The organism is Streptomyces sp. NPDC001828 (genome assembly GCF_042892175.1).
Lineage (GTDB): Bacteria > Actinomycetota > Actinomycetes > Streptomycetales > Streptomycetaceae > Streptomyces.
The window spans coordinates 1-224,839 of record NZ_JBIATV010000015.1 but is presented as its reverse complement, the minus strand read 5'-3'; the positions used below and the strand labels follow the sequence as shown (position 1 = coordinate 224,839).

Here is a 224,839-nt window from a genome sequence, read left to right as displayed (position 1 = left end):
AGCCACGGCATCGAGGCGCTGACGAAACCGCAGGCTTCGAGCTCGGCATAGCGGTCGTTGTGCATCGCGAGCCCCACCCCTCGGTCGGCCAGCCGGCCCGAGGCCCGCTCGTACACCGTGACCGCCTCGGCGCCGCCCCGGTGCGCGGCCAGTGCCGCCGCACACCCCGCGATGCTTCCGCCGACAACGGCGACCCGGCCTCCGCGCATCCCCACACCCTCGCAGTCCTCGTCAACAGTCCGGTGTCCCCGGCCCGGCGGACGCCCCCCGCCGGATTCTCGCAGCAACGGGCGCGCCGCCCGGAGGCACCGGGGACTGCGGCACCCGGCCGAGCACCGGATGCGAGGCAGCGTCCCGCGTGATCCATTGAGTCCCATGGACGCGGACCAGGACCTGCGATCGACGGTCGATGCGCTGATGGACGGGCTGCGGGCAGACCTGGAACGGCTGGCCCGCATCCCCTCGGTCGCCTTCCCCGGCTTCCCTCCCGAACCGGTGCGCCAGGCACACGACCTGGTGGTGGAGCTGCTGAAGGACGCCGGCGTCGAGCACATCGAGCGCCTCGACCTGGCCGACACCGCCCCGGTCGTCTACGCCGAGATTCCCCCGCCGCACCCGGACGCCCCCACGGTGCTCCTGTACGGCCACTACGACGTGCAGCCGCCCGGCGACGAGTCGCTGTGGCAGTCGCCGCCGTTCGAGCCGACACCGGTCGAGGGCGGGCTGCGGGCCCGGGGCATCGCGGACGACAAGTCCAACATCATCGTCCACCTCGGGATGCTGCGGGCGTACGGCGGCCGTCCGCCGACCGGCGTCAAGATCGTGATCGAGGGCCAGGAGGAGTACGGCAGCGCCTTCGACGACTACCCGCCCACCGACCCCGGGCGGTTCGCCTGCGATGCGATGGTCATCGCCGACATGGGCAACATCCGCCCCGGCTCGCCCACCCTCACCACCGGCCTGCGGGGCGCGAGCGAGGTGGTCGTCGAGGTGCGCACGCTGGCCGAGGCGCGGCACAGCGGGGAGTTCGGCGGTGCCGCCCCCGACGCCCTGCTCGTCCTGCTGCACGCGCTCGCCACCCTCCACGACGCCGACGGCGACGTGGCCGTCCCGGGCCTGCGTCGCGAGGCGTGGTCCGGCACCTCGTACACCGACGAGGAGTTCCGCGGCCTCGCGTCGGTGCGTGACGGGGTGCCCCTCATCGGCACCGGCAGCCTCGGCGAACGGCTGTGGAGCGGACCCGCGGTCACCGTGATCGGCATCGACGCCCCGAGCGTCGACCACGCGGCCTCCGCGGTGGTGCCGTACGCCCGCGCCAAGCTGAACCTCCGCTTCCACCCGGAGCAGGATCCGAAGGAGGCGCAGGGCAGGCTGGTCGCCCATCTGGAGGCACTGCGGCCGTTCGGGATCGCGCTCACCGTCACCGCCGGCGACACCGGCCCCGGATTCGAGCCCGCGACCGGCGGCCCGGCCTACCGCGCCGCGCTCGTCGCGCTGCGCGAGGGCTGGGGCGCGGAGCCCGCCTTCGCCGCGAGCGGCGGCTCGATCCCGCTGGTCAACGGGCTCGCGAAGGCGGTGCCGGACGCGGAGGTGCTGCTCTTCGGCGCGCAGGACAGCCTGTGCGCACTGCACGCCCCGAACGAGCGCGTCCTGTTCTCCGAACTGCGCGGCGCGGTCATCGCGGAGGCCGCGTTCCTGCGGGAGTACGCGGCGGCGTTCCGGAGCGGGTCGTGACGGCGCCGCCCCCGACGGGGCCGGGGCCGGGCGAGCCCGTGCGGGCCGATGGGCACGGGCCCGCGGAACCTGGTGCGGGCCATCCGGCCGGGGCGGGATCGGGGGCGCCGCCCCAAGTGCCGCCCCCGGAGCCGCCGTTCGAGGAACCGGCACCGCACAAGGGCGCGGGCCTGCGCTTCCCGAGCGCCCTGACCATCCTCGCGATCGTCACCGTGGCCGTGTGGATCCTGGCGTTCGTCATCCCCTCCGGCGCGTACGACCGCAACGCCGACGGGGCACCCGTCGAGGGCACGTACCACCGGGTCGACAGCGGCCGAAGCTTCGTGGACCGCCTCAACGACCTCTTCCTCTCCCCGGTGAACGGTCTGTACGGCGTCCAGGACGCCAAGACCGGACAGGTCGGGCCCACCCTGGCCGGCGAACTGTACGGCAGCGCCGGGGTGTTCCTCTTCGTGCTCGCCATCGGCGCGTTCATCACCGTCGTCTTCGCGACCGGCGCGCTCGACCGGGGCATCGGCCTGCTGGCCCACCGGCTGCGCGAGCGCGGGGCGCTTCTGATCGCGGGTGTGATGACGGTGTTCTCGGTGCTGGGCACGGTCGAGGGCTTCGCCGAGGAGACGCTCGGGTTCTACGGCCTGATCGTGCCGCTGATGCTGGCGCTCGGCTACGACCGCCTCGTCGCGACCGGCACGATCATCGTGGGCGCGGGCATCGGCGTGCTGTGCTCGACGGTCAACCCCTTCGCGACGGGCGTCGCCTCGTCCGCCGCCGGCATCTCCCTGGGCGACGGCATCGTGCTGCGCTTCGTGATGTGGGTGGTCCTGACGGCGGTGTCGATCCTGTACGTGGTCCGCTACGGGCGGCGCGTCCAGCGGGACCCGTCGAGGTCCCTGTCGGGCTTTCTGCCGGGGGACCGGGAACAGCGGCGGACGGAGTCGGCGGACGGACCGGCCGGGACACCGGCACCGGGATCACCGGGATCACCGGGATCACCGGGATCACCGGTATCGCCGAAAGCACGGGAAGCACGGGAACCGGAATCGCCGGGAGCGCCTCCGGCGGCGGGCGGCGGGCCGCCGGAGCTGACCCGCACCCACAAACTGGTCCTGACCCTCCTCACCCTCGTCTTCGCGTTCATGATCTTCTCGGTGGTGCCGTGGTCCAGCGCCCTGACGGGGAAGGCGGACGCCACCCCGTACGGCTGGGAACTGGGCTGGTCCTTCCCGCAGTTGGCGGCGCTCTTCCTGGTGGCGGCGGTCCTGGTGGGCGTCGCGGCCCGGCTCGGCGAGGCCGAGCTGAGCTCGACGATCATCCAGGGCGCGGCCGACTTCATCTCCCCGGCCCTTGTCATCGTGCTCGCCCGGGGCGTCACCGTCATCATGAACAACTCGCAGATCACGGACACGGTGCTGCACTCGATCGAGGGCGTGGTGCGGGGCGCGCCGTCCGCCCTGTTCGCCGTGATGGTCTTCGTGGTCAACCTCCCGCTGGCCTTCCTGATCCCCTCGACCTCGGGCCACGCCACCCTCGCGATGCCGATCCTGGCCCCGCTGGCGGACTTCGCGGGGGTCTCGCGCGCGGTCGTGGTCACCGCCTGGCAGGCGGCGAGCGGCTGGATGAACCTGTGGGTGCCGACCACCGCCGTCACCATCGGCGGCGTGGCCCTGGCGAAGGTCGGCTACAACAAGTACCTCCGCTTCGTGGCCCCGCTGCTCGCCATCCTCTTCGTGCTGATCTGCGCCTTCGTGGCGGCGGGCGCGGCCCTCACGTGAAACGGCTCCGCCCCCGGTGCTGTGCGGTACCGGGGGCGGAGCCGAGTGGGCAACTCGGGGGGTCAGCCCACCAGTTGGTCGTACGCGGGGAGGGTCAGGAAGTCGGCGTAGTCGGCGTCGAGGGAGACCTTCAGGAGGAGGTCGTGGGCCTGCTGCCACTTGCCGGCCGCGAAGGCCTCCTCGCCGATCTCCGCGCGGATCGCGGCGAGTTCGTCGGCCGCGACCTTGCGGGCGAGCTCGGCCGTGGCCGTCTCGCCGTTCTCGAAGACGACGCCCGCGTTGATCCACTGCCAGATCTGCGAACGCGAGATCTCGGCGGTGGCCGCGTCCTCCATGAGGTTGAAGATGGCGACCGCGCCGAGGCCGCGCAGCCACGCCTCGATGTAGCGGGTGCCGACCTGGACGGCGGAGACCAGGCCCGCGTAGGTGGGCTTGGCGTCGAGGGAGTCGATGGCGATCAGGTCGCCGGGGGCCACCGAGACGTCCTCGCGCAGGCGGTCCTTCTGGTTGGGCCTGTCGCCGAGCACCGCGTCGAAGGACGCCATCGCGATCGGCACCAGGTCGGGGTGGGCCACCCACGAACCGTCGAAGCCGTCGCCCGCCTCGCGGTCCTTGTCCGCCTTGACCTTCTCGAAGGCGACCTTGTTCACCTCGGCGTCACGGCGCGAGGGGATGAACGCGGCCATGCCGCCGATCGCGTGCGCGCCGCGCTTGTGGCAGGTGCGCACGAGCAGTTCGGTGTAGGCGCGCATGAAGGGGGCCGTCATCGTCACCGCGTTGCGGTCCGGAAGGACGAACTTCGCCCCGCCGTCGCGGAAGTTCTTCACGATGGAGAAGAGGTAGTCCCAGCGGCCCGCGTTCAGGCCCGCCGCGTGGTCCTTCAGCTCGAAGAGGATCTCTTCCATCTCGTACGCGGCCGTGATCGTCTCGATCAGGACGGTGGCGCGGACGGTGCCCTGGGGGATGCCGACGTAGTCCTGCGCGAAGACGAAGATGTCGTTCCACAGGCGCGCTTCGAGGTACGACTCCGTCTTCGGGAGGTAGAAGTACGGGCCCTTGCCGAGGTCGATCAGGCGCTGCGCGTTGTGGAAGAAGTACAGGCCGAAGTCGACGAGCGCGCCGGGGACCGGGCGGCCGTCGAACTGGAGGTGGCGCTCCTCCAGGTGCCAGCCGCGCGGCCGCATCACGACGGTGGCGAGCTGGTCGGCGTTCTTCAGGGCGTAGGACTTGCCCGACCTGGCGTCGGTGAAGTCGATGCGACGCTCATAGGCGTCGATCAGATTGAGCTGGCCGAGGACGACGTTCTCCCAGGTGGGGGCCGAGGCGTCCTCGAAGTCGGCGAGCCAGACCTTCGCGCCCGAGTTCAGGGCGTTGATGGTCATCTTGCGGTCGGTCGGACCGGTGATCTCCACGCGGCGGTCGTTCAGCGCGGCCGGAGCCGGCGCGACCTTCCAGTCGGCCGCGCGGATCCCGGCGGTCTCGGGGCGGAAGTCCAGCGTGGAGGTGCGGGCGATCTCGGCGCGGCGGTCCTGGCGGCGGGTGAGGAGCTCGTCACGGCGGGCCGTGAAGTTCCGGTGCAGCTCCGCCACGAAGGCGAGGGCCGCGTCGGTGAGTACCTCGTCCTGCCGGGGCAGGGGCTCGGCATCGACGATGGCCAGCGGAGACGGCGCTGGTGCGGACATGAGCTGTCACTCCTTCGCGGGGCGGTGCCCTGACGGCCGCCGGGTCGCCATGCATGGCACTCAGTGCCAGGGCTCCGAGGTACGACTGTGGGCGCCGGTTGATCTGACGGGCGCTTCTGAACAGTGGATACTAGTTTCCTCATGGTGGAAGTTCAATGGTTTGTTGATGTCGAGATTCTCCGGGTCGAGGGACCATGGCGCTGGGTGCCACCCCGTTCACTCCGTGTTTTCGACGGCTGCCCGGTGTCGTCCCGTCTACTCCAGGTCTACTGGAGACGGGCCAGATCTGCCTCCGTGTCGATGTCGTACGGCTCCGCCACGTCCCCGCATTCGACGAGCGTGATCTCCGCCTCGTGGGCCTTCAGATAGGCGCGGGCGCCCCGGTCGCCGGTCGCGCTCGCCGCGATGTCCGCCCAGCGCTCCGCGCCGAAAAGGACCGGATGGCCGCGCTTTCCGTCGTACGAGGCCGCCGCCAGGGAATCGTCCGAACGATGGGCGGCGAGCACCCGGGCCACCGCCTCGGCGCCGATGCCGGGCTGATCGACCAGCGAGACCAGCGCGGCCCGGCCCCCGCCGTCCGGCCCGCCCTCGGCCTCCGCCTTGCCCAGCGCCTCGAGCCCGGCCCGCAACGAGGAGCCCATGCCCTCGGACCAGTCGGGGTTGTCGATCAGTACGCAGCCCGCCAGATGCGCCCGGGCCCGTACCTCCTCGGCGGCGGCGCCGAGCACCACGTACACCGTGCGGCAGCCGCCCTCGCGCAGCACCCGGACCGCGTTCTCCACCAGCGGGCGGCCCCGGTGCGGGAGCAGGGCCTTGGGGCGGTTGCCGAGCCGCCGCCCGCCGCCCGCCGCGAGCAGCAGCCCGGTGACCTGTGCCGCATTTGTCGTCGGTTGCGTCATGGCCCCAGATATACCCCGAGCTTCCGGTGAATTCCGTCCCCGGAGTGGCGCACGACACACCGCATGGCGTTAACTGGCCCGCGAATCCCGGCAGTTGACCTTCGCTGTACGGGTTCTGAACACCTGCACAAGGACGTGCGTGGGGGAGGACTTTTGTTGCGAGGCGTGGAGCAGAGGGCCGTGACCGGCAGTGGTGAGGACCCCAGAGTGAGCGAGCTGCGGGCGGCCGTGTCCCGGCTGCGCCGCGAGCTGGCCGGTCATCCGGCGGAGTTTCCCGACCGGGCCGTCGCCGAGGACGAGCTGGCGGCGCTGGCCGCGATGGCCATCAGCGGCGTGCCCGAGGTGCCGCGGCTGCGCCGCTCGCTGCTGCTGATCGCGGGGTCGATCGGCTCGGTCAGCGCGTTGGCCGGCGCGGTGACGGACGTACGGAAAGCGGTCGAGTTGTTCGGTGAACCGCCGGGCCGGTACTGAGCCGTCACCGTCCCCAGGGCCGCTGCTGACCGCAGGGCCGCTGCTGACCGCCGGGCCGCTGTCGGCCGGCGTAGTGCCTTCCTCGCGGCGCGGAGGCTGAACTTCCTTCAGACGTAAGGGAGTTCAGGCCACCCAGTGCGGACGGTTCTGGCCGCCCGTGACGGCGGGCAGGCCCGCGTCCAGGGTGGCGGCCAGCCGGCGGGCCGCCTCCTCCGTACGCTCCGGCTCGTGGACGAACGGGAGCCGCAGCCGGTGTTCATGGGTGCCCGCGTCGGCCGCGAAGCGGGAGCCCGGCTGGAGGTTCACGCCGTGGGCGAGCGCCGCCTGGGCCAGCGCGCCCGCGATCGGACGGCCGAGGTCGACCCAGAGGCTGAGCCCGCCGACCGGCGTACGCCAGCGCCACTCGGGCAGATGGCGGCTCAGTGAGTCGGCAAGGGCGTCCCGCCGCTCGCGCAGGAGCGGAAGCCGGGCGCGCAGGACGTCGTCCATACCGGGCAGCAGTGTCTTGGCCAGCACCTGGTCGACGAGCGAGGGCGCCAGATCCACGTGGATGCGCAGGGCGGCCAGCTCGTTGACGAGCCGGGAGCCCGCCCGGACCCAGCCGATCCGCAGGCCGCCCCAGTGGGTCTTGCTGAGCGAGCCCACCGTGACGATCTGCTCGGCCTCGCCCGGGTGGGCCAGGGACACGAAGGGCGCCGGGGCCGGTCCCTCCAGTGACATCTCGGCCATGGTCTCGTCGATGAGCAGCCAGGTGCCGGTGGCCCGGGCCGCGCGCAGCAGCCGTGTGCGCTGCTCGGTGCTCATCAGCGCGCCGGTCGGGTTCTGGAAGTCGGGGATGAGGTAGGCGAGCCGGGGAGCGGTCTGGCGCAGCGTGCACTCCAGGAGCTCGATGTCCCAGCCGTCCTCGGTCACCGGCACCGGAGTGATCCGCAGTCCGGCATGCCGTACCGCGTCCAGGGCGTTCGGATACGAGGGGCTCTCGACGACGGCCCGGTCCCCGGGGCGCCCCAGGAGGTTCACCACCAGGGACACCGCGGACTGGGCGCCGGTGGTGATCAGGATCTGCTCGGGCAGGGTGGGCAGCCCGCGCCGCGTGTAGCGCTCGGCGACGGCGGCCCGCAGCCCGGGCAGGCCCAGCGGGTGGTAGCCGTTGGTGGCGGCGTGGCAGGCCAGTTCGGGCCCCGCCAGCTCGAACGCGGCGGCCAGCTCCGCCGCCGGGGCGTTGGGTGCGGCCATCGCCAGATCGATGACGCCGTCGGGCGCCTGGTAGCGGGCCACATTGGCCGGGGCCGCGCCCTCGGGAAGCCCGGTCCAGGTGCCCGCGCCGCGCCGGCTCAGCGCGTAGCCGCCCTCGCGGAGCAGGTCGTACGCGGCGGTGATGGTGGCCCGGCTGACCGCGAGGGCGGTGGCCAGCTCGCGCTCGGCGGGCAGCCGCGTGTGCAACGGGATCCGGCCGTCGAGCAGCAGTGCGCGCACGCCCTGGGCCAGGGCCCGGTAGCCGGGGTGCGGGCCCGTCAGGGCGGTGATCTGTCCGGCGAGCTGGCGGCTGCCGAGCGTGCGTGCCGTAGCGCTCACGGTGTCCACGGACCGGACCACCCGCATCTCTGCCATACCAACCTCCGCGAATTGGCCCTGCCGTCCAGGCCAATCAGCCTACAGACTCGATCCTGTCAGCGCATTGGCATGGTGCAGTGGCCCGGTGGCCGAGAGAGGTGGGTAGTCATGGGACTCGACGTGGTGGTCGGCGACGTGGTGGTCACGGACCGGTTCGAGCGGGAGATGCAGCGGCGGTGCGAGGAGCGGCCGCGGGGGGTTTCGCTCTGGCGGGTTCGGAGGGTCGGGGCCTGGCTGGTCCGCCGCACGCCGGGGCTCCGCCCCGGGCCCCGGTTCGACCCCGGGTTGGGCCGCGCGGGGGACGGCCCAACCTCGTGAGGGGGCTCAGCCGCCGCCCCGGTCGTCGTCGGACGTCAGAGTGGGCGGGCTGAACTGGGCTACCAGGGCGAGGAGTTGGGACGCGGGATAGGGGCGGCCCGCCTCGACGCCCGAGGGCGCCGGCGCCGCCGGAATGAGGGTGTCGGCCGACTCGGCGTGCAGCCACACCGCGATCAGATGTACGGCCGGAACGTGCAGCAGCCGCACCTCCGCGTCGCCGGACCGGTCGCCCGCGGCATCGAGCGCCGCCGCCGTACCGGCCACGAACGGGCCGTAGTTGAGCTGGCTGAAGACGTGCTCGCCCGACGCGTCCCGTACGGTCTCGGCGAGCGCCACCGGCTCGCTGCCGTGCCGCACCAGATAGCGCCAGGAGACCGCTCGGGCGTCGGACAGCGGACCCGTGGGGGCGACGGTGTACATCTGCACCGGGTCCGCCAGGCGCAGGTCCTCGGGGGCGGCCGGGAGCAGGGTCTCCGTGCGGACCCGGCCGAGGCCCGCGAGGAGCCGGAGGCCGGCCTCGGCCGCCTCGCGGGACTGGTCCGGGGGCTGTGGTGACTGGAGTGTCATGATCGGTCCTCACGCCCTCGTGTAGTAGCTGTGCGTCCAGGTTCCGCTGCCCTGGTAGCTGGTGGCGAGGGTGTTGTACACCTGGTCGGACTTGCCGTAGATGGGGTCGTCCACGGCCACGATCGCCTGGTCGCCCGGGGCGTCCACGCCGATGGCGGTGCAGAAGTGCCCGCCGCCGGCCGACCAGCCGATGCGGACGCACAGCGGCCGCCCCGCCTTGACCTCGCTCTCCACCTCCGCGAAGTCGACGCGGTTGGCCACCATCCGGTTCAGGTGCCCGACGATGCGCAGCGGGTTGTCCAGCGGCTGCTGGCTGTTGCAGGCGGTGCCGGACGCGCCGGCCGGGGTGCAGCAATTGGTCTGGCCGGTCTGGGAGTTGGCGACCGTGCACTGCGTCCAGGTGCTCGCCGCGTTGTAGTACAGCGCGACGCTGGTGGCGACCGCCGCCCAGCACCAGTTGCTCTGGGTCTGCGCCTGCATGTTGAAGGCGAGCCGCTGGTAGTCCCAGAGGCGGTAGTCGGGTTTGGCGTCCAGGACCGTGATGTCGGTGACGATGTTGAGGGGCGCGCCCCAGTCGACGTTCACGACGAAGGTGACACCGTGGTTGGGGTCGTAGGGCGGCGAGTGCGGACTGATGTTGCCGACCCGGACGTTGGCGTCGCCCACGAAGCGGGGGCTGTGCTTGACGTCGGCGGCGTTCACCGAATACTCGGACACGGTGACCCAGACCGTCGAGTCGTGGTCGATCTCGTTCCAGTTGAAGTTCAGCACGGTACGGCCGCTCAGGCCGTGCCAGTACTGGCGCACGGTGCGTGGCATCGGGCCCCCTCAGCCGTTCTGGTACTCGATGTCGACCGGTGGCCCGTCCAGGACCGTGATGTCGGTGACGATGTGCAGGGGCGCGCCCCAGTCGACGTTGACGACGAAGGTGACGCCGTGGTTGGGGTCGTAGGGCGGCGCGTGCGGGCTGATGTTCTCGACGGTGATGGTCGCGTTGCCGACGAAGCGCGGGCTGTGCCGGGGGTCGTTGCCGTCGACGCTGTATTCGGACGCCGTCACCACGACGGTCGAATCGTGGTTGATGGCGGCCCAGTTGAAGTTGAGCCTGCACCGCCCTTGCAGGTTCCACCAGTACTGGCGGCAGGTCTGGGGCATGAGGGCCTCCACAGTGTCCGGTTCATGCCTGGGACATGCCAGCAGCATGACGGACCCGGGGCCCTGTCGGCCCTCCTTCGCGAGCGCCGGTCGGAAGCGGCGGGAGCATTCAGCCCGGCTGGCGGATCAGACGGCGCGCGCTCGCGGCGGCGACCGCCGATGTGCGCGAGTCCACCCCCAACTTGGCGTAGATATGCACGAGATGGGACTTGACAGTGGCCTGGCTCAGGAACAACTGCTTGCTGATCTGCTGGTTGGAGAGCCCGTCGCCGACGAGTTGGAGCACCTCCAGCTCGCGCCGGGTCAGCGCCTCCGCAGGCGTCCGCATCCGGTCCATGAGCCGGTGTGCCACGGCGGGGGCGAGCGCCGAGCGGCCCGAGGCCGCGGTGCGCACCGCCGCCGCCAGTTCCTCGGGCGGGGCGTCCTTGAGCAGATAGCCCGCCGCGCCCGCCTCCACCGCCGCGAGGATGTCCGCGTCCGTGTCGTACGTGGTGAGGACCAGGACGCGCGGGGCGCCGGGCCGGGCGGTGATCGCGGCGGTCGCCTCGGCGCCGTGCATCCCCGCCCCGAACTGGAGGTCCATCAGGACGACGTCGTAGGCGCCGGGGGACGCCAGCTCCACCGCGCGCTCGGCGGTGGCGGCCTCCCCGGTCACCGCGAAGTCCGGCTCGGTGTCGAGGACCGCGCGCAGCCCGGCCCGCACGATGGGGTGGTCGTCGGCGAGCAGCAGCCGGATGGGCGCCGCGCTCATCGGGCACCCGCCACGGGCAGCGGCAGCGTGATGGCGACGGCCGTGCCCTGGCCCGGCGCCGACTCGACGCTCAGGGTGCCGCCGAGCGACTGGGCGCGCGAGCGCATCGCGGGCAGGCCGAAGCCGCTGGTCTCCTTGGGCCACCGCTCGGCCGGATCGAATCCGTGCCCGTCGTCCACGACGTCCAGGGCGACCGAGGTGTCCATGAAGCTGAGCGTGATCTCGGCCCGGCCGGCCGCCGCGTGCTGCACGGTGTTGGCGAGCGCCGACTGCGCGACGCGCAGCAGCGCCACCTCGTACGGCGTCGGCAGCTCGACCGGGGTGCCGCTGACTCCGAACTGCACGGCGGGCCCGGGCGCCGCCGCGCACAGCCGCTCCAGGGCGCCGGAAAGGGAGCCGTGCTCCAGGTCCGGCGGGGTCAGCGCCTTCACGAAGCGTCGGGCCTCGGCCAGATTGTCCTGGGCCGCGCGGCGGGCCTGCTCGACGTGTCCGCGGGCCGGATCGCCGGCGGGCAGCGCGCGCTCGGCGGCGCGAAGCAGCAGCTGGATCGAGGACAGGCCCTGGGCGAGCGTGTCGTGGATCTCGCGGGCCAGGCGCTCGCGCTCGGCCAGGGTGCCCGCCGTGCGCTCGGCCTCCGCGAGCTCGGCCCGGGTCGCCACCAGCTCGTCGATGAGTTCCCGGCGCCGCTCGCTCTCCCGGTACAGCGCGTCGTACCCGAGCACGGTCGCGACGGCGACCGCGCCGCCGAGCAGCGGGCCTATGAAGGCGCCCGGGGTGACCTGCTGCCCGTGCAGCAGGAAGCTCGCGATGGCCGCGCCCGCCGTGACCAGGACCGCGGGCAGCCCCCAGCGCAGCGGGAGCAGGTGGAGCAGCAGGAAGTAGAGCGGGAAGGCGGCCCACAGCGCGTCGGGGGAGACCACGAGCAGCGCGAGCCAGGCCGCGCCGAGCGCCCCGAGCCACACCATCGCGGCCCCGGTCCGCGGCCGTACCGAGGGCAGGGCGACCCCCACCGCGTACACCGCCGCCATGAGGACGACCGCCCCGACCACGGCCCCCGCGTGCGGCGCGCCGTCGCCGAAGGACCGCACCGCGGCCAGCGCGAGCAGCCCGCCGAGCAGCGCGTGCAGACACAGGCGCAGCAGGGCGGCGACGGGGGTGTGGGGGCGTACGGAGTCCATAGGCCTTCCAGCGTACGGGGGCGGCGGGCAGCCCCGGTCAACCGAAAGTTTGATGTGCGGATGCATCCTTCGATACCCGGGAGCATGCTCCGGCGCGATGTGCCGACGGGCCCCGGTGGCCAGGCTTGAGCCCATGTTCGTCGCATGGAGAGATCTCCGGTTCGCCAAGGGCCGGTTCGCACTGATGGGTACGGTCGTGGTGCTCATCACCCTGCTGGTGGGGCTGCTTTCCGGGCTCACCGCCGGGCTGGCCAGGGACAACACCTCGGCCGTCAGCGCCCTGCCCGCCGACCGGCTCGCCTTCGCGGCGCCGCCCTCGGGGCAGTCGGCGTCCTTCACCAACTCCGTTGTGCAGAACGGGACTTGGCGCAAGTGGCGGCAGGCTCCGGGGGTGCGCGAGGCCCAGCCGCTCGGCATCTCCACGCTGAACGCCAAGGCCGGCGAGCGCACCGCCGCGGTCTCCTCCTTCGCGGTCCCGCCCGGCTCGGACCTGGCCCCGGCCGAGGTGCGCGCCGGATCCGTCGTGCTCTCCCGGGGCGCGGCCGACGACCTCGACGCGAAGGCGGGCGACCGCCTGACGCTCGGCGGCCGTCCGCTGACGGTCTCGGCGGTGGCGGGCGCGGACTCCTACAGTCACACCCCGGTCGTCTGGACCGCGCTCGCCGAGGACGCGCCCGCCACGGTCGTCGCGCTCTCGCTCACCGGCGGCGCGGACCTCGGGGCGCTCGACAAGGAGTTCGCCACCAAGAGCCTGACGCTCTCCGACGCGCTCGCGGCACTGCCCTCCTATCAGGCCGAGAACGGCTCGCTCCAGCTGATGCGCGGCTTCCTGTTCGTCATCTCGGCGCTGGTCGTCGGCGCGTTCTTCACCGTGTGGACGATCCAGCGCAGCGGCGACATCGCCGTACTGAAGGCGCTCGGCGCCTCGACGCCCTACCTCCTCAAGGACGCGCTCGGCCAGGCCGTCGTGATGCTGACGATCGGCACCCTCGCCGGCACCGGGCTCGCCTCGCTCGCCGGGGTGCTCGTCGGCGGCGCCGTGCCCTTCGTGCTCGACCCGGCGACCACGCTCGGGCCGGCCGCCGTCCTGATCGTGCTCGGCGTGACCGGCGCCGCCCTGTCCATCCGGCGCATCACCGCCGTCGACCCGCTGACCGCGCTCGGGAGTGCCCGATGACCCCTCGTACGAACCCCACCCCGAACCGCGACTCGATGGCGACCCCGGCGCCGGTCCCGAACCCGGCCCGGGCCTCGGACCAGGTTCCGCATCCGGCCGGGGCCTCGGCCCCCGCCCTGCTCCTCGACGGCGTCACCCTCACCTACCCCGACGGCGAGGGACGCCTCACCGCCCTTGACGCGGTGTCCCTCGCGGTCGCGGCCGGGACCGTGACGGCCTGCGTCGGCCCGTCCGGCTCCGGCAAGTCCAGCCTGCTCGCGGTCGCCGCGACCCTGGTGACCCCGGACAGCGGTCGCGTCGTCGTGGCGGGGACCGACACGGCGGGATTCGGCCGGGCCCAGAAGGCGGCGCTGCGCCGGGGGTCCGTCGGCATCGTGTTCCAGCAGCCCAATCTGCTGCCCTCGCTCACGGCCGCCGAGCAGCTCCAGGTGATGGCCCACCTCACGGGACGCAGGCCGCGCGAGGTGCGGGCCCGGGCCCTGGAGCTCCTGGCCGCCGTCGGGCTCGCCGACCAGGCCCACCGGCGCCCGCACCAGCTCTCCGGCGGTCAGCGCCAGCGGATCAACATCGCCCGCGCCCTGATGAACGAGCCCGCCGTGCTGCTCGTCGACGAGCCCACCAGCGCCCTCGACCACGAGCGCGGCGCCGCCGTGCTCGACCTGCTGCTCAGCCTCACCCGCGAGCGCGGCACGGCCACCGTCCTGGTCACCCACGACCGCGCCCACCTGGAGCGGATGGACGCCGTGGTGACCATGGCCGACGGACGCCTGAGCCCGGCGCGGGAGGTCGCGGGCTGAACCCGGGCCCGGACGCGCGAGACCCCGGCGGTGCCGTACACCGCCGGGGTCTTCGCGCGACCGGGCCCGCGCCCGATTCAGGCCTGGGCGCCCGTGTTGGCCAGCGCCGTGGAGAGCTCCTGGGCGATGCCCTGGAGGATCGGGACGATCCGGTCGGTGGCCGACTCGGTGACCCGGCCGGCCGGCCCCGAGATCGAAATGGCCGCAGCGGTGGGGGAGTTGGGCACCGACACCGCGAGGCAGCGCACTCCTATCTCCTGCTCGTTGTCGTCGACCGCGTACCCGGCGCGCCGCACCTGCTCCAGGGCGTCGAGGAAGCCGTCCGCCGTGGTGATCGTCTTCTCCGTCGCGGCCGGCATGCCGGTACGGGCGAGCAGCGCGCGCACCTCCTCCGGCGGGGTGTGCGCGAGCAGCGCCTTGCCCACGCCCGTGGAGTGCGGAAGGACCCGCCGGCCGACCTCGGTGAACATCCGCATGGAGTGCTTGGACGGCACCTGCGCCACGTACACGATCTCGTCGCCGTCGAGCAGCGCCATGTTCGCGGTCTCGCCGGTCTCCTCGACGAGACGCGTGAGATACGGCCGCGCCCAGGTGCCGAGCAGCCGGGACGCCGACTCGCCCAGCCGGATCAGGCGCGGGCCGAGGGCGTAGCGCCGGTTGGCCTGCTGGCGCACGTAACCGCAGGCGACGAGGGTGCGCATCAGCCGGTGGATGGTCGGAAGGGGAAGGCCGCTGCTCGCGGAGAGCTCGCTGAGGCCGACCTCGCCCCCGGCGTCGGCCATCCGCTCGAGGAGATCGAAGGCGCGCTCAAGAGACTGGACTCCTCCGCTGGCGGCGGAGGGCTTGGAGGCGTCGGTGGTGCTGGCGCTTGACGTCGGCACGGCGCGTTCCTTTCGGTGCTGGCAGGCGAAGGAGCAGACTATCGGGCGGTTGTCCGTCCTACCCTGGACAGGTCAGGTGTCCCTGCCGGTCAGAGCGGGTTTGTCCGTTCACCGGCGGCGCCCCCAGGTGATAACTACATTCTGCTTGGCGAAATTCTAATTCCATTCTGTGGAAACCTCCAAGACTCGCGTCCGTGTCGGCCGTCACGCGTCGGCCACCCTTGACGGCTTCGTCGGCGAGCGCGCAAACTCCTTCAACAGATCGTTGAATTCCGGTGTACGGAAAAGATCCGGTGCACGGACAAGATTCCGCTGGGAAGTGAGGGCTCGGGTGTCCGACGTCAACCTGGTACTGCGCTCGACGCGCGTCATCACCCCCGAGGGGACGCGCCCGGCGACGGTCGCCGTCGCCGACGGGAAGATCGCGGACGTACTGCCGTACGAGGCCGAGGTGCCGGCCGGCGCGCGCCTGGAGGACTTCGGTGACGACGTGCTGCTGCCCGGCATCGTCGACACCCACGTCCATGTGAACGACCCGGGCCGCACCGAGTGGGAGGGCTTCTGGACGGCCACCCGCGCGGCCGCCGCCGGCGGCATCACCACCATCGTCGACATGCCGCTCAACTCGCTGCCGCCGACCACCACGGTCGAGAACCTGCGGGTCAAGCAGGAGGTCGCCGCGAGCAAGGCGCACATCGACACCGGCTTCTGGGGCGGCGCGCTGCCCGACAACGTCAAGGACCTGGGGCCCCTGCACGAGGCCGGGGTCTTCGGCTTCAAGGCGTTCCTGTCGCCGTCCGGCGTCGAGGAGTTCCCCGAGCTGGACCAGGAGCAGCTCGCGCAGTCGCTCGCCGAGATCGCCGGGTTCGACGGCCTGATGATCATCCACGCCGAGGACCCGCACGAGCTCGACGCCGCCCCGCACCTGACCGGACCCAAGTACGCCGACTACCTGGCGACCCGGCCGCGCGTCTCGGAGAACACCGCGATCGAGGGCCTGATCGACGCGGCCAAGCGGATCGGCGCCCGGGTGCACGTGCTGCACCTGTCGTCCTCGGACGCGCTGCCGCTGATCGCCGCCGCCAAGCGCGAGGGCGTCAGGCTCACCGTCGAGACCTGCCCGCACTACCTCACCCTGACCGCCGAGGAAGTCCCGGACGGAGCGAGCGAGTTCAAGTGCTGCCCGCCGATCCGCGAGGACGCCAACCGCGACCTGCTGTGGGACGCGCTGGCCGACGGCACCATCGACTGCATCGTCACCGACCACTCGCCGTCCACCGCCGACCTCAAGACCGACGACTTCGCCACCGCCTGGGGCGGCATCTCGGGCCTCCAGCTCAGCCTCCCCGCCATCTGGACCGAGGCCCGCAAGCGCGGGTACGGCCTGGAGGACGTGGTCCGCTGGATGTCCACCGCCACCGCGAACCTCGTCGGGCTGACCCAGAAGGGCGCCATCGAGGCCGGCCGCGACGCCGACTTCGCGGTGCTCGCCCCGGACGAGACCTTCACCGTGGACCCGGCCGAACTCCAGCACCGCAACCGCGTCACCGCCTACGCGGGCAAGACGCTGCACGGCGTCGTCAAGTCGACGTGGCTGCGCGGAGAGCGCATCCAGCACCACGGCGTCATCGCCGAGCCCACCGGCCGCCTGCTCGAAAGGAACAACTGACACCGTGAGCACCCTTCCCTCCTTCACCGGTGACGCCAGCCCCTTCGGCGGCGGCGACCCGTACGCGGACTACCGCAGCGCGGACTTCTCCTTCACCCAGTACGTCGACCTCGCCGACCGGCGCCTGGGCGCGGGTGTGATCGCCGCGAACGACGAGTTCTTCGCCGAGCGCGAGAACCTGCTCAAGCCCGAGGCCGCCGAGTTCGACCCCGAGCACTTCGGGCACAAGGGCAAGATCATGGACGGCTGGGAGACCCGGCGCCGCCGTGGCGTCTCGGCCGCCGAGCCGCACCCCACCGACGAGGACCACGACTGGGCGCTCATCCGCCTGGGCGCGCCCGGCGTGGTGCGCGGCATCGTCGTCGACACCGCCCACTTCCGCGGCAACTACCCGCAGGCCGTCTCCGTCGAGGCCGCCTCGGTGCCGGGCTCCCCCTCTCCCGAGGAGCTGCTCGCCCCGGACGTGAAGTGGACAACTCTCGTACCCCGTACGGCAGTTGGCGGACACGCGGCCAACGGCTTCGCGGTGGACGTGGAGCAGCGCTTCACCCACCTGCGGCTCAACCAGCACCCCGACGGCGGCGTGGCCCGGCTGCGCGTCTACGGCGAGGTCGCCCCCGACCCGCGCTGGCTGGCCGCGCTCGGCACGCTCGACCTCGCGGCCCTGGAGAACGGCGGCCAGGTCGAGGACGCGTCCGACCGCTTCTACTCGCCCGCCACCAACACCATCCAGCCGGGCCGCTCCCGCAAGATGGACGACGGCTGGGAGACCCGGCGCCGCCGCGACAAGGGCAACGACTGGATCCGCTACCGGCTCGCGGCCCAGTCCGAGGTGCGTGCGGTCGAGATCGACACGGCGTACCTCAAGGGCAACTCGGCCGGCTGGGCGGCGCTTTCGGTCCGCGACGGCGAGTCGGGGGAGTGGGTCGAGGTGCTGCCGCGCACGCGCCTGCAGCCCGACACCAACCACCGCTTCCTCCTGGACGCGCCGGCCGTGGGCACGCACGTCCGGATCGACATCTTCCCCGACGGCGGCATCTCGCGGCTGCGCCTCTTCGGCTCCCTGACGCCGGAGGGCACCTCCCGGCTGACCGCCCGCCACCAGGAACTGGGCGGCTGAGCCCTGGAGTCGGGGGATGAACACCCCGATTCCCCCTGAACCGGGGGCAGTTCGGCCCCCGGTTCCCCTTGAGCAGGGCGGCACGACACCCGCCCGCCGGCGCGAGACACCCCGACCCGACAGCACCGGGGTGTCTCGCGCCGTTGTTCTCCCGTACCCCCTCCTTTCCTGGATGCTCCGGCACTGCCGTCGCCGGAAGGGCGCCGCGCCGTTCTAGGCCGCGTAACCCCCGTCGGGGGACAGGGCGGTGCCGGTGACGTAGGACGCGTCCGGGCCGGCCAGGAACGCCACCACCGACGCGACCTCTGCGGGCGTTCCGTAGCGGCCGAGGGAGGTCAGCGCGCTCTGGGCGGGGGCGGTGGGCCCGTCCGACGGGTTCATGTCGGTGTCGATCGGGCCGGGGTGGACCAGCGTCGCGTTGATGCCGCGCGCCCCGAGCTCCCGCGCCAGCCCCTTCGTGAGGCCGATCAGCGCCGCCTTGCTCGTGCCGTACAGCGTGCCGCCGGGGCCGGGGACCCGCTCGGCCATGCAGGAGCCGATCGTGATGATCCGGCCCCCGCGCGGCAGCCGGTCCGCCGCGGCCCGGGCGGTGAGGAACACGCCGCGCACGTTCACGTCGAGGACCCGGTCGATGTCGTCCGGGCTCAGCCGGCCGAGCGGGGCGAGCACCCCCACGCCCGCGTTGTTGACCAGGACGTCGAGGCCGCCCAGGGCCTCGGCGGCGCGCCCGACCGAGGCCGTCGCCTCCGCCGCCCGCCCCAGGTCCGCGCGCAGCGCGAACCCGCGCCGGCCCATCGCCTCGATCTTCGCGACCACCTCACGGGCCGCCTCCTCGCCCTGGACGTATGTGACGGCCACGTCCGCGCCCTCCTCCGCGAGCCGCAGGGCGATCGCCGCCCCTATGCCCCGGCTGCCGCCCGTGACCAGGGCCTTCTTCCCGTCGAGCGGGCTGAGTGAGGTGAGTGACGTCATTGCCTGTCCTTCGCTTGGTGTGCCGCGTGGTCGTTGCGGTTTCAAGGAAAGCCTTCGGGTGAGCCCCGCGCTGGCGGGCATCGGACACCGAGGCCCGTGCCCGCGATGGCCACCGTTTCCCGGCGTGCCGATGGTCTCGGCCCCGCCGACCGGCGCGTCACGACCGCTCCGGGGCGGCCCTCGGGAAGGCTCGGTCCATGCAGCTCACCTTCACCACCTTCATCACGCTCGACGGCGTCGTCCAGGCCCCGGGAGGTCCCGAGGAGGACCCCGGCGGCGGCTTCGCGCAGGGCGGCTGGCAGGTTCCGTTCGACGACGAGGAGGCGGGCCGCTACGTCACCGAGTGGTTCGCCGGCGCCGATGCCTTCCTGCTCGGCCGGCGCACGTACGACATCTTCGCGGCCTACTGGCCACGCGTCACCGACCCGGCCCACCCCGTCGCGGGCCCGCTCAACGGGCTCCCCAAGTACGTCGTCTCCAACACCCTCAAGAACCCCCAGTGGCAGCACACCACCGTCATCGGGGGCGTCGACGCCGACATCGTCGCGGAGCTCCGGGTGCTCAAGGACCGGCCGGGCGGCGAGATCCAGGTGCACGGCAGCGGCACCCTCGCCCAGTTCCTGATGGCGCACGGGCTCATCGACGAGTACCGCCTGTGGACCTACCCGGTCGTGCTCGGCGAGGGGCGCCGGCTGTTCGCGGACGGCGCGGCGCCGACCTCCTTCGCGCTCACCGGCACCCGCACCACCTCCACCGGCGTCTGCGTCAACAGCTACCGCCCCACCGGCCGCCCCCAGTACGGGAGTTACGACCTCGACGCGTGACGCCCGCCCGGCGGACGGGAGGCTCTTCCCGGGCCGGTCACGGACGGGTACGGTGATCGTTCCCCGTGCGAGCCGCCGCCGTCTCCACACCCCACGCCGTCTGGAGACCGGGCCGTGTCGTCGATCGCCGTACCCTCCGCGGGCCTCGCCCCGCGCCGCGCCTGGCTCACCGACCTGCCGGTCCTCCTGGTGGCCGTCGTCTGGGGCGCCAGCTACCTCGCCGCCAAGGACATCACCACCACCCGCACCGTGACCGCCGTCCTTGTCCTGCGCTTCGGCCTCGTCGTGCCGGTCCTGGTGGCCGCCGGCCTGCGCGGCCTGCGCTCGCTGACCGCCGCCCAGTGGCGCGGCGCGGGACTGCTCGGCCTCGTCCTCAGCGGGATCTTCCTCCTGGAGACGTACGGGGTCGTCCACACCTCGGCCACCAACGCGGGGCTCATCATCAGTCTCACGATGATCTTCACCCCGCTCGCCGAGGCCGCCGTCACCGGGGTCCGGCCGCCCCGGGCCTTCCTCGCGGCGGCGGCGCTCTCGGTGGCGGGCGTGGTCCTGCTGACCCAGGGCGGCGGCTTCACCGCGCCCTCGGCCGGTGACCTCCTGATGCTGCTCGCCGCGCTCGCCCGTACCGCGCACGTCCTGTGCATGGCCCGCGTCAAGGCGGTCCGGGACGCCGACCCGCTGTCCCTGACCACCGTCCAACTGGGCGGCGCCGTCGCGGTGTTCGCGGTCCTGGCCGCGCTTCCCGGCGCGGGTCCCGCGCCCTGGACGGTGGCCGCGGGCTTCGGCGTCCGCGAGTGGAGCGGCCTGCTCTTCCTTTCGGTGTTCTGCACCCTGTGCGCGTTCTTCGTGCAGATGTGGGCGGTCCGCCGCACCTCCCCGTCCCGCGTCAGCCTGCTGCTCGGCACCGAACCGCTGTGGGCGGCGGCCGCCGGCATCGCGCTCGGCGGTGAACGCCTGGGCGTGCTCGGCCTGTTGGGCGCGGTCCTGGTCCTCGCGGGCACCAGCTGGGGACGCCGGTCCGTGGTGTGACCCCCCGGCACCAGGTGGGACGCCGGGGCCGTGGGCCGACCCCCGGCACCAGCTGGGGAGCCCGGGCCGGCGGCCGGTCGCGCGGTCGGCTACTTCTTCGCACCCCGCTCCGACGCGATGAGCACCGCCACGCCCGCCACCGCGAGCACGATGCTCGCGAACACCTCGTGGCCCGCCAGCGCGTCGGGCCGGTGCACCACCGTCCACAGGCTGAACCACCCGGTCCACTCGTGCACCAGACCGCCGACCCCCTGGACGAGGAGCAGGAATCCGGCGACCTCCAGGAATTTCCTCATGCCCCGAGCCTGCTCGAACCGGCCGCGCCGGCGCGTCGGTCTTCGGCACACCGCGTCCGCGTCCAAAGTCTTCGGCCCCGCGACTTTGGTAGCGACCCACGCCCGCGGAGCGCCGCCGGGCCGCCGGGCTGCGTAACTTTGTCGACATGACACGAGCCGGACCCGAGTACCGCTGGCTGCTGCCCTCGGCGGTGGCCGACCCCGAGCTGCCCGGCGACCGGGCCCGGCCCCGGCGCACCGTACGGGACTGGGCCGTCGACCTCTGCGCCTTCGTCGCCGCCGCCCTGATCGGCATGGTCACGGCCGACACCCTCGGCAAGAGCCCCGGCTACTCCGACACCGTGATGGTCCTCGACCAGGTGGTGGGCGCTGCGGCCTGTTGCGCGGTGTGGCTGCGGCGCCGCCGGCCCGCCGGGCTCGCGCTCGCGCTCGCCGTGGTGTCGCTGGTCGCACCGGTCGCCTCGGGGGCGTTCCTGGTCGCCCTGTTCAGCCTCGCCGTGCACCGGCCGTTCAAGCCGGTCGTGCTCGCGGTGGGCGGCGTCGCCGTGGTCAGCTCGGTCCTGCAGCCCGTACTCCGCCCCGACCCGACCACCAGCCTGCTCGCCAACGCCGTCGCGGGCACCGTGCTCATCCTGCTCGCCACCGGCTGGGGCATGCTCGTACGCTCCCGGCGCCAGCTCGTGGTCGCGCTGCGCGAGCGGGCCGTCCGCGCCGAGGCCGAGGCGGCGCTGCGGGCCGAGAACGCGCAGCGGCTCGCCCGCGAGGCCATCGCACGCGAGATGCACGACGTGCTCGCCCACCGGCTCACCCTGCTCTCGGTGCACGCCGGCGCCCTCGAATTCCGGCCCGACGCGCCGCCCGCCCAGGTCGCCCGCGCCGCCGGGGTCATCCGGGACAGCGCGCACGAGGCGCTCCAGGACCTGCGGCAGATCATCGGCGTGCTGCGCAGTCCCGGCGAGGGCGCCGAGGACCGGCCGCAGCCCACGCTCGCCACCCTCGACGCGCTCGTCGCCGAGTCCCGCGAGGCCGGGATGAAGGTCGCCCTGGACAGCCGGATCCCGGACGCGTCCGGGGTGCCCGCCGCCACCGGGCGCAACGCCTACCGCATCGCGCAGGAGGCCCTCACCAACGCGCGCAAGCACGCGCCCGGCGCCGAGGTCACCGTCACCGTCACCGGCCGCCCCGGCGACGGGCTCACCGTCGAGGTCCGCAACCCGCCGCCGCCCGGCCCGGTCCCCGAGGTCCCCGGATCGGGGCAGGGGCTCATCGGCCTCACCGAACGCGCCACCCTGGCCGGCGGCCGGCTCGACCACGGGCGCGGGTCCGACGGCTCCTTCGCGGTGGTGGCCTGGCTACCGTGGCCCTCATGACCATCCGCCTGCTGATCGTCGACGACGACCCCCTGGTCCGCGCGGGCCTCACCTTCATGCTCGGCGGCGCCGAGGACATCGAGATCGTCGGTGAGGCGGCCGACGGCCACGGCGTCGGCCAACTCGCCCTGGAGCTGCGCCCGGACGTCGTGCTCATGGACATCCGCATGCCGCGCGTCGACGGCCTCACCGCCACCGAGACCCTGCGCGCCCGCCCCGACGCGCCCGAGGTGATCGTCCTGACCACCTTCCACGCCGACGAACAGGTCCTGCGCGCGCTGCGCGCCGGAGCCGCCGGCTTCGTCCTCAAGGACACCCCGCCCGCCGAGATCGTCGCCGCCGTACGCCGCGTCGCACTCGGTGACCCGGTCCTCTCCCCGGCCGTCATGCGGCAGTTGATGACCCAGGTGTCCGGCGGCGCGGCCGCGCCCGGCGACCGGGCGGCCCGCGCCCGCGAGCGCGTCGCGCTGCTCGCCGACCGCGAACGCGAGGTCGCCGTCGCCGTCGGCCGCGGCCACTCCAACGCCGAGATCTCCGCCCGTCTCCATCTGAGCGTGCCCACGGTGAAGACCCATGTCTCGCGCGTCCTGGCCAAGCTCGGCCTCAACAACCGTGTGCAGATCGCCCTGTTGGTGCACGACGCCGGGCTGCTGGACGGCCCGGACGGCGACGTAGGCTGAACGGCATCCGAACGGAGGGCGGGACCATGCCGGTTGTCGATCTGAGTGAGCACGCCGAGGAATTCAACGCCGACCCCTATCCGACGTACGCCAAGCTGAGCGCCGCGGGCCCGGCCCATCTGGTGCGCACGCCGACGGGCGACGAGGTCTGGCTGGTCGTCGGCCACGAGGAGGCCCGCGCCGCACTCGCCGACCCCCGCCTCGCCAAGGACTGGCGGCCGCTGGCCGAGACCGGCTACGAAGAGCTGCCCGCCAGCTCCAACATGCTGGAGACCGACCCGCCGCAGCACACCCGGCTGCGCAAACTGGTCGCGCGGGAGTTCACCCCGCGCCGCATCGAGGCGCTCCGCCCGCGCGTCCAGGAGATCACCGACCGGCTCCTCGACACCATGCTGGCCGCCCCGAGCCGCACGGCCGACCTGGTCGACTCGCTCGCCTTCCCCCTGCCGATGACCGTCATCAGCGAACTCATCGGCGTGCCCGACCTCGACCGCGAAGCCTTCCGCGTGCTGTCCAACCAGGCCGTCGCGCCCCTCTCGGGCGACGAGGGCGCCGAGGCCGTCGGCAAGATCGGCGTGTACCTGGCCGGGCTGATCGAGGGCAAGCGCCGCGCCGCGCCCGCCGACGACCTGCTGAGCGCCCTGATCCGCACCCGGGACGAGGGCGGCGACCAGCTCTCCCAGGACGAACTCATCGGCATGGCCTTCCTGTTGCTCGTCGCGGGCCACGAGACGACCGTCAACCTCATCTCCAACGGCGTACGCGCCCTGCTGGGCCACCCGGACCAACTGGCCGCTCTGCGCGCCGACTTCGACGGACTGATCGACGGCGCCATCGAGGAGATGCTGCGCTACGAGGGCCCGGTCGAGACGTCCACCTACCGCTTCGCCCGCGAGCCCGTCCGGATCGGCGACGCGCTCATCCCGGCCGGCGCGCCCGTCCTCGTCGCCCTCGCCTCGGCCGGCCGGGACCCGCTGCGGCACCAGGACCCCGACCGCTTCGACATCCGGCGCGCCCCACAGGGCCACCTCGCCTTCGGCCACGGCATCCACTTCTGCCTGGGCGCCCCGCTCGCCCGCATGGAGGGCCGCATCGCCGTCCGCACCCTCCTGGAGCGCGCCCCGGACCTTCAACTGGACGTCGAGGCAGCCCAGTTGGAGTGGCTGCCGGGCATGCTCATCAGGGGCGTACGCCACCTGCCGGTGCGCTGGTGAGGCACCCGGAGCCCGCCCGGCCCTAGGCCCGGCGGGCTGCCGCCGCCCGCCTGCGGTGCTCGCCGCGCAGCACCAGCGAGGGCCACTCGTCCCCGTACGCCCCGCAGGCGCAGACCGACCACAGCGACCACTGCTGCGGCACCGAGTAGTACGGCACGAGCACCCTCGCCGTGCGCAGCCGCGACAGCTTCACCGGGACGAGCGCGGGAAGGACGTCCGGCGCCTGCCCGGCCAGGATCGCCCGGCGGCACGAGGAGCAGGCGGGCCGCCGGTCGGCCGCCGCCTCGCGCGGACCGGTGCGCTGCCTGGCCCGTCGGCGGTGCTGCTTGCGGACGGGGGAGTGGGGCTGATCGGCCGCCGTGTGCAGCGGGTTGTAGAAGCAGCGCTCGGCGGCCTTGGGCACCGGCTGCCCGGCGGCCCGTGCGTGGACCGCCGCGAACCGTTCGAGCGCGCGGTCGGCGAGGACGGCCGCGGCCGCGAGGTCGGGCAGGTCGGCCGCCTCGTCGAGCAGCTTGCCCGCCGCCTGGAAGGCGTCGAAGGCCCAGGCGCAGTCGCCCCGCGCACGCGGATCGGATCCGTCGGGCGCCAACAGGCCTGCGGCGGGCGGCAGTTCGGTGGTCCGCAGCACATCGCCGACGGCCGTCACCCGCGCCGACACCAGGCGGTCGAGGCGCTCGCGCGCCGCCGCCCACTCCTCCAGGACCAACTGCTGCTGTTCCCTCGACAGTTCACCGGCCCGCCGGCCGGGCACGGCGGGACGCAGCCTCCCCATGAACCACCAACGTCCCAGCACCTTGCCTCCCTCGCCCCGACCAGCCCCGACCAGCGTAGAAGCCCCCTAAGCTACGGGAGAGTCGGGGCGCTCGAACGTCAGCCGGATCCGCACCACCCTCGTGAAGGGACATGCGTTGACCAGCGATGTCATAGTCGATCTCGCCGCACTCGGGGCGGACTTCACCCGCGATCCCTACCCGGTCTACGCCGGACTGCGGACCCGGGGCCCGGTGCACCGCATCCGGATGCCCGAGGGCGCCGAGGCCTGGCTCGTCGTCGGCTACGAAGCCGGCCGGGCCGCGCTCGCCGACGACCGGCTCTCCAAGGAATGGCGCAATGCCGCGCCCGACCTCGGCGTGAAACAGGTCTCCTCGGGCCCCACCATGCTGAGCGCCGACGCCCCCGACCACACCCGGCTGCGCAAGCTGGTGAACCGCGCGTTCACCGCCCGCCGCGTGGACGGACTCGCCCCGCGCATCCAGGAGATGACCGACGGCTTCGTGGACGCGATGCTGGCCGCACCGGGCCGCCGGGCCGACCTCGTCGAGGCGCTGTCCTTCCCGCTGCCGATCACCGTCATCTGCGAGCTCATCGGCGTACCCGCCCTCGACCAGGACACCTTCCGCCACTGGTCCAACACCTCCGTCTCGGCGCCCCTCCTCGACGACCGGCTCGCCGCGGCCAAGTCGGTCAACGAGTATCTGACGCGGCTCCTGGGGGACAAGCGCGCCCGCCCCGGCGACGACCTGATCAGCGCGCTGATCCACGCGGCCGACGAGGACGGCGGCGACCGCCTCTCCCACGAGGAACTCCTCGGCATGGCCTGGCTGCTCCTGGTCGCGGGCCATGAGACGACCGTCAACCTCATCTCCAACGGCATGCTCGCGCTGCTGAGCCATCCCGCTCAACTGGCCTCGCTGCGGGCCGACTTCGAGGGGCTCATCGACAACGCGGTGGAGGAGATGCTGCGGTACGACGGCCCGGTCGAGACGCCGACGTACCGCTTCACCAAGGAGCCCGTCGAGATCGGCGGCACCCTCATTCCCGGCGGCGGCCGCCTGGTGCTCGTGGCGCTCGCCGACGCCGACCGCGACCCCGCCCGGTACGCGGAGCCGGACCGTTTCGACATCCGGCGCGACGCCCGGGGCCATGTCGCCTTCGGCCACGGCATCCACTACTGCCTGGGCGCCCCGCTGGCCCGGCTCGAAGCCCGGATCGCGGTCCGCACGCTTCTGGAGCGCTGCCCGGAGCTCGCGCTCGACATCCACCCCGCGGCCCTCCGGTGGCGCACCGGCATGATGATGCGCGGCCCCGAACGGCTGCCGGTGCGCTGGTAGTTCACCCGGCCGCGGCGTCCCCGTCCGGGATCTCGGCCACCGGCACCACCCGCCGTTCCCGGCGCGACACCTCGCACGCCTCCGCGATGCGCAGCGCGTGCAGTGCGTCGCGCCCGTCGCAGGGGTTCGCCGCCTCGCCCCGTACGAGCCGGACGAAGGCGTCCAGTTCGGCCTCGTACGCGGGGGCGAAGCGTTCCAGGAAGCCGGTCCACGGCTTGTCGGGGCGGCCGGGCCCCTGCGGTTCGGCCGAGGTCAGCGGGGTGCGGTCGTCCAGGCCGACCGCGAACTGATCGCGCTCTCCGGCCAGTTCGAGCCGTACGTCGTAGCCCGCGCCGTTGCAGCGGGTGGCCGTGGCGGTCGCGAGCGCGCCGTCGTCCAGGGTGAGGACGGCGGCCGCCGTGTCGATGTCCCCGGCCGCACGGAACATCGCGGGCCCGGCGTCGGAGCCCATCGCGTACACCTCGGTGACCTCGCGGCCGGTCACCCAGCGCACGATGTCGAAGTCGTGGACCAGGCAGTCGCGGTACAGCCCGCCGGACAGCGGAAGGTAGGCGGCGGGCGGCGGCGCCGGGTCGGAGGTGATGGCCCGTACGGTGTGCAGCCGGCCGAGCCGCCCCGAGCGCACGAGCTCCCGGGCGCGGCGGTAGCCCGCGTCGAAGCGGCGCATGAAGCCCAGCTGGAGCACGGTGCCCGCCGCCTCGACCGCGTGGAGCGCTTCCAGGGTGCCCGGCACGTCCAGGGCGACGGGTTTCTCGCAGAAGGCGGGCAGTCCGGCGCGGGCGGCGTCCGCGATGAGCGCGGCGTGCGCGGAGGTCGCCGAGGCGATCACCACCGCGTCGGCTCCGGCGAACGCCTCCGGCACGGTGGCCGCGGCCTCGGCGCCGGTGAGCGCCGCGACCTCGGCGGCCCGCGCCGCGTCGGCGTCCGCGACCACCAGCTGGGCGACCTCGGGGTGGCGGGCCAGGACTCCGGCGTGGAAGGCGCCGATCCGTCCCGTTCCGATCAGTGCGATACGCATGGCCACACGGTGGACGGGGTGACTGATCCTGTCAAGAGTTTGTCCTGACAATCGAACTTCACGACTTCCCGTCAACATCCCCGGCGCACTACGCTCGCTCCGTGCCCAAGCAGCCCAGACCAGCGATGGACTTCCCGAAGCCGCTCCAGCTCAGCGTGGACCGCACCAGCCCCGTCCCGCTCTACTTCCAGCTCTCGCAGCAGCTGGAGGCGGCCATCGAGAAGGGCACCCTGACGCCCGGCAGCCTCCTCGGCAACGAGATCGACCTCGCCCATCGGCTCGGCCTCTCCCGGCCCACCGTCCGCCAGGCGATCCAGGCCCTGGTCGACAAGGGCCTCCTGGTGCGCCGCCGAGGGGTCGGGACCCAGGTCGTGCACAGCCAGGTCAAGCGACCGCTGGAACTGAGCAGCCTCTTCGACGACCTGGAAGCGGCCGGACAGCAGCCCGCCACCACCGTCCTCCGCAACACCTTCGAGCCGGCCACCGCCGAGGTCGCGGCCGCGCTCGGGGTGCCCGAGGGCAGCGACGTACACGTCCTTGAGCGGCTGCGGTACGCGCACGGCGAGCCCATGGCGCGGCTGCGCAACCACCTGCCGACGGGCCTGCTCCCGCTGGACACCGAGTACCTGGAGGGCACCGGGCTCTACCGGCTGATGCGGGGCGCGGGCCTCACGCTGCACAGCGCGCGCCAGACGGTGGGGGCGCGGGCGGCGACCGCGCGGGAGGCCGACCTCCTGACGGAGACCGAGGGCGCTCCGCTGCTCACCATGCAGCGCACCACCTTCGACGACACCGGCCGGGCGGTGGAGTTCGGCTCGCACATCTACCGGGCCTCGCGCTACTCCTTCGAGTTCCAGCTGCTCGTGCGCCCCTGAGGTTCTCGCCACCCGGATCGCGTACCGAGTCAGAATGTTCGGACAAAGTATTGACGGTGTCACGGGCCCGCCGCTAGAACTCACGTGCCGCAACCGGGCGGCCGGGACAGGAGGCGGAACCCATGCGCACACCCCGCACGGCAACCGCGGCGGCCGTGGCCGTCGCCGCACTGGCGCTCGCGGTCGGCGGCTGCAGCAGCTCGGGAGGCAAGAGCTCCGAGGACAAGGGCTCCGCGCCGGCGAGCGGCGGCAAGGCGGTGAGCACCCCCCGCCTCAAGATCGCGATGGTGACCCACTCCGGCGAGGGCGACACCTTCTGGGACATCGTGCAGAGCGGCGCGAAACAGGCCGCCGCCAAGGACAACGTCGACTTCCTCTACTCGTCCAACAAGGAGGGTCAGCAGCAGGCGCAGCTGGTGCAGGCGGCCATCGACCAGAAGGTCGACGGGATCGTCGTCACGCTCGCCAAGCCCGAAGCGGTCAAGGACGTCGTCAAGAAGGCCGTCGCCGCGGGGATACCCGTCGTCACCATCAACTCGGGCGCCGACTACTCCAAGGCCGTCGGCGCGCTCGGCCACATCGGCCAGGACGAGGAGGTGGCCGGTGAGGCGGTCGGCGACGAGCTCACTGGGGGGAAGAAGAAGGTCCTCTGCGTCCTCCACGAGCAGGGCAACGTCTCCCTGGAACAACGCTGTGCGGGAGTGAAGAAGACCTTCCGCGGCAGCGTCGAGAACCTGAACGTGGACGGCACCAACACGCCCGCGTCCACCTCCTCCATCGAGGCGAAGCTCCAGTCGGCCAAGGACATCGACGCGGTCGTCACGCTCGGCGCGCCGATGGCGGCGGCCGCCGTCCAGGCGAAGGGTGACGCCGACAGCTCCGCAGAGGTCGACACCTTCGATCTGAACGCGGCCGTGATCAAGCAGTTCAAGGCCGGGCAGATCGGCTTCGCCGTCGACCAGCAGCCCTACCTCCAGGGCTACCTGGCCGTCGACGAGTTGTGGCTGCACCAGACCAACGGGGACGTGATCGGCGGCGGCAGGCCGGTCCTCACCGGACCCGCCATCGTCACCGAGAAGGACGTGCCGACGCTGGAGAAGTACACCGCCCGCGGTACCCGATGATCGCCCGCCGACCCGGCGTGACCCATACTTGGGCGGCCGGGGCAGGCCTGAACCAGTCCCGGCGGCACCCGGTGGTACAGCAAGAAGGGCACGGCGTCGTGGCAAGGGTTCGGACAGGGGTACGCGTCATGGGCGCGGTGCTGGCAGCGGTGCTCGGAGCCTCCTTGGCGGGGTGCAGCAGCACCGGCGGCAAGCGCGCCGAGGACGCGCGCAAGTCCGCTCAGGCCCAGGGCAGGGCCGCGGTGAACACGCCCCGCTGGAAGTTCGCGATGGTCACCCACTCGGGCGACGGCGACACGTTCTGGGACATCGTCCAGAGCGGCGCCAAGCAGGCGGCCGTCAAGGACAACATCGACTTCCTCTACTCGCACAGCGACCAGGGCCAGCAGCAGGCCCAGTTCGTGCAGGCGGCCATCGACCAGAAGGTGGACGGCCTGATCGTCACGCTCGCAAAGCCGGACGCCCTCAAGGACGTCGTCGCCAAGGCGGAGAAGGCCGGCATCCCGGTCATCACGGTGAACTCGGGCTCGGAGAAGTCCAAGGAGTTCGGCGCGCTCACCCACATCGGCCAGGACGAGACCATCGCGGGCGAGGCCGTCGGCGAGGAGCTCACCAAGCGCGGCAAGAAGAAGGCCCTCTGCGTCCTGCACGAGCAGGGCAACGTCGGCCACGAGCAGCGCTGCGCCGGCACCAGGAACACGTTCAAGGGCGAGGTCCAGAACCTCTACGTCACCGGCACGAGCATGCCCGACGTGCAGTCCTCCATCGAGGCCAAGCTCCAGGCCGACCCGTCCATCGACGCCGTCGTCACCCTGGGCGCGCCCTTCGCGGACACCGCCGTCAAGGCCAAGCAGTCGGCCGGCAGCTCGGCCGAGGTCGACACCTTCGACCTCAACGCCAAGGTGGCGACCTCCCTGGAGGCCGGCACCCTCGGCTTCGCCGTCGACCAGCAGCCCTACCTCCAGGGGTACGAGGCCGTGGACCTGCTCTGGCTCTACAAGTACAACGCCGATGTGCTCGGCGGCGGACGCCCGGTGCTGACCGGACCCCAGATCATCACCAAGGACCAGGCCGCCCAGCTGGAGGCGTACACGAAGCGGGGGACACGATGACCGCGACCGACATCGCCGGGGACGAGCGCCTGCTGCGCCGCTCGGTCTGGCGCAAGATCCTCGGCCGGCCCGAACTCGGCTCGGTGGTCGGCGCGGGCGCCGTCTTCCTCTTCTTCTCGGTCGTCGCCGGAAGCTTCCTGCAGCCCTCCAGCCTCTCGACCGTCCTGTACGCGGCCTCGACGATCGGCATCATGGCGGTGCCGGTCGCGCTGCTCATGATCGGCGGCGAGTTCGACCTGTCGGCCGGTGTCCTCGTGACGACGTCGGCGCTCGTCTCCTCGATGTTCAGCTACCAGATGACGGCGAACGTGTGGGTGGGCGTGGCGGTCTCGCTCCTCGTCACCGTCGCCATCGGCGCGTTCAACGGCTTCATGCTGACCCGCACCAAGCTCCCCAGCTTCATCATCACGCTGGGCACCTTCCTGATGCTGACCGGCCTCAACCTCGGCTTCACCAAGCTGATCAGCGGCACGGTCTCGACGAAGTCGATCGCCGACATGGAGGGCTTCGAGTCGGCGAAGAAGCTCTTCGCCTCCCAGCTCACCATCGGCTCGGTCGACCTGAAGGTCACCATCCTGTGGTGGTTCGCCCTGGTGGCGGTCGCCACCTGGATCCTGCTGCGGACCCGCTTCGGCAACTGGATCTTCGCGGTGGGCGGCGAGGCGGACGCCGCGCGCGCGGTCGGCGTACCGGTCTTCAAGACGAAGATCGGCCTCTACATGGGCGTCGCCTTCGCCGCCTGGGTCTCCGGCCAGCACCTGCTGTTCTCGTTCGACGTGGTGCAGTCCGGCGAGGGCGTCGGCAACGAGCTGATCTACATCATCGCGGCCGTCATCGGCGGCTGTCTGATCACCGGCGGCTACGGCTCGGCGATCGGCTCCGCCGTCGGCGCGTTCATCTTCGGCATGACCAGCAAGGGAATCGTCTACGCGGAGTGGAACCCGGACTGGTTCAAGTTCTTCCTCGGAGCGATGCTCCTGCTCGCCACCCTGCTCAACGCGTGGGTGCGCAAGCGGGCGGAGGCGACAGCATGACGACGAACCCGGAAAACCCGGCGAACCCGGAAAACCCAGCGACCCCGGTGACTCCGGTGACCCCGGAAGGCCCGGAAGGCGCGGCTGAGCGGACGGCGCTCGTCGAGCTCGACGACGTCAGCAAGTACTACGGCAACATCCGCGCCCTCGAAGGGGTCTCCCTGGAGGTCCACGCGGGGGAGATCACCTGCGTACTGGGGGACAACGGCGCGGGCAAGTCCACCCTCATCAAGATCATCGCGGGGCTTCACCGGCACGACGCCGGGGCCTTCCGCATCGAGGGCGGGGACGTCTCCCTGAGCAACCCCCGTGAGGCCCTGGACCGCGGCATCGCCACCGTCTACCAGGACCTGGCCGTGGTGCCGCTGATGCCGGTCTGGCGCAACTTCTTCCTCGGCTCCGAGCCCACCCGGGGCAAGGGCCCCTTCCGGCGGCTCGACGTCGAGAAGATGCGCGCCACCACCCGCGCAGAGCTCCTGCGCATGGGCATCGACCTGCGGGACGTGGACCAGCCGATCGGCACCCTGTCCGGCGGCGAGCGCCAGTGCGTGGCGATCGCCCGCGCGGTCTACTTCGGCGCCAAGGTCCTCGTGCTCGACGAGCCCACGGCCGCCCTCGGCGTGAAGCAGTCCGGCGTCGTCCTGAAGTACGTGGCCGCCGCCCGGGACGCCGGGCTCGGCGTGGTTCTCATCACGCACAACCCGCACCACGCGTACCTCGTCGGGGACCGCTTCGTGCTCCTCAAGCGCGGCACGATGACCGGCAGCCACCTGCGCTCCGACATCACCCTGGACGAGCTCACCCGCCAGATGGCGGGCGGCAGCGAGCTCGAAGAGCTCAGCCACGAGCTCCAGCGCGCACCCGCCCCCGGCCACCTGGGCGGCCCGGCCGAGAAGGAGTGAGCCGGCCGCCCCGGGCCACCGGGGCGGCCCCTCGCGCAGGGTCCGGGTCCGGCAGGGGTGGCAGAATCGGCCCCGATGACCACGTACCGCGACTTCGCCCTAGCCCACCGGGGTTCCGCCCGGGCCACCGTGCTGCGCACCGTAGGCACCCGGGAACGCCGCTCGCACCTGACGGCCCCCCGGGTGCCCACCGTCGGCATCGACATCGGCGGTACGAAGGTGATGGCCGGGGTCGTGGACGCGGACGGGAACATCCTGGAGAAGCTCCGCACGGAGACGCCGGACAAGTCCAAGAGCCCCAAGGTCGTCGAGGACACCATCACCGAGCTCGTGCTCGACCTCTCCGACCGGCACGACGTGCACGCCGTCGGCATCGGCGCGGCCGGCTGGGTCGACGCGGACCGCTCCACCATCCTGTTCGCCCCGCACCTCGCCTGGCGCAACGAGCCGCTGCGCGACGCCCTCCAGGCCCGCCTCGCGGTCCCCGTCATGGTCGACAACGACGCCAACACGGCCGCTTGGGCCGAGTGGCGCTTCGGCGCCGGCCGCGGCGAGGACCACCTGGTCATGATCACGCTCGGCACCGGCATCGGCGGCGCGATCCTGGAGGACGGGCAGGTCAAGCGCGGCAAGTACGGGGTCGCCGGCGAGTTCGGCCACATGCAGGTCGTGCCCGGCGGACACCGCTGCGCCTGCGGCAACCGCGGCTGCTGGGAGCAGTACAGCTCCGGGAACGCCCTGGTGCGCGAGGCCCGCGAACTGGCGACCGCCGACTCCCCGGTGGCGTACAACATCATCGAGCGGGTCGGCGGCAACATCCCCGAGATCACCGGGCCGCTCATCACCGAGCTGGCCCGCGAGGGCGACGCCATGTGCGTCGAGCTGCTCCAGGACATCGGGCAGTGGCTCGGCGTCGGCATCGCCAACCTGGCGGCCGCCCTCGACCCCTCCTGCTTCGTCATCGGCGGGGGCGTCAGCGCCGCCGACGACCTGTTGATCGGGCCCGCGAGGGACGCCTTCCGGCGTCACCTCACCGGCCGCGGCTACCGGCCCGAGGCGAGGATCGCCAAGGCCCAGCTCGGCCCCGAGGCGGGTATGGTCGGCGCCGCCGACCTCGCCCGCCTGGTGGCCCGCCGCTTCCGCCGCGCCAACCGCCGCCGGGTCGAGCGCTACGAGCGCTACGCCAAGGCGGCAGAAGCCGTCCGCAGGACGGGCACCACCCGCACCACCCAGGGATCCGACTGATGACACCGTCCGACCGCCCCGCGGTGCCGCGCCAGTCCCCGCCGCCGGACGAGCGGCCCCCCGAGACCCACCAGCACATGGTCCGGCGTCGCTGGATCACCGCGGTCATCATCGTGCTGCTCATCGGGGTGCCCGCCGGCTATCTGGCGATCTCCGCCGAGCAGAGCCGCACCAGCGGCCGCGACAAGGAGACCACGGCCGCGCCGCACGGCCTCCAGCACAACTGGCCCTCCAAGACCCAGCGGCGCATCTACAACGTGCCGATCCCGGCGGACGCCGTCGGCGTCGACTACTACGAGTCGAACACCTGGAAGGTCAGCAAGCTCTACGTCAACTTCACGACGAGCGCGGCGGGCCTGGCCGAGTTCATGAAAGAGAGCGGCACCAGCACCGCCGCGCTCAAGCCCGGCGACGTGACGGTCTCCCCCGAGGACGCCAAGCGGGTCGGCTGGCCCTTCGCCCCCGGCCACGAGTGGGCGGGCACCACCCACCCCCAGAAGGACCCGCTGCCGACCCGGAACATCACGGTCGACGAGACCGACCCGGACCGGCCGGTCGTCTACGTGGTGTCCACGGCGACTCCCTGAGGGCGGGGCGGGGCTGCGGCGTCCTTCCCGTACGAAGACACACGGCGCATCCGTGCGGGGCGGGCGCGACGACCGCCCAGAATCAGAAGCTCCCGCTTTCGCCTCGCACGGGCGATGCCGCAACTCGCCTTCTGGTAGAGGAAACTGACACGCTGTCACTTGTCCTGCCCTTTCCGCCCGGCGTCGAGGGTCACTCGGGCGCGAGGTAGGGACATAGGGGGTATGTCGCGAAACCGGGGCCCCGAGGTCCACCCCCGGCCATGTGAGATCCGGCGACGGATGAGAGGGTCGGACGAGTGAGCGAGATACCACCGGACACCCTGCAATACCGCTGTGACGGGCCAGAAGACGCCCCGGTCCTGGTCGTGGGCCCCTCCCTGGGGACGACCTGGCACATGTGGGACCGCCAGATACCCGAGCTGGCCGGCGCCTGGCGGGTGGTTCGGTTCGATCTGCCGGGGCACGGCGGCGCGCCCGCGCAGCCCGCCCACTCCGTCGCCGAGCTGGGTGACCGGCTGATCGCCACCCTGGACGGGCTCGGCGTGCAGCGCTTCGGTTACGCGGGCTGTTCCATCGGCGGCGCGATCGGCGCCGACCTGGCCCTGAGATACCCGCACCGCCTGGCCTCGCTGGCCCTGGTCGCCGCCGCGCCCCGGTTCGGCACCGCCGACGAGTACCGCCAGCGCGGCGTGATCGTCCGTACCAACGGCATGGACCCGATGGCGCGCTCCGCGCCCGAGCGCTGGTTCACCCCCGCCTACGCCGCGGCCCAGCCCGCCATCGTGGAGTGGGCCGTGCAGATGGTCCGCACCACCGACCCCGCCTGCTACATCGCGGCCTGCGAGGCGCTCGCCGCCTTCGACATCCGGGCCGACCTCGGCCGCATCGCCGTGCCCACGCTCGCCCTCGTCGGTGCCGAGGACCGGGTGACCGGGCCCGGCGACGCGCGCACGCTGGTCGCGGGCATCCCGGGCGCCGGCCTCGCCGTGGTGCCGGGCGCCGCCCATCTCGCCCCGGTCGAGCAGCCGGCCGCGGTCACCGATCTCCTCGTACGCCACTTCTCCACGGCCTGGCAGGCCGCGCCCGAGTCGACGACCGGGCTCACCGCGATGCCGGCGCCGCCCGCCGCCACACCGATGGCGCCGCCCGCTCCCGTCGCCCCCTTCGCGCCCCCGGCTCCCGGTGCTCCCTTCGCGCCCGAGGCCCCGGCCGATGCGGCGGCTCCCGCGCCCGACCAGGCCGCCCCTGACCAGCCCGCCGCCGTCGAACCCGTCGCCGTCGAGCCCCCGGCGCGGCCGGACGCGTACGACCTCGGCATGAGGATCCGGCGCGAGGTGCTCGGCGACGCCCATGTGGACGCCGAGACCGTCGGCGCCGATGCCTTCGGCGCCGACTTCGACGCGCTCACCACCCGCCACGCCTGGGGCGAGGTGTGGGCGAGGGAAGGACTCGACCGGCGGACCCGGGCCGCCGTGGCCCTGGCCGCGCTCTCCTCGGGCGGTCACCTGGACGACCTCGCGGCCCACACCCGCGCCGCGCTGCGCGCCGGGCTGACCCCCGACGAGATCAAGGAAGTGCTGCTCCAGACCGGCGTGTACTGCGGTGTTCCCGCCGCGAGCGCCGCGTTCCGGGTCGCGGGCGCGGTCATCCGGGAGGAGACGACTCCCCGCGGATGACCTGATTCCGTGCCGCATCGCGGCCCCGGGAGCAGGATGGGGGCATGAGCCTGAAACTGACGAAGAAGACCCATGCCTGCGTCCAGCTGGAGAAGGACGGCCGCACGCTCGTCATCGACCCGGGAGCGTTCAGCGAGAGCGACGCGGCGCTCGGCGCCGACGCCGTCCTGGTCACCCACGAGCACCTCGACCACTTCAACGAGGAGCGTCTGCGCGCCGGCCTCGAAGCCAACCCCGCCGCCGAGATCTGGACCCTGCGCAGCGTCGCGGAGAAGATCTCGGCGGCCTTCCCCGGGCGCGTCCACACGGTCGGTCACGGGGACACCTTCAGCGCGGCCGGCTTCGACGTCCAGGTGCACGGCGAGCTGCACGCCGTGATCCACCCCGACATCCCGCGCATCACCAACATCGGCTTCCTGGTGGACGGTTCGGTCTTCCACCCCGGCGACGCGCTCACCGTCCCCGGCCACGCCGTGGACACCCTGATGCTTCCGGTGATGGCCCCCTGGAACAAGATCTCCGAGGTCATCGACTACGTACGCGAGGTCAAGCCGCGCCGGGCCATCGACATCCACGACGCCCTGCTCACCGACCTCGCCCGGCCCATCTACGACTCGCAGATCGGCGGCCTCGGCGGCGCCGAGCACCAGCGTCTGACGCCGGGGGACTCGACGGACCTGTGAGTGTCACAGCCGGGCGGTAGGTTGGGATCCATGCGCATCGCCACCTGGAACGTCAACTCGATCACCGCCCGGCTGCCCCGCCTGCTGGCCTGGCTGGAGAGCACCGGCACGGACGTGCTGTGCATCCAGGAGACCAAGACCACGGCCGAGGGCTTCCCCGCCGCCGAGCTGCGCGAGCTCGGCTACGAGTCCGCCGTCAACGCCACCGGCCGGTGGAACGGGGTGGCCCTGGTCTCCCGGGTCGGCCTCGACGACGTCGTGCTCGGACTGCCCGGCGGCCCCGACTACGAGGGCGTCGAGGAGCCCCGCGCGATCTCGGCGACCTGCGGCGGGGTCCGCCTCTGGTCGGTCTACGTGCCCAACGGCCGCGAGGTCGAGCACGACCACTACGCCTACAAGCTGACCTGGTTCGAGGCCCTGAAGGCGGCCGTCGCCGAGGACGCCGCGGGGCAGCGCCCCTTCGCGGTGCTCGGCGACTTCAACGTGGCCCCCACCGACGAGGACGTCTACGACCCCACCGTCTTCGAGGGCCTCACCCACGTCACCCCCGCCGAGCGGGCGGCGCTCGCCGCCCTGCGCGAGGCGGGCCTGTCCGACGTGGTGCCCCGCCCGCTGAAGTACGACCGTCCGTACACCTACTGGGACTACCGCCAGCTGGCCTTCCCCAAGAACCGGGGCATGCGCATCGACCTGGTCTACGGCAACGAGCCGTTCGCCAAGGCGGTCAAGGACAGCTATGTCGACCGCGAGGAGCGCAAGGGCAAGGGTGCCTCCGACCACGCGCCGGTCGTGGTGGACCTGGAGGTGTGAGGGCCGCGCGCCGCCGCCTCCGGATTGACATGGCCCGCGCGTGCCCTGTAGTGCGATGACGCCACCGAATGGGAGTCTGGATCGTATGAACTTCCTCCAGAACTGGCGCAAGCGGCACTCGGCGGCAAGCGGGGTGGCGGTCCCGGAGGCCGTCAGGGAAGACCCGGAGGGCGTCGCGGAACTGCTCTCCGAATGCGAGCTGCTGCGGACCCGGGCCTGGCAGAGCAAGCTCGAACTCGACGACTCCCCGGCCTCGTTGCAGGCCCTCGACCAGCTGCCGCCGCGCTGGCGCGACGACCCGGAGGAGCTGCCCTGGCTGGGCAATGACGCCGGTCTGTATCTGGGCACCGTCATCGTGCGTACCGTGCCCGGCGCGCTCTGGGACGTGTGGCCCAGCGGCCGGCCCGTGGTGCGGCTGGCCTCCGGCCGCGAGATCGACGTGGTGGACGCGGGCCTGACCTGGGCCGCCACCGGCGCCCCCGAGCTGTTCCAGGTGTACGCCGAGGCCTCGGAGGCCTGACCGGCGACCGCGGCCCCGGAGACCGGCGACCGCGCCCCCGGAGACCGCGCCGACCGGAGACCGGAGACCGCGGCCCGGCGCCCGGCGGCCCGACGCGGGACCGGCGTAAAGCCGATGCGAGACCCACGCGGGACCGGTGCGCGACCCTGCGAGACCCCATGCGGTCAAAATACGGTTTATGCCCTATTCGTGCGTGTCGAGGTGAAGTCCCTTACCGGGCTGGATAGTTTGCGCTGACCTCGACACAGCGATGAGTGGGCAGGACAGCGTATGGCCGTCGATCCGTTGATCGAGCTGCGGGACGTCAACAAGCACTACGGGAAGTTGCACGTCCTCCAGGGCATCAACCTCACCGTCGGCCGGGGGGAGGTGGTGGTGGTCATCGGCCCGTCCGGCTCGGGCAAGTCAACGCTCTGCCGGACGATGAACCGGCTCGAGACGATCGAGTCCGGGTCGATCGCCATCGACGGCAGACCCCTTCCGGAAGAGGGCAAGGGCCTCGCCCAGCTCCGGGCCGAAGTGGGCATGGTCTTCCAGTCGTTCAACCTCTTCGCGCACAAGTCCGTCCTCGCCAATGTCTCGCTGGCCCAGATCAAGGTCCGGGGCCGCAAGAAGGAGGAGGCCGACAAGCGCTCGCACGAGCTCCTGGACCGGGTCGGTCTCGCCTCCCAGGCGGACAAGCTCCCCGCCCAGCTCTCCGGCGGCCAGCAGCAGCGCGTGGCCATCGCCCGCGCCCTGGCCATGGACCCCAAGGTCATGCTCTTCGACGAGCCCACCTCGGCGCTCGACCCGGAGATGATCAACGAGGTGCTCGAAGTCATGCAGCAGCTCGCCCGCGACGGCATGACCATGGTCGTCGTCACCCACGAGATGGGCTTCGCCCGCTCCGCCGCCAACCGCGTGGTGTTCATGGCGGACGGCCGCATCATCGAGGACCGCACCCCCGACGACTTCTTCACCAACCCGCAGAGCGACCGGGCCAAGGACTTCCTCTCCAAGATCCTCAAGCACTGAACGGGGGGTGTACGCAACGATGATGGCCAAACGACGCGCGCTCGCCGCCCTGTTGCTCGCACTGGCCGTGGCCGGCTGCGGCAAGTCGGGCAGCCCGCCGGTGAAGGGCCCGAAGGCCGAACTGCTGCCGCACTACACGGTCGCCAAGGACTTCAGCCTCCCGGACTCCTCGGTGTGGCGACGGGCCAAGAACCGCGGCCACCTGGTCGTCGGCGCCAAGGAGGACCAGCCCTACCTCGGCGAGAAGGACCCGGCCACCGGCGTCTACACCGGCTTCGACATCGAGATCGCCAAGATGATGTCGGCCTCGCTCGGGTTCGATCCGGCGGGCATCCAGTTCAAGACGATCGCCTCGGCGAACCGCGAAACCGCCCTGCAGAACGGTCAGATCGACTACTACGTCGGCACCTACACCATCAACGACAACCGCAAGAAGCTGGTCGGCTTCGCGGGCCCGTACTACATGGCGGGCCAGGGACTCCTGGTGCGCACCGACGAGAACGGGCTCACCGCGCCGCAGGACTTCGACGGCAAGCGGGTCTGCTCGGCGGCCGGTTCGACGCCGTTCCAGCGGATGGAGAAGGACTACCCGAAGGTCGACATGGTCGCCTACGACACCTACTCGGTGTGCGTGGACAACCTGCTCACCTTCCAGGTCGACGCCGTCACCACCGACGACACCATCCTCAGCGGCTACGCGGCCAAGGTGCCCGACGAACTCAAGGTCGTCGGCAAGCCGTTCTCCAAGGAGCCCTACGGCATCGGCGTGCCCAAGAGCGACAACGCGCTGCGGTTCGCGCTCGACGACGCCATCGAGGCCCACGAGAAGAACGGCGACTGGAAGAAGGCGTACGCCGCCACGCTCGGCCTGTCGGGCCGCCCGGCCGCCCCCGCCCCGCCCATCGACCGCTACCCGGCGAGCTGAGGCCGCAATGGACGTACTCACCAAGAACTTCTCGCTGTACGGCAAGGGCTTCCTCGGCACCGTCGAACTGACCCTCTACGCCTCGGTCCTCGCCCTGGTGCTCGGTTTCGTCATGGCGTCCTGCCGGGTCTCGCCGGTCGGCTCGTTCCGGGTGCTCGGCACGGTGTGGGTGACCGTGCTGCGCAACACCCCGCTGACCCTGCTGTTCTTCGCCGTGCTGCTCGGGCTGCCGCGCTTCGGTCTGGTGCTGCCCTTCCAGCTCTTCGCGGTGATCGCGCTCGGCTGCTACACCTCGTCGTTCATCTGCGAGGCGCTGCGCTCCGGCATCAACACCGTGCCCAAGGGCCAGGGCGAGGCCGCCAGAAGCCTCGGGATGACGTTCGGACAGACCCTGTCGACGGTGGTGCTTCCGCAGGCCTTCCGGTCCGTGATCCCGCCGGTCGGCTCCACCTTGATCGCACTCGCGAAGAACTCCGCGATCGCCGGGGCGTTCAGCGTCACCGAACTCCTCGGCACGTACAAGACGTTGAGCGAGCTCGGCTACAACATCATCTGGACCTTCGTCTGGATCGCGATCGGCTACCTGATCATCACCCTCTTCATCAGCGCCGTCTTCAACATCCTCGAAAAGCGCTGGGGAGTCGCCCGATGACCGCGCCACTGGCCACGGATTCCACCGCCCTCTACGACATCCCCGGGCCCAGGACCCAGCAGCGGCACCTGGTGTACGGGGTCATCTCGACGATCCTGATCCTCGCCCTGTTCGGCTGGATCGTCTATCTCCTCTTCGACACCGACCAGTTCACCGCCGCGAAGTGGCGCCCCTTCGAGTACAAGGGCATCCAGGAGCTGCTCCTTCGCGGGCTCGGCAACACGCTGCGCGCCTTCGCGTTCGCCTCGGTGCTCTCGGTCGCGCTCGGCGCGGTGCTCGCGGTCGGCAGGCTCTCCGACCACCGCCCGTTGCGCTGGATCGCCACCGTGCTCGTGGAGTTCTTCCGCGCGATGCCCGTCCTGGTGATGATCTTCTTCATCTTCGTGGCACTGAAGGTGCAGCCGCTGCCCGCCCTGGTGGCCGGGCTCACGCTCTACAACGGGTCGGTGCTTGCCGAGGTCTTCAGGACCGGTGTCAACTCCGTGGAACGCGGCCAGAAGGAGGCGGCATTCTCGCTCGGCATGCGCAAGACGCAGGTCATGACGTACGTGCTGGTCCCGCAGGGAATCCGGGCCATGCTGCCGACCATCATCAGCCAGTTGGTGGTCGCCCTGAAGGACACCTCGCTCGGCTACCTGATCACCTATGAGGAGTTTCTGCACGCGGGAAAGCTCATCGCGTCGAATCTTGACTACGATTTGCCGTTCATCCCCGTGGTGATGGTGATCTCGCCGATCTACATCGGGATGTGCATGCTGCTCTCCTGGTTCGCCACCTGGGTGGCCAGGAGACAGAAGCGCAATCCCAAGACGGAGGCCGTGGACGTCGCACCGGCCGAACCAGGGACCCTGCTGCCGAGGGGGGTCCCCCCTGGACCTTGAGTCCTTGGGGGAGCAGTAGCTGAGGGGCAAGAACCCACCCGGCAGCAGCCGGTGATCACTTCTCGCGGAGCGGGACCGTCAGATACGACGGGTCCGACGCGGGCGAGGAGAAGGTCAGCTGCGCGCCGAGCGGGTTGTGCTCGATGTAGAGCGGGTCGACGGTGTCCACCACCAGTGCCAGATGATGGCCGGCCGGAACGTCGTACGACGTGGAGAAGAGCTCCAGGTCGACGGGGAACGGCCGGCCGGGCGTCTGGCCGTGGAAGGTGTAGGGGGCGTTGCTGACCAGCTTGCCGAGGCCGAGCGGGCCCACGTCGTAGAGGTATGCGACGAGGGTGCCGCTCTCCTTGGTGGAGGTGAGCGTCGTGTGCAGCTTCGCGGTCCCGCGGATCCTGCGGTCCTCGCCGTACGCCCCCGACTGCCATACCGCCGCGAACGACCGCGGCAGCAGCGGGACGGACGCCATCGGCGGCAGCTTCACGAACTGGTCCAGGAGGCTGGACAGGAAGATGAGCCCGCCGTCGGCGCCCGAGTCGACGTTCGCCGTGATCTTCTTCGTGCCGGAGAGCGCCAGTTCCTCCTTGGCCGGGCCCACCGCCTGCCAGCTGGGGTAGCCCTCGTAGGAGCCGTCGGTACGGGACTTGAGCTGGACCGGCTGCTCCTTGTCGATGCCGTTGTCGGCGCCCTTGAGGTAGTGGTCGAACCAGCGGTGGGCGTCCGTCCACACGTCGTTGGGGAGCCCGAGCAGACCGGTCGCCTCGGCGGTGGCGTGGTCGCCGGGGCGGAACTCCAGGCGCTTGGGGCCGGTCAGCCTGCCGAAGAAGTCGGCGTACTGGTTGGGCGGGAAGAGGCTGTCGCCCCAGGCGTTGCCCAGCATGAGGGCGGCGCCGTTCTGATTGATCTGATCGACGTAGGCGGCGGGCGAGCGCTTCCGGCCCCAGTCGATCATGTCCTGTTCCCTGGCCAGGTCGGAGCCGAGGAACTCCTCGAGGATCTGGTCGAGTTCGGCGCTCGGACGCCCGGTGATCTGCCCGGCGGCGCCCAGCAGGGCCGCGGCCTGGAGGTGCTGGGTGCGGCCGCTGTAGATGGACTGGATGAGGTCGGCCCAGCCGCTCATCGCCACGACTGCCTTGATCCGCTTGTCGTGTCCGGCCGCGAGCAGGCTGATGCCCGCGCCGTAGGAGACGCCGCCCATGCCGACCCGCGCCGGGTCGGAGGGGGTGTTGGCGAGCGCCCAGTCGATGACCGAGGACACGTCGGCGATGTCCGGCGGGCCCGCGACCTCGATGTCGCCGCCCGAGAGCCAGAAGCCGCGCGAGGTGTAACTGACCACCGTGTAGCCCGCGTCGGCGAGCTGCTGTGCCTGGGCGAGGTACTCGATCTGCGGCACGCCCCAGCTGGTCGGGAAGACGATCAGGGGGTACCGGTCGCCGGCCTTCGCCCCGGCGGGCGTGAACACGTTGCCCTTGAGCGTGATCCCGCCGGAGCCGGGGATGTCGTGGAAGCTGACACCGCTGCTCGCCGAAGCGGCTGCGGTCGCTCGCGCCGGGGCCGCGGCGGCCACCGGGGCGAGGCCGAAGGCGGCGCCCGCGAACAGGGCCGCGACGGCGACCGCCGCGGCCGTGGTCCTGGACGGCCGGGCGGACAGGTGGTGGGGGGCCATGAATCGCTCCTCGCTCGCGCCGGTGCAAAGTGACCCGACGGTAACCGCGAAGACTTACCTGGGGTAACCGGTCGGTAAGTTACGCGAGGGTAACGATTATTGGACGCGGTGTCAGTTGCCGTTGGTGCCGGTGCTCCCCGTGGTGCCGGTGTTCCCCGTGCCCGCGAGCGCGCTCTTCGCCTTCCAGGCGTCGTACGTCAGATTCCACTCGCCGTAGCCGTTGTTGAGGGCCTGGGTCCCCTTGGCGTCGTCGCCGGTGATCTCGAACGGATCGCCCACCTGCACCGAGTCGTATACGAACTTGGCGTTGGCGTCGCTCATGCCGATGCAGCCGGAGCTCTTGTTGGCGGAGCCGAAGTACGAGGCGTTCCACGGCGCCGCGTGGGCGTACATCCCCGACCAGGTGAGCCGCATCGAGTAGTCGACCATCTTGTTGTACGAGCTGCCGAGGCCGACCGTCTCCGAGTTCATGTTGATCGTCCCCTCCTTCGCCATCAGGACGGTCTTGCCGCGCCAGGACGCCTTGTCGCCGCCGGGGGTGCCCGCCGACATCGGTATGTCCTTGACCAGCTCGCCGTCGCGGAACAGCTTCAGGTGGTGGCTGTCGAGGTCGACCTTGACGAGCTGGTTCTTGCCGACGGTGAAGCCGGTCTTGTAGTCCTTGGTGAACCAGCCGCCCGAGGGGCCGGAGTCGACGCCGTTGAGGTCGGCCTCAAGGGTCACCTTGGTGCCGGACTTCCAGTACTCCTTGGGCCGCCAGTCCACGCGGGACTTGCCCGAGTAGTCCTCCATCCAGCCCCAGGAACCCTCGGTGTTGTCCGACGTCGTCACCTTCAGGTGCTTCTCCACGTCGGCCTTGTTCTTCACCGGGTGGTCGAACACGATCGAGAGCGGCTGGCCGACGCCGACGGTGGAGTCCTTCCCGGGTGCCAGCGTCAGCTTGTTGACCTTGTCGGGGGCCGCCGTCGCGAACTCGGCCTTCGCGCTGCCGCCCTGGTCGTCCTTGGCGTCCACGGTGTACGCGGTGCCGGGCGCGGCGCCGCGCGCCGAGGTCCAGGACTTGCCGTCGGCGGCCAGCTTGCCGTCGAGCCTGCCGCCCTTGGCGTCGGTGACCGTCACCGTCTGGAGCCTGCCGTCGGCCAGCGTCACCTTCACCGGCTCGCCGGCCTTCGCCTGCTTGCCGCTCAGATTCACCGAAATCTCGGTCTTCTTCTGCGCCTTGAGATCGGACTTCGCGTCCCCGGACGAGGAGTCGCCGCCCCCGCAGGCGGTCAAGGCCGCGGCGAGGACCGCCGTTCCGGCGAGGGCGGCGATACGGACCGGACGGCGCGGCAGGGTGTGGCGGCGTATGCGGCTCAACTGGAAAACCTCCGTTGCAAATGCTTTTCCGTAGGTGAGAGTCATCGGTGGGACTTTAGGTTGCGGGGCCCGCCGGGAAACTCGTAATTCCCTGTGTGACAAGGACCGCAGAGAAACGGTCATGGTCCCGTCACATACGTCGCGCAGACTCGTCACGGACCGCTGTGAGCATCCTGTGAACCCCCCGGAGGTCCGACGACGGGGCGCACTTGGGAGGCCACGGACGTGTCCGCACTGCTGGTGACCGATGACCGGGACCAGGACGCCGGGGTTCGCGGCCTCGGTATCGCCGAGTACCGCTCCTTTCTCGCGAGCCGCGCCGACGTCAGTTTTCTGCAATGCCCGTCGTGGGCCGACGTGAAGGACCAATGGGTCGCCGAAAGGGTCGGATGGTCCCTTGACAACGGCGAATTGGCCGGCGCCGCCCAGGTCCTCTACCGGCAATTCCCCGGCACCCGCAAATACTTCGCCTATCTTCCGGAGGGCCCGGTCGCCGACTGGGCCGCCCCCGAAATCGACCGCTGGCTCCAGCCGTTGCTGCGCCATCTGCGCAAGGCCGGCGCCTTCGCGGTACGGATCGGACCCACGCCCGCCTACCGGCGCTGGGACGCCTCCCGCCTCAAGGCCGCCACCGGGGCCGGCCGCAGGATCGGCGACATCCTGGCCACCGAGGTGGACCCGCTCGGCTCCGCCGTCGCCGAGCGGCTGCGCACCCGTGGCTGGAGACGCTGCGGCGGGGACGACGACGGCGACGCCGACGCACAGCCCCGCCATGTCTTCCGGCTCCCGCTGGCCGGACGCGGCACTGAACAGCTGTGGGCCGGGCTCAACCAGGAGTGGCGGCGCAATGTGCGCACCGCCCACAAGGCCGGGGTGCGGACCGTGACCGGCACCGCCGCCGACCTCCCCGAGTTCTACCGGCTCCTGCGGATCACCGAGGAGCGCGACGGCTTCCGGCTCGGCCGCTCCCTCGCGTACTACCAGCGCCAGTACGAGGCCCTCAACGCCGAACACCCCGGCCGGATGCGGCTGTACCTGGCCGTCCACCAGGGCGAGGTGCTCGCCGCGCACACCATGATCACGGTCGGCCGGCGGGTCTGGTACCAGACCGGCGCCTCCGCCGACCACCGCCGCGAGGTACGCCCCAGCAACGCGCTCCAGTGGCGGATGATCCAGGACGCCCACGCGCTCGGCGCCGAGGTGTACGACATGCGCGGGGTACCCTCCACTCTCGATCCGCAGGACCGGCCCTTCGGCCTCCTGCGCTGGAAACTCGGCACCGGCGGACAGGTCGTCGAGACGCTGGGCGAGTGGGAGAGATCCATGGGCGGGGCCGCCAACAACGCGCTGTACCGCGCCTTTCAGGCGTACCTGGCGCGCCGGTGACCGCGACCGCCACGGCCACCGTCACCAAGGGGTCCGCGCTGCTGCGCAGCAGCGCGCTGATGGCGGCGGGCTCCGTCGTCTCGCGCGCGACCGGCTTCGTGCGCTCCGCGGTCGTCGCGGCCGCGCTCGGCGTCGGGCTGCTCGGCGACGGATACGCGGTCGCCAACAACGTCCCCAACATCCTGTACATGCTCCTCATCGGCGGCACCCTCAACGCGGTCTTCGTGCCCGAGCTGGTGCGCGCCGCCAAGGAGCACGCCGACGGCGGCGCGGCCTACACCGACCGACTCATGACGGCCTGCGCCACCGCGCTGGTCGCCGTCACCGCGCTCGCGGTGTTCGCCGCGCCCTGGATCGTCGGCGCGTACACCGACTACAGCGGCGGCCAGGCCGACCTCACGGTCGCGCTCGCCCGCTACTGCCTGCCGCAGATCCTCTTCTACGGGCTGTTCACCCTGTTCGGCCAGGTCCTCAACGCGCGCGGGCGGTTCGGCGCCATGATGTGGACCCCCGTGCTCAACAACCTTGTCGTCATCGGGGTGTTCGGGCTCTACCTCGCGCTGGCCGCGGGCAGCGGCGGGACGCTGAGCGCGGGTGATGCCCGGCTGCTCGGCTGGGGCACCACCGCGGGCATCGCCGTGCAGGCCCTCGCGCTCGTCCCCTCGCTGCGCTCGGCCGGCTTCCGCTGGCGCCCCCGCTTCGACTGGCGCGGCAGCGGACTCGGGCGGCCGCTGCGCTCGGCGGGCTGGGCGGTGCTGCTGGTCGTCTCCAACCAGCTCGCGTACTGGGTGGTGACCCGGCTCGCCACCACGGCCGGGGCCCGGGCGGAGGCGGCGGGCATCGCCGGGGGAGCGGGCTACACCGCGTACACCAACGCCTATGTGCTGTGGATGGTGCCGCACGGCATCGTCACCGTCTCCCTGGTCACCGCGCTCATGCCGCGCATGAGCCGGGCATCGGCGGACGGTGACCTCGCGGGGGTGCGGGCGGACGTCTCGTACGGCCTGCGGACCTGTGGCGCGATGATCGTCCCCGCCGCGTGCGCCCTGTTCGCGCTCGCGCCCTGGATCCTCGGCTCGGTCTTCGAGTACGGCAGGACCGGCGCCGCCGACATCACGGTGATGGCGGGCATGCTCATGGCGTTCGCCCCCGGTCTGATCGCGCTCTCGGGGCAGTACGTCCTGTCCCGGGGCTTCTACGCGCTCGGCGACACCCGTACCCCGTTCCTGCTCAACCTGGTCATCGCCGGGGTCAACGCGGCCCTCACCGTCGTCGCCCACCTGGCGCTGCCCCCGCGCTGGGCCGTCACCGGCATGGCCGGGGCCTACACGGCGGCGCTCTTCGCGGGGCTCGCGGCCACCGCGTACACCCTGAACCGCAGGCTCGGCGGGGGCCCGCTGCCGCGCTCCCCGGCGCTGCTCGCACATCTGCGGCTGCTCCTCGCCTGTGTGCCCTCGGCGGCGCTGGGATACGCGGCGGCCCGCTCGGCCGAGGCGCTCGGCAGCATCGCCGCGGCCGGCGCCGGAACCGTGACGCTCGTCCTCGCCCTCGCGCTGCTCGCCCGGCCGCTGGGGCTCACCGACATCAACGCCGTGCTCGACAAGGTGCGCGGCGGCGGCAGACACCGAGCCCGGTGACGGGACAATTGAGACGGTTGGGATACTGACGCCTATGCCACGCGTGCTCCTCATAGAAGACGACCCCTCCGTTCGCGAAGGGGTCGAGCTCGGGCTGCGCAGGCGCGGCCACGAGGTGCTGGCCGCCGGGACCGGCGAGGCGGGACTCGCCTCGCTCAAGTCCTTCCACCCCGATCTGGTGCTGCTCGACCTGATGCTGCCCGGCATGAACGGCGTCCAGGTCTGCCGCAGGATACGCGAGACCAGCCAGCTGCCGATCATCATGCTCACCGCGCGCGGCGACGACTTCGACGTGGTGATCGGCCTGGAGGCGGGCGCCGACGACTACATCGTCAAGCCCGCCCGCACCGAGGTCATCGAGGCCCGCATCCGGGCCGTGCTGCGGCGCCTCGCCGACCCCGTCACCCGCTCGGGGCCCGAGATCCACGGCGAACTCGCCCTGGACCGGGCGGGCCTGACCGCCGCTCGCAACGGCGAGCGCCTCGCGCTCGCGCCCTCCGAACTGAAGCTCCTGCTGCACCTGGCCGCCTCGCCCGAGCAGGTCTTCAGCCGGCAGCAACTCCTCGAATCGGTATGGGAGCACAGCTACCACGGAGACGCCCGCCTGGTCGACGCCTGTGTGCGGCGGCTGCGCCAGAAGCTCGGCGACACGGCGGGACCCGACGGCGCTCCCCGCTACATCCAGACCGTGCGCGGCTTCGGCTACCGCTTCGGGCCGCTGTGAGGTTCCCCCTCCGTCACCGCGCCCTGCGCCCCGGCCTGCGCACCCGCCTGATCGCGGCCTTCCTCCTGGTCGCCGCGATCAGCGCGCTCACCACCGCGGCCCTCACCTACCAGTCGGCCCGCTCGGCCATCCTCAAGCAGGCCCAGGACCAGGCCGTCGAGCAGTTCCGCGAGCAGATAGCCAACGAGTACTTCTCGCTGCCCACCTCCACGGCCGCGCTGCAGAACGCCTGCCGCACCCTGGCCCGGGCCGGCAAGCCGCACCCCTGGTACGTGTTCGCCGAGTACGGCACCCTGCGCGCCTCCTCCACCAACCGGCCCACCTCCACCGTGATCACCGACGAGCTGCGCCGCAAGACCCACGCCAACGCGCACGCCTCGTTCCAGCGGGTGATCCAGGACGGCACCCCGTACCTGACCATCGGCATGCCGGTGATGTTCGACAGCTTCGACGAGCAGCGCAGCGGGGTCTATCTGTACGCCGTGATGGACCTCAAGACGGAGGGCGTCACCATCCAGGCCATGGTCACGGCGGCGAAGAACGGGGCGCTGCCCGCCCTCGCCATCGCCGTGGTGCCGGCCCTGCTCGCCGCGCGCAGCGTGCTGCGCCCGGTACGCGATCTGCGGCGGGCCGCGAGCAGCATGGGCAAGGGCAGGCTCGACACCCGTATCGAGGTCAAGGGATCGGACGAACTCGCCGACCTGGCCTGGACGTTCAACGAGTCGGCCGAGGAACTGGAGCGCTCCGTCGAGGAGTTGCAGAAGGCGGAGGCCCGGGCCCGGCGCTTCGCCTCCGACGTCTCGCACGAACTGCGCACCCCGCTGGCCGGCATGCTCGCGGTCACCGAGGTCCTGGACGAGGACGCCGACGGGCTCGACCCCGACACGGCCCGCGCGGTACGCCTCATCTCGGCCGAGACCGGCAAGCTCGCCACCCTCGTCGAGGACCTGATGGAGATCTCCCGCTTCGACGCCAAGGCCGCCGAGCTCAACCCCGACGAGGTCGACGTCGCCGAGACCATCCGCAAGACCCTGCAACGACGGCACTGGCAGGACCGCGTCGTGACCCAACTCCCGGACGGCGTACGGGCGATGATCGACCCGAGGCGCTTCGACATCGTGATCGCCAACCTCGTCGGCAACGCCCTGCGGCACGGCTCGGAGCCGGTGACCGTGCGGCTGCGACCGGGCTCCGGCGACGGCCCCCTGGTGGTGGAGGTCGCCGACCGGGGGCCCGGCATCGACGCGGCCGTCCTGCCGCACATCTTCGACCGCTTCTTCAAGGCGGACGCGGCCCGCACCCGCTCGGCGGGCAGCGGCCTCGGGCTCGCGATCACGCTGGAGAACGTGCGGCTGCACGGCGGCACCGTCCGCGCGGCGAACGGGCCGGAGGGCGGTGCGCTCTTCACGGTCGAGCTGCCCACCGGCGTGCTCGGGGGCGCCCCCGTGGAGGCGGCGCGATGAGGCCCAGGCTCACCGGTCTCCGGGCGCTGGCCGCCCTCGCCCTGCTCCCCGCCGGGCTGCTCGCGGCGGGCTGCGGCATCCAGTCCACCGACGTCGTCGCCGTGGGCGACCCCGCGTCCGCGCAGGCGATGCCGCCCCCCGAGGGTGCCACCGTGCTGTACTTCGTGGGCGCCGACGGATTGCTGCCCGTGGTGCGCTCGGGCGCCTCCCGGCCGCTCCTGCCCCTGCTCTTCGCAGGCCCCGACGAGGACGAGCGGGCCGCCGGCCTCCGCAGCGAACTGCCGCCGCTGCGCGGTGCGTTGAGGATGGAGGTCCAGGAGGGCGGGGTGACGGTGGTGCTCGGGCAGGACGTCTCGGGCCTCTCCCGTCTCGCCCAGCGGCAGATCGCCTGCACCGCCCTCCAGGCGGCGGCGCGCGGCCCGCGCCTCAAGGCGACGATCCTCGGCAACGGCGCCCCGAGCTCGCTCAGCCCGCTCGCCTGCGAGCCCTGAGGCAGCCGTCAGGACGGACGCGAGGCTGTTGACTTCAATTCAGTAAACCCATGGGTAACACTCTGGCGCCCGGGCCGCCGACGCACCAAGCTCAGCGTGTGGAGAATTCAGCCAACGCTACGCGGCCCACCGCCGCCCGGATCGTCCTGCGGCTGAGGCGCGCCCTGACCTGGGTCCCGCTCGCCGCGATCGCGGTCGCCGTGGTCTGGTGCCTCGCGGCCGCCGCCATGTTCGACGGCCCCAACGGCAATGTCGCGGGGCCGGTGATGGCCGTCTCGGGCCTGGTCGTGCTCGCCGCCGCGGCCACCTTCGCGGGCTATCTGCTGCGCCCGCTGCGGATCGACGTGGACGTCGACGCGCTCACCGTGCGGCTGCCGACCTGGCTCGCGGGCCGCCTCGACTGGGACGAGGTGAGCGCCGTGACCGCGGTCGCCGTCCGCAGCGGCCGCAAGGTGCGCCGCTTCCTCGTCGTCGACCTGCGCTCGCCCGCCCTGCCCTACATCAGCCGGCCGCGCTCCATGTACCGGCGCCTGGCTCCCGTGCTCGGCCGGGAGCCGGGGGCGCACGGGCTCTGCTTCGAGGAGCAGCTCTTCGACTTCGACGCGGCCGGAGCCCAGGACGTGGTGCGCCGCCTCGCGCCCGCCGAGGTCGCCGTGGCGGACCGCACGGCGGAACCGGCCGACAGTCCCTGGGAGTTCTGACCGGCTTCTTGCCTCGTGGCAGGGCGACCGCCACCGTGTACGCGTACGTCTTCGCGCGCCGACAGCGCCACCTCGCGAGCACGTACGCCGACGACCGCTGCCCGGAATCGGAGTGCCCATGGCCGGATTCACGCTGCCCCACACCCTCCACGGCGACGGCCCGCACCGGGTCGTCGCCGTGCACGGCTGGCTCGCCGACCGAGGTGACTACGCCGCCGTACTGCCCGACCTCGACGCCGCCGTGTTCACCTACGCGTTCGTCGACCTGCGCGGCTACGGGGAGGCCAGGAACGCCTCGGGCGCGTTCACCACGAGCGAGGGCGCCCAGGACGTCCTGGGTCTCGCCGACCGGCTCGGCTGGCACCGCTTCTCGCTGATCGGACACTCGATGGGCGGCGCCGTCGTCCAGCGCGTCCTCGCCGCCGCCCCCGACCGGGTGCGCCGCATGGTCGGGATATCGCCGGTCCCGGCCAGCGGCATGCCGATGGACGAGGCGACCCGCGCCCTGTTCACCGGGGCCGCCGAGCACCCGGCCAAGCGCCGGGCCATCATCGACCTCACCACCGGCGGCGACCGCCCCGACGCCTGGCTCGACCGGATGACCCGGCGCTCGATGGAACGCAGCGACCCGAAGGCGTTCCGCGCCTGGCTCGACTCCTGGTCGGGCGAGGACTTCCACGAGGAGACCGAGGGCTCCCCGGTGCCCGCCCTCGCCGTGACCGGAGCTCTCGACCCGGCCATCAACGCCGAGTTCCTGCGCGGCACTTGGCTGCGCTGGTACCCGGCGGGACAGCTCGTCGAGCTGCCCCTCGCCGGGCACCACGCCATGGACGAGGCGCCGCTGGACCTGATCCGTACCGTCGAGGACTTCCTGCGGGCCGACCATGTCTGACCCGGGCCACCATGGCTGACGCCATCGACGTCTTCGACCCCCGCGCCTACGCGGCAGGCCCGCCGCACGCCGCCTACCGCGAGCTGCGCGACCGCCACCCGGTCGCGTGGCAGGCCGAGCCCGAGGTGCTCGGCTGGCCGGCCGGGCCCGGCTTCTGGGCGGTCACCCGGCACACGGACGTCGTACGGGTCCTGAAGGACGCGGGCACCTTCTCCTCGACGCTCGGCGCCACCCAGATCCGCGACCCCGACCCGGCGGACCTGCCGTTCATCCGGCGCATGATGCTCAACCAGGACCCGCCCGGACACCACGCCCTGCGCCGCCTGGTGAGCCGCGCCTTCACCCCGGGCCGCATCGAGCGCTTCGAGGCGCTCGCGCGCGAGCGGGCGCGCGCCCTGCTCACCGGGGCCCGCGACGGCGCCGAGGACGGCGTGTTCGACCTGGTGGCCGACGTCACCGACGACTACGCGCTGCTCAACCTCACCGACCTGCTCGGGGTGCCGCCCGGCGACCGGGGGCTGCTCCTGGAGTGGACCGAGCGCGTCATCGCCTACCAGGACCCGGACGAGCCCCCGGTGCGCGGCCCCGACGGGCGGCCGGTCAACCCGCGCTCGCCCGCGATGCTGGCGGAGATGTTCGCGTACGCCCAGGAGCTGGCCGCGTACAAGCGCGAGCGTCCGGCCGACGACATCATGACCTCGCTCGCGCACTCCCGGCTCGCCGGCGCCGAGCTGGAGATGTTCTTCTTCCTGCTGACCGTGGCGGGCAACGACACCGTACGGGCCGCGGCCCCGGGAGGCTTCCTCGCGCTGGCCCAAGACCCGGACGAGCAGCAGCGTCTGACGGATCGTCAAGTACCGGTGGACACGGCCGTCGAGGAGCTCCTGCGGTGGCATCCGCCGGTGCTGAGCTTCCGGCGCACCGCCGCCCGCGACACCGTCCTGGCCGGGCAGGCCGTCGCGGCCGGCGACAAGGTCGTCGTCTTCCACGCCTCCGCCAACCACGACGAGCGCGTCTTCGCCGACCCGCACCGCCTGGACCTGGCCCGCAGCCCCAACCCGCACGTCTCGTTCGGCGACGGCCCCCACGTGTGCCTCGGCGCCCACTTCGCGCGGCTGCAGCTGAGGGTGCTGCACGAGGAGGCGCTGCGCGTCCTGCCCCGCATCCAGCTCGCGGCCCCGCCGCGCCGTCTCGTCTCCAACTTCATCAACGGCGTCAAGTCCCTCACGCTGGACGTGGGTTAGCCACTCGCGCGATGCGAGGTGCGGACCGCGGGGGCGGGCTCCTGGGCGGCCCGGGTCACATCGGCGACGAGCTCCACCACATCGGGGCCGTACGCCTGCGAGTTGACGACCTTGAGGAGCAGGCAGAACGAGCCGTTGCCGTGCTTGCGGGCGAGCTTCTCGGCGTTGCGGGCCAGATAGCGGGTGGCGGCCTGGTTGGTGATCGCGGACTGGCCGCAGAAGAGGAACACCGGACGGGAGTCCTGCCCCGGCGTGACGCGGGCCAGGATCACGTACTCGGCGACCCCGTTCTCCAACCGGTAGCGCTCGGAGCCGATCTGGAAGGCGCCCCGGTCGGGGGTCGGTTCGGGGTCCACGTTCATCGTCACCCCGGGCAGCAGCGACGCGAGGTGCGCGGCCATCCGGCGGTTCGAGTACGGCCCGCCCAGGCAGAACTCGGTGCGTTCGCCGAAGCCCTGCTGCGCGAGGTCGTGCTGGATGATCCGCGCGTGCGCGCCGCAGTCCTTGATGAGCGAGGCGAGTTCGAGGAGCGCGAACACGTCGAAGCGGTGCACCGAGCCCTCGTGGGTCGCGGCTCGGTTGACGACCAGCAGGCACTCGGAGTGCCGGGGCAGCCCGAAGAACGCCTGCTTGCGGTGGAGTTTCCGCTTCCAGAGATAGGTGCGGGTGAGCCACCCGAAGGCGGCGCTTATGCCCGCGGCCACCACACCGAGCACGATGTTGCGTACGTCATCGTTCATGGGCGCGCATGCTAGCGGGACTTCGTTCCTCTGTTCGACGTGCTCATGACGTCACCGGAGGGACGGCGCTACGCTGCGCGGACGTTCGCCAACGGGAGGTATGCATGCGTCGTCCTGCAGTCCGCACCCTGTCCCTCCTCGCCGCGGCGGCCGCCGTGGCGGCCTCGGTCGCGGCCGCCCCGCCCACCACGGCCGCACCGCCCGGCCGCACCCCCGCCAAGGTGCCGGAGGCGGTCGGCTACGGGGGAGCGGTGTCCAGCGTGGACGCCGACGCGTCCGCCGCCGGCCTGGAAGTCCTGCGCAAGGGCGGCAACGCGGTGGACGCCGCGGTCGCCACCGCCGCGGCCCTCGGCGTCACCGAGCCGTACTCCTCGGGCATCGGCGGGGGCGGCTACTTCGTCTACTACGACGCGGCCTCCCGCTCCGTGCACACCCTCGACGGCCGCGAGACCGCGCCCGCCTCCGCCACCTCCTCGCTGTTCCTGGAGAACGGCAAGCCACTGCCGTTCGCGGACGCGGTGACCAGCGGGCTCAGCATCGGCACCCCGGGCACCGCCGCCACCTGGGACCGGGCCCTGGACGCCTGGGGAAGCAAGTCGCTCGGCACGCTCCTCAAGCCCGCCGAGCGCCTCGCGCGGAACGGGTTCACCGTCGACGACACCTTCCGCTCGCAGACCAAGGACAACCAGGCGCGCTTCGCCGACTTCCCCGACACGGCCAAGCTGTTCCTGCCGGGCGGACGGCTTCCGGTGGTCGGGTCCACCTTCAAGAACCCCGATCTGGCGCGCACCTACGAGGAGTTGGGCCGCGAGGGCGTCGGCGCCGTCTACCGGGGCGACCTCGGCGCGGACATCGTACGGACCGTCCGCAAGCCCCCGGTCGACCCCAAGTCGACCCGCAAGGTGCGCGGCGGCGACCTGACGCGGAAGGACCTGCGCGCCTACCAGGCGAAGTACCAGGCCCCCACCAAGGTCGGCTACCGAGGGCTCGACGTCTACGGGATGGCCCCCTCCAGCTCCGGCGGCACCACCGTCGGCGAGGCGCTCAACATCCTGGAGCGCACCGACCTGTCGAAGGCCTCCGACGTCCAGTACCTCCACCACTACATCGAGGCCAGCCGGATCGCGTTCGCCGACCGGGGCCGCTGGGTCGGCGACCCGGCCTTCGAGAAGGTGCCGACCCAGGGGCTGCTCTCGCAGCGCTTCGCCGACTCGCGAGCCTGCCTGATCAAGGACGACGCGGTCCTCACCAGCCCCCTCGCGCCCGGTGACCCGAGCCGCCCGCAGGCGTGCGGAACGTCCGGCGCCGCGTCCCCGACGACGTACGAGGGCGACAACACCACGCATCTGACCGTTGCCGACAAGTGGGGCAACGTCGTCGCGTACACGCTCACCATCGAGCAGACCGGCGGCAGCGCGATCACCGTGCCCGGCCGGGGCTTCCTGCTCAACAACGAGCTGACCGACTTCTCCTTCGCCCCCGCCAACCCGGCCGTCCACGACCCGAACCTGCCGGGCCCGGGCAAGCGGCCGCGCTCCTCCATCTCGCCGACGATCGTGCTCGACCAGCACGGCAGGCCGGTCCTCGCGCTCGGCTCGCCGGGCGGCGCCACCATCATCACCACCGTGCTGCAGACCCTGGTCAACCACCTGGACCGGGGCATGCCGCTGGTCGCCGCGATCGCGGCGCCGCGCGCCAGCCAGCGCAACGCGGCGACGACCGAGCTCGAACCGGCGCTCTACAACAGCCCGTTGAGGGCCCAGTTGGAGGCGCTCGGCCACGCCTTCACGCTGAACCCGGAGATCGGGGCGGCGACCGGAGTGCAGCGGCTGCCCGACGGGCGCTGGCTCGCCGCGGCCGAGACGGTGCGGCGCGGCGGGGGCTCGGCCCTTGTGGTCCATCCGAGTGGAAAGCAGTAGGCGCCGCTGACGCCGGCCGTGAGGCCCATGGCCCCGACCTGAACGGCCGGGAGCCATGGGCCTCTTGTCGTGGGCGGGGCCGAAGTCGTCCTGGCCGAAGATCGGATCGGTCGTACAACGGGTAAGGACGCTTTCCTGACAGAAGGGTTCTTCCGTGCGCTCCAGAACGCTCGCCCTCGCCGCAGCATCCGGCGCCGCCCTGCTCTGCGCGGTCGCGCTCCCCGCGACCGCGCAGCCCGCGTCCGTCCGTGGCGGCCGGGCCGCCGACGCGTCCGCCCGCCCGGACGGGGCCGCGGTCGGCGCGGCCGAACTCCTCGCCAAGGTGCAGACCTGTGCCCAGATCTCCCACGGCAAGTACCGAACGGACCCCACGGCCGAAGCCACCGTTCCCGTCTGCGGCAAGAACGGCGCCGTGTTCTGGCAGGCCGACCTGGACGTCGACTGCGACGGCCAGGCCACGGCCGCCTGCAACAAGGCGACGGACCCGTGGTTCCAGCCCGACACCCGCTTCCACCAGTCGAACGACAAGCCGCTCAGCGCGGAGAAGGTGTCGTACGTGGTGGTCCCGAACGTGAGCCCCCTGTGGAACTACAGCTCGTCCGGCATCAGGGGCGGCGGTGTCGTCGCCGTGGTCTACAACGACCGGGTCGAGTACGCGGTCGTCGGCGACACCGGCCCCGGCACGGTCATCGGCGAGGCGTCCTACGCCACCGCCAAGGCGCTCGGGATGAATCCCAGCCCGAAGACGGGCGGCGCCGAATCCGGCGTCACCTACATCCTGTTCCAGAACTCCCAGGCCAAGCCGATCGAGAGCCACGGCGAGGCGGTGGCCGTGGGCCGGAGCCTGGCCCAGCGGTTCGTGGCCGACAACTAGCGCGCCTCGGGCCGGGGCGGCGCGGTGACGGCTGAAGCCCCGGCCGGTCCGGAGTGCCGGCGGCCAGCCGCGACCGGGGGAGGCAGCAGTGCCTGCGAGGCCGGGATGGCGGCAGAGCGGACCGCCGAAGCCCCGGCCGGGGTGGCGGCAGTGCTCGGAGCACGGCAGCACCGGTCCCGGGCTCCCCGTTGCGCGCCGGGGCTAGACTCGCCGCATGGTCCGCACCCCACTCACCCCCGCGGAGCGCGAACGAGGCGAGCGGCTCGGCCGGTTGCTGCGCCTGGCGCGGGGGGACCGCAGCATGACGGAGATCGCGGCCGCGGCGGGGCTCTCCGCCGAGACCCTGCGCAAGATCGAGACGGGCCGCGCGCCCACCCCCGCGTTCTTCACCGTGGCCGCCCTCGCCTCGGTCCTCGGCCTGTCGATGGACGAGATCGTGACCACCTGCGCGACGCCCCCGGCGGTCGCGGCATGAGCCCCGTGAAGACGCGCACGCCCCGCGACGCCGCGCGGATCGTCGTGCGCGACGCGCTCGGCGCGGTGTTCCTCCTGCGGTACGACAACGAAGAGGTCGGCCCGCACTGGGCGACGCCCGGCGGCGGCCTCGACGCGGGGGAGTCCCCGCGCGAGGGTGCCCGCCGCGAGCTGCGCGAGGAGACCGGCTGGGCGGACCTCGAACCGGGCCCGCTGCTGTGCACCTGGACCCACGACTTCACGCGCGCCGGGGTGCCGGTGCGCCAGTTCGAGCACATCTACCTCGCCGACGCCCCGGACGCCCGCCGCGAGATCGGCCCCGGCCTGGCGGCCGAACACCGAGCGGACGGCATACTCGGCGGGCGCTGGTGGACGCCCGAGGAGCTGCGGCGCACCGACGAGCACATCTGGCCGCCGCGACTGCACGCCCTGCTCGACGCCTGGTCGCCCGGCGATCCGCCCGTGGAGCTCGGCTACGTTCCGGTCCCCGGCCTGTCGGACACCGTCAGCTGACCCCCACCCGGCCCGGGCGAGCGGGCTGCCTGTTCGGCGCAACAGATCCTGCGCGCGGGCGTGCCCCGGGCGACCGTGGGAGCGTGGTCACTCCGTCTCAGTCCTCCCGCCGGCGCCGCCGTCCGCTGCGGGCGACCGCCGCCCTGGCCCTCGGCGCGCTCGCGCTGCTCGCGGCCTGCGCCCCCGGCCCGCACGTCCCGGACGCCTCCGCGGCGGGCCGCGCGGATCCCTCGACGCTGGTGTTCCACCACCCGGGCGTCGTCGTGGGCCGGGGCCAGCTCGACACGGTGCGCCAGAAGGTGCGGGCCGGCCAGGAGCCGTGGAGCTCGGCGTACCAGAAGGCGCGGGCCAGCCGCTACGGCTCGCTGCGCTATGTCCCGCACCCCGCCGAGGTCGTCCCCTGCCCGCCGAACGCGGGGCCGCCCGCCTGTCTGGCCGAGCGCGAGGACGCCATCGCCGCGTACACCCAGGCGCTGCTGTGGTCGGTCGACGGCGACGAGGCGCACGCCAGGAAGGCCGTCGAGATCATGGACGGCTGGGCGCAGGTGATGAAGCGGCACACCGAGGGCAACGCCGACCTCCAGACCGCCTGGGCCGGCTCCACCTGGGCCCGGGCCGCCGACATCGTGCACGCCGGATACCCGCGGTGGCAGGCCCCCGCCGTGCAGCGCTTCAAGTGGATGCTGCGCAAGGCCTACCTGCCCGCCGTCACCGCCAAGGTCCCCGATTACAACGGGAATTGGGAACTGGCGATGACGGACGCGGCCATCGGCATCGCCGTGTTCGTGGAGGACCACCAGATCTTCAAGGACGCCCTGGACCGCTACCGGGCGCGCGTTCCCGCCTACTTCTACCTCGCGTCCGACGGCAAGCTGCCCAATCCGCCGCCGGGCGGCTCGATGAACACCCCGGACAAGCTGGCGACGTACTGGTTCGGCCAGCGCACCTACGCGGACGGGCTCGGCCAGGAGACGTGCCGCAACTTCATGCACATCGGGTACTCGCTCGCCGCCTCCGCCCACATCGCCGAGACGGCCTGGCAGCAGGGCATCGACCTGTACGGGCCGACGGCCGAGCGCCTGAAGGCGGCGGCGGAGTTCCACGCCCGCTATCAGCTGGGCGAGCAGCCGCCGAGCTGGCTGTGCGGCGGCAAGGTCGAACGGTCCATGGGCCCGGACGTCGAGGTGCTGCTCAACCACCTGCAGAACCGGCTGCACATGACGCTGCCCGAGACGCGGAAGCTGGCCGAGCGGCAGCGCCCGGCCGGCACCGACGACCTCTTCGTCGCCTGGGAGACCCTGACCCACGCGCAGAACCCCGGCACGCCCGTCTGATTCCGGACGGATTCAACAGAACGTTGAAGATTAGGGATTGAGCCGTGGGGTGGGCTGGGCATGGTCCGGAACAATGGACACGACCCGCCGCACCCGGCCAGACGACCGCCCGCGCCGGCCCAGCGCCGTCGCCTTCTTCGACGTGGAGGGCACCCTGCTCGCCGTGCCGAGCCTGGCCGGCCTCGCCGGGCCGCTCGGCCGACTGTGGCACCCGCCGGTCCTCGCCGCCCTGCACGCGCATGCGGCGCTCGGGCACCTCGTGGTGCTCGTCGCCCTCGCGAGCAGCGCCGAACTCGCGCCGCTGGTGCGCCAGCTGGCTCCCGACGCCGTGCTCTGCTCGCGCCCCCGGGCCCCCATGATCGGCCAGGGCAAGGGGTACGCGGCCCGTGCCCTGCTGCGCGAGCACGGCATCCCGGCCGCGCGCTGCTACGCGTACGCGGACGAGGCGGCGGACCTGCCGCTGCTCGCCGAGGTGGGCCACCCGGTGGTGGTGGGTGACGACCCGGTGCTGCTGCGTCACGCCCGGCGCGGCAACTGGGGGCGCCTGCCCGGTCCGAGCGCCGCGCGAGGTGACGCCGTGTCAGGTGTCGGGGACACGCCCATCACCGGTTGACCTGTGGTGCCGCGATTAGCCTCGCCGAAGCTGCGATGGTCTTGCCACGGTGCGTAACGCGCCTTACGGTCTCATCCACACGCGGATCTACGCGTGTGGATTTGGCTGGCTGACGACCCGTCGAAGGAGCAGCTCATGGCCAATGTCGTGCGCGCCGCACTGGTTCAGGCGACCTGGACCGGCGACACCGAATCCATGATCACCAAGCATGAGGAACACGCCCGCGAGGCGGCCCGGCAGGGTGCGAAGATCATCGGCTTCCAGGAGGTGTTCAACGCCCCCTACTTCTGCCAGGTACAGGAGGCCGAGCACTACCGCTGGGCCGAGCCCGTCCCGGACGGCCCGACGGTCACCAGGATGAAGGAACTCGCCCGCGAGACCGGAATGGTCATCGTCGTCCCGGTCTTCGAGACCGAGGGCGAGGGCTTCTACTACAACACCGCCGCCGTCATCGACGCCGACGGCAGCTACCTCGGCAAGTACCGCAAGCACCACATCCCCCAGGTCAAGGGCTTCTGGGAGAAGTACTACTTCAAACCGGGCAACCTCGGCTGGCCGGTCTTCGACACGGCCGTCGGCAAGGTCGGCGTGTACATCTGCTACGACCGCCACTTCCCGGAGGGCTGGCGTCAACTCGGCCTCAACGGCGCCCAGTTGGTCTACAACCCCTCGGCCACCTCGCGCGGCCTCTCCGGATACCTCTGGCAGCTGGAACAGCCCGCGTCCGCCGTCGCCAACGAGTACTTCGTCGCCGCCATCAACCGCGTCGGCATCGAGGAGTACGGCGACAACGACTTCTACGGCACCAGCTACTTCGTCGACCCGCGCGGCCAGTTCGTCGGCGAGGTGGCCAGCGACAAGGAGGAGGAACTCCTCGTCAGGGACCTGGACTTCGGCCTCATCGAGGAAGTCCGCCAGCAGTGGGCCTTCTACCGCGACCGCCGCCCCGACGCCTACGAAGGCCTGGTGAAGCCGTGACCCGCCCCCTCCACGACCGCCACCGGGCCGTGCTGCCCGACTGGCTGGCGCTCTACTACCGGCAGCCCGTCGAGATCACCCACGGCGAGGGCCGCCACGTCTGGGACGCCGACGGCAACAAGTACCTCGACTTCTTCGGCGGCATCCTCACCACGATGACCGCCCACGCCCTGCCCGAGGTCACCAAGGCCGTGGCCGAGCAGGCCGGCCGGATCATCCACTCCTCGACCCTCTACCTCAACCGGCAGATGGTCGAACTCGCCGAGCGCATCGCCCAGTTGTCGGGCATCCCGGACGCCCGGGTCTTCTTCACCACCTCCGGCACCGAGGCCAACGACACCGCGCTGCTGCTCGCCACCGCCTACCGGTGCTCCAACCAGATCCTCGCGATGCGCAACAGCTACCACGGCCGCTCCTTCAGCGCGGTCGGCATCACGGGCAACCACGCGTGGTCGCCCACCGGGCTCTCGCCGCTCCAGACGCTGTACGTGCACGGCGGCGTCCGCGCCCGGGGACCCTACGCGCACCTCAGCGACAGCCAGTTCATCGAGGCCTGCGTCGCCGACCTCGAAGACCTCCTCGGCCACACCCGCAACGTGGCCGCCCTGATCGCCGAGCCCATCCAGGGCGTGGGCGGGTTCACCTCACCGCCCGACGGCCTGTACGCCGCGTTCCGCGAGGTCCTCGACCGGCACGGCATCCTGTGGATCACCGACGAGGTGCAGACCGGCTGGGGCCGCACCGGCGACCACTTCTGGGGCTGGCAGGCGCACGCCCAGAACGGCCCGCCCGATCTGCTCACCTTCGCCAAGGGCATCGGCAACGGCATGTCCATCGGTGGCGTCGTCGCCCGGGCCGAGGTCATGAACTGCCTGGACAGCAACTCCATTTCGACCTTCGGCGGCTCCCCGGTCACCATGGCCGCGGGCCTCGCCAACCTCTCGTACGTCCTCGAACACGACCTCCAGGGCAACGCCCGCCGCGTCGGCGGGCTGCTCATCGAGCGGCTGCGTGCCATCTGCGCCCAGCTCCCCGTGGTCCGCGAGGTGCGCGGCCGGGGCCTGATGGCCGGCATCGAGCTGGTCCAGCCCGGCACGGACCGGGCCAACCCCGAGGCCGCGGCGGCCGTCCTGGAAGCCGCCCGCGAAGGCGGCCTCCTCATCGGCAAGGGCGGCGGCCACGACACCAGCGTGCTGCGCATCGCGCCGCCCCTCACCCTCACCGTCGCGGAGGCCGAAGAAGGCGCGGCGATCCTCGAACGCGCCCTGCGCACCGTGTAGCCGACCCGGATCAAGCACGAGCACGAGTACCCGTACACGTACCTGTACGCGTACGGGTACGTGTACGAAAGGGAGCTCCACCCATGAGTACCCGCACCCTCATCCAAGGCGGCCTGGTCATCACCGCCGCCGACGAGACGCACGCCGACGTACTGATCGAGGACGGCCGGATCGCGGCCATAGCGGCACACGGCTCCACCGTGGCCCGGGCCTGGACCGCCGACCGGGTCATCGACGCCACCGACCGCTATGTCATCCCGGGCGGCGTCGACGCGCACACCCACATGGAACTGCCCTTCGGCGGCACCTTCGCCTCCGACACCTTCGAGACCGGCACCCGCGCCGCCGCCTGGGGCGGCACCACCACCATCGTGGACTTCGCCGTGCAGTCGCAGGGCCAGGCCCTGCGGGCCGGCCTGGACGCCTGGTACGCCAAGGCCGACGGCCAGTGCGCCATCGACTACGGCTTCCACATGATCCTCTCCGACGTCAACGAGGGCTCCCTCAAGGAGATGGACCTCCTGGTCGAGGAGGGCATCACCTCCTTCAAGCTATTCATGGCCTACCCCGGGGTCTTCTACAGCGACGACGGGCAGATCCTGCGCGCCATGCAGCGTGCGGAGGCCAACGGCGGGCTGATCATGATGCACGCCGAGAACGGCATCGCCATCGACGTCCTGGTCGAGCAGGCGCTCGCCCGCGGCGAGACCGATCCCCGCTACCACGGCGAGGTGCGCAAGGCGCTTCTGGAGGCCGAGGCCACCCACCGGGCGATCCAGCTCGCCCGGGTCGCGGGCGCCCCGCTCTACGTCGTGCACGTCTCGGCCGAGGAGGCCCTCGCCGAGCTCGCCACCGCCCGCGACAAGGGGCTCCCGGTCTTCGGCGAGACCTGCCCGCAGTATCTGTTCCTGTCCACCGACGACCTCGCCGAGCCGGACTTCGAGGGCGCCAAGTACGTGTGCTCAACTCCCTTGCGGCCCAGGGAACATCAGGCCGCACTGTGGCGGGGCCTGCGCACCAACGACCTCCAGGTGGTGTCCACCGACCACTGCCCGTTCTGCTTCACGGGACAGAAGGAGCTGGGCCGGGGCGACTTCTCCAAGATCCCCAACGGGCTTCCCGGCGTCGAGAACCGCATGGACCTGCTGCACCAGGCCGTCGTCGACGGCCACATCACGCGCCGCCGCTGGATCGAGATCGCCTGCGCCACCCCGGCCCGGATGTTCGGCCTCTATCCGAAGAAGGGCACTCTCGCCCCCGGCGCCGACGCGGACGTCGTCATCTACGACCCGCACGCCGAGCAGACCGTCTCCGCCGAGACGCACCACATGAACGTCGACTACTCGGCGTACGAGGGGAAGCGGCTGACCGGCCAGGTCCAGACGGTCCTCTCGCGCGGTGAACTCGTCATCGACCGGCGGACGTTCACGGGCCGGGCCGGACACGGCTGCTACGTCCCGCGCGCCACCTGTCAGTACCTCGGCTAGGAGCACCGCACCATGGACTTCGGACTCGTCCTGCAGACCGACCCGCCGGCCGCCCAGGTCATCAGCCTCATGAAGCGGGCCGAGCGCAACGGCTTCCGCTACGGCTGGACCTTCGACTCGGCCGTCCTCTGGCAGGAGCCCTTCGTCATCTACAGCCAGATCCTGGCGAACACCCGGCGCCTCACGGTCGGCCCGATGGTGACCAACCCCGGCACCCGCACCTGGGAGGTCACCGCCTCGACCTTCGCCACCCTCAACGACATGTACGGCAACCGCACCGTCTGCGGCATCGGGCGCGGCGACTCCGCGATGCGGGTGGCCGGCCGCAAGCCCAACACGCTGGCCCGCCTCGGCGAGGCCATCGGCGTCATCCGCGACCTCGCCGAGGGCCGCGAGGCCGACGTCGACGGGCAGAGCCTGAGACTGCCCTGGGTGAAGGACGGCAAGCTGCCCGTCTGGATGGCGGCGTACGGGCCCAAGGCCCTCGCGCTGGCGGGCCAGAAGGCGGACGGCTTCATCCTCCAGCTCGCCGACCCGTTCCTCACCGAATGGATGGTGAAGGCGGTCCGCGAGGCGGCCGCCGGCGCGGGCCGCGACCCCGAGTCGATCACCATCTGCGTCGCCGCCCCCGCCTACGTCGGCGACGACCTCGCGCACGCCCGCGAGCAGTGCCGCTGGTTCGGCGGCATGGTCGGCAACCACGTCGCCGACCTGGTCGCCCGCTACGGCGAGCACTCCGGCCTCGTGCCCGAGGCGCTCACCGAGTACATCAAGCAGCGCCAAGGCTACGACTACAGCCACCACGGCCGCACCGGCAACCCGGACACCGCCTTCGTGCCCGACGAGATCGTCGACCGCTTCTGCCTCCTCGGCACGGCGGAGCAACACATCGCGAAACTGAAGGAGCTGAAGGCGCTGGGCGTCGATCAGTTCGCGGTGTACGCCATGCACGACGCCCGCGAGCCGGTCATCGACGCCTATGGGCAGCAGATCATCCCCGCCCTGACCCGATAGGCGCCAACTCCCTCATCCGCACGGTCCGTTCGCCCCCTTCGCCCTCCCCGAACGAATGGCCCGCCCATGACCGAAGCCACCGCCATATCCGCCGCGGCCGCCCCCGAGGACGGCCGTTTCACCAACGCCGACCTGCGGCCGGTGCCGCCCGAGGGGCGGACCTGGACGACGTACAACTTCGCCGCGCTGTGGGTCGGCATGGCCCACAACATCCCCTCCTGGACGCTCGCTTCCGGTCTGGTCGCGCTCGGCATGGACTGGAAGCAGGCCGTCCTCACGATCGCGCTCGCCAACCTGATCGTGCTCGTCCCGATGCTTCTGACCGGCCACGCGGGACCCAAGTACGGCATCCCCTTCCCGGTGCTCGCGCGCGCCTCCTTCGGGCTGCGCGGCGCCAACCTTCCCGCGCTGGTCCGGGCCGCCGTCGCCTGCTGCTGGTTCGGCATCCAGACCTGGATCGGCGGCCAGGGCATCTTCGTGCTGCTCGGCAAGATCTTCGGCGGCTGGACCGACGTGGCGCCGATCGGCGGCCGGCCCTGGACGCTCTGGCTGTGCTTCGTCGTGTTCTGGATCCTCGAACTCGCCCTCATATACCGGGGGATGGAGACCTTGCGCCGCTTCGAGAACTGGGCGGCGCCCTTCGTCCTCGTCGGCGCCCTGGCGCTGCTGGTCTGGATCGCCCACAAGGCGGGCGGTTTCGGTCCGCTCCTCGACCAGCCCTCGAAGCACGGCTGGGGTCCCGGCTTCTGGCCGGTGTTCTTCCCCTCCCTCATGGGCATGATCGGCTTCTGGGCCACGCTGTCCCTGAACATCCCCGACTTCACCCGCTTCGGCCGGGGCCAGCGCGCCCAGGTGTGGGGGCAGACACTCGGCCTGCCCACCACCATGACCGCGTTCGCACTCCTGTCGGTCCTGGTCACCTCCGGCTCCCAGGCGGTGTACGGGGTGCCGATCTGGAATCCGGTCGACCTGGTCGCCAAGACCGACAACGTCTTCGGCCTGCTCTTCGCGCTGGTCACCGTCCTGGTCGCGACGGTCTCCGTGAACGTGGCGGCGAACGTGGTCTCGCCCGCGTACGACCTGGCGAACCTCGCGCCGAAAATCATCGACTTCCGCCGGGGCGCCCTCATCACGGGCGTCGTCGGGGTGCTGATGTTTCCGTGGAAGCTCACCTCCACCCCCGAGCTGTACATCTTCACCTGGCTCGGCGTGGTGGGCGGCCTCCTCGGCACCGTCGCCGGAATCCTCATCGCCGACTACTGGGTGGTGCGCCGCACGCTCCTGGACGTCGCGGACCTGTACCGGCCCGGCGGCCGCTACTGGTACACCGGCGGCTGGAACTGGCGGGCCGTCGTCGCGTTCCTGGTGGGCGGGGTGCTCGCGATCGGCGGCTCGTACTCCACCCTGGACGACAAGGGCGCCAAGGCGGGCCCTTTCCCCACCGGCGGCCTCATCCCCTTCCTCAAGCCGCTGGCCGACTACGGCTGGGCGGTGGGACTCGGCTCGGCGCTGCTCCTGTACGTCGTCCTTTCGGCCGTGACTCCCGCCGCGCACAAGGGACTTGTCGCGTCGGGAGCCCAGGATCCGCCCCGTTAGGCCGCGCGCCTAGGGCACGCGCGCCGTCCACTCCTCGGTGCCGAACTTGGTCGCGGCGAGCTCGCGTGCCCGGGCCATCTCCTCGTCCGTGACGCGGCCTTCCGCGAGCCCGTACCGGGAGCGGAAGGACGCGATCATCCGCTCGATCACGGCCTCCCGGGGCAGCCCGGTCTGGCGGCGCAGCGGATCGACGCGCTTCTTCGCGCTCCGGGTGCCCTTGTCGGACAGCTTCTCCTTGCCGATGCGCAGCACGTCCAGCATCTTGTCCGCGTCGATGTCGTACGCCATCGTCACGTGGTGCAGCACCGCGCCGTCGTCCGCGACCATCCGCTTCTGCGCGGCGCCCGCGATCTTGCCGGCCTCGGTCGCGATGTCGTTGAGCGGCTGGTACCAGGCCTTGATGCCCATGTCGCCGAGCGCGCCGAGCACCCAGTCGTCGAGGTAGGCATAGCTGTCCGCGAACGACAGGCCCTGCACGAGGGCGTCGGGCACGGACAGCGAGTACGTGATCGTGTTGCCGGGCTCGATGAACATCGCGCCCCCGCCGCTGATCCGGCGCACGACGGTGATGCCGTGCCGCTCGGCGCCCTCCGGGTCGACCTCGTTGCGCAGCGACTGGAAGCTGCCGATGACGACGGCGGGCGCGGCCCACTCCCACACCCGCAGGGTCGGCGGGCGCCGGCCGGCCGCGACCTCGGCGGTGATGACCTCGTCGAGCGCCATGTGCAGCGCGGGCGGCTGCGCGGGCTCGTGGATCAGCTGCCAGTCGTAGTCGTTCCAGTCGGTGGCGTGCGCGAGCGCCCGGCGCACGGCGACCGCCACGCCCTCCGACGTCAGCCCGTACATGGTGGTGCCCGGCGGCAGCGCCGCGTCGATACGGGCGGCGAGCTGGGCCGCTCCGGTATCGGCCGGGGCGCCTTCGAGGGCCGCGTCGATCGCCAGGATGGCCTCGTCGGGCTCCAGGAAGAAGTCGCCCGCGACCGTCACGTCCCGCAGCACTCCGTCACGGGTGTCCAGATCGACGACCACCAGCTTGCCGCCGGGGACCTTGTATTCGCCATGCACCGTTGTGCCTCCATATGTTCCGCGCGGTCCAACCGTAATCGGCTGAGCCGCATTCCCGCGCCGCGCGCCGAGCCGGCCGGTGCGAAAGCGGCTCGCCGATTGTCAGTGCCGCGTGCTTTGCTGGACGCATGATCGACGACTTTCTCGCAGGTGACCTGGCAGTAGTGGAAGAGGCGGTCCGCAAGGCGGCCGCGGCCGAGATCATGCCGCGGTTCCGGCAGCTGGCCGCGCACGAGATCGTCGAGAAGAACGGCCCGCACGATCTGGTGACGGTCGCCGACCGGCTCGCCGAAGAGCATCTGACCGCCTCGCTCACGGCGATACTTCCCGGCTCGGCCGTCGTCGGCGAGGAGGCCGTGCACGCCGACCCGACGGTGTACGAGGCACTGAGCGGCGACGCCCCGGTATGGATCGTCGACCCGGTGGACGGCACCCGCCAGTTCGTCCGCGGCGAAGCCGGATTCTGCACCCTGGTCGCCCTCGCCCACCGGGGCGAACTGCTCGCCTCCTGGACGTACGCCCCCGCGCTCGACGAGATGGCCGTGGCGGTGCGGGGCCGGGGCGCCACCCTCAACGGCACGCCGCTGCGCGCCGGTTCACCCGCACCCGGCGCCGTCCTCGAAGTCGCCACCTCCCACCCCGACTACACGACGCCCGACCAGAAGCGCGCCCTCCTCGCCCTCGACACCGAGGGCGTCCGGCCGCGGCCGTGCGGCTCGGCCGGTCTCGAATACCTCGCGATCGCCCGCGGCGAGCTGGACGGCCTGGCCTTCTCGTGGGAGTACGCCTGGGACCACGCGGCAGGGCTGCTCCTCGTCGCCGAGGCGGGCGGCGCGCAGACCACCGTCGCAGGCGAGCCGTTCAAGATCGCCGGGGGCAACGCGCTTCCCTTCACCGCGGCCCGCGACGCGGCGACGGCGGAGCGGCTGCGGGGCCTGCTCGCGGGGGAGTGAGGCACGCGCGCCGCACAGCGGCGCCGGCCCGTACGTCCGCAGGAGCGGGCCCACGTCACCGGAGCGCGGCCCGAACGTCACTGACCAGCCCGGCCGCGGCCTCGACCGCCTCGGCGTCGAGACCGGCCAGGGCCGCCGACACGCGCGCGGCGAGATCCGGCGGGGCGGCGGGAAGCGCGGCCGCCGAGGTCAGCGCGCCCTTCTCGTTGAGCAGCCAGCGCCGGTGGTGGGCGTGCAGCGACTGGGCGAGGATGCCGAACGCCCGGGACAGACAGAGCGAGACGTGCAGCGCGTCGCCCGACCCGGCCGACTTACGGGCGCCCGCCACCGAGAACTCCGCCTCCCAGGACGCGGCGACCAGCGCCGCCCGCAACGGCTCGGGGTAGCGCCGCACGGAATCCTGAAGGACCGTCAACTCGCCCTGTGGATCGGCCAGTACACGCCCCAGGGCCACCTCGCCGGGGTAGACCGGCGACCAGAAGCCGAGGGGGTGGCCCGGCTGCACCCCGACCTCGTAGCGGCCCTCCAGGCAATCCGCCCCGACCCGTTCGACCCGGTCCAGGTCGCGCAGGATCCAGTCGACCGCGACGCCGTCGATCCTCAGCCAGGCCCCGCCGTTCACCCAGGGCCCCCAGCCGCCGGGACCCGCGACCTCGACCGGGGCGCCCGTGATCTCGTCGGCGAGCCGGGCCAGGGCGGCGACATCCAGGGCGCCCCGGTAGTAGAGGCCGAGATCCCAGTCGGAGTCCGGCCGGTGCGTCCCGCGCGCGCGGCTGCCGCCGAGGGCGACGGCCACCACCCCGGGCACCTCGGTGAGCCGCTCGGCGACTGCGGCGATACGGGCGCTGAAGGCGGAGTCCGGGTGCGAGTTCACCGGCCGGACGCTACCGGGCGCCGGATTGTCGGTGCACCGGAATATCCTGGGGGCCCTGGCCGTGGCGTGAGGAGTCCTAGGTGCCGTCGATGCTCGATGCCGTCGTCGTGGGGGCGGGACCCAACGGGCTGACCGCTGCGGTCGAACTGGCCAGGAGGGGACTGCGCGTTGAGGTCTTCGAGGCCAAGGAGACCGTGGGCGGCGGCGCCAGGACCGAGGAGCTGACGCTGCCCGGTTTCCGCCACGACCCGTGCTCCGCCGTCCATCCCCTGGGCATCGGCTCGCCCGCCTTCCGCGCCATGCCGCTCGACCGGTACGGGCTCGAATGGCTGCACCCCGAGCTGCCGATGGCCCACCCCTTCGACGACGGCACGGCCGCCGTGCTGTCCCGCTCGGTCTCCGAGACCGCCGCGTCCTTCGGGCCGCGCGACGCGGGAACGTACCGCCGTCTGGTGGCCCCCTTCCTCGGCAAGTGGGACGTCCTGGCACGGGACTTCATGTCGCTGCCGCTGACCGCGCTGCCGCGCGATCCGGTGGGGCTCGCCCGGTTCGGTGTCGCGGGCCTGCCGCCGTACAGCTGGCTGATGCGCCGCTTCCGCGACGACCGGGCGCGCGCCCTGATGGCCGGGCTGGTCGCCCATGTCATCGCCCCGCTGGGCGGGGTGGCCACCGGTGGCGTCGGCATGCTCTTCGCGCTGGCCGCGCACGAGAACGGCTGGCCGCTGCCGCGCGGCGGCTCCCAGTCCATCTCCGACGCGCTCACCGCGTATCTGCGTGACCTGGGCGGGGAGGTGCACACCGGGTTCGAGGTCAAGCGCCTGGACGATCTGCCGCCGGCCCGCACCTACCTCTTCGACACCTCGCCGACCGCGCTCGCCCGGATCGCGGGCCTGGGCAGCGCCTACGACGGCTACAAGTACGGCGCCGCCGTCTTCAAGATCGACTACGCCCTGGACGGGCCGGTCCCGTGGACGGCGAAGGAGCCCCACCGGGCCGGCACGGTCCAGATCGGCCCCTCAAGCCGCGAGATCGGCACCGCCCTGAACCAGGCCTCCGGCGGCACGGCCCCCGACACGCCGTTCCTGATCACCGCCCAGCCCAGCCTCGTCGACCCGTCCCGCGCGCCCGAGGGCAAGCACGTGTTCTGGGCGTACGGGCACGTCCCCAACGGCTGGGAGGGCGATTTCACGGACACCATCGAGCGGCAGATCGAGCGGTTCGCGCCCGGCTTCCGCGACCGGGTCCTGGCGCGGGCGACCGCCGGCCCGCCCCAACTCGCCGCGCGCAACGCCAACTACGTGGGCGGCGACATCGCGTGCGGGGCCGCCCGCGGTCTCCAGCTGCTGCTCCGCCCGAAGGTCTCCCTGTTCCCGTACGCGACCCGGCACCCGTCGGTGTTCCTGTGCTCCTCGGCCGCGTGGCCCGGGCCGGGCGTGCACGGGATGTCCGGGCACAACGCGGCGAAGGCAGTGTGGCGAACGCTCAGAAAGGCCGACCACCGATGACCACGACGCCCGTGGACATCGTCCTGGTGCGCGGTGACATCACCGAGCAGACGGTCGACGTCATCGTGAACGCCGCGAACTCCTCGCTGCTCGGAGGAGGTGGAGTGGACGGCGCGATCCACCGCCGGGGCGGCCCCGAGATCCTGGAGGACTGCCGCAGGCTCCGGGCATCCCACTACGGGAAGGGCCTGGCGACCGGCAGGGCGGTCGCCACCACGGCGGGGCGGCTGCGCGCCGGGCACGTGATCCACACCGTGGGTCCGGTGTGGTCGAAGGAGGAGGACCGCAGCGCGCTCCTCGCCTCCTGCTACGAGCAGTCCCTGGCGCTCGCGCGGGAACTGGGCGCCGAGACCATCGCCTTCCCGGCGATCTCGACGGGCATCTACGGCTGGCCCCTCGACAGCGGAGCGGGCATCGCCGTCCGTGCCGCCCGCGCCCACAGCGGCCCGCCGTTGAAGGAGATCCGCTTCGTCCTGTTCGACACGGGGGCCTACCAGGCCTTCGAGCGGGCTCTTGAGAAGTAGGAAGTCGGGACGAGCGCCCTGAAGGCCCGAACCGGGGTGTGGGGCGGAGCCCCGCCGAGGTGAGGGGGCGGTCGCCCCGGTCGCGCGAGGTCGATGTCGGATTCTCGCCAGCGCCCGAGCGCCCCGTGCCGGATCCTTGACACATGGCCCCCGTCGCCCCCACCCCGATGCACACCGACTCCGACCGCTGCGTACGCGCCGTCCAGTCCAAGGACGCCCGCTTCGACGGCTGGTTCTTCACGGCCGTCCTGACCACCCGCATCTACTGCCGGCCCAGCTGCCCCGTCGTGCCGCCGAAGGTCGAGAACATGACCTTCTACCCGAGCGCGGCCGCCTGCCAGCAGGCCGGGTTCCGGGCCTGCAAGCGGTGCCGCCCCGACACCACACCCGGCTCCCCGGAGTGGAACGCGCGCGCCGACACGGTCGCCCGCGCCATGCGCCTCATCAGGGACGGAGTCGTCGACCGCGAAGGCGTCCCGGGGCTCGCGGCCCGCCTCGGCTACAGCGCCCGCCAGATCGAGCGCCAGCTGCTCGCCGAGCTGGGCGCGGGCCCCCTCGCCCTGGCCAGGGCGCAGCGGGCGCAGACCGCGCGGCTGCTGATCGAGACGACCCCGCTGCCCATGGCCGAGGTCGCCTTCGCCGCCGGGTTCTCCTCGATCCGCACCTTCAACGACACGGTCCGCGAGGTGTTCGCGCTCGCCCCGACCGAGCTGCGCGCCCGCGCCGCACGCGGCATCGCACGCCAGACGCCGGGCGCGATCACCCTGCGGCTGCCGTTCCGCGCCCCGCTGACCCCGGACAACCTGTTCGGCCACCTCGCCGCGACCGGCGTCCCCGGGGTCGAGGAGTGGCGCGACGGTTCGTTCCGCCGCACCCTGTCCCTGCCGTACGGGCACGGCATCGCCGAGCTCACCCCGCAGCCGGAGCACATCGGCTGCGTCCTGCACCTCACCGATCTGCGCGACCTCACCATCGCCATCAGCCGCTGCCGCTGGATGCTCGATCTGGACGCGGACCCCGTCGCCGTGGACGACCGGCTGCGCGCCGACCCGCTGCTCGCGCCGCTGGTCGGCAAGGCGCCGGGGCGACGGGTGCCGCGCACGGTCGACGCGGCGGAGTTCGCGGTGCGGGCGGTGCTCGGGCAGCAGGTCTCGACGGCCGCCGCCCGCACCCACGCGGCCCGGCTCGTGCGCGCGCACGGCCAGGCCGTCCACGATCCGACGGGCGGCCTCACCCACCTCTTCCCCACCCCGGAACAGCTGGTCGCCATCGACCCGGAGACTTTGGCGCTGCCGCGCAGCCGCCGGGTCACCCTCACCACCCTCGTCGCCGCCCTCGCCGACGGCACCCTCCAGCTGGGGCTCGACAGTGACTGGGACCGGGCCAGGGCCCAGCTCATGGAGCTGCCCGGCTTCGGCCCCTGGACCGTCGAGGCGATCGCGATGCGGGCACTCGGCGACCCGGACGCCTTCCTGCCCACCGACCTCGGCATGCGCCGGGCGGCCCAGAACCTCGGACTGCCGTCCACCCCCGCCGCGCTCACCGCGCGCGCCGCGGCCTGGCGGCCCTGGCGGGCCTACGCCGTCCAGTACCTCTGGGCGACCGAGGACCACGCCATCAACCACCTTCCCGCATAAGGGAGTTCAGCCGTGCACATCACGCACACCGTCATCGGCAGCCCCTACGGCCCGCTCACCCTCGTCGCCGCCGACGGCGTCCTGGCCCGCCTCTACATGGAGGGCCAGCGGCACCGGCCACCGCAGGAGACCTTCGGCGAGCGCGACGACGAGGGCCCCTTCCCCGAGGTCGTCCGTCAGCTGGAGGCGTACTTCGCGGGCGAACTGACCGAGTTCAAGCTGGACTTGAACATGCTGGGCACCCCGTTCCAGCGGCGCGTCTGGCACCAGCTCCAGCAGATCCCGTACGGCGAGACGCGTTCCTACGGGCAGCTCGCCGAAGCCCTCGGCAGCCCGAACGCCTCCCGTGCGGTCGGCCTGGCCAACGGCAAGAACCCGGTCGGCATCATCGTCCCGTGCCATCGCGTCATCGGCGCCAACGGCAGCCTGACCGGCTACGGCGGCGGCCTGGAGCGCAAGCGGCAGCTCCTCGCGTTCGAGCGGGGCGAGTCGACGGACGCGCTGTTCTGACGCTGCGGAGGGCCAACCCCCGCGAGCAGAGCGTCAGTTGCTCGTCTTAGGCTCCTCGGCATTGCGCCAGATCCTGAGGTCGAGCGTGATGTACGTGCTCGGATCGTTCGCGCCCGACTTGCCCCGGTAGGTCGCCACGGCGATGTGGCCCGCGTCGCTCAGTACGCAGATCTCCGAGCCGTCGGTGAGCTGATCGAGGCCGATCTTGTCCGTGTAGCGCGTCTCGGCCCGGCAGGTCGCGAGCGAGCCCTTCTCCGAGTTGTTCAGAAGCACCAGCTTGCCGTTGTCGGTGCCGAGCCTCGTGTCGCCGAACATGGTGTCCTTGTAGAAGTACAGGTCGCCGTGGTTGTACGACACGCCGGCGTCCCCGCCGGTGCCGGGCCGCGGCGGGCTGTCGGCCAGCATGAGCTGGTAGTTGGCGGTCAGGTTGATGCCCTGGTAAGCGGCAGGGGAGGGGTCGGCGCGCTTCGAGCCCTTGCCGCTCGACCCGGAGCCGCCCGGTGTGCTCTTGGCACTCGCCCCGCTCGAACTCCCGCCGCTCTTGGCCTTGTTGCCGGATCCGCTCGGCAGCAGGGACAGGATGACCGCGATGGCGATGACCCCCGCCACGAGGCTCCCCGCGATGATCAGCCCCGTCCGGTTGCGGCGCGGCGCGGGCGCCGAGTGGCCGGGCCCGTACCCGGGCGCGGGCGTCGGATAGCCGGGGCCGGACGGCGTCGAGTAGCCGGGCGCGGGGGTCGGGTAGCCGGGCTGTGCCGGGTAGCCGGGCGGCGGTGTCTGATGGGCGGGCTGTGCCGGATATCCGGGCGGCGGCGTCTGATGGGCGGCCTGGGTCGGGTAGGACGGGTAGCCGGCCTGCGTCGGCGCGGCGGCCACGGCGTGACCGGCCGGCGGGTACGGGGGCGCGGCCTGCGCCGGGGGCCCCGGGGAGAACTCGGTCGGCGTCGGGGCGGCGGCGGGCGGCGGCGGGGTCTTCGCCGGTTCGGGAAGTTGGAGGCGCTCGGTGATGGAACCGGCGACCGCCCGGGGCAGCCAGTCCTCGCCCTGGCGCAGCGGTGCGGGGGAGAGGTCGTGGCACATCCGGATGATCTCGGTCAGGCTCGGCCGGTCCGCCGGGTCCCGGCTGAGGCACCGCGTCACCAGGGGCCGCAACTCGTCGGGAAGCGCGCTGAGATCGGGCTCCTCGTGCACGATGCGGTAGAGCACGGCGTGCGAGGAGCCCTCGCCGAACGCGGGCGCGCCGATCGCCGCGAAGGCCACGATCTGGCCGAGCGCGAAGATGTCGGTGTTGGCGGTGACCGTACCGGCGGAGGCCTGCTCGGGCGCCATGAACGCGGGGGTGCCGACGCTGACGCCGTGCCCGGTCAGCGACGTGGCGTCCGCCGCGCGGGCGATGCCGAAGTCGATGACGCGGGGGCCGTCGGCGGCGAGCAGGACGTTCGCGGGCTTCAGATCACGGTGGACGATGCCCGCGCCGTGGATGACGTGCAGCGCCTCGGCGACCCCGACGGCCAGCAGCAGCACACTGCGCGGCGGCAGCCCCCCGTGCTGGGCCACGGCGTGCGCGAGCGAGGGGCCCGGCACGTAGGCGGTGGCCAGCCAGGGCCGTGATCCCTCGGTGTCGAAGTCGATGACCGGCGCCGTGTAGAGCCCCTGCACCCGCTGGGCCGCCCGCACTTCCTGCTGGAAGCGCCGCCGGAACTCGGGGTCCTCGCTGAACTCGGGCCGGATCACCTTGAGCGCGATGGGCCGGCCGCCCGGCGTGTAGGAGAGGTACACCTTGCCCATGCCGCCCGCACCCAGCACGGCGGTCAGCCGGTAACCGCCCACGACGGCGGGGTCGTCCGGGCCGAGCGGCTGGAAAAGGTCGGTGGAAGGTGCGCTCATGGAATTCCATCCCCTGTCACGGCAGTTCAGCCCGCCGATGCCCCGAAGTCAACCGAGAGGGTATCCAACTGCGGGGCCGGATCCGGCCTCAGGCGTGGGGGAGTTCGTGCAGGAGTCGGGGCAGCGCCGTGCCGATCGGCTCCCTGACCACCTCGTCGGCGAGCGCGTCGTACGGGGTCGGGTCGGCGTTCACGATGATCAGGCGGGCGCCGCCGTCCGAGGCGATCCCGGCCAGCGAGGCGGCGGGCTGGACCTGGAGGGTCGTGCCGACCGCGATGAAGATCTGGCACGCCTTGGCGATGGCCGTCGCCCGGGCCAGCACCTCCGGGTCGAGCCGTTCGCCGAACATGACCGTCGCCGACTTGAGGATGCCCCCGCACACCGTGCACGCCGGGTCCGCGTCGCCCGCCGTCACCCGGGACAGGGCCTCCGCCATGGCGGACCGCGCGTGGCAGCGGGTGCAGCTCACCGCCCGTGCGGTGCCGTGGAGTTCGAGGATCTTGCGCTCGGGGAAGCCGGCCCGCTGCTGCAGTCCGTCGACGTTCTGGGTGATCACGCGCACCGGCACACCGGACCGTTCGAGCGCGACGATCGCGCGGTGCGCGGCGTTCGGCTCGGCGTTGAGGGCCGGGCTGTCACGCCGCATCAGCCAGGACCGCCGCCGGATCTCCGGGTCGGCCATGTAGGAGGAGTACGTCACCAGCTTCTCGGCCTCGGGGTCGCGCCGCCACAGTCCGTTCGGCCCCCGGTAGTCGGGGATGCCCGAGTCGGTGGAGATCCCGGCACCGGAGAGAATCGCGACGAGTGGCTTGCCCATGCGGGCGAGCGTAGGCGGCACCGGCCGGGGCGGCGAACGCATTTCGCCGGGCGGGCCGGCCCGGGGGCCGCCCGGTCACGCCGTCCGGCGCGAGGCTCGGTGGGTCCGCCCGCCTCACCCCACCCGGCGCCCGTTCTCCAGCTCCGCCGTGCCGAGGCCCTCCGCCAGGACGTCGAGCGCGGTCATGACGCGGTGGCTGAGGGCGCCCAGGAGGTGCGCGGGGAGGTCCTCGCGGGGGACCAGGCGCCAGGAGAGGAGTTCCTCCTCCTGGATGCGGATCGAGTCCAGGGCCTGCTGATCGAGGACGCCGCCGTCGTAGAGGTAGGCGACGATCGGCGGGCGGGCCACGCCGTGCACCCAGTCCACCGCGAGCAGGCGGCCCGGCTCCACGTCGAGGCCGATCTCCTCCAGGGTCTCCCGGCGGGCCGCCCGGCGCGGGGTCTCGTCGGTGTCGGACTCCACGCTCCCGCCGGGCAGCGCCCAGCCCTCGCGGTAGTTGGGCTCGACGAGCAGCACCTGGCCCTCGGCGTCCCGGAACAGCGTGGCCGCGCCGGCGAGTACCCGGGGGAGGCCGGCGATGTAGGCGGCGTAGTCGTTGTCGGTCGTCATGCTGTGAAGGGTAGGGGGCGTGGTCGGCCTGCGCGGGGCGGTGCCGGGGCCCCGGCCTTGTCAGGGCTGTGCGGGGCCCGAACTGTCGTCACCCGTACGGGACTTGGCGGCCCGGCGCAGGCGGTGGTGCCGGGCCGCGCCCTGCTCGGTGATCGCGTCGCCGACCATGGCCCGCACCGCGTCGCGCATCCCGTGCAGCGCGCCGTGCCGGGAGGGTCCCGCGCCCGGGTCCTCGCGGAGCTCCTTCACCAGGGACCAGCACAGGCCCAGCATCACCACGACGAAGGGCAGCGCGACCAGGATCGTCGCCGTCTGGAGCGACTTGAGGCCGCCGGCGACGAGCAGCACCGCGGCGACCGCCGCCATCAGTACGCCCCACATCACCACCAGCCACGTCGGCGGGTGCAGCGAGCCGCGGCTGGTGAGCGAGCCCATCACGAGGGAGGCCGAGTCAGCGCTGGTGATGAAGTACGTCATCACGAGGACCATCGCGATGTACGAGGTGACCGTGCCGATCGGCAGCGCGTCCAGCATCGCGAAGAGCGAGGCCTCGGCGCCGTCCTTCACCGCCGCGGCGAGGTCGGCCGCGCCGGTGGACGCGAGGCGGATCGCGGTGCCGCCCATGACGCAGAACCAGATCACCGTCGCGCCGCTGGGCACGAGCAGCACCCCGACGAGGAACTCGCGGATGGTGCGGCCGCGCGAGATCCGGGCGATGAAGGTGCCGACGAACGGCGCCCACGACAGCCACCAGGCCCAGTAGAAGATCGTCCAGGTGCCCAGCCAGTCGCGGTCGGTGAAGGCGCCGGTGCGGCTGGCCATCGGCAGCAGATCGTGCAGATAGCCGCCGATGGAGGCCGGGATGGTGTCGAGGACGTAGACGGTGGGGCCGAGCACGAACACGAAGACCATCAGGACCGCGGCGAGCACGATGTTGATGGTGGACAGCCACTTCACGCCCTTGTGCAGACCCGAGAACGCGGACAGCACGAACGCGGCCGAGAGCGAGGCGATGATGACGAGCTGGGTGGTCTGGGAATTGGCGACGTTCGAGGTGATGTGGAGGCCCTCGGCGACCTGGAGCGCGCCGAGGCCCAGGCTGGTCGCGGTGCCGAAGACCGTCGCGAACACGGCGAGCAGATCGATGCACCTGCCGGGCCATCCGTCCGCCCGGCGCGCGCCGATCAGCGGCACGAACGCCGAGGAGAGACGGTTGCCGCGCCCCTTGCGGAACCCCGCGTAGGCCAGCGCGAGGCCCGCGATGCCGTAGATCGCCCAGGGAGTGAGCGTCCAGTGGAAGAAGGAGTACTCCAGGGCGGTGCGCGCGGCGTCGCCCGTGCCGGGCAGGGCGCCGCTGGCCGGGGGCGGACTGAGGAAGTGGGTGAGCGGTTCGCCGACCCCGTAGAACATGAGGCCGATGCCCATGCCCGCGCTGAACATCATCGCGATCCAGGCCAGGTTGGTGAACTCCGGCTCCGAGTCGTCCGTGCCCAGCCTGATCCGCCCGTACCGGCTGATCGCCAGGACCACGCACAGCACCAGGAAGGTGTCGGCGGCGACCACGAAGAGCCAGGCGAAGTTGTTCAGGACCCAGGCGAGCGCGGTCGAGGAGGCACTGTCGAAGGAGCTCTTGCCCAGGGCCGCCCAGGCGACCGCGGCCACCACCGCGAGCACACCGATGACGATCACGGTGTGGTCGGGGGAGGGGTCGGGGGCCGGGGGCGCGTCGCCCGGCGGGGGACCCGAGGCGGAACGATCGATCGAATCCATGCTCATGGCGCCCCACTATGGTGGGGAATGTACGCATTTTGTGGGGTGGCGCGCCGTCCATGGACCCCGGTGGCTATGGGCAGGCACGCGCCGGGCGGATAGGGTCTGGAGCGGCGCGACTGCCTGTTCGAAAGCAAGGGATAGCAAGGTGACGGACGGCGCAGTTTTGGAGACCGCCCGCGTACTCGTGGCGGCGGACAAGTTCAAGGGCTCGCTCACGGCCGTACAGGTCGCTGAGCGGGTGACGGCCGGGCTGCGGCGGGTCGTCCCGGATCTGCTGGTGGAGACCCTGCCGGTCGCCGATGGCGGCGACGGCACGGTGGCGGCGGCGGTGGCGGCCGGATTCGAGCGCCGCGAGGTGCGGGTCACGGGCCCGCTCGGCACCCCGGTGACCGCCGCGTACGCGGTACGCGACGGTGTGGCCGTGGTCGAGATGGCGGAGGCCTCCGGGCTCCAGCACCTCCCCGAGGGCGTCTTCGCGGCGCTCACCGCCACCACGTTCGGCTCCGGCGAGCTGCTGCTCGCCGCGCTCGACGCCGGTGCGCGGACCATCGTGTTCGGCGTCGGCGGCAGCGCGACGACCGACGGCGGGGCCGGCATGCTGGCCGCGCTCGGCGCGCGCTTCCTGGACGCCGCGGGTGAGCCGGTCGGCCCCGGCGGCGGCGCGCTCGCCGATCTCGCCACGGCCGACCTCTCGGCGCTCGACGCCCGCTTCGAGGACGTGGAGCTCGTCCTCGCCAGCGATGTCGACAATCCGCTGACCGGCCCGAAGGGCGCCCCCGCGATCTACGGACCGCAGAAGGGTGCGTCGCCCGAGGACGTGGCGACCCTGGACGCGGCCCTGGCCCACTACGCCAAGGTCCTGGAGGGCGCGCTCGGCGCGAAGGCCGCCGAGGCGGCGCTCGCCCCCGGAGCCGGCGCGGCCGGCGGCATCGGTTACGGCGCGCTCGTCGCGCTCGACGCCACCTTCCGGCCCGGCATCGAGGTCATGCTCGACGTACTGGGCTTCGCGCCCGCGCTCGCCGGGGCCACGCTGGTCATCACGGGCGAGGGCTCGCTCGACGAGCAGACCCTGCACGGCAAGGCCCCGGCCGGGGTCGCCGCGGCCGCCCGCGCGGCCGGGATCGAGGTCGTCGCGGTGTGCGGCCGCCTGCTGCTCCAGCCGGGCCAGCTCGGCGAGGCGGGCATCCGCCGCGCCTACGCCCTGACGGACCTGGAGCCCGACCCGGCCCGCTGCATGGCGAACGCGGGCCCGCTCCTGGAGCAGGTCGCGCAGAACATCGCCAACGACTTCCTCCGCTAGGCCCCCTGCCTCACCTCGGAACGGCCCCTCTCGCACTCGCGAGGGGGGCCGTTCTGTCGTTCCCTGGAGCAGTCGGCGGTGCGCGTGCGACCAGGTGTGCGAGTTCCTTCAGGCCATGAGACACTGATGTCTCATTCGATACTGGAGTGTTCCATGACGTCGCCCCTCGGCACGCCGGCCCTCGATCCCCGGCGCTGGCTCGTTCTCGCGATCCTGTCCGGCAGCCTGCTGCTCATCGCGATGGACACCACGATCCTCAACGTCGCCTTCCCCTCCCTGGTGAGCGACCTTCAGCCCAGCTCCGTACAGCAGCTGTGGATCATCGACGTGTACGCGCTCGCGCTCTCCGGCCTCCTGGTGACGGCCGGCGCCCTCGGCGACCGCTGGGGCCGCAAGCGACTGCTGCTCACCGGCTTCGCGATCTTCGCGTCGGCCTCCCTGATGGCGGTCTTCGCGACCGAGGCCTGGCAGGTCATCGCCGCCCGCGCGCTGCTCGGCGTCGGTGGCGCGGCGATCATGCCGTCCACCCTGTCGATCCTGCGCGACGTCTTCACCGACGCCCGTGAGCGCGCCCTCGCCTACGCGGTGTGGGCGGCGGTCTTCGGTGGCGGCATGGCGCTGGGCCCCGTGGTCGGCGGTCTGCTCGTCGAGCAGAACGGCTGGCAGTCCGCGTTCCTGATCAACATCCCGGTCGCCCTGGTGATCATCGCGTTCGGTGCCTGGATCCTCCCCGAGTCGCACCAGCCCCGCGAGGGCCGCTGGGACTGGTGGGGCGTCGGCCAGTCCATCGTCGGCATGCTCGCCCTGGCCGGCGGCATCAAGCAGCTCGGCAAGGGCGGCCCCGCCGATCCCGTCGCCTGGGTGCTGCTCGTTCTGGCCGCCGTCGCGCTGACCGTGTTCGTCCGCCGTCAGCTGCGCCTGGCGCAACCGCTCTTCCACGTGAGGCTGTTCACCAACCGGTCGTTCAGCATCGCCGCCGCCTCGATCTTCCTCGGGATGATCGCGCTCGGCTCGGCGCTGTTCCTGGTCACCCAGTGGTTCCAGTACGGGCAGGGCTACAGCCCCCTGGAGGCCGGTGTGCGGCTGCTTCCGGCGCCGCTCGGCCTGGTGGTCACCTCCCTCGTGACCCCGGTCCTGATGCACCGGCTGCCGATCCGGCACGTCATCGGCGGCGGTCTGATCCTGATGAGCGCGGGGCTCGCCCTGCCGTGGCTGTTCCAGCAGTCCGGGCCGCTGGCCTACCCCGGTGTCGCCGTGGCACTCGGCGTGCTCGGCTGCGGCGTCGGCATCGCGACCACGGCCGCCTCGGTGACGCTGATGGCCTCCGCCCCCAAGGAGCACGTCAGTGGCGCGGCCGCCGTCGAGGAGACCTGCTACGAACTGGGCGCGGCCATGGGTGTCGCGATCCTCGGCAGCATCGCGGCGGCCCTGTACCGCGCCAAGCTGCCGGAGCTCGGTCTGGACGGGGCGGCCACCGCCTCCGTACGCGACTCGGTCGGCGAGGCGGCCCACGTGGCCTCCTCGATGGGCGGTCCCGCCGGGGCGGCGCTCCTGGAGAAGGCCTCGGCGGCCTTCACCTCGGGCATGACCCCTACGTTCCTGCTGGCCGCGGTGCTGCCGCTGGCCGCCGCGGTGCTGGCCTGGGCGAAGATTCCGGGCGACCTCCGCCCCACGGAAAACGCCCACTGACCCCGGGGCCGTCCAGGCCCCCTGTGCCCCGGGGTCTGCCCGCCCGTGCGGCGGGTTGGACCGGCTGAGCCCTGGGGCTCCGCCCCAGACCCCGGCGGGGGCTCCGCCCCCTGCACCCCCGTTCGCGCCTGAACGGCGCTCGTCCTCAATCGCCGGACGGGCTGGGTATGCCTGCACTGGCCAGCACCGTACTGCCAGGGAGCGTGGGGAACTGCGCGAGCAACCACGCACGGCCCGCGGACGAAAGCGGGGTTGGGGGCGCGGGGAACTGCGCGACCAGCCACACACGGTGCGAGGACGGAAACGGGGTTGGGGGCGCGGGGAACTGCGCGACCAGCCACACACGGTGCGAGGACGGAAACGGGGTTGGGGGCGCGGGGAACTGCGCGACCAGCCACGCACGGTGCGAGGACGGAAACGGGGTTGGGGGCGCGGGGAACTGCGCGAAAAGCGACCACGGCCCGCACCCGAGCAAGCCGGCAGGCAAGCAGCCCACCCCTGCCGGCAGGCAAGCACCCCCAGCCCCGCCGGCAGGCAAGCACCCCCGCCCCACAGACAGGCAAGCACCCCGCCCCGCAGCCACGCGAAACCGGGCCGAACGGGAGCACGGCGGAAGCAGGGTGGGCACACGAAAAACGGTGGGCACGCAAAAAGGGGCCCCGGGTCCAAGAACCCGGGGCCCCTTTCCCGCACCGTGAGGAACTACGGCAGCTGCGCTGCCCGCGCCTCGCGGCGGTTGTCGCGGAAGGTGTTCACCCGTCGGGCCGTCGCGAAGAGGGGGATCGTGGCGGCCAGGACGATCTGCAGCGCACAGCCGGTCTGGAGCAGCGTCTGGCCGCCGGGGGCGTCGAACGCCCACGCCGCGAGCAGACCCATCGCACCGATGATCCAGCTGAGCATCGCCACCGCGAGGACGCCCCGCGGCTTCGGGTACTCGACCCGGCTCACCATCAGCCAGGCGACTCCGATGACGGCGAGCAGCGTGGGAACGAACGGCAGCTCGAGCAGGACGATCGAGACGACGGTGAGCGCGCCGAACGGGCTCGGCATGCCCTGGAACATGCCGTCCTTCATCGTCACGCACGAGAAGCGCGCGAGTCTCAGCACCACGGCGAGCAGCACCGTGATCGCGGCGACGGCGGCGACCCGCTGGTGGGCGTCGTCCGCGACCATGCCGTACACGAGCACGAAGTAGGCCGGGGCGAGCCCGAAGCTGATGAGGTCCGAGAGGTTGTCCAGCTCGGCGCCCATCGGGGAGCTGCGCAGCTTGCGGGCGACCAGACCGTCACAGAGGTCGAAGATCGCGGCCAGCAGCATCAGGATCACGGCGGTGGCGGCGGAGTGCCGCGCCATGCCGGTCTCCTGGCTGCCGGAGAGGTGCGGGATGAGGATGCCGGTGGTGGTGAAGTACACCGCCATGAAGCCGCACGTGGCGTTGCCCAGCGTGAGGGTGTCCGCTATCGACAGCCTCAGTGAGAGCGGCATGTCCTCGACGTCGTCCTCGGACTCCGCCTCGGGGACCCAGCCGGCCTGCGTCTCGGGATCAATCACGGTCAATTCGAGTCACCCCCGCCGTGGTCGCCTGACCGACCTCGACCGCGACCTCGACACCCTCGGGGAGGTAGATGTCGACCCGCGAGCCGAAGCGGATGAGGCCGATGCGCTCGCCCTGCTCCACCTTGGTGCCCTGGGGGATGTACGGCACGATGCGGCGCGCGACCGCGCCGGCGATCTGGATCATCTCGATGTCACCGAGCTCGGTGTCGAAGTGCCAGACGACGCGCTCGTTGTTCTCGCTCTCCTTGTTGAACGCCGGAACGAAGCCACCGGGGATGTGCTCCACCGAAGTCACCGTGCCCGCGAGGGGCGCGCGGTTGACGTGGACGTTCAACGGGCTCATGAAGATCGCGACGCGGGTACGCCCGTCCTTCCACGGCATGATGCTCTGCACCACACCGTCGGCGGGGGAGATGACCCGCCCCTGCGTGATCTCACGCTCGGGGTCGCGGAAGAACCACAGCATGCCCGCCGCCAGAGCGGTGGTGGGCACGGCCACGATCGCGGCGCCCTTGGAGCGGCGCGAGCGGGCCAGGCTGAGGGCTGCGGTGGCGACGGTCGGCAGAAGCCACGGCGATGCTCCGCGAGCAAGGCGTCCCTTGAGGAAGCCGTCGCGTGGTGCAGAGGTTTGGCTGTGGGGCATGGATGACCTTCGTAGCGGATGATGCCGCGCTGGCAACGGGGGACGGCGGCAGGTTTACCGGCGATGGTATCGGTTGCGAGCCGCAACTGGGCAAGCCAGAAGCCGAGTCGGCGGCCGGAAGGCGATGACAGGGTGTGATGTTCTTCGCGGCCAAACCGACCCAAAAGCGGCAATCAACCCTGGAACCGGTACTCCTCAAGCAGTCGGCGCCCAATGATCATTTTCTGGATCTCGGCGGTACCTTCACCGATGAGCAGCATCGGCGCCTCGCGGTACAGGCGCTCGATCTCGTACTCCTTGGAGAAGCCGTAACCGCCGTGAATGCGGAACGCGTCTTCCACCACCTCCTTGCAGTACTCGGAGGCGAGGTACTTCGCCATCCCTGCTTCGAGGTCGTTTCGTTCCCCGGAGTCCTTTTTGCGTGCTGCGTTCACCATCATCGCATGCGCCGCTTCGACCTTGGTAGCCATTTCGGCGAGCTTGAACTGGATCGCCTGGTGCTGGGCGATCGGCTTTCCGAAAGTGTGCCTTTGCTGGGCATAGGAGACACCCAACTCAAATGCACGCTGAGCGACGCCGCAGCCACGTGCCGCGACGTTGACGCGGCCGACTTCGACGCCGTCCATCATTTGGTAAAACCCTCGGCCGGTGGTCCCGCCGAGTACGCGATTGGCCGGAATTCGCAGTCCGTCCATGACCAGTTCCGTCGTATCGACGCCCTTGTATCCCATTTTGTCGATCTTGCCGGGAATGGTGAGTCCGGGCCGGACCTCGCCGAAGCCCGGCTCCTTCTCCACCAGGAAGGTCGTCATCGACTTGTGGGGCGCGGCGGCCACATCGGAAGGGGAGTGTCCTTCGTCACTCCGGCACAGAACGGCCACCAGTGATGACGTTCCGCCATTGGTCAGCCACATCTTCTGGCCGTTCAGGACGTACTCGTCGCCGTCCCTGACACCCTTGGACGTGATCGCCGACACATCCGAGCCGAGCGCCGGCTCCGACATCGAGAACGCGCCGCGCACCTCGCCGAGCGCCATCCGCGGCAGGAAGGTGTCCTTCTGCTCCTGGGTGCCGTGCTGCTTGAGCATGTACGCCACGATGAAATGCGTGTTGATGATGCCGGACACCGACATCCAGCCACGCGCTATTTCCTCCACGCACAGCGCGTAGGTGAGCAGCGACTCCCCGAGACCGCCGTACTCCTCGGGAATCATCAGGCCGAACAGGCCCAACTCCTTGAGACCCTCGACGATCTGCGTCGGGTACTCGTCCTTGTGCTCCAGCTGGGTCGCGACCGGAATGATCTCCTTGTCGACGAAGTCCCGCACGGTGGCCAGGATTTCCTGCTGGACGTCGGTCAGACCGGCGGTCTGCGCGAGACGGGCCATGGCTACTTCTCCGTCTTCTTGGCGGGCTCGACGAGCTGTGGCCGGCCGGGCTGCTCCCCGCCGCGCTCCTTGATGTACGTCTCGGTCGGCACCATCACCTTGCGGCGGAAGACGCAGACCAGCGTGCCGTCCTGCTTGTATCCCTTGGTCTCGACGTAGACGATCCCGCGGTCGTTCTTCGACTTCGAGGGGGTCTTGTCGAGGACCGTCGTCTCGCCGTAGACCGTGTCGCCGTGGAAGGTCGGCGCCACGTGCCGCAGCGACTCGATCTCCAGGTTGGCGATGGCCTTGCCGGAGACGTCCGGCACGCTCATGCCGAGCAGCAGCGAGTAGATGTAGTTGCCCACCACGACGTTCTTGCCGAAGTCGGTCGTGTTCTCCGCGTAGTTGGAGTCCAGGTGCAGCGGATGGTGGTTCATCGTGAGCAGACAGAACAGGTGGTCGTCGTACTCGGTGACCGTCTTTCCGGGCCAGTGCTTGTAGACGGCTCCGACTTCGAACTCTTCGTAGGTACGGCCGAACTGCATGGTGCTCACGCCTCCGGGATCTCGAACTTGGACGTGCGCCGCATGCCGGCCGCACGGCCCTTGCCGGAGATGACCAGGGCCATCTTGCGGCTGGCCTCGTCGATCATCTCGTCGCCGAGCATCGCCGAGCCCTTCTTGCCGCCCGCCTCCGACGTGCAGTAGTCGTAGGCGTCCAGGATCAGCTCGGCGTGGTCGAAGTCCTCCTGCGACGGCGAGAAGATCTCGTTCGACGCCTCGACCTGGCCCGGGTGCAGCACCCACTTGCCGTCGAAGCCGAGGGCGGCCGCACGCTGCGCCACCGCGCGGTAGCCGTCGACGTTGCGGATCTGGAGGTAGGGACCGTCGATCGCCTGGAGGTCGTTGGCGCGCGCGGCCATCAGGATCTTCATCAGGATGTAGTGGTACGCGTCCGCGCCGTACCCGGGCGGCTGCTCGCCCACGACCAGGGTCTTCATGTTGATGGACGCCATGAAGTCGGCCGGGCCGAAGATGATCGTCTCGGTGCGCGGGGACGCCTCGGCGATCGCGTTCACGTTGTTGAGACCGCGCGCGTTCTCGATCTGCGCCTCGATGCCGATCTTGCCGACCTCGAAGCCCATCGTCTTCTCGATCTGGGTGAGCAGCAGGTCGAGGGCGACCACCTGCTGGGCGTCCTGCACCTTCGGCAGCATGATGCAGTCGAGGTTCTGGCCGGCGCCCTCGACGACGGTGACGACGTCGCGGTACGTCCACTCGGTCGTCCAGTCGTTCACGCGCACCACCCGCGTCTTGCCCGTCCAGTCGCCCTCGTTGAGGAACTTGACGATGGTGTGCCGCGCCTCGGGCTTGGCCAGCGGGGCGCAGGCGTCCTCCAGGTCGAGGAAGACCTGGTCGGCCGGCAGGCCCTGGGCCTTCTCCAGGAAGCGGGGGTTCGACCCGGGAACCGCCAGGCAGGAGCGGCGCGGGCGGAGCCGGTTGACGGGGGTGGTGCTCATGCGGGGACCTCCAACGGGTCGAGCTTGTTCGCTTTGCGGATCTCGTCGACGATACGGCCGATGATCTCCGTGATACCGAAGTCCTTGGGGGTGAAAACGGCGGCTACGCCCGCCTCGCGCAACTCCTCGGCGTCCGCGGGCGGAATGATCCCGCCGGCGATCACCGGGATGTCCGCCGCGCCCGCCTCGCGCAGACGCACCAGGACGTCCGGGACGAGTGCGGCGTGCGAGCCGGACAGGATGGACAGGCCGACGCAGTGCACGTCCTCGGCGAGGGCGGCGCTCACGATCTGTTCCGGGGTGAGCCGGATGCCCTGGTAGACCACCTCGAATCCGGCGTCCCGGGCGCGCACCGCGATCTGCTCGGCCCCGTTGGAGTGCCCGTCGAGGCCCGGCTTGCCGACGAGCAGGCGCAGCCGGCCGGAGCCCAGGTCCGCGGCCGTCCGCGCCACCTTCTCGCGGACCGCGGCCAGCGGGGTGCCCTCCTCGGCGGTGACCGCCACCGGGGCCGAGGAGACCCCGGTCGGTGCCCGGAACTCGCCGAAGACCTCCCGCAGCGCCTCGGACCACTCACCGGTCGTGACACCGGAGCGCACGCACTCCAGGGTCGCCTCCATGAGGTTGCCGGTGCCCTTGGCCGCCTCCTTCAGCTTCTCCAGGGCCTTGCAGGGCCGCGGGTGGTTGAAGGGAGGCTGGTAGCGGGTGTCGCGCCAGTTCTTCAGGGCGGCGACGACGCGGGCCTCGACGGCCGGGTCGACCGTCATGATCGCCCCGTCCAGGTCCGCGGTGAGCGGGCTCGGCTCGGTGGACTGGTAGCAGTTGACGCCGACGATCTTCTCCTCGCCGGCCTCGATGCGGGCCCGGCGCTCGGCGTGCGAGGAGACGAGCTGCGACTTGAGGTAGCCCGACTCGACGGCGGCGAGCGCCCCGCCCATCTCCTGGATCCGGTCGATCTCGGCCAGGCACTCCTCGACGAGGGAGCTCACCTTGGCCTCGATGACGTGCGACCCGGCGAAGATGTCCTCGTACTCCAGCAGGTCGCTCTCGTGCGCGAGCACCTGCTGGATGCGCAGCGACCACTGCTGGTCCCAGGGGCGCGGAAGCCCCAACGCCTCGTTCCAGGCGGGGAGTTGGACCGCCCGGGCGCGGGCGTCCTTGGACAGCGTCACGGCCAGCATCTCGAGCACGATCCGCTGGACGTTGTTCTCCGGCTGGGCCTCGGTCAGACCCAGCGAGTTGACCTGGACGCCGTAGCGGAAGCGGCGCTGCTTGGCGTCCTCGATGCCGTACCGCTCCCGCGTGATCCGGTCCCAGATGCGGCCGAAGGCGCGCATCTTGCACATCTCCTCGACGAAGCGGACGCCCGCGTTCACGAAGAACGAGATGCGGGCCACCACATCGCCCTTGCGGTCCTCGGGGATCTGGCCGGACGCGAACACCGAGTCGAGCACGGCGATCGCGGTGGACATCGCGTACGCGATCTCCTGGACCGGGGTGGCTCCCGCCTCCTGGAGGTGGTAACTGCAGATGTTGATCGGGTTCCACTTGGGGATGTTGTTGACGGTGTAGCAGATCATGTCCGTCGTCAGACGCAGTGAGGGCCCCGGCGGGAAGACGTGCGTCCCGCGCGAGAGGTACTCCTTCACGATGTCGTTCTGGGTGGTGCCCTGGAGCTTGGTGATGTCCGCGCCCTGCTCCTCGGCGACCACCTGGTACATGGCGAGCAGCCACATCGCGGTGGCGTTGATCGTCATCGAGGTGTTCATCTGCTCGAGCGGGATGTCCTGGAACAGCCGCCGCATGTCACCGAGATGGGACACCGGGACCCCGACCCGGCCCACCTCGCCGCGGGCGAGGATGTGGTCGGGGTCGTATCCGGTCTGCGTCGGAAGGTCGAACGCGACCGACAGACCCGTCTGGCCCTTGGCCAGGTTGTTGCGGTAGAGCTCGTTGGACGCCTCGGCGGTCGAATGACCCGCGTACGTCCGCATGAGCCACGGCCGATCCTTCTGACGCTCTGTCATGAACGTTCCCAGCCTCAGATGTTGCGGAAGCGGTTGATGGCGTCGACGTGCTGTTCGCGCAGTTCGGGGTCGCTGACGCCGAGGCCCTCGCGCGGGGCGAGCGCGAGCACGCCGACCTTGCCCTGGTGCAGGTTGCGGTGCACGTCGTAGGCGGCCTGCCCGGTGTCCTCCAGGGAGTACACCTTGGAGAGCGTGGGGTGGATCTTGCCCTTGGCCACCAGGCGGTTGGCCTCCCACGCCTCGCGGTAGTTGGCGAAGTGCGAGCCGATGATGCGCTTCAGGGACATCCACAGGTAGCGGTTGTCGTACTCGTGCATGTAGCCCGAGGTGGAGGCGCAGGTCGTGATGGTGCCGCCCTTGCGCGTGACGTAGACGCTCGCGCCGAAGGTCTCGCGGCCGGGGTGCTCGAAGACGATGTCGATGTCCTCGCCGCCGGTGAACTCGCGGATGCGCTTGCCGAAGCGCTTCCACTCCCTGGGGTCCTGGGTCCGCTCGTCCTTCCAGAACTTGTAGCCCTCGGCGTTGCGGTCGATGATCGCCTCGGCGCCCATCGAGCGGCAGATGTCCGCCTTCTGCGGCGAGGACACCACGCAGATCGGGTTGGCGCCGCCCGCGAGCGCGAACTGGGTTGCGTAGGAGCCGAGTCCGCCGCTGGCGCCCCAGATCAGGACGTTGTCGCCCTGCTTCATGCCGGCGCCGTTGCGGGAGACCAGCTGGCGGTACGCGGTCGAGTTGACCAGACCGGGCGCGGCCGCCTCCTCCCAGCTCAAGTGCTTCGGCTTGGGCATGAGTTGGTTGGACTTGACGAGCGCGATCTCGGCGAGGCCGCCGAAGTTGGTCTCGAAGCCCCAGATGCGCTGCTCGGGGTCGAGCATCGTGTCGTTGTGCCCGTCCGAGCTCTCCAGCTCGACCGACAGGCAGTGCGCCACGACTTCGTCGCCGGGGTGCCAGGCGTTGACGCCCGGGCCGGTGCGCAGCACGACGCCGGCGAGGTCGGAGCCGATGATGTGGTGCGGCAGGTCGTGCCGCTTGGTGAGCTCGCTGAGCCGTCCGTAACGCTCCAGGAAGCTGAAGGTGGAGACGGGCTCGAAGATCGAGGTCCAGACCGAGTTGTAGTTGACCGAGGAGGCCATGACGGCCACCAGGGCCTCGCCCGGGCCGAGTTCGGGGATCGGCACCTCGTCCAGGTGCAGGGACTTGCGCGGGTCCTTGTCGCGGGTGCTGAGCCCGGCGAACATCTCCGCCTCGTCCTTGTGCACGGTGATCGCGCGGTAGGACTCGGGGAGCGGCAGAGCGGCGAAGTCGGCGGAGGTGGACTCCGGCGACTGGATCGCGTCCAGGATTTCCTTCACGGTGTTGCCTCCGTCGAAGCGCCCCTGAGGGGCGTTGAGGGTCTTCGGGGGTGGTGCTGTGGAGGTGTGCCGTCGGTTCGGCGGTGTGGTTCGGGTGCGGCAGCGCCGGGTGGGCGCGGGAGGGTTGCCTGTGACGCAGGCGTCCGGGCGCACGCGCCAGTGGCGGCTCGTGGGGACAGTCGGCGTACGGCTGTTTCGCTGGGCGCCGACCGCCCGGACAACATCAACGTATGGCACCCGGTGCCAAGTGACAAGACACTGCGTGCCAAGAGTTTCTCTCAATTGCGGAATGGCCCGCGCAGATGAGCGATGATCGATCGTTGCAGGTCAGAGCCCTGCCCGGAATCGCGAACGGCCGCACCCCCCGGTGAGGGGTGCGGCCGGTGGTGCGCGGTGCGGGTCCTACTTGGTCTTCAGCGCCTGCTTGATGCTCTGCATGATCTCGTCGAGCGGCGCGTCCGTACGGGCCACCGCGACCAGCACCTGGTCGCTGGTGGACACGGAGGCCGCGGCCGCCTTCGGCTTGGCCGTACGGCCCGCTCCTATGCCCGAGCCGAAGGTCTCCCGCACGATCGCGAAGGCGTGGTCGAGCTGGCTCTCCACATCGCCCTGGCCGCCGGCCCGCAGCCAGCGGCGCAGCACGTGGTTGTGCGCGGTGACGACCGCGGAGGCGGCGACCTCCGCCAGCAGCGGGTCGTCGTTCCCCGGCTGGTGGTCGTGCTCGTCGAAGTGGCCGAGCAGATAGCGGGTGAAGAGCCGCTCGTAACGGGCCACCGAGGCGATCTCGGCCTCCCGCAGCGTGGGCACCTCACGGGTCAGCTTGTAGCGGGCCACGGACACCGTGGGGGAGCCCGCGTACATCTTCATGACCTCTTTGATGCCCCGGCACACGGTGTCGAGCGGATGCTCGTGCGGGGGCGCCGCGTTCAGGACCGCCTCGGCGCGCACCAGGGTGTCGTCGTGGTCCGGGAAGATCGCCTCTTCCTTGGAGCGGAAGTGCCGGAAGAAGGTCCGCCGGGCGACCCCGGCGCGGGCGGCGATCTCGTCGACGGTGGTGGCCTCGTACCCCTTCGCGGAGAACAGGTCCATCGCCGCGGCGGCCAGCTCGCGGCGCATCTTGAGCCGCTGCGCGGCCGCCCTGCTGCCCGCGGCACTTTCCGGGGCGTCGGGCACAGCGTTCGTACGGGAGGACCTGGCTGGCTGGGGCATGGACCGAACGTACTGCATATTCGCAGGAGGTCGCGCCCACGGGGGCGAGCTGCCCGGAGGATCCAGCAGCCCGCCCCACCCCGCCTCCGGATCAGCGCCGGGCATACTCGCGGAATCCGCGGCCCGTCTTGCGGCCCAGGCAGCCGGCCGCGACGAGGTGTTCGAGCAGCGGCGCGGGGGCCAGGCCCGGGTCGCGGAACTCGGCGTGCAGCACCTTCTCGATGGCGAGCGAGACGTCCAGGCCCACCACGTCGAGCAGTTCGAACGGGCCCATCGGGTAGCCGCCGCCCAGCTTCATCGCGGCGTCGATGTCGTCCAGGGTCGCGTAGTGCTCCTGAACCATCTTGATCGCGTTGTTGAGGTACGGGAAGAGCAGCGCGTTGACGATGAACCCGGCGCGGTCGCCGCAGTCCACCGGGTGCTTGCGGATCTTCGCGGTGACGTCGCGGACGGTGGCGTGCACCTCGTCGGAGGTGAGCACCGTGCGGACGACCTCGACGAGCTTCATCGCGGGCGCCGGGTTGAAGAAGTGCATCCCGATGACGTCCTGCGGGCGCGAGGTGGCGCGGGCGCAGGCGACGACGGGCAGCGAGGAGGTGGTGGTGGCGAGCACCGCGCCCGGCTTGCAGATCTTGTCGAGGGCCGCGAAGAGCTGCTGCTTGACCTCCAGGTCCTCGGCGACCGCCTCGACCGCGAGGTCGACCTCGGCGAAGGCTTCCAGGGCGCCGGCGGCCGTGATCCGGTTCAGGGTCTCCTCGCGCGCCTCGGCGGTGATCCGGCCCTTGTCGACGGAGCGCGAAAGCGACTTGCCGATACGGGACTTGGCGGTCTCCGCCTTCTCCAGGCTGCGCGCCGCGAGCACCACGTGGTACCCCGCCTTGGCGAAGACCTCGGCGATGCCGGAGGCCATGGTGCCCGAGCCGGCCACGCCGACCGAGCGGATCTCCCGGCCGCCGCCCGCACCCGCGATGGCGTCCGGCGTCTGGGCGTCGGCGACCACCACCGAGCTGCCCTCGCCCTCGTACGTGTAGAAGCCGCGGCCCCGCTTGCGGCCGGTCAGCCCCGCCTCGGTGAGCTGGCCGAGGATGGGGGCGGGCGCGTGCAGACGGTCCTGGGAGGAGGCGTACATCGCCTCCAGGACGGTCCGGGCGGTGTCGATGCCGATCAGGTCGAGCAGTTCGAGCGGGCCCATCGGCAGCCCGCAGCCCAGCTTCATCGCGGCGTCGATGTCCTCGCGCGAGGCGTACTTGGACTCGTACATCGCGGCCGCCTGGTTGAGGTAGCCGAAGAGCAGCCCGTCGGCGACGAAGCCGGGCCGGTCGCCGACCGCGACGGGCTCCTTGCCGAGGTCGAGGGCGAGGGCGGTGACCGCGTCGACGGCCGGGGGAGCGGTGAGCACGGACGAGACGATCTCGACGAGCTTCATCGCGGGCGCCGGGTTGAAGAAATGCAGGCCGATGACGCGCTCGGGGTGCGCGGAGTCGGCGGCGAGCCGGGTCACCGAGAGGGCGTTGGTGCCGGTCGCCAGGATCGTGGTGGGCGCGACGATGGAGTCGAGCGCGTGGAAGACCTGCTGCTTGAGCTCGTAGGACTCGGGCACGACCTCGATGACGAGCTCGGCCTCGGCCGCGGCCTGGAGGTCGGTGAAGGTACGGAACCGGGCGAGGATGTCGCCGCGCTCCTGCGCGGTGATCCGCTCACGGGCCACCGCGCGGGCCGTGGAGGCCTCCAGGGCGGCCACCGCCTGGCGGCCGGCGCGCTCGCTGATGTCGATGCCGATGACCTCGCGGCCGGCGCGGGCCAGGACCTCGGCGATGCCGGTGCCCATCGTGCCGAGTCCGACCACGGCGACAGTGTTCAGGGGGACGTCCATCACGGGACTCCAGGGATGAGTGACGACTGAGAGAGGGCGCACGCGACCGGCATCAGGGGGCGCTCGAATACGCCAACGGGCGCACGGCGTGCGGGAGTTGAGTCGTGGTGCAAGGGCCGACGGCCCTGTCCCGGGGCACGTCGTACAGAACTGCCGAACCGACGATCACTCGCGGTGGCTGCGTCACCAGGCCACCGGAGTCGCGGGGGTTACCCGCTCACCTGAGATTAACTGGCGAGTAACGAGCGCGCCAGACCTGTGGCGCCCCCGGTCCATGTGATCTGGCTCGCCCCGCCACCGGCTCGCCCCACCGCCGAGGGGCGGAGTGATCCGGCGCGCCCCGCCGCGGTGGGCCGGTGCGCGGCCGCCGGGGATCCGCTCAGCCGGGCCTGCGCGGCGACCCACCCGCCTTCCGCAGCTCCTCGGCGGCCCGTTCCGCCCACGGCCGGGCGCCGATCCGCTCGAAGCCGAGGCGCGCGGAGCGCAGCAGCGGACACGCCTCGGCGGTCCTGCGCTGGGCGCGCAGCCAGCTGCCGTACGCGAATTCGGCGCGCGCCCGCGGCCACGGCCAGCGGGCCAGGTTGTCCGCGAGGGCCCGCCGGAACAGGGTCTCGGCCTCCACGTCGTCGGCAAGCACCGCCGCCGCGTACCGCAACTGGACGCGCAGCAGGGACGCCGGGGACCCCGCGGTGCGCCGCGTGAGGGAGGCGACCACCGCCGCGGCCTCACCGCGCCGGTCCAGTGCCACGGCTGCCTCGGCCAGGAACCCGATCGCCCCGAAGCTCTCCCGGCACCCGGAGCCGCCGTCCGGCGCGGGTGGGTTGAGGTCGAAACCGTACCGGTGGAGTGAGCGGGGCTGGGGACCGTTCGGGTCGGGAACGATGCCGCCCTCTTCGGGGAACAGCGCCCGCAGCAGCGCGTACGCGTCGTCATAACGCCCGTCCGAGCAGGCCGCGATGGCACGGACGAGGCGCGCCCGGGTGGCCGCGACGGCGCTCGGCCCCTCGGCGCGGAGGGACCCGGCCCGGTCCGTGAGGCGCAGCGCGGCCGCGGTGTCCCCGCCGAGGGCCGCCGCCTGCGCCCCGACCGTCAGCGCGTCCGCCACGCACTCCGGGTGCTCCGAGTGCTCCGGGTCGTCCGCGGCGAGACGGCGGATCTCCTCGGTGGTTCGGGCCGCCCGGTGCCAGTCGCCGAGGTCGAGCAGGGCCTGGGCGCGGGCGACGAGGGCGTAGGGCGGCGGGCCGGGGCGGCCCTGATCGCGCAGCAGCGTCTCCGCGCGGTCGATGCAGTCCGCCGCGAGCACCGGTTCGCCCACCGCGTGCGCGGCCGTCCCGAGCATCCACAGGTCTTCGGTATCGGACACCCTCTCCGCGCGGAACCGGCCCAACTGGGCGGCAACCAGGGCGGCTTGGCGCACCGGCTGAGCCAGCGCGAGGGTCGCGATCCGGCGGGGTTCGCACTCCGACCCGGCCGGCGGCGCGGCGAGGGCGACGACGCGCTCGCGCGCCGCCGCCCCCGCCTGCACCCGCCAGCCGAGCTGCGCGGCGGCGAGCAGGAGGTCGGGCGCGAGCGGCGGGGCGCCACCGGGCACGGCCCGCTCGGCGGCGGCGCACAGTCCGAGCACCTCGGCGTCGGAGGCCCGGGTGCCGGGTCCGCGGCTCGCGTCCGGGCACGTCGTCCGGTCCGGGCCGGGCTCGGCCCGGCGGCCGGGTAATCGGGGGCGCGCGGGCGGTTCACCCCGCGCGGGGACACCGTTGGGCTCCATGGCACCGCTCCTTGCCCGTGGCACTTTCCCGACGGACGCCGGGATCCGATCATCCTTGGGGTGCCAACGCCCTTGCGCTACTAGGCTTTTGGACATGGACGAGGAGTTCCGGTCCCTGGTGGACCGGGTGCGGGGCGAGAGCGGCGGATCACCGGCGTACGAGCGGCTGGTGGCCACCGTCGATCACGGCGAGCTGGCGGCCGTGCTCGTCGAGCCCGAACGCCCGCTCTGGGCGCGGGAGATCGCGGCGTTCCGGCTCGGCGTCGCGGGGGACCGGCGGGCCTTCGAGTCGCTGATCCTGCTGCTCAACCACCGCGACCCGGAACGGTGTGTGACCGCCGCGTACGCGCTGGCCCGGCTCGGCGACCCGCGCACCGCGCGCGCCGCCGCGGCCCTCGCCACCAACGAGCTGCGCACCGCCTACGCCCTGCACCCCGTCCGGCTGCTCACCGCCCTGCGCGCCCCCGAGTCCGTACCCGCCCTGATCAAGACCCTGCGCCCGCTGCTCTCACCGCACAGCCCGTACGGGCGCGTGGCCGTGGCGTGCATCGAGGGTCTCGGCGAGCTCGGCGACAAGCAGGCCGTCGAGGTGCTGACCGAGGCCCTGGCCCACCCGAGGCTCGCCCGCTCGGCGGCCTGGGCCCTGCGCCGGATCCAGGCCGGCCGGGGCCGGTAGCGCCGTCGGCTCCGCTCGGCGGTGGGCCGGGGGCGGGTCCGGCGGGCGTCCCTCAGGCGTGATCGGCCGGCTCGGTCACCGCGAACGCCTCGATCTCCACCAGGAGTTCGGGCCGGAACAGGGCGCTGACCTGGACCGCGGAGCTGGCCGGCAGCTGGTCGGGGGCAATCACGGCGTCGCGGGCCGCGCGGACGGCGGGCAGATGGGCGATGTCCGTGACGAAGTAGGTCAGCTTCACCACGTCCTCGAAGGTGGCGCCCGCGGCGGCCAGGCAGCGGCGCAGGTTCTCGAAGACCTGGTCGGCCTGGGCCCGCGCGTCACCCGCGCCGACGACCTCGCCCTTCTCGTCCAGCGCGCACTGCCCGGATATCGCTACGAACCGGCCGGTGCCCCAGACCACATGGCTGTAGCCATTGCCGGGAGCGATGCCTTCGGGTGCGGAGATGCGCGTCGGTGAGGTCATGCCGTCCATCCTCGCGCACGCCACTGACAATCGGCCGCGGACCCCCGGCTCAGGCCGGGGCTTGGGTGGCCTCTGGGGCATTGGCGGCCCCGGCGGCCCCGGCGGCCTCAATTCGCCTCAGAGCAGTGTGAGTTGGGTCGGCTCCGGCTGGATGGGCGCGGGTGCGGCCGGGATGCGCCGGGCGGCGCCCCGATGCGCCGGGCCGATACCGAACTCGGTGGCGAGCTCGTGCACCTGGCCCGTGATCCGGCGCTGGTACCACTTCGGCGCGTACGCGCCCTCCGCGTACAGCCGCTCGTAGCGCCGCACCAGATGGGGATGGTGCTGCCCCAGCCACGCCATGAACCACTCGCGGGCGCCCGGCCGCAGATGGAGCACGAGCGGGGTCACCGAGGTGGCGCCCGAGGCGGCGATGGCGCGGACGGTGGCGCGCAGCTGGTCGGGGTGGTCGCCGAGGAAGGGGATCACCGGCGCCATCAGGACCCCGCAGCCGATGCCGTGCTCGGTCAGCGTGCGCACGACGTCGAGGCGGCGCTCGGGGGCGGGGGTGCCCGGCTCGACCGTGCGCCACAGCTCCCGGTCGACGAAGCCCACCGAGACCGAGATGCCCACCTCGGTCACCCGGGCCGCCTCCTTGAGCAGCTCCAGGTCGCGCAGGATGAGCGTGCCCTTGGTCAGGATGGAGAACGGGTTCGCGTGGTCGCGCAGCGCCGCGATGATGCCCGGCATCAGCTGGTACCGGCCCTCCGCGCGCTGGTAGCAGTCGACGTTCGTGCCCATCGCGATGTGCGCGCCCTGCCAGCGGCGCGAGGCGAGGTGTCCCCGCAGCAGCTCCGGCGCGTTCACCTTCACCACGATCTGGGAGTCGAAGCCGAGGCCGGTGTCCAGGTCGAGATAGCTGTGCGTCTTGCGGGCGAAGCAGTACACACAGGCGTGCGAGCAGCCGCGATAGGGGTTGACGGTCCATTCGAACGGCATCCGCGAGGCGCCCGGCACCCGGTTGACGATCGAGCGGGCCCGGATCTCGTGGAAGGTGATCCCCCGGAACTCGGGGGTGTCGAACGTCCGGGTGGTCACCGTGTCCGCGGCGAACAGCGCGGCCGTGCGGCTCGCGCCCTCCGAGGCGTCGTCATCGGCGAGATTCTCCCAGCGCATGAACGCCTCCTTCGTTCCCGTGGGCCCTGTTCGGTCCCGCCCACCCCTGAATAGAACACATGTTCCCTTCTTGATCGCAACCCGGATTATGACCGGGGACCCCGAGGTGGTTGGCTTGGCCCACCCCGAACCCCGGAAACACAAGTGCTGGAGGAAAAGCCATGGCGCAGGTCGAGGCCACGACGGAGCGGATCGTCACGGCGGATCCGGAGACCGTGTTCGACACGCTGGCCGACTACAAGGACGGCCGCCCCAAGCTCCTGCCGGAGCACTTCAGCGAGTACGAGGTCCGCGAGGGCGGCGACGGCGAGGGCACCCTCGTCCACTGGAAGCTCCAGGCCACCAGCAAGCGCGTGCGCGACTGCCTCCTGGAGGTCACCGAGCCGACCGACGGACAGCTCGTCGAGAAGGACCGCAACTCCTCCATGGTCACCACCTGGACGGTCACGCCCGCGGGCGAGGGCCGCTCCAAGGTCGTCGTCAGCACCGTCTGGAACGGCGCCGGCGGCATCGGCGGATTCTTCGAAAGGACCTTCGCGCCCAAGGGACTTGGCCGCATCTACGACGCGGTCCTCGCCAAGCTCGCCGCCGAGGTCGAGAAGTAGCCCGCTCGAACCTCTCGTACGGTCACCGGTTCGGGTGGATTTCCGTTCCGGTCCGTTGTGCGCCGTAGGTGCTCCCGCCAGCGCTTAAGCCCCCGGCGCACGCCCGTCGCCCCCCTCGTCTCGCTTGCCCCGGATGTCGGCCAATGCGAGAAATGCCTCGGCGCAAGCGCGACGAGGGGAGAGTTACGTGGGCGGGATCACTCTGGTGAAGGACGACGAGCGGGCTGTCGAGCCCGCTCCCGTCTCGGCTCAGCCGCCGGAGGAACAACTCCCGCCGCCCGAGGCCGCGTTGGACCCGCGCCGGGTGCGCATGGTCTTCCTCGGCCTGATGCTCACCCTGCTGCTCGCGGCCCTCGACCAGATGATCGTCGCGACCGCGCTGCCCAAGATCGTCGGCGATCTGCACGGCCTCGACAAGGTCTCCTGGGCCGTCACCGCCTACCTCCTCGCCTCCACCATCGGGCTGCCGATCTACGGCAAGCTGGGCGACCTCTTCGGGCGCAAGCCCGTCTTCCAGTTCGCGATCGTCGTCTTCGTCGTCGGCTCCGCGCTGGCCGGCTGGTCGCGCACGATGGACGAACTGATCGCCTTCCGGGCGATGCAGGGCATCGGCGGCGGCGGACTCATGATCGGCGTCCAGGCGATCATCGCGGACATCGTGCCGCCCCGGCAGCGCGGCCGCTTCATGGGCCTGATCGGCGCCGTCTTCGGGCTCGCCTCGGTGGCCGGGCCGCTGCTCGGCGGCTTCTTCACCGACCACGCCTCCTGGCGCTGGTGCTTCTACATCAACGTGCCGTTCGGCCTGGTCACCCTCGCCGTCATCACCGTCGTCCTGAAACTGCCCCGGCCCCGCGTGCGGCCCCGGCTCGACGTGCTCGGCATGCTGCTGCTCGCGATCGCCTCAACCTGCCTGGTGCTGCTGACCAGTTGGGGCGGCACCGAGTACGCCTGGGGCTCGCGCACCATCCTGGGACTCGCCGCCGGCGCCGCCGGAACGACCCTGCTCTTCCTGGTCGTCGAGAACTTCGCGGCCGAACCCGTCATCCCGCTGCGGCTGTTCCGCGACTCGATCTTCAACATCTCCGGGCTCGTCGGCGCGGTCATCGGCGTCGCCCTCTTCGGCGCCGCCAGCTATCTGCCGACCTATCTGCAGATGGTCGACGGGGCCAGCGCCACCGAGTCAGGACTGCTCGTGCTGCCCATGATGGGCGGGATCGTCGGCGCCTCGATCGTCTCGGGCCAGCTCATCAGCCGCACCGGGCGTTACAAGATCTACCCGATCCTCGGCGGCGCGGTCTCCGCCGTCGGCATGTGGCTGCTCTCCAAGCTCGGCACCGACACCCCGAGGCTCGACTACAGCCTCTGGATGGCCGTGCTCGGCGTGGGCATCGGCCTGGTCATGCCGGTCCTGGTGCTCGCCGTGCAGAACGCGGTGGCCCCCACCGACCTGGGCACCGCCACCAGCGCCAACAACTACTTCCGGCAGATCGGCGGCAGCGTCGGCGCGGCGATCTTCGGCACCCTGTTCACCAACCGCCTCGCCCACGCGCTCACCGAACGGCTCCCGGCCGGCGCCCGTCTGCCCGATCCCGAGTCGATCACCCCGCAGCTGGTGCACGCCATGCCGCCCGCGCTGCGCGACGGCTACATCCGGGCGTACGCCGACGCCATGCCGCGGATCTTCCTCTACCTCGTGCCGGTGCTCGTGCTCGGCTTCGTCCTCGCCTTCTTCCTCAAGGAGAAACCGCTGGTGTCCCACAACGCCCCCGCCACCGAGAACGCCCCCGTCGGCGACACCGCGCCCCTGCCCCACGCCCGCACCGCGCCCGCCTCCGGCTATGTCAGCGGCGTCCCGGTCACCGGCACCGTCCAGCACCACGACGGCAGCACCGTGCCGCGCGCCGCCCTCACCCTCGTCGACGTACGCGGCCAGCAGGTCGGACGCGGCGCCAGCGGCGCGGACGGCCGGTACGCGCTGAGCGTGCCCGGCGCCGGCTCCTACGTCCTGATCGCCGCGGCCGGCGGCCACCAGCCGCAGGCCGTCGCGGTCACCGTCGGGGAGCGCCCGGTCGACCTCGACGTGGTACTCGGCGGCGCGGGCCGCCTCGCCGGCACCGTGGTCACCGCCGACGGCACCCCGGTGCGGGACGCCGCCGTCACCCTCACCGACGTACGCGGCGAGGTCGTCTCCGCGACCCGCAGCGGCCGCGAAGGAACGTACGTGATCGGGGAGTTGGTGGCCGGCGAGTACACCCTGGCCGCCAGCGCCCCCGCCTTCCGCCCCGCCGCCCTCCCGGTCAGCGTCCAAGCCTCCCGCGAGACCCGCCAGGACATCGAGCTGGCCGGGGGAGCGGTCCTGCGCGGCACGGTCCGCGCGGGCGGTGGCCGCCCGGTGGAGGACGCGAGGGTCACCCTGCTCGACGCCGCGGGCAACGTGGTCGACACCCTCACCACGGGCCCCGACGGCACCTTCCGCTTCGTGGACCTGTCCTCGGGCGAGTACACGGTGATCGCGGCGGGGTACCCGCCGGTGGCCACGGTGCTCCAGGTCGCGGGCGGCGGACGGACCGAGCGGGACCTTCAACTCGGGCACGAGGACTGACCTTTGGTCAATGCTTCCGGCATGTGCGCGCGGGCGTACGCCTATTCACAGGTTGGCTCCCGCGCGGCACCGCGCACCCCGTACGGTGGTGGGACAGCCGCCGTTTCTCGCGGCGGGGAAGGAGCCTCCCACCCATGGACAGTGGTACTCCGCCGAAGCTGCCGCACCAGCTCGCCGTGGCCGGCCGGATCCCGCTCGCCGTGATCGTCGTGGACGGTGACGGCCTCGTGTCGCACTGGTCCTCGGGTGCCCGCAGGCTGTTCGGCCCCGGCAGGGAGGAGGCGGTCGGCAGCCCGGCCGCCGATCTGCTGCCCGTCTCCGGTGCCCTGGAGCAGAGTTACGACGACTACGACGTCTTCGACGAGTTCGGCCCCGGCCTCGACGCGCCCCTGGCGGGACGCACCGCCTACCCCAGCGCGGGCCGGGCCGCCCTGTCCGAACCGGGCCGCGAGCGCACCGATGTGCTGTGGTGGGCCTATCCGCTGGTCGGCCCCGGGCCCGAGCGGCTCCTGGTGCTCGCGGCGGACGCCGGCCAACTGCGGGAGCCGGACGATGACGACGACGGCTCGGTCGAGCGGATAGCACCCGGCTTCGCGCTGCACACCGACTTCCCCGGCGCCGACGAACTGGCCCGGCGGCTGCCGGAGATCCTGCCCAGCATGAGCGTCGGCGAGAGCTCGCGGATAGTCTCCCAAGTCCTCGAACTGGGCTACCCGGTACTGGAGTTCAGCCAGCACGACCGGGTCCCCGTCACCCCCGACTGGGGCGTGCCGCGGCGCGCCGAGCACCGGGCCGCCCGTCGCCGCCACCCGCTGGAGCCGGTCACCCGGGCCCAGCCGTCGGCGCCCGAGTTCGCCGCCGACCTCGAGTACGCGGCGGTCCGCGAGCGGCTCGAATTCCTCAACGAGGTCAGCGGCCGCATCGGCTCCTCGCTCGATCTGTCCCGCACCATCCAGGAGGTCAGCGCGGCCGTCGTGCCGCGCTTCACCGATGTCGCGGGCACCTATCTGCGCGAGCAGGTCATCGCGGGCGAAGGCTTCCCCGACGGGCCGCCCGACGAGCGCACCCTGTGGCACCGGGTGGCCGTCGAGCACGTCGACGAGCCGGGCCGCTGGGACGACGTGGTGCCGGTCGGTGAGTCCATGCCCTTCCCCGCGCACACCCCGTTCTTCCAGTGCATGACCTCCGGCGACCCCGTCCTGGTGCCCCGGATCAGCGAGCAGATGGGCACCGCCATCGCCTCGCAGTTCGAGAAGCGCGACATCCGGCCGCTCATCAACGGCCGCTCGATGCTGGTGGTACCGCTCAAGGCGCGCAACGTGGTGCTCGGCTTCATGATCCTGCTGCGGCACCCCGAGCGGGCCGACTTCAACGACATGGACCGCGTGACCGGCGCCGAGCTGGCCGCACGGGCCGGGCTCGTCCTCGACAACGCCCGGATGTACACCTACCAGGAGAGCGTCGCCGACACCCTCCAGGACTCGATGCTGCCGCAGGTCACCCCGCGCATGGCGGGCTGCGACACCGCGACGCGCTATCTGCCCGGCACCCTGCTCGGCCGGGTCGGCGGCGACTGGTTCGACTCGATCAAGCTGCCCGGCTCGCGCACCGCCCTGGTGGTCGGCGACGTGATGGGCCACGGCCTCAACTCGGCCGCGATGATGGGCCAGTTGCGCACCGCCGTGCAGACGATGGCCGCCCTCGACCTGCCGCCCGACCAACTCCTGCGCAACCTGGACGACCTGGCGCAGCGCCTGGGCGAGCACTACCTCGCCACCTGCCTGTACGCGGTCTACGACCCGATCAGGGGCGAGCTCCTGATGGCCAACGCGGGCCATGTGCCACCGGTGATCGTACGGTCGGCGGACGGCCGCAGCGAACTCCTCGAACTGCCCACCGGCGCCCCGATCGGCGTCGGCGGAGTGCCGTTCGAGACGGCCCGTATCAAGGTCGAACCCGGCGACCGGCTCGTCATGTGCACCGACGGGCTCGTCGAGGTGCGTGGCGAGGACATAGGGGTCGGCCTCGCCACGCTCTGCGAGTCGGCGGCCCACCCGGCGGCCTCCATGGACGAGGCCTGCGACACGATCATCCGCGCCCTCAACACCCGTGGCGGCCGCAAGGACGACGTCGCCCTGCTCCTGGCCCGGCTCAACGGCATCGCCCGCGAGGACGTCGCCGAGTGGCGCCTGGACGCGGACCCGCGCGAGGTCGGCCGGGCCCGGCGCCTGGTCCGCGAGCAGCTCGCGCGGTGGGGCCTTTCGGAGGTCGCCGAGACGGTGGAGCTGCTGGTCAGCGAGGTCGTCACCAACGGGGTCCAGCATGCGCACGGCCGTCAGGTCGAGCTGCGCCTGGTGCGCAGCGAGGCGCTGCTGTGCGAGGTGGTCGACGACGACCACGTGCTGCCGACGCTCCTGAGCGCGGGCCCGGCCGACGAGGCGGGCCGGGGCCTGCGGGTGGTCAACGCCCTCGCCCGCGCGTGGGGCACCAGCCGCACCGGCAACGGCAAGACGGTCTGGTTCGACGTGGCGCTCCCGCGAACGGTGCGCCGCGTGCGCTGAGACGTCCACGGCGTGCGCTGAGACGTCCATGGCGCGCGGGTGGCGGGAGCGGTGAGCTCCGGCGCGCCCCAACTCCCCCTGGTCGAACGGCTGGTGAAGGTATCCGCACGCTTCTTGTCCGGCGTGCGCCCGGCGGGGTAGACCGATCTTGACACTGTGCATGTGCTGCCTGGGGAGTCGGTCATGAGCGTGACGAGCAAGTACCTGGACGCCTGGGAAGGGTTCTGGCGGGAGGCGCCCGACGAACAGGGGGCGGTGTTCTGGGACGCGGAGCCGGCCCTCACCGCGGCCCGCCACCTCGCCCACTTCGCCGCCCGCATCGACCGCCCCGAGCTTCCCCTGGTGGACCTGGGCTGCGGCAACGGAACCCAGACCCGCTACCTCGCGGCCCGCTACCCCCGCGTGACCGGGGTCGACCTCTCGCTCGCCGCGATAGAGCACGCCCGCGGCCAGGACCCGGACTGGGAGGCCGAGTTCGAGCAGTTGGACGCCGCCGACCCCAAGGCGGTCCAGGAGCTGCACGGCCGCCTCGGCGACGCGAACGTCTACGTACGCGGTCTGCTGCACCAGTGCGAGCCCGCCGACCGGCAGCCCGTGGCCGACGCCGTCGCCACGCTGCTCGGCGAGCACGGCAGGGGGTTCGTGGTGGAGCTGGCCGAGGCCGCGAAGGCGGTCCTGGCCGGCCTGGCCCAGAGCCCGCAGGGCCCGCCGCCCAAGCTCCGCCCGGTCTTCGCGCACGGCCTCACGCCCGGCGAGGTCTCCGACGCCGTGCTCGGACAGCTCCTCACCGACGCGGGCCTGAGCGTGGTGGCCGAGGGCCAACTCCCGCTCATCAGCACGGAGTACACCGCCGACGGCCGCCGCATCGAGCTGCCCGCCCGATGGCTGGTCGTCGCCCGCGCGGGAGCGAGCGCCAGCTGAACGCGGGGGCCGCGAAAGCCTCTTGAGGGGTCTGGTGGCTCAACTTCCGGCGCTGAGGGTGAAGGTGGCGCCGTCGGGGTCGCTGAGCCGGACCCAGCTGCCGGTGGACGAGGACCCGTCGGCGAGGACGGTGGCGCCGAGGTCGGCGGCCCTCTTGGCGTGGTGGTGCGGGTCCTCGACGGCGAAGTGGGTGTGCCAGTGCGGGCGCAGACTCGGGTCGGGGGCCGCCTCGACGGCGCCGGAGGTGAGCCGCGCGACGGTGTGTCCGCAGTGGCTCAGGAGCACCTCGTCGTGCTCGTAGCGGACCTCGCAGCAGCCGGGGCGCTCACCGGCCCATTCGAGGACCTCGCCGTAGAAGATCGCCGCGTCGAAGGCGTCACGCGTGCGCAGCCGGGTCCAGGCCGGCGCGCCGTCGCGCCAGGCCTCCCAGTTCGAGACGAGCGGGCCCTGCCAGATGCCGAACACCGCCCCGTCCCGGTCGGCGGCCAGCGCACCGCGCCCGGTGTGCAGCGCGACCGGGCCGACCGCCACGGTGGCCCCGCGCTCACGGATGCGGGACGCGGTGAGATCGGCGTCCTCGACCGCGAAGTACGGGGTCCAGGCGACGGCGACCTGGAGGGCGGGGGCCAGGGCGCCGATCCCGGCGACCGGCACGCCGTCCGCGAGGGCGACCCGGAACTCCTCGCCCAGGGACCCGGCCCGGAACGTCCAGCCCATCACGGTCCCGTAGAAGTCGAGGGCCGCGCTCAGGTCACGTGCCATGAGGCTCACCCAGCACGGCGCCCCGCACACGGCAGCGCTGGAGTCGGCCACGGGGCCGGGGCCGGCCGTGGCGTCGATGTCCGCGTCGCTCGGTGACGGCGTCACGAAAACCCTCGCTCTCAGGAATTTCGGCATACCGGCACATAGACCCCTTCAGTATCCCGTCCCCCACCGCCGCCCGCATGCCGAAGGAGCCCCGGCGAGGGGCGAGGGCAGGGAACAGCGAGGCAAGGAGCGGGCGGGCGGTCGGCCTTGGCGGCCGGGCGGGTCACTGGTCGGGATCGCAGCTCTCCCGGCGCCGGCCGATCGTGATCAGGGCATCCATGAGCGCGTCCTGGTCGTCCCGGGCCGCCAGATGCACGGCGCCCTCCTCCAGGACCGCGTGCAGCTCGGGCAGCACGGCCGTGGCGGGGGTCGTCCGCAGGATGACTCCGCTGGGCGGGGTCAGCGCGCGCAGCCCCGTGAACAGGGCGGCCGGATCGCTGTCGCCGTGCATGCTCGGGTCCAGGACGGTGACATCGGGCAGCAGGACATGGGCCTGGGCCAGGGCGAGCCGGGGGCTCGGGGTGTGCGAGATGACGCGGAAGTGGCGGTTGCGGTGAATGCGGTCACGCAACAGCGCGGCTTCCTCGTCGGTGGCTACGAGCAGGACGGTCATCACGCTTCCAGCATGGGCGACCCGGCCGCCACCAGCCACGCGAGCGCCCGCTCCGGCCGGCCGGAGCGGGCGCTCGCTCACCCGGGGTGGCGTCGGGCCCGTCACGCGAGCGGGGGGCGGGCCGGTTACGCGGGGTGGCTCGGGCCGGTCACGCGGGGTGGGGCGGGCCGGTTACGCGGGGTGGCTCGGGCCGGTCACGCGGGGTGGGTCGGGCCGGTCACGCGAGGGGCGCCGGGCCGGTCGCGGAGGGCGTTGGTCCGCTCAGGCGAGGGCCGCCGCCGCGATGAGCCGGGCCGTCTCGCGGCCGGCCCGCAGGGCGTCGGCGCCGGTCGTGGGCACACAGTGGCCGAGGGCCGGATCGTAGGCGGTCATGATGATGCCCGCGTGATCGGTGTCCGCCTCGTGCAGGCGCACGGGCCACCCCCGCTCCTCCAGCTCGCCGTGGAAGTCGCGGGAGTGGTGGCTCTCGATCACCGTGTCCGCCGTGCCGTGGATCAGGACGACGGGCACCCGCGGCCCGGCGGCCCCGGCCAGATCCTCCAGCGGGACGGAGCCCGTGCTGCGCGCGGGCCGCCCGTAGAGGCCGGCGATGCCCACGACCGCCCCCGGCGCCTGGCCGTCCGTCAGGTCGGGCCGCAGCGCCGTGCCGATCGCGGAGCCCGCACCCGCCGACCAGCCCGCCACCACGAGCCGCCCCGCGTCGGCGCCGAAGCCGCCCGCGTGCTCCCGTACGTACCGCAGGGAGGCGGTGAGGTGCGCGCGGCCGCCGTCGGGCGCGTCCGAACGCCAGTCGGGCACGAACACGGTCAGCCCGTGCGAGGCGGTCTCCGCGGCGAGCGCGGCCACCTCGAAACGCGAGTCGGGACCCATGCCGTGCCACAGGAGCACCGCCGGGGTGGCCGCGGGGGCTCCCTCCGGGCGGTGGACGTCGAGGAGTTGGGAGGCTTCCCCGTCCGTCCAGTAGGTGACGGTCCGGACTGAGCTGATCGGCATGAGGGTCCTCGGGTCGCGCGGCTCGGCACCGCTGAAGTGACCTTCACCGTAAGGGTGTCCGCGGGAGAGGGGCGCCGCCGGGGTGGGGAAGCGGCCGGGGGCGGCCACGGGCCCCGGCCGACAGGCGCCCGCGCCCGGAATTGCCCAAGACTGCGCTCAATTGCCGCGCTTTCCCGCAAATGCCGTTTTTCATCCGGGAGTTGGGGTACGCATGGGACCGGGTGGGGCGTCGACCCGATACGGTGCTGCTGTGCTGATCAAGGGGGAGGACCCGGGGACGGCGTTGCTGCTGGCGGCCGCCCCGGCGAACAAGAGCCGTCTCGTCGACGCGGCCTCGGCCCTGCCGGGCCTGGCGGCGGTCGACCCGGCCGTGCTCACCGGTACTGCCGCGACCACCGTCGTGGAGCTCGCCGACCCGGTGGACCCGCAGACCGTGCTGACCCGGATCCGTGCCGTGGCGGCCGCTCCCGGGCCTCTGTTCCTGTGTCTGGCGGGCCAGATGCACGTGGACGCCAAACAGCGGCGGATCCATCTCGCGCTCGCCCGCACCACACCGGCGAGCCTGCGCTACACCGCACTGCCGTGGGCCTGGCTGGCCCATGAGCTCCAGGTGCGGGGACCCGGCACGACCACCGTGCTCGTCGATCTGGTCGCCGACCCGACGGCCTGGGAACGGGTGGCACAGGAAGGCCTCGGGCTCGGACCCGGGATCCGTCTGTACGGCAGGGTCACCCCGCCCGCGCCCCGCCGCAAGGTCGCCGTCCCCGACTACCTGAAGACGTACGCCGAGGTGTGGCGCGGCGGCGCCCGGCCCTCGCTCGCGGAACTCCACGCGTACGCCGCGGACCGGGCGGGCCATGAGAACGCCCGCTACCTGGCGTACGACGGCACGCCCGCCGGCGCCGGGCCCGCCCAGGACCGGGCGCCGAGCGGCCCGCCCGCGCAGGCCGACCCCCACCCGGCGATCCTGGCCGCCGCCCACGCCGGGCGGCACGGCGAGGCGGCGTCGATGGCGGCGGTGTGGGAGAGCGAGGCGATGCGGTTGTACGGGCCCGGATCCCTGGAGGCCGTGCACTGGCTGGAGGTCCGCGCCGACCTCGCCCGCCTGGCCGCCGAACCTGCCCGCTCCTGCGAGCTGTGGATGGCCGCTGCCCAGGCCCGGCTCGCCCGCCACCAGAGCACCGACAACACCGACGTCCAGGCGGCCGTCGACCGGGCGCACCACCAGTGGGAACAGCTCCGCGACGCGGACCGCGCCCGCTCCCTCGGCCCGGCCCTCGTCACCCTGCGCCGCCAGGTCGCGGGCCGCCAGCGCGGCGCCCTGGAAGCCGTACAGCGGCGGATCGAGCAGCTCCAGGCGGTACCGGCCGCGGGCCGCTAGGCCCTGCCCCGACATCGCCGACGCGTCCTTGCGGGGGCGGCGCGAAGGGCGACAGACTCCGGCCGGCGTACCCGGGCGCTAGCGCCGCGAGCGGCGCAGGCGCTCCTGCCAGCGGCCCGTGAGGCGCCCGGCCGCATAGACGCGGCGGACACAGCGGGCCGCCCACCCCGCCCTGCGGGCCCGGGCCCGCAGCGGGCCGCCCCGTACGGAGGGGTGCGGGCCCCGTGTCCTCGTACCGACCATGCCTCCAGAGTGGGCCGCCCGCGCGGCCCCCGCACGCCGGGCCGCTCAGCCCCGCCCGTGCTCCGTGTACGGAACCCTGGCCAGCTCGCGCACCTGGCCCAGGGTGCCCCACTCGTCCTTGCCGAGCCGGGACAGCGGGAGCAGCCGGGTGATCTCGGGGTGGCCGTCGACCATGACCTCCTCCGCGACCACCGCGTGCACCACCCGTCCGAACACGACCGTCGAGTTCCCGATCCCGAGCGTGCTGTGCAGCTCGCATTCGAGGGCCACCGGCGACTGGGCGACCCGTGGCGGCTTCACCCGCAGGCTCGGCTCGGCGGCCAGGCCCGCCTGCTCGAACTCGCTCACCCCGTGCGGGAAATCGGTCGCCGTGCCGTTGATCTCGTCGAAGAGCGGCTCGGGGGCGAAGTTGACCACGAACTGCCCGGTCGCCTCGACGTTGCGCAGCGAGTCCTTGCGACCCACCGAGGTGAACTGGACGACGGGCGGCGCGACGGAGGAGATGGTGAAGAAGGAGTGCGGCGCCAGATTGGGGGTCCCGTCCGGGGTCACCGTCGACACCCAGGCGATGGGCCGTGGCACCACGGTCGCGGTGAGCAGCCGGTAGAACTCGTGGGGGGCGACGGCGGCGGGATCGAAGTCGATACGCATGCCGCCCAGTATCCAACGCCGCCCTTTCGCGCGGCCGGCCACGCCCGGCCCGACATGCCCTTTCCGCCCGGCCCCCGGACGTGCCACAGGTATGGACCTGTGGTGTCCGTGCGGTCCCTGGCCCGGGTATTCCCCGGCGGGTACGGTGGGGCGCCATGAAGATCCTCATCAGTGCGGACATGGAAGGCGCCACCGGAGTCACCTGGCCCGCCGACGTGCTGCCCGGTACGCCGCAGTGGGAGCGCTGCCGGGGCATGTTCACGTCCGACGTGAACGCCGCGGTGCTCGGGTTCTTCGACGGGGGCGCCGACGAGGTGCTCATCAACGAGGCGCACTGGACCATGCGCAATCTGCTGCTCGAACGGCTCGACGAGCGGGCCCAGATGCTCACCGGCAAGCACAAGTCGCTGTCCATGGTGGAGGGCGTCCAGCACGGCGACGTCGACGGCATCGCCTTCGTCGGCTACCACACGGGCGCCGGCACGGCCGGGGTGCTCGCCCACACCTACCTCGCCAACTCGATCACCGGGGTCTGGCTCAACGGCGTCCGCGCCAGCGAGGGCCTGCTCAACGCCCACGTCGTCGCCGAGTACGGGGTGCCGGTCGTCCTGGTCACCGGCGACGACCTCACCTGCGCCGACGCCGAGGGCTACGCGCCCGGCGCCCGCAAGGTCGCGGTCAAGGATCACGTCTCGCGGTACGCGGCCGTGTGCCGCACCCCCGCACGGACCGCCGGTGACATCAGGGCCGCGGCGAAGGAGGCCTGCGCCCTCGCCGGCCGGGCCGCGCCCGTGGACGGCGGGCCGTTCACCGTGGAGGTCGAGTTCGACGCCGAGCACCTGGCCGACGCGGCCACCGTGGTGCCCGGCGTGGAGCGTACGGGTGAACGGCGCGTCTCCTACACGAGTCTGACGATGTATCAGGGAATCCGCACTTTCAAGGCGGTCACCACGATCGCCTCGTCCGCGGTGGAGGAACAGTATGGCTGAGGCGGAGACGGCCGATCAGGTGGCGCTCGACGAGGCGGTGGCCTTCACCTCCGAGCTGATCCGGATCGACACCAGCAACCGGGGCGGCGGCGACTGCCGCGAGCGCCCCGCCGCCGAGTACGTCGCCGAACGCCTCGCCGCGGCCGGCCTCGAACCCCGCATGCTGGAGCGCACCCAGGGGCGCACCAACGTGGTCGCCCGGATCGAGGGCACCGACCCGTCGGCGGACGCCCTGCTCGTGCACGGCCACCTCGACGTGGTGCCCGCCGAGGCCGCCGACTGGAGCGTGCACCCCTTCTCCGGGGAGGTCGCCGACGGCGTGGTCTGGGGCCGGGGCGCGGTCGACATGAAGAACATGGACGCGATGGTCCTCGCGGTCGTACGCGCCTGGGCCCGGCACGGGGTGCGGCCCCGGCGGGACATCGTCCTCGCGTACACCGCCGACGAGGAGGCGAGCGCCGTCGACGGATCGGGCTTCCTCGCCGACCATCATCCCGAGCTGTTCGAGGGCTGCACCGAAGGCATCAGCGAGTCGGGCGGGGTCACCTTTCACGCGGGTCACGGCATGGAGATCTACCCGGTCGGGGCGGGGGAGCGCGGCACCGCCTGGCTGCGCCTGACCGCGCACGGCCGGGCGGGCCACGGCTCCAAGGTGAACCGGGCCAACGCGGTCAGCCGGCTCGCCGCCGCCATCGCCCGCATCGGCGAGCACGAGTGGCCGGTCAGGCTCACCCCGACGGTCCGCGCGAGCCTCGTCGAACTCGCCGCCCTGCACGGCATCGAGGCGGACCCGGACGCGGCGGACTTCGACGCCGACGAACTGCTCGGCAAGCTCGGGCCGGCCGCCGCCCTGGTCGAGCCGGTGATCCGCAACAGCGCCAACCCGACGATGCTGGACGCCGGTTACAAGGTCAACGTCATCCCCGGGCACGCCACGGCACACGTCGACGGGCGGACCGTCCCCGGCGGCGAGGCCGAATTCCGTACCACCATGGACGAGTTGACCGGACCGGACGTCGACTGGGACTTCCACCACGGCGAGGTCGCCCTCCAGGCGCCCGTCGACTCGCCGACGTACCTCAAGCTGAGGGCCGCCATCGAGCGGTTCGCGCCGGAGGGGCACGTGGTGCCGTACTGCATGTCGGGCGGCACCGACGCCAAGCAGTTCTCCCGGCTCGGCATCACCGGATACGGCTTCGCGCCGCTGCGCATGCCGCCCGGCCTCGACTACCAGGCGCTGTTCCACGGCGTCGACGAACGGGTCCCCGTGGACGCCCTGCACTTCGGCGTCCGGGTCCTCGACCACTACCTGCGCTCCGCATAGCCCCGAGGAGAGTTCCCACGATGGTGCCCACAGCGCCCTACGGAAGCTGGCCGTCACCGATCGACGCGGCACTCGCCGCCGCTCACGACGGCCGCGCCGACCACGTCGCCGTCGTCGGCGACGACCTGTGGTGGACGGAGCCCCGCCCCGCCGAGGGCGGCCGGCAGACCCTGGTGCGCCGAGGCCCCGACGGCCGGGTCCAGCAGGTCCTGCCCGAACCGTGGAACGTGCGCAGCCGGGTCATGGAGTACGGCGGCCGGCCCTGGGACGGTGCGGACCCAGGCGCCGGGGGCCCGCTCGTCGTCTTCGCGCACTTCGCCGACCAGCGGCTCTACGCGTACGAGCCGGACACCAGGGCCGCGCCGCGCCCGCTCACCCCGCTCTCCGCGGTCGGCGGCGGCCTGCGCTGGGTCGACCCCCGCATCGACCTCGACCGGGGCGAGGTGTGGTGCGTGCTGGAGGAGTTCACCGGCGAGGCGCCCACCGACGTACGCCGGGTCGTCGCGGCGGTGCCCCTGGACGGCACGGCCGCCGAAGACCGGGGCCGGGTGCGGGAGTTGAGCGACGGCCGGCACCACTTCGTCACCGGACCCCGCCTCTCACCGGACGGCCGCAAGGCCGCCTGGATCGGCTGGGACCACCCCCACATGCCCTGGGACGGCACGGAGTTGATCGTCGCGGAGGTCGGCGAGGGCGGCGACCTGCGCCGCACCCGCACCGTGGCCGGTGGCCCGGAGGAATCCATCGCGCAGGCCGACTGGGCCGCCGACGGCCGGCTCCTGTTCGCCTCCGACCGCAGCGGCTGGTGGAACCTGTACCGCGCCGGCCCCGCCGAAGACACCGCCGTCGCCCTGTGCCCCCGCGAGGAGGAGTTCGCCGGGCCGCTCTGGCAGGTCGGGCGGCGCTGGTTCCAGCCGCTGGACAGCGGCCTGATCGCCGTCGTGCACGGCGCCGGCACCACCACGCTCGGCATACTCGACCCCGAGAGCGGCGAAGTCGTCGACGCGGCCGGACCCTGGACGCAGTGGACGTCGACGCTCACCGCGCACGGCAGCCGTGTCGTGGGCGTCGCCGCGAGCCCGCGCACCGCCTACGAACTCGTCGAACTCGACACCGCCACCGGCCGCGCCCGCGTCATCGGCGGCGAGCACACCGACGCGGTGGACCCGGCCTACTACCCCGAACCGCTGATCCGCACCTTCCCCGGGCCCGGCGGCCGCGAGATCCACGCCCACGTCTACCCGCCGCACAGCCCCGACCGGTCCGCCCCCGACGGCGAGCTGCCGCCCTACGTGGTCTGGGCGCACGGCGGGCCCACCGGCAGTGTCTCCCTCGTGCTCGATCTGGAGACCGCCTACTTCACCTCGCGCGGCATCGGCGTCGTCAAGGTCGACTACGGCGGCTCCACGGGCTACGGCCGCGCCTACCGCGACCGGCTGCGCGGACAGTGGGGCGTCGTCGACGTCGAGGACTGCGCCGCCGTCGCCCGCGCCCTGGCCGACGAGGGCAGCGCCGACCCCCGCCGCCTGGCGATCCGCGGCGGCAGCGCGGGCGGCTGGACCACGACCGCCTCGCTGGCCGGCACCGACGTCTACGCCTGCGGCACGGTCATCTATCCCGTACTCGACCTCACCAGCTGGCTCGACGTCACGCACGACTTCGAATCCCGCTACCTGGACAGCCTCATCGGCCCGCACGCCGAGGTGCCCGACCTCTACCGCGACCGCTCGCCCGCCCACCACACCGACCGCATCACCGCGCCCTTCCTGCTGCTCCAGGGCCTGGACGACGCGATCTGCCCGCCCGTGCAGTGCGAGCGGTTCCTGGAGAAGCTGACCGGGCGCGGCATCCCGCACGCCTACCTCACCTTCGAGGGCGAGGGCCACGGCTTCCGCCGCGCGGACACCATGGTCCGCGCCCTGGAGGCCGAACTCTCCCTGTACGCCCAGGTGTTCGCGATCGACCGCAACGACATCCCGCTTCTGGAGCTCACCAAGTGACCGCCGCCGGACTCACCCGCCCCACCCGGCTCGCCCCCGGAGCCAGGATCGCCGTGGTCGCCCCCAGCGGGCCCGTCGTCGAGGAACGCCTGAGGGAGGGGCTCGACGTCCTGCGCGGCTGGGGCCTCGACCCCGTCGCCACCGCCCAAGTCACCGACCGGCACCCGCAGTTCAGATATCTGGCGGGCGAGGACGAGAAGCGGGCCCGCGACTTCCAGGACGCCTGGTGCGACCCCGCCGTCGACGCCGTGATGTGCGGACGCGGCGGCTACGGAGCCCAGCGCATGGTCGACCTGCTCGACTGGGAGGCGCTGCGGGCGGCCGGGCCCAAGGTGCTCATCGGCTACAGCGACGTGACCGCCCTGCACGAGGCGTTCGCCGTCCGCCTCGGCCTTTCCACCCTGTACGGACCGATGGCCTCCACGGTCGCCTTCATCAACAACGCCACCACCCGGGAATCCCTGCGCACCACCCTGTTCGAGCCCGAGTCCGCCCTGACCCTCGGCCTGCCCGGCGCCCGCCCCCTGGTGCCGGGCCGCGCCCGTGGCGTCACCGTCGGCGGCTGTCTCTCCCTGCTCGCCGCCGACCTCGCCACCCCGTACGGCCGGCGGTCCGCCGGGGGCGGGCTGCTGCTGCTCGAAGACGTCGGCGAGGAGGACTACCGGCTCGACCGCACCCTGACCCAACTCCTGCGCGCGGGCTGGCTGGAGGGCGTCACCGGCGTCGCGCTCGGCTCCTGGAAGGACTGCGGACCGTACGAGGAGCGGGTGCGTCCGGTGCTGCGCGAACGCCTGGGCCTGCTCGGCGTGCCCGTCGTGGAGGACCTGGGCTTCGGCCACTGCGACACATCCCTGACGATGCCGCTCGGGGTGCCCGCCGTCCTGGACGCGGACCGGGGCGCGCTGACGCTGGAGATGCCGGCACTCGCGTGAACTCCCTTACCTGACAAGAAGGTTGCGTCCCAGCCGTTGACGCGGAAGTTTCACGTGTCACAGCATGAGGCGGGCCTACCGGTCGGTAGGCCCGCCTCGCTGTGGAGGACGCCGTGACCCGTCGCCGTACCGTGCCCAGAACCCGCAAGCCGCTGGCGGCAGCCCTCGGCGCGGCGCTCGCCGTACCGCTGCTCGCGGCCGCGCCCGCCGTCGCCTCACAGGGCGCCGCGACCGGCCAAGTCACGGTCACCGCACTAAAGTTCACCGTACGGGCCGGGGGCCGGACCTGCGCGATCGACGCCGACCTCTACCGCCCCGCCGGGGTCGACAAGGCGCATCCCGCACCCGCCGTGCTCACCACCAACGGCTTCGGCGGCAGCAAGGCGGACGGCTCCACCGACGGCACCGCCAAGGCGTTCGCCGCCCGTGGCTATGTGGCGCTCGCCTACTCGGGGCTCGGCTTCGGCAAGTCGGGCTGCCTCATATCTCTCGACGACCCGGGCATCGACGGCCGCGCGGCCTCCCGCCTCGTCGACTTCCTCGCCGGGACCCGGGCCGCCGACGACGGCACCCGCGTCGACTTCGTCACCAAGGACCGCCCGGGCGACCCCCGCGTCGGCATGATCGGCGGCTCCTACGGCGGCGCCATCCAGATGGCCACGGCCGCCGTGGACCACCGCGTCGACGCCCTCGTCCCGATGATCACCTGGAACGACCTGTCGTACGCGCTCGACCCCAACAACGCGGCCGACCGCAAGGTGCCCGGCGCCTTCAAGTGGCAGTGGACCAACGGGTTCTACCTCATCGGCGAGAGCCAGCCCATCACCCTGCCGAACCTCGACCCCTCCCGCTGGGGCACGCTCGGCTGTGTGCACTTCGTGTCCGACGCCTGCGAGACCATCGGCCTGCTCAACTCCGGTAGCTACCCGGCCGCCCGCACCGCCGCGATGCTGCGCTACGCCCGGAGCGTCTCGCCGGTCAGCTACCTCGACCGGGTCCAGGCGCCCACCCTGCTCATCCAGGGCCAGACGGACAGCCTGTTCAACCTCAACGAGGCGACGGCGACGTACGACGCGCTCAAGGACAACGGCACCACGACCAAGATGATCTGGCAGTCCTGGGGCCACAGCGGCGGCCAGGCGCCGGGTGAACTGAACCTGGCCCAGGGCAACTTGGAGACCAGCTACACCGGCCGGCGCATCCTGGCCTGGTTCGACCGCTATCTGCGCAAGCAGAAGCACACGGACACCGGGCCCGCGTTCGCCTACTACCGCGACTGGCAGAGCGGTTACGGCGAGGCGTCCAGGGTTCCGCCGCTCTCGCAGAAGGTGTACCTCTCCGGCGACGGCAAGCTCGTCGACAACCGGGCGAAGGTGGCGAGCGGCAGCCGTACGTACACCAACTGGCCGGTGCCGACGAGCCATTCGGAGAGTTCTCTGGCCGGCATGATCGGCCTGCCCGACCCGGCGCCGTACGACACCCCGGGCACCTACCTCGGCTGGGACACCGACCCGCTGAAGGCGCCCGTCGACGTCGTCGGCTCGGCGAAGGCCACCCTCAAGGTCTCCTCGCCCGCCGCCCGCGCCGTTCAGAACTCCGGCGACGCCGCCGACAAGCTGGTGCTCTTCGCCAAGCTGTACGACGTGGCGCCCGACGGCACCAAGACCCTGGTGCGCCGCCTGGTCGCGCCGGTGCGGGTGCCGGACGTCACCAAGCCGTTCACCGTCGCGTTGCCCGGCATCGCGCACCGCTACGCGGCCGGGCACCGCATCGAGTTCGCGATCGCCGCGAGCGACGACGCCTACCTCGGCAACAAGGGCGTCAAGCCGGTGACGGTCGTGAGCGCCCCCGGCGACCCGGGGACGCTCCAACTGCCCGTCGTCAGCGGGAGGTTGAACTGAGCGCCGCGTAACCCGGGCGCACCAGCTCGTCGATGATGCGACGGCGTTCCGGCAGCGGCAGGAACGCCGCCTCGACCGCGGCGACGGTGAACTCCTCGAAGACCTCCGGGCCGTAGCCGAAGGCGTCCGCCATGTGCTGGAACTCCTCGCTCATGGTGGTGCCGGACACCAGGCGGTTGTCGGTGTTGAGGGTCACCGTGAAGCCGAGCCGGCGCAGCTCGTCGACCGGGTGCTTCTCGTACGAAAGGGCCGCGCCGGTCTGGAGGTTGGAGGTCGGGCAGACCTCCAGGGCGATCCGGTTGTCGCGGACGTAGGCCGCGAGGTGGCCGAGCGTGCCGTCGGCGGCGATGTCGTCCGTGATGCGCACGCCGTGGCCGATGCGCTCGGCGCCGCACACCTGGACCGCCTCGTGCACCGACTCCGCGCCCACGGCCTCGCCGGCGTGGATGGTGATGTGGCAGTTGGCCCGCTTGAGGTGCTGGAAGGCGGGCAGGTGCTCGGCCGGCGGGTTGCCGATCTCGCCGCCCGCGATGTCGAAGCCCGCGACGCCCCGGTCGCGGTGGGCGACGGTGAGCTCGGCTATCTCCAGGGAGCGCCGGGTGTGCCGCATGCCGGTGAGCAGCGCGCGGACGGTGATCCGCCCGCCGGTGCGGCGCTCGCCCTCGCGCAGGCCCTCGTTGACGGCGTCCACGACCTCGTCGAGGGTCAGGCCGCCCTCCAGGTGCTGCTCGGGCGCGTAGCGCACCTCCGCGTAGACGACGCCGTCGGCCGCCAGGTCCTCGGCGCACTCGGCCGCGATGCGGTGCAGCGCCGCACGGGTCTGCATCACCGCGCAGGTGTGGGCGAAGGTCTCCAGGTAACGCTCCAGCGAGCCGGAGTCGGCGGCGTCGCGGAACCAGAGCGCGAGCTCGGCCGGGTCCTCGGTCGGCAGCGCGGTGTACCCGCAGGCGCGGGCCAGCTCGACGATGGTGGCGGGGCGAAGGCCGCCGTCGAGGTGGTCGTGCAGGACGGCCTTCGGGGCGCGGCGGATCCACTCGGCGGGGGTGACCGAAAGGGTGGCGGCAGGGTTGTCTGACAAGTGCATGAGGCGGGAGTGTACAGCGTGCGGTGCCCCGGCCTCGTGGGGTGCTAGCAGGACTGGAGTACGGGCAGCCCCGGGGCTCCCGTCGGCAGCATGTGCTTGGCGGCCATGACCGGGGCGCCCTCGACCCGTACGACCTGGGTGATCAGCACGGCCGGGGTGTCCGCCGGGCGGTCCAGCTGCTCGCCCCTGCGCCGGCCGAGCAGCGTCGCGCTGATTCCGCTGTGCGCGGTGAGCGGGACGCCCCGTGAGGCCTCGGCGAGGACGGTGAGCATGGAGGCGGCGGGCTCGGCGCGCAGCGCCTCGGCGAACGCGGGGTGCAGGCGCGCCACGACGTCCTCGGGGGCCGCCCACTCATGGCTGAGCGCGACCGCGAGCGACTCCCCGACCAGGACGGACTCCCAGAACCGCAGCTCGGAGCCGGCGGGTGCGAGCAGATGCTGGGCGGTGAAGTCGGTGGGCTCCTCCCGGCTGCGCAGCAGGGCCCGTACGCGGACCGGGCCGAGCAGCTCGTCGAGCGGCTGGAGCTGTTCGAAGCCGCGCCGGGGCGGGCGGTCGTTCACGGTGCGGCCCACCCCGCGCCGCACCGAGAGCAGCCCGTCCTCCTGGAGCAGGAGCAGCGCCTCGCGCAGGGCGGGGCGGCCCACCCCCAGCTCGCCCGCGAGCTTCGGCTCCGACGGCAGGGTGGAGCCCGGGGGATAGGTGCCGTCGTGGATCGCGTCCGCGATCCGCTCGTACAGCGCCACGACCGGCCTGCGCTGCTGCCCGCCCACTGCCATGAATCCGCCCCTCGACGTACCGGAGGGCCAGCATGCCCCGCCCTCACTTGTCTGACAAGCAGGGGTGGGCCGGTGTCACCTGCTGTCCCCACCCACTCCGCCCCCTCACCCGGACGGCCCGCCCGGGCGCACCCCGGGGCGCCGCGTCCCACACCCTGGAACGAAGGGAGCGCCGGCAGCACGAGCGGAAGGACCGGACCATGAGCCCCAAGGGCGAGACGAGCGGTACGCAACGCGCGGCGGGCGGTGTCATCACCCCGGGCCGGATCGCGGTCCTGATCCTCGCGATCCTGGCGCTCGTCTTCATCTTCGAGAACACCCGGCACGTCAAGATCCGCCTGTTGATCCCCGAAGTCACCATGCCGCTGTACCTCGCGCTGCTCGCGGTGTTCGTGGTGGGGCTGTGCTGCGGCTACTTCCTGAAGAGGCGCAACAGATAGCGCGTGCGCGGTGGATCAGTAACCTGAGGCGATGCGCACTGAAGCCGATTTCCTCGCCGTGGGCCCACGCGTGGGCATACGGCACTTCACCCTGGAGGACGCGGCGGAATTCACCGCCCTCGCCGCGTCGAGCCGCGCTCTGCACGGCCCCTGGCTCGCCCCGCCCGCCGACTTCGAGGCGTACACGACGTACGCGCGGCGGCTCATCACCGACCCGGCCCGGCACGGCTTCCTGGTGTGCGAGCGGGACGGCGGCCGCATCGCCGGGTTCATCAACATCAACAACGTGGTGGAGGGCGCCTTCCTGTCCGGCGCCCTCGGCTACGGGGCCTTCGCCCCCTCGGCCGGGCGCGGCCTGATGAGCGAGGGCCTCGACCTCGTCCTGCGGTACGCCTTCACCACGCTCGGCCTGCACCGCCTGGAGGCGAACGTCCAGCCCGCCAACGTGGGCTCGGTCGCCCTGGTCCGCCGCGCGGGCTTCCGCCTGGAGGGGTACTCCCCGGACTTCCTCTTCATCGACGGCGCCTGGCGCGACCACGAGCGGTGGGCGATCACCCAGGAGATGCGCGAGACGGGCGGGGCGTCCGGGACGAACGACGCCGGTGCTGCCGGGCGGGCCGGGGAAGCGGCCGGCTAGCGGCGTCCGCTCTTGTAGTTGATCTTCATCGTGTCGAGGTCCGTCACCGTCGAACGCAGATCGCGGAAGCCGTGGCCCTGTGCGCTCAGCGCGGACTCCGCCCTGTCCTCGGCGATCGCGGCGGCCATCTCCTCGCCGTCGGCGGCGTCCGAGACGACCGTGAAGCGCCACGAGAAGTGCTTGAGAGCGCGGTCGTAGGCGAGCGAGCCCTCCTCGGTGAAGGCCATCGCGGTCAGGCCGTGGCCGTCGGCCTCGGCGAGCAGCCGCGCGCGCGAGTCCTCGCTCAGCCCGTCCCACACGCCGCGCACGATGACCCGGTAGGTGTGCCGCTCGCTCATGTCCCGCTGTCCTTCCGTACCGCACGTCCGTTGCGGGGCGATCGTCCCTCATCGGACGGAACGTGTCGATCGATATACGGGCACCGGCGGCGCCCGCCGCGCCCGGACCCGGGACCGGTGGCAGGCGTCCGCGCCTGCCACCGGCCCCGCCGGGGCGGCTTTTGCGCAACCGTGACCGGGGTAGCCCCTGGCCGTTGTCAGTGGCGCGGTGTTCCATGGTCATCGGGGGGTCGGCCGAAAGAGCTGCCGAAGCCCCGTACGAGGGAGTGAGGTTGCCTTGGCCACGACCGTGCGACGTGCCGTACTGACCCTGCCCGGCGCCCCGTTGGGCGAGGCGAACCCGCTGCCCGCGTTGCGCCCGCGCGACGAACTGCACCAACTCGACGAGCGCGCACGCGAGGGGCTGCCCCGGGACATGGCCCGCCAGATCGGGTACGCCCCGCTGGAGACGCTCCTTCCGGTGCGGGTCCTCGACGGCTACGGGCGCGAGCGCGACACCGTCGAGCTCGACACGATCGTGATCGAGAACGACCGGCTCCGCGCCACCGTCCTGCCGGGCCTCGGCGGCCGCGTCCACTCCCTGTTCCACAAGCCCACCGGGCGTGAACTCCTCTACACCAACCCGGTGTTCCAGCCCGCCGACTTCGCGCTCAACGGCGCCTGGTTCTCCGGCGGCATCGAGTGGAACATCGGCGCCACCGGCCACACCACCCTGTCCTGCGCCCCGCTCCACGCCGCCCTCGTGCCGGCGCCGGACGGCGGCCAGATGGTCCGCCTGTGGGAGTGGGAGCGGCTGCGCGACCTCCCCTACCAGGTCGACCTCTGGCTGCCCGACGACTCCGACTTCCTGTACGTGGGCGTCCGCGTCCGCAACCCGCACGAGCGGACCGCGCCCGTCTACTGGTGGTCCAACATCGCGGTCGAGGAGGGCGAGCGCACCCGGGTGCTGGCCCCCGCCGAAGAGGCCTGGCACTTCGGGTACGAGCGCACCCTGCGCCGGGTGCCCGTGCCCGCCTGGGACGGCACCGACCGCACCTACCCCCTGCGCAGCGAGCACCCCGCCGACTACTTCTACGAGGTCCCCGACGGCGCCCGCCGCTGGATCGCCTCGCTCGACGAGAGCGGCCAGGGCCTCGTCCAGACCTCCACGGACACCCTGCGCGGCCGCAAGCTGTTCCTGTGGGGCTCGGGGCGCGGCGGCCGCCGCTGGCAGGAGTGGCTGACCGAGCCCGGCACCGTCGGATACGCCGAGATCCAGGCGGGCCTCGCCCGGACCCAGCTGGAGCACGTCCCGCTCGACCCGGGCGCCGAGTTCGCCTGGCTGGAGGCGTACGGCCCGCTGAGCGCGGACGGGGCCGTCGTGCACGGCGACGACTGGGCGGCCGCCCGCGCCGAGGCCGAGGGCAGACTGGAGCGGGCCCTGCCGCGCGCCACGGTGGAGGAGGCGTACGCCGCCTGGCGCCCCTTCGCCGACACCGAGCCCGGCGAGCGCCTGGCCACCGGGTCCGGCTGGGGCGCCCTCGAAGTGCTGCGCACCGGAGCGAAACTGCCCGGCACCCCCTTCCCCGACCTGACGCTCACTCAGGAGCAGCGGCCCTGGCTTGAGTTGCTGCACAACGGGGTGCTGCCCGAGCCGCGCAAGGTGACCCCGCCAGGACCCACCCTGGTCGCCGCGCACTGGCGGGACATGCTGGAGACGGCGCCCGCCGACCCGCTCACGGAGTACCACCTCGGCGTCGCCCAGTGGCACGCGGGCGACCACGCCCAGGCCGTCCGCAGCTGGGAGCGCGGACTGCCGCTGGCCCCGTCCCGCTGGCCACTGCTGCGCTGCCTCGCGGTGGCCGACCAGCTGTCCGGACACGCCAGCCGCGCCGCCGACCGCTATGCCGAGGCGTACGACGACTTCTGCCAGGAGCGCAGGGAGGGCGAGCCGTGGACGGCGGCCGACGCCGCGCTCGGCCGCGAGGCGATGGAGGCCCTGCTCGCCGCGGGCCGCCCGGCGGACGCCCGCGCGATATGGGACCGCCTGCGCCCCGCCGTGCGCGAGCGGGGCCGCTTCCGCCTCGTCGAGGCCCAGCTCCTCCTCGCGGAGGGCGAGCCGGAGGCGGCGCGGGCCCTCTTCGACGCGGGTTTCGAGGTCGCCGACCTGCGCGAGGGCGCGGAAATACTGAACGAGGTCTGGGCCCGCCTCACCGACGACCCGCTCCCGGACCGCTACCAGTACCGGATGCGCCCCGAGGAGTAGGCCCCGGGCCCGAGGAGTCGGCCCGGGCCCCGATGAGTACGCCCCGCCCGTCGGCGGGGCGGGGTCAGGGGTCGCCCGCTCCGGCGGGCCCTTGGGCCCCGGTACAAGGGGCTTAGGACCGCCGAAATGATCGATCAAACGGGGCTTGAATGGGGGGAGGCAACGACGCCGGCGGACGGAGGCCCTGTCATGGCGGTCGAGGAGAAGCGCGGGTTCTGCACGCTCTGCAAGTCCCGCTGCGGCGCGGTCTTCACCGTGGAGGACGGCCGGCTCACCGGCGTCCGCCCGGACCCGGACCACCCCACGGGCGCCGCGATGTGCCCCAAGGGCCGGGCCGCACCGGAGATCGCCCACAGCACCCGCCGCCTGACCACACCCCTGCGCCGCACCAACCCCAAGACCGATCCGGACCCCGGCTGGGTGCAGATCTCCTGGGACGAGGCGATGACCGAGATCGCCGCCAAGCTCGCCGCCATCGCGGCCGAGAGCGGGCCGGAAGCGGTCGCCTTCGCGGTCGCCACCCCGAGCGGCACCGCCGTCTCCGACGCGACCGAGTGGATCGAGCGCTTCGTGCGCCACTTCGGCAGCCCCAACACCGTGTACAGCGCCGAGATCTGCAACTGGCACAAGGACTTCGCGCACGCCTTCACCTTCGGCGCTCCGATCCCGCCGCCGGACTACGCCCACGCCGACCTCGCGCTCCTGTGGGGCTTCAACCCGGCCAAGACCTGGCTCGCCCAGTCCGCCGCCGTCTCGGCCGCGCAGGCCCGGGGCATGAAGCTGGCCGTCGTCGACCCGCGCCGCTCCACCAGCGCGCTGCGCGCCGACCACTGGCTGCGGGTACGCCCCGGCACCGACGCTGCCCTCGCCCTCGGCCTGGCCCACCTCCTCATCCAACAGGGCACGTATGACGAGGAGTTCGTACGCTCCTGGACCAACGGCCCCCTCCTCGTGCGCCGCGACACGGGCCGCTTCCTGCGCGCGGGAGAGCTGTCCGGGGCCGCCGACGCCGAGGGCTTCGCCGTGCTCGACCGCGACACCGGCCGCGTCGAGGCGTACGACACCCGTGCGGCGGCCGTCCGGCCGGAGCGGTTCGCGCTGTCCGGCACCGTCGAGGTGCGCACCGCGCACGGGTCCCTGGTGGAGTGCGTCCCGGCGTTCCAGGAGTACGCGGACGCCTGTGCGCGCTGGCCCGTCGAAAGGGTGGCGCGGACCACCTGGATCCCGGAGGAAGAGATCCGCGCCCTCGCCGCCGAGATCGCCGCCGCGCGCTCGGTGACGTACTACGGCTGGACCGGCGTCGGCCAGAGTTCCAACGCATCGCAGACCGAGCGCGCCCTAGCCACCCTGTACGCCCTGACCGGCTCATTCGACGCGCCGGGCGGCAACCACGTCGTGCCGCCGCCTCCGTACAACTCCGCCACCAATCTCGGTCAGTTCGCCCCCGGGCAGCGGGCCAAGGCGCTCGGGCTCGACCGCCATCCGCTGGGGCCGCCCGCCTCCGGCTACATCAACGCGGGCGACCTGTGCCGTGCCATCGAGGATCAACAGCCCTATGCCGTACGTGCGTTGGTGGCCTTCGGCTCCAACCTCGTCGTCGCCCAGCCGGACTCCGGCCGAGTGGCCCGCGCCCTGCGACAGCTCGAATTCCAGGTCCACCTCGACCTGTTCGCCAACCCGACCAGCACCACCGCCGACATCGTCCTGCCCGTCAACAGCGCCTATGAGCGCGAGGCGCCGCGCTTCGGCTTCGAGATCGGCCACCGCGCGCAGGAGCAGGTGCAGCTGCGGCCGAAGCTGGTCGAGCCGCAGGGCGCGTCCCGCTCGGACACCGAGGTCGTCTTCGACCTGGCGTGCCGGCTCGGCATGGGCGAGCTGTTCTTCGACGGGGACATCGAGGCGGCCTGGAACTGGCAGCTGGAGCCGCTCGGCCTGACCGTGGCGGAGCTGCGCGAGAGCCCCGGTGGCGTGCGGATCCCGCGTCCGGTCACCCACCGCAAGTACGCGGCCGGCGACGGCGACCGGGTGGCGGGCTTCAACACCCCCACCCGACGCGTCGAGCTGTACTCCCAGCGCCTGCGCGACCACGGCTATCCGCCCGTGCCCGAACACCGCGAGCCCGCGCCCACCGACGCGGCCTTTCCCCTCGTCCTGACCTGCGCCAAACACGGCTACTTCGTGCACAGCCAGCACCGCTCGCTCACTTCCCTGCGCCGCCGCGCCACCGACCCCTCGGTGGACCTGCATCCCCGGACGGCCGCCGCGCACGGCATCGCCGAGGGTCAGTGGGTGGACCTGGCGACCCGGCGCGGCTCGGTGCGGCTGCGCGCCCGCTTCGACGACTCGCTGCACCCGTCGGTGGTGGTCGGCGAGTACGGCTGGTGGCAGGACGCACCCGATCTGGGCCTGCCCGGCGCCGATCCGCTGCACGCGGTCGGCCACAACTTCAACCGCCTGATCGACCACGCCGACGCCGACCCGCTGAGCGGTTCCGTTCCGCTGCGCTCCGCGGCCTGCCGCATCACCCCGGCACCGGCCGACGGCTACTGGAGCGGCACCCGGCCCTTCGTGGTCACCGCGCTCGGCTCGGCGGGGCCCGGCGTGCGGACCGTACGCCTGGAGGCGGCGGACGGCGGCCCGCTGCCCGACTTCCGCCCGGGCCAGCACCTGACCGTACGCGCCGAGAACGAGGACGGCACCCTCCAGCCTCCCGCACGCGGCCGCAGCTACTCGCTCACCGGCACGGCCCTCGACCCCGAGCGCCGCGCCTACGACCTCGCGGTGCGCCGCATCCCGGAGGGTGTCTTCTCCGGCTACGTCCACGAGGACCTGAAGGCCGGCGACCGACTCCATCTCGCCCATCCCGGCGGCACGTTCGTGATCCCCACCCACACGGACGCGCCCGTCGTCCTGATCGCGGGAGGCATCGGGATCACCCCCTTCCTCAGCTACCTGGAGACCCTCGCGGCGCGGGGCGGCACGGTACCGGAGGTGGTCCTGCACTACGGCAACGCGAACTCGGCGGACCACCCGTTCCGCGAGCGCATCCGCCAACTGGCCGACCTGATACCGCAGTTGACGGTGTACGACCACTACGCGGCCCCCGGCCCCGACGACCTGCTGGGCCGCGACCACGACCGCGAGGGCCTCATCACCGCCCGGTCGCTCGCGGACGACCTGCCGGCCCGGCGGGCCCGCTTCTACCTGTGCGGCCCCGCCCCCATGCTCGACTCCCTGACGGCGGGCCTGCGCGCACGAGGCGTGCCCGCCTTCGAGATCTTCAGCGAACGCTTCCGGGCGGCGGCGCACGAGGTCGACCTGCCCGACGACGCGGCCTTCACCGTCACCTTCGCCCGCTCCGACCGCGCGGTCCGCTGGACCAAGGCGTCCGGCACGCTCCTGACGGCGGCCGAGTCCGCGGGCCTCACGCTGCCGAGCGGCTGCCGCGTCGGCCAGTGCGAGAGCTGCGCGTGCCCGGTGCTGTCAGGGAGTGCCGCACACCTGGTGACCCCCGATGACGCCCTGCCCGACACATCGGTGCTGACCTGCCAGTCGGTGCCGACGTCCGACCTGGTTCTGGACGCGTAGCCGCGCGCGCTCCGGGTGCCCCCAGCGGCACCCCTCCCGGGTCAGTACGCCGGTTTGCGGTCGACGTACTCGAAGACCGAGCCGTCGGGGTGCAGGGCGATCAGGTTGCGGCCCACCGGGGTCGCCACCGGGCCCGCGATGACGTGGGCGCCCGCCGCCGTCAAGGTGCTGTGGGCCTCGTCGACGTCCTTGACGGCCACCGTCGCGGCCACCTTGCGCAGCACCTCGATCTCCTCCTCGGGGCCGCTCATCAGCAGGAAGGCCCCGACGGCCGCGACGGACACCCCGCCCCGGTCGAAGCGGAGCGCCTGACTGCCGGTGACGCGCTCGTAGAAGACGATCGCGCTCTCCAGGTCGTCGACGCAGATGCGCAGCGTTGTGCCCAGAATCTCCATGCCCCGAAGCCTAGTTGGGGGAGATCGTCCCCGGCAGGGGATCCGGCCGTCCGGACGCCACCGCCGACCGTGGCGGCACCTGAGGCGGCACCTGAGGCGGCACCCGAGGCGCACCGCCGGTCGTGCGCCGCGAAAAGTTTCCCGGACACGGTCGCAACCCCGGGGGGCGCCGCACGTCTGGTGGGGTGAAGGCGCCCTTCAGCAGTTCGTTCCGAGCGTGTTTCCCACTTCCCCGGAGAGTTCCATGTCCCAGCACGTCAAGCGCGACCGCAGCACCCGCCCCCGTTTCCTGGGCGCCGCCGTCACCGGTGTCGCACTGCTCCTGGGCGGCGCCTTCGCCGCGCAGGCCGCCGCCGACACCGGCCCGAAGCCCGCCGCCCCCAAGGCCGCCACCAGCGGCGACTCGGCCCCGGCCGTCTCCACGGCCGGCGGCGGCGCCTCGGGCGCGGCCAAGGCCACCGGCGCGTCCGGTGCCGCCAAGGTCACCGGCGCGGGCAAGGGAGCCGGCGCGGACAAGGGGGCCGGCGTGGCCGAGCCCGCCGCCGGATCGTCCTCCGATGTCGCACCCAAGGTGATCAAGCCGGGCAGCGGCGTCGGCAAGTAGCGCCAGCACCACGGGGCGGGCCGGCGGTCACTCGCCGGCCCGCCCTCCCGGACACGGATCGAGGCCCATGCAGTACGCCCTGCCCCACGCCCCACTCACCTCGTCGCGATCGCCCTGGTGGTCCCGGCTGTTCGCGCGCGTGTCCCGCACCGGTCAGGCGCCCGCGCGGCCGCGCCGGCCGCGCGCGGTCCCCGGGCCGTACGACACGGTGCGCCACGACGAACCGCCGCCCAACCTGACCGAGCTGTACCTGGCGCGCCGGCTCGACATGGTGCGGCTGGCGCTGTTCCTGGTGGACGATCTGCCCACCGCCGAGGACGTCGTCCAGGACGCCTTCGCCGCCGTGTGCCGCGGCTACGGCACCTCGCTGCGCGGGCTCCAGGACCCGGGGGCGTATCTGCGTACCGCCGTGGTCAACGCGGCGCGCTCCGTGCTGCGAAGACGCCGCACCTCCCGCGCCTACACCCCGCCCCACCAGGGTGCGGGCGCGCCCGTCGACGAACGGCTGCTCCTCGCCGAGGAACACCGTCAAGTCCTCGACGCCATGCGTCGGCTGACGCAGCGTCAGCGCGAGGTGCTGGTGCTGCGGTACTGGTCGGAGCTCACCGAGGCGCAGATCGCGGACACCCTCGGCCTGTCCCGAGGCACGGTCAAGTCCACCGCGAGCCGCGCACTGGACGTCCTGGAGAAGAGACTGGGGGAGGCTGCCCGATGAAGCCGAACACCGAGGACCGACGGTTCGCGACCGATGGCCGGGTGCGCGCGGCGCTGCTCGCCCGCAGCGACCTCGTCACCCACGCCGACCTGCGGCGCGACCCGCCGCCGCAGGGCCGGAGCTGGGGAGTCCGCCGAGTGCGCAGGGCCGCCTTCGCCGCACTCGGCGTCGCGGCCGCCGTGGTGGCCGTATGCCTGGTGGCCCTGCTGCCCGGCAGCGCCCTGGACCCGGCCCCGGTCCCGCCCGCCCGCAGCCCGGGTCCGAACCAGGTCTCGCCCGGGCCGAGTTCACCGGACGGCCCGCCCCGCGTGGTCCGCACGCCGTAGCGGGCCGGCCGGTCACACGCGGCAGAGGATCTCGCCGTGCGGCACCATGAACCACGCGTCGTCCCGGGTGCTCCACTCCCGCCACGCGCCGGAGATCGCGGCCAGCTCGTCCGCCGTGGCATGGCCGCCCTCGACCGCCAGCCGTGCGTACGAGGAGGCGACCGTGCGGTCCGCCCACAGCCCGCCCCACCACGCGCGCTCCTCCTCGGTCGCGAAGCACCACGTGCTCGCGGAGGCCGTGATGTCGGTACAACCGGCTTGCAGCGCCCAGGACTTGAGGCGGCGCCCCGCATCCGGCTCGCCCCCGTTGGCCCGGGCCACCCGGTGGTACAGCTCCAGCCATCCGTCCAGTACCGGCGACGCGGGGAACCACGTGAAGGCGCCGTAGTCGCTGTCCCGCACCGCCACGATGCCGCCCGGCTTGGTGACCCGGCGCATCTCGCGCAGCGCCCGCACCGGGTCGCCGACGTGCTGCAGTACCTGATGGGCGTGGACCACGCAGAACGTGTCGTCGGGGAAGTCGAGCGCGTGCACGTCCGCCACCGCGAACGACATGTTGTCCAGGCCGCGTTGGGCGGCGTGCGCGCGGGCCTGCTCGACGATGCCGGGCGCGTGGTCGACCGCCGTGACATGCCCGTCGGGCACCAGCGCCGCCAGGTCCGCCGAGATGGTGCCCGGCCCGCAGCCGATGTCCAGGACCCGCATGTGCGGCTTCAGCTCACCGACGAGGTACGCCGCCGAGTTCGCGGCGGTGCGCCAGGTGTGCGAGCGCAGTACCGACTCGTGGTGGCCGTGCGTGTAGACGGCGGTCTCGCCCGGCGTGGCCGGGGGCGTCTCCTGGGACATGGGCGGACTCCCTCTCCGAGAACTCGACGGTGAGCGGCACACCGCACGGCCGCGCCGTGGCCGTGCGGTGAACCGCCCCACTGGTGAGTCCACTCTAGAGCCGCCCTCCAGATAATGAGATCCACGTCTTGGGATGTGGACACGCGTAAAGGGTTCGGCTGGACTGCCGAACGCCCGGACGGGTACTCGGACGCCATGGACACGAACCTGCCGAACCTGCCGGAGCAGCTCTCCCAGGTCGTCCGGGACGCCATCCGGGACGAGCTGCGCGAACAGACCAAGAAGCAGCGCCGAGCCGCGCGGATGTACGCGGGAGCCGGCGCCGCCGGGCTCTACGGGGGCGCCGCGCTCACCGCGTTCCTGCTCCTCGTCCTCGCGATGGCGCTGCCCTACTGGGCGGCAGCGCTGATCGTCGCCGTGCTCCTGCTCGGCGCGACGGCCCTGCTGAGCCGGGGCGCACGAGGCAGCCGGAGCGCGCTCCCCGACCGGCCGGCCGCGCCCCTGGAGCCGGGGGTGCCGCCGGGCGCCCCCGTCATGCCGTCGGTGACCCCGCCCGGCAGCCCCGAGCCGCCGCACAGCCCCTTGCGCAACACCCCGTGACACCGGCCGCTGACCGCGCGCGGAGGGTTTGATCCGGCGTTCAGCGGCTACCCGGACTTTCAACCCGGGAGGTGAACGTGGTCGACAAAGACGAGAGCGAATCGAAGGCGTCGCCCAGGACCGCGGCGAAGAAGACCGCTGGGACGACTGCGGCCAAGAGCCGTGAGGACGACGGCCTCCCGAGCGCGATGGAGGTCCTGCGGGGCGCCCGAGCCCAGCTCTCCGAGCTCATCGGCATGCCCGCCGAGTCCGTCTCTTCCTTCGAACGCAGCGAGGACGGCTGGCAGTTGAGGATCGAGGTCCTCGAACTGTCCCGCGTCCCGGACACCATGAGCCTGCTCGCCTCCTACGAGGTGGAGCTGGACCCGCAGGGCGAACTCACCGGCTACCGAAGGCTGCGCCGCTACGAACGCGGCCGGGCCGACAAGGGCAACTGACCCGCCCGCCAGCAGTTTTGGCGCAGGCGGCGGCCCGCGAACCACGCGCGAAGTGACAGCAACCACCCCGACCACCCGACGGCGAAGTCCAACGACAGGGCGCACCGACAGAGCCCGTCGACCCACCCCACCGACGAAGCCGGACGGCAAAGCCAGACGACACAGAACCTGACGCCAACAGACAAGGAGGGCCGGAGACCATGACGGTTGTCCCGGCACAACAAAGCGGCAGTGGCGGCGGCTCCAGTGGCCTCTACGACGTCCTGGAACTCGTGCTCGACCGAGGTCTCGTGATCGACGCGTTCGTGCGTGTCTCCCTCGTCGGCATCGAGATCCTCAAGATCGACATACGAGTCGTGGTCGCCAGCGTCGACACCTATCTGCGGTTCGCCGAGGCGTGCAACCGCCTCGACCTGGAAGCGGGCCCGAAGCGCAGCCCCGGCCTGCCCGACCTGGTCGGCGAGATCACCGAGTCCGGCGCCCGCGGCAAGTCCAAGGGAGCGCTCTCGGGAGCCGCGCAGACCATCTCCGAGGCCTTCAAGGAGGCGCGCGACGGGGGCGAGGAATCGCCTCGCCCCCGGTCCCGTCGCACCACCACGCGCCGTAAGGAGGAGCAGGAATGACCACGTACGTCTACGGCATCGCCCGCCGGGGCCACGGCCGCCTGCCGGAGCGGATGGGCGGCATCGGCGACCCGCCGCGCCCGGTCCGTACGGTCGAGCAGGGTGATCTGGTGGCGCTGGTCAGCGACGCACCCGAAGGGCTCAGGCCCAAGCGCCGCGACCTGCTCGCCCACCAGAACGTGCTCGCCGAGGCGGGCGCGGGCGGCGCCGTGCTCCCGATGCGGTTCGGCGGTGTCTCGGCCGACGACGAGGCCGTGCGCGCCGTACTCGCCGAGCACGAGGAGCGCTATCTGGAGCGGCTCGAAGCGCTCGACGGCAAGGTCGAGTACAACGTGAAGGCCACCCATGACGAAGAGGCCGTCCTTCATCAAGTACTCGCGGAGAACGCCGAGTTGAGGGCGCTGAGCGAGGCGAACCGCAAGGCCGGCGGCGGCAGCTACGAGGACAAGCTGCGGCTCGGAGAGCGCATCGCCGCGGCCGTGCAGCAGCGCGAGGCCTCCGACGCCCTCCTCGTCGAGAGCGCTCTCGACGGCGCGGCCGAGGAACGCAGCCCCGGGCCGCAGTCCACGGGCTGGCTCGCCAACATCTCCTACCTCGTGCCGCGCGACGGCGCCGCCGCGTTCGTGGCCGCCGTCGACGCCCTGCGCGAGCGTGCCCCGCACCTCGTCGTCCAGGTCCACGGGCCGCTGCCGCCCTACAGCTTCACGGGGTGAAGCCGTGGGTCTCCTGAAGTCACTGCTGCTGCTTCCCGCGGCGCCCGTCCGCGGCACCTTCTGGGTGCTCGGGCAGGTCGCCGCGGAGGCGGAGCGGCAGTACTACGACCCTGCGACGGTCCGCCGCGAACTCGCGGCACTGGAACAACAACTGACGAACGGTGAGATAGACGAGGCAGAGTTCGACCGTCGCGAGGACGAGCTCCTCGACCGGCTCGAGCACCCCGCCCAAGGCGTGGCCGATCCGCGGAGGACCTGATGGCGACCCCGGCACGATTTCCCGACGCGTACCAGCCCGATGGCGGCGGCGCGAACCTGGCCGACATTCTCGAACGCGTCCTCGACAAGGGAATCGTGATCGCCGGGGACATCCGCATCAACCTCCTCGACATCGAACTCCTCACGATCAAGCTGCGGCTCATCGTCGCCTCGATCGACAAGGCGAAGGAAATGGGCATCGACTGGTGGGAGGACGACCCCGCCCTCTCCACCGGCGCCCGCCGCCGCGAACTGTCACGCGAGAAAGACGAGTTGAAGGCCCGAATAGCAGCCCTTGAGGCGGCCTCCCGCCCCCTTGAGAGCGCTCCCGAGACCGCCCGCGGGACCGCCCCCGGGGCGAAGACGCAGAAGACAGCGAAGGCGGAGGAGCCGCAGGAGAAGACGCGACAGGGCACGAGCTCCGCACCGGACGAGGGCGGTGACCGATGAACGACGGCGAGCTGCTGTACGTGTACGCCGTGACGCGCCCCTTCACCGCCGCGCTCCCCGACGCCGTACGCGCTCTCGACGGACAGCCGCCCGCGCTGATCGAGCACCGCGGACTGTGCGCCGCGGTGAGCCGCGTCCCCGCCGAGCACTTCGACGCGGCCCCGCTCCGCGCCCACTTGGAAGACCTGGACTGGCTCTCCGAGGTCGCCCGCAACCACCAGGCGGTGATCGCCGCCCTCGCCACGGTGTCCTGCCCCGTGCCACTCAGGCTCGCGACGGTGTGCCGGGACGAGGACGGGGTGCGCAGGCTCCTCGACTCCGGGAGCGCCCGCTTCGAGTCGGCCATCGAGCGCCTGGACGGGCGCGTCGAGTGGGGCGTCAAGGTGTACGCCGAGCCCGCACCGCCCGAACGTCTCGCACCCGCGCCGGAGTTGACGGCCGCCACTGGAAGGGACTACTTGCGCCGACGTCTCGGTCAGCGCCAGAACCGGGACCAGAGCTGGCAGCGGGCGGGAGCGCTCTCCCGCGCCCTGCACGCCGAACTGTGCGAGCGCGCCGAGGCCGGGCGCCTGCACCCGCCGCAGAGCGGACGGCTCTCCGGCGCGCCCGGTGAGAACGTGCTCAACGCCGCCTATCTGGTACCGCGCGAGCGGAGCGACGAGTTCGTCGCGACGGTGCGGGACCGCACCCCGCAGGGCGAGGGCGTCCGGGTGGAGCTGACCGGACCCTGGGCGCCGTACTCCTTCGTCGGCGGCCCGGACGACGGCCCGGACCAGGGGGAGTCGTGAACGACGGCGACGCGCTGGCGCAGCGCGAGATCGCCCTGGTCGACCTGCTCGACCGGCTGCTGGCCGGCGGCGTGGTCATCACCGGCGACCTCACGCTGAGGATCGCGGACGTGGACCTCGTGCGCATCGACCTGAACGCCCTGGTGAGTTCCGTCAGCGCCGAAGTCCCGTCCCCCTTCCAGGATGTCGACCCCGAGGAGCCCGCGTGATCGACGACCTGCTGAACGACGTGACCGCGCACGCGCTGGGTGAACCGGGATCGGCAGAGCCGTCGCGCGACGCTGCGGAGGGGGCCGAGTCCGTACGTGACCGGACGGAGGAGGGCGACCCTGTACGTGACCGGGCGGCGGGGAGCGGGACCCGGCGCCGGGTGGAACTGGACCCCGACACCGTGGAGCGCGATCTGGCGCGGCTCGTCCTGACCGTTGTGGAACTGTTGCGGCAGCTCATGGAGCGCCAGGCCCTGCGCCGCGTGGAGACCGGCGAGCTCACCGAGGACCAGGAGGAGCGGATCGGGCTCACGCTCATGCTCCTGGAGAACCGGATGGGCGAACTGAGGTCGAAGTTCGGGCTGCGCCCGGAGGACCTCAACATCGACCTCGGCCCGCTCGGGCCCCTGCTCCCGAGGTAGACGAGCCGGGTCATCCGACCGATTCGTCCGACGGTTCGTCCGAGGGGGACGACGCCCTGATTCGGGATTCCGGGGCTGACGACGTCTGGGCCCCACCCCCGGTGATGTGCGCGAGGGGTACGAGCCCGCGCACGGCGAAGGCCGCGCCCACGCCGAGCGCCGCCCCCGCCAGCACATCGCCCGGATAGTGCACCCCGGTGTACACACGGGAGGCGGCCACCGAGAAGCCCAGCGGAGCCAGGGCCGCGCCCCACGCCCGCGACTCCAGAGCGACGCCCGCGACGAACGCCGCGGCGGACGCGGAGTGGCCGGAGGGGAAGGACGTCGTGATCGGGCGGTGCTTCAACTGCCGTACCAGCGGCACCGCGTCGGCCAGCGGCCGGGCCCGGCGCACCGACCGCTTGGCCACGGTGTTCACGGTCAGCGAGGCCAGCGCGAGCGAGGCGACGCCGCGCAACGCCGCGCGGCGGGCCCGGGGCGAGCGGGTCGCGTTCATGGCTGCGGCCGTCGCGAACCAGAGGACGCCGTGGTTGGCGGAGCGGCTCAGCCGGGGCAGCACGGCTTCGGCGGCCGGCCAGTGCCGGGTGGCCGCGAAGTTGAAGAGCGCCCGGTCCCGGGCGCCGATTCGCTTGTGCCAAGGAGACTCAGTCATGGCACGCGACTACCCGGCAGCCCCTCGCCCAACCCGCCCCGACCTGGGGCTCGACTCCCGGGGACGCGGCACGGCCGGGGCCGGGCGGGCGCGGGTGGCCCGGCCCGTTCGCCGGTATCTCGTTCGCCGGTGTCCCGTTCGCCGGTGTCCCGTGAGCGTCCGGCCGGTGTACGTCTTGCCTCCGCCCGCAGCCGGCCGCGTGGTAGCCCTGCGGGACGAAAGCCTCCCGGCGGCGCCCAGGGCTGTCCTCGCCCGCACCGGGTACCGGCAACGGCGCGCGGGAAACACGCTTTCCCTTTCCTTGGGGTTCGGGCCCCGTTTGGCCCGGCAGGGCCCGGGCAGGCGAATCCCGTGCTTCGGACCGGAGGCACGTCCGTGGGAGCGGCTGCCCGCTCCGGGCGTGCCCCGCCGCCCGTGCCGAAGGCTCCCCGGTGACCGTCAACCGCCGCACCGTTCCAGGGAGCTGGATCGCATATGCGTACCGACACCAGCACGGCGAACCACAGGCACCCGCACGACGACGCGCCCAGAACCGCCGCCGCCTTCGAGCGACTCGCGGCGCTGCCCGACGGCCCCGGGCGGGAAGCCCTGCGCCAGGACCTCGTCCGCGCCTGGCTGCCCATGTCCGAGCGGATCGCCGGGCGCTTCCGCAACCGGGGCGAGGCCCTCGAAGACCTCCGCCAGGTCGCGGCGCTCGGCCTCGTCAAGGCCGTCGACCGGTACGACCCGACCCGTGGCGCCGCCTTCGAGAGCTACGCCGTGCCCACCATCACCGGCGAGATCAAGCGGCACTTCCGCGACCACATGTGGACCCTCCATGTGCCGCGCCGCGTACAGGACTTGAGGGGACGGGTGCGAGCGGCTACGCAGGAGCTCGCTGCCAACGGCGGCGCCCAGCGGCCCAGCACGGCCGATCTCGCCGCGCACACCGGGCTGACCGAGGACGAGGTCAGGGCCGGCCTCGAAGCCATCGGCAGTTTCAGCGCGCTGTCCCTGGACGCCGAACTCCCCGGCGGCGACGACGGATACAGCCTGAGCGACTCCCTGGGGAGCGCCGACCCCGCCCTCGACACCGTCGTCGACCGCGAGTCCGTGAAGCCGGGTCTGCGCTGCCTGCCCGAGCGTGAACGGAAGATCCTCTACATGCGGTTCTTCCGGGACATGACCCAGCGCCGCATCGCCGAGGACCTCGGGATCTCGCAGATGCACGTGTCCCGGCTGATCACCCGATGCTGCGGCCGGCTGAGGGACCAGGCCCTGGGGGACCAGGCCGTGCCGGAGCAGCCGGCTCCTCGGGCGAACAAGGCGACGCGTCCGGGAAGGACCCGTCGCGACCTTCAACCGAAGCGCACGCAGACGACTCTGTCGTCCCGTCAGGAGACGGACGCCGCATAGCCAGAGCGATATGACGGCTCATCACATCCATGGCCCGGCCCTCCGCCATCGAGAAGGGCCGCGCAGGCCCGGTACGGAACACGGTGAGCACCCCCGCCACCGGCCCGGGCGCCCCCAGCGGCACGCACATCAGGGACGACACCTCGGCGCGGGCCAGGACCGGCGTTCCCGTGGCATCGTGACCGAAACCCTCGATGTCCTCGGGCTGCACCTGGAGCGCCCCGTTCCCTGCCCGCGCGGCCTCAAGGACCAGCGGGCAGCCCGTCGGGTCCTGGCCGGCCACCGCGCGCAGCAGAGGGGCCGCCGCCGGATCCGAGGGGCCCAGAACGGTGACGCGCCGCAGCCCGTCGTCGACCAGGTCGGCCACGATCCAATCGGCGAACCGCCCGCACAACACCCCGGCGGCCGCTCTGAGTACCGACTCTCTTGCGCCGGACGCGAGTTGAAGCAGCGCGGCCGCCATGGCGTCGACGACGTCGATGAGTTCGGCGTGCCGCACCGACTCCGCGAGGTCGGGAAGCTCCGGCGGCGGGGGAGCGGCCGCCGAGCCGTGCGCACTGCCCGCCTGGAACACCACGAGCACCGCGGACTGCGTCACGTCCGGCGGACGGAGTGAGGTCAAGGTGGCCAACAGTGGTTCGTGCGGCCGCTGTTGAAGACGCACGGTGAGTCCCCGATCGCCTTCGCCCCGCGCCACCGCGGCGGCCTGCGAGCGGAACGCGGCCCGGTCGTCCGGCGTGAGCAGGGAAGCGAGCGGGCGACCCGTGGCATAGCCGGCCCGTACGCCCGTCAGGCCGGTCGCCGCGAAGTTCAGCCTGCGTACGACGGTCTCCCGGTCGATGAGCGCCACCGGCAGCGGCAGTCGCTGGAACAGGGCCTTGAGAAGCTGCCGCTCCTGCCGCTCGGCGGGGGAGGAGGAACCCGATCCGGCCGCGATCCGTTCATAGCGCGGCCACAACTGCTCGGCCACATGCTGGAGTTCGAACAGCGCCGCGTCCAGCACCACGGACTGTTCCCCGGCCGGGCGGGCGCGCGCGGTGCGCAGCTCGCCCACCCGTCTGACGAAGTCAGCCAGTTCCTCGCCGAAGCCGTCCTGCGTCTGCGTCATGGAATCAAGCTAACTCCTCACCCCCGCGCCGGGCCCCCGCCGTTTCGGGAGGCGCATGCCGGGCCCCCGCCGTTTCGGGAGGCACGCGCCGGGCAGCCGCAGCAGGAGGAGGTTTCTGCGATGCTGCCCGAGCCGGAACACCAGGAACCCGAGACCACCACCACCGCCCGGCGGCTCTCCCAGCTCGCCGAGCAGTCCGTGCGCTGCGCGCCCGCCTGCTGCGGGGCGGTCGCCACCATCACCGGCAGCGGCGCCGAACGCCGGATCACCGCCACCCACCCCGACCTCGCGCCCCTCGCCTCCGTCCAGCTCGCCTGCGGCGACGGTCCGATCCCGAGCGCGCTGGAGGCGGGCGAACCCGTGGACACCGAAGACCTGTTGACGGAGGACCGCTGGCCCGGCTATCGAGCCCTCGCCCTCGAATCGGGCGTACGCTCCTGCGTCACGCTGCCCTACCGGCGGTCCGGGATCGAGATCACGGTCAGCCTCTACGGATACCGGCCGGGCTCGCTCGAACAGAGCGTGCGCGGGCCGGTCGGCATCCTGGTCGACGAGATCACCACCGGCCTGCTCCGCGACCGCCGCTACCGCGCCGCGCTCGCCGAGGTCGAGCAGCTGGAGACGGCGCTGCGCTCGCGGTCGGTCATCGACCAGGCGAGCGGCATCGTCATGCACGTCCTGGGCTGCGAGGCCGCCCAGGCCTTCGGCCTCCTCCGCACCATCTCGCAGCGCACCAACCGCAAGCTCGCCGAAGTCGCCGACGCGGTCGTACGCGCCAAGGGGCGCGGCCTGGAATCCGAACTGTCCGCCCTCGCGGGCCCGAACCGCTGACCCCGTCGCCGCCGTGCGTCGCCGCAGGGTGCCCGCATCGCCCGCACGAGCGGCGCGGCAGGCCAAACCTCCGTATAAAGGCATGAAAGGCATGCGAGGCGTGGCTCGTGCCGGACAGGGCCCGAGGAGGAAACGGGATGCAGGGGACGGCGGCCGAAGGGCGCGGGCCGGTGCGCTACGGCCCGCCCGCGCCCGGACCCGGACTGCCCGTGCTCCCCGAGCTCGCCGCCGCCCTCGCCTCCGCCGCCGGGTGCACCGAACCCGAGCCGCCCGGCGGCGGCCCCGAACTGCGCGAGGCGGCCCGCGGCTACTGGCTGCGGCGCGGCCTGCCGACCCCGGCGGAACGGGTCGCCGCCGCCCCCGGCGCCCAGGCCCTTCTGATCGCCCTGCTCGGCGCCTACGGCGGCGACGTCCTGATGCCCCGGCCGTGCCCCGCTTGGTGGAGCCCGCAGGCCCGGCTGCTCGGCAGACCCTCGTACCACGTGCCGACCCCGGCCGAGTGCGGCGGCGTGCCCGACCCGTACGCCCTGCTCGAAACCGTCCGCCGGGTGCGGGCCGAGGGCGGCAGGCCCCGGCTCCTGCTGCTCTGCGTCGCCGACGACCCGACCGCCACGGTCGCGCCGCCCGAGACGGTGCGGGAGGCCTGTGAGGCGGCCGTCGGCGAGGGGCTGCACATCATCAGCGACGAGACCTGGCGCGACACCGTGCACCACCCGCACGAGACGGTCCCGATCAGTCCTGCGGAGATGTGCCCCGAGGACGTGACCGTCCTCGCCGACCTCGGCGGCGCGTTCACCCCGCCCGGCTGGCCCGCCGCCGTCGCCCGCTTCCCCGACACCGTGGCCAACGCCCCGCGCCGGGCCCGCACCCTGGACGTCCTCGCCGCACTCGGCGCCGTCGTCGCCGCGCCGCTGGCCGCCGCGGCCGCCCTGGCCCTCACCGAACCGGCCCCGGTCGTCGAGCGGACCCGCCGGGCCGCGGCTCTGCACGGCCGTGTCGCGGCGGCCGCCCACCAGGCCGTGCTCGACGCCGGCGCCCTGGCCAGGCCCCCGCAGGCCGGCCGTCACCTCTACGTCGACCTGGGCCCGTTCCGCGCCCGCCTGGCCGCCCACGGTGTCACCGACTCCATGGAACTGGAGGAGTACCTGACGGCCCGCCTCGCCGCCTCTGCCTTCGGCGGCCACCGCTTCGGCGACGAACTCGGCGCCCTGCGCGTACGCCTCTCCACCGGCCCGCTCCTCGGCGCGACCGAAGAGCAGCGCCTGGACTCCCTCGAAGCGGCCGACCCGCTCCAACTGCCGCACGTACACGCGGCGTTGGGCCGGTTCGCCGCTGTACTCACCGAACTGCGCTGACCCGTGCGACGCCACCGAACGGAGTTGCCTCGATGACGGAACAGACGGAACAGACGGAACAGACGGAACAGACGGACCCGATGACGGACCCGATGACGGACCAGATGACGGACCAGTCGGACCAGGTGACGGAACAGGCGGCACCGACGGACCAGGTGACGGAGCGGACGGAACAGGCGGGGAGGCCCTCCGAGCTGCTGGAGCTACCGGAGCTGCCGGGGTCGTCGGAGCTGCCAGGGCTGCCGGAGCTGCCGGGGTCGTCGGAGCTGCCAGGGCTGCCGGAGCTGCCGGGGTCGTCGGAGCTGCCGGAGCCGTCCCAGCCGCAGGAGCCTGCGGCGCCGCGCCCGCTCGGGGAGCTCCGCCGCTGGCCGCGCTCCTTCGCCGACCGGCTCACCGCCCCGCTCCCCGGCGTGCGCGCCATGGCCCGGCTCGCCCGCGAGGGGGCCATCCGGCCGCGCCCCGAGGGGCTGCGGGCCATCCCCGACCTGCCGTTCGCGCCGGGGCCGCTGCCTGCGGCGGACACCGACACCCTGGCCGTGACGTGGGCCGGGCACGCCAGCTGGATCGTCCGCATCGGCGGGCTCACGGTCCTGACCGACCCCGTCTGGTCGCGGCGCATCCTCGGCATCCCGCCCCGGATCACCCCGGTCGGGGTGCGCTGGGAGGATCTGCCGCCGGTCGACGCCGTCGTCATCAGCCACAACCACTACGACCACCTCGACGCCCCCACGCTCAAACGGCTCCCGCGCGACACCCCGCTCTTCGTCCCGGCAGGCCTCGGCCGATGGTTCAGGCGCCGCCGCTTCCACCACGTCACCGAGCTCGACTGGTGGGAGGCGGCCGAATACAAGGGCGTCCGCTTCGACTTCGTACCGGCCCACCACTGGTCCAAGCGCGGTCTCACCGACACCTGCCGATCGCTGTGGGGCGGCTGGATCCTGGGCGACCGACGACAGCGCAAGCTCTACTTCGCGGGGGACACCGGGTACGGCCACTGGTTCGAGGAGATCGGCCGTCGGTACGCCGGGATCGATCTGGCGCTGCTCCCCATCGGCGCGTACGCCCCGCGCTGGTGGCTCCAGGACGTGCACACCGACCCGGAGGAAGCCGTACGGGCCTTCGCGGACCTGGGCGCCCGGCGGATGGCGCCGATGCACTGGGCGGCCTTCGTCCTGTCCGCCGAACCGGTCCTGGAACCGCTTACCCGCGTGAGAGCCGCCTGGGCGCGGGCCGGCCACCCCCGGGACGACCTGTGGGACCTGGCGGTCGGGGGCTCCAGGGTGCTGGCCGAACCCTGAGAGGGCGAGGCCGTGCCGGGGAGGGGGTGGGCCCGGGGTGGGGGCGCTTGAGAGCGCTGTCTTTCACGGCCGGGCCCACCTCACCCGCCCTCCGGCGCGACCCGCCCGCGCCGCCGTCGCAGCCACCGCCACCCCGCCGGTGCGCCGCTGATGACGAGGGTCAGGACGACGGCGACCACCACGCCCTTCCACGGCTCGTCGAAGAGGGAGCCGCCGAGAATGCCGATCAGGCCGTACGCGCCCGCCCAGGCGAGGCACGCCGGGATGTCGCCGTGCATGAACGCCCGCAGCCGCATCCCGCCGAGCAGGCAGGCCAGCATCACCGGGATCCGTCCGGCCGGCACCAGGCGGGACAGCACCAGGACGACCACCCCGTGGTCGTCGAGCTTGCGCTGGGCCTGTTCCAGATGGTCCGGGGCGACCCGCCCGCGCAGCGCCGCCAGCCAGCGCGAGCCGTTCTTCGAGTGCACCCCGCGCTGCCCGAGCCAGTACAGCGCGACATCGCCGAGGAACGCGGCCAGCGCCCCCACGCCGAACACCAGGAGCAGCGAGAACCAGGCGGTCTGGTGGAAGGCCACGACCGCCGCCGTCGAGACCAGCGCGCCGGTCGGCACCACCGGGAGCAGCGACCCGAGGGCGACCAGGACGAAGAGGGTCGGGTAGCCGGCGGCCTGCTGGGTCGACTCGGGCGTCACCACGGTGGCGAGGGCGAGCAGTCGGTCGGTACTCATCGGGTGGCCTCGATCCGCACGCTCTCGCCGTGTTCGAGCCGGTGCACCGCCGCCTTCGGAGCGAGCCGGGCGGCCTGGCGTACGAACTCCTCGCCCGGCGCGTGGAACTCGTGCGGCCGCACCCCGTCCATGCCGATCGGCCAGTACGTGCCGTAGTGGACCGGCACCGCCGAGAGCGCTCCCAGCGAGGCCAGCGCCTCCGCCGCGCGACCGGCGTCGAGGTGGCCCTGCCCCAGGTACGGACCCCAGCCGCCGACCGGAAGCAGCGCCACGTCCACCGGTCCGACGGCCGGTGCCATCTCGTCGAAGAGACCGGTGTCCCCGGCGAAGTACGTCCTGGCCTCGCCCTCGACGACATAGCCGAGCGCGGGCGAGCGATGCGCTCCCATCGGCAGCCTGCGCCCGTCGTGCCGGGCGGGCACGGCCCGTACCCGCAGGTCCCCGACCCGGACGGTGTCCCCGGCCCGGACCTCGGTGACGTGCGCCCCGAGCCGTCGCAGCCCCGGCACCGAGCGCGCCGCCCCGGCCGGGACGACCAGCCGGGTGCCAGGGGCGACCCGGGCGAGCGAGGGCAGGTGCAGATGGTCGGAGTGCAGGTGCGAGACGAGCACCGCGTCGGCCACGGCGGCCTCCGGCGGCGGGACCGCGCCCCGGCGCCGGCGCAGATGCGCGAGGCGGCGCGCGAAGAGCGGATCCGTGAGCAGCCGCACCCCGGAGTCCTCGATCGTGCAGGTGGCATGACCCCACCAGGTGATCTCCACCGGCACGAAAACCTCTTCTCGGCTCGACGACGATTGATGACGATCGATGACGAGCCTAAATCTCCCCGCGCGCAAAGCACGGCCGGGCCGCTGTGGAGGAAGGGGCGGGGGAGTAGGGTCGGCCCCCGGCAGCTCGTGCAGGGGGACGACATGGACGACGTACGTGTGGCGACGATCGCCAGCCTGACCCCGCTGGAGGAACTCGATCTCGACCCCTTCCTCGTGGACACCCGCAGCCAGCACGAGATGTGCGCGAAGTGGGCCGCGGTTCAGGGATACGTCGTCACCAGCCAGCTGCTCTTCTACGGTCTGCGACCGGACCACGTGGGCCTGTGGGCGGACGTGGACGCGGGCCTCGTCGACGTGTTCGTCGCGCCCAACGACCGTGTGCTGGCAAGGGCGTTGACGTCCGTGCCGGAGTTCTCCGCCGAGTGCGCGCGGCGCGGTGTGCGTCTGGAGACGGCCGGCCTGGACGAGCCGGACTACGACGCCTCGAAGAAGGCGCACATCCACCGCCGCCTGTCGATGCCCACCGCCGGATACGACGGCTGCTGACCCCGCGAACGTCCCCGCCGCAAGGCGACGCCACGGCCCCGACCTCCCCTTATGGCAGGGTGGGGAGGGAACGGGCCAGGCGAGAGGCGGGCGGCAGTGGGGCGATGGCGGACGGCGGGCAGCGCCCTGCTCCGGGTGATCGTGGTGTGGGTCGTCTCGACGCTCACCATGATGCTGCTCGCCGGGATCCTGCCCGACTTCAAGCTCACCTCCGACAACGGCGAGAGCATCACCAGGGTCGCGCTCACCGCGGCGTGGGGTGCGGGCGCCTTCGGGCTGCTCAGCGCGCTGGTGTGGCCGCTGGTGGTGCGGGCGTTCCTGCTGGTGCCCGCGCTCGTGCTCGGCCTTCTGGTGTTCTTCCTGAACGGCTCGTTGCTGCTGGTCGCCCTGCGCCTGATCCCGACCGGGCACGGCGCGGCCGAGCCCGAGACCGCGGTGATCGTCGCGGCCGTCATGTCGGCCGTGGCGTCGGCGACCTCGACCGCGCTGGCCGTCCGCGACGACGACGCCTACCGCCGCAGGCTCTCCCGCCTCGCCGACCGGAGCAGGCGAAGGCGCGGCCTCGACGCGGTGCCGCAGCCGCCGGGCGTCGTCTTCATCCAGCTGGACGGGGTGGGTGAACAGACCCTGCGGCACGCCGTCGACAGCGGTCTGATGCCGACCGTCGCCGCCTGGCTGCGCGGCACCCACCGGCTCACCCCCTGGCGCACCGACTGGTCGAGCCAGACCGGCGCCAGCCAGCTCGGCATCCTGCACGGCAGCAACTTCGACGTGCCGGCGTTCCGCTGGTACGAGAAGGAGAGCGGCGAGGTGATGGTCTCCAACCGGCCCGCCTCCGCCGTCGAACTCCAGCGCCGGGCCGTCGAGCGCACCGGCGACGGCGGACTGCTCACCCTCGACGGGGCCAGCCGCGGCAACCTGTTCTCCGGCGGGGCCGAGCAGGTGGCCCTCGTCCTGACGGTGGCCGCCCGGCGCGGGCGCCGCAACCGCTCTCGCGCCGGATACTTCGCCTACTTCTCCGACCCCGCCAACGCGGTGCGCACCGCGGGCTCGTTCGTCGCCGAGGTCGGGCGCGAGCTCGTCCAGTCGACGCGGGCCAGGATCCGCAAGGAGACCCCGCGCATCAAACGCGGCGGCCTCTACCCGCTCATCCGCGCCTTCGCGACCGTCGTCGAGCGGGACGTGGTCGTCGCCGCCGTCATGGGTGACCTGCTGGCCGGACGCACCGCCGTCTACGCCGACCTCGTCGCCTACGACGAGGTCGCCCACCACTCCGGGCCGCGCGGCCGCGACACCGACCAGGTCCTCAGGCGCCTGGACCGGTCGCTCGCCCTCATCGCCGGTGCCGCCGAGCAGGCCCCGCGTCCCTACCGGATCGTGCTCCTGTCCGATCACGGCCAGAGCCCCGGCGAAACCTTTGAGAGCGCTTTCGGGCTGACCCTGAAGAACCTCGTGCGGGCCGGCTGCGGACTGCCCGTGCCGCGCCGGGCCCGCCGCACCCGTAGCGGCGCGGAAGCCAGGTACGCGGTGCGGGTCGCGCTCCACCGGCCGGTCGAGGAGGGCGAGGCGCACCCGCCGGAGCCCGAGTCCGAACCGGTCGTGCTCGCCTCCGGCAACCTCGGCCTGATCTCCTTCCCCGACGCCGAGGGCCGTCTGACCCGCGAGCAGATCGACCGCCGCCACCCCGCGCTGCTCGCGACCCTGGCGAGCCACCCCGGCATCGGCTTCCTCCTCGTACGCAGCGAGAAACACGGAGCCGTGCTGCTCGGCCGGGCCGGAAGCGAGGTGCCGTTGGCCCAACTCGCCGACGGCGAAGGCCCGTTGAAGGGATTCGGGCGCGGCGCCGCCGACGCCGTGCGGCGCACGGACACCTTTCCGCACACCGCCGACATCATGGTCAACTCGATGTACGAACCGGCCACCGGCCAGGTGCACGCCTTCGAGGAGCAGATCGGCTCGCACGGCGGACTGGGCGGCGAGCAGTCGCACCCCTTCCTGCTCTCGCCCCTCGACCTCAGTGAACCGGTGGCGGACGGCGGGGAACTGGTCGGCGCGGAACAGGTCCACCAGGTCCTGCGGCGCTGGCTGCGCGAGGGCCAGGGCCCGCAGGTTCCGGTGGGCGCCGACGCCCTGGCCGTAGTGGAGGATTCGCCGCCGACAGCTCAACCGGAAGGATCATTTCCGGTTGTCGGCCGGGCCGCACAGGACAAAACCTGCTGATTTGGTGCGCTGCCTCACGTACCCGACCATGGTCAGGTTTGTCCCGTACGAGAGGCCTGCCACCCCGTCATGACCACGCCAGAAACCCAGAGCAAGCACGCCCGGCAATTCGGCCTGCCGGTCGCCACCGCGCTGGTCATGGGCAACATCATCGGCGGCGGGATCTTCCTGCTGCCGGCCTCCGTCGCGCCGTTCGGCACCATCAGCCTGGTCGCGTTCGCCGTGCTCACCGCCGGAGCGATCGCGCTCGCCCTCGTCTTCGGCCGGCTCGCCGAACGCCACCCCCAGACCGGCGGCCCCTACGTCTACGCCCGCGCGGCCTTCGGCGACTTCGCCGGGTTCCTCGCCGCCTGGTCCTACTGGATCACCACCTGGGTCTCCAACGCTGCCCTCGCGGTCGCCGCCGTCGGCTACCTCGACGTCCTCATACCCGTACACGGGTCCAAGGCGGCGACGATCACCGCGGCCCTGCTGCTCCAGTGGCTCCCGGCGCTCGCCAACCTCGCGGGCACCCGGTACGTGGGAGCGGTCCAACTCGTCGCCACCGTACTGAAGTTCGCCCCACTGCTCCTGGTCGCCGTGGGCGGCCTCTTCTTCTTCGACCCGGCGAACCTCGGCCCCTTCCAGGCGGGCGGCCAGTCCGGGCTCGGCGCGATCTCCGCGTCCGCCGCGATCCTGCTCTTCAGCTACCTCGGCGTCGAGTCCGCCGCCGTCAGCGCGGGCGAGGTCCGCGACCCGCGCCGCAACGTCGGCCGCGCCACCATCCTGGGCACGCTGGGCGCTGCCGTGATCTACCTCCTGGGAACGCTCTCCATCTTCGGCACGGTCCCGCATGACGAGCTCGTCGGCTCCACCGCGCCCTTCACGGATGCCGTGAACTCCATGTTCGGCGGCTCCTGGGGCGGCACCGCGGTCGCGCTCGCCGCCCTCGTCTCCATGGTCGGCGCCCTCAACGGCTGGACCCTGCTCAGCGCCCAGACCCCGTACGCCGCCGCCAAGGACGGCCTCTTCCCGCAGGTGTTCGGCAGGAAGAAGCGCGGCGTTCCGACCGTCGGCGTCCTCGTGACCGCCGTCCTCGCCTCGCTCCTCACCGTCTACAACTACACGGCGGGATCCAAGGGCGTCTTCGAGATCCTGGTCCTGGTGACCACCTTCACGGCCACCGTCCCCTACCTCCTGTCGACGGCCGCCCAGATCTACTTCCTCGCCTCCGGCCAGTCGGAGCGCGTCAGCCGTTCCCGTCTGGTGCGCGACGCGGTCCTCGCCGTACTCGCCTTCGGCTTCTCCATGTGGCTGGTGGCGGGCTCCGGTTACGAGGCCGTCTACCAAGGCGTCCTGTTCCTCTTCGCGGGCGTCCTCGTGTACGCCTGGATGGCCGCCCGCAAGCAGCACGGCGAGGCCAGGGCCGCCGACTGACGTGTTGTTCACCACGCCTTCGGGTCCCGGAGCGGGTGCGCGGGCCTCGGGGTCCGGGGCATAACGGACGTACCGGCGGTAGCGGTTGCGTGCGAGTGGATCATGTGTGGTGGGATGAGGCGATGCGAACCCCCACCCGCATGCACCCCCGTTACCGCAACCCCTATGACGAACTGGCCGCACTGGCCGACCCCGAGCCGGACCCCCACCCGGCCGACCCGTCCTGGACCGACCCCGCTCACACCGCCCGGGAAACCGCTCGCTCCCCCCGGGAGAGCGCTCACAGCACCCAGGAAATACCGCAGGCGATACCCGGCCGCGCCCCGGCGGACGCCCCGGGCGAGCCCGTCCCGGGACCCGAGGCACACCCCTTCGAGGGCACGCGGACCGGCCCCGGCGACGACTTCTTCGCCTCGCCGCGCAGCCGCCGCCGCCCCGGCGCCGGGCGCCGCACACGGCGTGGCCGTCGGCGCCGCAGCAGCCTGCTCGCCGCCGTGCCCCGCACCGCCAAACTGCTCGTCGCCCTGACGGTGGGCGCCGGATTCCTGGTCCTCGGAGACCGGTGCGCGGTGATGTACGCGGAGAAGAAGGCGCAGCAGGAGCTGCAGTCCGAACTGCATCTGGAGGCCGCGCCCCAGGTCGACATCCACGGCTTCCCCTTCCTCACCCAGGTCCTCGACAAGCGCCTGCACCGCGTGGACGTCACCGTGCCGCACGTGCCCGCCGACCGGATCTCGCTGGCGAAGGTGCGGGCCGGCGCCCAGGACATCCAGCTGACGGGCGATCTGCCGAGCGACATCAGCGGGGCCGTCATCGGCCGCCTGAACGGCGAGATCACACTCTCCTTCGACGACATGAACCGTGAACTGGCCGCATCCCAGGTCAAGTTCAGCCGACGCAGTGACAACTCGGTCGGTGCGGACGGCAAGTTGACCATCGCGGGCCAGGAGCTGCGCGTCAGCGCGGAGGCCCAGCTGCGACTCGTCGGCGACCACGGTCTGTCCACGGACATCGACGGCATGAGCCTCGACATGCCCGGCATCGCCACCTACCGGCCGGGCCGCGACCGGGGCCTGACCCTGCACCGCGAGACCGCCGAACTGATCAGCCGCGACACCGCCCGCGCCAAGGCCATGCTCGCGGTGCCCGCCGTGGTGAAACGGCTCGGAGTGCCGGACAAGGACGTCTCGTTGGCCCTGCACAACGAGGAGAAGCTCCACGAACTGGTCGGCACGCCCCGGTTCGCCGAGCAGCTGACCCACGTCAACCTCGTCGACGTGGTGGTGGATCACCCTTGGCTGCTGTCCAAGGTAGGCATCGACCCGAAGCTGCTGGCCGGCCTGCTCGCCATGCGGCCCCCGGAGCTGTCCGACCGCCTGTCGTTCTCCTTCACGCTCCCCAAGCAGGCCCGGGACCTGCACCTGCGTGGCGTGCGCGTCGAGAAGAACGGCATCGTGGCGACCGCCTCCGGCACGGGCCTCACGATCGGCAAGGGCCACTAGCGCGTGCCGTGCGCACGCGAGTGTGCCGTCAGTGCCTCCGCCCGCCCCCGGGCCGGACGGCCCCTGGGGGTGCGAACCCCGCCGAATGCGCGGATGCTGGGTGTGCCAGCATCCGCAAGGAGGCAGATATGTCGATGCTCGACAAGCTCAAGGGTCTGATCAAGGGCCACCCGGACCAGGCGCGCCAGGGCGTCGAGAAGGCCGGTGACGCCTTCGACGCGAAGACCGGCAACAAGTACCAGAGCCAGGTCGACACGGCCCAGCAGAAGCTCAACGAGCAGCTGGGTACCGACCGGCCGCAGAACCCCCCGCCGGGGACCTAGCCCCGCGAGCGGCCTCGACCCACGACTCCGCCCTCGCCGGTCCCGCTGGACCGCGCGCGGGGGCGGCGCGTGGCGTGAGGCCCACGTCCACGCGGCACGTGGCGTCCTCGTCGCCGCAGCGGGGTCGAGTCGGCGTACCGGGGTCAATACGTCAACGGGAGTCACCCGGTAGAGCGGATCTGCCCCGGATCCGCGCACGTCACCGGCGCCGCTGGGCAGAGCTGTCCTCGTGCCGTCCGCCTCCCTCGCCACCCTGCGCCGCGCCCTCGTGGTGCTGATGGTGCTCGGCGCGCTGTTCGGGGCAGCGCCCGGCGTGCAGGCGTGCGAGGGGCGGACGGTGGGTTCGGCCGAGGCGTCGATGGCGCCCGAACCGTCCAATGAGAGCGTGCCGGACGCGGCCGACGCCGTACTCCCCGTGCAATCGAGCCGGATCGCGCGGCCGGCCCTCCCCTCGGCGCTCGACACCGGGCGGCCCGAGCCGGTGCCGCCCTCCGCCCCGAACGAAGACGCCCGTAGGCCTGCCACGGCCACGGGCGTCCGCTGTGTGGTGCTGCGCTGCTGACGGTTCCGTACGGAACCAGGTCGGACAGCCAACTCACGTACACAGCAAGGTGGTTCAGCCATGCCCATCGACCCCTTCACGGCGCTCAACGCCATGATCCGCGCCGAAGCCGCGCGCGTACGGCCCGCCGGGACCGGTGTCCCCGAGGACGGGGCGAACCCGGCCGAGGGCGAGGACGAGCGCGTACGGCAGCCGCGCCAGGACGACCGGCAGGCCGGCTAGGAGAGGAGCCGGGGCGGGCGCCTGAGAGCGCTCTCAGGCGCCCACCCCCGGCCCTGTTCGCGGCGCGGTCGGGCGCGCGGAGCGGCCAGGGTGGGGTTCGAGAGCGCTCCCACGGCTGCGACGTGATCACCCGCGGGGTTACGCGGGCGTCGCGCGCGCCAGCCCCAGGGCGTACTCGGGCCACCAGCGCCCCGCTCCCGGGCCGCCCCGGCAGGTGCCGTCCGACTCGCCGGGGCGCTTGATCCACAGGTAGGCGTCGATCAGCGCGTCCCCGGTGGCCGCCGTGGGCGGGGTGCCGAGGGCCCGGCCGGGCGGGTTGCACCAGTTGTCGGTGCCGGAGTAGGGGCCGTTGCCGTTGCGGCTGGTGTCGACGACGAAGTGCTTGCCGCCGAGCGCGGCCGACAGCCGGTGACCGTACTCGGCGCTGGACGCGTTCGTCTGGAACGAGGAGACGTTGAGCGAGAAGCCGTCCGCCTGCTCGACCCCCGCCTGCCGCAGCGGTTCGAGCAGAGTGGACTGGTCGGTGATCCAGCCGGAGTGCCCCGCGTCCAGGTACACCTTCGTCGCGGGCCCGCGCTTCAACTCCCTTACGGCGTAGGCGAGAAGCGACAGGCGCTCGGCTGACGGCGCGCCCGGGCAGCCGTTCACCAGGTGGGCGATCGCGTCCGGCTCGACGATCACGACGGCCGAACGGTCGCCGACGCCACGCCTGAACGCGTCCACCCACGTCCGGTAGGCGGCCGCGTCCTCGGCGCCGCCCCGCGACTCGCCGTCGCAGTCGCGGTAGGGGATGTTGTACGCGACGAGCACCGGGACCCGTCCGGCGCGCCCGGCGGCGCCGGTGAGGTCGCGCATTTGCTGCTCGACCCCTTCCGCGTGCGACCAGGTCGCCTGCGGCCGCAGCGAGATCCGCTCGATCAGCGCCGCGTCGGCGTCCCGGCCGGCCCGCCGGTACTCGGCGACCTGCTCGGCGGCCGGGCCCGCCGGGTTCACCCAATAGGGACCCGGGTACGGATCGGCGGGCGTCGGAACGGGCCCCGGGGCGGCGAACCCGAGGGAGAGCGCGGCGGCGAGCGCCGCGAGACCGTAGCGGATACGGGAGCGTGACCAGCCGGACATAGGACTCCAGGAATGCCGAACCCAACAATTCGGGAGATCTTGCCATCCGGATGCCGCCGAACGCCCGAACGCGGGGCCGTACGGGGGACGGGCGAGTACGGCGTGGGCTCGCCTCGCAGGGCCGGCCCCCACGCCTCCTGGCCGGTCAGCCCGCCTCGCGCAGGTGGAGGTGGCCGTCCCGTGGGTAGGGCGGCTCGGCCGGCAGGATCCGCTCGAAGCGGTAGCCGGTCTTCGCCGCCACGCGGCACGAGGCGAGGTTGTCGACCTGGTGGATCAGTTGGATGCGCCGGAGGCCGTCGCTCGCGAAAGCCTCGAACGCCCACGTTGAGAGCGCTTCCACGGCGCGGGGTGCCACGCCCTGCCCGCGCGCGTGAGCCATCACCCAGTAGCCGACCTCCGCGAGCTCGGGGCCGGTGGCCTCGGTCCACCTGAGGCTGATGTTGCCCAGCACGATGCCGCCCTGAGGCCCGAGTTGACCCGTCTCGCCCGCCCGGCCGGCCCGGCCCTCCTGACCCGCCCGACCCACTCGGGCCACCTGGCCCGTCTGATCCACGTGGGCCAGCAGGCCCGTTCGGTCCTCCCGGTCCTCCCGGTCCTCCCGGTCCACTCGATCCGCTTGCTCCGCTTGCTCCGCGCAGACGGCGAAGGAGAGGCGGGTCCCGTTCTCCATCCCCCGCCGCTGGATGTCGAGCCACCGCCGCGCGTCCTGAAGGTTCGCGATCGGTTTGGTGGTCCAGCGGGATATCTCGGGATCGCCGTAGGCCTCGATCACCGTCCCGGCGTCGTCCGCCCGCCAGGGCCTGAGCTCAAGCGCGCCCGACGCCGACGTCGCCGTCACCCGCAAGCTCCCCGCGATGTCCGTCATCTCCGTAATCCCCCTCAGCGACGTCCCCGTTTGAACCCGGCGCCGGGGGCCGTGCGAGGGCCCGCGCTGCCACCCCAAGCGTACGAAGGTGGTGTCGGCGGTTCGTCGCGGGACGCGACAGTCGTCAACTCGCCTATCTAGCAGGCGAGTTGGTGAAGTGGTCATCCCGTCAGGAGGTTGGCGACAGCGCGCTCGGTCCACACGCCCTCCGCGCCGGGGCACGCCGCCAGATACGCGGTCACCGCGCCCTCGTCCCAGGCGCCCGCTTCCATCAATCCCTCCGCCAAGTACCTGAGGTAGGCGGCGGAGGGTGCGGTCCAGTCCACCTCGTCCATGCGCCAGGGGGCGGTGAACGTGAGGACGGGCCGCCCGTCCAGCCGGCCGGTACGGACGAGGGTTTCGTAGCGTCCCTCGCCGAGGGCCGACCGCCCAGTGCTCAGGACGTCGCCGAGGTCCAGGTCCGCTCCGGGCTCCCGGTACATCTCCTGCGCCGCGATGTCAGCGAACTGACTGACCGTCACCAGATGGGCCCGCGCGTACACGAGCCCCTCCGCCCCCGGATCGTAGAAGGCCCGGCCGCCCCGCCACACGGGGGACCGGGTGGCGAAATAGAGCGCTCCCGGGAGTTCCACCGGCACCGACCGGGAGGGCGGCCGCCGGTCCCGGCACCCCGGGTAGGACCGGGCCGCCCCCGCCGGACGCCCGCCCTCGATGTAGTGGGCGAGCCGGTCGAGATGCATGTTGGAGCCGTACGAGGCGTACCAGACGAGCCCGTCCGATCCCGAGTCGCCGGAACCCGAGCCGTCCGTGCCGCCCCCACCTGTGCCGCCGGTGCCGCCCGGGATGCCCGGAAGGTGTTCAGGCGTGCTGTCGTTCACCGCAGTACCTCCGCCGCTCTTCGCCGCGCCTGCCGCATCCCGGCATTACTTCCGGAGTAATCGACCCCTGGCCCGCCTCCCGGCAGAGTTGGGGACATCGGGACCCGGGCGGCGCACTCCGGTCGGGTCCCGGGTTTCCGACCAGGAAGAACGTACTTCACGGAGGCTGATTTCCATGTCCGAGAACCGCTACGAGACCGCCGTCGCCCGCTACTTCGAGGCATGGAACGCCGACTCTGCCGAGGGCATCGCCAAGGCCGTCGCGGCCGGGTGGACCGAGGACGGGAGCTACACCGACCCGCTCGCGGAGGTCGCCGGACACGAAGGGGTCGCCGCCGTGATCACGGGGGCGCGGGCGCAGTTCCCGGGGTTCGAGTTCCGGCTGCTCGGCGCGGTCGACGGGAACCACGACATCGCCCGCTTCGGGTGGGAGCTGGTGTCGGTGGCCGACGGCTCCGCGCCCGTCGCCGGATTCGATGTAATCGCTCTCGCCGAGGACGGCCGGATCCGTTCCGTCGCCGGGTTCCTGGACCGCGTACCGGCTCCGGCTGCGGATATGGCTACGGCTACGGCATGAACGACTGAAGGTGCTTCGCCGTCTCCGGGTCGGCCGGCAGGAACGTCTCGATGGCCAGCTCGGAGACGGTGACGTCCATCGGTGTGTTGAACGTGGCGATGGTGGAAACGAAGGAGAGCACCGTGCCCGCGTGCTCGATGCGCAGGGGCAGTGCGAAGGGGAACGCGGGGTGGGCTCCCGCATCCCCCGGCTCCTGCGCGTCCGCCGGCACCGGGTGCGCGGCGACCTCCTCGTACAGCTCGCGCAAGGTGTCGCTGCGCAGCAACGCGATCTGCCGCTCCATCTGCTCCAGGAGGTGGCCGCGCCACTGCGCGAGATTGCGGATGCGCGGGGCGAGGCCCTCGGGGTGCAGGGTGAGCCGCATGGCGTTCACCGGAGGGTAGAGCAGATGCGGGGCCACGCCGTCGAGCAGCATCCCCATGCCACGGTTGGCGGCGAGCACGGTGTAGGTGGCGTCCACCATCAGCGCGGGGTAGGGGTCGTAGGCCTGGAGCAGCCGCTCCATCCCCTCGCGCAGGGAGCTCATCGACGGATCGTCGAACGGGGTCTGCGCGTAGTGCGGGGCGTAACCGGCCGCCAGGAGCAGCGCGTTGCGCTCGCGGACCGGTACGTCCAGGTGCTCGGCGAGCCGCAGGATCATCTCCTCGCTCGGGCGGGACCTGCCGGTCTCGACGAAGCTGATGTGCCGGGCCGACGAGTCGGCGCGCAGCGCGAGCTCCAGCTGGCTGATCCGGCGCTGCTCGCGCCAGCCGCGCAGCATCGGCCCGACTCCGGTCGGGAGTGCGGCAGTTGTCATACCTCAGACACTAACCCGCCCCTGTGGCAGTGCCTCGGCGGCGTTGCCCGAGCTCCGCTCCCGGCGAAGCCGCCGGCGCAGCGCCCAGCCCGCGAGGACCGCACCGGCCGCGATCGCGTACGCCGTCGTCGCCACCGGGAATCCCGGCGCGGCCCGGGCCGTCACATAGCAGGCCGCCCCCGCTCCCGCGACCGTGAGCCACTCCCAGCGCCCGTCGAGCGCCACCAGGGCGACCAGGAGCAGGGCGTACCAGGAGTAGCCCGGGGTGAGGAGCAGGAAGGCCGAACCGAGCAGCAACAGGGCTCCCGACCACGGGCGTTCGGGCCTTCCGCGCCGCAGGACGTGGACCGTCAGCGCGAGCAGCACGACGAGCGTCACCGGCAGGGACCAGCTCGGGGGCAGCGCGAGGCGCAGCAGCGCGAACCGACCGCGCGCGCCGGGATCGTCGTACCCCTCCTCCTCGGTGTAGCCGCCGAGGTAGCCGAACACGGAGGAGTGCGAGGCGAGCACATAGGGGAGGTAGGAGAGCGCGATCAGGCCCGCCGTCGAGAGCACCACGGTGACCGGCCGCCGTCGCAGCACGGCGGGCAGCACCACGGCGGGCAGCATCTTGACCGCGACGCCGGCGCCGATCAGAGCCCCGCCCAGCGCGGCACGCCGTCGGCTGATCGCGCTCCCAGGGCCGTTCCCAGCCGCCAGCGCGCCGAGCCCCGCGACCGTCAACAGGACTGCCAGGACGTCGACATGGGCGTTGTTGACCGCCTCCACGGGCAGGGCGGGACACCACGCCCAGTACGCGGCGCCCGACACCGAGCCCGGCTCCCCGTCCGGGCCCCGCCGCCGCAGCAGACGCACCAGGACGAGCGTGGTGCCCACAGCGCACAGCGCGCCGCCGATCTGGAGCGGCTTGATACGGGCGGCGCCGGGCGAGATCTCGTCCACCAGAAGGAAGTACGCCTCGGCGACCGGCGGGTAAATGGTGTGCACCGAGGGCCTGTTGAGGCGGGTGCAGCCGCCGTCCACCCGGGCGTGGTCGGGGAGCGCGCACTGCGCCGGATCCGTCGGGAACAGCCAGGGGTCGCGCAGCCCGGCCAGCTCGCGGTCGCGCGGCGCATGGTCGTAGGGCGAGATCCCGGCCGCCTGCACCCGGCCGTCCCAGGCGTACCGGTAGGAGTCGGTGCTGGTGCGCGGGGGAGCGAGCAGTCCCGTCGAGGCGACGGCGATGCCGCCCGCCACGATCAGCGCGGCACGTCTGCGCACCGGAACCGTGCGCAGCGACCAGGCGGCCGCGGCGAACAGCAGCCAGGAGGCCGCGTACCACCAGGAGAGCCCGCCCGGGTCGGTGTTGTAACCGTCATGCAGGACGGTGAGAGCGAGTACCGCGGTGAGAGCGGCGAGCAGGGCGGAGGTGCGAACGGTGGATCCATGAGTCACCCCGTGAGCCTCCCAGCTCCGGGCCGCTCAGGGCGGCAGGCCGCCCCCGCCGTCCGCGAACCGTAAGGTTCGGCGTGGCCGCGGGGGCGGCCCGGAGCATTACTTCCAGCCGCCGTACGGAACGGTCAGAAGCTCCATTCCATGTCCGGCCGGATCCGGGAAATACACCCCGCGCCCGCCGTCGTTGTGGTTGATCTCATTCGGGTGCTGCTGATGCGGATCGGCGAAGAACGGGAGCTTCATCGACTTGATCCGCTCGAATGCCGCGTCGAATTCCTCCTCGGACACGAGGAACGCGTAATGCTGCGGTGTGATCTCGGTTCCCTCGGGTGCCGTCGCGAAATCGAGAGTGACGCCATTGCTGGTCGAGACGGGGATGAACGGGCCCCATTGCTTCCCGACCTCAAGACCCAGGATTTCTCCGAGGAATTCGGCGGAAACCCGATTGTCGCGGGCGAAGATGATCGTGTGATTCAACTGTACTGACACGGTGGAATGCCTCCAACGGGCATCTCACAGACACCTCCATGTCTCACCCGGCCGGTGACCGACACGCGATGCTGCCCGAAGATCCTAACCGGATGTCCGCAGCCTGTCACGGTATTAATCGCGTCATCGCATTCCCTTGCCGGACGCCGGCGTTCGAGAACCGTAAGGTGTCCAACCGCCCGGAACGGGGGCGGGTCGCGGTGGGATGGGGACATGAAGCCACGACTCCCCGCGGTGCGGCCGCCCACCTTCCGGGGCCGACTGCACGACGCCCGCACGGCGACCTCGATCGGCCGCTGGCTGGGCGCCGCGATCGCGGTCTGCTTCGGCACCGGACTCGTCAGCCACTACCTCCAGCACCCGCCAGGCTGGCTGGCCGACGAGCTGCCCAGCAGGCCCCTGTGGGGCTACCGGCTCACCCAGGGCCTGCACGTGGCGACGGGCATCGCCGCGATCCCGCTGCTCCTCGCCAAGCTGTGGACGGTGTACCCGAGGCTGTTCGCCTGGCCTCCGGTGCGTTCCGTGCGCCACGCCCTGGAGCGGCTCTCGGTCGCGGTCCTCGTCGCCGGCGCGGTCTTCGAACTGTTCACAGGGCTCCTCAACACCGTGCAGTGGTACCCCTGGCCGTTCTCGTTCGTGCCCGTGCACTTCGCCGTGGCCTGGCTGCTCGCCGGCGCGCTGCTGCTGCACATCGCCGTCAAGTACCCGCAGATCAGGGCACATTGGGGTCGTGCGTCAGCCGGAACTCTGGCCCTTCCCGCAGGTGACGGGCCCGACCGGCGCTCGCTCCTGACCGGGGTGGCGGCCGCCGTGGGCGCGGTCACCCTCACGACCGTCGGCCAGTCCCTCACCCCGCTCAAGGCCCTCGACCTGCTCGCCCCGCGCCACCCCGACCACGGACCCGAAGGGCTCCCGGTCAACCGGACCGCCGTGGCGGCCGGAGTGGCCCAAGTCGACCTCTCCGTCTACCGGTTGAGGGTGGACGGGCCGAACCCTTACACCCTCACCCTCGATGAACTCGCCGCCCTCACCCAGTACGAATCCGTCCTGCCCATCGCCTGCGTCGAGGGCTGGAGCAAGTCCGCCCACTGGACCGGCGTGCGCATGACCGATCTGCTGCGCCGGGCCGGGGCGCCACCGGACGCACGGGTGCGGGTGGTGTCCCTTGAGCGGTACGGCGCGTACCGCGTGATGGAGATGGGCCGCGAGTACGCCCACGACCCGTCGACCCTGCTCGCTCTCAAGCTCAACGGGCGCGTCCTGACGCCGGATCACGGCTACCCGGCCCGCGTCATCGCGCCGAACCGCCCCGGTGTCCTGCAGACCAAGTGGGTCACCCGGCTGGAGGTGCTGTGATGCGTACGCTGCTAGGCGCGGCGGGGCTCGCGCTCATGGCGTTCGGCGGGCTGCTGCTCTGGGGCCAGAGCACGCACTGGGATGTGCTGATCTGGCTGGCCGGGGCCGTCGTCCTGCACGACGGGGTGATCGCGCCGCTGGTCCTCGCCGCAGGCCTGCTGCTCGGCGGCCTGAAGAAGCGCGGCCTGCTGCGCGGGGCGCTGCTCTCCATGGGCTGCCTCACCCTGATCGCGCTCCCGCTCCTGCTCCGCCCGCTCCCGACGGCCAACTCCTCGGTGCTGCCGCTCAACTACGTGCGGGGTCTGCTGGTCTCCCTGGCCGTGGTGGCCGTCGTCGCGGTGCTGACGGGTGTGGCGCGTTGGGGGCGGGGCAGCCTGAACAGCCGCCACCAGAAACGGAGTTGATGAGCGAGGCCGCCCGAGCGGCGCTCCTGCTCAGTCCGTGTCCCGGTCCGCGTCCCCCCTCGGCTTCGCCGCCTCCCACACGCTCTGGAACGCCAGCCGCAGACAGGCCGCGAGCGCGGGGTGCTCGATGTACAGGGCGGTCGTCGCGCCCGTCCCCGCGACCGGGTCCGGCATGTCGCACAGCACCAACGAGGCGTCGGCGATGACCAGTTTGAGCGGCAAGTGCTGCGCGAAGCGGGCTTCCTCGCCCGCCTCGGCGAAGCGGCGCACGTTCTCCAGGACCTCCTCGTCGGCCAGCGCGTCGTGCGTGTACACGGCCCGTACCGTGCCCTTGTCCCGGCGCAGCCGGCGGGTCGCCTTGATGCCGCTCGTGTTGGCGGCCGGGGCGACGAACGGCGGCATGCAGAACGTGAGGAGTTCGGATTCGGCCTGCTCCTGGATGTCGGCGAAGCGCTCGGCGATCTGCCGCTGGTCGCGCAGCACCTCGATGTAGTCGAGGGGATCGGTATGCGCACGGCCGTCCGCCCAGAGGGGGAGCAGCATCGAGGTGAGTCCTGCCGAGACCTTCTCCAGCCGTTCCAGGGACTCCCTTTGACGGTTCATCAGGCGGGTGAGCGCGAGCTCCGGAGCGACCGCCGTGAACGTGGCGACCCGGCCCCGGTGAGCCACCGCCAACTGGGCGCGCACCAGCCCGTCGAGGACGTCGTAAATGCGCTGCCGGGGCACCTCCGCCTCCCGCGCCACCTGCGCGGCGGTGTAGGAGTCACGCCTGACGAGGGCGAGATAGACCCGTGCCTCGTAGCGGGACAGGCCCAGCTCCACGAGGTCGTTGACCGACCCCTCATCCGGCTCCATACGCATCCCCGTCCGGCTCCATGTGCGTCTTCCCTCGGCAAGCTGCCCGCCACCGTATACACGTACACCCGGCTCCGGGCAGCCCCGTGATCCTCGGGAACGCGGCCGCCCGCCCCCTTGGTGATCCATCCCCTTTCGAGGGAAAGGCTTTGCCTCGGGCTTGCCTAACGCTGTTGTCGCCCCCGTCGGCCGTCGCTACCTTCGTCCCTGCCACCACTTGAGCGGGTGGCAGTCTCCGCGAGGTGCCACCGTCCCGCACTGATCCCGCAAAGCCGCACCGCTGATCATGTGCACCCACGTACCGCCGCACGTGCCGCGCCCGCACCGCCGATCGCACCACACGCGTACCGCCGATCGCCCTGCACGCACCCGCCGATCGCATCGCACGCGTACCGCTGATCGCTCAGCACGCGCACCGCTGAGCACATCGCACCCGTACCGCTGAGCGCTTCGCACCCGTACCGCCGAACACATGGCACGCGCACCGCCGATCGCATCGCACACGTACTGCCGAACGCGCCGGATCCGCTCCGCCGAACACCCTCGTCCCGGCACCTCCGCTCGCCCCGATCCGGCGAACCAACCCCCCATGGAGGGCAGTTCCTTGTACTCGAAGAGACCCTTCGGCCTCCCCGGATTCACCCGCAGGGCCGCCACCGCCGCGCTGTCCGCCGCGGCACTGGTCACCGGCGGACTCATCGCCGTCGCCCCGTCCGTCGCCGCGGCCACCGACGGCGCGAACGCCCAGCCCGCCAACGTCCAGCGCCTGTGTGCCCAGCCCGCCAAGGCCGGCATGATGTCCTGCCTGGCCCTGGCCCGCACCGACGTGCAGCATCACCTCGGCATATCCCCGGCCGCGGCTCCCTCCGGCTACGGCCCCACCGACCTGCAGAGCGCGTACGCCCTGTCGTCGAGTGCGGGTGCCGGTGCGACCGTGGCGATCGTGGACGCGCAGGACGACCCGAACGCCGAGTCGGACCTGGCGACGTACCGCTCCCAGTACGGGCTGCCCGCGTGCACCACCGCCAACGGCTGCTTCAAGAAGGCCGACCAGAACGGCGGCACCAACTACCCGACGGCGGACGCGGGTTGGGCCGGTGAGATCTCTCTCGACGTCGACATGGTCAGTGCCGTCTGCCCGCAGTGCCACATCCTGCTCGTCGAGGCGAACTCGGCGAACATGGACGACCTCGGTGCCGCGGTGAACCGCGCGGTGACGATGGGCGCCAAGTACGTCTCCAACAGCTACGGCGGCAGCGAGGACTCGACCGACCCCAGCTCGGACGCCTCCTACTTCAACCACCCGGGCGTCGCCATCACCGTGTCCTCCGGTGACAGCGGCTACGGCGTCGAATACCCCGCCGCCTCCCAGTACGTGACCTCCGTCGGCGGCACCTCGCTCAGCCGCGCCAGCACCACGCGCGGCTGGTCCGAGTCGGTCTGGGGCTCCAGCTCCGGCGGCGAGGGCGCGGGCTCCGGCTGCTCGGCGTACGACCCCAAGCCGTCCTGGCAGAAGGACACCGGCTGCGCCAAGCGCACCGTCGCCGACGTCTCCGCGGTCGCCGACCCCAACACCGGCCTCGCGGTCTACGACAGCTACCAGGCCACCGGCTGGAACGTGTACGGCGGCACCAGCGCCTCCTCGCCGATCATCGCCAGTGTGTACGCGCTGGCCGGCACCCCCGCCGCGAACACCAACCCGGCGTCCTACCCGTACGCCCACACCTCCTCGCTCAACGACGTCACCTCCGGCGCCAACGGCAGCTGCAGCCCGGCCTACCTGTGCAAGGCGGCCGCCGGCTACGACGGCCCGACCGGCCTCGGCACCCCGAACGGCACGGCGGCCTTCACCGGCGGCACCAGCACCGGCAACACCGTGTCGGTGACCAACCCGGGCAACCAGTCGACGCAGGTCAACACCCCGGTCTCGCTCCAGATCCAGGCCACCGACTCCAGCAGCGGCCAGTCGCTGACCTACAGCGCCACCGGCCTCCCGGCCGGCCTCTCCATCAACGCCTCGACCGGCCTCATCTCGGGCACGCCGACCGCCGCCGGATCCTCCAACGTCACCGTGACCGCCAAGGACTCCACCAACGCCAGCGGCTCGACGTCCTTCACCTGGACCGTGACCACGTCGGGCGGCGGCTGCACCGCGTCCCAGCTGCTCGGCAACCCCGGCTTCGAGACCGGCAGCGCCGCTCCCTGGTCCGCGACCTCGGGCGTCGTCGACAACTCCAGCGGCGAGGCCGCGCACTCCGGCTCGTGGAAGGCATGGCTCGACGGGTACGGCTCCAGCCACACCGACTCGCTGTCCCAGACGGTGAGCATCCCGGCCGGCTGCCACGCCACCCTCAGCTACTACCTGCACATCGACACCAAGGAGACGACGACCACCACCGCCTACGACAAGCTGACGGTGACGGCCGGTTCGACCACTCTGGCGAGCTACTCCAACCTCAACAAGAACACCGGCTTCGCGCAGAAGTCCTTCGACCTCTCCTCGTACGCGGGGCAGACGGTGACCCTCAAGTTCAACGGTGTGGAGGACAGCAGCCTGGCCACGTCGTTCGTCATCGACGACACGGCGGTCAACGTCAGCTGACCTGAACGCCCCTGGGGCGGGGCGGGGTTCACTCCCCGCTCCGCCCCTTCGCACGTCGCGCGGCGGTAGGTGACTAGCCGCGCCGCAGAGCCACGAACGTGCGGCCCGCCGAGGTCCAGCGCCCGGCCGCACGCCAGCCCAGGGGGCGGGCGCAGGACAGCAGCGCGTTCGTACCGAGCCTCGCCCAGGGGAAGTCGCCGCCCGCCGCGCCGTGCGCGTCGGAGACCCTGACCCGGAGCCGCTCGTCGATCTCGTACGGGGCCGTCTCCACCATCAACAGGCCCTCAGGGGCGACTAGTTGGGCCACCCGGTCGAGCAGCTTCGCCGGGTCGCCTCCGATGCCCACGTTTCCGTCCATGAGCAGCGCGGTGTCCCAGCGTCCCTCGCCCGGCAGCCGGTCGAAGACCGAGCGGCACAGCGCGCTGCCACCCCAGTCGCGCGTGTGGCGGACCGCTTCGGGGCTCACGTCGACGCCCAGGGCCGCGACCCCGTCGGCGGCGAGCGCGGCCACCAGGCGGCCGGGCCCGCAGCCGATGTCCAGGACCGTGCCCCGGCAGCGGCGCAGCACGGTGCGGTCCGCCAAGTCCGGCTCCGCACACCAGCGTTCGACCTCGAGCGGCAGCAGCCAGCCGTCGGGTCTGCGCAGGAACAGCGGACCGCGCCCGGAGCGCAGGGCGTCGGTGTAGGGGTCGGCGTGCCAGGCGGCCGGCGCCGCGGCCGTGACCGAGAGCGCTCTCACCATGCGCGCTGCCCGGACGCCAGGGGCTCGCCCTGGGGGGATGCGGCCGTTGTCCGGGGTCCGCTCTGGGTGGACGCGGCCACGGACCCCACGGGCTCCACAGGCTCCACAGACCCCACGGGCTCCACGGACCCCACGGACCCTACGGGCTCCACGGGCCCCACGGGCTCCAGCGGTTGAGAGGCGGAGCCGGCAGTCATCGGGCGGCCCACATCGAGGGAGCGGGCGAACCTGCCGTGCGGGGCCTCGGCCGCGACCAGCCGGGCGTCCCGCGCGGTGTCCACATCCCGCAGCCACGCCAGCTCCCGCACCGCGAGCCCGGCGTCCGAAAGGCGCTGCCGCTGGACGCGCCCGGTCTCGGACACCGACATCGGCACCCCGAGCAGCAGTGCGGGGTCGGGGTCGGTCAGGCCGAGCGCCCAGAACCCGCCGTCCTCGGCCGGCCCGAACCACGCCTCCCCGGGCCGGGGATCGACGAGCGCGGGAGCGAGCAGCGCCGGGCTCACCTGCGGGGTGTCCATGCCGATCAGCAGCGCGGGTCCGGAGCACGCCGCGAACGCCGCCGCGATCCGTTCGTCCAGACCCCCCGCGCACTGCGGCAGCACCTCGATGCCGGGCGGCAGCCACGGCCCCGGCTCACCATCGAGAACCAGCAGCCTTCTGCGTACGGGAGTGGCGAGCGCCGCGTCGAGCGTGTCGGCGAGCGAGGCCTCGGCGATACGGGCCGCCTCCTCGGGGGTGTAGGGCGGGGTGAGCCGCGTCTTGACCCGGCCGGGCACCGGCGCCTTCGCCAGGACGATCAGCGTCGTCCCCGAGGTGCGCCCGTCCACCGCCGCGCTCATCGCGCGCCCGCCGGCACGCGCTCCGCCACCGGCGGCTCGGCCAGCACCTTGCGCATGTCGCGCACCGCGTGCCAGGTGCCCCGCCAGGTCCCGGTGACCTTGGACTTCCCGGTGCGCGGCAGATACGGCACGTCGTACTCGGCCACCCGCCACCCCGCGTCGGCCGCGCGCACCACCATCTGGAGCGGGTAGCCGCTGCGCCGGTCGGTGAGGCCGAGCCCGAGCAGCGCCTCCCGGCGCGCGGCCCGCAGCGGGCCCAGGTCGTGCAGGCGGAGCCCGGTGCGCCGCCGCAGCATCCGCGCGAGCGCGAGGTTCCCGGCCCGCGCGTGCGGCGGCCAGGCGCCGGGGCCCTGCGGCCGCCGCCGGCCGAGCACCAGGTCGGCGGTGCCGGACGCCACCTCCCGCACGTAGCGGACCAGCTCGGCCGGATCGAGGGAGGCGTCGCAGTCGCAGAAGCAGACGTACTCGGCCTCGGCGGCGAGCAGCCCGGCGTGACAGGCCGCGCCGAAGCCCCGGCGGGGCTCGTGCACGACGGTCGCGCCGAGAGAGCGCGCCACTTCGGGTGAACCGTCCGACGATCCGTTGTCGACCACGACGGCCCGCCAGCCGTCCGGGATCCGGGCCAGCACCCAGGGCAGCGCCTCGGCCTCGTCGAGGCAGGGCAGCACGACATCCGCGACCACCCCGCGCGGCGCGGAAGGGGGAGTGGGAGGAGGAGTGGGAGGCGGCGAGGCGGGGGTGGTGGAGGGGGATTCAGTCACGCCCTCACCGTACGAATCCAAACCGGGCAAAACGGATATCGGGTTCTTACGAAACGCGGACATCGCCCGGTCGAGGCCCACCCGGCGCAGACGGACGCCTCCCAGCGGTGCGAGGGTGGATGCCATGCACAGCACCGAGAGCCGCATCCTGGTCGTCGACGACGACCCGACCGTAGCCGAGGTCGTCACCGGCTACCTGGAACGCGCGGGCCACACCGTCGACCTCGCCGCCGACGGCCCCGCCGCTCTGCGCGCGGCGGCCGCGCGCCGCCCGGACCTCGTGGTTCTCGATCTGATGCTGCCCGGCATGGACGGCCTGGAGGTCTGCCGCCGACTGCGCGCCGCGGCCCCGGTGCCCGTGATCATGCTGACCGCGCGGGGCGACGAGGACGACCGCATCCTCGGCCTGGAGATAGGTGCCGACGACTATGTGACCAAGCCCTTCAGCCCGCGCGAACTCGTTCTGCGCGTCGAGTCCGTACTGCGCCGGGCCCGCTCCGCCACCGCACGGCCGGGGCCGCCCGTCTCCCGCTCGGGCATCACCCTCGACCCCGCCGCCCGCACCGCCGCGAAGGGCGGTCGTGAACTCGCCCTGACGCTCAGGGAGTTCGACCTCCTGGCCTACCTCCTGGCCCGCCCCGGCGAGGCCATCACCCGGGAGCGGCTGATGCACGAGGTGTGGGGCTGGGAGTTCGGCGACCTGTCCACGGTCACGGTCCACGTCCGCCGCCTGCGCGGCAAGATCGAATCCGACCCGGCCAAACCGGCCCTGATCCGCACGGTATGGGGAGTCGGCTACCGCTTCGAGGCGGATGTGGATGCGGAGGCGGGGCCGGGGTCGGGCGTGGGCCTGAGCGAGGGTGCGGCGGCCGGGGATGCGGAGGCGGTAGCGGGCATGGGGGCGGCCGAGGGCATGGTGGGGGTGGTCGCGGGCGCGTCGAGGGGTGCCGGGCCGAGGGGTGTCGCGCCGAGTGACGCCGGGTCGAGCGGGGTGGGGCCGAACGACGTGGGGCCAAGTGGTGCCGGGTCGAGGGGTGCCGGGTCGTTCGAGGCCGGTTCGAATGCTGTCGGGCTCAACGGTGGCGGGCCGAGGAGTGCGGGGCCCAACGATGGCGGGTCGAGGGGTGCCGGGTCGGACGCCCGCGTGCGTCACGGAGCCGACCATGGGTGACATCCTCCTCATCGCGCTGTACGCCTTCCTCGGCGCGGCGGCCGCGGGCCTCGGCGGGGCGCTGGCCCTGCGACTGCTTCGCCATCGCTCGCTCACCGCCTCCGTGGCCGTCGTCGCGGCCGTGGCGGTCCTCGCGATGCTGGCCGGCACGCTCGCCGTGGCCTGGGCGATGCTCCTGAACTCCCACGACCTGACCGTGGTGACCGTCGTCGTCGCCATGGCCGCAGTCGCCTCGCTGGGGACCGCGCTGCTGCTCGGCCGACGCGTCGTGGCCAGCAGCCACCGTCTCGCGCTGGCCACCCGCTCGTTCGGCGACGGCGGTAGCTTCGACGCCCCGGCCGGGCCCGCAACCGCCGAACTGGCCGCACTGAGCCGGGAGTTGGCGGCCACCAGCGCCAAGCTGACCGAGTCCCGCGAACGGGAGCGCGCGCTGGAAACCTCGCGTCGCGAACTCGTGGCCTGGATCTCGCACGACCTGCGCACCCCGCTCGCCGGGCTCCGCGCGATGGCCGAGGCCCTGGAAGACGGCATGGCCAAGGACCCCGACCGTTACTTCCGCCAGATCAGGACCGAGGTCGAACGCCTCAACTCCATGGTGGGCGACCTCTTCGAACTCTCCCGCATCCACGCGGGAGCGCTCTCGCTCAACCCCGCCCGAATGTCCGTCCACGACCTCATCGGTGACGCACTGGCCGGCGCGGATCCGCTGGCCCGCGAACACGGAGTACGCCTCGTGGGTGAGCGCGTCGACGCGGTGCCCGTCGAGGTGGACGGCAAGGAGATGACGCGAGTCCTCGCCAACCTGCTGGTCAACGCCATCCGGCACACCCCGGCCGACGGCACCGTCGCGGTGGCCGCCGAGGGCTGCGAGGGCGCGGTCACGCTCTCCGTCACGGACGGCTGCGGAGGCATCCCCGACGACGATCTGCCCCGCGTCTTCGACACCGGCTGGCGCGGCACCGAGGCGCGCACTCCGCCCGGCGGAGCCGGCCTCGGCCTCGCGATCGTCCGCGGCATAGTCGAGGCCCACTCCGGCCGCGCCGAAGTACGCAACGTGGCAGGCGGCTGCCGCTTCGAACTGACCCTCCCCGCCGCGAGCGCCCGGAGCTGACCCCACCGGGGGTTAACCCCACCCCCAGGACGCCGGGGCGCTCCAGTGCACAGGAACCTGTGCGCAGACGAGTGTGTACGCATGGCCCAGACAACCCGCGCCACCGAGTTCCTGGAGCTCGCCGCGCTCAAGGCGCTGGCGCAGCCCCGGCGCCAGCAGATCCTTCAGGAACTCGCCCTCGGCGGCCCCGCCACCGCGGCCATCCTGGCCCGCAGCCTCGGCCTGAACACCGGCGCCACCAGCTACCACCTGCGCGAACTCGCCCGGTACGGATTCGTCGAGGACGCCGAGGGGGAGAGCCCTCGGCGGGAGCGGTGGTGGCGGGCCATCCCGGCCGACCGGCGGTTTCCGCCGCGCAGCCGTCAGACGCCCGAGGTGCGGCTCGTCATGGACGAGCTCAACCACCACGCGTACGCGGCCGACCTCGAACTCTTCGAGCGCCTCCAACGGGCCTCCACCACCGCCGACTTCGCCTACTCGCGCAGCGAGATCACGCTCACCGAAGCCGAACTCGGCGCGTTCTTCGAGGAGTACATCGCCCTCCTCAACCGCTACAAGCGCACTCCGGACCAGACACCGCCGGGCGCCCGCACCGTACACACCCGACTGATGGCCTTCCCGGCCCCGCAGAACCCCGAGGACGCGTCATGATGCTGCGTTACGCCCTGCAGAGCATCCGGCACCGGAAGGGCGGATTCCTTGGCGCCTTCACCGCCCTGATGTGCGCGGCAGCCCTGATCACCGCCTGTGGCACCCTCCTCGAAACCGGCCTGCGCGGCAGGATCGCCCCCGAGCGCTACGCCGCCGCACCGCTGATCGTCTCCGCGGACCAGGATGTCCACCAGACCACGGTCGAGAAGAAGAAGGGCAGGACCAGGGTCAAGCACAAAGCGAAACCGGTGGCCGAACGCGCCTGGCTCCCCGAGAGCACCCTCTCATCCGTCCGAGCGGTCCCCGGCGTCAAAACCGCGATACCTGAACTCACCTTCCTGGCACGCGTGTTGATCCCGTCGGGTGCGTCGGGTGCGTCGGGTGCATCGGGTGCATCGGGTGCATCGGACGCGTCCGGCGCGTCGAGGCCGGCGGGCGCAGCGGGCGCGGCGAGCCCGACTGGTGTGCCGGACGGGCTTCGGCCCGACGCTGCGGGCCCCTCCTACGGACACAGCTGGGACTCCGCGCCCCTCACCCCCTTCAAGCTCGCGCAGGGTCGTGCCCCCAGCGCCGCCACGGACCTCGTCATCGACCAGGGGCTCGCGACGCGTGCCGGCCTCGCCGTCGGCGACCGGCTCATGGTGCAGTCGACCCAGTCCCCGCGTACCTACACCGTCACGGGTATCGCCACCCCGGCCGGCGGCCGGCTCCAGCAGCAGACCTCCCTCTTCTTCTCCACCGCCGAAGCGACCCGGCTCGCCGCCCGGCCCGGCCGGATCACCGCCATCGGCGTCACTCCTGAAACCGGCACCAGCCAGGGGCAGTTGGCGGAGGCGGTCCGCAAGGCGCTAGCCGGTGGCTCGGCCCAGGTGTCAACGGGGGATGCCCGTGGGCCGGTGGAGTTCCTGGACGCGGCCGGAGCCAGGGTCAAGCTGATTTCCCTGGGCGGTGCCATCGGCGGGACCGCCCTCCTGGTCGCCCTCCTCGTCGTCGTCGGCACGTTCGCGCTCTCCATCCAGCAGCGCCACCGTGAACTGGCCCTGCTGCGCGCGATCGCCGCCACCCCGAAGCAGATGCGCCGGCTGATCGGCCGCGAGGCGCTGCTCGTGGGGGCGGTCGCCGGGGCGCTCGGTTCGCTCGCCGGACTGCCGCTCGGCGCCTGGCTGCACAGCAGATTCGTGGAGATGGGCGCCGTCCCCGCCACGCTCGAACGCGCCGTCAGTGTCTTCCCGATGGCTGCCGCCGTCGCGGCGACCCTGCTCGCCGCCTGGGGTGCGGCCCGTATCTCCGCCCGCCGTATCTCGCGCATCCGGCCGGCCGAGGCGATGGCCGAATCCGCGGTCGAGCGCCGTCCGGCCCGGGGCCGGATCATCGCGGGTCTCGCGGCGCTCGCCGCAGGCGGCGTACTCGTCGCCGTGCTGTCCGTGCTGCGCACGGAGGCAGCCTCAACCCCCGTGATGTTCCTGTCAGTTGTCGTCCTCTCCGTGGCCGTCTCGCTGCTCGGACCGGTCGTGGTCAAGGCCGCGGCGACGCTGCTCTCGGGCCCGCTTGGCATCAGCGGGCCCGGCGGCCGGCTGGCCACCGCAAATCTGCGTGGCAACGCCGCCCGTATGGCCGCGGCGGCCACCCCTCTCGCTCTGCTGATCGGCATGACGTGCACCGTCCTGTTCGTCCAGCCCACCCTCGGCGACGCCGCCCGCGCCCAGACCCGCGACGGCATTCGCGCCGACTGGGTGCTCGTGGCCCAGGGCCCGGGCGTTCCGGAGGACGCGGCGCGCAGGGTCCGTACGGATCCCGGTGTCGCCGCTGCCACCGAGATCGTCCACAGCTCGGTCCGCGTCGGCCTCGACAAGTACGCGGCCCAGGGCGTCACTCCGGGCGGCCTGGCCCGTACCTGGAACCCCGACGTCACGAGCGGCAGCATCGACCGCTTCAGCGCGGACAACGCGACCGACGCCCGCGCCGTCGCGGTCAGCCAACTCGCCGCCGACCAACTGGGCCTCCACCCCGGCAGCCCGCTCCGCCTCACCCTCGGTGACGGCACCCCGGCCACGCTCACCGTCGCCGCCGTATATGCCCGCGGGCTCGGCTTCGGCGACATCACTCTCCCGCACGACCTTCTCGCACGCCACATGGACAACCCCCTCGCGTCTGCTGTCCTCGTCTCTCTGGACCAGTCAGGCCCGTCCGTTACTCACAGTGAACTCGCTGGCGCCGTCCGGGAGTTCCCCGGCGTATCCGTCGTCACCCGTTCGAGTGTCGACGGGATCCAGGCTGACAAGCAGCGGAGCAACGCCGAGGTCAACTACCTCGCGATGGGTCTGGTCCTGGCCTTCACCGCGATCGCGGTGGTCAACACCCTGGCGATGTCCGTGTTCGAACGCGTCCGCGAGTTCGCGATGCTGCGGCTCGCCGGTGCGACCCGCCGACAGGTCCTGCGCATGCTCCGGATCGAGGCCCTGGCTGTCCTGTCGATCGCGGCGGCGCTCGGCACCGGGATCTCGCTCGCCGTCCTGATCGCGTTCAGCCTGGGCATGACGGGAAGTGCGGCCCCCACCGTGGTGCCCCTCGGTTACGCCACGGTGGTCGGGGTCGCCGCGCTGCTGGCACTCGTAGCCACCGCCCTGCCCGGCCGCCTCGCGCTCAAGCCCCCTCCGGCGGAGGTGGCCACCGCCAAGCAGTAGCCCCCCTCCGGCGGAGGGGGGCCATCGCCAAGCAGTGGCCCCCCGATGGAGGTGGCCATCGCCAAGCAGTGGCCCCCCGACGGAGACGGCCACCGCCAAGCAGTAGCTCACCTACTAGGCACCGTCAGCCGCGAACTCCGCCATTCCCTCGGCGAAGCCGACCGCCGGCTTCCACCCCAGCTCCCGCCGCAACCGCGCCGAGTCCGCCGTGATGTGCCGTACGTCCCCGAGCCGGTACTCGCCCGTCACCACCGGCTCGGGGCCGCCGTGTGCCGACGCCAGCGCGCACGCCATCTCGCCCACCGTGTGAGGGGTTCCGCTGCCCGTGTTGTATGCGGTGAGCGCCCCGGCCGGGCGGCCCGAGAGCGCTTCCAGGGCCACCACGTTCGCTCCCGCCACATCGCGTACGTGCACGAAGTCCCTGCGCTGGCGGCCGTCTTCGAAGACGCGCGGCGCTTCGCCCCGCGCCAGTGACGAACGGAAGAACGAGGCCACCCCCGCGTAGGGCGTATCGCGCGGCATCCCAGGCCCGTACACATTGTGGTAGCGCAGCGACACCGCCCGTCCGCCGGTCGCCCGCGCCCACGCGGCGGCCAGGTGCTCCTGTGCGAGCTTCGTGGTGGCATACACATTGCGAGGGTCGACCGGCGCGTCTTCCGCGACCAGCCCGGGGATCAACTCGGCCGAACAGCAGGGGCATTGAGGTTCGAAGCGGCCGCCGTCCAGCCATTCGACCGGACGAGGCCCGGGACGCACGATGCCGTGCTCGGCACACTCGTAGCGACCCTCCCCGTAGACCACCATCGACCCGGCGAGCGCCAGATCGCGCACCCCCGCGTCGGCCATCGCCGTCAGCAGCACCGCGGTGCCGAGGTCGTTGCAGCCCACATACTCGGCCGCGTCGGCGAATCCGGTGCCCAGACCGACCATCGCCGCCTGATGGCACACCGCGTCGACCCCGCGCAGTGCCTCCGCGACGACTTCCGGATTGCGGACGTCGTCCTCCGGGCGCACAGCCCGGTCCAGGACGACCGGCTCATGGCCGTGGGTAGCAAGGGCTGTGACAATGTGCGAGCCGATGAAGCCCGCGCCTCCCGTGACAAGTACACGCATAGGGGAGACGCTACGGACGCGGAGTCTCTCCGTCACCACTCCACCCCGTCATGTCACCACCCCGTAAGGAGTATTCGGACATGCCTGTTGAGCCGTTGTCGCAGAAGGACATCGAGGACCGGCTGCGCGAACTGCCCGGCTGGTCGCTTTCGGACGATCATGACCGGATCTCCCGCAGCTACCGGCTGGCCGGGCATTTCGCGGCGGCGGCCATGGTCGTTCACGTCGCTCGGATCCAGGATGAGCTCGACCACCACTCCGACCTCACCCTCGGTTACAACACGGTCGCTCTGTCCGTGAACACGCACGACGCGGGCGGCGCGCTCACCGAGCGCGACTTCCAACTCGCCCACCGAGTAGAGGAGATCGCCTCCGCTCATGGCGCGGGGTGACCCTGACGCTGTCACGGGCGAGAGCGCTCTCACGGGCGAGACCTCACGGGTAGGGGTAGGCGGTCGGCCCCTGCCCGTGAGAGCGCTCTTCGACGGGCTTGTCGGGCGCGTGGTGCGCCGGGCTGCGGCAGGGCTGCCGGGCCGGGCTCCGGCCGAGGTGGGGGTAGAGCAGCGTCGGCGTTCCCGCGATCGGCGGCGATCTCGAAGGGGCCGGCATCAGCGCCCGGAGTCAACGCCCGGCACGTAGAGGGAGCGGCTCGCGGGGCCTCTCCGGTCGGCCCGACCGCCATCGAACCGGGGGCCGTTTCAACCCCCTTACGAACGGCCCGGGTTCCTTCACGAACGGCCCGCAATCCTCCGCGTAACGCCTCTGCTTGCTCTCAGGTCGCGTCAACTCCCTTACGTACCGCACGAGTTCATTACTTGCGCAAGAGAGCAATGGATGAGGATACTCGACCCGGCGAGTTGGCGTGGGTGCGGGAATGTGCCGGGGATCCCGGCTGCCGCGCCCGGGCCGGCGCTTTCATGGGCCTGGTGAATGACCCGAGGCCGGGCTCAACCCCCCACAGGAGGTTGTGAGTTGAAGCAGCGATGGATGTCAGGCCGACGCGCGGCCACCGCCGCGGCGGGAGCCCTGGCGCTCGGCGCGACCCTGACGATGCAGAGTGCCGACGCGGCCCCCGCACCGCATGCCGCCCCGCTGACCGCCGCATCGGCGGGTCAGCTGGCGCACCGGATCGACACCGCCCTCGCCGGCCGCACAGCCGGTTCGTACTACGACGCCGGCACCAAGAAGCTCATGGTGAACGTGGTCGACGCCGCGACCGCCGACAGCGTCCGCGCGGCCGGTGCGGAGCCTCGTACCGTCAAGCATTGGATGGGACAACTCAACGTCGCACGCCAGGAGTTGAAGGCGAAGGCGTCGATACCGGGCACCGCCTGGTCGATGGACCCGGTCAGCAACACGATGGTCGTCAAGGCCGACCGTACCGTCACGGGTGACCGGCTCGCCCGGCTCGACAAGGTGGTCCGCGGCCTCGGCGACACGGTCACCCTGAAGAGAACGGCGGGCCGCTTCCAGCCCCTCATCGCGGGCGGGGACGCGATCTGGGGGAGCAATGCCCGCTGCTCGCTCGGCTTCAACGTGACCGTAGGCGGGCAGCCGTACTTCCTGACCGCCGGGCACTGCGGTAACGCCGTATCCAACTGGTCGGATCAGCAGGGCGGTTCGGAGATCGGCGTCACTCAGGCGTCCACCTTCCCCGGCCACGACTACGCCCTGGTGCGCTACACCAGCGGCATCGACCACCCGAGCGCGGTGGACCTGTACAACGGGTCGTCGCAGCCGATCAGTGGGGCGGGCGAGGCCACCGTCGGCGAGCAGGTCCAGCGCAGTGGCTCCACCACGGGCGTCAACGGCGGCCAGGTCACCGGTCTCGACGCGACCGTGACGTACGAGGAGGGCCAGGTCGACGGCCTGATCGACACCACCGTCTGTGCCGAGCCGGGTGACAGCGGCGGCTCACTCTTCGACGGAGGCACGGCCCTGGGTCTGACCTCCGGCGGCAGTGGCGACTGCTCCTCGGGCGGGGAGACCTTCTTCCAGCCCGTTCCGGAAGCGCTCCAGGCGTACGGAGCGCAGATCGGCTGACGCCGAACACGCCATGGGCATCCCGTGCCGCTCGACCTCCCCCCACGGCACGGGGTGCCCGTTCCTCTGCCGGCCGTGCGTGGTCGGACTCGTGCCATCAACTCCCCTACAGGAGCGGCGACTTCGTCAGGGCGCGGTCTGCCGTGTGATCGAGTCGCCCAGCCGGACCGTTCCGGGTTCGAGGACGTCCAGGTGGACCGCGTGGGCCAGACGCTGGTCCGCGTGGTTGTGTCCACGCCTCGCCGTGTGGTTCGCACTACCGGCACAGCGCGGTCACAGTCCCCATGGAGATCAATTGTCGCGGCCTTCACCGGCCCCCGGCGACAGCATCGTCGGCGGGAATGCCGACGGGGCCGCCGCCGGGGGCCGCTGCGGTGGCCGGAGTGCGCCGAGGCCTTGCGGAACCCCGGTCCGTACCCGGCACGCGTACTCCGTCGAAGGCGCTACGGCGCCGATTCCGCCCAGGTGACCGGCAGTTCATGGACGCCGTAGATGTTCATGTCGTCCCGGACCCTGACGTCGGCGGCGGGGACGGCGAGTTGCAGGGTCGGGAAGTGGCGTAGGAGGCCCTCGAAGCCTGCTCGCATCTCGATGCGGGCCAGTTGCTGGCCCAGACACTGGTGGACGCCGTGGCCGAAGGCCAGTTGGCCCCGGGCGTTGCGCCGGATGTCCAGGGCGTCGGGGTCGTCGAAGCGCTGGGGGTCGCGGTTGGCGGCCAACAGGGAGATGACGACGGTCGAACCCTTGGGAATCGTCTCCCCGCAGAGCTCGATGTCCTCCGTGGCGTAACGGTAGAAGATGTCGGCGACGGACAAGTAGCGCATGAGTTCCTCGACCGCGCCGGGCATCAGCTCCGGGTCGGCGCGCAGTTCCGCCAGCTGCTCGGGGTGCTCCAGGAGAGCGAAGGCGCCGAGGCTCAGCATGTTGGCCGTGGTCTCGTGGCCCGCGAGCAGCAACAGGAACGCGGCGCCCGTCAACTCCTCGATGCTGAGGTCGTCATGGCGGGCCAGGTCGGACAGCAGGTCTTCGCCGGGCTCGGCACGTTTGCGCGTGACCAGCTCGCCCAAATACGAGGTCAGGGCGGTGTAGGCCGCCATCTTCTCGTCGAGCGCCACGTCCTTTTCCATGAACTTGGCCAAGTTGACCTGGAAGGTCTCCCGGTCCGTGTAGGGGACGCCGAGCAGTTCGCAGATCACCAGGGACGGCACCGGGAGCGCGAACTCCTTGACGAGGTCGACCGGTGGAGTCAGCCGCGCCATGCTCTCCAACTGCCGCTCGGCGATCTCGATGATGCTGTCTTCGAGCTGCTTCATGCGCCTGACGGTGAACGCGCCGGTGAGTTTGCGCCGCATCCGGGTGTGGTCCGGCGGGTCCATGGCGATGAAGACACCCGGTATCTGCGGGGAGGGTTCGGTGACGGCGGGCATCCCGGGAACGTCGTACGGCACGTGCAGCGGGCCGATGTCCTGCCGGGAGCTGAACCGGTTGTCGGCCAGGAGCTGCCGGAGCGCTTCGTACCCGGTGACCAGCCAGCCCTGGTGGCCGTCGGGGAACACCAGAGGGCTCACCGGTCGAGCCTCGCGCAGCCGGGTGATCTCGCTGGGCGGGTCGAAGGGCCCGGCGTCGCGCTTCATGGCGAGGCCATGCGGGACGGGAACCGTCTCACTCATCGGAACTCCTCTCGTGGCGGGTCTGCTCACCACCGCGCTCACCGCACCGGACGCGGGCATCCGTCTGCTACGACTCCAGTGCCGACGGGCACCTCACGGCGGGCCCCCGCCCTGGTGACACACGATGGACCAGGGGGTGGACCACGGTGGAGTCGGGGCCGATGACTCTCTCCGTAGGGGGTGTCTGGGCGTGATCGATGATGGTGGTGTGGTGCGTGGTGCCGCGTTGAATGATGTTGCGTGGCAGGCTACTTCGCCGCTGCCGCCGCAGGAACCGGTTTCGCGGAGGAAGTCAGAAGTCAGGCGTCGCCCGACAGGAGATGCTGAGGCACCGACCGGAATGTCCAGGTGCCGGCCCGGCGGGTGAACACCCACACCAGGTCGAAGCGGTCGGGCCAGTCCTGCGGTACGCCGGTCACCTGTGCGGCTCCCAGTGCCTCGACGATCGCCGGGATCTTGGAGTGCTCCCAGCAGATGAGCACGGGGGACGCGGCCGAGAGCGCGGCGGCGGCCAGCTCCTTCTCCCTGCCCTCGGCGAACTCCGTGTTCACCCCCACATGAAGGGCCTCGCCGAGCGGTGTCACGGTCTGCCGCATCCGATGGGCGCCGGCGTGCGGGCCCCGGTCCGCAGCGGCGTAGAGGGTCGCGGGGCGGGGGAGTGCGGTCCGGGCGGAGCCTGAACTGGCAGGCGCGCGGGTCGTGTTGGCCGTGGCGGCGAAGAGGCGGGGCAGCGCGTGAGAGCGCTCCCAGCCCTGTCGGGTGAGCGACTTCTTGTCCTGCTTCCCGGCCTCGTCGAAACCTGGGTCTCCGGATCTTGGCCTCTCGCCGTGCCGGATGATCATGACGGTGGTGTCGTGCCCCGGATCCGCCGGTGGGGCGGAGGCCGATGCGGACTGCTGGTCGCCCTTGCCGCCGCAGCCCGCCGCCACGACCGGCGCGGCCAGCGCGAGACCCAGCAGGACCGTCCGCCGGCTGGGTCCGCTCGCCCGAGTCACCCTCGTACCTCTTCCCGTGATGTTCACGTATGTTCCGGTGGGGATCCTGTCAGGACGCCTCGCGCGGAGCAACGCGGTCTACGAGGTCATCGAGCCCCAACTCCCGCGTCTGTCATGGTAATTGGGGCACTCCGCTGACACGCGGGACGCCGCCGCCCCAAGGAATGGGGCGGCGGCGCCGTCGCACGTGGGTCGCATGGTTCGCGTCCGTGATACATGGGTCACCTGGGTCACATGGGCCCCTGTGTAGCACAGGTGGGTCGCGCGAACCACACGATCACATGGGTGCGGGTCCGTCAGTGGTGGTTGCGGCTCTCGCGGGCCAGTGCCGGGACGAAGCGGGCGGCGTCGATGGTGCCGACACCGGTCGCCATGTCGTAGCCCTTCACGGCGGTGTAGCCGGTGACACCGGCGTAGCTGTTGTTCGTGCCGTCCTTGACGTCGACGAGGCCGGAGCCCGGCTTGTACCCCTCGTGCTTGTAGAGCGAGTACAGCGCGTCGTTGATGTTGCCGAGGCGGTGCCCGGCGGCCTGGTCGGCCAGGGCCACGATGCCGGAGAAGAGCGGGCTCGCCTCGCTCGTTCCGCCGGACACGTCCCAGCCGACGGAGGTCGGGTCGTAGCTGGAGTACACCCAGGCGCCGCCGTTGACCGCGGCGGACATCGAGATGTCCGGGGTGCCACGGCGGTTGCCGACGGCCGCGCGCACGCCGTTCTGGTACGAGGGCCGCTCGAAGACGTGCGACTGACCGCCGCCGCCCGAGCCGTTGTCGTTGTACACGCTCTCGGGGCTGAGGCGGTTGCCCTTGTCGTCGAGGTGCAGCTGGGTGCCGCCGATCGAGGTGACCAGCGGGTCGGAGGAGGGCCAGGAGTTGACGCGCTCCTTGTAGTAGCCGCTGCCGTCCGCGGTGTTGTCGGTGGCGCCGCCGTCACCAGAGGAGGCGAGCACGGTCACGCCGTGGTCGGCCGCGTCCTTGAACGCGTACCGCAGCTTCTTGATGCTGGAGAAGTCGCCCTTGTCGAAGCCGGGGAACGTGTTCTCCGTGGCGCCGAAGCTCTGGGTGATGACATCGCCGATGCCGCGGTCGATGAGGTGCTTCTCGGCGTCCATCATCTCGGGCAGGCCGGTGACGCCCTCGGTCTCCGCCACCGCGGTCTCCACCAGGACGATCTTCGCGTCCGGGGCCACGGCGTGGGCCATCTCGACGTCCAGCGTGGACTCGCCGGCCCAGCCGGTCATGTCCTTGTTCTTCGGGTCCCACTGGGGAACGTGGCCCCACTTGACCACGTCGACCTTGCCGCTGGGGATGCCGTACTGCTTGCTGTACACGTCCAGGTCGTGCTGGATCGTCGGCGAGCCGAAGGAGTCCACGATCACGATCGTGCGGCCCTTGCCGGTGATGCCCGCCTTGTAGAGGGGGTTGAGGTTGTACGCCTGGCGGTACTGCAGCGGGCCGTAGCAGGCGATCTTCCACTTGGTCTGGCACTGCTCGGTGCTGAGCGGCCCACTGGTCGAGTGGGCGAGCTGGTGCCCGGCGATGGCCGGAACGGGCTTCACCTGCGCGGCGTCAGGTGCGGCGGTGGCGGACCCGGACAGCGGTGTGGCCATCACCGCGGCGGCGGCAAGGGCGGTGGCCCCGACTGTCGCTGCTGCGGTACGAGTCCAGGGGCGGGCTATGTGCATGAAAGCTCCCTGAGTGGGGGTGGAGCCGCACGGGGCGGTCTTCGCGATCCCATCGGGAAGGTCATGGGCAGGACAAGAGCATTTAGCGCTTGATGTCGAACGCTTTGCCTGGATGGTGCACTTGAATGAACATTCTTGGTTGGTAGCTGACCAACCAAAGTCGGAAAGCGGCAAAAGGGGCGCCGCCCGACCGGAGTCGGGCGGCGCCCGTTTCTCGACGCGCTGGTCAGCGCGGGTGGATCAGGCGCCGAGGTTGAACTCGGACGGGTTCGGACCCAGGCGCTTGCCCTCGTCGAGCGCGGCGAGCGCGGCCAGGTCGTCCGCGTCGAGCTCGAAGCCGAAGACGTCGATGTTCTCCTTGATGCGCGACGGCGTCACGGACTTCGGGATCACCACGTTGCCGATCTGGAGGTGCCAGCGCAGCACCACCTGGGCGGGGGTGCGGTCGTGCTTGCGCGCGATCGCGACCACGGTCGGAACCTCCAGGAGCCCACGGCCCTGGCCCAGCGGCGACCAGGCCTCGGTCGCGATGGAGTGCTTGGCGTGCAGCGCGCGCGACTCCTCCTGGGCGAGCTGCGGGTGCAGCTCGATCTGGTTGACGGCGGGAACCACCGAGGTCTCGCCGAGCAGCCGCTCCAGGTGCTCCGGCTGGAAGTTGGAGACGCCGATGGCCTTGGCGCGGCCGTCCGCGAGGATCTTCTCGAACGCCTTGTACGTGTCGACGTACGCGTCCTTGGCCGGCACTGGCCAGTGGATCAGGTACAGGTCGACGTAGTCGAGGCCGAGCTTGTCGAGCGAGGCGTCGAAGGCGCGCAGGGTCGAGTCGTGGCCCTGCTCGGAGTTCCAGAGCTTCGTCGTGATGAACAGCTCTTCACGGGCGACCCCGGAGGAGGCGACGGCCTTGCCGGTGCCCCGCTCGTTCTCGTAGATCGCGGCGGTGTCGATGCTCCGGTACCCGGACTCGATGGCTGTGGCGACCGCCTTCGCGGCCTCGTCGTCCGGCACCTGCCAGACGCCGAAACCGAGCTGCGGCATCTCGACGCCGTTGTTGAGGGTGATGGAGGGGACCTTGCTCACGAGCGGTCGATCCTTACGTCGTTGGTTGGTACTCCCCTCGACAACGAACGAGCGGAGCGTCGCATTCCCAACAGGCCGTCCGATTCGGCCCGACCTGAGCCGCCCGACCAAGCCCTCCCGCGCCGCCCGATCGGGCCCTCCCGTGCCGCCCGGATCGTGGCTCCGCACGGCCTGCGGCCTGCGTCTCCGGGGGCTCGGCACCTGCGGCTCCGCGAACCCCGGTCCGGCGGTCCGTACGGGCCGGCCGACAGAGCTCCGGCCTTCTTGGTCCAAACCATTGACCGTGGCCCGACAAGGCGTAACTCTATGGCAGATGTCTGAACGCCGGACACCTATGTGAACGGCGTCTCTGATCCCGCACGCTCAACTCGCGTGGAAGGAACCCCCCATGAACGCTGCCGTGTCCCCGCGTCGACTCGCCCCCGCCCTGGCCGCTCTCGGCTGTCTGCTCCTGCCCCTGCTCGCGACGGCCCCTCAGGCCGACGCCGCCGCCGGCCCCGCTGGGGCCGGCGCCCCCGCCGTGGCCGGCACGATGGCGGTCGCCCCGTACGAATACCTCGGCTGGGGCAGCCCGCAGAAGCCGACCGACGTGATGGCGGCGACCGGCGTCAAGTGGTTCACGCTGGCCTTCATCCTGTCCGACGGCGGCTGCAACCCGAAGTGGGACGGCTCGCGCGCCCTGACCGGCGGCTCCGACGAGAGCGCGATCAAGTCCATCCGTGGCGCGGGCGGCGACGTGGTCGTCTCCGTCGGCGGCTGGAGCGGCAACAAACTGGGCGAGAAGTGCTCCAGTGCCTCGGCGCTCGCGGGCGCGTACCAGAAGGTGATCGACGCCTATCACCTCAAGGCGCTGGACATCGACATCGAGGACACCGAGTTCTCCAACGCCACCGTGCGGCAGCGGGTGGTGAGCGCTCTCAAGACCGTCAAGACCAACAACCCCGGGATCGTCACATACGTGACCATGGGCACCACCACGAACGGGCCCGACAACAACGGCAAGGACCTCATCAGCAAGGGGGCCGCCGCGGGTCTCGCCAACGACGGCTGGACGATCATGCCGTTCGACTTCCAGGGCCACAGCGGCAGCATGGGCTCGGCCACGGTGAGCGCTCTCGAAGGTCTCAAGGCGGCGGTGAAGGGCGCCTACGGCTACAGCGACGACGCCGCCTACCGGCACATCGGCGTCTCCTCGATGAACGGCAAGACCGACGAGTCCGACGAGACCGTCACCACGGGCGACTTCCAGACCATCCTCGGCTACGCCAAGCAGCACCACGTAGCGCGCTTCACCTTCTGGGCGGTCAACCGCGACCGTCAGTGCGGCTCGGGCGGGGATGCCGGAAGCTCGTGCAGCGGGGTCGCGCAGTCCCCGTACGCCTTCACCAAAATCGTCGCCCAGTACGCGGGTTGAGGCTCGCGCGTCGCGGTCGCCGAAGTGATGGAGGAATGGGCCGACTGAGGAAGTCGGCCTGTTCGTAAGGTAGTTGAGCGCGTGGCACCGTCGCGCGGCAGGGTCACCCAGCGCCACAGGAGCCGCGCGGTGTCGGTGTGGCGGCGCCCTGCGGGCTCACGTCCCACAGGGTCACGCCCTGCGGGGTCATGGCCTACGGGCTACGGGGTCAAAACGACCTTTCCGGCGACCGTGCCGGACTCGGCCAGGCGCAGCGCCTCGGCGGCCTGGCCGAGCGGGAGTTGGGCGGCGATCTGGGCGGTGATGTCGCCGCGCCGGAGAGCGGCGAACACCTCGGTGAGGTCGGAGCGCAGCCGGGTCCGGAAGCGGCCCTTGGCCAGGGCCCGCCCGGCCCAGACGTTGAAGAAGTAGGCGTGGCGCCCATTGGGCAGGGTGTTCCACAGCCACACCCGGCCGAGCAGCTTGAGCACCGGCCACTGCTTGGAGCCCGAGTCGTCACGGGTGGCGGCGCTGCCGTAGGAGACAAGGGTGCCGCCGGGGGCGAGGAGGTGCCAGGAGTCGACGATGCCGTGACCGCCGACATGGTCGAACACGGCGTGCACACCGGCGGGGGCGAGTTCGCGGATGCGGGCGGTGACGTCGTCGTCGCGGTAGTCGACGGGCTCGACTCCCCGCTCCCGCAGGGCCTCGTGGTGGCGGGCGGACGCCGTGCCGATCACCCGGGCGCCCGCCGCCCGGGCGAGCTGGACCAGCACCGATCCGACGCCGCCGTTGGCACCGTGCACCACCACGGTCTGCCCGGCACGGACACGGGCCTTGCGGTGCAGCATCTGCCAGGCGGTGATGCCGTTGACGACGAGCGTCTCCGCCTGCGCCGCCCCGATCCCCTCGGGCACCCGCACCACATCGGCCGCGTCGACGCGTACGTGGCTTGCCCAGCCCCCGACCTTGAGCAGCGCGGCCACCCGGCTGCCGGCCAGGTCCGCGTCGACGCCCTCGCCGGTCGCGACCACCGCGCCGACCACGTCGTAGCCCGGCACGAACGGGAACGGCGGCTGGTCGTAGTACCGGCCGCGGCGCATCTGCTGCTCGGCGAACGAGACGCCGGTCGCCTCCATCCGGATCACCACTTGACCTCGTCCTGCGGCGGGCACGACGCCGTGCCGGATCTGGAGTCCTTCCGGCTCGACCTTGCCCGGAAGTACGACCTCGACAAGTCCTTCGGTCTCCACGGTGTCCTCCACGGTTCCACTGGGCTCAGTGCTAGTTATGTGCTGTCGTCTTCGTTATAAGTTCTAACACTTCTGCGAAGCGGACGTCAATAACCTTGGTGATAGCCTCTAACTGAATCTCGCGACTGTGGTCGTGAGGATGTGGAGAGGTGGCTGGTCATGGCGGAATCGGGTGGCGCGGGAACCCCGCGAGAGCGGTACCGGGCGCAGGTGCGCGGCGAGATCAAGCAGCACGCATGGGAGCAGATCGGCACGGCGGGTGCCTCCGCGCTGTCGCTGAACGCGATCGCGAAGCAGATGGGGCTGAGCGGTCCGGCGCTCTACCGCTACTTCGCGGGTCGGGACGAGCTGATCACCGAGCTCGTTCGGGACGCCTACCGCAGCCTGGCCGACACCCTGCACGCGACCGTGGCGGCATCGGCCTCCGGAAGCTCCGCCGAAGGGCCGTCCGCCGCCGGAGATGTCGCCGCAGAAAAGCCCGCCCCCGAGCAGCCCGCCCCCGAGCGGTGCGCCGCCGACCTGGCCGCGCTGGCTCACGCCCTGCGCGGCTGGGCCCTGGAGGACCCGAACCGCTACTTCCTCGTCTACGGCACACCCGTGCCGGGCTACCACGCGCCCGACGACACCACCCTCATCGCCGACGAGATCATGCGGATGCTCCTCGACGCCTGTGCGGCCCTGCCCCCGCACGGCGAACCGGCGCCGTTCGCGGCCCATCTCGCCGAGCAACGGCAGTGGGCCGAGGGGCACCCCGCCCCGCCCGCCGCCCTGCACAAGGCGGTGACGTTCTGGACCCGGCTGCACGGCGTGCTGTCCCTGGAGGCGGCGGGCCACTTCCAGGGAATGGGCTTCGACCCGGCCCGCCTCTTCGACGCCGAACTCGACGCCCTGCTGGGCGAATAGCCCAACTGTCTTACCGGCGGCGCGAGTTGACGGGGGGCGGGGCCATGCCTCACCGGTAGAGCGCGTCCACCTCGGCCTCGTACGCATCCTCGATCGCCCGGCGCTTCAGCTTCAGGGACGGGGTGAGCAGGCCGTGTTCCTCGGTGAACTGGTGGGCCAGTATGCGGAACGTACGGATCGACTCCGCCTGGGAGACCAGGGTGTTGGCGGCGACCACCGCGCGGCGCACCTCGGTCTCCAGGTCGGGGTCGCGGACCAGTTCGGTCGGAGTGAGCGGCGGCTTGCCGCGCATGGCGAGCCAGTGGTCGATGCCCTCCTGGTCCAGGGTGACCAGGGCCGCGATGTACGGGCGGTCGTTGCCGACCACGATGCACTGGGCGACCAGGGGGTGCGCCCGCACCCGTTCCTCCAGGGCGACCGGCGACACGCTCTTGCCGCCCGACGTCACCAGGATCTCCTTCTTGCGCCCGGTGATGGTGAGGTAGCCGTCCCCGTCCAGCTCGCCGATGTCCCCGGTCGACAGCCAGCCGTCCCTGAGGACGGCCTCGGTGGCCTTCGGCTCGTTCAGGTAGCCGGAGAAGATCTGCCCGCCGTGGACCCACACCTCGCCGTCGTCCGCGATGTGCACGGTGGTGCCGGGGATCGGCTGCCCGACCGTGCCGTACCGGGTGCGCTCGGGAGGGTTGGCGGTCGCGGCGGCCGTCGACTCGGTCAGGCCGTAGCCCTCGTAGACCGTGACGCCCGCGCCCTCGAAGAACAGGCCGAGCCGGCGCCCCATGCTGGAGCCGCCCGACATGGCGTGCCGCACCCGCCCGCCCATCGCGTCACGGACCTTGCCGTACACCGTCTTCTCGAAGAACTGGTGCTGCATGCGCAGCGCCGCCGAGGGGCCGGGGCCGTCACCGAAGGCCTTCTGCTCCACCGCCTCCGCGTACTTGACCGCGATGTCCACGGCCTTGTCGAACGGCCCGGTCTTCCCCTCGGCCTCGGCTCTGCGGCGGGCGGCGTTGAAGACCTTCTCGAAGATGTACGGGACCGCGAGGATGAAGGTCGGCCGGAACGACTGGAGGTCGGGCAGCAGCGCGGACGCGGAGAGCGCGGGCTGGTGGCCCAGCTTCACCCCGCCCCGGATCGCCGCGACCTCCACCATCCGCCCGAACACATGGGCCAGCGGCAGGAAGAGGAGCGTGGACGCCTCGTCGCCCGGGCGGGAGTGGAACACCGGCTCCCAGCGGGAGATCAGCATGTCCGTCTCGAACATGAAGTTGGCATGGGTGATCACACACCCTTTGGGGCGGCCCGTGGTGCCCGAGGTGTAGATGACGGTCGCCACGGACTCCGGTGTCACGGCCCGCCGGTGGCGGTGCACCACCTCGTCGTCGATGGACTCACCCAGCCCGAGCAGCCCGCGCAGCGCACCGGTGTCCAGCTGCCACAGCCGTTTCAGGTGGGGAAGGCGGTCGACGACCGAGCCGATCGTCATCGAGTGGTCCTCGTGCTCCACCACACACGCCGTGGCCTCGGAGTCGTGCAGCATCCAGAAGACCTGCTCGGCGGAGGACGTCGGATAGATCGGGACCGATTGGGCGCCGATCGTCCACAGGGCGAAGTCGAAGAGCGTCCACTCGTACCGGGTGCGGGCCATGATCGCGACCCGGTCCCCGAACCGCACCCCGTCCGCGATCAGCCCTTTGGCGAGGGCGAACACCTGGTCCCGGAACTGGGCCGCGGTCACGTCCTGCCACCGGCCCGTGTCGTCCTTGCGGCAGAGGGCGATGCGCCGAGGGTCGTCCTGGGCGTGATCGAAGACGGCGTCCGCCAGTCCGCCGACCTGAGGCGCCGTCGCCATGGGTGGGACCGTGAACTCGCGCAATGACCTGCCTCCCTCCGGGGTGGCCACCCCCGGTGGCGCTCCGCACAGCGCGGTGACCGTACCCCACGGGCAAGTCCGGTGGCAGGGGTCTTCTGCAAGTCGAGACGTACGACGTCTTCACAGGTCAGCGGCCGAAACAGGGCTACATGGGGACTGCTCGGGCGCTCAGCTGACTCAAAGGCAGGCTCTGCGGAAGGCAATCTCCACGGAATCTGTACGCTGCGGTCACCCTCGGCCCACGGCCGCGCGCTGTTTGGTCCGGACCACGCTCCGTCGCGGTGACCCGCGTATGCGGAAAGGGGCGTCGGTCAGCCGGTCCCGCGCCCCCGGTGCAGCCGGTCGCCGCCCGCCAGGATCGCCGAGGCCAGCGCGCCCGCGGCCTCCTGCGCGGCCGAGCCCCGCCCGTTGTGCAGCAGGACGAAGTCGACGCCGCCGAGGTCCGGAAGCCCCGCCCGGGCCGGCAGGGGGTCGAGGCCGGGCGGGATCAGGCCACGGGCGTGGGCCATCACGCCGAGGCCGGCCCGGGCCGCCGCGATCAGGCCGCTCAGGCTGCCGCTCGTACAGGCGATGCGCCAGGAACGCCCGTGTTCCTCCAGGACTTCGAGCGCCCGGGCCCGGGTGATGCCGGGCGGCGGGAACAGGATCAGCGGGACGGGCCGCTCCGCGTCGAGGCGCAGCCCGGGCGCCCCGATCCAGCACAGCTCGTCCGTCCACACCAGTTCGCCGTGGCTGTCGCCGGGCCGCCGCTTGGCAAGGACCAGGTCGAGGCGGCCCGCCTCCAGGCGCCGGTGCAGGGTGCCGGACAGTTCGACGGTCAGCTCCAGGTCGACCTCGGGGTGATCGCGGCGGAAGGACTGGAGGATCTCCGGCAGCCGGGTCAGGACGAAGTCCTCGGAGGCGCCGAACCGCAGCCGGCCGCGCAGCCGTGTCCCCGTGAAGTAGTTGGCGGCCCGCTCGTGCGCGGCGAGGATGGTCCGGGCGAAGCCGAGCATCGCCTCACCGTCCTCCGTCAGGCGCACGCTGTGCGTGTCCCGGCTGAAGAGGAGCCGCCCGGCCGCGTCCTCCAGGCGCCGCACGTGCTGGCTCACCGTCGACTGCCGCAGCCCGAGCCGCCGCGCGGCCTGCGTGAAGTTCAGGGTCTGCGCGACGGCGAGGAACGTCCGCAGCTGAGAGGCGTCGTACATGCCTCCACGCTAACGCCGCCCATCGCGGAACGTGATGACAGTGAGAGTGGTGTACGGGATTCCCGATCGGGGGCGGGAGGAGGACCATCGAGAGGGCACGATCCCGACCAAGTACGTAACCCGACCAAGTACGTAAGTGGAGCACATGAGCCGCCGCACCCCGAAGCTGCCGTCCTGGCTGCCGGTCGACCCGTACATCCTGGCGCTGCTCGGCACGGTGGGGCTCGCGGCCCTGCTGCCCGCCTCCGGGTCCGCGGCCCCGGTCGCGAGCGGCGCCTCGACCGGCGCGGTCGCGCTCCTCTTCTTCCTGTACGGCGCCCGGCTCTCGACCCGCGAGGCGATGGACGGCGTACGCCACTGGCGGCTCCACATCACCGTCCTGGCCTGCACGTTCGTGGCGTTCCCGCTGCTCGGCCTGGCGGCCAGGGGCCTCGTTCCGGTCGTCCTGACGCCGGACCTCTACAACGGTCTGCTCTTCCTGTGCCTGGTGCCGTCCACGATCCAGTCGTCGATCGCGTTCACCTCGATCGCCCGTGGCAACGTGCCCGCCGCGATCTGCGCGGGCTCGTTCTCCAGCATCGCCGGAATCGTGTTCACCCCGCTGCTCGCGGCCGGCCTGCTCGGCAACAGCGGGGGCGGCCTGTCCGCGGACTCGCTCCTGAAGATCGTGCTGCAACTGCTCGTGCCGTTCCTGGCCGGGCAGTTCCTGCGGCGCTGGGTCGGCGGCTTCCTCGTCCGGAACAAGAAGGTGCTCGGGTACGTGGACCGGGGCTCGATCCTGCTGGTCGTCTACAGCGCGTTCAGCGAGGGCATGGTGCGCGGCATCTGGCATCAGGTGAGCGTGGTCAGGCTCGGCGCGCTGCTCGTCGTCGAGGCCGTCCTGCTGGCCGCGATGCTCGCGCTGACCTGGTACGGGGCGAAGCGGCTCGGCTTCGACCGGGGCGACCGGATCGCGATCCAGTTCGCCGGGTCGAAGAAGAGCCTGGCGGCCGGACTCCCCATGGCCAGCGTGCTGTTCGGCGCCCAGGCCTCGCTCGCGGTCCTGCCGCTGATGCTGTTCCACCAGATGCAGCTGATGGTCTGCGCGGTGATCGCCAAGCGCCGCGCCCGCGACCCGCTGCCCGAGCGGACCGCGGAAACGGACGCGGCTCTCCCCGCCGGGCGGGGCCACGGCACCGGCGTACGCGCGGGAAGCTAGCGGACACCCGCGACCGCCGGCCGCCCCTGGACCCGTCGGCCCGTGCCGCCCCGGACGCGGGCGTGGCCTGAACAGGTCCCCGGCTTCCGGTCTAGATCATCGGGGCCGGTACGGTGCCGCCATGACCGCAATCGAAGGCGAGCCCGCCCTCCTCGACCCCGCGCGCACCGCGCTCGTCCTCGTCGATCTGATGGACCGGATCACGGCGCTGCCGCTCGCCCCGCACTCCGGTGAGCAAGTGCTCTCCGTATCAAGGGAGTTGGCGAACACCTTCCGTGCGGCGGGCGCGACCGTCGTGCTGGTGCGGGTGGAGCGGCCCGGAGTCGCCGTGCAGCCGCCCGGCAGCGACCTCGTCGCCGGGCTGGCCGAGGAAGGCGATCTCGTCGTGGTGAAGCGCACGGTCGGCGGCTTCCACCGGACCGGTCTGCACGAGCTGCTCGGCGAACGCGGCGTCAGAACTCTCGTGTTCGGCGGCATCGCCACCAACCTCGGGGTCGAGTCGACGGCCCGCGCCGCCGCCGACCACGGCTACGAGCTGCTGTTCGTCGAGGACGCGATGGCGGCCCTGACCGAGGACGAGCACCGGGCGGCGGTCGCCCTGAACTTCCCCCGGCTCGGCAGGGTCGTCGCCGCGTCCGCCGTCGGGTTCGGCTGAGCGCATGCCCAAGTTCTCGATATCCGCGGCCGGTTCACGCCCTTGCACCCTCGTCGTCTGCCGAGGCTGCTGCTGCGGGGACGCCCGCAAGACCCCCGGCACCGATCACGCGCGCCAGCTGGAGCGGCTGCGCACGGCGGCCGCCGAGTCCGCCGGACGGCTCGCCGTACGCACCACCGACTGCCTCGGGCCCTGCGGCCAGGCCAACGTGATCGTGGTCCAGCCCTCCGGCCGGGCCCGCCAGCGTGGCGCCCGCGCGGCATGGATCGGCTGGGTCCTCGACGATGACGCCACCGACGACATCCTGGCCTGGGCCGAACAGGGCGGCCCCGGCGTCGCCGAACCCCCGGCCACCCTCGCCCTCCAGATGATCCCGGCCCCCGCCGAGGCCCGCAGGCGCGCGCGGTAGCGCGCTTCCCGGCCTGGGAAGGCCCGGCCGGCGCAGGGGGCGCTCCTCGCCGGCCGGGCCGCTCGGTCGCAGCGGGGTCAGACGCCCGAGTGCAGGGCGATGCGTTCGTCCCCCGCGTACACGTTCATGGAGCTGCCGCGCAGGAAACCGACCAGGGTCAGGCCCGACTCGGCGGCCAGGTCGACGGCGAGCGAGGACGGCGCGGAGACCGCCGCGAGGACCGGTATGCCCGCCATGACCGCCTTCTGGGCGAGCTCGAAGGAGGCCCGGCCCGACACCAGCAGGATGCAGCGCGACAGCGGAAGCCGGTCGTCCTGGAGGGCCCGGCCGACCAGTTTGTCGACCGCGTTGTGGCGGCCCACGTCCTCGCGTATGTCGAGCAGTTCGCCCTCCGGCGAGAACAGCGCCGCCGCGTGCAGACCCCCGGTCCGGTCGAAGACCCGCTGTGCCGCGCGCAGCCGGTCGGGGAGGCTCGCGAGCAGTTCGGGCTCGACGCGGACCGGGGGAGTGTCGGCGATCGGGAAGCGGGCCTGCGTACGGACGGCGTCCAGGCTGGCCTTGCCGCACAGGCCGCACGAGGACGTCGTGTACACATTGCGTTCGAGCGTGATGTCGGGCACCTCGACGTCCGGCGCGAGCCGCACATCGACCACGTTGTAGGTGTTCTGGCCGTCAGCCGTGGCACCCGCGCAGTACACGATGGACCGCAGTTCGGCCGCGGCGCCGAGCACCCCTTCGCTGACCAGGAACCCGGCCGCGAGCGCGAAGTCGTCGCCGGGCGTGCGCATCGTGATCGCGAGCGGCTTCCCGTTGAGCCGGATCTCCAGCGGCTCCTCGGCCACCAGGGTGTCCGGGCGGGCCGACACCACCCCGTCCCGGATGCGGATGACGCGGCGGCGTTCGGTGACCCGTCCCATGTCCTCAGTCCCTCGATCGCTCTCGTCGGTCTCGACGCTCCCATTGTCCTGCACAGGGAGGGCGCGGTGACAGCCGCCGCCGCGGTACGCGCACGGGGTGGCCGTCGTCACGCGGCGCTCCGGGGGGCGGATGTCCGGGCGAGGAGATCGGCGAGCGCGTGCACGGCGCGCAGGGTGGGGACCGGGGTGGCGGTGAGCCCGGCGAGTTCGACGACGGCCGCGAGCAGCACGTCGAGTTCGAGCGGCTTGCCCTTCTCCAGGTCCTGGAGGGTGGAGGTCTTGTGCTCGCCGACGCGTTCGGCGCCCGCGATGCGCCGCTCCACGGAGATCTCCGGGTGGCAGCCCACGGCACCCGCGACGGCGAGGGTCTCGCGCATCATCGACTCGACGAGCGAGCGGGTGTCCCGGTGCCGGCAGATCTGCGCCATGGTCGCGCGGGCCAGCGCGCTGATCGGGTTGAAGGAGATGTTGCCGAGGAGCTTGATCCAGATGTCGTTGCGCAGGTCCGGCTCGACCGGGCACTTGAGGCCCCCGGCCCGCATGGCCTCGCTGAAGTCGAGGCAGCGCCGCGAGATGGTGAGGTCGGGCTCGCCGATGGAGAACCGGGTGCCCTCCAAGTGGCGTACGACGCCCGGCGATTCGAGCTCGGTGGCCGCGTACACCACGCATCCGACGGCGCGGGCCGGCGGCAGGGTCGCGCTCACGGCGCCGCCCGGGTCGACGCTCTCGATCCGGCGACCGGTGTGCGGGCCGGGCAGTCCGTGGAAGTACCACCAGGGGATGCCGTTCTGGGCGGCGATGACAGCCGTGCCGTCGTGGAGCAGCGGATTCACCAACGGGCCCGACATCGCATAGGAGTTGGCCTTCAGGCCGAGCAGGACGTAATCGACCGGGCCGACCTCGTGGGGGTCGTCGGTGGCGGCGGGCCGCGCGGTGAAGTCGCCGCGCGGGCTGAGGACGCGCACCCCGTCGCGGCGCATGGCCGCCAGGTGCGGCCCGCGGGCGATGAGGTGGACCTCGGCGCCCGCGCGGTGGAGCGCGGCCCCGACATACGCGCCGATGGCACCGGCGCCGACAATTGCGACTTTCACGGGGCTCTCCGTTCGGTGGAGGGACCGGGGTGCTGGCGTGTCGACGGGTGGAGCGCGGCGGGCGAGGTGGGCCCGGGCGGCGGCAATGGAGCGGGCGGCGCGGAGCAGTAGAAGCGCGACCATTCGTCGACAGAATATTGTCTACAGTATGCCTTTCGTGAGGGTCAAGATGTCCGACGCACCGCGTCCGGCAGCCCTGGGGGTGAAACGCTGACACAAGGCTCCAAAGGTGCGGCAGTGAATCCTGTTGGGTCTCGCGCCCTTGTACCCATCAGTAGCCACGAAGACTGGATGGCTCCGGATGTCAGCAGTGAATGCTCGTACCGAGGGGATCCGCCATGACCGGCATGCGAGGCTCACGTCTTGTCGCAGTCGGGCACTACCAGCCCGCCAAGGTGCTCACCAATGCCGATCTCGCCGAGCTGGTCGACACCAGCGACGAATGGATCAGCAGCCGGGTCGGCATCCGCACCCGCCATGTCGCGGGACCCGACGAGCCGGTGGACGAACTGGCCGCGCACGCGGGAGCGAAGGCGCTGGCCGGCGCCGGACTGACCCCCGCCGACATCGACCTGGTCCTGGTCGCCACCTCCACGGCCATCGACCGCTCGCCGAACACGGCGGCCCGGGTCGCCACCCGCCTCGGCATGGGCTCGCCCGCGGTCCTCGACCTCAACGTGGTCTGCGCCGGGTTCACCCACGCCCTCGCCACCGCCGACAGCCTGGTCCGCACCGGAACCGCCCAGCGCGCCCTCGTCATCGGCGCGGACAAGATGACCGCGGTGACCGACTGGACCGACCGCAGCACCTGCGTCTTGGTCGGCGACGGCGCCGGCGCGGCGGTCGTCGAGGCGAGCGAGGAGGCGCTGATCGGGCCGGTGCTGTGGGGTTCGGTGCCGGAGATGGGACACGCGGTACGCATCGAGGGCACCCCGCCGGTGTTCGCCCAGGAGGGTCAGTCCGTCTACCGCTGGGCCACCACCCAGCTGCCCCCCATCGCCCGCCAGGTGTGCGAGCGCGCCGGGCTCACCCCCGAGGACCTCGCCGCGGTCGTCCTCCACCAGGCGAATCTGCGGATCATCGAGCCCGTGGCGCGCAAGATCGGCGCCGTCAACGCGGTCATCGCCCGCGATGTCGTCGAATCCGGCAACACCTCGGCGGCCAGCATCCCGATGGCCCTGTCCAAGCTGGTCGAGCGCGGCGAAATCACCACCGGCGACCCGGTGTTGCTCTTCGGCTTCGGCGGCAACCTGTCGTACGCGGGCCAGGTCGTACGCTGCCCGTGAGGCAGCCCGCCGGACCGGGCTCGGTCCGGCCGCCCTCCTGCCTGAGCACGCTTCCCGCCGTTCGTGCTTTCCCACCGTTCGGCGCGCGACACGGGACGCGCGCCGTGAAGTCCATCCGGCTGGCCCCCGTTCCTGATGGGGCGGATGCCGGATGGTCGCGGGGCCGTACGGTTCCTAGCCTCGCATCATGATCTTTCGTCGTCTGTGTGTGTCGGCCGGAGCGCTCGCGCTGGCCGTGTCCGCTCTCCCCTCCGTCGCGGCCTCGGCCGCACCGCGCCCGGCCGGTACGGCGTGGTCCCTTCAGCGTGATGCCGACGCGGTACGGGATGCCGGGGTGACCGGCGTCGCCGTTCGCCTGGAGACGCCGGGCGGGACGCTCACGGCCCGCTCCGGCGTGGGCGATGTGGATGCCCGCCGCCCGGTTCCGATGGACGGCTATCTGCGGCTGGGCAGTACCACCAAGACGTTCGTCGCCACGGTCGTGCTCCAACTGGTGGGCGAGAAGCGGATATCCCTCGACCAGCGGGTCGAGCAGCTGCTGCCCGGGGTCGTGTCCGGTGCCGGAAACGACGGCCGGACCATCACGGTCCGCGATCTGCTGCGGCACACGAGCGGACTGCCCGAATACGTCTCCGACGTGCTCCCCGAACCCACCGCCGAGAGCTACTTCACCAACCGGTGGCGCGGCTACGAGCCCGCGGAGCTGGTGAGCCTGGCCATGCGTCATGCGCCCGCCTTTCCGGCGGGCACCCAGTGGGCCTACTCCAACACGAACTACGTGCTCGCCGGAATGATCATCGAGAAGGTCACGGGACGCACCTGGGAACAGCAGGTCCACGACCGCATCCTGCGTCCGCTCGGCCTGCGGCACACCGACACCCCCGGCACCGATCCCGTCCTTCCGTTCCCGCATGCCGCCAACTACCAGCAGTTCACCGTGAACGGGCCGCTGGTCGACACCACCGTCCCCTACCGTCCCTTCGACAGCGGGGCCGACGGCTCCATGACCGGCACGGCCCGCGACCTCAACCGGTTCTTCTCCGCGCTCGCCGCCGGAGAGCTGTTGAAGCCCGCCGAACTCGCTGCCATGCGGACCACGGTGGCCATGCCGGACGACAGCGGCCACCCGCAAGGCACCCGGGACGGTCTGGGTGTTTTCTTCAACCCCCTTTCCTGCGGCGGCGGTTACCTCGGCCACGGAGGCAACGGCTTCGGCTACGAGGTCCAGGCGGCGACCTCGGTGGACGGCCGGCGCACGATCACCGTCTCGGCACACAGCCGGTCCGCGGACCCGCGGACGTCGGCCCGCCAGGAAGCCGCGCTGCGCACCCTCATCGACCACGCCCTGTGCCACAGCACCTGATCAGCACCCGAGCAGCACCCTTGAGGGGGCCGCCCGCCCCGTCGGCCGAGCCTCCCGGGGCCGCGCGCCCCGCTCAGCCGACGAGGCGCCTGCGCCAGTCCAGTCGCGTGATGTCGAGGGAGCGGCCGGGATCGCCGTTCCACTCCACCGAAAGGCCGCAGCGCTCCAGGGCGGCCACGACCTCGTGGCCCACGGACGCGGTGGTCTCCGGCAGGCCGTCGAACCCGCCGTAGTGCAGGGTCAGTCCGTGTCCGGAGGCCGCCGCGTCGGTGCTCTGGGAGTGGAAGTAGACGAAGCCACGGGCGGTCGGCGATCCCGCCGCGCCGATCTCCGACTGGCCGCAGGAGCGGCAGCAGGTGAAGTTCTCCCGGGCGGTGATGCCCACCGACTCCAGCGCCGCGAAGGCCCGGGTGAGCCGCTCGGGGTCCGTCTCGTCCTGCCAGGAGGCCTGCTCAGCCACGCGCTCCAGCCATATGCGGTCCACCAACTGCCGTGCCTGCGCGAGCGATATCGGGTGGACGCCATCCGCGACGAGATAGTCCTCGGCCAGCTCCGCCAGCTCTGCCCGCGTCGCGTACCCGCCCACGATCGCCTCGCGGACACGCGATTCGAGCAGCGCGCGGTCCTCGTCGCCCAGGTTCAACTCGGGTACGGGCGGCGGGGGTTCGAACTCCAGCCGCTCCCACTCAAGGCCCGCCCTCCAGTCCTCACTCCCGCACGCGGCCCATCCGGTCATGGCCGCGATCACGGGGTCCGGTGCATCGAGCATCGTCCGGAAGTGCCGGTCGTACGCGCCGTCGCGATACTCCAGCGTGTAGGAGCCGGAGCCGGAGCCCGCAGCCTCTCCCTCTGTCTCGTGCCACACCTGTATGAACACATCGGGCAGATCCGGTATCCGCTGGAGCACCAGGAACCTGTCGCCCTCGCCCCCGATCCGGCGCACCAGATCGGCCAGTTGAGCGGCCGTGATGGCGCTGTGCCGTCGGCCGTGCTCCGTGTCCACCGTGATCGCAAGCATGTGCCCCACTGTCGCACGGGCCACTGACAGCGCCCTCGCGAGGACCGAGCCCGTGACGACCAAGCCCGTGGCCGGGCCCGCTCCTCAGAGCCGGCGCCGGGCCGCTTCGAGGCTGTCGGCTCCGCTGGTGTTGAACGCGATCGCGGCCCCCGGTGCGTGTTGGCGGACCAGGTTCACCACCAGCTCGAAGAAGGTGAGCAGCGGCTCGGGCTTGCGGATGCCACCCCCGATGACGACGACGTCCCACGCCCGCTCGGTCAGCGCGGCCACCACCGTGGACTCGGCCGTGGCGTCCAGCGTGATCAGCGCCATGGACGCTTCGATGCCGTGCTCGGCGAACCGGGCCAGCTCATTGTCGAGGGCCGCGCGCACACCGTCCCCGTCCATGCCGGGGACGGTGTGCGGGTCGATGCCGAGAATCAGAGTGGAGGACATGCCCCGAAGGACGCTCGGCGCGGTCGCCGAGTTCCGCTCCGGTCCGCCGGGACAGTGGTGTCAGTGGGGCTGCCCGACCGTCACGGGCGTACAAAGAGGGACATGTGCCATTACTGCGGATGCCGTGAAATCCCGCTCATCAAGGAGTTCATCGCCGAACACGAGCGTGTCACCGATGCGGCCGGCGACGCGCGACGGGCGCTCGACGCGGGCGATACCGCCCGGGCCCGTGAACTCGTCGCCTTCATGGCCGGCGAGCTGGAAACGCACTGGCGGGGTGAGGAGAACGGCCTGTTCGCCGTGATGCGCCAGGATCCCGAATACGCGGCGTACATCGAGGTCCTGGTGGGCGAGCACCGGGACCACGGCGACCGGCTGCGGGCGCTGGACCTGGAGACGGGCGAGGGCCGTGCCGAGTTCGACGCGATGGTCCGCGAACTCCACCAGCACATCAGCCGTGAGGAGGACGGGCTCTTCCCCGCCTCCCTGACGGCCCTGTCGGGCGACGAGTGGAACCTGTCGATGGCCGCGTGGCGCGAGGCGCACCCGGGGGAGTGACCGCAAGCCCGCGGAGTGCGGATCCAGGCCAAAACCGCGAACCTGTGCAACCTGATTCGGTCGGGGAATGTGCCAGGGGATTGCGCTCGGTAGACTGTAGACGATAGCCAATTCGCATAACCGGCTCGACACCCGTGGTGCAAGAGGGGGAAGCGATGTTGTCCGCAGGACTGCCGCAGGGAACCGTGCCCAGGCTGGAGCGGCCCGGGCCGTTGCGCGAGCGCGTCTACGAGGCCCTTCTCGAGCTGATCACCACCCGGGCCCTGCGCCCCGGCCAGCACCTGGTCGAGAGCGAACTCGCGGGCCACCTCGGGGTCTCCCGGCAGCCGGTGCGCGAGGCGCTCCAGCGGCTCAACACCGAGGGCTGGGTCGATCTGCGGCCCGCACAGGGCGCGTTCGTCCACGAGCCCACCGAGGAGGAGGCGGACCAGCTGCTCTCGGTGCGTACGCTCCTGGAGGCCGAGGCGGCCCGGCTCGCCGCGGCCAACTCCGGTTCCGCCGGGATCGCCGCGCTGGAGAAGCTGTGCGCCCAGGGCGAGCAGGCCGTCGCGGACGACGACGTGGACCTGGCGGTGGCCACCAACGCCGCGTTCCACGCCAAGGTCATGGAGCTCGCCGGGAACGTGGTGCTCGCCGAGCTCGCGGGCCAGGTCGACCGGCGGGTGCGCTGGTACTACACGCCGGTCGCCCGCCGACGCGGCAAGCAGTCCTGGATCGAGCACCGGGACCTGATCGCCGCCATCTCGGCCCGGGACGAGCGGCGGGCCACCGAGGTCATGCGCGCCCACACCGAGCACACGCGAACGACCTACCACGAGCGGTCCGAGCGGACCTGACGCGCGCCGACGGCGAAGCCGCCCCGGACGTGTCCAGCTCCGGGGCGGCCCGCGTGCGCGGAGGTGGGCCCACACCACCCCGGCACGTTCGCGCGGGGGTGGGCCTACACCACCCCGGCACTTTGCGAGGGCGTGGGCCTACACCACCTCCCGGCTGATCGGCTGGGGGTTGGCCGGGATGTCGCGCACCCGGGTGCGGCCCGGCTGGCGCAGCAGCAGGGCGATGCAGGCCGCCGCCATCGAGATGCCGCCGGCCAGGGCGTACGCCCCGTCGTAGCCCCACGCGTCGACGACCATGGAGCCGAGGCCGCCGCCGAACAGGCCGCTCACCAGCTTGCCGCTGTAGACCAGGCCGTAGTTGGAGGCGTTGTAGTTCTCGCCGAAGTAGTCCGGGGTCAGGGCCGCGAACATCGGGTAGAACGCGCCGCCGCCGAAGCCAGAGACGAAGGCGAACAGCAGGAACAGCCACTCGCTGTGCAGATGGCCCGCCCAGATCACGCCGAACTGCGCGAGACCCAGCACCACGATCACGAAGACCAGGGTCAGCTTGCGGCCCCACAGGTCGGACAGCCAGCCCACGACCGCCCGGCCGATGCCGTTGATGACCGCCATGACACCCATGGAGGTGGCGGCGACGAGGGGGCCGAAGCCGACCTCCTTCGCGTAGTCCACCTGGAAGGAGATGCCGAAGATGGACACTCCCGCCGTCATCACGATGGTGATCCACATCAGGGGCAGCATGCCGGTCCTGATGGCCTCCTTCGGGGTGTACTGCTTGGCCGCCGGCGGGTTCTTCGCGAGGCTCGCCGCGCTCTTGGCGTTGCCGGAGAAGTTCAGCGGGTCGAGCTCGGCCGGCCACCAGTTCTTCGGCGGATCCTTGAAGAACCAGGCGCAGACACCCACCACGATCAGCACGTAGACCCCGATGAGGTCCAGCACCTCGTGGTAATTCCCGGTGTCGAAGGCGTAGTTGAAGATGAAGATGAAGGGCAGCGAGCCATAGGCGAAGCCGCCGTTGACGAAGCCCGTCCTGGCGCCGCGCCGCTCGGGGAACCACTTGCCCACCATGTTGATGCACGTCGCGTAGATGAGTCCGGAGCCCACCCCGCCCACGACGCCGAAGCCGAAGACCGCGGCCAGGACGTCGTGCAGATGGGAGAGGGCGAAGAACCCGACGAGGCACAGCGCCGCGCCGACGTACATGGCCCGGCGCGCGGTGAGGACGCCCCTCTCGCGCATCCAGCCCGCGGGGAAGGCGATGCCCGCCTGGAAGAACACCCAGACGCTGAGGATCCAGAAGGTGTTGCTCTGCGTCCAGCCGTGGGCATCGGAGAGGGTGTCCTCGGCGGAACCGTAGGCGTACTCGGACACGCTGATCGCCATCATCGCGACCCACGGCAGGTACACCATCAACTTGCGGCTGTGGCCCAGCAGATCGCGGTCGCTCTCGCCGATCCGGTACACGCGGCCCTTGCTGTCCGTCACTTCGCGGTACGCGACGCCCGCCGCGTGCCGTGGTTCGCCGGATGTGGAACTGTCGCTCATGGTCGTCCCCTTGGCGTCGAAAGAACCTGGCCAGCGCCCCCTGTCCAAACCCTTCGTGCTGAGGTGGGGCCTAGGTGAGCAGCCCCGCGGCCCGTGCCCAGCGGTACTTCGCACCGAGCACCGCGACCGGCAGCTCGGTGGTGTAGGGGTAGGCGACGACGCCGCGCTCGAAGAGGTACGCGCAGGCCTCCTCGACCTCGGTGTCGCCGGCGAGCGAGGCCACCACGGGCTTCTCGATGCCGCGCGCCCGGAACTCCTCGACGACCCGCGCCGTCAGCTCGGCGAACACCATCGGCGGGGTGACGATGGTGTGCCAGTAGCCGAGGACGAGCGCGTGGACGCGCGGGTCCTCGAGGCCCAGCCGGATCGTCGCCTCGTACGTGGCCGGCGGCTCGCCCCCGGTGATATCGATCGGGTTGCCGGCGGCCCCGAACGGCGGGATGAACGCCTTGAAGGACGCGTCCAAGTCCGCTGGGATCCGCATGAGTTGGAGCCCGTTGTCGACGACCGCGTCCGACAGGAGCACCCCGGAGCCGCCCGCGCCGGTGATGATGACGACGTTGTCGCCCTTCGGGGCGGGCAGTACGGGCAGGGCCCGCGCGTACTCCAGCATCTCGCGGAGTCCGGGGGCCCTGATCACCCCCGCCTGGCGCAGGATGTCGTCGTATACGGCGTCGTCACCGGCCAGAGCGCCGGTGTGCGAGCCCGCGGCCTTGGCGCCCGCGCTGGTCCGCCCGGCCTTGAGGACCACCACGGGTTTCTTCGGCACGGTCGCGCGCGCCGCCTCGACGAAGGCCCGGCCGTCCTTGAGGTCCTCCAAATGCATGGCGATGCAACGGGTGTTGGGGTCCTCGCCGAACCAGGTCAGCAGGTCGTCCTCGTCGAGATCCGACTTGTTGCCGAGGCCCACGATCGCCGAGACCCCCGTCCGCGTGGAGCGGGCGAAGCCGAGGATCGCCATGCCGATCCCGCCGGACTGACTGGTCAGGGCGACCGGGCCCTTCACGTCGTACGGGGTGCAGAACGTGGCGCACAGGTCGTACCAAGTCGAGTAGTAGCCATAGATGTTGGGCCCGAGCAGCCGTACACCGTGCCGCTCGGCGATGGCCACGACCTCGTCCTGGAGGGCCTGCTCGCCGGTCTCGGCGAAACCGGAGGGGATGAGCACCGCGTTCGGAATGCCCTTGCGGCCCACCTCGTCGAGGGCCGCCGCGACGAATCGGGCCGGGATCGCGAAGACCGCCACATCCACCTCGCCGGGAACGTCCGTGACACTGTGGTACGCCTTGCGTCCCTGAATGTCATCGGCCCGGGGGTTCACCGGATGGATCTCCCCGGAGAACCCTCCGTCGACGAGGTTGCGCATGACCGAATGGCCTATCTTTCCGGTCTCGTTGGAGGCGCCGATCACCGCGACCGAGCGCGGCCGCATCAGCCGGCGCATCGAGCGGAGGATCTCCTCACGGCTGTACCTGCGCCGGGGCCTGACCATCTCCGTGCTCAGCAGGATCCGGATGTCGGCGGCGAGAGCGCTCCCGGGCGTGGCGATCACCGGGTTGAGGTCGACCTCCGCGATCTCGGGGAAGTCCGTGACCAGTTGGGACACCCGGCGGATCTGTTCGGCGAGCGCCCACCGGTCCACGGCCGGCGCGCCGCGCACCCCGCGCAGGACCTCCGCCGCCCGGATCGAGTCGAGCATCGACAGCGCCTCGTCGGCGGTGACGGGGGCGAGCCGGAACGTGACGTCCTTCAGCACCTCCACCAGGACCCCGCCGAGCCCGAACGCCACCACCTTGCCGAAGGTCGGGTCGGTGACCGCGCCGACGATCACCTCCTGCCCCGGTGGCAGGAGTTGCTGGACCTGCACGCCGTCGATCCGGGCCCCGGGCGCGAACGCCCGGGCGTTCTCGACGATCCGGTGGAAGGCGCCCCGCACCTCGGCCGCGCCCTCCACGCCGACCACGACCCCGCCCGCATCCGTCTTGTGCGAGATGTCCGGCGAGACGATCTTCAGTACGGCCTTGCCGCCGAGCCGTGCCGCGTGCGCGACCGCCTCGTCGACGTCCCGCGCGAGCGCCTCGCCGGGTACCGCGATCCCGTACGCGTCCGCGACCGTCCTTCCCTCGGGCGCGGTGAGCGTCGCGCGCCCCTCGGCCCGGACGGAGGCGAGCAGCGCCCGCACCGCCTCGCGGTCCTGTGCCTCGACATCTGCCATCGCTCAGATCACTCCGTCCGTCTTGAGCAGCCGCAATTCCTCTTCGCCCAGGCCCAGTTCGCCGCTGTACACCTCCGCGTTGTGCTCGCCGAGCAGGGGAGAGGTGACCACGTCCACGGGGGAGTCGGAGAGTTTGAGGGGGGAGCCGACGGTGGTGAAGCGGCCGCGCTCGGGGTGTTCGACCTCGACGACCATCTCGTTGGCCACGAGCGAGGCGTCCTCGATGATCTCCTTGGTGGAGAGGATCGGGCCGCACGGGATGTTGTGCGCGTTGAGCCGCTCAAGTACCTCCCATTTGGGCAGGGTTGAGGTCCATTCCTCGATGAGCTGGAACATCTTGCCGAGCTTGGGGAGCCGCGCCTCGGGCGTCGCCCACTCGGGGTCCGTGGCGAGTTCGGGACGGCCGATGAGGGCGGTGACCGGCTGCCAGCCGACCGGCTGCACGATCACATAGACGTAGTCGTTGGGCCCGCCCGGCGCGCACTTCACCGCCCAGCCGGGCTGCCCGCCGCCCGACGCGTTGCCGGACCGGGGCACCTCGTCCCCGAAGTCCTCGTTGGGGTACTCCTTCAACGGGCCCTGGGCAAGCCTCTGTTGGTCGCGCAGCTTGACCCGGCACAGGTTGAGCACCGCGTGCTGCATGGCGACCTGGACACGCTGGCCGCGCCCGGTGGACTCGCGCTGGTAGAGCGCGGCCAGGATGCCGGCCACCGCGTGGACGCCGGTCCCGGAGTCACCGATCTGCGCTCCGGTGGCGAGCGGCGGACCGTCCTCGAAACCGGTGGTGGCCATCGAGCCGCCCATGGCCTGCGCGACGACCTCGTACGCCTTGAAGTTGGTGTACGGGCCCTCGCCGAAGCCCTTGATGGAGGCGTACACGATCCGGGGGTTGATCTCCTGGATCCGCTCCCAGGTGAAGCCCATCCGGTCGACGGCGCCGGGGCCGAAGTTCTCCACCAGTACGTCCGAGCGGCGGATGAGTTCGGTCAGGATCTCCTTGCCGCGCGGGGTCTTGGTGTTGAGGGTGATGCTCCTCTTGTTGCAGTTGAGCATCGTGAAGTAGAGGGAGTCCACGCCGGGCAGGTCGCGCAGCTGGGTGCGGGTGATGTCACCGGTGGGCGCCTCCAGCTTGACGACGTCCGCGCCGAGCCAGCCGAGGAGCTGGGTGGCGGAGGGGCCGGACTGCACATGGGTCATGTCGAGGACGCGTACGCCCTCAAGTGCTTTGGTAGCGGGTGCTGTTGGCATGGCGAGCTCCTCTACTTGTACATGGTCTGGTTCATGGTTCCGGGGGCGTAGGCGTCCGGATCGACCCACACGTTGATGAGCGACGGCTTGCCCGACTCGCGGGCGCGTCGCAGCGCGGGCGCGATGTCGGCGGGGTCGCGGACCTCTTCGCCGTGACCGCCCAGCATGCGCGCGAACTGGTCGTAGGGGACGTCGCCCAGGGTGTTGCCGATCCGCTCCCGCTCCGGTCCGTACTTCTGTGCCTGGCCGTAACGGATCTGGTTCATCGAGGAGTTGTTGCCGACGATCCCCACGAACGGCAGGTCGTAGCGCACCAGCGTTTCGAAGTCCCAGCCCGTCAGCGAGAACGCCCCGTCCCCGAACAGCGCGACGACCTCCTGGTCCGGCCGCGCCTGCTTGGCGGCGAGCACGAACGGGATGCCGACGCCGAGCGTGCCGAGCGGGCCCGGGTCCATCCAGTGGCCGGGCGACTTCGGCTGGACGACCTGGCCGGAGAAGGTGACGATGTCGCCGCCGTCCCCGATGTAGATCGAGTCCTCGGTGAGGAAGTCGTTGATCTCGCTGACCAGCCGGTACGGGTGGATGGGCGAGGCGTCGGACCTGAGGTGCGGAAGCCGCTTGCCGAGAGCGCTCTGCTCGGCGGCACGCAGCTCCTCCAGCCACGCCTTGCGCTTGACGGCGCCGCCGTTGAGCCGCCCCGACGCGGCCTGGGTCACGGACCTGAGGATCATCCCCGGGTCACCCACGATGCCCAGGTCGATGTCCCGGTTCTTGCCGACGGTGCGGTAGTCGAGATCGATCTGCACCACGGCCGCGCTAGGGGAGAGCCGCTTGCCGTATCCCATGCGGAAGTCGAAGGGGGTGCCGACGATCACGATGAGGTCGGCGTTGGAGAACGCGTACCGGCGCGACAGCTGGAAGTGGTGCGGGTCGCCGGGCGGCAGGGTGCCACGCCCCGCGCCGTTCATGTACGCGGGCAGGTTCAGAGTACGGACGAGCTCGATGGCGTCGTCGGTGGCCCGGCTCGTCCACACCTGACTGCCCAGCAGAACCGCCGGCTTCTCCGCGTGCACCAGCAGATCGGCCAGCTTCTCGACGGCCTCGGGGTCGCCGGCGCTGCGGGTGGAGGCCCGGTAGCGTCCGGCCGCCGGGATCCGCGCCCGGTCCACCGGCACCTTCGCGTCGAGCACATCGCGCGGTATCTCCAGGAACGAGGGCCCGGGCGCGCCGTTGAAGCACTCCCGGAACGCCATGGACACCATGTCGGCGGCCCGCGCGGTGTCCGGGACGGTCGCCGCGAACTTGGTGATCGGGGTCATCATGTCGACATGGGGGAGGTCCTGCAGCGACCCCATCTTGTGCTGGCTGTGCGCTCCCTGACCGCCTATCAGAAGCATCGGCGACTCGGCGCGGAAGGCGTTGGCGACCCCGGTGACGGCGTCGGTGGTGCCGGGCCCGGCGGTCACCACGGCGCAGCCGGGCTTCCCGGTGATCCGGGCGTAGCCGTCGGCCGCGTGGGCGGCGACCTGCTCGTGCCGTACGTCGACGACCTCGATGCCCTCGTCCGCGCAGCCGTCGTAGATGTCGATGATGTGGCCGCCGCAGAGGGTGTAGATGACGTCGACGCCCTCCGCCTTGAGCGCCTTGGCGACGAGATGTCCGCCCGAGATGAGGTCCTGACCGCTGTCGTCGGAGCCGTGAGGCATGGCGAAGTCCGTCCCTTCGTAGGGGAGTTGAGGTCCGCCTCGGGTACTGCCCGGCGAGGGCAGGGGGCGTCCTCCGGTAGATTGCATACAGTCGACGAATACTGTATGAACCTTGTTATCCCTCATCCGACGGCGTGGTGTCCAGGGGGCGTGCGGCACTTTCCCACTCAGTCAGGAGCCGGCATTGGATCTGTACGAGTACGAGGCAAGGGAACTCTTCAAGAGCCACGGCATCGCGGTCCCGGACGCGGCCGTCGTCACCTCCCCGCGTGAAGCCCGGGCCGCGGCCGAGTCGCTCGGCGGCCGCGTCGTGGTCAAGGCCCAGGTGAAGACCGGGGGCAGGGGCAAGGCGGGCGGGGTGAAGCTCGCCGCGAATCCGGCGGCCGCGCAGCTGACGGCCCGCCAGATCCTCGGCATGGACATCGGGGGTCACGTCGTGGGCCGGGTCATGCTGGCCCAACCGGCAGACATCCAGGCCGAGTTCTACGTCTCCTACGTGCTGGACCGCGCGGCCGGGGTCTTCCTCGCGATCGCCTCCGCGGAGGGCGGCACGGAGATCGAGGAGGTCGCGGCGAGCCGCCCGGAGGCCGTGGCCCGCATCCCCGTCGACCCCCGGCGCGGGGTGGACGCGGCCAAGGCCGCCGAGATCGGGAAGGCCGCCCACCTCCCGCCCGAAACGGCCCCGGTACTGGCCCAGTTGTGGCAGGTCCTCGTACAGGAGGACGCGGTCCTGGTGGAGGTGAACCCGCTGGTGCGGACCGCGTCCGGCCAGATCCTGGCCCTGGACGGCAAGGTCACCCTGGACGACAACGCTCGCTTCCGGCACGCCCGTTGGGGGTCATCGGACGAGGCGGATCCGGGCGCCGACCCGCTGGAGGCGGCGGCGAGCGCCAAGGGCCTCAACTACGTCAGGCTCGACGGCGAGGTCGGCGTCATCGGCAACGGCGCGGGCCTGGTCATGTCGACCCTGGACGTGGTCGCCGGCTGCGGGGTCCGCCCGGCGAACTTCCTCGACATCGGGGGAGGGGCATCGGCCCGGGTCATGGCGGACGGCCTGACCGTCATCCTGTCCGACCCGGCCGTGAAGTCCGTCCTCGTGAACGTCTTCGGCGGGATCACCTCCTGCGACGCGGTGGCCGACGGCATCGTCCAGGCCCTGGAATCCGTCCACCTGACCAAGCCGCTCGTCGTACGCCTCGACGGCAACAACGCCGCCCGGGGCCGCGCCATCCTCTCCGGCCGCGACCATCCCCTGGTCGAGCAGGCCACCACCATGGACGGCGCCGCCCGCCGCGCCGCCCAACTCGCCCGGCAGGGAGTCTGACATGGCGATCTTCCTCGGCAAGGAGAGCAAGGTCCTGGTCCAGGGCATGACCGGCGGCGAAGGGATGCGGCACACCCGCCGGATGCTCGCGGCCGGCACCGACGTCGTGGGCGGCGTCAACCCCCGTAAGGCGGGCCGGGTCGTCGACTTCGACGGCCGCGGGGTGCCGGTGTTCGCGACGGTGGCGCGGGGGATGGCGGCCACGGGCGCGGACGTCTGCGTCGTCTTCGTCCCACCGCCCTTCGCGCGGGCGGCGGTTGAGGAGGCGATCGACGCGGGGATCGCCTTGGCGGTGGTCATCACCGAAGGCGTCCCGGTGCACGACGCGGTGGCCTTCCACGCCCACGCCCGGGCGCTGGGCGGCGCCACCCGTGTCATCGGGCCCAACTGCCCCGGCCTCATCAGCCCCGGCCGGTCCAACGCGGGCATCATTCCCGCCGACATCGCCCCCGAGCCGGGAGGCATCGGCCTGGTCTCCAAGTCCGGCACACTCACCTACCAGTTGATGTACGAGCTGCGCGACATCGGCTTCTCCTCGGCGGTGGGCATCGGCGGCGACCCGGTCGTCGGCACCAGCCACATCGACTGCCTGGCCGCCTTCGAAGCGGACCCCGACACCGAACTCATCGTCCTGATAGGGGAGATAGGCGGCGACGCGGAAGAACGCGCGGCGGCGTACGCGGCGTCCCACGTGACCAAGCCGGTGGTGGGCTACATAGCGGGCTTCACCGCCCCCGAGGGCAAGACCATGGGCCACGCCGGGGCGATCGTCTCCGGTACGGCCGGAACGGCGTCGGCGAAGAGGGCGGCCCTGGAGGCGGCCGGGATCCCGGTGGGCGCGACTCCGTCGGAGACGGCGCGGCTGGTGCGGAAGGTGCTGGGGGTTGGCCGTACCTGAAATCGCTTGGTAAGCAACGGAGTTGAGGCGAGGTGATGACAGGCGCCTCGGGCTCTTCGGCGTTTGAGATGCGGGGTCGGGGAGCGAAGCCCGGCCCGGCCCCCGATCACGTGACGTCACTCACCTTCACGCCCCGTACGTACCCAACCCCGCCCCCGCCTCACTACCGTCCGGTAACACGAGCCATCGCACCCCCGCCCCGACAGCCGGCACACCGAGAGCGGAGACCCTCATGGCACCCAGCCCCAGCCCCGACCAGAAGACCGGACCCCTCGGCCTCAAGCCCGGCACCGCCTGGTCCGACGCCTGGCGGCGCGGCCTGGCCGCCGCCCCCGAGGCCTTCCGGGACGACCGCGTCCTGAACCTCTGGGCCGGCCAGTGGCACGCCGACGGCCGCGCCCTCCCCGCCACCACCCCCGTCGACGGCACTCCCATCGCGGGCCCGCCCCGCCTGGATGGCCCCACCGCCCAACAGGCCGTGCGTGCCTCGCTCGACCAGCACCGCACCTGGCGCCACGTCCCGCTCCCCGAGCGCCGGGCCCGGGTCGCCGCCACCCTCGACGCCCTGACCGAACACCGCGAACTGCTCGCCCTCCTCCTCGTGTGGGAGATAGGAAAGCCGTGGCGGCTCGCCCAGGCGGACGTGGACCGGGCCATCGACGGCGTCCGCTGGTACGTCGACGGCATCGACGCGATGCTGGACGGCCGCACCCCGCTCCCCGGCCCGGTGTCCAACATCGCGAGCTGGAACTACCCCATGTCCGTCCTGGTCCACGCGATGCTGGTGCAGGCACTCGCGGGCAACGCCGTCATCGCGAAGACCCCGACCGACGGCGGCGTTGCCTGTCTCACCCTGGCCGCCGCCCTCGCCGTACGCGAAGGCGTGCCGGTCACCCTGGTCAGCGGCAGCGGGGGAGAGCTCTCCGAAGCCCTCGTCCGCTCCCCGGAGATCGGCTGCGTCTCCTTCGTCGGCGGCCGCGACACGGGCGCCCGCATCGCCACGGCCGTCGCCGACCTCGGCAAGCGGCACATCCTGGAGCAGGAGGGCCTCAACACCTGGGGCATCTGGAACTTCAGCGACTGGGACGCGCTGGGCGCCGTCGTCCCCAAGCTCTTCGACTACGGCAAGCAGCGCTGCACCGCCTACCCCCGGTTCGTGGTCCAGCGCGCCCTGTTCGACCGGTTCCTCGCCGCCTACCTGCCGGCCGTACGCTCCGTGCGCACCGGCCACCCGCTGGCCGTCGAGCACCCCGAAGACGCCCTGCCCGCACTGGACTTCGGGCCGCTCATCAACGCGGCGAAGGCCAAGGAACTCGGTGACCAGGTGGCCGAGGCCATCGACCGGGGCGCCGTCCCGCTGCACCGCGCGACCCTGGCCGGCGGCCGCTTCCTGCCCGGCCAGGACACCGGCGCCTACCTGCCGCCGGTCACCCTCCTCAACCCGCCGCCGTCCTCGCCCCTCTTCCACGCGGAGCCGTTCGGCCCGGTCGACACGATCGTCCTGGTCGACACGGAGGCGGAGCTGCTCGCCGCGATGAACGCCTCCAACGGCGCACTGGTCGCCACCCTGTCGACCGACGACCCGGCGACGTACGACCGCCTCGCCCCGCACATCAGGGCGTTCAAGGTCGGCCGGGGCAAGCCCCGCTCGCGCGGCGACCGCGAGGAACTGTTCGGCGGGTTCGGCGCCTCGTGGCACGGCGCGTTCGTCGGCGGCGAACTCCTCGTACGCGCCGTGACCGAGGGCCCGGCCGGGGAGCGCCCCCCGGGCAACTTCCCGGCGTACCAGCTGATCCCGTAGCGCCGGGGTCCACGGCTGCGGACCGGCACGGCCATGTCACCCGATGCCCTGCCGGTCCGGCTCCAGCGCGAAGGCCCGCTCCGCCTCCGGGACCGTCAACTGCACGGCCCGCGCGAGGAGTTCGCGGTGCCGCAGCAGCGGCTCGCGCCGGTCGGCGGGCGCGATCCGGAGCAGATCGTCGAGCCCCGCCATGATGCGCCGGGTGACCTGCGGGCTGCCGACCGCGCAGAGGCGGATCTCGGCGAAGGCGAGATCGACGATGTCGGCCCAGTCCGGCACGTCCTGCACCAGCCGGACCGCGCCCTTGCCGTCGGGGTGGCCCACGGCGCCCAGCGGCCGGTTGGCCAGCACCGTGAGCAGCTGGACGATCCGGTCGAGGCAGAGCACGGCGGTGGTCGGGTCGTTGATGGCGCGAGAGAGCGCTCTCAGGGCGATGTCGCAGAGCTGCCGAAGTCCGAACGTCAGATCCTGGTGGAACGTCCGCTCCACCCCGACCATCACCGTGTAGCGCAGCGCTGCCCGGTCCGGCCCCTTGCCGTCCTCGCTCCCGTGCACCGACAGCAGCGGCGTGCCCGGCACCACGAAGTCCCCGATGCGGGGGAGCAGCCGGAGCACCACGCCCTGGCCCCTGGCGGCGCGCACGAGCCGGGCGATGTTGACGTCCCGCAGCACCCCGGCCCGCCCGGCGTACCCGATCCGGCCGCTCTCCGGCCCCACCGCCGAGCCGTCGAACTCACCACGCGGCATCCGGTCCAGGACCCGCAGGCTTTCGCCGGCGATCCGGTCGACCACGTGGCCGACCCGCATGAGCCGCAGCGTGGAGTTCACGTACGCGATGAAGAGGAACAGACTCAGCGCGACCATGAGCAGAGTGAGAACGCTCTGCACGAAGGGCACGGTGGTCACGCGCCGCGCCTCGGCCTCGCTCTCGAACGAGGTGAGGACGAGCAGCGACAGCGTGAACGTGGCCAGGAAGACGGCGAAGGTCAGCTTGGTGATGCGGGACCGCACGAAGATCCGCACCACCCGAGGGGTGAACTGACCGCTCGCCATCTGCACGGCGACGAGGGAGATGCTGAACACCACACCGATGAAGGTCATCATCGCCGAGCTGACCGTGCTGACCACGGGCTTGATGTCGTTGACGATCCTGATCAGCTCGTCGACCTCGGCGAAGTTCCGGTGCTCCTGGAGCAGCCGGACGAGGGCCGCGTCGAGTGCGGACGCCCCCGTCCACAGCACGAAGACCAGCACCATGGCGGCGGTCGGCGCGAACCAGAAGGTGTCGCGCAGATGCTCCCGCAGCGGCGAGAGCGCTCTCGGCCGCCGGTATCCCTTGCCTCTGCCCGTGGTCACCCGGCGAGGCTAGGCCTGCGTCGCAGTGCTGAGGCCGCCACGCCACCGAGTGGTCCCTCAGTCGTACACACATTGGTCCTCACGGAGTACGAATCCGTACATCCGCGCCCGAACAATGGAAGACATCGAAGCACGTCGTCGAAGCACGCACCCTCCCTCAACCCGAGCCGACCCAGGAGTGAACGCCATGCCGCCGAAGCGCACGCCCAGCCGGACCAGGACCATCGTCGTCACCGCGGTCTCGGTCGTCGTGGCGGTGGGATTCGCGGCGGTCGTCGCCGTACCGGCAGCGAAGGACTGGTACCAGAACCGTCATGACGAGGCCGCGTCCTACAGCTCCGGCAAGGAGGCGAAGGGCGACCGCGTCTCCGTGCCCCGCTGGCTCCCCGACGAGGCGAAGCGCATCGAGTACGCGATGAAGACCACCGGAGGCGACCGCCTGATCAAGGCCAGCCTGCCGTCGCCCGTCCTCCCCGCCAGCTGCTCGCCCCACAAGCCGGACGCGACCCCGCGCCCGCCGGCCATCAGGTCCACGTGGTTCCCCAAGAACGCCGAGCGGCACGCGGCGGCCCGCTGCGGCCTGTACTACGCGTACATGGAGGGAAACACTCTGTACGCCTGGCAGGCGAACGACGACTGGCTCGCGTCGAAGAAGGCCTGACGCTCTCCTGACCACGCAATATGCGGGTGAACAGCACCTCGAACCCCTGGTAGAGTTCTCTATGTCGCCGCGGGGAACACCCCGCGAAGACAGACACCTTGTCCGGGTGGCGGAATGGCAGACGCGCTAGCTTGAGGTGCTAGTGCCCTTTATCGGGCGTGGGGGTTCAAGTCCCCCCTCGGACACCAGCTGAGACCCCACTTCACGTGGGGTTTTCTGCGTTTCTGGGGCGCGAGGTGACCAACGGGCCGGCCCGCACCGGACGCGGCGCCCGCGCCCCGTCCTTACGTGAGTGCCAGGTGGACGTGTGCCGCGAGCAGGCCTGGACTCCCGTCCTGCTGTGACGGGAGTCCAGGCCCGGCGGTGCTTCAGCGGGCCCCCTGGGGAGCCAGTACCACTGTGGAGCTGAAGACCCGCCGTTCGCGCTGGTGCGCTTCGATCAGTACGCGCGGACGGCCGTGGAGGTCAGGGCTCAGCGGGGTGGCGTTGAGCCAGCAGGGCGCGTCGAACTCGACGTACCCGTCGAAGGTGGTGTCGAAGGCGACCGGGGTCGCGGGTGCGTCGAGGCTCGTCTGGGCCGCCTGGCTGACGGCTTCGAGGAGCACCATGCCCGGTATGTGGTCGTGGGGGTGGTCGTAGAGGACGGTGTGACTGGTATCGACCCGCATCTGCCACCGGCCCGCCTCACCGGTGGGGGACAGGACCACATCCCGTGCGTTCGTGCGCCCCACCAGCTCGGGAGCGAGGGGTGGAGTGGGCGGGGCGGCCCTCAGGAAGACGGCACGGTCGGCGTAGGGGCCGCGGAGCCGGTTGTAGATGCTGCTCGGGTAGGCGCTGTAGTGGACCTCGGCAGAGCCCGCGTACACGCCGTTCACGGTGCCCTGCACATGGGCGACCAACTGGACCGAGCCCATCCGGCGGCGCTTGATCGCCGAGTGGATGACCTGTAGTTGGACAAGCGTCGGAGACCCGGTGGTCCGCAGCGCGTCCGCGACCACGTCCAGGGTCAGGCGCTCCCACCCCAGGCTGTAGTCCCTGGGTATGTCATGCGCCGTCTGGCAGGACACGGCGAGTGCTTGGCGCACGCTCTCCGTGAAGAGCAGCGGGCTGTGGGCCTGCGGGGTCGGTGTGTAGAAGTCGTGTGTCTGCGGCCATTCGACGGTGACGATCTGCTCGCTGCCGCACAGGTGCAGGCAGTCGACGACGAACACCTCCGACAGGTCCCGCTTGCCGACACACTCCTTGAGAGCGATCTCGGTAAGGACGTGCGGAGACGTGATGGATGGTGTTGCGAAGGCGCATGAGGACACAGCGGTGCTGTGAGACATGGTGCTACTCCCCCCAGAGTTGCTTCGATCCTGACGGGCAGGGTTGGATGCCGAGCACGATCAAAAAATAAAATAGTGCCCGTTGTTTTTTTTGTCGAGCATTTACTTTGAGGAGGCGGGATGGCGCAGCGAGCCGTGAAGCAGGAACGCGCGGTAAGAACGAGGGAGGCGCTCCTCCAGGCGGCGGCCCAAGTCTTCGGAGAGCTCGGGTTCGCGGGTGCGAGCGTCTCGAAGATCGCCGACAGGGCCGGGCTCACGCTCGGAGCGATGTACTTCCACTTCAAGTCGAAGGAGGAGCTCGCTCGGGAGATCGTGCTCTCCCAGCCCAGCAGGGTCCGGCCGGTGCATGAGTCCGAGGGGCTGCAGCACGCCGTCGACATCACGCTGACCTGGGCCTACGGACTCGCTGAAGACGCCGTGCTGTTCGCGGGCGCGCGCCTGGTGATGGAGCAGGAGCAGTTCAACGCTCCGGAGGAGAACTCGCACCAGCAGTGGACGGACATCATCGCCTCCGACCTCCGCGTCGCGCAGACCGCGCGGGAGGTTCGCAAGGCTGTCGATGTCGAGGCTGTGGCACGGCTGATCGTCAACGCCTGTACCGGCGCCCAGATGCACTCCTCCATAGAGTCGGGCCGGGCCGACCTGCCGCAGCGCATCGAGGAGATGTGGCGGATCGTGCTGCTGTCGATCGCGGTGCCGAGCGCCGTGGCACGCCTCGAGTTCGGGCAGGCGCGCGGCCGGCGGGGCTGACCGGTGGATCGTCCCAGCGCGGTGGGTGGCGACCCGGATGATCCCCGGACTCCGGGTTGTGCTGTGCTGGGTGTGATCAATTCATGGTGAACGAGTGTGTGGGGGATGAAGATGGAGATGTCCGCGAAGAGAGGCCCGGGGGAGCTCGACGGCAGGACGGTGATGGTCACCGGGGCCTCCAGCGGAATCGGTGCGGCGGCCGCGCGGCTGTTCGCCGCGCGGGGGGCGAACGTCGTTCTGATGGCCCGGCGGGAGGACCGGCTGCGGGAGCTGGCCGCGTCCGTCGCCGCGGAGGGCGGCACGGCGGTGCCCGTGGCGGGCGACGTCACCGTGTCGGCGGACGTGGCACGGGCCGTGTCCACCGCGGTGGACACGTTCGGCTCGCTGGACGCGGCGTTCAACAACGCCGGCTGGGGCACGGTGGCCACGCCCCTGCACGTGCTGGAGGACGACGTCTACGACCGGATCATGGACGTCAATGTGCGCGGCGTGTGGAACTGCCTGCGCCACCAGATACCCGTGATGCTCGCTCAGGGCGGGGGCGGGTCGATCGTCAACACCTGCAGCACCGCGGGCCAGTTCGCCACCGGTGCCGTAGCCCCCTATGTGGCGGCCAAGCACGCCGTCCTCGGTCTGACCAGGGCCGCCGCGGCCGAGTACGGCGACCGGGACATCCGGGTCAACGCGCTGATGGTCGGCATCACACGTACCGAACTCATCGAGCAGGCCCTGCGGGAGATGCCCGGGCTGGAGGAGGCCGCCGTCGCGCGGGCGGTCCAGAAGCGGCTTGCCGAGCCGGAGGAGATCGCCCGCGTGGCCGTCTGGCTCTGCGGCCCGGAGGCGTCGTTCATGACCGGAGCGGCGGTTCCGGTGGACGGTGGCTGCAGCGCCGTGTGACACCGTCGGCGGCAGGGGAGTTCACGTCGACGGCGGGGGGTCCTCCACCGCAGGGAGGAGCATGTCCCACATCCGGGTGAACAGGTCTGACGCACGGTCGCCCCGGGTCTCGGACGCCCCACTGCGCCGTTGTGCCCGCACCTCCACCTCGGCCCCGTGGACGAGGTAGAGGACGAGCGGCAGGACGAGGGAGGGGTTGACCGACGCGTACGCCGGTGTGCTCGCCGCCTTGGCCAGCTCCTCCTCAACGGCCGTTGACCACACGGCGCGCCAGTTGGGTGGACAGTCCTCGCGATCCCGGTCCAGACGTGCTGCCGCGCGGACCGCGACGTCGTTCTCCAGACATCGCACCACCGCGCCCGCCATGGCGATCGCCGACCGCAGCGGGCCGCCTTGGTGATCCACCTGCTGCAGGGCGTGCCGTGTCACTGCCACGCCCTGTGCGTGCACCTCGTCGGCCAGCGCCGCCTTCGACGTGAAGTGGAAGGTCACCGCGCCCGTTGACGTGCCCGCGGCCTTGCCGATGCCGGTCAGGGACGCGGCGGCGTACCCGTTGTCGTCGAACTCCCGGGCCGCGGCATGGACCAAGGCCTGCCGTGTGCGTGCAGCTCGTTCCTGCATCCCGTTGACCTTCCGTCGGGCAGGCACACCAGTGTGCGTCGCGTTCTATGGGGCTCATCTCGCCAGCCCACGGGGACAACGGCACACCTTCTTGCCATGCCGAGGCGAAGGTGCGCCCCAGGCCCGGCAGAGCCCCGAGGAGGTCGGCGGCCCGCCCCGGCGCCCTGAGAGCCGTCCCGGCTGGGCAGGCGCGCGGCCCAGGGTATGCCTAGGCTTCCTGGGCTCCAAAAAAAAGATAGCAATCACTATTCTATGTGTCTTGAAATAATCGCAGCATCGCCCGGGGGTGTCGACATGCCCGCCCGTCGGCCGCTTCCGGGGCTGTCGCGCGGCCGGCGGGCCGGGGTGCTCGAGATCGCGTTCGCGGGTGGATCCCGTCAAGTGGCTTGCGGTGACGCGTGATCACCCCGGCGTCCGGACCGGAACGCGGCTGACGGGCGTCCCCCTCTGGGGTGGAGCGGGGCGTGTCCGTGCTCCGGGGCCGTGCTCGTTCATGGGTGACTCTTTACAAAAAAAGAAAAAATCAACTATTTTTATCTGTGCACGGAGAGGCAAGCGCTGCGCGTGCACCGGCAGCCGGAACTCTCTGGCGTGATCCACGAGCGTAGGCGGAGACAGGGGGGGGAACCCAGAAATGACTGCGCAGCATGGGGTGGGCGGACCGGAGTCCTTCAGCGGGTTTGCTGAGGAGCTCTTCAGACATTTGCCCCGGATCGATCAACGAAGATGGGCGGCTGCCTATGTGCAGGGCCTGCTCAGCACGCCGGGCAAGAAGACGGTCCGGCGCATGGCCGCCGAGGTGACCGACTCGTCGACGGCGGCACAAGCCCTGCACCAGTTCATCAATTCCAGCCCGTGGGAGTGGGGACCCATCCGCGCCGAGCTCATGCGGTGGGCCGCGCGGCGCACCCGGCCCCGGTGCTGGACCATCGCCCCCGCCGTACTGCCCAAGCGGGGTGCGCAGTCCTGCGGGGTGCACCGCCGCTTCATTCCGCACGCCGGCCGCACCGTCAACTGCCAGATCGGATTCGGGGTCTTCCTGTCGTCGGACACCGAAGACCTTCCGGTCGCCTGGAGCATGCTGCTTCCTGACGAGTGGTCCGACGAGACACGACGGCTACGGGCCCGCATTCCGAGCGACGTCACGGCCTCGACGGAGGAGTGGCTCCTGAATCTGACCGACGAGCTCGCCGTGCACGCGGCCCACGGCCCGATGCCGGTGGTGGCCGACGCGACCGGGTACCTGGACGCCGCCGCACTGATCAACGGACTCAGCGCCCGGGGCCACGACCTCGTCGTCGCCGTACCGGACAACCTGCTGGTCCTGCCCGGCAGTCACCTGGCAGCCCGGCAGTGCCCCGAGGCCGGCCCCGTGGCCGCCGTCCGGCTCATCAGTGAACATGAACGCACCGGTCTCATTCCCCAGCGCGTGTCCGCTCCGGCCGATGGACGGCCGTACTCGATGGGGCTCGTTCACTTGCCTCGACCCCGTGCGCTGCCCGGGCCCCAGCGCACCTATCGGCTGTTCACCCAACCCGAGGGCAGGGGCCGCCACGGTGGCTTGTGGATCACCAATATGGTGAACCAGCCGCTCGGAGACCTCGTCGGACTGGCCGGCCGGCGTGCGGAGGCGGCCGGAACCGTGGGCCGCCTCGAACGGCACTTCGGCCTGCGGGACTTCGAGGGCCGTTCGTTCCCCGGCTGGCACCACCACATGACGTTGGTCTCCGCGGCCTTCACTTACGCTCGGCTGACAGCGCAGCAGGACATGCGGACCATCAGCGGTTTCGGCTCGAACAGCCCGGCAGCGCCCGATCCTTACGCGGAGCCGTGGCGGTCGTCTGGCGGGCAGCGGGCGCAGGAGCGACGAACCGCCTGACCACGCGCACCAGGCGATCGCCGGGTCACGGAACAGCGGGGGCGCGCTCTTCGGCGTACGAAGAGCGCGCCCCCGCTGGTGTTTCACCCGACGGCGGGGGTGTCACCGCACGGCTGCGGGCAGGTCGGTCCGTGGCGGTGCGTCGGCGAGCGGGGACGAGTAGGCGTCCACCCGCAGGGGAGCGGGGCGGGTGTCGTAGCGCAGGAAGCCGCTGACCAGCTCGGCACGTCTGAGCTGACCTTTGTGCAGAACCATTCCGGAGACATGGGTGCCGTCGTCGTGCCAGCACACGAGGGGGAAGCGGTAGATGTCTCCCTCAGGGGTGCCGAACACGGCCTCGTACCCGTCGGCGTCCAGGAGGCTCACGCGGGTTCGTCCTTCGGGGTGGTGGTGAACAGGTGCCCGTATTCGGTGATGTCCGCGGCGAGGTGGGCGGCGTCCGCGAGGTGGAGCGCGTGCCAGAGGATCACCTGGTTCGCGGTGAGCACGTGGAATCCGAGCTCTTCCTCAAGGGGCTTGATGGTGCCGACGGCCCGGATGCCGTTGCCCGCCACGAGAACGGCGTCGGGGCGGTGGTCGGCGACCGTGGTGCGGATCCAGGCGGACAGGTTGCCGGGGGTGATCGCCTTCTGGTTGGACGGCAGGCCGCACGGCCCGTGGTGGACGACGTCGAAGCCGAACTCGCGGAAGTAGTCCGCGCCCTGGCCCGAGAGCGTGTCGTCGAACCACGGCGGGTTCACGATGGCGATCCGTCGGGCGCCCAGTGCGTGGAACGCGGCGCGGGCGGCCTTGGTCGTGCCGGTGATCGGCAGGCCGCGGGTGACCGGCGTCAGCCGCTCGTACAGCTCCTCTTCTCCCTTGGCCTTCAGCACGTAACTGGAGGAGGTGAAGCCGAGAGTGAGCGCGTGCAGCGGGGAGGCGGCCACGAGTTCCACGGCCTGGTCCAGGAAGGGCGGTTCGACGAATGCCCTGACCGGGTCGTGCGGGATCTTCTCGTCCATCTCGCCGCCCGCGCGCATCGCGGCGAAGTGGATGCGGGAGCCGTGGATGGATACCGAGGCAGGGGCCATGGCCTGGAGTTCGGCCTCCGGGCCGACGTCGGCGTGCGGGACGACGACTCCGATGCGGGTGCTGGCATCCCAACCGTCGGTGGGCGTGCTGCTGGGGCTGGACATGAGGGAGATCTCCTACTTGGCCGGGGTGAGGGTGGACTCGTCGGCGAGCCGTCCGCCGCTGACGGTGCCCGTTCCCGTGTTGTCGAGGAACTTGGGGTGCTTGGACCGCATGGTCGCGATGATGAAGTCGTAGGGAACGTCGTCGAAGGCGCCGTGGTCGACGAGGAACTCCATGGAGCCCCCGCCCTCGGCGTACGGGTGGTAAAGGCTGTCGTGGGTGCCGTCGAACTCCAGGGCCTCCATGCCGTAGAGCTTGCAGAGCATCTTGTTGAACACCGGTGTGGCCTTGACCCACTTGCCGTCCAGGTGAACCTGGGTCAGGCCGTGGAAGAAGACGTCGCCGCCGATGTGCTCGATGAGCCGGGGCGAGGCAAGGTGGTTGCGCACGTCGCCGTACACGACGCGGGAGGGGATGCCGAGGGCGCGTACCGCCGCGGCGTACAGGGCGGCCTTGTGGAGGCAGAACCCGGACTTGGCCTTGGCGGTGTGCGAGGCCTTCAGTCCCCCGGGGGAGAGGTCGGCGCCGTAGACCTCGTAGAAGACGCCGTCGCGCACGGCGTAGTAGAGCTCGATCGCGTTCGTCTTCTTGTCGGCCGAGCGGTCCTTGACGGCGTGGTCGATGAAGTCCTGGACCTCGTCCGTCTCGTAGTCGAGGAACTCGGTGGGGCGGGTCAGCTGGAGAAGGTCAGCAGTCATGGCGTGTCCTGTGGTGGTTAGAGGCCGATGAGGGCGGCGATGCGGTTGCGCTGGATCTCCGAGCTGCCGGAGTAGATGGTCCCGGCGATCGAATTGCGCAGTTCGCGTTCCATGCCGTACTCGGTGAGCACCCCGCGCCCGCCGTGGATCTGGACCGCGTCCAGAGCGGTCTGCACGTTGGCTTCGGACACGATCGTCTTGGTGGCCGCGAGGTCGAGGGAGGCGTCCTGCCCCGCCTCGACCTTCGCCCCGGTGTCGGTGAGCCACTTGCGGGCGGTCTCCACCCGCATTTTCATGTCGGCGATCTTGTGCGAGACGGCCTGGTACTTGCCGATCGGCTGCCCGAACTGGGTGCGGGCCTTGGCGAAGTCGATGGTCTCCTCCAGCCGGCGGGTCATCTCGCCGAGCGTGAGCGAGAAGCCGAAGAGGACCTCGCGCTTCATCACGTGGTCCAGGACGAGGAAGCCTGCCCCCTCCTGGCCGACGCGCTGGGCGACGGGGATGCGCAGCTCGTCGAAGGAGAGGGTGCCGATCGGGCTGGTGCGCAGTCCGAGCTTGTCCATCGTGGGCCCGACGGACAGGCCGGGAGTGCCGGCCTCGACCAGCAGCGTGGTCAGACCGAACGGGCCGGGCTTGCCGGTGCGTACGTACAGCAGGAACAGGTCGGCGATCGGGGCGTTGGTGATGAACATCTTGCCGCCGTTGACCACGTAGTGGTCGCCGTCGCGGTGCGCGACCGAGGACAGGTTCATCGCGTCCGAGCCGCCGGACTCCTCGGTGATCGCGTGCGCGGTGATCAGCTCACCGTCCATGATCCTGGGCAGGTAGCGCTCTTTGAGCTCCCGCGTCGCGAACCGCTGCACGGGGACGCCGACGGACACGATCTGGGTGGAGGTGGAGAAGGACAGGCCCGCGTCGCGTGAGGTGTACCCCAGTCCCTCCAGGGCGCGCATCGTCTCGGTGAGGCTGCGGCCGCTCCCGCCGAAGTCGGGGTGGAAGGGGGTGCGCAGGATTCCCGAGCTCCGGACGGCCTTCCACTTGTCCTGCGGGAAGGCGGCGGAGGCGTCCAACTCCTCGAGGTTGGCGTTGAGTTCGTCGGCCCACGGGGTGGCGAGGTGGAAGAGGTCGTCGCTCAAGGATTGTCCTAGGTCCGCTGCGGGTGAGGTGGGTGGCGTGCCCGCCGACGGCACCCGGTGGGGGCGGGCGCCGTCGGCGGGAGGGGCGGGGGCCGTCGCCCCGCCGGGTCAGTAGTGGGAGAACCCGTCCTCGGACAGGCTGTGCTTCTCGTCGCCGTTGATGGGCGGGTTGAATATGGAGACGAGATGCAGGTCCTCGTCGTCCGAGGCGACGAGGTAGTGGGGGTCGTGCTGGTCGAGGGCGTAGATCGTGCCCTGCACGATCTTGTGGCGGGTGCCGTCCTTCTCGACGACCTCACCCGACCCCCCTACGCAGTAGCAGGCCTCGAGGTGGTTGCGGTACTGCAGGGCGCTGGTGGTACCGCGGCGGACCAGGGTGTCGCAGACGGCGAAACCCATGCCGTCGGACTCGGTCAGGACGCGGTAGCTGAGGCCGTTGCCCCACTCGACCGGGGCGAGGTTGTCAATGCTGCGGACGATCATGTGCTGTTTCTCCTTGTGACGTGAAGGTGCCGAAGGCCCTGAAGGTGTCGAAGGGGTACTTCAGGCCGCGAGGGCCTCGGTGTGGGAGGCGATCAGGTCGGTGATCGCGTTGATGCTGCGGAAGTTGACCGGGCCGAACTCGATGTCGTCCAGGGGGACGTCGTAGGCCTGGCTGATGTGCGAGATGAGCCGCACGAGACCGAGGCTGTCGATGACTCCGGACTCGATGAGGTCGTAGTCGTAGGTGAGATCGGACGCGTCCTCGCCGGACAGGTACTGGGTCACGACGAAGTCGCGGATCTCGGCTGCGGTGTCTTGGCTGCTCATGCCTGGATCTCCTTCATTCGGTTGCTCTTGATCTGGTTCCGGTCGGGCTTGCCCGTGGAGGTGCGGGGGAGGGGAGCGTCCGTGATGTGCACGGAGGTGGGAATCGCGTGCCGCGGCAGGTGCCTTCCCGTGTGCGTACGCAGTTGCAGACTGGTCAGCGTGCTGCTGGCGCGCCTGCTGACGTGTGCGTGCAGCCGGACCCCGGCCTGTTCGTCGGGCAGCGGGACCACGACGGCCTCGGCCACGTCCGGGTGCGTGGCGATCACGCGTTCCACCTCTTGGAGGTTGGTGCGCACTCCCCGGACCTTGACCTGCCAGTCCGCGCGGCCCTGGAGGCTGTACGTGCCGTGCTCGTCGCGGGAGACGAGATCGCCGGTGCGGTAGTAGGTGACTGAGTCGATGACGCTGAACGCCGCCGGGTTCAGTGCGGTGTTGAGGTAGCCGTGGGTCTGGAAGGGCGTGGCCACCAGCAGTTCACCGGTCCCGGCGGACTCCACGACCGTTCCGTCCGGGGCATGGATGAGCGCTCGGGTGCCGGCGATGGGCCGGCCGATCGGCAGCGTGCCGGCCGGCGCGGCAGGGTCGTACTCGTGGATGAACGAGTCGTTGGTCTCCGTGCAGCCGAACACGTTGTGGAAGCGGGCTCCGGGGAAGGCCGATGCCACCTGCGCCAGCAACGGTGCCGGCATGCTGTCCCCGGTGAAGACCATGCGGCGTACGGTCCGGTAGACCTCGTCGGCCTCGACCAGCAGGCGGTGGACCATGGGCACGCCCTGGACGAAGGTGACTTCGTGTTCGGCGACCAGCGTCCGGAGGTGCGGGCCGTCCGTCGCCCTGCCCTGGTCCACCAGGACGACTTCCGCGCCCAGTTGCAGGAAGGTCCAGACATCGAGGAGAGCGAGGTCGAAGTTGAGCGGGGCGTAGGACAGCGCGGTGTCCTTGGGGGAGAGGCCGAACTCGTCGACGGCCCAGTCGGTGAACGCGTCGAACCCGGCGGACTCGATCGGAACGATCTTCGGAGTTCCGGTCGAGCCGGATGTGGTCAGGAGCAGCCGGGTGCGTGCCGGATCCGGTGTGGCGAAGTGCTGGGCCTGCTCCTCGTCCGCCCGCACCGGCGTCGCGGTGAGCTCGCCGTCGGCGGCCGCGGTGAGCAGGTGGGAGACCCGGGCCTGTTGCGCCAGCCGCTCGAGCGCGGCGCTGCCCAGGTCGGGGGAGGGTACGAGGGCGATGTGGCCCTCGTGGAAGACGGCCAGCAGCAGGGCAATGGTCCCCGGCGTCTTGTGCGCCGGCACACACACGGTGCTGCCTGCCGGGAGATTCAGCCGCAGCAAGTGGCTGCGCAGGTTCTGGGTCAGCTCGCTCAACTCGCCGTAGGTGACGGCCTGGTCGTTGAAGTGGAGCGCTGTGTCGTGGAGCCGGTGGTGGCCGTGGACGGCGATGGTCTCGGCCAGACGGGGCGATGGCACGGCGGGATTCCTTGCGGTCGGCGCAGTCGGCGCTCAGAGGTGTCGCTCGACTGTTCGTTGAATCGTGCGGTGTCGAGGGCGAAGGTATCCGGCCAAGTGCATGCTTGGTCAAGCATGCACTTGGCGAAGTGGGTGTGACGCAGATCGCAGGTAATTGTCCGTGCAACTAAAAACCCCCGGACGCCTGAGGCGTCCGGGGGTGTCGGGGGCGATGTGCCCGATGTGGTTCGGGGGAGGTCGGGGGGTCAGCTCCGGGGGGCGCGCAGGGCCTGGACCGTGGGTCCCAGTTCCGGGTCGGCGGTGAAGGCGTTCAGTGCGGAGGAGAGGACCTCGGTATAGGTGGCGCGCGCGGCCTGGTAGCGCTGCCGCCCCTCGTCGGTGATGACCGCGTAGACGCCGCGCTTGTCCGACGGGCACAGGTCCTTGTAGGCGAACCCGGCCGTCTCCAGCCGCCCCACCAGGCGAGTTACCGATGACTGCCCCAGCCCCACCCGCTCGGCGAGGTCCTGCATGCGCAGCTCGCTGTCGTCGGCGTGGTCGAGGTGTTCCAGGGAGCGGTACTCCGACAGGCCGATCGCGTGCCGGCTCTGCAGCGCCTGGGTCAGTTCGCGTTCCACGTGTGCGTGCAGTGCGAGGACGCGATTCCATGCGGTGTGGTCGGACGTGCGCGGGGGCACGGGGTGTGAAGTTGCCATAGTCGCGGCCTCCCCGGGGTTGATGTTTGACATCAGAGTACATGCTCATGCAAGCTCCTGACGTTCCCCCGGTCGAGCCCTCGGGTGCGCTCGGGCAACTTATCTTTGCATGTACAAGCAACATCCACGAAGGTGTCGCACCGGCGGCACCTCACCCCCGCCCCCCAGCGTGGCCGGCCCGGAAAACGCGGCCGTCAAACCGAAGGGACCCCCTCTCATGCAGTGGCTCTACCTCGCCATCGCCGTCGTCTTCGAGATCGGCGTCGCGATCGCGGCCGGCAAGGCCGAAGGCTTCCGCAACCGCAAGTGGACGACCGTGACCCTCGTCAGCGGCGCCCTCGGCACCTACTTCCTCAGCCAGGCCCTGCTGACCTTCAACGTCGGCGTCGGATACGCCCTGTGGACCTCGGTCTCCGGCATCGGCATCAGCCTCCTGGGCGCCCTGCTGTTCGGCCAGCGCCTCAGCTGGCGCAAGGCGCTGGGCATCGTGGCCATCATCGCCGGGGTCGTCGGACTCCAGCTCAGCGGCGGCGCCTGACAGTCGCCCGCCCACCATCCGAACTCACGAAAGGCACCTTCCTCATGTCCTCGACCAGCCCCTCCGCCGCCAACTCCTGGCTCATGCTCCTCCTCGCCGGCGTCTTCGAAATCGGCTACGCCCTCTCGGTGGGCGGAAGCCACGGCTTCACCCGCCTGACCTGGTCGCTGGTTGCCGTCGTGTTCTTCCTTCTGACGCTGTGGGCGCTGAGTGCCGCGCTGCGCACCATCGACGTCGGCACCGGCTACGCCGTCTGGGCGGGCATCGGGGCGGCCGGAGCGGCGGCCCTCGGCCCCGTCTTCTTCGACGAGACCCTCACCCTCGTCCAGTCCCTGTGGCTCGGCGTCATCATCCTCGGCGTCGTCTGGCTCAAGCTCGCCGACAAGCCGAGCAGCACCGAACAGCCCGTCGAGCGGCCGCAGGAGGCCCAGGGCGCCGGCGTCTGAGGACACCTCCACCGCACCGGGGCAGCTCTCGGCCACGACGCCGCCCCGAGCTCGACCAACGCCCCCGCTCCCTCTCAAGGACCGACTCCGCAATGCATAGCGACACCCTCGATCACCTGACTCCCTACGTGGAGGAAGCCGTCAAGATCAGTCGTAGTCACGTCGCCGAAGGCGGCATCCCCTTCTCGGGGATCGTCGTACGGGACGGCCTCGTCCTGGGCACCGGCTTCAACCGGGTCCACGAGGACAACGACCCCACGGCACACGCCGAAGTCGTCGCGCTGCGCGCCGCGGCGAAGAAGGCCGGCAGGTACGGCGTCGCGGGATCCACCCTGATCGCCTCGGGCGAGCCCTGCGCGCTGTGCTACATGGCCGCCCTCTACTTCAACATCGAGCACATCGTGTACGCGGCCGACCGCAGGACCGCCGACGCGTACGGCTTCGCCTACGCCGACTCGTACTCCATCTTCTCCACCGACCCCACCACTTGGCCGATCAAGGTGACGCACGCCCCGATCGAGGGGCACGAAGTGCCGTTCCAGGAGTTCTTGACCGGCCGGAAAGGGCGACTGCGATGAGCACCCCCGTCAAGATCCAGGTCTGGTCCGACTACGTCTGCCCCTTCTGCATGCTGGCCGAGGGGCCGCTGGAGGAGGCGACGGACGACCTCGACGTCGAGATCGAGTGGAAGCCCTTCGAGCTGCGTCCCCATCCGCAGCCCACCCTGCGGCCCGAGGACGCCTACCTGCCCGACATCTGGCGGCGCGCCGTATACCCGATGGCCCGGCGCCTGGATGTCGACATCACCCTGCCCAGCGTCTCTCCGCAGCCCTACACCCGCCTCGCCTTCGAGGGCTACCAATTCGCGGCCGAGCACGGCAAGGGCACCGAGTACACGCGTCGTATGTTCCGCGCCTTCTTCCAGGAGGACCGGGACCTCGGTCATCTCGATGTCCTGCAGCCGCTGGCCGAGGAGATCGGACTGGACGGCGCCGCGTTCCGCGAGGCCCTTGAGCAGGGCACGTACAGCGACAGGCACCAGGACGCGCTCCGCGAGGCGCAGGCGCACCGAGTGCAGTCCGTGCCGACCCTCCTGGTCGGTGACATCCGTATCGAGGGTGTGCCGAGCTCCGCCCAGCTGCGCAAGGCGATCCTCGACGCCCAGGCCCAGCAGGACGCGGAGTTCGGCGGGGCGTGCGCGGTGAACGGGGGCTGCTGACGACGGGCGTCGCGCAGCCGGCCACGTCACGGCGTGTGGCCGAAGGTCTGGCGGGCCGCCCCGGGGCACGAGTGCATGGCGATACGCGCCATGCACTCGTCTCGTCACCCGGCTCCGCGCACCCCCGCCGGACCGTCGGTCCAGACGCTCACCCTTGACTCGAACACCCCCTGCGCCGGGCCATCTCGTGCACGGCCGCGGTGAGCGCGGCGTCGAGGAAGCCAGGGAAAAGAGCGTCGAGGTCGCTTCGCCGCAACGTGCTCATCTTGGCGGTGCCCCGGTAGTTCTGCTGGATCACTCCGCTTTCGCGCAGAACCCGGTAGTGGTGCGTGGCTGTGGCCTTGCCGACCGGCACATCGATGGACGCACCGGACAACTCAACTGTCGTGCACGAGAGTTCGCGGACTATGTGCATCCGCACCGGGTCTGAGAGGGCCTTCATGACGTTCTCCAGGCGGATTTCGTCAAGGGTGGGGTGAAGGAGTTCGCGGGTCATCGGTGTGCTGGTCCCTGCCCTTTCGCAGTCGACGGTCTGCGTTGATTTTGTCAGTTCCGCATGTACCGGATCCCTGGGCGCAGTTGCCCGGGAGCCGCAGCGGCGAACGAGGCGTTGGCGCGGTGGCGGAGCCCGCCCCCGTGAGCCGAAAGCATCGTCCCTTCTTCAAGTGGTGGGCGCGCGAAGTTCGTTGAGGGTTTTTGTACGGCGGGCCGACTGTGTGTGCGGGCCCTGTCCTCCGGTGTCACGGGCTTTCAAAAAAAGAAAACAACTACTATTATTTAGTGTACCTGGGTGCGGGGGGAGCGCACCATGCCGCGGCGCGAGCTCGAGAGGCGCGGCGACAAGGGCGATGGACACCGAGGGGGCGGAATGGACTTGAAGCTTTTGGGAGAACTGTCCGTGCACGAGGGCGGAACACCCATCACACCCACCGAAGCGCAGACGCGGCAGGTCCTGGCGCTGCTCGCGACACAGGCCGACCACATGGTGCCCACGGCGGTACTTGTGGAGGAACTGTGGCCCGTGGATCCGCCCCACCGCGCCACCGACATGCTGGAGGGGCATGTCCGGCACGTGAGAGCCCTCATCCAGGCTGCCCTCGCCCACGGCCATGAGCGTGCCGATGACACCCACGGCGAGCGCCGCACCGCCCATACCGTGCTGGCAGGGCTGCCGGGCGGCTACCGTCTCCACAGCGAGGGAGGCACCAGTGACGTCGCGGCCTTCGAGCGGGAAGCGGGCGCCGGCTACCGCGCGATGGAGACCGAGGATTTCGAGACCGCGGCCAACCGGCTGCGAGGCGCCCTGGCCCTGTGGTCCGGCGAACCGTACTCCGGCGTGCTGACCGGCCCCCACCTGCGCGCCCACGCATCCCGACTCGAACATTCCTGGCAGCGGGCCCTGGACCAATGGATGTCCGCCGAGGCACAACTGGGGCGCAGCCGCGCCCTGCTGGACGACCTGATGCTGTTCCTCTCGCGGTTCCGCGCACAACAGCCGCTGTACGAGGGGCTGATGTACGAGCTGCGCCACACGGGCGACCCCCGCGGCATTCTCGCGACCTACCAGCGGGTGCGTCGGCGGAGCCAAGCCGCCGCTCCCGCCGACGCACCCCTGCGCGGCACCATTCCCCGCCCGGCCGGCCGGGCCGCGGCATCCGCCTCCCGGGGACCCTTCAGTGCGGTCGGCGCCCCGCCGCGAAAGGCGTACGCAGGGGGGCCGCGTGCTGCCACGGGAGTCCGCGCCATGGCCTGAGCCAACCGCGAGCGGTGCGGCCCGCCCCGACCAGGGCCGACTTGATGAACTCCCGGCCGACTTGACGGGCTGTCGCCGGGGCCGTTGGCCACCACTTCCACCCCCTTCAGGATGACCGCTGGGGACGGCCGAGCCGGCTCGCACTGTCGGCCGGAACGGCCGGGACAGGCCCGGCTCAAGCCGCTTCCGCCTCGTAGATCCTTCCTCGACTAGGAGCCCTGAGCACCCTGTGAACCCCCAGGCGAGTACGACACCCCCGGCCCCGCTGTCCGCCCCCTTCGAGTGGACCGAGCTCGATCGCCGCGCGGTCGATGTCGCCCGAGCCCTCGCGGTCGACGCGGTGGAGACCGCGGGCCACGGCCACCCCGGCACTGCCATGAGCCTCGCTCCGGCCGCCTACCTGCTGTTCCAGCGGCTGCTGCGCCACGACCCCGCCGACCCGCACTGGGCGGGCCGGGACCGCTTCGTACTGTCCTGCGGGCACTCCAGCCTCACCCTCTACAACCAGCTGTACCTCTCCGGATACGGCCTTGAGCTCGACGACATCAAGGCGCTGCGCACCGAAGGAAGCCTCACTCCGGCTCACCCCGAATACGGCCATACGCCCGGTGTCGAGACCACCACCGGCCCGCTGGGCCAGGGCCTGGCCAACGCGGTGGGCATGGCCATGGCGGCGCGCCGCGAGCGCGGCCTGTTCGATCCCGACGCCGCACCGGGCCAGTCGCCCTTCGACCACACCGTGTGGGTCTTCGCCTCCGACGGCGACCTGGAGGAGGGCATCAGCCACGAGGCCAGTTCCCTGGCCGGCCACCAGAAGCTCGGCAACCTCGTCGTCCTCTACGACGACAACCACATCTCCATCGAGGACGACACCCGCATCGCCCAGTCCGAGGACGTGGCCGCCCGCTACCGGGCCTACGGCTGGCACGTGCAGCAAGTCGACTGGACCACCCCCGAGGGTTACCGGGAGGACGTCCCCGCCCTGCACGACGCACTGGAGCAGGCGCGCCAAGTCACCGACCGGCCTTCACTGGTGGCGCTGCGCACCATCATCGGCTGGCCGGCCCCGAACAAGCAGAACTCCGGCAAGATCCACGGCGCCGCCCTCGGCCGTGAGGAGGCAGCGGGCGCGAAGTCGGCCATGGGTCTGGATCCTGAACGCTCCTTCGAGGTGCCCCCGGAGGTCCTCACCCACGCCCGCCGGGCCGCGGACCGCGGGCTTCAGGCGCACGGGCGGTGGGACAAGCTCCACGCGGACTGGCGCACCGCTCACCCCCGGCGGGCCGCCGCCTACGACCGGATCTCCGTCCGCCGCTTCCCCGAGGGCTGGGCGCAGGACCTGCCGGTCTTCGCCCCCGGCCAGGAGATGGCCACCCGCAAGGCGTCCGGCGAAGTGCTCTCCGCCCTCGCCGGGGTGCTGCCCGAACTGTGGGGCGGATCCGCGGACCTGGCCGACAGCAACAACACGACCATGAAGGGGGAACCCTCCTTCGTCCCCGAGGAGTTCGCGACCGAAGCCTTCGCCGGACACCGCTACGGACGCACGGTCCACTTCGGCATCCGCGAACACGCCATGGGCGCCATCCTCAACGGCATCGCCCTGCACGGCGGTACCCGCCCCTACGGCGGCACCTTCCTGGTCTTCTCCGACTACATGCGTCCGGCGGTCCGCCTCGCCGCCATGATGAAGCTGCCGGTCACCTACATCTGGACCCATGACTCCATCGGGCTCGGCGAGGACGGCCCCACTCACCAGCCGGTCGAGCACCTCTGGGCGCTGCGCGGCATCCCCGGCCTCGACATCGTCCGCCCCGCGGATGCCAACGAGACGGTCATCGCCTGGCGGACCGTACTCGAACACACCGACCGGCCCGCGGGGCTGTGCCTGAGCCGGCAGAACCTGCCCGTGCTCGACCGGAGCGATTCCTCAGATCTGGCCCCGGCCGAGGGAGTCGCCCGCGGGGGATACATCCTGGCCGAGGCCAGTGACGATGCCCCCGAGGCGGTCCTGATCGCCACCGGAAGCGAAGTCCACATCGCCCTGGCCGCGCGCGGCCTCCTCCAGCAGGAGGGAATCAGCACCCGTGTGGTGTCGATGCCGTGCGTGGAATGGTTCCGCGAACAGGACCAGGACTACCGCGACCTCGTGCTGCCGCCTCATGTGAAGGCCCGGGTCTCCGTGGAGGCCGGCACCTCGCTGGGCTGGCACGCCTTCACCGGGGATGCCGGAGAGGCCGTCGGCATCGAGGAGTTCGGTGCTTCCGCTCCCTACCAGTCGCTCTACCAGCGGTTCGGCCTCACCCCGGACCGGGTGGCAGCGGCCGCCCGCGGCAGCCTTCAGCGCGCGAAGCGTGCTGATCGGCCGTGACGGGCGAGGTGCGGGCCGCGCGGGCGTCGCGGCCTAGCGGTTGGTCATGACCAAAGACCACCGATTGACTTAAAGATCATCAAAGAATTACCTTCAGCCCATCTGTGAACGGAGTGCCCAGGGGAGCAGCGCATGACGGATGAACCGGGCACCACGGAGACCGATCTGCTCACCATCCTCGAACTCCTTGCCGAGGAGGCACCGCAGGGCAGGCTGGAGGAGTTGCTGCAGCGGGCACGCCGGGCCGGCCAACCCCCGCAGAGCCTCGCCCGCTTGGAACGGGCCGTCTCACTCGCGGGCAGGATCCACGTGTCGCAGGGCCGGAGCCGGCAGCGCGAGGACAGCCTGGCGGATCTGGTCGACACGGCTCGTGACCTGACGTTCCCGCACGGGCTCGACGCCTTGCTCCGGGTGGTCACCAGGCGTGTGAGGCGGCTCCTCAACTTCGATCTGACATGCGTTGCCCTCCTCGACGGGCAGGGCGCGATGTACGTACACACCTCAGAAGGCTCGATCACCGCCCTGGTCAACGGACTGCAGATCGACCAGGGCCGGGGTCTGGGACATCGCGCCCTGGCCACCGGCGCCCCGGTGTGGACCGCCGACTACCGGGACGACGACGGCATCGAGGGCCGGGATCACTTCGACGAAGTGATCCAGGCCGAAGGCCTGCACGCCCTCATGGCCGTGCCGCTGGTCAACGGCGACCGTACCGTCGGGGTGCTCTACGGCGCCTGCCGGACGGTACGGCACTTCTGCCCCGACGAACTCGGCGTGGTCTGCTCACTGGCCGTACTGGCGGCCGTGGCCATCGAGAGGGCCGAGCGCCTCGAACAGGCCAGGGGCGACATCGACGAGCTCGAACTGGACGGCTTTCGCACCCGCACCAGCCTCGTACGCATGCAGCAGCTCAGCGAGGCACACAGCCGCACCATGAACATGCTGCTGGCCGGCGCCGACCTCACCAGCGTGGCGAAGGCGGCCGGTGACGCCCTGGACGGGACCCTGCAACTGCGGGATCCCAGCGGCCGGATCCTGGCCGGCGGGGACATCGCCGACCTGGACGAGACCGCCGTGGCCGAAGGCGCCCTCGACGCCCACGCGCGCCGCGGTGTCGTGGCCGCCGTCGGCAACACCTGGGTGGCGCCCGTGATCGCCGGAGCCGAGAACCTCGGCCAGCTGGTGTTACGCCCCGCCACGGCCCTGGTCGGCGAGGACGAGCGCCTGCTGTACCTCACCGCCCAGGCCTTCGCGATCCAGCTGTTGCTCCAGCGCTCCACCGCCATGGCCGAAGGTCCCGTACGCGACGAGCTCCTCGACGACCTCTTGGCCTCGCACCCGCGCGCCGCGCACCAGCTGCAGCACATCGCCCAGCGCGTCGGCCAGTTCGGCCTCGACCTGGACGCGCCGTACGTCCTGCTCGTCGTCCGGCCCGAAGGCGGCGAACCGGGCCGTGCTCTGGTCTGGGCCTCCTCCTACGCGCACCGGATGTCCGGGCTCAAGACCGCGCGCGACGGCCGCATCGTGCTGCTGCTGCCCGGCGAGGACCCGTCCGGGGCAGCCCGGGCCGTCGCCGAGGAACTGTCCCCCGTTCTCGGCCACTCCGTGTCGGTGGGTGTCGCCGGCCCGGGCAAGGGACCGGCCGACACCAGCCGCATCTACCACGAAGCGCTGCGCTGCCTGGACGCGCTGACCGCGCTCAACGCGCGGGGCAGCACGGCATCCGCCCGCGAACTGGGCTTCCTCGGGCTGTTGTTGGCCGACCAGCACGATGCCGAGGGATTCATCGAATCGACTCTCGGCCCCGTGCTGAGCCATGACCGTGACTGGCAGACCGACCTCGTCGCCACCCTGGGGGCCTACTTCGCCGGCGGAGGCAGCCCGACCAATGCGGCCGAATCGCTTCACGTGCACCCCAATACCGTCTGGCGCCGCCTCAAGCGCATCACCGAACTCCTGGGGCCCCAGTGGCAGCAGCCGGAAAAGATGCTCGAGGTGCAGTTGGCGCTGCGGCTCCAGCAGACGCGCGGTCTTCTGCAACGGCAGGAGAACGCCGAGGCGAGCCCTCAGGCGGCGCGGCCCATCACATAGTTCTCGGCTGTCAGCACATGGGCCGCGTGGGCTGCCGAGGCGAGGGTGATGTGCCGGTGCCAGCCCTGGAAGGAGCGGCCGGCGTAGTCCAGCAGACCGGTCGTGGTGCCGACGTGCGCGAAGTCCCGGTCGACCCGGTGCGTGAGCTTCGTCAGGCGCAGCAGCGCCGCCATCGGCAGCTGTGTCAGATCGGTGAGCCACAGCTGGACCGGCGGGCGCGACGGGTCGAGCCATTCGCCCAGTAACAGCAGCGGCCGCGGCCGGGCCCCCTCCGGCGAGGGGAAGGACACGGGGATCGCCGCGACGAGCGAAGTCCTCGTGGCCCCATGGGCGGCCGGGTCCGCCCAGGACACCGGGCGGCGAAGTCCCTTCACCGCCTCCAGGATCCGTCGGGCCGGAAGTGCTCCGGCGCCGAATCCGGGCAACGCGCGGTCGGCCACGGTCACTCGGCAGGAGGAGCTGATGCGGGCGAGGACGGGGACACCCGACGCGGTGAGGCGGGGCACCGCCGTGTGCGGGTTGCCCCGCCGGAAGTCGATCACTACGGGTCTGCGCGAAGGGCTTCCGTACTGTGCCGTGTCCAGCACGGCCGCGACCGCGCACTCGTCCGGGGTCTCCGGGCGGGCCCCGTCGGGAACTCCCGCGCGGCCCCTGCGCTCGGGGTCGCTGACCCACTGGTCCGACAGCAGCATGCGCCAGTTGACCGGCGCGCTCAGCTCCTCGGAGGCGAGCCACACCCCGAAGGCCTGCTGCCCGCGGAACATCTCGCCCAGATGCGGGGCGAAAGTCCGGTCGACGCCCACCGAGTACTCACCCGCTTTGGGTATCTGCATGGCCCGCACCACCCAGGCCTGCGGTGAACTCATCTGCTCCAGATAGCCGGTGAGCGCGGCACGTACGGGCCGCCAGTCCCAGGGGGAACTGCTGATGAAGTGATGCAGGCTCTGCTCGGTGTCGGCGGAACCGCCCACCTGGGCGGCGATGTTGCGGATGGTTTTGCGCCCGACGGTGGTGAGGAGGCCATGCAGGTAGGTCTCCGCCTTGTGCCGCTGGTCCTTGCGGCGGAAGGCGGAGAACAGCGCGGCGCTGAGCTCGCCGACGACATCGTCGAAGATCGCTCGTTGCTTGAAAGCAGACATGTTCATGACGCTCCCGGCTTGGTCGGCAACCCTTTGCTGGCGTACGCACACCATGTCCGCCCCGCGCCTTCCCGAACGAGGTTCTCCACGCACCTGGTTGTCCCTGCCGTCACTCGGCCCACCACCAGGGCCCGGCACGGGAAGCCGTCGTCGCCGTGTGCCGGACAGAGCGGTGCGGCCTCCCGTGCGGGGTGGTGTTGCCCCGGGCACCAGGGGAGCGGGCCGGTGTGGGGCACGGCTCGCATATGCCCTGGTCACAGGTCAGCGAATGGACAGCGCGTCGAGGTAGGAGGTGATGTTGCGGCGGGTCTCGGGCACGCTGTCGCCGCCGAACTTCTCGGCGACCGCGTCCGCGAGGACGAGCGCGACCATCG

At 71.8% G+C, this 224,839-nt stretch carries 209 protein-coding genes, 1 tRNA gene and 4 pseudogenes (1 of these 214 cut by a window edge); 126 read left to right on the top strand and 88 right to left on the bottom strand.

The genetic code is table 11. The annotated features are described in order from the left end of the window. Positions 1-209: the start of an FAD-dependent monooxygenase gene (locus ACFYZA_RS33850; protein WP_388494440.1), read on the bottom strand. The gene continues 994 nt to the left of window position 1, outside the view; the window shows 209 of its 1,203 coding nt (coding positions 1-209); the start codon lies at positions 207-209; the stop codon falls past the left edge of the window. A gap of 166 nt (positions 210-375) precedes the next feature. Here ACFYZA_RS33850 and ACFYZA_RS33845 point away from each other — a divergent pair, with 166 nt between their 5' ends. Beyond that, on the top strand, positions 376-1,734 hold the full coding sequence (locus ACFYZA_RS33845; protein ID WP_388494439.1) for a M20/M25/M40 family metallo-hydrolase: 1,359 nt from the start codon (positions 376-378) through the stop codon (positions 1,732-1,734). Between the two features lie 116 nt (positions 1,735-1,850). Further along, positions 1,851-3,506, top strand: a complete 1,656-nt coding sequence (locus ACFYZA_RS33840) for a YfcC family protein (RefSeq protein ID WP_388494438.1) — start codon at positions 1,851-1,853, stop codon at positions 3,504-3,506. 62 nt (positions 3,507-3,568) lie between these two features. On the opposite strand, the gene aceB is transcribed toward ACFYZA_RS33840, so the two are convergent. Next, positions 3,569-5,188 (bottom strand): malate synthase A, encoded by a 1,620-nt coding sequence (gene aceB, locus ACFYZA_RS33835; protein WP_382590030.1) that lies wholly within the window; start codon positions 5,186-5,188, stop codon positions 3,569-3,571. 266 nt (positions 5,189-5,454) lie between these two features. Beyond that, positions 5,455-6,087, bottom strand: coding sequence for an NTP transferase domain-containing protein (locus tag ACFYZA_RS33830; RefSeq protein WP_388494437.1), 633 nt, complete (start codon positions 6,085-6,087; stop codon positions 5,455-5,457). 153 nt (positions 6,088-6,240) lie between these two features. Between ACFYZA_RS33830 and ACFYZA_RS33825 the strand changes: the two genes are divergently transcribed. Beyond that, the gene (locus tag ACFYZA_RS33825; RefSeq protein ID WP_388494436.1) at positions 6,241-6,558 is read left to right on the top strand and encodes a DUF5955 family protein; all 318 of its coding nucleotides are present in this window, start codon (positions 6,241-6,243) and stop codon (positions 6,556-6,558) included. Positions 6,559-6,681: 123 nt separating this feature from the next. Here ACFYZA_RS33825 and ACFYZA_RS33820 read toward each other — a convergent pair whose 3' ends face one another. From ACFYZA_RS33820 to ACFYZA_RS33795, 6 genes are all read right to left on the bottom strand, one after another. Next, positions 6,682-8,169: a PLP-dependent aminotransferase family protein gene (locus ACFYZA_RS33820; protein ID WP_388494435.1), complete on the bottom strand. Its 1,488-nt coding sequence runs from the start codon at positions 8,167-8,169 to the stop codon at positions 6,682-6,684. Between the two features lie 327 nt (positions 8,170-8,496). Further along, positions 8,497-9,057 carry a hypothetical protein gene (locus ACFYZA_RS33815; RefSeq protein WP_388494434.1) on the bottom strand — a complete coding sequence of 187 codons (561 nt, stop codon included), beginning with the start codon at positions 9,055-9,057 and terminating at the stop codon, positions 8,497-8,499. 9 nt (positions 9,058-9,066) lie between these two features. Further along, on the bottom strand, positions 9,067-9,876 hold the full coding sequence (locus ACFYZA_RS33810; RefSeq protein WP_382590013.1) for a papain-like cysteine protease family protein: 810 nt from the start codon (positions 9,874-9,876) through the stop codon (positions 9,067-9,069). A 9-nt stretch (positions 9,877-9,885) separates the two neighbouring features. Then, positions 9,886-10,212 carry a hypothetical protein gene (locus tag ACFYZA_RS33805; protein ID WP_388494433.1) on the bottom strand — a complete coding sequence of 109 codons (327 nt, stop codon included), beginning with the start codon at positions 10,210-10,212 and terminating at the stop codon, positions 9,886-9,888. Between the two features lie 109 nt (positions 10,213-10,321). Continuing rightward, complete coding sequence (locus tag ACFYZA_RS33800; protein WP_382590007.1) at positions 10,322-10,963, bottom strand: response regulator; 642 nt, start codon at positions 10,961-10,963, stop codon at positions 10,322-10,324. After that, positions 10,960-12,141, bottom strand: a complete 1,182-nt coding sequence (locus ACFYZA_RS33795; RefSeq protein ID WP_382590004.1) for a sensor histidine kinase — start codon at positions 12,139-12,141, stop codon at positions 10,960-10,962. Before ACFYZA_RS33795 ends, ACFYZA_RS33800 begins: the two co-directional genes overlap by 4 nt. 133 nt (positions 12,142-12,274) lie before the next feature. On the opposite strand from ACFYZA_RS33795, the gene ACFYZA_RS33790 reads away from it, so the two are divergent. Together ACFYZA_RS33790 and ACFYZA_RS33785 are read left to right on the top strand one after the other, a co-directional pair. Continuing rightward, complete coding sequence (locus tag ACFYZA_RS33790) at positions 12,275-13,318, top strand: ABC transporter permease (protein ID WP_388494432.1); 1,044 nt, start codon at positions 12,275-12,277, stop codon at positions 13,316-13,318. Next, positions 13,315-14,115, top strand: a complete 801-nt coding sequence (locus ACFYZA_RS33785; protein WP_388494431.1) for an ABC transporter ATP-binding protein — start codon at positions 13,315-13,317, stop codon at positions 14,113-14,115. Before ACFYZA_RS33790 ends, ACFYZA_RS33785 begins: the two co-directional genes overlap by 4 nt. 77 nt (positions 14,116-14,192) lie before the next feature. Here ACFYZA_RS33785 and ACFYZA_RS33780 read toward each other — a convergent pair whose 3' ends face one another. Further along, a complete protein-coding gene (locus ACFYZA_RS33780) occupies positions 14,193-14,996 on the bottom strand; it encodes an IclR family transcriptional regulator (RefSeq protein WP_382589995.1) in 804 nt (267 codons plus the stop codon). A gap of 331 nt (positions 14,997-15,327) precedes the next feature. Here ACFYZA_RS33780 and allB point away from each other — a divergent pair, with 331 nt between their 5' ends. Next, positions 15,328-16,665 carry an allantoinase AllB gene (allB, locus tag ACFYZA_RS33775; protein ID WP_382589992.1) on the top strand — a complete coding sequence of 446 codons (1,338 nt, stop codon included), beginning with the start codon at positions 15,328-15,330 and terminating at the stop codon, positions 16,663-16,665. 4 nt (positions 16,666-16,669) lie between these two features. Beyond that, positions 16,670-17,785, top strand: a complete 1,116-nt coding sequence (gene alc, locus ACFYZA_RS33770) for an allantoicase (protein WP_382589989.1) — start codon at positions 16,670-16,672, stop codon at positions 17,783-17,785. Between the two features lie 213 nt (positions 17,786-17,998). Here the strand turns inward: alc and ACFYZA_RS33765 are convergent, their stop codons facing one another. Further along, on the bottom strand, positions 17,999-18,757 hold the full coding sequence (locus tag ACFYZA_RS33765) for an SDR family NAD(P)-dependent oxidoreductase (protein WP_388494430.1): 759 nt from the start codon (positions 18,755-18,757) through the stop codon (positions 17,999-18,001). A 197-nt stretch (positions 18,758-18,954) separates the two neighbouring features. Here ACFYZA_RS33765 and ACFYZA_RS33760 point away from each other — a divergent pair, with 197 nt between their 5' ends. Further along, positions 18,955-19,581, top strand: coding sequence for a dihydrofolate reductase family protein (locus ACFYZA_RS33760; RefSeq protein WP_382589983.1), 627 nt, complete (start codon positions 18,955-18,957; stop codon positions 19,579-19,581). A gap of 114 nt (positions 19,582-19,695) precedes the next feature. Next, positions 19,696-20,610 (top strand): DMT family transporter, encoded by a 915-nt coding sequence (locus ACFYZA_RS33755; RefSeq protein WP_388494429.1) that lies wholly within the window; start codon positions 19,696-19,698, stop codon positions 20,608-20,610. Between the two features lie 89 nt (positions 20,611-20,699). Here ACFYZA_RS33755 and ACFYZA_RS33750 read toward each other — a convergent pair whose 3' ends face one another. Then, positions 20,700-20,906, bottom strand: a complete 207-nt coding sequence (locus ACFYZA_RS33750; RefSeq protein WP_382589977.1) for a hypothetical protein — start codon at positions 20,904-20,906, stop codon at positions 20,700-20,702. Positions 20,907-21,052: 146 nt separating this feature from the next. On the opposite strand from ACFYZA_RS33750, the gene ACFYZA_RS33745 reads away from it, so the two are divergent. The 3 genes from ACFYZA_RS33745 to ACFYZA_RS33735 are packed head-to-tail and all read left to right on the top strand — an operon-like array spanning position 21,053 to position 24,170. Further along, entirely contained in the window at positions 21,053-22,276 is a 1,224-nt protein-coding gene (locus ACFYZA_RS33745) for a sensor histidine kinase (RefSeq protein WP_382589974.1), read from the top strand. Then, positions 22,273-22,956 (top strand): response regulator, encoded by a 684-nt coding sequence (locus tag ACFYZA_RS33740; protein ID WP_388494428.1) that lies wholly within the window; start codon positions 22,273-22,275, stop codon positions 22,954-22,956. Before ACFYZA_RS33745 ends, ACFYZA_RS33740 begins: the two co-directional genes overlap by 4 nt. Positions 22,957-22,982: 26 nt before the next feature. Beyond that, positions 22,983-24,170, top strand: a complete 1,188-nt coding sequence (locus tag ACFYZA_RS33735) for a cytochrome P450 (protein ID WP_388494427.1) — start codon at positions 22,983-22,985, stop codon at positions 24,168-24,170. 22 nt (positions 24,171-24,192) lie between these two features. Here the strand turns inward: ACFYZA_RS33735 and ACFYZA_RS33730 are convergent, their stop codons facing one another. Next, on the bottom strand, positions 24,193-24,963 hold the full coding sequence (locus ACFYZA_RS33730) for a hypothetical protein (RefSeq protein ID WP_382589965.1): 771 nt from the start codon (positions 24,961-24,963) through the stop codon (positions 24,193-24,195). Between the two features lie 115 nt (positions 24,964-25,078). Between ACFYZA_RS33730 and ACFYZA_RS33725 the strand changes: the two genes are divergently transcribed. Next, positions 25,079-26,281: a cytochrome P450 gene (locus tag ACFYZA_RS33725; protein WP_388494426.1), complete on the top strand. Its 1,203-nt coding sequence runs from the start codon at positions 25,079-25,081 to the stop codon at positions 26,279-26,281. A gap of 1 nt (position 26,282) precedes the next feature. Here ACFYZA_RS33725 and ACFYZA_RS33720 read toward each other — a convergent pair whose 3' ends face one another. Next, on the bottom strand, positions 26,283-27,299 hold the full coding sequence (locus tag ACFYZA_RS33720; RefSeq protein ID WP_388494425.1) for a Gfo/Idh/MocA family oxidoreductase: 1,017 nt from the start codon (positions 27,297-27,299) through the stop codon (positions 26,283-26,285). Between the two features lie 125 nt (positions 27,300-27,424). On the opposite strand from ACFYZA_RS33720, the gene ACFYZA_RS33715 reads away from it, so the two are divergent. The 15 genes from ACFYZA_RS33715 to ACFYZA_RS33645 all read left to right on the top strand — a co-directional run bounded on the left by ACFYZA_RS33715 (position 27,425) and on the right by ACFYZA_RS33645 (position 41,339). Further along, positions 27,425-28,174, top strand: a complete 750-nt coding sequence (locus tag ACFYZA_RS33715) for a GntR family transcriptional regulator (protein WP_382590063.1) — start codon at positions 27,425-27,427, stop codon at positions 28,172-28,174. A gap of 122 nt (positions 28,175-28,296) precedes the next feature. Then, the gene (locus tag ACFYZA_RS33710) at positions 28,297-29,298 is read left to right on the top strand and encodes a substrate-binding domain-containing protein (RefSeq protein ID WP_388494424.1); all 1,002 of its coding nucleotides are present in this window, start codon (positions 28,297-28,299) and stop codon (positions 29,296-29,298) included. Positions 29,299-29,396: 98 nt separating this feature from the next. Continuing rightward, positions 29,397-30,410: a sugar ABC transporter substrate-binding protein gene (locus tag ACFYZA_RS33705; RefSeq protein ID WP_382589953.1), complete on the top strand. Its 1,014-nt coding sequence runs from the start codon at positions 29,397-29,399 to the stop codon at positions 30,408-30,410. Next, on the top strand, positions 30,407-31,444 hold the full coding sequence (locus ACFYZA_RS33700; protein WP_382589950.1) for an ABC transporter permease: 1,038 nt from the start codon (positions 30,407-30,409) through the stop codon (positions 31,442-31,444). Before ACFYZA_RS33705 ends, ACFYZA_RS33700 begins: the two co-directional genes overlap by 4 nt. After that, positions 31,441-32,346 (top strand): ATP-binding cassette domain-containing protein, encoded by a 906-nt coding sequence (locus tag ACFYZA_RS33695; RefSeq protein ID WP_388494423.1) that lies wholly within the window; start codon positions 31,441-31,443, stop codon positions 32,344-32,346. The genes ACFYZA_RS33700 and ACFYZA_RS33695 overlap by 4 nt, the downstream gene beginning before the upstream one ends. A gap of 75 nt (positions 32,347-32,421) precedes the next feature. After that, positions 32,422-33,591, top strand: a complete 1,170-nt coding sequence (locus ACFYZA_RS33690) for an ROK family glucokinase (RefSeq protein WP_053725755.1) — start codon at positions 32,422-32,424, stop codon at positions 33,589-33,591. Beyond that, positions 33,591-34,178, top strand: coding sequence for a hypothetical protein (locus tag ACFYZA_RS33685; protein ID WP_388494422.1), 588 nt, complete (start codon positions 33,591-33,593; stop codon positions 34,176-34,178). Before ACFYZA_RS33690 ends, ACFYZA_RS33685 begins: the two co-directional genes overlap by 1 nt. Before the next feature lie 296 nt (positions 34,179-34,474). Next, positions 34,475-35,854: an alpha/beta fold hydrolase gene (locus ACFYZA_RS33680; protein ID WP_388494421.1), complete on the top strand. Its 1,380-nt coding sequence runs from the start codon at positions 34,475-34,477 to the stop codon at positions 35,852-35,854. Between the two features lie 44 nt (positions 35,855-35,898). After that, positions 35,899-36,537, top strand: a complete 639-nt coding sequence (locus ACFYZA_RS33675) for an MBL fold metallo-hydrolase (RefSeq protein ID WP_388494420.1) — start codon at positions 35,899-35,901, stop codon at positions 36,535-36,537. A 30-nt stretch (positions 36,538-36,567) separates the two neighbouring features. After that, on the top strand, positions 36,568-37,347 hold the full coding sequence (locus tag ACFYZA_RS33670) for an exodeoxyribonuclease III (protein ID WP_388494419.1): 780 nt from the start codon (positions 36,568-36,570) through the stop codon (positions 37,345-37,347). An 85-nt stretch (positions 37,348-37,432) separates the two neighbouring features. Beyond that, the gene (locus ACFYZA_RS33665; RefSeq protein WP_382589915.1) at positions 37,433-37,867 is read left to right on the top strand and encodes a DUF6278 family protein; all 435 of its coding nucleotides are present in this window, start codon (positions 37,433-37,435) and stop codon (positions 37,865-37,867) included. Between the two features lie 270 nt (positions 37,868-38,137). After that, entirely contained in the window at positions 38,138-38,881 is a 744-nt protein-coding gene (locus tag ACFYZA_RS33660) for an amino acid ABC transporter ATP-binding protein (RefSeq protein WP_382589912.1), read from the top strand. 19 nt (positions 38,882-38,900) lie between these two features. Next, positions 38,901-39,806, top strand: a complete 906-nt coding sequence (locus ACFYZA_RS33655; RefSeq protein WP_388494418.1) for a glutamate ABC transporter substrate-binding protein — start codon at positions 38,901-38,903, stop codon at positions 39,804-39,806. A 7-nt stretch (positions 39,807-39,813) separates the two neighbouring features. After that, complete coding sequence (locus tag ACFYZA_RS33650; protein ID WP_382589906.1) at positions 39,814-40,458, top strand: amino acid ABC transporter permease; 645 nt, start codon at positions 39,814-39,816, stop codon at positions 40,456-40,458. After that, positions 40,455-41,339, top strand: coding sequence for an amino acid ABC transporter permease (locus tag ACFYZA_RS33645; RefSeq protein WP_382589903.1), 885 nt, complete (start codon positions 40,455-40,457; stop codon positions 41,337-41,339). The genes ACFYZA_RS33650 and ACFYZA_RS33645 overlap by 4 nt, the downstream gene beginning before the upstream one ends. 55 nt (positions 41,340-41,394) lie before the next feature. Here ACFYZA_RS33645 and ACFYZA_RS33640 read toward each other — a convergent pair whose 3' ends face one another. Further along, positions 41,395-43,002: a CocE/NonD family hydrolase gene (locus ACFYZA_RS33640; RefSeq protein WP_388494417.1), complete on the bottom strand. Its 1,608-nt coding sequence runs from the start codon at positions 43,000-43,002 to the stop codon at positions 41,395-41,397. 111 nt (positions 43,003-43,113) lie between these two features. Next, a complete protein-coding gene (locus tag ACFYZA_RS33635) occupies positions 43,114-44,406 on the bottom strand; it encodes an Ig-like domain-containing protein (RefSeq protein ID WP_382589897.1) in 1,293 nt (430 codons plus the stop codon). Between the two features lie 180 nt (positions 44,407-44,586). Here ACFYZA_RS33635 and ACFYZA_RS33630 point away from each other — a divergent pair, with 180 nt between their 5' ends. The 8 genes from ACFYZA_RS33630 (at position 44,587) to ACFYZA_RS33595 (ending at position 52,899) form a co-directional block, all read left to right on the top strand. Beyond that, positions 44,587-45,747, top strand: coding sequence for a lipid II:glycine glycyltransferase FemX (locus ACFYZA_RS33630; protein WP_388494416.1), 1,161 nt, complete (start codon positions 44,587-44,589; stop codon positions 45,745-45,747). Further along, on the top strand, positions 45,744-47,384 hold the full coding sequence (murJ, locus tag ACFYZA_RS33625; RefSeq protein ID WP_388494415.1) for a murein biosynthesis integral membrane protein MurJ: 1,641 nt from the start codon (positions 45,744-45,746) through the stop codon (positions 47,382-47,384). The genes ACFYZA_RS33630 and murJ overlap by 4 nt, the downstream gene beginning before the upstream one ends. A gap of 34 nt (positions 47,385-47,418) precedes the next feature. Further along, positions 47,419-48,108 (top strand): response regulator, encoded by a 690-nt coding sequence (locus ACFYZA_RS33620; RefSeq protein WP_382589887.1) that lies wholly within the window; start codon positions 47,419-47,421, stop codon positions 48,106-48,108. After that, positions 48,105-49,571 (top strand): ATP-binding protein, encoded by a 1,467-nt coding sequence (locus ACFYZA_RS33615; protein WP_388494414.1) that lies wholly within the window; start codon positions 48,105-48,107, stop codon positions 49,569-49,571. Before ACFYZA_RS33620 ends, ACFYZA_RS33615 begins: the two co-directional genes overlap by 4 nt. Further along, a complete protein-coding gene (locus ACFYZA_RS33610; RefSeq protein WP_388494413.1) occupies positions 49,568-50,062 on the top strand; it encodes a hypothetical protein in 495 nt (164 codons plus the stop codon). The genes ACFYZA_RS33615 and ACFYZA_RS33610 overlap by 4 nt, the downstream gene beginning before the upstream one ends. 98 nt (positions 50,063-50,160) lie before the next feature. Next, a complete protein-coding gene (locus tag ACFYZA_RS33605; protein ID WP_388494412.1) occupies positions 50,161-50,763 on the top strand; it encodes a hypothetical protein in 603 nt (200 codons plus the stop codon). A 118-nt stretch (positions 50,764-50,881) separates the two neighbouring features. After that, the gene (locus ACFYZA_RS33600; RefSeq protein WP_382589877.1) at positions 50,882-51,655 is read left to right on the top strand and encodes an alpha/beta fold hydrolase; all 774 of its coding nucleotides are present in this window, start codon (positions 50,882-50,884) and stop codon (positions 51,653-51,655) included. A gap of 11 nt (positions 51,656-51,666) precedes the next feature. Next, positions 51,667-52,899 carry a cytochrome P450 gene (locus tag ACFYZA_RS33595; protein WP_388494411.1) on the top strand — a complete coding sequence of 411 codons (1,233 nt, stop codon included), beginning with the start codon at positions 51,667-51,669 and terminating at the stop codon, positions 52,897-52,899. Here the strand turns inward: ACFYZA_RS33595 and ACFYZA_RS33590 are convergent. Continuing rightward, positions 52,896-53,639 carry a hypothetical protein gene (locus ACFYZA_RS33590; RefSeq protein WP_388494410.1) on the bottom strand — a complete coding sequence of 248 codons (744 nt, stop codon included), beginning with the start codon at positions 53,637-53,639 and terminating at the stop codon, positions 52,896-52,898. The two genes, ACFYZA_RS33595 and ACFYZA_RS33590, sit on opposite strands and share 4 nt — an antisense overlap. A 104-nt stretch (positions 53,640-53,743) precedes the next feature. Here ACFYZA_RS33590 and ggt point away from each other — a divergent pair, with 104 nt between their 5' ends. The 11 genes from ggt (at position 53,744) to ACFYZA_RS33535 (ending at position 65,721) form a co-directional block, all read left to right on the top strand. Beyond that, positions 53,744-55,558, top strand: a complete 1,815-nt coding sequence (ggt, locus tag ACFYZA_RS33585) for a gamma-glutamyltransferase (RefSeq protein WP_388494409.1) — start codon at positions 53,744-53,746, stop codon at positions 55,556-55,558. Positions 55,559-55,712: 154 nt separating this feature from the next. After that, the gene (locus ACFYZA_RS33580) at positions 55,713-56,432 is read left to right on the top strand and encodes a glycoside hydrolase family 75 protein (protein ID WP_382589865.1); all 720 of its coding nucleotides are present in this window, start codon (positions 55,713-55,715) and stop codon (positions 56,430-56,432) included. Positions 56,433-56,646: 214 nt separating this feature from the next. Continuing rightward, the gene (locus ACFYZA_RS33575; RefSeq protein ID WP_388494408.1) at positions 56,647-56,907 is read left to right on the top strand and encodes a helix-turn-helix domain-containing protein; all 261 of its coding nucleotides are present in this window, start codon (positions 56,647-56,649) and stop codon (positions 56,905-56,907) included. Then, positions 56,904-57,419, top strand: coding sequence for an NUDIX hydrolase (locus ACFYZA_RS33570; RefSeq protein ID WP_388494407.1), 516 nt, complete (start codon positions 56,904-56,906; stop codon positions 57,417-57,419). The genes ACFYZA_RS33575 and ACFYZA_RS33570 overlap by 4 nt, the downstream gene beginning before the upstream one ends. Positions 57,420-57,502: 83 nt before the next feature. Continuing rightward, positions 57,503-58,753 carry an alginate lyase family protein gene (locus ACFYZA_RS33565; RefSeq protein WP_388494406.1) on the top strand — a complete coding sequence of 417 codons (1,251 nt, stop codon included), beginning with the start codon at positions 57,503-57,505 and terminating at the stop codon, positions 58,751-58,753. A gap of 73 nt (positions 58,754-58,826) precedes the next feature. Beyond that, positions 58,827-59,366, top strand: coding sequence for a haloacid dehalogenase-like hydrolase (locus ACFYZA_RS33560; protein WP_382589853.1), 540 nt, complete (start codon positions 58,827-58,829; stop codon positions 59,364-59,366). Between the two features lie 135 nt (positions 59,367-59,501). Beyond that, positions 59,502-60,344, top strand: a complete 843-nt coding sequence (locus tag ACFYZA_RS33555; RefSeq protein WP_382589850.1) for a nitrilase-related carbon-nitrogen hydrolase — start codon at positions 59,502-59,504, stop codon at positions 60,342-60,344. Continuing rightward, on the top strand, positions 60,341-61,624 hold the full coding sequence (locus tag ACFYZA_RS33550) for an aspartate aminotransferase family protein (RefSeq protein ID WP_388494405.1): 1,284 nt from the start codon (positions 60,341-60,343) through the stop codon (positions 61,622-61,624). The genes ACFYZA_RS33555 and ACFYZA_RS33550 overlap by 4 nt, the downstream gene beginning before the upstream one ends. 83 nt (positions 61,625-61,707) lie before the next feature. Further along, positions 61,708-63,111, top strand: a complete 1,404-nt coding sequence (gene hydA, locus ACFYZA_RS33545; protein WP_388494404.1) for a dihydropyrimidinase — start codon at positions 61,708-61,710, stop codon at positions 63,109-63,111. Positions 63,112-63,123: 12 nt separating this feature from the next. Further along, positions 63,124-64,125 carry a TIGR03842 family LLM class F420-dependent oxidoreductase gene (locus ACFYZA_RS33540; RefSeq protein WP_388494403.1) on the top strand — a complete coding sequence of 334 codons (1,002 nt, stop codon included), beginning with the start codon at positions 63,124-63,126 and terminating at the stop codon, positions 64,123-64,125. A gap of 66 nt (positions 64,126-64,191) precedes the next feature. Beyond that, a complete protein-coding gene (locus tag ACFYZA_RS33535; RefSeq protein ID WP_388494402.1) occupies positions 64,192-65,721 on the top strand; it encodes an NCS1 family nucleobase:cation symporter-1 in 1,530 nt (509 codons plus the stop codon). A gap of 9 nt (positions 65,722-65,730) precedes the next feature. Here the strand turns inward: ACFYZA_RS33535 and ACFYZA_RS33530 are convergent, their stop codons facing one another. Next, entirely contained in the window at positions 65,731-66,786 is a 1,056-nt protein-coding gene (locus tag ACFYZA_RS33530) for a biotin/lipoate A/B protein ligase family protein (protein ID WP_382589834.1), read from the bottom strand. A 128-nt stretch (positions 66,787-66,914) separates the two neighbouring features. Between ACFYZA_RS33530 and ACFYZA_RS33525 the strand changes: the two genes are divergently transcribed. Further along, complete coding sequence (locus tag ACFYZA_RS33525; protein WP_388494401.1) at positions 66,915-67,739, top strand: inositol monophosphatase family protein; 825 nt, start codon at positions 66,915-66,917, stop codon at positions 67,737-67,739. A 55-nt stretch (positions 67,740-67,794) separates the two neighbouring features. Here the strand turns inward: ACFYZA_RS33525 and ACFYZA_RS33520 are convergent, their stop codons facing one another. Beyond that, a complete protein-coding gene (locus ACFYZA_RS33520; RefSeq protein ID WP_388494400.1) occupies positions 67,795-68,613 on the bottom strand; it encodes a nucleotidyltransferase domain-containing protein in 819 nt (272 codons plus the stop codon). 89 nt (positions 68,614-68,702) lie between these two features. On the opposite strand from ACFYZA_RS33520, the gene ACFYZA_RS33515 reads away from it, so the two are divergent. The 4 genes from ACFYZA_RS33515 (at position 68,703) to ACFYZA_RS33500 (ending at position 72,789) form a co-directional block, all read left to right on the top strand. Further along, complete coding sequence (locus ACFYZA_RS33515) at positions 68,703-70,118, top strand: phytoene desaturase family protein (RefSeq protein ID WP_388494468.1); 1,416 nt, start codon at positions 68,703-68,705, stop codon at positions 70,116-70,118. Further along, positions 70,115-70,642 carry an O-acetyl-ADP-ribose deacetylase gene (locus ACFYZA_RS33510; protein ID WP_382589824.1) on the top strand — a complete coding sequence of 176 codons (528 nt, stop codon included), beginning with the start codon at positions 70,115-70,117 and terminating at the stop codon, positions 70,640-70,642. Before ACFYZA_RS33515 ends, ACFYZA_RS33510 begins: the two co-directional genes overlap by 4 nt. Before the next feature lie 167 nt (positions 70,643-70,809). Continuing rightward, entirely contained in the window at positions 70,810-72,279 is a 1,470-nt protein-coding gene (locus ACFYZA_RS33505) for a DNA-3-methyladenine glycosylase 2 family protein (protein ID WP_388494467.1), read from the top strand. 12 nt (positions 72,280-72,291) lie between these two features. Beyond that, positions 72,292-72,789, top strand: coding sequence for a methylated-DNA--[protein]-cysteine S-methyltransferase (locus ACFYZA_RS33500; protein WP_388494399.1), 498 nt, complete (start codon positions 72,292-72,294; stop codon positions 72,787-72,789). Between the two features lie 33 nt (positions 72,790-72,822). Here the strand turns inward: ACFYZA_RS33500 and ACFYZA_RS33495 are convergent, their stop codons facing one another. The 4 genes from ACFYZA_RS33495 to ACFYZA_RS33480 all read right to left on the bottom strand — a co-directional run bounded on the left by ACFYZA_RS33495 (position 72,823) and on the right by ACFYZA_RS33480 (position 77,878). After that, the gene (locus tag ACFYZA_RS33495) at positions 72,823-74,676 is read right to left on the bottom strand and encodes a serine/threonine protein kinase (RefSeq protein WP_388494398.1); all 1,854 of its coding nucleotides are present in this window, start codon (positions 74,674-74,676) and stop codon (positions 72,823-72,825) included. An 88-nt stretch (positions 74,677-74,764) separates the two neighbouring features. Further along, complete coding sequence (locus tag ACFYZA_RS33490; RefSeq protein WP_388494397.1) at positions 74,765-75,493, bottom strand: NAD-dependent deacetylase; 729 nt, start codon at positions 75,491-75,493, stop codon at positions 74,765-74,767. 114 nt (positions 75,494-75,607) lie between these two features. Next, positions 75,608-76,102: an NUDIX domain-containing protein gene (locus ACFYZA_RS33485; protein ID WP_382589812.1), complete on the bottom strand. Its 495-nt coding sequence runs from the start codon at positions 76,100-76,102 to the stop codon at positions 75,608-75,610. A 60-nt stretch (positions 76,103-76,162) separates the two neighbouring features. Then, a complete protein-coding gene (locus tag ACFYZA_RS33480) occupies positions 76,163-77,878 on the bottom strand; it encodes a BCCT family transporter (protein ID WP_382589809.1) in 1,716 nt (571 codons plus the stop codon). Between the two features lie 142 nt (positions 77,879-78,020). On the opposite strand from ACFYZA_RS33480, the gene ACFYZA_RS33475 reads away from it, so the two are divergent. Both ACFYZA_RS33475 and ACFYZA_RS33470 read left to right on the top strand, forming a co-directional pair. Next, positions 78,021-79,175 (top strand): glycerate kinase, encoded by a 1,155-nt coding sequence (locus ACFYZA_RS33475; protein ID WP_388494396.1) that lies wholly within the window; start codon positions 78,021-78,023, stop codon positions 79,173-79,175. Between the two features lie 153 nt (positions 79,176-79,328). Continuing rightward, positions 79,329-80,864, top strand: coding sequence for an MFS transporter (locus tag ACFYZA_RS33470; protein ID WP_382589803.1), 1,536 nt, complete (start codon positions 79,329-79,331; stop codon positions 80,862-80,864). A gap of 702 nt (positions 80,865-81,566) precedes the next feature. On the opposite strand, the gene pssA is transcribed toward ACFYZA_RS33470, so the two are convergent. The 10 genes from pssA to ACFYZA_RS33420 form a co-directional block, all read right to left on the bottom strand. After that, the gene (pssA, locus tag ACFYZA_RS33465; RefSeq protein WP_382589800.1) at positions 81,567-82,421 is read right to left on the bottom strand and encodes a CDP-diacylglycerol--serine O-phosphatidyltransferase; all 855 of its coding nucleotides are present in this window, start codon (positions 82,419-82,421) and stop codon (positions 81,567-81,569) included. Then, the gene (locus ACFYZA_RS33460; protein WP_100575165.1) at positions 82,408-83,064 is read right to left on the bottom strand and encodes a phosphatidylserine decarboxylase; all 657 of its coding nucleotides are present in this window, start codon (positions 83,062-83,064) and stop codon (positions 82,408-82,410) included. The genes pssA and ACFYZA_RS33460 overlap by 14 nt, the downstream gene beginning before the upstream one ends. Before the next feature lie 173 nt (positions 83,065-83,237). Then, positions 83,238-84,452 (bottom strand): acyl-CoA dehydrogenase family protein, encoded by a 1,215-nt coding sequence (locus ACFYZA_RS33455; RefSeq protein WP_388494395.1) that lies wholly within the window; start codon positions 84,450-84,452, stop codon positions 83,238-83,240. Positions 84,453-84,454: 2 nt separating this feature from the next. Continuing rightward, positions 84,455-84,979: a MaoC family dehydratase gene (locus ACFYZA_RS33450; RefSeq protein ID WP_382590051.1), complete on the bottom strand. Its 525-nt coding sequence runs from the start codon at positions 84,977-84,979 to the stop codon at positions 84,455-84,457. Positions 84,980-84,984: 5 nt separating this feature from the next. Further along, positions 84,985-85,953 carry an HpcH/HpaI aldolase/citrate lyase family protein gene (locus ACFYZA_RS33445; RefSeq protein ID WP_382589794.1) on the bottom strand — a complete coding sequence of 323 codons (969 nt, stop codon included), beginning with the start codon at positions 85,951-85,953 and terminating at the stop codon, positions 84,985-84,987. Next, positions 85,950-87,977: a protein meaA gene (locus ACFYZA_RS33440; protein WP_388494394.1), complete on the bottom strand. Its 2,028-nt coding sequence runs from the start codon at positions 87,975-87,977 to the stop codon at positions 85,950-85,952. The genes ACFYZA_RS33445 and ACFYZA_RS33440 overlap by 4 nt, the downstream gene beginning before the upstream one ends. Before the next feature lie 14 nt (positions 87,978-87,991). Next, positions 87,992-89,329 carry a crotonyl-CoA carboxylase/reductase gene (ccrA, locus tag ACFYZA_RS33435; protein WP_382589788.1) on the bottom strand — a complete coding sequence of 446 codons (1,338 nt, stop codon included), beginning with the start codon at positions 89,327-89,329 and terminating at the stop codon, positions 87,992-87,994. Positions 89,330-89,731: 402 nt separating this feature from the next. Next, the gene (locus ACFYZA_RS33430) at positions 89,732-90,538 is read right to left on the bottom strand and encodes a TetR family transcriptional regulator (protein WP_388494393.1); all 807 of its coding nucleotides are present in this window, start codon (positions 90,536-90,538) and stop codon (positions 89,732-89,734) included. Positions 90,539-90,629: 91 nt separating this feature from the next. Continuing rightward, positions 90,630-92,411: a 3-hydroxyacyl-CoA dehydrogenase family protein gene (locus ACFYZA_RS33425; RefSeq protein ID WP_382589782.1), complete on the bottom strand. Its 1,782-nt coding sequence runs from the start codon at positions 92,409-92,411 to the stop codon at positions 90,630-90,632. A 379-nt stretch (positions 92,412-92,790) separates the two neighbouring features. Continuing rightward, positions 92,791-94,176, bottom strand: coding sequence for a hypothetical protein (locus tag ACFYZA_RS33420; RefSeq protein WP_388494392.1), 1,386 nt, complete (start codon positions 94,174-94,176; stop codon positions 92,791-92,793). Positions 94,177-94,270: 94 nt separating this feature from the next. On the opposite strand from ACFYZA_RS33420, the gene ACFYZA_RS33415 reads away from it, so the two are divergent. Beyond that, positions 94,271-94,852, top strand: a complete 582-nt coding sequence (locus tag ACFYZA_RS33415) for an adenylosuccinate lyase (protein WP_382589776.1) — start codon at positions 94,271-94,273, stop codon at positions 94,850-94,852. Between the two features lie 52 nt (positions 94,853-94,904). On the opposite strand, the gene ACFYZA_RS33410 is transcribed toward ACFYZA_RS33415, so the two are convergent. Beyond that, the gene (locus tag ACFYZA_RS33410; protein ID WP_388494391.1) at positions 94,905-95,315 is read right to left on the bottom strand and encodes a RidA family protein; all 411 of its coding nucleotides are present in this window, start codon (positions 95,313-95,315) and stop codon (positions 94,905-94,907) included. A 117-nt stretch (positions 95,316-95,432) separates the two neighbouring features. After that, positions 95,433-96,470 (bottom strand): Rv2578c family radical SAM protein, encoded by a 1,038-nt coding sequence (locus tag ACFYZA_RS33405; protein ID WP_382589770.1) that lies wholly within the window; start codon positions 96,468-96,470, stop codon positions 95,433-95,435. Positions 96,471-96,631: 161 nt separating this feature from the next. Here ACFYZA_RS33405 and ACFYZA_RS33400 point away from each other — a divergent pair, with 161 nt between their 5' ends. From ACFYZA_RS33400 to ACFYZA_RS33385, 4 genes are all read left to right on the top strand, one after another. Then, on the top strand, positions 96,632-97,075 hold the full coding sequence (locus ACFYZA_RS33400) for an SRPBCC family protein (RefSeq protein WP_388494390.1): 444 nt from the start codon (positions 96,632-96,634) through the stop codon (positions 97,073-97,075). A gap of 187 nt (positions 97,076-97,262) precedes the next feature. After that, positions 97,263-99,677: an MFS transporter gene (locus ACFYZA_RS33395; protein ID WP_382589764.1), complete on the top strand. Its 2,415-nt coding sequence runs from the start codon at positions 97,263-97,265 to the stop codon at positions 99,675-99,677. A 134-nt stretch (positions 99,678-99,811) separates the two neighbouring features. Further along, a complete protein-coding gene (locus tag ACFYZA_RS33390) occupies positions 99,812-102,238 on the top strand; it encodes a SpoIIE family protein phosphatase (protein WP_388494389.1) in 2,427 nt (808 codons plus the stop codon). Between the two features lie 183 nt (positions 102,239-102,421). Continuing rightward, positions 102,422-103,159: a class I SAM-dependent methyltransferase gene (locus ACFYZA_RS33385; protein WP_388494388.1), complete on the top strand. Its 738-nt coding sequence runs from the start codon at positions 102,422-102,424 to the stop codon at positions 103,157-103,159. 39 nt (positions 103,160-103,198) lie between these two features. On the opposite strand, the gene ACFYZA_RS33380 is transcribed toward ACFYZA_RS33385, so the two are convergent. The 3 genes from ACFYZA_RS33380 to ACFYZA_RS33370 form a co-directional block, all read right to left on the bottom strand. Next, positions 103,199-103,921 (bottom strand): VOC family protein, encoded by a 723-nt coding sequence (locus ACFYZA_RS33380; protein WP_388494387.1) that lies wholly within the window; start codon positions 103,919-103,921, stop codon positions 103,199-103,201. A 268-nt stretch (positions 103,922-104,189) separates the two neighbouring features. Then, a complete protein-coding gene (locus ACFYZA_RS33375) occupies positions 104,190-104,582 on the bottom strand; it encodes a hypothetical protein (protein ID WP_382589740.1) in 393 nt (130 codons plus the stop codon). 258 nt (positions 104,583-104,840) lie between these two features. Beyond that, on the bottom strand, positions 104,841-105,572 hold the full coding sequence (locus tag ACFYZA_RS33370) for an alpha/beta hydrolase (RefSeq protein ID WP_388494386.1): 732 nt from the start codon (positions 105,570-105,572) through the stop codon (positions 104,841-104,843). 250 nt (positions 105,573-105,822) lie between these two features. Here ACFYZA_RS33370 and ACFYZA_RS33365 point away from each other — a divergent pair, with 250 nt between their 5' ends. Further along, the gene (locus tag ACFYZA_RS33365; protein ID WP_382589734.1) at positions 105,823-106,953 is read left to right on the top strand and encodes a hypothetical protein; all 1,131 of its coding nucleotides are present in this window, start codon (positions 105,823-105,825) and stop codon (positions 106,951-106,953) included. A gap of 78 nt (positions 106,954-107,031) precedes the next feature. Here ACFYZA_RS33365 and ACFYZA_RS33360 read toward each other — a convergent pair whose 3' ends face one another. Both ACFYZA_RS33360 and ACFYZA_RS33355 read right to left on the bottom strand, forming a co-directional pair. Continuing rightward, positions 107,032-107,196 (bottom strand): hypothetical protein, encoded by a 165-nt coding sequence (locus ACFYZA_RS33360; RefSeq protein WP_382589731.1) that lies wholly within the window; start codon positions 107,194-107,196, stop codon positions 107,032-107,034. 45 nt (positions 107,197-107,241) lie between these two features. After that, positions 107,242-107,847, bottom strand: coding sequence for a flavin reductase family protein (locus ACFYZA_RS33355; RefSeq protein WP_388494385.1), 606 nt, complete (start codon positions 107,845-107,847; stop codon positions 107,242-107,244). Positions 107,848-108,002: 155 nt separating this feature from the next. Between ACFYZA_RS33355 and ACFYZA_RS33350 the strand changes: the two genes are divergently transcribed. The 5 genes from ACFYZA_RS33350 to ACFYZA_RS33330 all read left to right on the top strand — a co-directional run bounded on the left by ACFYZA_RS33350 (position 108,003) and on the right by ACFYZA_RS33330 (position 114,993). Further along, on the top strand, positions 108,003-108,836 hold the full coding sequence (locus ACFYZA_RS33350) for a M55 family metallopeptidase (RefSeq protein ID WP_382589725.1): 834 nt from the start codon (positions 108,003-108,005) through the stop codon (positions 108,834-108,836). Continuing rightward, positions 108,829-110,160, top strand: coding sequence for a M20/M25/M40 family metallo-hydrolase (locus ACFYZA_RS33345; RefSeq protein ID WP_382589722.1), 1,332 nt, complete (start codon positions 108,829-108,831; stop codon positions 110,158-110,160). Before ACFYZA_RS33350 ends, ACFYZA_RS33345 begins: the two co-directional genes overlap by 8 nt. 20 nt (positions 110,161-110,180) lie before the next feature. Then, complete coding sequence (locus tag ACFYZA_RS33340) at positions 110,181-112,160, top strand: prolyl oligopeptidase family serine peptidase (RefSeq protein ID WP_388494384.1); 1,980 nt, start codon at positions 110,181-110,183, stop codon at positions 112,158-112,160. Beyond that, the gene (locus ACFYZA_RS33335) at positions 112,157-113,092 is read left to right on the top strand and encodes an LD-carboxypeptidase (protein ID WP_382589716.1); all 936 of its coding nucleotides are present in this window, start codon (positions 112,157-112,159) and stop codon (positions 113,090-113,092) included. The genes ACFYZA_RS33340 and ACFYZA_RS33335 overlap by 4 nt, the downstream gene beginning before the upstream one ends. 113 nt (positions 113,093-113,205) lie before the next feature. Further along, positions 113,206-114,993, top strand: coding sequence for a CocE/NonD family hydrolase (locus ACFYZA_RS33330; RefSeq protein ID WP_388494383.1), 1,788 nt, complete (start codon positions 113,206-113,208; stop codon positions 114,991-114,993). Here the strand turns inward: ACFYZA_RS33330 and ACFYZA_RS33325 are convergent. Next, positions 114,974-116,077 carry an adenosine deaminase gene (locus tag ACFYZA_RS33325; RefSeq protein ID WP_388494382.1) on the bottom strand — a complete coding sequence of 368 codons (1,104 nt, stop codon included), beginning with the start codon at positions 116,075-116,077 and terminating at the stop codon, positions 114,974-114,976. The two genes, ACFYZA_RS33330 and ACFYZA_RS33325, sit on opposite strands and share 20 nt — an antisense overlap. Before the next feature lie 44 nt (positions 116,078-116,121). Continuing rightward, on the bottom strand, positions 116,122-116,853 hold the full coding sequence (locus ACFYZA_RS33320) for a GntR family transcriptional regulator (protein ID WP_382589707.1): 732 nt from the start codon (positions 116,851-116,853) through the stop codon (positions 116,122-116,124). Positions 116,854-117,053: 200 nt separating this feature from the next. On the opposite strand from ACFYZA_RS33320, the gene ACFYZA_RS33315 reads away from it, so the two are divergent. Then, positions 117,054-117,293: a DUF1049 domain-containing protein gene (locus ACFYZA_RS33315; protein ID WP_382589704.1), complete on the top strand. Its 240-nt coding sequence runs from the start codon at positions 117,054-117,056 to the stop codon at positions 117,291-117,293. A gap of 31 nt (positions 117,294-117,324) precedes the next feature. Continuing rightward, positions 117,325-117,930 (top strand): GNAT family N-acetyltransferase, encoded by a 606-nt coding sequence (locus tag ACFYZA_RS33310; RefSeq protein WP_388494381.1) that lies wholly within the window; start codon positions 117,325-117,327, stop codon positions 117,928-117,930. Here ACFYZA_RS33310 and ACFYZA_RS33305 read toward each other — a convergent pair. Continuing rightward, positions 117,927-118,268: a DUF6204 family protein gene (locus ACFYZA_RS33305; protein WP_382589698.1), complete on the bottom strand. Its 342-nt coding sequence runs from the start codon at positions 118,266-118,268 to the stop codon at positions 117,927-117,929. The genes ACFYZA_RS33310 and ACFYZA_RS33305 overlap by 4 nt on opposite strands. Positions 118,269-118,545: 277 nt before the next feature. On the opposite strand from ACFYZA_RS33305, the gene ACFYZA_RS33300 reads away from it, so the two are divergent. Together ACFYZA_RS33300 and ACFYZA_RS33295 are read left to right on the top strand one after the other, a co-directional pair. After that, the gene (locus ACFYZA_RS33300; protein ID WP_382589695.1) at positions 118,546-120,513 is read left to right on the top strand and encodes a DUF5107 domain-containing protein; all 1,968 of its coding nucleotides are present in this window, start codon (positions 118,546-118,548) and stop codon (positions 120,511-120,513) included. 189 nt (positions 120,514-120,702) lie between these two features. Continuing rightward, entirely contained in the window at positions 120,703-124,101 is a 3,399-nt protein-coding gene (locus ACFYZA_RS33295) for a molybdopterin-dependent oxidoreductase (protein ID WP_388494380.1), read from the top strand. A gap of 41 nt (positions 124,102-124,142) precedes the next feature. On the opposite strand, the gene ACFYZA_RS33290 is transcribed toward ACFYZA_RS33295, so the two are convergent. Further along, the gene (locus ACFYZA_RS33290; RefSeq protein ID WP_382589689.1) at positions 124,143-124,496 is read right to left on the bottom strand and encodes a VOC family protein; all 354 of its coding nucleotides are present in this window, start codon (positions 124,494-124,496) and stop codon (positions 124,143-124,145) included. Positions 124,497-124,740: 244 nt separating this feature from the next. On the opposite strand from ACFYZA_RS33290, the gene ACFYZA_RS33285 reads away from it, so the two are divergent. The 3 genes from ACFYZA_RS33285 (at position 124,741) to ACFYZA_RS33275 (ending at position 126,141) form a co-directional block, all read left to right on the top strand. Then, positions 124,741-125,100, top strand: coding sequence for a hypothetical protein (locus ACFYZA_RS33285; protein ID WP_388494379.1), 360 nt, complete (start codon positions 124,741-124,743; stop codon positions 125,098-125,100). Between the two features lie 67 nt (positions 125,101-125,167). Then, positions 125,168-125,815: an RNA polymerase sigma factor gene (locus ACFYZA_RS33280; RefSeq protein WP_388494378.1), complete on the top strand. Its 648-nt coding sequence runs from the start codon at positions 125,168-125,170 to the stop codon at positions 125,813-125,815. Continuing rightward, positions 125,812-126,141 carry a hypothetical protein gene (locus tag ACFYZA_RS33275; protein ID WP_388494377.1) on the top strand — a complete coding sequence of 110 codons (330 nt, stop codon included), beginning with the start codon at positions 125,812-125,814 and terminating at the stop codon, positions 126,139-126,141. Before ACFYZA_RS33280 ends, ACFYZA_RS33275 begins: the two co-directional genes overlap by 4 nt. Before the next feature lie 12 nt (positions 126,142-126,153). On the opposite strand, the gene ACFYZA_RS33270 is transcribed toward ACFYZA_RS33275, so the two are convergent. Next, on the bottom strand, positions 126,154-126,987 hold the full coding sequence (locus tag ACFYZA_RS33270; protein ID WP_382589680.1) for a class I SAM-dependent methyltransferase: 834 nt from the start codon (positions 126,985-126,987) through the stop codon (positions 126,154-126,156). Between the two features lie 195 nt (positions 126,988-127,182). On the opposite strand from ACFYZA_RS33270, the gene ACFYZA_RS33265 reads away from it, so the two are divergent. The 9 genes from ACFYZA_RS33265 to ACFYZA_RS33225 all read left to right on the top strand — a co-directional run bounded on the left by ACFYZA_RS33265 (position 127,183) and on the right by ACFYZA_RS33225 (position 131,487). Then, positions 127,183-127,587, top strand: a complete 405-nt coding sequence (locus ACFYZA_RS33265; protein WP_388494376.1) for a phage holin family protein — start codon at positions 127,183-127,185, stop codon at positions 127,585-127,587. A 77-nt stretch (positions 127,588-127,664) separates the two neighbouring features. Next, complete coding sequence (locus tag ACFYZA_RS33260; protein ID WP_382598501.1) at positions 127,665-128,024, top strand: gas vesicle protein; 360 nt, start codon at positions 127,665-127,667, stop codon at positions 128,022-128,024. 200 nt (positions 128,025-128,224) lie between these two features. Beyond that, positions 128,225-128,647, top strand: a complete 423-nt coding sequence (locus tag ACFYZA_RS33255) for a gas vesicle structural protein GvpA (protein WP_100575201.1) — start codon at positions 128,225-128,227, stop codon at positions 128,645-128,647. Then, on the top strand, positions 128,644-129,360 hold the full coding sequence (locus tag ACFYZA_RS33250) for a GvpL/GvpF family gas vesicle protein (RefSeq protein WP_388494375.1): 717 nt from the start codon (positions 128,644-128,646) through the stop codon (positions 129,358-129,360). Before ACFYZA_RS33255 ends, ACFYZA_RS33250 begins: the two co-directional genes overlap by 4 nt. Before the next feature lie 4 nt (positions 129,361-129,364). Then, a complete protein-coding gene (locus ACFYZA_RS33245) occupies positions 129,365-129,619 on the top strand; it encodes a gas vesicle protein GvpG (protein WP_382598497.1) in 255 nt (84 codons plus the stop codon). Next, positions 129,619-130,068 carry a gas vesicle protein gene (locus tag ACFYZA_RS33240; protein ID WP_388494374.1) on the top strand — a complete coding sequence of 150 codons (450 nt, stop codon included), beginning with the start codon at positions 129,619-129,621 and terminating at the stop codon, positions 130,066-130,068. Before ACFYZA_RS33245 ends, ACFYZA_RS33240 begins: the two co-directional genes overlap by 1 nt. Then, complete coding sequence (locus ACFYZA_RS33235) at positions 130,065-130,856, top strand: GvpL/GvpF family gas vesicle protein (RefSeq protein ID WP_388494373.1); 792 nt, start codon at positions 130,065-130,067, stop codon at positions 130,854-130,856. Before ACFYZA_RS33240 ends, ACFYZA_RS33235 begins: the two co-directional genes overlap by 4 nt. Before the next feature lie 14 nt (positions 130,857-130,870). Beyond that, positions 130,871-131,065 carry a gas vesicle protein gene (locus ACFYZA_RS33230; RefSeq protein ID WP_388494466.1) on the top strand — a complete coding sequence of 65 codons (195 nt, stop codon included), beginning with the start codon at positions 130,871-130,873 and terminating at the stop codon, positions 131,063-131,065. Between the two features lie 161 nt (positions 131,066-131,226). After that, positions 131,227-131,487: a gas vesicle protein K gene (locus ACFYZA_RS33225; protein ID WP_100575206.1), complete on the top strand. Its 261-nt coding sequence runs from the start codon at positions 131,227-131,229 to the stop codon at positions 131,485-131,487. 40 nt (positions 131,488-131,527) lie between these two features. Here ACFYZA_RS33225 and ACFYZA_RS33220 read toward each other — a convergent pair. Continuing rightward, a pseudogene (locus tag ACFYZA_RS33220) lies at positions 131,528-132,139 on the bottom strand (phosphatase PAP2 family protein); the annotation flags it as partial. A 474-nt stretch (positions 132,140-132,613) separates the two neighbouring features. Between ACFYZA_RS33220 and ACFYZA_RS33215 the strand changes: the two are divergent. Continuing rightward, positions 132,614-133,534 carry an RNA polymerase sigma factor SigF gene (locus ACFYZA_RS33215; protein ID WP_388494372.1) on the top strand — a complete coding sequence of 307 codons (921 nt, stop codon included), beginning with the start codon at positions 132,614-132,616 and terminating at the stop codon, positions 133,532-133,534. 580 nt (positions 133,535-134,114) lie between these two features. On the opposite strand, the pseudogene ACFYZA_RS33210 reads toward ACFYZA_RS33215, so the two are convergent. Then, positions 134,115-134,642: pseudogene (locus ACFYZA_RS33210) on the bottom strand (PAS domain-containing protein); the annotation flags it as partial. Positions 134,643-134,762: 120 nt separating this feature from the next. On the opposite strand from ACFYZA_RS33210, the gene ACFYZA_RS33205 reads away from it, so the two are divergent. From ACFYZA_RS33205 to ACFYZA_RS33195, 3 genes are all read left to right on the top strand, one after another. Next, complete coding sequence (locus ACFYZA_RS33205) at positions 134,763-135,473, top strand: ANTAR domain-containing response regulator (RefSeq protein WP_388494371.1); 711 nt, start codon at positions 134,763-134,765, stop codon at positions 135,471-135,473. Between the two features lie 137 nt (positions 135,474-135,610). Then, entirely contained in the window at positions 135,611-136,828 is a 1,218-nt protein-coding gene (locus tag ACFYZA_RS33200; protein ID WP_388494370.1) for an aminotransferase class I/II-fold pyridoxal phosphate-dependent enzyme, read from the top strand. Positions 136,829-136,860: 32 nt separating this feature from the next. Next, positions 136,861-138,126 (top strand): MBL fold metallo-hydrolase, encoded by a 1,266-nt coding sequence (locus ACFYZA_RS33195; protein WP_388494369.1) that lies wholly within the window; start codon positions 136,861-136,863, stop codon positions 138,124-138,126. A gap of 80 nt (positions 138,127-138,206) precedes the next feature. On the opposite strand, the gene ACFYZA_RS33190 is transcribed toward ACFYZA_RS33195, so the two are convergent. Together ACFYZA_RS33190 and ACFYZA_RS33185 are read right to left on the bottom strand one after the other, a co-directional pair. Next, on the bottom strand, positions 138,207-138,857 hold the full coding sequence (locus tag ACFYZA_RS33190) for a DedA family protein (protein ID WP_388494368.1): 651 nt from the start codon (positions 138,855-138,857) through the stop codon (positions 138,207-138,209). Then, positions 138,854-139,624, bottom strand: a complete 771-nt coding sequence (locus tag ACFYZA_RS33185; RefSeq protein WP_382598480.1) for an MBL fold metallo-hydrolase — start codon at positions 139,622-139,624, stop codon at positions 138,854-138,856. The genes ACFYZA_RS33190 and ACFYZA_RS33185 overlap by 4 nt, the downstream gene beginning before the upstream one ends. Before the next feature lie 144 nt (positions 139,625-139,768). Between ACFYZA_RS33185 and ACFYZA_RS33180 the strand changes: the two genes are divergently transcribed. The 7 genes from ACFYZA_RS33180 to ACFYZA_RS33150 all read left to right on the top strand — a co-directional run bounded on the left by ACFYZA_RS33180 (position 139,769) and on the right by ACFYZA_RS33150 (position 146,418). Further along, positions 139,769-140,173 (top strand): hypothetical protein, encoded by a 405-nt coding sequence (locus ACFYZA_RS33180; RefSeq protein WP_388494367.1) that lies wholly within the window; start codon positions 139,769-139,771, stop codon positions 140,171-140,173. Positions 140,174-140,224: 51 nt separating this feature from the next. Beyond that, positions 140,225-142,393, top strand: coding sequence for a phage holin family protein (locus ACFYZA_RS33175; protein ID WP_388494366.1), 2,169 nt, complete (start codon positions 140,225-140,227; stop codon positions 142,391-142,393). Positions 142,394-142,462: 69 nt separating this feature from the next. Beyond that, positions 142,463-143,809 carry an amino acid permease gene (locus tag ACFYZA_RS33170; RefSeq protein ID WP_388494365.1) on the top strand — a complete coding sequence of 449 codons (1,347 nt, stop codon included), beginning with the start codon at positions 142,463-142,465 and terminating at the stop codon, positions 143,807-143,809. Positions 143,810-143,931: 122 nt separating this feature from the next. Then, positions 143,932-145,311: an LmeA family phospholipid-binding protein gene (locus ACFYZA_RS33165; protein WP_388494364.1), complete on the top strand. Its 1,380-nt coding sequence runs from the start codon at positions 143,932-143,934 to the stop codon at positions 145,309-145,311. A 128-nt stretch (positions 145,312-145,439) separates the two neighbouring features. Then, the gene (locus ACFYZA_RS33160; RefSeq protein WP_161257105.1) at positions 145,440-145,634 is read left to right on the top strand and encodes an antitoxin; all 195 of its coding nucleotides are present in this window, start codon (positions 145,440-145,442) and stop codon (positions 145,632-145,634) included. A 229-nt stretch (positions 145,635-145,863) separates the two neighbouring features. Then, a complete protein-coding gene (locus ACFYZA_RS33155; protein WP_382598469.1) occupies positions 145,864-146,196 on the top strand; it encodes a hypothetical protein in 333 nt (110 codons plus the stop codon). A gap of 60 nt (positions 146,197-146,256) precedes the next feature. Continuing rightward, entirely contained in the window at positions 146,257-146,418 is a 162-nt protein-coding gene (locus ACFYZA_RS33150) for a hypothetical protein (protein WP_382598467.1), read from the top strand. A gap of 138 nt (positions 146,419-146,556) precedes the next feature. Here the strand turns inward: ACFYZA_RS33150 and ACFYZA_RS33145 are convergent, their stop codons facing one another. The 3 genes from ACFYZA_RS33145 to ACFYZA_RS33135 all read right to left on the bottom strand — a co-directional run bounded on the left by ACFYZA_RS33145 (position 146,557) and on the right by ACFYZA_RS33135 (position 149,142). Next, entirely contained in the window at positions 146,557-147,537 is a 981-nt protein-coding gene (locus tag ACFYZA_RS33145) for a glycoside hydrolase family 6 protein (protein ID WP_388494363.1), read from the bottom strand. Positions 147,538-147,682: 145 nt separating this feature from the next. Beyond that, on the bottom strand, positions 147,683-148,402 hold the full coding sequence (locus ACFYZA_RS33140; protein WP_388494362.1) for a GNAT family N-acetyltransferase: 720 nt from the start codon (positions 148,400-148,402) through the stop codon (positions 147,683-147,685). Between the two features lie 161 nt (positions 148,403-148,563). Further along, a complete protein-coding gene (locus ACFYZA_RS33135) occupies positions 148,564-149,142 on the bottom strand; it encodes a histone deacetylase (RefSeq protein ID WP_388494465.1) in 579 nt (192 codons plus the stop codon). A gap of 313 nt (positions 149,143-149,455) precedes the next feature. Between ACFYZA_RS33135 and ACFYZA_RS33130 the strand changes: the two genes are divergently transcribed. Beyond that, the gene (locus ACFYZA_RS33130; protein WP_388494361.1) at positions 149,456-149,857 is read left to right on the top strand and encodes a nuclear transport factor 2 family protein; all 402 of its coding nucleotides are present in this window, start codon (positions 149,456-149,458) and stop codon (positions 149,855-149,857) included. Here the strand turns inward: ACFYZA_RS33130 and ACFYZA_RS33125 are convergent. The 3 genes from ACFYZA_RS33125 to ACFYZA_RS33115 form a co-directional block, all read right to left on the bottom strand. Continuing rightward, entirely contained in the window at positions 149,847-150,653 is an 807-nt protein-coding gene (locus ACFYZA_RS33125; RefSeq protein ID WP_388494360.1) for a helix-turn-helix domain-containing protein, read from the bottom strand. The genes ACFYZA_RS33130 and ACFYZA_RS33125 overlap by 11 nt on opposite strands. Positions 150,654-150,656: 3 nt before the next feature. After that, positions 150,657-152,087, bottom strand: coding sequence for a glycosyltransferase 87 family protein (locus ACFYZA_RS33120; protein ID WP_388494359.1), 1,431 nt, complete (start codon positions 152,085-152,087; stop codon positions 150,657-150,659). A 99-nt stretch (positions 152,088-152,186) separates the two neighbouring features. Then, positions 152,187-152,576 (bottom strand): VOC family protein, encoded by a 390-nt coding sequence (locus tag ACFYZA_RS33115; protein WP_388494358.1) that lies wholly within the window; start codon positions 152,574-152,576, stop codon positions 152,187-152,189. A gap of 213 nt (positions 152,577-152,789) precedes the next feature. Here ACFYZA_RS33115 and ACFYZA_RS33110 point away from each other — a divergent pair, with 213 nt between their 5' ends. Both ACFYZA_RS33110 and ACFYZA_RS33105 read left to right on the top strand, forming a co-directional pair. Continuing rightward, a complete protein-coding gene (locus tag ACFYZA_RS33110) occupies positions 152,790-153,932 on the top strand; it encodes a molybdopterin-dependent oxidoreductase (RefSeq protein ID WP_388494357.1) in 1,143 nt (380 codons plus the stop codon). Then, a complete protein-coding gene (locus ACFYZA_RS33105) occupies positions 153,932-154,336 on the top strand; it encodes a hypothetical protein (RefSeq protein ID WP_388494356.1) in 405 nt (134 codons plus the stop codon). Before ACFYZA_RS33110 ends, ACFYZA_RS33105 begins: the two co-directional genes overlap by 1 nt. 30 nt (positions 154,337-154,366) lie before the next feature. Here the strand turns inward: ACFYZA_RS33105 and ACFYZA_RS33100 are convergent, their stop codons facing one another. Next, positions 154,367-155,197, bottom strand: coding sequence for a TrmB family transcriptional regulator (locus ACFYZA_RS33100; RefSeq protein WP_388494355.1), 831 nt, complete (start codon positions 155,195-155,197; stop codon positions 154,367-154,369). Positions 155,198-155,795: 598 nt separating this feature from the next. Here ACFYZA_RS33100 and ACFYZA_RS33095 point away from each other — a divergent pair. Then, positions 155,796-157,793: a putative Ig domain-containing protein gene (locus ACFYZA_RS33095; RefSeq protein WP_388494354.1), complete on the top strand. Its 1,998-nt coding sequence runs from the start codon at positions 155,796-155,798 to the stop codon at positions 157,791-157,793. Positions 157,794-157,866: 73 nt separating this feature from the next. On the opposite strand, the gene ACFYZA_RS33090 is transcribed toward ACFYZA_RS33095, so the two are convergent. The 3 genes and pseudogenes from ACFYZA_RS33090 to ACFYZA_RS33080 form a co-directional block, all read right to left on the bottom strand. Continuing rightward, a complete protein-coding gene (locus ACFYZA_RS33090) occupies positions 157,867-158,535 on the bottom strand; it encodes a class I SAM-dependent methyltransferase (RefSeq protein WP_382598443.1) in 669 nt (222 codons plus the stop codon). Positions 158,536-158,747: 212 nt separating this feature from the next. Next, a pseudogene (locus ACFYZA_RS33085) lies at positions 158,748-159,374 on the bottom strand (DUF2064 domain-containing protein); the annotation flags it as partial. Further along, entirely contained in the window at positions 159,371-160,135 is a 765-nt protein-coding gene (locus tag ACFYZA_RS33080; protein ID WP_382598441.1) for a glycosyltransferase family 2 protein, read from the bottom strand. The pseudogene ACFYZA_RS33085 and the gene ACFYZA_RS33080, both read right to left, overlap by 4 nt. Positions 160,136-160,259: 124 nt before the next feature. Between ACFYZA_RS33080 and ACFYZA_RS33075 the strand changes: the two are divergent. The 4 genes and pseudogenes from ACFYZA_RS33075 to ACFYZA_RS33060 form a co-directional block, all read left to right on the top strand. Continuing rightward, positions 160,260-161,021, top strand: a pseudogene (locus ACFYZA_RS33075) (response regulator transcription factor); the annotation flags it as partial. 277 nt (positions 161,022-161,298) lie between these two features. Then, positions 161,299-162,417: a sensor histidine kinase gene (locus ACFYZA_RS33070; protein ID WP_388494353.1), complete on the top strand. Its 1,119-nt coding sequence runs from the start codon at positions 161,299-161,301 to the stop codon at positions 162,415-162,417. Between the two features lie 81 nt (positions 162,418-162,498). Next, positions 162,499-163,068: a winged helix-turn-helix domain-containing protein gene (locus ACFYZA_RS33065; protein ID WP_388494352.1), complete on the top strand. Its 570-nt coding sequence runs from the start codon at positions 162,499-162,501 to the stop codon at positions 163,066-163,068. Continuing rightward, positions 163,065-165,752 carry an FtsX-like permease family protein gene (locus ACFYZA_RS33060; protein ID WP_388494351.1) on the top strand — a complete coding sequence of 896 codons (2,688 nt, stop codon included), beginning with the start codon at positions 163,065-163,067 and terminating at the stop codon, positions 165,750-165,752. The genes ACFYZA_RS33065 and ACFYZA_RS33060 overlap by 4 nt, the downstream gene beginning before the upstream one ends. A gap of 114 nt (positions 165,753-165,866) precedes the next feature. Here ACFYZA_RS33060 and ACFYZA_RS33055 read toward each other — a convergent pair whose 3' ends face one another. Beyond that, positions 165,867-166,865, bottom strand: coding sequence for an NAD-dependent epimerase/dehydratase family protein (locus tag ACFYZA_RS33055; RefSeq protein ID WP_388494350.1), 999 nt, complete (start codon positions 166,863-166,865; stop codon positions 165,867-165,869). Between the two features lie 80 nt (positions 166,866-166,945). Here ACFYZA_RS33055 and ACFYZA_RS33050 point away from each other — a divergent pair, with 80 nt between their 5' ends. Together ACFYZA_RS33050 and ACFYZA_RS33045 are read left to right on the top strand one after the other, a co-directional pair. Further along, positions 166,946-167,257 carry a 4a-hydroxytetrahydrobiopterin dehydratase gene (locus ACFYZA_RS33050; protein WP_382598431.1) on the top strand — a complete coding sequence of 104 codons (312 nt, stop codon included), beginning with the start codon at positions 166,946-166,948 and terminating at the stop codon, positions 167,255-167,257. Between the two features lie 595 nt (positions 167,258-167,852). After that, positions 167,853-168,908 (top strand): S1 family peptidase, encoded by a 1,056-nt coding sequence (locus ACFYZA_RS33045; protein WP_388494349.1) that lies wholly within the window; start codon positions 167,853-167,855, stop codon positions 168,906-168,908. A gap of 443 nt (positions 168,909-169,351) precedes the next feature. On the opposite strand, the gene ACFYZA_RS33040 is transcribed toward ACFYZA_RS33045, so the two are convergent. The 4 genes from ACFYZA_RS33040 to ACFYZA_RS33025 all read right to left on the bottom strand — a co-directional run bounded on the left by ACFYZA_RS33040 (position 169,352) and on the right by ACFYZA_RS33025 (position 174,332). Next, positions 169,352-170,578, bottom strand: coding sequence for a cytochrome P450 (locus tag ACFYZA_RS33040; RefSeq protein WP_388494348.1), 1,227 nt, complete (start codon positions 170,576-170,578; stop codon positions 169,352-169,354). A 299-nt stretch (positions 170,579-170,877) separates the two neighbouring features. Beyond that, a complete protein-coding gene (locus ACFYZA_RS33035; protein WP_388494347.1) occupies positions 170,878-171,573 on the bottom strand; it encodes a hypothetical protein in 696 nt (231 codons plus the stop codon). Between the two features lie 296 nt (positions 171,574-171,869). After that, a complete protein-coding gene (locus tag ACFYZA_RS33030; protein ID WP_382598424.1) occupies positions 171,870-173,255 on the bottom strand; it encodes a S8 family serine peptidase in 1,386 nt (461 codons plus the stop codon). A gap of 240 nt (positions 173,256-173,495) precedes the next feature. Next, positions 173,496-174,332, bottom strand: a complete 837-nt coding sequence (locus tag ACFYZA_RS33025; RefSeq protein WP_382594787.1) for an aldo/keto reductase — start codon at positions 174,330-174,332, stop codon at positions 173,496-173,498. A 388-nt stretch (positions 174,333-174,720) separates the two neighbouring features. On the opposite strand from ACFYZA_RS33025, the gene ACFYZA_RS33020 reads away from it, so the two are divergent. After that, complete coding sequence (locus tag ACFYZA_RS33020; protein WP_388494346.1) at positions 174,721-175,746, top strand: chitinase; 1,026 nt, start codon at positions 174,721-174,723, stop codon at positions 175,744-175,746. Positions 175,747-175,946: 200 nt separating this feature from the next. Here the strand turns inward: ACFYZA_RS33020 and ACFYZA_RS33015 are convergent, their stop codons facing one another. Next, complete coding sequence (locus ACFYZA_RS33015; protein WP_388494345.1) at positions 175,947-176,978, bottom strand: medium chain dehydrogenase/reductase family protein; 1,032 nt, start codon at positions 176,976-176,978, stop codon at positions 175,947-175,949. 159 nt (positions 176,979-177,137) lie between these two features. On the opposite strand from ACFYZA_RS33015, the gene ACFYZA_RS33010 reads away from it, so the two are divergent. Further along, positions 177,138-177,881, top strand: coding sequence for a TetR/AcrR family transcriptional regulator (locus tag ACFYZA_RS33010; protein WP_388494344.1), 744 nt, complete (start codon positions 177,138-177,140; stop codon positions 177,879-177,881). 49 nt (positions 177,882-177,930) lie between these two features. On the opposite strand, the gene ACFYZA_RS33005 is transcribed toward ACFYZA_RS33010, so the two are convergent. Then, positions 177,931-179,730, bottom strand: a complete 1,800-nt coding sequence (locus ACFYZA_RS33005) for an AMP-dependent synthetase/ligase (RefSeq protein WP_388494343.1) — start codon at positions 179,728-179,730, stop codon at positions 177,931-177,933. A 332-nt stretch (positions 179,731-180,062) separates the two neighbouring features. After that, on the bottom strand, positions 180,063-180,938 hold the full coding sequence (locus tag ACFYZA_RS33000) for a LysR substrate-binding domain-containing protein (RefSeq protein ID WP_388494342.1): 876 nt from the start codon (positions 180,936-180,938) through the stop codon (positions 180,063-180,065). Between the two features lie 145 nt (positions 180,939-181,083). Here ACFYZA_RS33000 and ACFYZA_RS32995 point away from each other — a divergent pair, with 145 nt between their 5' ends. The 3 genes from ACFYZA_RS32995 (at position 181,084) to ACFYZA_RS32985 (ending at position 183,200) form a co-directional block, all read left to right on the top strand. Further along, positions 181,084-182,136: a bile acid:sodium symporter family protein gene (locus tag ACFYZA_RS32995; RefSeq protein WP_388494341.1), complete on the top strand. Its 1,053-nt coding sequence runs from the start codon at positions 181,084-181,086 to the stop codon at positions 182,134-182,136. Between the two features lie 121 nt (positions 182,137-182,257). After that, entirely contained in the window at positions 182,258-182,791 is a 534-nt protein-coding gene (locus ACFYZA_RS32990) for an isochorismatase family protein (RefSeq protein ID WP_388494340.1), read from the top strand. A 4-nt stretch (positions 182,792-182,795) separates the two neighbouring features. Beyond that, positions 182,796-183,200 carry a (2Fe-2S) ferredoxin domain-containing protein gene (locus tag ACFYZA_RS32985; protein WP_382594764.1) on the top strand — a complete coding sequence of 135 codons (405 nt, stop codon included), beginning with the start codon at positions 182,796-182,798 and terminating at the stop codon, positions 183,198-183,200. Positions 183,201-183,277: 77 nt separating this feature from the next. Here ACFYZA_RS32985 and fdhD read toward each other — a convergent pair whose 3' ends face one another. Together fdhD and ACFYZA_RS32975 are read right to left on the bottom strand one after the other, a co-directional pair. Continuing rightward, the gene (gene fdhD / locus ACFYZA_RS32980; protein WP_382594761.1) at positions 183,278-184,117 is read right to left on the bottom strand and encodes a formate dehydrogenase accessory sulfurtransferase FdhD; all 840 of its coding nucleotides are present in this window, start codon (positions 184,115-184,117) and stop codon (positions 183,278-183,280) included. Positions 184,118-184,224: 107 nt separating this feature from the next. Beyond that, entirely contained in the window at positions 184,225-185,331 is a 1,107-nt protein-coding gene (locus ACFYZA_RS32975) for a 2-dehydropantoate 2-reductase (RefSeq protein ID WP_388494339.1), read from the bottom strand. A gap of 224 nt (positions 185,332-185,555) precedes the next feature. Here ACFYZA_RS32975 and ACFYZA_RS32970 point away from each other — a divergent pair, with 224 nt between their 5' ends. Together ACFYZA_RS32970 and ACFYZA_RS32965 are read left to right on the top strand one after the other, a co-directional pair. Beyond that, entirely contained in the window at positions 185,556-186,494 is a 939-nt protein-coding gene (locus ACFYZA_RS32970) for a beta-ketoacyl-ACP synthase III (RefSeq protein ID WP_382594793.1), read from the top strand. Between the two features lie 187 nt (positions 186,495-186,681). Continuing rightward, on the top strand, positions 186,682-187,857 hold the full coding sequence (locus ACFYZA_RS32965; RefSeq protein WP_388494338.1) for a serine hydrolase domain-containing protein: 1,176 nt from the start codon (positions 186,682-186,684) through the stop codon (positions 187,855-187,857). 73 nt (positions 187,858-187,930) lie between these two features. On the opposite strand, the gene ACFYZA_RS32960 is transcribed toward ACFYZA_RS32965, so the two are convergent. Beyond that, positions 187,931-188,875, bottom strand: a complete 945-nt coding sequence (locus tag ACFYZA_RS32960; RefSeq protein ID WP_388494337.1) for a DUF6891 domain-containing protein — start codon at positions 188,873-188,875, stop codon at positions 187,931-187,933. A gap of 84 nt (positions 188,876-188,959) precedes the next feature. Then, positions 188,960-189,310, bottom strand: a complete 351-nt coding sequence (locus ACFYZA_RS32955) for a hypothetical protein (protein ID WP_388494336.1) — start codon at positions 189,308-189,310, stop codon at positions 188,960-188,962. Between the two features lie 102 nt (positions 189,311-189,412). Between ACFYZA_RS32955 and ACFYZA_RS32950 the strand changes: the two genes are divergently transcribed. Together ACFYZA_RS32950 and ACFYZA_RS32945 are read left to right on the top strand one after the other, a co-directional pair. Further along, positions 189,413-189,868, top strand: coding sequence for a hemerythrin domain-containing protein (locus ACFYZA_RS32950; RefSeq protein WP_388494335.1), 456 nt, complete (start codon positions 189,413-189,415; stop codon positions 189,866-189,868). Between the two features lie 155 nt (positions 189,869-190,023). Then, the gene (locus ACFYZA_RS32945; protein WP_388494334.1) at positions 190,024-190,704 is read left to right on the top strand and encodes a GntR family transcriptional regulator; all 681 of its coding nucleotides are present in this window, start codon (positions 190,024-190,026) and stop codon (positions 190,702-190,704) included. Positions 190,705-190,842: 138 nt separating this feature from the next. Here ACFYZA_RS32945 and ACFYZA_RS32940 read toward each other — a convergent pair whose 3' ends face one another. From ACFYZA_RS32940 to ACFYZA_RS32925, 4 genes are all read right to left on the bottom strand, one after another. Then, a complete protein-coding gene (locus ACFYZA_RS32940; protein ID WP_388494333.1) occupies positions 190,843-192,249 on the bottom strand; it encodes an OFA family MFS transporter in 1,407 nt (468 codons plus the stop codon). A gap of 70 nt (positions 192,250-192,319) precedes the next feature. Further along, positions 192,320-194,464, bottom strand: coding sequence for an acetate--CoA ligase family protein (locus ACFYZA_RS32935; RefSeq protein ID WP_388494332.1), 2,145 nt, complete (start codon positions 194,462-194,464; stop codon positions 192,320-192,322). A gap of 3 nt (positions 194,465-194,467) precedes the next feature. Next, on the bottom strand, positions 194,468-195,712 hold the full coding sequence (gene frc, locus ACFYZA_RS32930) for a formyl-CoA transferase (protein ID WP_388494331.1): 1,245 nt from the start codon (positions 195,710-195,712) through the stop codon (positions 194,468-194,470). Between the two features lie 11 nt (positions 195,713-195,723). Continuing rightward, positions 195,724-197,418, bottom strand: coding sequence for a thiamine pyrophosphate-binding protein (locus tag ACFYZA_RS32925; RefSeq protein ID WP_388494330.1), 1,695 nt, complete (start codon positions 197,416-197,418; stop codon positions 195,724-195,726). A 184-nt stretch (positions 197,419-197,602) separates the two neighbouring features. On the opposite strand from ACFYZA_RS32925, the gene sucC reads away from it, so the two are divergent. From sucC to ACFYZA_RS32910, 3 genes are all read left to right on the top strand, one after another. Continuing rightward, positions 197,603-198,742: an ADP-forming succinate--CoA ligase subunit beta gene (gene sucC, locus ACFYZA_RS32920; protein WP_388494329.1), complete on the top strand. Its 1,140-nt coding sequence runs from the start codon at positions 197,603-197,605 to the stop codon at positions 198,740-198,742. A 1-nt stretch (position 198,743) separates the two neighbouring features. Beyond that, on the top strand, positions 198,744-199,640 hold the full coding sequence (gene sucD, locus ACFYZA_RS32915; protein WP_388494328.1) for a succinate--CoA ligase subunit alpha: 897 nt from the start codon (positions 198,744-198,746) through the stop codon (positions 199,638-199,640). Between the two features lie 232 nt (positions 199,641-199,872). Further along, positions 199,873-201,441, top strand: a complete 1,569-nt coding sequence (locus tag ACFYZA_RS32910; protein WP_388494327.1) for an aldehyde dehydrogenase family protein — start codon at positions 199,873-199,875, stop codon at positions 201,439-201,441. A gap of 36 nt (positions 201,442-201,477) precedes the next feature. On the opposite strand, the gene ACFYZA_RS32905 is transcribed toward ACFYZA_RS32910, so the two are convergent. Continuing rightward, positions 201,478-202,797: a DUF2254 domain-containing protein gene (locus ACFYZA_RS32905; protein WP_388494326.1), complete on the bottom strand. Its 1,320-nt coding sequence runs from the start codon at positions 202,795-202,797 to the stop codon at positions 201,478-201,480. Positions 202,798-202,984: 187 nt separating this feature from the next. Between ACFYZA_RS32905 and ACFYZA_RS32900 the strand changes: the two genes are divergently transcribed. Then, complete coding sequence (locus tag ACFYZA_RS32900; protein ID WP_382594714.1) at positions 202,985-203,458, top strand: hypothetical protein; 474 nt, start codon at positions 202,985-202,987, stop codon at positions 203,456-203,458. Between the two features lie 100 nt (positions 203,459-203,558). After that, a tRNA-Leu gene (locus ACFYZA_RS32895) sits at positions 203,559-203,646 on the top strand. Between the two features lie 180 nt (positions 203,647-203,826). Here the strand turns inward: ACFYZA_RS32895 and ACFYZA_RS32890 are convergent. Further along, on the bottom strand, positions 203,827-204,786 hold the full coding sequence (locus ACFYZA_RS32890; protein WP_388494325.1) for a ScbA/BarX family gamma-butyrolactone biosynthesis protein: 960 nt from the start codon (positions 204,784-204,786) through the stop codon (positions 203,827-203,829). Between the two features lie 120 nt (positions 204,787-204,906). Here ACFYZA_RS32890 and ACFYZA_RS32885 point away from each other — a divergent pair, with 120 nt between their 5' ends. Beyond that, the gene (locus tag ACFYZA_RS32885; protein WP_382594708.1) at positions 204,907-205,536 is read left to right on the top strand and encodes a ScbR family autoregulator-binding transcription factor; all 630 of its coding nucleotides are present in this window, start codon (positions 204,907-204,909) and stop codon (positions 205,534-205,536) included. 117 nt (positions 205,537-205,653) lie between these two features. After that, positions 205,654-206,433, top strand: coding sequence for an SDR family NAD(P)-dependent oxidoreductase (locus ACFYZA_RS32880; RefSeq protein WP_382594705.1), 780 nt, complete (start codon positions 205,654-205,656; stop codon positions 206,431-206,433). A gap of 21 nt (positions 206,434-206,454) precedes the next feature. Here the strand turns inward: ACFYZA_RS32880 and ACFYZA_RS32875 are convergent, their stop codons facing one another. Continuing rightward, positions 206,455-207,021, bottom strand: coding sequence for a TetR family transcriptional regulator (locus ACFYZA_RS32875; RefSeq protein WP_382594702.1), 567 nt, complete (start codon positions 207,019-207,021; stop codon positions 206,455-206,457). Between the two features lie 667 nt (positions 207,022-207,688). On the opposite strand from ACFYZA_RS32875, the gene ACFYZA_RS32870 reads away from it, so the two are divergent. Beyond that, positions 207,689-208,933, top strand: a complete 1,245-nt coding sequence (locus tag ACFYZA_RS32870) for an IS701 family transposase (RefSeq protein WP_388494324.1) — start codon at positions 207,689-207,691, stop codon at positions 208,931-208,933. A gap of 102 nt (positions 208,934-209,035) precedes the next feature. Here the strand turns inward: ACFYZA_RS32870 and ACFYZA_RS32865 are convergent, their stop codons facing one another. The 8 genes from ACFYZA_RS32865 to ACFYZA_RS32830 all read right to left on the bottom strand — a co-directional run bounded on the left by ACFYZA_RS32865 (position 209,036) and on the right by ACFYZA_RS32830 (position 214,911). Continuing rightward, positions 209,036-209,299, bottom strand: coding sequence for a DUF6253 family protein (locus ACFYZA_RS32865; protein WP_382594696.1), 264 nt, complete (start codon positions 209,297-209,299; stop codon positions 209,036-209,038). Continuing rightward, complete coding sequence (locus tag ACFYZA_RS32860; RefSeq protein ID WP_382594693.1) at positions 209,296-210,108, bottom strand: maleate cis-trans isomerase; 813 nt, start codon at positions 210,106-210,108, stop codon at positions 209,296-209,298. The genes ACFYZA_RS32865 and ACFYZA_RS32860 overlap by 4 nt, the downstream gene beginning before the upstream one ends. Positions 210,109-210,120: 12 nt before the next feature. Further along, positions 210,121-210,804, bottom strand: a complete 684-nt coding sequence (locus ACFYZA_RS32855) for a transglutaminase domain-containing protein (protein WP_382594690.1) — start codon at positions 210,802-210,804, stop codon at positions 210,121-210,123. A 17-nt stretch (positions 210,805-210,821) separates the two neighbouring features. Continuing rightward, positions 210,822-211,940 carry an acyl-CoA dehydrogenase family protein gene (locus ACFYZA_RS32850; protein WP_382594687.1) on the bottom strand — a complete coding sequence of 373 codons (1,119 nt, stop codon included), beginning with the start codon at positions 211,938-211,940 and terminating at the stop codon, positions 210,822-210,824. Positions 211,941-212,048: 108 nt separating this feature from the next. Next, complete coding sequence (locus ACFYZA_RS32845) at positions 212,049-212,423, bottom strand: ectoine synthase (protein WP_382594684.1); 375 nt, start codon at positions 212,421-212,423, stop codon at positions 212,049-212,051. A gap of 60 nt (positions 212,424-212,483) precedes the next feature. Next, entirely contained in the window at positions 212,484-212,750 is a 267-nt protein-coding gene (locus ACFYZA_RS32840) for an acyl carrier protein (protein WP_382594681.1), read from the bottom strand. Then, positions 212,747-214,216 carry an AMP-binding protein gene (locus ACFYZA_RS32835; protein ID WP_388494323.1) on the bottom strand — a complete coding sequence of 490 codons (1,470 nt, stop codon included), beginning with the start codon at positions 214,214-214,216 and terminating at the stop codon, positions 212,747-212,749. Before ACFYZA_RS32835 ends, ACFYZA_RS32840 begins: the two co-directional genes overlap by 4 nt. A 245-nt stretch (positions 214,217-214,461) precedes the next feature. Next, a complete protein-coding gene (locus ACFYZA_RS32830) occupies positions 214,462-214,911 on the bottom strand; it encodes a MarR family winged helix-turn-helix transcriptional regulator (protein WP_382594674.1) in 450 nt (149 codons plus the stop codon). A gap of 217 nt (positions 214,912-215,128) precedes the next feature. On the opposite strand from ACFYZA_RS32830, the gene ACFYZA_RS32825 reads away from it, so the two are divergent. The 4 genes from ACFYZA_RS32825 to ACFYZA_RS32810 all read left to right on the top strand — a co-directional run bounded on the left by ACFYZA_RS32825 (position 215,129) and on the right by ACFYZA_RS32810 (position 217,114). Next, a complete protein-coding gene (locus tag ACFYZA_RS32825) occupies positions 215,129-215,449 on the top strand; it encodes a DMT family transporter (protein ID WP_382594671.1) in 321 nt (106 codons plus the stop codon). Positions 215,450-215,493: 44 nt separating this feature from the next. Further along, positions 215,494-215,895 carry a DMT family transporter gene (locus tag ACFYZA_RS32820; protein WP_382594668.1) on the top strand — a complete coding sequence of 134 codons (402 nt, stop codon included), beginning with the start codon at positions 215,494-215,496 and terminating at the stop codon, positions 215,893-215,895. A 92-nt stretch (positions 215,896-215,987) separates the two neighbouring features. Continuing rightward, complete coding sequence (locus tag ACFYZA_RS32815) at positions 215,988-216,473, top strand: nucleoside deaminase (RefSeq protein ID WP_382594665.1); 486 nt, start codon at positions 215,988-215,990, stop codon at positions 216,471-216,473. Continuing rightward, entirely contained in the window at positions 216,470-217,114 is a 645-nt protein-coding gene (locus ACFYZA_RS32810; protein WP_388494322.1) for a DsbA family protein, read from the top strand. The genes ACFYZA_RS32815 and ACFYZA_RS32810 overlap by 4 nt, the downstream gene beginning before the upstream one ends. Positions 217,115-217,262: 148 nt before the next feature. On the opposite strand, the gene ACFYZA_RS32805 is transcribed toward ACFYZA_RS32810, so the two are convergent. Further along, a complete protein-coding gene (locus tag ACFYZA_RS32805; protein ID WP_388494321.1) occupies positions 217,263-217,610 on the bottom strand; it encodes a transcriptional regulator in 348 nt (115 codons plus the stop codon). 372 nt (positions 217,611-217,982) lie between these two features. Here ACFYZA_RS32805 and ACFYZA_RS32800 point away from each other — a divergent pair, with 372 nt between their 5' ends. The 3 genes from ACFYZA_RS32800 to ACFYZA_RS32790 all read left to right on the top strand — a co-directional run bounded on the left by ACFYZA_RS32800 (position 217,983) and on the right by ACFYZA_RS32790 (position 223,326). Next, positions 217,983-218,867 (top strand): BTAD domain-containing putative transcriptional regulator, encoded by an 885-nt coding sequence (locus ACFYZA_RS32800; protein WP_388494320.1) that lies wholly within the window; start codon positions 217,983-217,985, stop codon positions 218,865-218,867. A 229-nt stretch (positions 218,868-219,096) separates the two neighbouring features. Next, positions 219,097-221,235 carry a transketolase gene (gene tkt, locus ACFYZA_RS32795; RefSeq protein ID WP_388494319.1) on the top strand — a complete coding sequence of 713 codons (2,139 nt, stop codon included), beginning with the start codon at positions 219,097-219,099 and terminating at the stop codon, positions 221,233-221,235. A 132-nt stretch (positions 221,236-221,367) separates the two neighbouring features. Next, entirely contained in the window at positions 221,368-223,326 is a 1,959-nt protein-coding gene (locus ACFYZA_RS32790; RefSeq protein ID WP_388494318.1) for a helix-turn-helix domain-containing protein, read from the top strand. Here the strand turns inward: ACFYZA_RS32790 and ACFYZA_RS32785 are convergent. Further along, entirely contained in the window at positions 223,302-224,465 is a 1,164-nt protein-coding gene (locus ACFYZA_RS32785) for an IS701 family transposase (protein ID WP_388494317.1), read from the bottom strand. The two genes, ACFYZA_RS32790 and ACFYZA_RS32785, sit on opposite strands and share 25 nt — an antisense overlap. Positions 224,466-224,839: the final 374 nt, after the last annotated feature.

Coding starts and splice junctions, on each gene's coding strand:
- ACFYZA_RS33290 (WP_382589689.1), bottom strand. CDS start 124,496: ATGGAGATTCTGGGCACAACGCTGCGCATCTGCGTCGACGACCTGGAG.
- ACFYZA_RS33150 (WP_382598467.1), top strand. CDS start 146,257: ATGCCCATCGACCCCTTCACGGCGCTCAACGCCATGATCCGCGCCGAA.
- ACFYZA_RS33250 (WP_388494375.1), top strand. CDS start 128,644: ATGACCACGTACGTCTACGGCATCGCCCGCCGGGGCCACGGCCGCCTG.
- ACFYZA_RS32840 (WP_382594681.1), bottom strand. CDS start 212,750: ATGAGCAGCCAAGACACCGCAGCCGAGATCCGCGACTTCGTCGTGACC.
- ACFYZA_RS33140 (WP_388494362.1), bottom strand. CDS start 148,402: ATGACGGACATCGCGGGGAGCTTGCGGGTGACGGCGACGTCGGCGTCG.
- ACFYZA_RS32890 (WP_388494325.1), bottom strand. CDS start 204,786: ATGTCTCACAGCACCGCTGTGTCCTCATGCGCCTTCGCAACACCATCC.
- ACFYZA_RS33380 (WP_388494387.1), bottom strand. CDS start 103,921: ATGGCACGTGACCTGAGCGCGGCCCTCGACTTCTACGGGACCGTGATG.
- ACFYZA_RS33050 (WP_382598431.1), top strand. CDS start 166,946: ATGCCTGTTGAGCCGTTGTCGCAGAAGGACATCGAGGACCGGCTGCGC.
- frc (WP_388494331.1), bottom strand. CDS start 195,712: ATGCCAACAGCACCCGCTACCAAAGCACTTGAGGGCGTACGCGTCCTC.
- ACFYZA_RS33205 (WP_388494371.1), top strand. CDS start 134,763: ATGCTGCCCGAGCCGGAACACCAGGAACCCGAGACCACCACCACCGCC.
- ACFYZA_RS33425 (WP_382589782.1), bottom strand. CDS start 92,411: ATGGACGTCCCCCTGAACACTGTCGCCGTGGTCGGACTCGGCACGATG.
- ACFYZA_RS33195 (WP_388494369.1), top strand. CDS start 136,861: ATGACGGAACAGACGGAACAGACGGAACAGACGGAACAGACGGACCCG.
- ACFYZA_RS33135 (WP_388494465.1), bottom strand. CDS start 149,142: ATGCATCTCGACCGGCTCGCCCACTACATCGAGGGCGGGCGTCCGGCG.
- ACFYZA_RS32845 (WP_382594684.1), bottom strand. CDS start 212,423: ATGATCGTCCGCAGCATTGACAACCTCGCCCCGGTCGAGTGGGGCAAC.
- ACFYZA_RS32830 (WP_382594674.1), bottom strand. CDS start 214,911: ATGGCAACTTCACACCCCGTGCCCCCGCGCACGTCCGACCACACCGCA.
- ACFYZA_RS33765 (WP_388494430.1), bottom strand. CDS start 18,757: ATGACGTCACTCACCTCACTCAGCCCGCTCGACGGGAAGAAGGCCCTG.
- ACFYZA_RS32855 (WP_382594690.1), bottom strand. CDS start 210,804: ATGACTGCTGACCTTCTCCAGCTGACCCGCCCCACCGAGTTCCTCGAC.
- ACFYZA_RS32785 (WP_388494317.1), bottom strand. CDS start 224,465: ATGTCTGCTTTCAAGCAACGAGCGATCTTCGACGATGTCGTCGGCGAG.
- ACFYZA_RS33505 (WP_388494467.1), top strand. CDS start 70,810: ATGCACACCGACTCCGACCGCTGCGTACGCGCCGTCCAGTCCAAGGAC.
- ACFYZA_RS33060 (WP_388494351.1), top strand. CDS start 163,065: ATGATGCTGCGTTACGCCCTGCAGAGCATCCGGCACCGGAAGGGCGGA.
- ACFYZA_RS33570 (WP_388494407.1), top strand. CDS start 56,904: ATGAGCCCCGTGAAGACGCGCACGCCCCGCGACGCCGCGCGGATCGTC.
- ACFYZA_RS33460 (WP_100575165.1), bottom strand. CDS start 83,064: ATGCCCCACAGCCAAACCTCTGCACCACGCGACGGCTTCCTCAAGGGA.
- ACFYZA_RS32960 (WP_388494337.1), bottom strand. CDS start 188,875: ATGCTTGCGATCACGGTGGACACGGAGCACGGCCGACGGCACAGCGCC.
- ACFYZA_RS33145 (WP_388494363.1), bottom strand. CDS start 147,537: ATGTCCGGCTGGTCACGCTCCCGTATCCGCTACGGTCTCGCGGCGCTC.
- ACFYZA_RS33215 (WP_388494372.1), top strand. CDS start 132,614: ATGCGTACCGACACCAGCACGGCGAACCACAGGCACCCGCACGACGAC.
- ACFYZA_RS33175 (WP_388494366.1), top strand. CDS start 140,225: ATGGCAGGGTGGGGAGGGAACGGGCCAGGCGAGAGGCGGGCGGCAGTG.
- ACFYZA_RS33285 (WP_388494379.1), top strand. CDS start 124,741: ATGTCCCAGCACGTCAAGCGCGACCGCAGCACCCGCCCCCGTTTCCTG.
- ACFYZA_RS32885 (WP_382594708.1), top strand. CDS start 204,907: ATGGCGCAGCGAGCCGTGAAGCAGGAACGCGCGGTAAGAACGAGGGAG.
- ACFYZA_RS33515 (WP_388494468.1), top strand. CDS start 68,703: ATGCTCGATGCCGTCGTCGTGGGGGCGGGACCCAACGGGCTGACCGCT.
- ACFYZA_RS33090 (WP_382598443.1), bottom strand. CDS start 158,535: ATGGTGAGAGCGCTCTCGGTCACGGCCGCGGCGCCGGCCGCCTGGCAC.
- ACFYZA_RS33270 (WP_382589680.1), bottom strand. CDS start 126,987: ATGTCCCAGGAGACGCCCCCGGCCACGCCGGGCGAGACCGCCGTCTAC.
- ACFYZA_RS33280 (WP_388494378.1), top strand. CDS start 125,168: ATGCAGTACGCCCTGCCCCACGCCCCACTCACCTCGTCGCGATCGCCC.
- ACFYZA_RS33845 (WP_388494439.1), top strand. CDS start 376: ATGGACGCGGACCAGGACCTGCGATCGACGGTCGATGCGCTGATGGAC.
- ACFYZA_RS33655 (WP_388494418.1), top strand. CDS start 38,901: ATGATGGCCAAACGACGCGCGCTCGCCGCCCTGTTGCTCGCACTGGCC.
- ACFYZA_RS33450 (WP_382590051.1), bottom strand. CDS start 84,979: ATGCAGTTCGGCCGTACCTACGAAGAGTTCGAAGTCGGAGCCGTCTAC.
- ACFYZA_RS33830 (WP_388494437.1), bottom strand. CDS start 6,087: ATGACGCAACCGACGACAAATGCGGCACAGGTCACCGGGCTGCTGCTC.
- ACFYZA_RS32790 (WP_388494318.1), top strand. CDS start 221,368: ATGACGGATGAACCGGGCACCACGGAGACCGATCTGCTCACCATCCTC.
- ACFYZA_RS33510 (WP_382589824.1), top strand. CDS start 70,115: ATGACCACGACGCCCGTGGACATCGTCCTGGTGCGCGGTGACATCACC.
- ACFYZA_RS33490 (WP_388494397.1), bottom strand. CDS start 75,493: ATGGGCAAGCCACTCGTCGCGATTCTCTCCGGTGCCGGGATCTCCACC.
- ACFYZA_RS33600 (WP_382589877.1), top strand. CDS start 50,882: ATGGCCGGATTCACGCTGCCCCACACCCTCCACGGCGACGGCCCGCAC.
- ACFYZA_RS33635 (WP_382589897.1), bottom strand. CDS start 44,406: ATGACTCTCACCTACGGAAAAGCATTTGCAACGGAGGTTTTCCAGTTG.
- ACFYZA_RS33160 (WP_161257105.1), top strand. CDS start 145,440: ATGTCGATGCTCGACAAGCTCAAGGGTCTGATCAAGGGCCACCCGGAC.
- ACFYZA_RS33315 (WP_382589704.1), top strand. CDS start 117,054: ATGAGCCCCAAGGGCGAGACGAGCGGTACGCAACGCGCGGCGGGCGGT.
- ACFYZA_RS33420 (WP_388494392.1), bottom strand. CDS start 94,176: ATGGAGCCCAACGGTGTCCCCGCGCGGGGTGAACCGCCCGCGCGCCCC.
- ACFYZA_RS33350 (WP_382589725.1), top strand. CDS start 108,003: ATGAAGATCCTCATCAGTGCGGACATGGAAGGCGCCACCGGAGTCACC.
- ACFYZA_RS33010 (WP_388494344.1), top strand. CDS start 177,138: ATGGCGGAATCGGGTGGCGCGGGAACCCCGCGAGAGCGGTACCGGGCG.
- ACFYZA_RS33235 (WP_388494373.1), top strand. CDS start 130,065: ATGAACGACGGCGAGCTGCTGTACGTGTACGCCGTGACGCGCCCCTTC.
- ACFYZA_RS33190 (WP_388494368.1), bottom strand. CDS start 138,857: ATGAGTACCGACCGACTGCTCGCCCTCGCCACCGTGGTGACGCCCGAG.
- ACFYZA_RS32985 (WP_382594764.1), top strand. CDS start 182,796: ATGCCCAAGTTCTCGATATCCGCGGCCGGTTCACGCCCTTGCACCCTC.
- aceB (WP_382590030.1), bottom strand. CDS start 5,188: ATGTCCGCACCAGCGCCGTCTCCGCTGGCCATCGTCGATGCCGAGCCC.
- ACFYZA_RS33390 (WP_388494389.1), top strand. CDS start 99,812: ATGGACAGTGGTACTCCGCCGAAGCTGCCGCACCAGCTCGCCGTGGCC.
- ACFYZA_RS33410 (WP_388494391.1), bottom strand. CDS start 95,315: ATGACCTCACCGACGCGCATCTCCGCACCCGAAGGCATCGCTCCCGGC.
- ACFYZA_RS33455 (WP_388494395.1), bottom strand. CDS start 84,452: ATGGCCCGTCTCGCGCAGACCGCCGGTCTGACCGACGTCCAGCAGGAA.
- ACFYZA_RS32975 (WP_388494339.1), bottom strand. CDS start 185,331: ATGGTCGCGCTTCTACTGCTCCGCGCCGCCCGCTCCATTGCCGCCGCC.
- ACFYZA_RS33785 (WP_388494431.1), top strand. CDS start 13,315: ATGACCCCTCGTACGAACCCCACCCCGAACCGCGACTCGATGGCGACC.
- ACFYZA_RS33255 (WP_100575201.1), top strand. CDS start 128,225: ATGACGGTTGTCCCGGCACAACAAAGCGGCAGTGGCGGCGGCTCCAGT.
- ACFYZA_RS33000 (WP_388494342.1), bottom strand. CDS start 180,938: ATGTACGACGCCTCTCAGCTGCGGACGTTCCTCGCCGTCGCGCAGACC.
- ACFYZA_RS32805 (WP_388494321.1), bottom strand. CDS start 217,610: ATGACCCGCGAACTCCTTCACCCCACCCTTGACGAAATCCGCCTGGAG.
- ACFYZA_RS33040 (WP_388494348.1), bottom strand. CDS start 170,578: ATGAGTGAGACGGTTCCCGTCCCGCATGGCCTCGCCATGAAGCGCGAC.
- ACFYZA_RS32825 (WP_382594671.1), top strand. CDS start 215,129: ATGCAGTGGCTCTACCTCGCCATCGCCGTCGTCTTCGAGATCGGCGTC.
- ACFYZA_RS33535 (WP_388494402.1), top strand. CDS start 64,192: ATGACCGAAGCCACCGCCATATCCGCCGCGGCCGCCCCCGAGGACGGC.
- ACFYZA_RS33370 (WP_388494386.1), bottom strand. CDS start 105,572: ATGCCGATCAGCTCAGTCCGGACCGTCACCTACTGGACGGACGGGGAA.
- ACFYZA_RS33820 (WP_388494435.1), bottom strand. CDS start 8,169: ATGGCAGAGATGCGGGTGGTCCGGTCCGTGGACACCGTGAGCGCTACG.
- ACFYZA_RS33645 (WP_382589903.1), top strand. CDS start 40,455: ATGACCGCGCCACTGGCCACGGATTCCACCGCCCTCTACGACATCCCC.
- fdhD (WP_382594761.1), bottom strand. CDS start 184,117: ATGGGACGGGTCACCGAACGCCGCCGCGTCATCCGCATCCGGGACGGG.
- ACFYZA_RS33265 (WP_388494376.1), top strand. CDS start 127,183: ATGGACACGAACCTGCCGAACCTGCCGGAGCAGCTCTCCCAGGTCGTC.
- ACFYZA_RS33405 (WP_382589770.1), bottom strand. CDS start 96,470: ATGCGCTGGGAGAATCTCGCCGATGACGACGCCTCGGAGGGCGCGAGC.
- ACFYZA_RS32880 (WP_382594705.1), top strand. CDS start 205,654: ATGTCCGCGAAGAGAGGCCCGGGGGAGCTCGACGGCAGGACGGTGATG.
- ACFYZA_RS33200 (WP_388494370.1), top strand. CDS start 135,611: ATGCAGGGGACGGCGGCCGAAGGGCGCGGGCCGGTGCGCTACGGCCCG.
- ACFYZA_RS33305 (WP_382589698.1), bottom strand. CDS start 118,268: ATGAGCGAGCGGCACACCTACCGGGTCATCGTGCGCGGCGTGTGGGAC.
- ACFYZA_RS32955 (WP_388494336.1), bottom strand. CDS start 189,310: ATGTCCTCCACTCTGATTCTCGGCATCGACCCGCACACCGTCCCCGGC.
- ACFYZA_RS32800 (WP_388494320.1), top strand. CDS start 217,983: ATGGACTTGAAGCTTTTGGGAGAACTGTCCGTGCACGAGGGCGGAACA.
- ACFYZA_RS33055 (WP_388494350.1), bottom strand. CDS start 166,865: ATGCGTGTACTTGTCACGGGAGGCGCGGGCTTCATCGGCTCGCACATT.
- ACFYZA_RS32940 (WP_388494333.1), bottom strand. CDS start 192,249: ATGAGCGACAGTTCCACATCCGGCGAACCACGGCACGCGGCGGGCGTC.
- ACFYZA_RS33130 (WP_388494361.1), top strand. CDS start 149,456: ATGTCCGAGAACCGCTACGAGACCGCCGTCGCCCGCTACTTCGAGGCA.
- ACFYZA_RS33325 (WP_388494382.1), bottom strand. CDS start 116,077: ATGCACTTGTCAGACAACCCTGCCGCCACCCTTTCGGTCACCCCCGCC.
- sucD (WP_388494328.1), top strand. CDS start 198,744: ATGGCGATCTTCCTCGGCAAGGAGAGCAAGGTCCTGGTCCAGGGCATG.
- ACFYZA_RS32965 (WP_388494338.1), top strand. CDS start 186,682: ATGATCTTTCGTCGTCTGTGTGTGTCGGCCGGAGCGCTCGCGCTGGCC.
- ACFYZA_RS33470 (WP_382589803.1), top strand. CDS start 79,329: ATGACGTCGCCCCTCGGCACGCCGGCCCTCGATCCCCGGCGCTGGCTC.
- ACFYZA_RS33485 (WP_382589812.1), bottom strand. CDS start 76,102: ATGACGACCGACAACGACTACGCCGCCTACATCGCCGGCCTCCCCCGG.
- ACFYZA_RS33660 (WP_382589912.1), top strand. CDS start 38,138: ATGGCCGTCGATCCGTTGATCGAGCTGCGGGACGTCAACAAGCACTAC.
- ACFYZA_RS33675 (WP_388494420.1), top strand. CDS start 35,899: ATGAGCCTGAAACTGACGAAGAAGACCCATGCCTGCGTCCAGCTGGAG.
- ACFYZA_RS33320 (WP_382589707.1), bottom strand. CDS start 116,853: ATGGCAGTGGGCGGGCAGCAGCGCAGGCCGGTCGTGGCGCTGTACGAG.
- ACFYZA_RS33170 (WP_388494365.1), top strand. CDS start 142,463: ATGACCACGCCAGAAACCCAGAGCAAGCACGCCCGGCAATTCGGCCTG.
- ACFYZA_RS33670 (WP_388494419.1), top strand. CDS start 36,568: ATGCGCATCGCCACCTGGAACGTCAACTCGATCACCGCCCGGCTGCCC.
- ACFYZA_RS33030 (WP_382598424.1), bottom strand. CDS start 173,255: ATGCACATAGCCCGCCCCTGGACTCGTACCGCAGCAGCGACAGTCGGG.
- ACFYZA_RS33440 (WP_388494394.1), bottom strand. CDS start 87,977: ATGACAGAGCGTCAGAAGGATCGGCCGTGGCTCATGCGGACGTACGCG.
- ACFYZA_RS32945 (WP_388494334.1), top strand. CDS start 190,024: ATGTTGTCCGCAGGACTGCCGCAGGGAACCGTGCCCAGGCTGGAGCGG.
- ACFYZA_RS33695 (WP_388494423.1), top strand. CDS start 31,441: ATGACGACGAACCCGGAAAACCCGGCGAACCCGGAAAACCCAGCGACC.
- ACFYZA_RS32820 (WP_382594668.1), top strand. CDS start 215,494: ATGTCCTCGACCAGCCCCTCCGCCGCCAACTCCTGGCTCATGCTCCTC.
- ACFYZA_RS32935 (WP_388494332.1), bottom strand. CDS start 194,464: ATGGCAGATGTCGAGGCACAGGACCGCGAGGCGGTGCGGGCGCTGCTC.
- ACFYZA_RS33045 (WP_388494349.1), top strand. CDS start 167,853: ATGTCAGGCCGACGCGCGGCCACCGCCGCGGCGGGAGCCCTGGCGCTC.
- ACFYZA_RS32925 (WP_388494330.1), bottom strand. CDS start 197,418: ATGCCTCACGGCTCCGACGACAGCGGTCAGGACCTCATCTCGGGCGGA.
- ACFYZA_RS33575 (WP_388494408.1), top strand. CDS start 56,647: ATGGTCCGCACCCCACTCACCCCCGCGGAGCGCGAACGAGGCGAGCGG.
- ggt (WP_388494409.1), top strand. CDS start 53,744: ATGCGTCGTCCTGCAGTCCGCACCCTGTCCCTCCTCGCCGCGGCGGCC.
- ACFYZA_RS32860 (WP_382594693.1), bottom strand. CDS start 210,108: ATGTCCAGCCCCAGCAGCACGCCCACCGACGGTTGGGATGCCAGCACC.
- ACFYZA_RS33480 (WP_382589809.1), bottom strand. CDS start 77,878: ATGAGCATGGATTCGATCGATCGTTCCGCCTCGGGTCCCCCGCCGGGC.
- ACFYZA_RS33005 (WP_388494343.1), bottom strand. CDS start 179,730: ATGGCGACGGCGCCTCAGGTCGGCGGACTGGCGGACGCCGTCTTCGAT.
- ACFYZA_RS33070 (WP_388494353.1), top strand. CDS start 161,299: ATGGGTGACATCCTCCTCATCGCGCTGTACGCCTTCCTCGGCGCGGCG.
- ACFYZA_RS33620 (WP_382589887.1), top strand. CDS start 47,419: ATGCCACGCGTGCTCCTCATAGAAGACGACCCCTCCGTTCGCGAAGGG.
- ACFYZA_RS33650 (WP_382589906.1), top strand. CDS start 39,814: ATGGACGTACTCACCAAGAACTTCTCGCTGTACGGCAAGGGCTTCCTC.
- ACFYZA_RS33360 (WP_382589731.1), bottom strand. CDS start 107,196: ATGGTCGGTACGAGGACACGGGGCCCGCACCCCTCCGTACGGGGCGGC.
- ACFYZA_RS33740 (WP_388494428.1), top strand. CDS start 22,273: ATGACCATCCGCCTGCTGATCGTCGACGACGACCCCCTGGTCCGCGCG.
- ACFYZA_RS33790 (WP_388494432.1), top strand. CDS start 12,275: ATGTTCGTCGCATGGAGAGATCTCCGGTTCGCCAAGGGCCGGTTCGCA.
- ACFYZA_RS33240 (WP_388494374.1), top strand. CDS start 129,619: ATGGCGACCCCGGCACGATTTCCCGACGCGTACCAGCCCGATGGCGGC.
- ACFYZA_RS33020 (WP_388494346.1), top strand. CDS start 174,721: ATGAACGCTGCCGTGTCCCCGCGTCGACTCGCCCCCGCCCTGGCCGCT.
- ACFYZA_RS33340 (WP_388494384.1), top strand. CDS start 110,181: ATGGTGCCCACAGCGCCCTACGGAAGCTGGCCGTCACCGATCGACGCG.
- ACFYZA_RS33100 (WP_388494355.1), bottom strand. CDS start 155,197: ATGCGTATGGAGCCGGATGAGGGGTCGGTCAACGACCTCGTGGAGCTG.
- ACFYZA_RS33750 (WP_382589977.1), bottom strand. CDS start 20,906: ATGAGGAAATTCCTGGAGGTCGCCGGATTCCTGCTCCTCGTCCAGGGG.
- ACFYZA_RS33815 (WP_388494434.1), bottom strand. CDS start 9,057: ATGACACTCCAGTCACCACAGCCCCCGGACCAGTCCCGCGAGGCGGCC.
- ACFYZA_RS32995 (WP_388494341.1), top strand. CDS start 181,084: ATGAGCCGCCGCACCCCGAAGCTGCCGTCCTGGCTGCCGGTCGACCCG.
- ACFYZA_RS33495 (WP_388494398.1), bottom strand. CDS start 74,676: ATGAGCGCACCTTCCACCGACCTTTTCCAGCCGCTCGGCCCGGACGAC.
- ACFYZA_RS33180 (WP_388494367.1), top strand. CDS start 139,769: ATGGACGACGTACGTGTGGCGACGATCGCCAGCCTGACCCCGCTGGAG.
- ACFYZA_RS33715 (WP_382590063.1), top strand. CDS start 27,425: ATGGACTTCCCGAAGCCGCTCCAGCTCAGCGTGGACCGCACCAGCCCC.
- ACFYZA_RS33540 (WP_388494403.1), top strand. CDS start 63,124: ATGGACTTCGGACTCGTCCTGCAGACCGACCCGCCGGCCGCCCAGGTC.
- ACFYZA_RS33610 (WP_388494413.1), top strand. CDS start 49,568: ATGAGGCCCAGGCTCACCGGTCTCCGGGCGCTGGCCGCCCTCGCCCTG.
- ACFYZA_RS33275 (WP_388494377.1), top strand. CDS start 125,812: ATGAAGCCGAACACCGAGGACCGACGGTTCGCGACCGATGGCCGGGTG.
- ACFYZA_RS33385 (WP_388494388.1), top strand. CDS start 102,422: ATGAGCGTGACGAGCAAGTACCTGGACGCCTGGGAAGGGTTCTGGCGG.
- ACFYZA_RS33400 (WP_388494390.1), top strand. CDS start 96,632: ATGGCGCAGGTCGAGGCCACGACGGAGCGGATCGTCACGGCGGATCCG.
- ACFYZA_RS33445 (WP_382589794.1), bottom strand. CDS start 85,953: ATGAGCACCACCCCCGTCAACCGGCTCCGCCCGCGCCGCTCCTGCCTG.
- ACFYZA_RS32900 (WP_382594714.1), top strand. CDS start 202,985: ATGCCGCCGAAGCGCACGCCCAGCCGGACCAGGACCATCGTCGTCACC.
- ACFYZA_RS33665 (WP_382589915.1), top strand. CDS start 37,433: ATGAACTTCCTCCAGAACTGGCGCAAGCGGCACTCGGCGGCAAGCGGG.
- ACFYZA_RS33105 (WP_388494356.1), top strand. CDS start 153,932: ATGCGTACGCTGCTAGGCGCGGCGGGGCTCGCGCTCATGGCGTTCGGC.
- ACFYZA_RS33805 (WP_388494433.1), bottom strand. CDS start 10,212: ATGCCCCAGACCTGCCGCCAGTACTGGTGGAACCTGCAAGGGCGGTGC.
- ACFYZA_RS33800 (WP_382590007.1), bottom strand. CDS start 10,963: ATGAGCGCGGCGCCCATCCGGCTGCTGCTCGCCGACGACCACCCCATC.
- ACFYZA_RS33430 (WP_388494393.1), bottom strand. CDS start 90,538: ATGCCCCAGCCAGCCAGGTCCTCCCGTACGAACGCTGTGCCCGACGCC.
- ACFYZA_RS33735 (WP_388494427.1), top strand. CDS start 22,983: ATGCCGGTTGTCGATCTGAGTGAGCACGCCGAGGAATTCAACGCCGAC.
- ACFYZA_RS33065 (WP_388494352.1), top strand. CDS start 162,499: ATGGCCCAGACAACCCGCGCCACCGAGTTCCTGGAGCTCGCCGCGCTC.
- ACFYZA_RS32950 (WP_388494335.1), top strand. CDS start 189,413: ATGTGCCATTACTGCGGATGCCGTGAAATCCCGCTCATCAAGGAGTTC.
- ACFYZA_RS33295 (WP_388494380.1), top strand. CDS start 120,703: ATGGCGGTCGAGGAGAAGCGCGGGTTCTGCACGCTCTGCAAGTCCCGC.
- ACFYZA_RS32810 (WP_388494322.1), top strand. CDS start 216,470: ATGAGCACCCCCGTCAAGATCCAGGTCTGGTCCGACTACGTCTGCCCC.
- ACFYZA_RS32910 (WP_388494327.1), top strand. CDS start 199,873: ATGGCACCCAGCCCCAGCCCCGACCAGAAGACCGGACCCCTCGGCCTC.
- ACFYZA_RS33310 (WP_388494381.1), top strand. CDS start 117,325: ATGCGCACTGAAGCCGATTTCCTCGCCGTGGGCCCACGCGTGGGCATA.
- ACFYZA_RS33590 (WP_388494410.1), bottom strand. CDS start 53,639: ATGAACGATGACGTACGCAACATCGTGCTCGGTGTGGTGGCCGCGGGC.
- ACFYZA_RS33560 (WP_382589853.1), top strand. CDS start 58,827: ATGGACACGACCCGCCGCACCCGGCCAGACGACCGCCCGCGCCGGCCC.
- ACFYZA_RS33555 (WP_382589850.1), top strand. CDS start 59,502: ATGGCCAATGTCGTGCGCGCCGCACTGGTTCAGGCGACCTGGACCGGC.
- ACFYZA_RS33700 (WP_382589950.1), top strand. CDS start 30,407: ATGACCGCGACCGACATCGCCGGGGACGAGCGCCTGCTGCGCCGCTCG.
- ACFYZA_RS33685 (WP_388494422.1), top strand. CDS start 33,591: ATGACACCGTCCGACCGCCCCGCGGTGCCGCGCCAGTCCCCGCCGCCG.
- ACFYZA_RS33810 (WP_382590013.1), bottom strand. CDS start 9,876: ATGCCACGCACCGTGCGCCAGTACTGGCACGGCCTGAGCGGCCGTACC.
- ACFYZA_RS33745 (WP_382589974.1), top strand. CDS start 21,053: ATGACACGAGCCGGACCCGAGTACCGCTGGCTGCTGCCCTCGGCGGTG.
- ACFYZA_RS33760 (WP_382589983.1), top strand. CDS start 18,955: ATGCAGCTCACCTTCACCACCTTCATCACGCTCGACGGCGTCGTCCAG.
- ACFYZA_RS33165 (WP_388494364.1), top strand. CDS start 143,932: ATGCGAACCCCCACCCGCATGCACCCCCGTTACCGCAACCCCTATGAC.
- ACFYZA_RS33720 (WP_388494425.1), bottom strand. CDS start 27,299: ATGCGTATCGCACTGATCGGAACGGGACGGATCGGCGCCTTCCACGCC.
- ACFYZA_RS33415 (WP_382589776.1), top strand. CDS start 94,271: ATGGACGAGGAGTTCCGGTCCCTGGTGGACCGGGTGCGGGGCGAGAGC.
- ACFYZA_RS33690 (WP_053725755.1), top strand. CDS start 32,422: ATGACCACGTACCGCGACTTCGCCCTAGCCCACCGGGGTTCCGCCCGG.
- ACFYZA_RS33710 (WP_388494424.1), top strand. CDS start 28,297: ATGCGCACACCCCGCACGGCAACCGCGGCGGCCGTGGCCGTCGCCGCA.
- ACFYZA_RS33355 (WP_388494385.1), bottom strand. CDS start 107,847: ATGCGTATCGACTTCGATCCCGCCGCCGTCGCCCCCCACGAGTTCTAC.
- ACFYZA_RS32970 (WP_382594793.1), top strand. CDS start 185,556: ATGCGAGGCTCACGTCTTGTCGCAGTCGGGCACTACCAGCCCGCCAAG.
- ACFYZA_RS33110 (WP_388494357.1), top strand. CDS start 152,790: ATGAAGCCACGACTCCCCGCGGTGCGGCCGCCCACCTTCCGGGGCCGA.
- hydA (WP_388494404.1), top strand. CDS start 61,708: ATGAGTACCCGCACCCTCATCCAAGGCGGCCTGGTCATCACCGCCGCC.
- ACFYZA_RS32990 (WP_388494340.1), top strand. CDS start 182,258: ATGACCGCAATCGAAGGCGAGCCCGCCCTCCTCGACCCCGCGCGCACC.
- ACFYZA_RS33640 (WP_388494417.1), bottom strand. CDS start 43,002: ATGGCCCCCCACCACCTGTCCGCCCGGCCGTCCAGGACCACGGCCGCG.
- ACFYZA_RS33345 (WP_382589722.1), top strand. CDS start 108,829: ATGGCTGAGGCGGAGACGGCCGATCAGGTGGCGCTCGACGAGGCGGTG.
- ACFYZA_RS33795 (WP_382590004.1), bottom strand. CDS start 12,141: ATGGACTCCGTACGCCCCCACACCCCCGTCGCCGCCCTGCTGCGCCTG.
- ACFYZA_RS33595 (WP_388494411.1), top strand. CDS start 51,667: ATGGCTGACGCCATCGACGTCTTCGACCCCCGCGCCTACGCGGCAGGC.
- ACFYZA_RS33525 (WP_388494401.1), top strand. CDS start 66,915: ATGATCGACGACTTTCTCGCAGGTGACCTGGCAGTAGTGGAAGAGGCG.
- ACFYZA_RS32870 (WP_388494324.1), top strand. CDS start 207,689: ATGACTGCGCAGCATGGGGTGGGCGGACCGGAGTCCTTCAGCGGGTTT.
- ACFYZA_RS33125 (WP_388494360.1), bottom strand. CDS start 150,653: ATGACAACTGCCGCACTCCCGACCGGAGTCGGGCCGATGCTGCGCGGC.
- ACFYZA_RS32815 (WP_382594665.1), top strand. CDS start 215,988: ATGCATAGCGACACCCTCGATCACCTGACTCCCTACGTGGAGGAAGCC.